We start from the raw sequence: 230686 nt of genomic DNA on the forward strand, positions 1-230686 counted from the left end.
TTGGCATTTCACCCCTACCCACACCTCATCCCCGCACTTTTCAACGTGCGTGGGTTCGGGCCTCCATTCAGTGTTACCTGAACTTCACCCTGGACATGGGTAGATCACACGGTTTCGGGTCTACGACCACGTACTCATTCGCCCTATTCAGACTCGCTTTCGCTGCGGCTCCGCCTCATCAGCTTAACCTTGCACGTAATCGTAACTCGCCGGTTCATTCTACAAAAGGCACGCTGTCACTCATAAACGAGCTCCAACTACTTGTAGGCACACGGTTTCAGGATCTCTTTCACTCCCCTCCCGGGGTGCTTTTCACCTTTCCCTCACGGTACTGGTTCACTATCGGTCACTAGGAAGTATTTAGCCTTGGGAGATGGTCCTCCCGGATTCCGACGGGGTTTCACGTGTCCCGCCGTACTCAGGATACACTCTGGAGGAAACGAAGTTTCGATTACAGGGCTGTTACCTTGTTTCGCGGACCTTTCCAGATCGCTTCGTCTACTTCNACTACTTGTAGGCACACGGTTTCAGGATCTCTTTCACTCCCCTCCCGGGGTGCTTTTCACCTTTCCCTCACGGTACTGGTTCACTATCGGTCACTAGGAAGTATTTAGCCTTGGGAGATGGTCCTCCCGGATTCCGACGGGGTTTCACGTGTCCCGCCGTACTCAGGATACACTCTGGAGGAAACGAAGTTTCGATTACAGGGCTGTTACCTTGTTTCGCGGACCTTTCCAGATCGCTTCGTCTACTTCGTTTCTTTGTAACTCCGTNTAGAGTGTCCTACAACCCCAAGGGGCAAGCCCCTTGGTTTGGGCTGTTACCGTTTCGCTCGCCGCTACTCAGGTAATCGAATATTTCTTTCTCTTCCTCTGGGTACTTAGATGTTTCAGTTCCCCAGGTCTGCCTTCTCATACCCTATGTATTCAGATATGGATACCATCCCATTACGGATGGTGGGTTCCCCCATTCGGAAATCCCCGGATCAAAGTTTACTTACAACTCCCCGAGGCATATCGCTGTTCTCAGGTAATCGAATATTTCTTTCTCTTCCTCTGGGTACTTAGATGTTTCAGTTCCCCAGGTCTNCCTTCTCATACCCTATGTATTCAGATATGGATACCATCCCATTACGGATGGTGGGTTCCCCCATTCGGAAATCCCCGGATCAAAGTTTACTTACAACTCCCCGAGGCATATCGCTGTTCGTCGCGTCCTTCGTCGGCTCCTAGTGCCAAGGCATTCACCGTGCGCCCTTTCTAACTTAACCTAAATTTTTGCGATAAACTTCGAATATCTTCGTTGCCTGCGCTTTTTNCGTTGCTCATGTATCCTTAAAATACACTCCGCTACTCAAAAGCTTGGCGCCTCGATCTTCTCGTTTCTCTCAAAAATTACATTTTTCCGTGATAAGCTTCGCATTTCTTCGTCAGCTTCCTTCGGTAATCATACTCATGTGCCTTTAAGCACACTCCGGTGATTTCCTCAGTTGCTTCCTCGAACTACTCGCTTCTCTCAAAAAAATACCTGTTTTTTCAAAAGGATTTTTCGTCGAATTGAATTCTTGACTACTCAAGATTTACTCAAAGTCATAATGACTTCCGGTAAAACTTAAATGTATTGTTGTTATCTAGTTTTCAAAGAACGATTCGGCAAATGATAAACTTCGTATTTCTTCGTCAACTGCGCTCCCCAATCGTCCTCATGTACCCTTAAATGTACACTCTGGCGATTGCCTCGCTTGTTTCCTCGAACTACTCGCTTCTAATTTGCCTCTGGTAATTGATAAGCGGCGAATTTCTTCGTCAGTTCCTTCGTTAATCATCCTCATGTGCCCATAAGCACACTCCGGTGATTTCCTCAGTCATTTCCTCGAACTTCTTGCTTCTAAATTACCTCTATTAATTATTTAATTGAAGGATTATTCCTTCAAAACTGAAACACAGCGTCAGCGTACTTTTCTCTAAAGAAAAGCATCGACTAGAGTTTTAACTCCATAGAAAGGAGGTGATCCAGCCGCACCTTCCGATACGGCTACCTTGTTACGACTTCACCCCAATCATCTGTCCCACCTTAGGCGGCTGGCTCCAAAAGGTTACCCCACCGACTTCGGGTGTTACAAACTCTCGTGGTGTGACGGGCGGTGTGTACAAGGCCCGGGAACGTATTCACCGCGGCATGCTGATCCGCGATTACTAGCAATTCCGGCTTCATGGGATCAAAGTTTACTTACAACTCCCCGAGGCATATCGCGGATCAAAGTTTACTTACAACTCCCCTAGTGCCAAGGCATTCACCGTGCGCCCTTTCTAACTTAACCTAATTTTTCCGTAATAAGCTGCGGATCTCTTCGTTGGCTTCGCTTTTCTGCGCTGCTCATGTATCCTTAAACATACACTCCGCTGCTCGAAAGCTCGCCGCCTCGACCTCCTTGCTTCTTCCGAAAAAATACCTGTTTTTTCAAAAGGATTTTTCGTCGAATTGAATTCTTGACTACTCAAGATTTACTCAAAGTCATAATGACTTCCGGTAAAACTTAAATGTATTAGTTGTTATCTAGTTTTCAAAGAACGATTCCGCACCAAAAAGGCGACTTGATAAATATAACACCATTTGATTAATGATGTCAATAACTTCTTTGGTGGAGCCTAGCGGGATCGAACCGCTGACCTCCTGCGTGCAAGGCAGGCGCTCTCCCAGCTGAGCTAAGGCCCCTAAACTTAATTGTATGGTGGGCCTAAGTGGACTCGAACCACCGACCTCACGCTTATCAGGCGTGCGCTCTAACCAGCTGAGCTATAGGCCCATACAGAGTTTTTTTGCTTTACCATGAGATTTTTCTCTCAAAAAAGCTACTGACTTTAAAAGCATCATGAGATACTTCTGTGAATTGATTACATGCAACTTTACGTCGATGAAGCTTATTGCAACTACACTTGTAGACGTAAACGCACGGTCTAAATTCAGATCAGTAAACAATATAATCTGGAAGGTTATTCTTCCAAAACTGAACACAAAAGCACAAGCGGTACTTTTCCCTAAGAAAAGCATCGACTAGAGTTATACTCCATAGAAAGGAGGTGATCCAGCCGCACCTTCCGATACGGCTACCTTGTTACGACTTCACCCCAATCATCTGTCCCACCTTAGGCGGCTGGCTCCAAAAGGTTACCCCACCGACTTCGGGTGTTACAAACTCTCGTGGTGTGACGGGCGGTGTGTACAAGGCCCGGGAACGTATTCACCGCGGCATGCTGATCCGCGATTACTAGCAATTCCGGCTTCATGTAAATGGGGGGACGCAGAAAGGTAGGGTAAGCGCACTGATGGATATGTGCGTCCAAGCAGTTAGGCTGAGAAGTAGGCAAATCCGCTTCTCGCGAAGGCTGAGCTGTGATGGCGAGCGAAATTTAAGTAGCGAAGTTCCTGATCCTACACTGCCAAGAAAAGCCTCTAGCGAGGTGAGAGGTGCCCGTACCGCAAACCGACACAGGTAGGCGAGAAGAGAATTCTAAGACGCTCGGGAGAACTCTCGTTAAGGAACTCGGCAAAATGACCCCGTAACTTCGGGAGAAGGGGTGCTCTGATAGGGTGTTAAAGCCCGAGAGAGCCGCAGTGAATAGATCCAAGCGACTGTTTAGCAAAAACACAGGTCTCTGCGAAGCCGCAAGGCGAAGTATAGGGGCTGACACCTGCCCGGTGCTGGAAGGTTAAGAGGAGGGGTTATCCGTAAGGAGAAGCTCTGAATTGAAGCCCCAGTAAACGGCGGCCGTAACTATAACGGTCCTAAGGTAGCGAAATTCCTTGTCGGGTAAGTTCCGACCCGCACGAATGGTGTAACGATTTGGATACTGTCTCAACGAGAGACCCGGTGAAATTATATTACCTGTGAAGATGCAGGTTACCCGCGACAGGACGGAAAGACCCCATGGAGCTTTACTGTAGCTTGATATTGGATTTTGGTACAGTTTGTACAGGATAGGTAGGAGCCTGAGAACCCGGAGCGCCAGCTTCGGTGGAGGCGTCGGTGGGATACTACCCTGACTGTATTGAAATTCTAACCTAGGACCGTGATCCGGTTCGGGGACAGTGTCAGGTGGGCAGTTTGACTGGGGCGGTCGCCTCCTAAACAGTAACGGAGGCGCCCAAAGGTTCCCTCAGAATGGTTGGAAATCATTCGTAGAGTGCAAAGGCAAAAGGGAGCTTGACTGCGAGACCTACAAGTCGAGCAGGGACGAAAGTCGGGCTTAGTGATCCGGTGGTTCCGCATGGAAGGGCCATCGCTCAACGGATAAAAGCTACCCTGGGGATAACAGGCTTATCTCCCCCAAGAGTCCACATCGACGGGGAGGTTTGGCACCTCGATGTCGGCTCATCGCATCCTGGGGCTGAAGTAGGTCCCAAGGGTTGGGCTGTTCGCCCATTAAAGCGGTACGCGAGCTGGGTTCAGAACGTCGTGAGACAGTTCGGTCCCTATCCGTCGCGGGCGTAGGAAATTTGAGAGGAGCTGTCCTTAGTACGAGAGGACCGGGATGGACATACCGCTGGTGTACCAGTTGTTCCGCCAGGAGCATAGCTGGGTAGCTACGTATGGAAGGGATAAGTGCTGAAAGCATCTAAGAATGGGGGGACGCAGAAAGGTAGGGTAAGCGCACTGATGGATATGTGCGTCCAAGCAGTTAGGCTGAGAAGTAGGCAAATCCGCTTCTCGCGAAGGCTGAGCTGTGATGGCGAGCGAAATTTAAGTAGCGAAGTTCCTGATCCTACACTGCCAAGAAAAGCCTCTAGCGAGGTGAGAGGTGCCCGTACCGCAAACCGACACAGGTAGGCGAGAAGAGAATTCTAAGACGCTCGGGAGAACTCTCGTTAAGGAACTCGGCAAAATGACCCCGTAACTTCGGGAGAAGGGGTGCTCTGATAGGGTGTTAAAGCCCGAGAGAGCCGCAGTGAATAGATCCAAGCGACTGTTTAGCAAAAACACAGGTCTCTGCGAAGCCGCAAGGCGAAGTATAGGGGCTGACACCTGCCCGGTGCTGGAAGGTTAAGAGGAGGGGTTATCCGTAAGGAGAAGCTCTGAATTGAAGCCCCAGTAAACGGCGGCCGTAACTATAACGGTCCTAAGGTAGCGAAATTCCTTGTCGGGTAAGTTCCGACCCGCACGAATGGTGTAACGATTTGGATACTGTCTCAACGAGAGACCCGGTGAAATTATATTACCTGTGAAGATGCAGGTTACCCGCGACAGGACGGAAAGACCCCATGGAGCTTTACTGTAGCTTGATATTGGATTTTGGTACAGTTTGTACAGGATAGGTAGGAGCCTGAGAACCCGGAGCGCCAGCTTCGGTGGAGGCGTCGGTGGGATACTACCCTGACTGTATTGAAATTCTAACCTAGGACCGTGATCCGGTTCGGGGACAGTGTCAGGTGGGCAGTTTGACTGGGGCGGTCGCCTCCTAAACAGTAACGGAGGCGCCCAAAGGTTCCCTCAGAATGGTTGGAAATCATTCGTAGAGTGCAAAGGCAAAAGGGAGCTTGACTGCGAGACCTACAAGTCGAGCAGGGACGAAAGTCGGGCTTAGTGATCCGGTGGTTCCGCATGGAAGGGCCATCGCTCAACGGATAAAAGCTACCCTGGGGATAACAGGCTTATCTCCCCCAAGAGTCCACATCGACGGGGAGGTTTGGCACCTCGATGTCGGCTCATCGCATCCTGGGGCTGAAGTAGGTCCCAAGGGTTGGGCTGTTCGCCCATTAAAGCGGTACGCGAGCTGGGTTCAGAACGTCGTGAGACAGTTCGGTCCCTATCCGTCGCGGGCGTAGGAAATTTGAGAGGAGCTGTCCTTAGTACGAGAGGACCGGGATGGACATACCGCTGGTGTACCAGTTGTTCCGCCAGGAGCATAGCTGGGTAGCTACGTATGGAAGGGATAAGTGCTGAAAGCATCTAAGCTCCTGATAAAAACGTTCTTTAAATTCTTTTGTGTAAGAAATATTTGTTTCACTTACTTTCTCGATCAAAGGATTGGACCGTAGTTGATTTTGTTGTTCTTCTGAAAATTTGTTTTTCCCCATTTTACAACCTCACCTGTTTGAATAATTAAACTATAACAAAAAAAAGACCCTGCAAAACAGAGTCAGTAAAAAAATTCAAGGACAAGCCTCTTTTTTTAAACTGTCTATTTTACAGGGTCCATTTTACCTTTAGCTAGCTCTGTTTACAGTTTAATGAATTTCATAATCCATCATTATTGCTACTGAAATACTATATCTAGTTTCGTTGTAGCGTTCGTAACTAGATATAGATTTGTGTAGCGCGTTTTTTGTAATTGTGAAATTCACTCAGTTAAGAAAAAATTTTCGGTTATTTACTTTCAGTTTAATAAGAAAGTGGTATGCGAGAAATTATCTAGTATTTTTCAGCGATAAATAAAAAACTGTGCATTAAAAGTTAAATGGAATATATTGAGCTAACCATCCAGAAATACGAGCAAATAACCCAGTATATAAAAGAATACCAAGAATAATCATAACAATACCACTAGTCTTTTGAATCATTGGTAAATACTTATTCATTCTTCTAATCTTATTTAGTGATCGTGAGTAAAGGAGAGCCACTAGCAGAAACGGAATACCAAGCCCGATAGAGTACACGAATAATAAAAACATCCCTGATGCCATTGTTCCGCTTTGAGCAGCTAAAATAAGAATAGAAGATAGGACCAGTCCGATGCAAGGGGACCAGCCAGCACCAAATACAAACCCAAACCCCACTGAACCTAAAAAACTCATTGACTTCTTCGGTTTTGTTTGAAGCTTTTTTTCACTCATTAACATTTTTATAGAAAATAAACCAAGCATTTGTAAACCTAAGACAACGATAACTATGCCACCAATTTTCTCTAGTAATTCCCTATTTCTCATGAACAGTTGTCCGAAAGCGGTACTTGAGGCACCTAATAGTAGAAAGATAATGGTAAATCCAATAATAAAGCCTAGACTTCTAGAAATAATTAACTTTCGGTCTGCATGAAGTTGATTATCAGAAATGGACGTTCCGGTTAGCTGAGCCAAGTATGCAGGAACTAATGGGAAAATACAAGGTGATAAAAAAGAGACAATTCCAGCTAATAATGCTAGCCAAATCGAAATAAATGTAAATTCTGTAATGATCAATCAAAACACCTCTTAATTTATTATGGAGTACTAAAAACAACTTAAGGTATGAGTTTATCAAGTAATTTTCATGGAATATAAAAAACAACTTGTAACTTTATGATACCTTTGTTCGTATAGAAAAGAAAGTCGTAAAAGTTCACTATATGTCGAATGTGCGTTAATATTAGATTATACATCTATGAGATCAATATGAGCTCTAGAAAGGAGGTCTTTTATGCGTAAAAGCCTTGTAATTGGTATTACTCTATTTTCGTTTATGTTTATTTTAAGTTTCTCTATCTATATTACTATTATCCTGTTAGGAAACTATGCTATCGATAATAAAAAACTTGTTATGGATGCTGCAACGACCTTAGTCAATGAAGATGGGGAAATAATAACAAAACTTTTTGTTGAAAATCGTGAAATTGTACCAATTTCAACTGTGCCAAATCATGTACAAGAGGCCTTTGTAGCTGTTGAAGATGCTAGATTTTACGATCATCGTGGTATTGATTTTCGTGCAATTGGTAGAGCTTTGTATCGAGACATGATTGCTCGAGCGAAAGTTGAAGGTGGAAGCACAATTACACAGCAATTAGTAAAGAATACGTTTTTATCGAATGAAAAAACATTGATGAGAAAAACAAAAGAAGTAGTAATAGCTATAAATTTAGAGCGACGTTATAGTAAACAGGAAATTCTAGAGATGTATTTAAATAGAATTTACTTCGGACACGGGGCTTATGGGATACAAGCTGCTGCAAACCTTTATTTTAATAAAGATGTAAGTGAGCTTACGGTCGATGAAGGAGCGTTGTTAGCAAGTTTGCCCAAGGCCCCAAATACGTATTCTCCTTTTAATAATTTGGAATTAAGTAAACAAAGGAGAAACCTTACATTAAGTGTTATGGAACGAAGAGGTTATATATCCGCCGAAGATGCCGTTACTTTACAAAGACGTTCTATAAATGTAGATTTCAATAAAATTTCTGAAAATCCTGCTTATTTAACATACGTTGATATGGTATTAGAAGAGGCAGAATCGCTTTACCAATTATCAAATGCTGAGATCTTACGTGGGGGTTATACGATCGTTGTACCGATGGATACTCATCTTCAAAACAAGACTTATGATCTGTTTTTAGATGAAACATATTTCCCAAAGGATGGTCCTAATCAAAAGGTTGAAGCTGCCTTTGTACTTTTAGACAATGAAACAGGAGGAGTCACTGTAGCCCTAGGTGGTAGGGATTATGTAAGAAAAGGGATAAATCGAGTAAATGTTAAAAGACAGCCTGGCTCAACGATTAAGCCTCTAATTGTTTACAGTCCGGCTTTAGAGTCAGGGCTTTATGAGCCGTATTCGCTTCTGAAAGATGAATTAATAGATTATGCTGGGTATCAACCACGAAATTATAGTAACTACTATGATGGTGAGATTACTATGTACGATGCTTTGGTTAGTTCAGCTAATGCGCCGGCTGTTTGGCTGTTAAATGAATTAACGATTGAAGAGGGAAAGGGTTATTTAAAGGAATTTGGTATCTCTATTGAAGAAAAAGGTTTGGCACTTGCTTTAGGAGGAATGTCTGAAGGGTTAACACCACTTGAATTAGCGACTGCTTATCGTCCTTTTGCAAGTGAAGGTAACATGATAGAGCCTTATTTTATTTTAGAACTATATGATCGTAATGGTGAAAAAATAGTAGACGTTAATAAGGATGAACGCCAAGTGTTGTCTACTCAAACGGCTTGGTATATGACTAGAATGTTGGAAGCAGTTGTAACAGATGGTACTGCACGTCTCGGTCATATCGATGTAGCTTTAGCTGGAAAAACAGGAACAACTTCTTTTGTTGGAATAGAAGGAGCGGCTAGAGATGCTTGGTTCGTAGGCTTTACTCCTAGTGTAGTTGGATCATTATGGATGGGGTTTGATCGAACGGATCTTGACCACCATCTAACTGTAGGAAGTTCATATCCAACAAAATTATTTAAAGAAATTGTTAATGAAGCAGAGGTTGATAAGAACTTATTAGCATTTACAAAACCTGATCATGTAATTGAGTTAGAGTCGCCGGTTCGTCTCGTAGAGATTGATGATTTACATGCTTCTCTTTCTTTTAAAGGGCTAGGTTTAACTGTACATTTACAATGGTCAACGTCAGATGATAAAAGACTTTATTACCATATTTATGAAGTTAATCGTAGCGGGGAATTAATAAAGGTCGGACAAGTTGAAGGCAGTGGTGAGTATTTTGTTCGTGGAATTAATTTATTTTCATTAAATGATTATGTTGTAAAGGCGTATAATCCTCAAACAAATATTGAAGGTTTGCCTTCAAACCAGGCGAAAGTAAGTTTTTCATTAGTAGGTTTCGAAGACAGCAATATTCAAGAGATAAATAAAACTCCGTAGGTTTGGTTACCTACGGAGTTTTGTTATGTAGATATCATATACATATTTTAGGAAGTAAGGTGAAAAATACTATTATGATAAAAGTAGTTTGAGGAGATAGAGATGAACGATTTAATAGATCGAATATTAGGCTTTTTACCTCATCGAGGGATTTTCTGGACAGCTGTTGCGCTTTGTATTGTCATGTTTATTACACGCTCAGTAACAAATTGGTTAGTTGAAAAGGTTAAATTACCTTGGATGGAAGAAAAGAATCAAAAGCAAAGAAAAGCGTTTCAAGAAGGAAATGGTGCAAAGTAGGTGAACTATGGATCCAAATAACTATCAAATTTCAAAAATAGAAATGTCGGTAACGCTCATTAGTATGATTATCGGAGTTGGTATCTTAACTTTACCGCGTGCTTTAGCAACGTCAGTAGGAACACCAGATGGATGGATATCTGTTATTATCGGTGCCTTATTGACAATGGTTTTAATTTATTTTATCGCTCGGCTTCATCGGCATTTTCCTGGTGAAACACTTTTTACCTTTGTTAGTCAGTGCCCGAATGGAAAATGGATTGGACAGTTACTTACACTTCTGTTTATTGTGCATTTTTTGGCTTTGTTGTCTTATGAAGCTAGAATATTAACCATTGTTATTCGAATGTTTTTACTACCTGAAACACCTGCGGATATTACTGCAGCTGTCGTTTTTTTAGCCACTACTTATGCAGTTACGAAAGGACTTCAAGGTATTGTTCATTTAAATTTAATGTTCTTACCTATTGTATTGTCCATGATATTCCTTATTCTTATGTTTAGTATGGGTGAGGGACAATTGGATCACTTACGACCTATTGTAGCAGAGGGTATCCAACCAGTTTTATTAGGAGTTTCGGATACTGTTCTTTCTTATGCAGGAATTGAAATTTTATTTTTTTTTATTGCATTTATGAAGTTAAAAGATATTAAAGCCATTCCTATAAATGGAGGAATTGCGGTTGTAACGATTTTTTATATGTTAGTTGTTACTATTTCATATAGTGTGCTAACAGTTGTTGGAACGGAAGTCGTTGTTTTTCCGCTAGTAACTTTATCACAGGAATTAGAAATTGTCCAAGGCATTATTGAACGTATGGAACCGCTACTAATAACCGTTTGGATTATGACAATTTTTAATACAATGGCGATATGTCATTTTCTAGCTACAAGGTTAATTAAGGACGTCTTGATCAAGAAACCAAGGATTTCAACCATTGCGATCAGCATTACATTTTTTTCCTTTATGATTTCCTTTATCCCTAATTCAATCCAAGAAACGTTTACATTTGGTGGTTGGATTTCTTATTTTGCACTGTCAATCACGATGATTTCACTGATCATTGGCTATGTGTTCGTTGTCATTAATAAGAAAAGTCAAAAACAAAAGGGAAGCGAGATGATGTGAATGCTCCGTAAGTTTTTTTTTCTCTTTGTTGTTTTATCACTGTTAACTTCTTGTTGGGATTTAACAGAAATAGAGGAAGTCGGCTTTGTAGTAGCAGTTGCTTTAGATCCTTTAGAAAAAAAAGATTTAGAACTTTTTAAGGAACAGTTTCAAAAAGAAACAGGTATGTCACCAGGTCACCTATATAAAACAACGTACCAAGTAGTTATTCCAGGTGCAACTAGTGAAGAAGGAGGAGCCACAGAAGACGCTTTTTTTAATATTACTTCTGTCGGAAGAACGAATTTCAAAATGAACCGAACGATCTCAACACGGAGAAGTCGTCGCCCAAAGTATGAGCATTTAAAAGTCATCCTCATAAATGAAGAACTTTTGAAAACAGGGGCGATGATTGGCCACCTAATAGACTTTTACATAAGAGATCATGAAATGCGTAGAAACGCGTTGGTCTATATTTCTAAAGGAGCTGCTAATGGAAGTTTGCAACATAAACTCCCTCTTGAGATTATGCCAGCTAAGTCTATAAGGATGGTTCAAGAGAATTATAAAGCCAATCATGCGATGCCACCACCAAAAAAAATAGGTGATTTAGCAATAGATATTATTAATGAGCAAAGTTTTATTCTCCCAAGAATAACTCCATTTGAGGGAATTGATTTTAAAATCGCAGGTGCTGGAGTTTTTTTAGGAAGGACGAATGAGCTTGTTGGTTGGTTAGGAGAAATGGATTATTTAGCGTATAGCTTAGTAACTGGTGAAGCGTTTAATGCGATTTTAGAAGTTGATAAAGACGGTAAATTGTTTGTTTTGGAAATTGATACGATGGGGGCGATCGTCAATTATCAACGAAAAAATGATCAAGATTATTTTAAGATTGAAATTATGACTGAAGGATTTTTAGGTGAAAGTTGGCTAGGCGACATTGAACTGAGTGAAGATATGAATGAAATGTTAGAAATAGCGGTAAAGGAGCAAATTGAACATTTAGCCAAAAATATTATTCATAAAACTCAATCCGAATTTCACGCTGACATTTTTGGTTTATTTAAGGAGGTAAAGCAAAACAATTATCGTTACTGGAAAGGGATTGAAGATAATTGGGATGGAGAAGGAGGTATGTTTTCGAAGGCTACAATTGACGTTTCGGCCAAGGTAAAAATCAGACATTACATGACTGAAGAAAAAGTTTCATAAGGTGAGTGCGATGATAAAAAAATTATTTTCAAAGTTACATTCGACGGAAGTAAGGAAGGAAGCAGAATATCAAATTGAATTTACTGGTGACATTAATAAAACAGTCGAATCTATTAATAACATCGTCGGGGAAAGTGATGATATTATTCAAAGGGATTTTCTTATTGGTAAAAGAATTAGAGCAACACTTTTTTTTGTGGATGGATTATGCGATTCTGACAGTATAGAAGAAGATATCATTCGGCCATTGATTTACTTTACTGACCCTGAGCGATACGATGAAAAAGAGTTTCTACCATACTTACAAAATGAAGTTATTACTCTTTCTGAGTTAAAGATTGAAACATCGCTTGAAAAAGCAATGCTTCCGTTCCTTTCTGGTGAAACCATGCTGATTATCGATGGTTTAAAGGAGTTAATTCTTTTTGAAACCCGAAGATTTAATGAAAGAAGTATTGCAGAACCAGAAAGTGAAGTCGTCGTTCGTGGACCTAGAGATGGATTTGTTGAATCGTTACATACGAACATTCTACAAATACGTAGAAGAATTCGAGACCCAAACTTAACAGTACAATTTGGAACATTAGGCAGAAGAGCAAAAAGTGATATCGCAATCGTGTATATTAAAGGAGTTGCAAACGAAAAATTTATTGATGAAATTCGTTACAGAGTTTCTTGTATCAACAACGATAATGTTATGGAAACAGGTACGTTAGAACAATTTATTGAAGACAATGTATTATCTGTTTTTCCACAAATGTCTAGAACAGAACGACCTGATAAGATAGTTGGAGCGTTAATGAATGGAAATGTGGTCACTTTTCACGATGGCAGTCCGTTTGCATTAATGGCGCCGGTTATGCTTCATATGCTATTTCGTTCACCAGAAGACTACTATGATCGTTGGCAAATCGGGTCATTAATTCGGGTGCTGCGATATTTTGCCGCCCTAATCGCTATATTTCTTCCGGCTATATATATCGCAATGGTTTCCTTTCATCAAGGAATGATTCCGACTACATTAGCCATTTCAATTGCTGCTTCTAGGGAAGGGGTACCATTTCCAGCGTTTATTGAAGCGATAATTATGGAAGTAACGATTGAGTTATTACGTGAAGCGGGAGTGCGATTGCCAAGAGCTGTTGGACAAACGATTGGAATCGTTGGTGGCCTTGTTATCGGTGATGCAGCTGTTCGAGCGGGGATAGTTAGTCCGGTCATGGTTATCGTTGTTGCCCTAACTGCAATTGCCTCGTTCGCAATTCCAGCCTACAACATAAGCATTGCTTTTCGCGTAGTTCGTTTTATCATGATGTTAAGTGCCGCGGTGTTTGGATTATATGGACTTGTCATGGTTTATATCTTTATTAATATTCACCTTGTTGGTTTACGGAGTTTAGGTGCTTATTATACGGCACCATTTGCTCCCTACCAGTTTGGAGATTGGTTAGATTTACTTATTAGAGCACCTATAAGTGTTCTAACTAAACGCTCTACAGAATTGAAGCCACGAGATCAACAAAAGAAAGGTTTATAGTGCATCGTATTCCAGGTTGTGGAATACGATGCACTTTATACCGAAAGGGAATATTTTCTAATGAAATTTTATCAGTTTTATGAACTTTATATTTTATAAAAACAAAATGTTAAAAATATCACATATAAAATGATTGGTTATCGTTAAGATACTAATTAGGTAAATCAAAAAGCCCTGTTAGGAGGGGCGAAAGTTATAAATGTGTAAAGTTAAATAAAGTAATCGTATTAAAAAAGTCGGAAAAAAGATCAGTTTTATGACAAGTGGTTCGAAAATGTATACAGACTTTGTTAAGAAAGTATATAGTAAAAAGGTATATAAGAACTTTACAAAAGAAAATATTTACTAAGTGTTGTGATTTACATAATAAAAGAAAAGACCTAAAAGAAGGGTGAGGACGAAATGACAAAAAATTTTAATGATAATTTTTTAAAAGCATGTAAAGGGGAGAGTGTTTCACATGTTCCTGTATGGTATATGAGACAAGCAGGGAGATCACAGCCTGAGTACCGTGCAATTAAAGAAAAATATTCATTATTTGAAATTACACATCAACCTGAGCTCTGTGCTTATGTGACAAAACTTCCTGTAGATCAATATAATAATGATGCTGCAATTCTTTATAAGGACATTATGACACCACTTCCTGCTATTGGGGTAGACGTAGAAATTAAACCAGGAATTGGTCCTGTTATTGCCAACCCTGTTCGAACAATGTCCGATGTAGAGAAATTGGGAACTATTAATCCAAAGGCAGATGTAGCTTATGTACTAGACACAATTAAATTACTAAGAGAACAATTAACAGTTCCGTTAATTTCATTTGGTGGAGCTCCATTTACACTTGCAAGCTATATGATTGAAGGTGGACCTTCAAAAAACTATAATAATACAAAGGCGTTTATGTATTCACAGCCTGAAAGCTGGTTTTTATTAATGGATAAACTAGCAGATATGACAATTACTTATTGTAAGTCACAAATTCATGCTGGTTCACAAGCCATTCAAATTTTTGATTCATGGGTAGGAGCGTTAAATGTACAAGATTATCGAACATTTATTAAACCTACTATGCAAAAAATCTTTACAGCATTAAAAGAAGAGAATGTTCCACTTATTATGTTCGGTGTCGGTGCTAGTCATCTGGCAAATGAATGGCACGACCTTCCGTTAGATGTAGTTGGGTTAGATTGGAGATTATCAATTAAAGAAGCCGGTGAGCGTGGAATCAAAAAAACTGTTCAAGGTAATTTAGATCCGGCAATTTTACTTGCACCTTGGGATGTAATCGAAACGAAAGCAAAAGAAATTCTAGATCAAGGAATGGCTCACGAAGGTGGCTTTATATTCAATCTTGGCCACGGTGTTTTTCCACAAGTGAACCCTGATACATTACGTAAATTAACTGCTTTTGTCCATGAATATACAACTAAATAATCATTTTGTATCTATGGGTGTAGAATGAAAAGAAAGGTGCAATAAAATGTCTAAGAAAAAGATAGGTTTACTAGTGATGGCTTATGGAACTCCTCGTAAGATTGAGGAAATTGAGCCTTATTATACACATATTAGACGTGGAAGAAAACCTTCGGAGGAAATGCTAGATGAGCTAATTGAACGATATGAAGCAATAGGAGGTATTTCTCCGTTAGCTAAAATAACGGCTTCACAGGCTAAAGGGTTAGAAAAAAGGTTAAATGAATTAAATCAAGATGTTGAGTTTAAGCTTTATTTAGGATTAAAACACATTGATCCATTTATTGAGGATGCTGTTGACCAGATGAAAAATGATGGAATTGAAGAGGCGGTAAGTATAGTTTTAGCTCCGCATTACTCAACATTTAGTGTTAAGTCATATAATGGTCGAGCAAAAGAGCGGTCAGAAGAGGTGGGCGGGCCAAGGATTTATAGTATTGATAGTTGGTATAGCCACCCAAAGTTTATTCAATATTGGGCAGCTCAAATAAAAGAGATATTTGTTAATATGAATAATGAAGAAAAAGAAAAGGCTGTTGTTATTTTTTCGGCTCATAGTCTTCCGGAAAAAATCTTACAGCATGGTGATCCGTACGTGAAGCAACTACAAGAAACAGCTGATTTAATTGCTCAAGCAGCTAGTATTAAACATTATACAATTGGATGGCAAAGTGAAGGGAATACACCTGATCCCTGGTTAGGGCCAGATGTTCAAGACTTAACGAGAGATTTATATCATCAAAATGGCTATACTTCAATGATTTATTGTCCAGTTGGCTTTGTTGCTGACCACTTAGAAGTTTTGTATGACAATGATATTGAATGTAAAGTAGTAACAAATGAGCTAGGAATTCAATACTATCGTCCACCAATGCCAAATGATAGCATTAATTTTATTGATTGTTTAGCGGATGTTGTTATGAATAAGTTTTCAAAGAAAGAAAGTGAGCGCTAATGAGTAAAAAGAGAGTAGCAATTATCGGCGGTGGAATAACTGGATTAACAGCTGCGTACTACTTACAAAAAGAAATTTTAGCAAATAATTTAGATTGTGAATACCGCCTTTATGAGAAATCTACAAAGTTAGGTGGGAAAATCGCTACAGATTATCGAAATGGCTTTGTTATTGAGATGGGCCCAGATTCCTTTCTTGCAAGAAAACAAAGTGCTTCTAGATTTGCAAAAGAAGTAGGATTAGAACAAGAACTTGTTCATAATGGGACAGGAGGCTCATTTATACTAGTGAATGGTAAGCTTTATCCTATGCCAGGCGGGGCAATTATGGGTATTCCAACACAAATGGCCCCTTTTGCGACAACAAAATTATTTTCACCACTAGGAAAATTACGGGCAGCTGGAGATTTAATTTTACCAAAAGCGAGTGACCCTGATGTGGATATGTCATTAGGAAGCTTTTTTCGAAAGCGCCTAGGCAATGAAGTTGTCGATAATCTTATTGAACCACTACTTTCGGGAATTTACGCAGGTGATATCGACAAATTAAGCTTAATGGCTACATTTCCGCAATTTCACCAAGTGGAACAAAAACATCGTAGTCTTATTTTGGGAATGAAGAAAGCGACACCGCCAAAGCCTAAAAACGTTTCAAGAGAAAAGCCAAAAGGAATGTTTTTGTCCTTCAAACGGGGCTTACAATCATTTGTAGATGGAATTGAAAAGCATCTAGACGAAGATTCGATCGTTAAAGGTGTTGGGATTGTAAAAGTTGTAAAGAAAGGTGAGCAGTATGAGCTAACCTTCTCTAGTGGAGCAGTTGAATTATTTGACTATGTCGTGATGGCAACTCCGCATTATGTAACAGAACAAGCTTTTAAAGACTATTCTTTCTTACAACCATTAGCTAGTATTCCATCTACCTCTGTTGCAACAGTCGCTATGGCTTTTCCTAAAAGTGCAATCAAACAAGATATTGAAGGAACGGGCTTTGTAGTTGCAAAGAAAAGTGAGTATAATATAACTGCTTGTACATGGACACATAAAAAATGGCATCACTCAACCCCTGAAGGCTATGCGTTACTACGCTGTTATGTAGGGCGAGCTGGTAACGATTCAATTGTTGATTGGTCAGATGATAAAATAATAGATGCGGTTTTAACTGATCTGAATAAAACGATGAAAATTGATGAGAAACCAGAGTTTCATATTATTCATCGTTGGAAACATTCAATGACACAATATGTTGTTGGACATAAACAATTAATTCAAGAAGTAAAAGAGCAATTGCAAAAGCAATTGCCTGGGGTCTATGTAGCGGGCGGCTCTTACGAAGGTATCGGTGTACCGGATTGTATTGACCAAGGTGAAGCTGTTGTTCAGAAATTAAAGAAACACCTCATCTGAAAAAATACCCTTTTTAGTAATTAGACTTTTACTAAAAAGGGCTTTTTTCATAAAAAGATAAATGTAATTGCGGTAAGTGACTTTTGTGGAATGAAAATGTTTAAGAAGTAAAAGAGTTATTCGTGAAATAGGTTGTTAGTAAAAAAGACGATTTCTAAGAAGTGTTCTACTGTTTATAGAAGAAAAACGATAGGATAAAAACATCCTATCGTTTTTTGTGAATTTTTGAATATAAAGTAGACTTAGTTATCTGCTAATATCTTATCAAGTCTTGATGTGTCTACGAAACCATCTAAGTTAGGCTCGTTATCAATAAAGTTTAATTCATATGAAGCCGTAGCCCAAGCTTGAAGAGCATCTGCATGTGTTTCAGTTGTAACAACCATTCTATCCCATGCATTCTCTAAAACTGACTCAGGAAGTCGTGTTTGCGATAGCTCATAAAGAGAATCGTTAATTGTAGCTAGTGTATCTTCAGTGTGTTCCTGTGTATATTCAACAGCACGTTTATGGGCACGTAAAAATTGGTCAACAGCTTCTGGGTTTTCGTTTAAAAACTGAGGTGTTGTAACAACAACAACACTTGGAAGAGTTTCTCCTAAGAATACATCATTCCATTCGGTAATAACCTTTGCGCCTAACTCTTCAACTAAATATGTTCCCCATGGCTCTGGAGCTGCTGCAGCATCAATTTCACCTTGCTCAAACATAATCATCATATTTGCTGGGTTTACACGTGGTTGGTGATCGACAGTTCCACCACGTCTAGTTGTTGTTAATCCCATATCTTGAAGCATAATTTCTAACTGTACATTATGTGTGCATCCGTTACCTGGTGTACAAAATGATTTTCCAGCGAAATCTTCTAACGTTTCTATTCCTGCATCTTCTCTAGCTACGATTAATGTTGCTCCATTAGCTGCTGCTCCTAAAACGACGATATCGCCTCCTGCTAAGAAATAGTTAATCGCTGGACCTGGACCAACATATCCTAGTTGGATAGATCCACTATCTAGTGCGTCAATAAAGTCATTTCCATTTGGAAAGTTTGTAAATGCCACATCTTTACCTTCTAATTCTTCTTCAAAAAAGCCTTTCTCTTTTCCGATAATCCCAGCTGCGTGATCTAGGTTTGGAAAATAACCAATACTTACAGAATTAGACTTATCTGATCCGCAAGCGGCTAAAATTGCAACAGCTAAAATAAACAGCGTTACTGATAATAGTTTCTTCATTATTATTCCCCCAAGATTAATGATATTTAATGTTTCTATGAAACTTCTTTCATAAATTTTAATATTACTTCGTTAAACCCCAACGTGTCATAACTTTTTTCTCCATTGGAGCGAAGATTAAATATTCTACAATTAAACCAATAACAGAAATAATTACCATAATTGCAATAACTAAATCCATATTAAACATGTCTCTAGCATCTAATAGTGTTCGCCCTAAGCCACCACGACCTAAAAGTTCACCTGCCATTAAGGCTCTCCAACCAAATGCCCAAGCAAGCCTTGCACCTGTCAAAGCGGCAGGGATAGAAGCAGGGATCATAACTTTCCATACTAATTCATAACCCTTATATCCCATGGTTCTAGCAGCTCTTACTAATAATGGTTGAACGTTTTTTATTCCCATTCGCATATTCATAGTCATAGCCCAAGTCCCGCCAAGAACGATAATAAAGATAATTGCAGTGTTGCCTTGTGAACCAAACAGAATAAGTGCAATTGGAAGCCAAACGATACTTGGAATTGATTGTAATGCAATTACTAATGAACCTATAGTTTCATCTGCTAATTTTGATTGACCTAGTAGAATCCCGAGTGCGGCACCAATGACTATGGCTAAAGTAAAACCAATCCCAATTCTCTGCAGGCTTGTGATTAGAGCACTACTTAAAATCCCAGATTCAAAAAATCCTTTATATAATTGTTCGATCGCCCCACTTGGTGAGGGGAAAAATCGAGTAGTACGAAATTCAAAATTTAAATTTAACCTATATATGCTCTCCCATATTGCGATTAGAACTGTAAAGAAGACTAGCCTTTTTAGAGTTGTAGTCATCGCCCATTTCCTCCTTCATAACTTTCTCGATTTCACCAGCTAATAAATTCATAATATCTTCTTCTAGCTTTATGAATTCTGGTGATGAAGGTTTTCGTGGTCTTGGAATATTTACTGGAAACTCACTAATAATCCCTCCAGGTCTCGTACCCATTAAAATGATACGATCCGACAAAAGTACAGACTCACGAATGTTGTGTGTAACAAAGATAATTGTTTTACCGGTTTGTTCCCAAATATATTGAACTTCTTTATGAAGCATTGAGCGAGTTTGCTCATCCAAAGCTCCAAATGGCTCATCCATTAATAAAATTTCTGGGTCCATTGCTAATGCCCTTGCAATGGAAACACGTTGTTTCATACCGCCCGATAATTCATGTGGGTAAGATTTGACGAATTTACTTAAATGTACAAGTTTTAAATATTCTAGTGCTTTCTTTTCTGCTTGTTCCTTGTTCATTTTTTTCTTTAAACCAAACATTACATTTTCTAACACTGTTAACCATGGCATTAGTGCTGCTTCTTGGAATACAACACCACGATCAGGACCAGGTCCATTAACTGGTTTTGACCCAACTTGAACCATCCCTTTTGTTGATTTGTCAAGTCCTGCAATAATATTTAATAATGTTGACTTACCGCATCCAGAAGGTCCAAGAAGAGAGAGGAACTCTCCTTTTTTAATTTTCAAGTTAATATTATTGAATACGGTAAACGAAGTGTTTTCTTCTTTATTAAAATACGTTTTTTCAACGTCCTTAACGATTACATGATCCATAGTAAAACCTCCAAACCTATTAACATCATAAAACATATATTTTTAGTCGGAATTAAAGTACTCTTAGTATATGATGTATATATGAAACTGTCAACGAAATGTATTAAAAAAAATATATAAGGAAAATATAGGAAAAATGGTTATAATAATACCGTAGTATTGTTATTTGAAAATATTTATATTATAGGTAAATATTAGGTTTTTGTATTACTTGAAAGTAAGTAGCGATAAATAAATTATATCTTGAAAGTATGTGACATAAGGAAAATATTACTGGTTTGTCTAGAATTAGATTGAGAAAGGGATTTTTTATGATAAACTATAATGTAGAATTGAAATTGTCAGGATCATATTAAACAAGTTTTTTCATGGTGCTTTGTTTATCAACAAAGCTTTTCTTGTTTTATTACATTCTTAAGTGGCAGTAAGTGATTGAAGTTCAGCTCATACATCAACACTTTATTTATTAACAAATAGTATGTTAAAGAATAAGGATTAAAAAATTGGGAAAAGGTGTTAAATAATGAAAGAAGATTGGAACATCTTACAAATACTTCGGCATTCTCGTCATGATTGGCTCAATTTTGTGCAATTAATTAAAGGTAATCTTGCGCTAAAAAAATACGATCGAATTGAAGAAATTATTCAGGAAATCGTAAATCAAACTCAACAAGAAAGCAAACTCTCAAATTTACATATTCCTCAATTAGCAAGTGAATTATTAGTGTTTAATTGGGAAAAAAATAATCTTTTTCAGCTAGAATTTGAGGTGTTAGGACCAACTAAGAACCTTGAAGCATTTGAGGAAACGTTACTTCATTGGTTTCTTGATTTAGCTAATTTGCTAAATACTAGTTGTCAGCAATTTGCTGAAAATCATTTACTTATAACAATAGAAGTTTTTGATGAGGATTCACTTAGGATTAATTTTGATTTTCATGGATTTTTATTGGAAGTAAACACAATAAAGAAATTTGTTGAAAATGAAAGTAGTCGGAATGAACAAATGGAATTAGTGGAATTTTATATAAATAATGAAGAGTTTTATCTAGTTCTTAAATTAATGTGAAATGTTAGAAGAAAATTTTGAGGTGAAAAGATGTTTGTAGATAAAGTTACAGTATTTGTTAAAGGTGGCGACGGAGGGAATGGTATGGTAGCCTTTCGTCGTGAAAAATATGTTCCTAATGGTGGTCCGGCTGGTGGTGACGGTGGAAATGGAGCAAATGTTGTATTTGAAGTTGAAGAAGGATTAAGAACATTGATGGACTTCCGTTATCAAAGGCACTTCAAGGCTGAACGTGGGGAGCATGGTAGACCTAAAAGTCAGCATGGTAAAAATGCTGAAGACATGGTAATCAAGGTTCCGCCGGGAACTACTGTTATAGATGAAGAAACGAAACAAACAATTGCTGATTTGGTTAAACATGGACAAACTGCAATTATAGCAAAAGGTGGGCGTGGTGGTAGAGGGAATAGTCGATTTGCAACACCTACTAATCCAGCCCCGGAAATTGCTGAAAATGGAGAACCTGGACAGGAGAGAAATGTAACATTAGAATTAAAACTTCTCGCTGATGTAGGACTTGTGGGATTCCCGAGTGTGGGTAAGTCAACGCTCCTTTCGGTTGTTTCGGCCGCAAAACCTAAAATTGCAGAGTACCACTTTACTACAATTAAGCCGAATCTTGGAGTTGTTGATGTTGAAGATGGTCGTAGCTTTGTAATGGCGGATTTACCTGGTTTAATTGAAGGTGCCCATTTAGGGGTAGGTCTAGGTCATCAATTTTTAAGACATATTGAGCGTACAAAAGTCATTGTTCACGTTATTGATATGTCAGGATTAGAGGGACGTGACCCTTACGAAGATTATGTCAAAATCAATGATGAGTTAAAAGAATATAATCTTCGTTTAACTGAACGTCCACAAATTATTGTTGCTAATAAAATGGACATGCCTGAAGCTGAAGACAACTTAGCGGCTTTTAAGGAAAACTTAAATGATAAAGATATCCCTATTTTTCCTATATCAGCTATAACGAAAAAAGGATTACGTGAATTACTATTAGCGATTGCTGATAAGGTAGATGTTACAGAAGAGTTTCCACTTATTGAGGAAGAAACAGAAAGTAGGGTTATCTACCGACATGAAAAGCAGGAAGAACCATTTAAAATTACAAGGGATGACGATGGGGCATATGTCCTCTCTGGAGATCAAATAGAAAAGCTATTTAAAATGACTGATTTCTCAAGGGATGAGTCAGTACGTCGCTTTGCGCGCCAAATGAGAGGTATGGGAGTGGATACATCACTTCGAGAACGTGGTGCAAAGGATGGAGACATTGTCCGTATTTTAAAATTTGAGTTTGAGTTTATTGAATAACATGAAAAAAGCTGCCTATATTAGGTAGCTTTTTCCTGTCAATTTCGAATATAACAGAAGGATACATCCTATATGGTTGCTTTTCGCTCGTGACCAAGGCGCTTGCGTTTTTCTTGAGATTTTAGTTGTCAAAATTATCTTGCAAATTTATAATGTAATAATAGGAATTTTAGGTGGTGGTTTTGTTTGGCAAACAAAAGTGATGAGTTTTATCTTGTGCGTGCTGATATATTGTCTGAAGCGATGCAAAAGACGTTAGAAGCAAAAGCTTTAATAGATAGTGGTAAAGCTAGAAATATAAATGAAGCTGTACAGGCGGTTGATTTAAGTAGGAGTGCTTACTATAAATATAAAGACGGAATTTTTCCTTTTCACAAAATGGTGAAAGAAAAAATAATAACTCTTTCTATACATCTTGAGGATAGATCAGGTACTTTATCGAAACTTTTATCTGTTGTAGCAAATGCAGGGTCAAATGTGTTAACAATTAACCAAACAATTCCTTTACAAGGACGTGCAACTATTACCTTAACAATTGAAACTGCACCAATGACTGTTGGAATAGATCATTTAGTGAAGCAAATTCAGCAACTTGATGCAGTTGAAAAAGTAGAATTAATTGGATCAGGAGCATAGATTGAAAGGAGTTAACAATGAATAAAATTGCTTATTTAGGTCCTAAAGGAACATTTACTGAGATGGCTACTATATCAGTATTTCCGAGTGACGAACGAATACCTTTCCGTACGATTCCGGATTGTATGGATGCAGTATCGAAGAATATAGTGGATTTTGCCGTAGTTCCTATTGAAAATACAATCGAAGGATCAGTTAACTTAACATTAGATTATTTAATTCATAATCAAAAATTATTAATTAACGGTGAAATTACAGTGCCAATTGAACAGCAACTTTTAATTCATAGCAATAATATTAAAAATTGGACGGCTATTAAGAAAGTATATTCACACCCACATGCAATCGCACAATGTCATAAATTTTTACGCTCTTTATTACCGGATGCGGAATTTGAATATACGAACTCTACTGGTTCTGCAGCAGATTATGTAGCACAAAATCCTGATCAGCCTATTGCTGCAATAGCGAATGAGCTAGCTGCCAAAGAATACAACTTAGTTGTTGCCGAAAAAAACATACACGATTATGAAAATAACCATACACGCTTTGTTATATTAAAAAATGAAAGTAGTAGTATGCCAGAATCTCCTTCACACTATATTGGTGATAAAACTACATTAATGGTTACTTTGCCTGCAGATTATCCAGGAGCCCTTCATCATGTACTGTCAGCGTTTGCCTGGAGAAAGTTAAACCTTTCGAAGATAGAATCCAGGCCTATGAAAACGGGGCTTGGCAATTATTTCTTTGTTATTGATGTCGCTATGAAAATGGATGAAGTATTAATTCCAGGGGTTATTGCTGAACTTGAAGCCCTTAAGTGTCAAGTAACTCTATTAGGAAGTTATCCTTGTTATTCATTATCAAAAAAAGTAGATGAAATCAGAGTAGAAACGTAAAAACACGAGAAAACGCTTTTCCTAGCGTTTTCTCGTGTTTTTTTGAAAATAAGATTTATAAAATTCGAGGTTAGAAAGCTGTAACTCCTTGCTTCATTGCTTCTGCGATTACTCGCCGCAAGATATCGTCGACGAAACACTGTTTTGTGGAAGGGCACATTAGAGCCATGCTACAAGTCGTGGAAGTGCAATTATTTCCATCTAGAGCTACCACGCTTGTGCTTTTCTTATTTGGCCGGAATCGTCCTAATTATCCTCTAACAAATAACCTGCTTGGGCTAAAGCAATACATATTTCATTAAGTTCTTCTTGTGTTCTTGCCTCAATTGTATGAAGGTGAACGCCTCCAGTGAGTTGTGATAAAAGTGAGGCATTAGTTGAATTTATCTTTGAAATGAACTCCTTTACGTCCTTACGATTTCGTATCATTAAGGAAGCGGTAATCTCACCGTAGACTTGATGTTCGACAACAACGTCTTTAACAATTCCTCCGTGATCTACGATAATATTTAATTCATGAATTGTATCTTCCGGTGAATGCTTACAAGCGATTACCTTTGAGTGTAAATCAACTTTTAGTTGTTCTTTAATAAAAATATAGCCTTGTGAAGTAGCTAAGATTGGGTAATTTCTTGCTTTTAATATCGAAATGTCTTGAACAATGACCTGCCGACTAACATTTGTTTTCGTTGCTAAATCATTTCCAGTAATAGGTGAATCTGTTTCCATAAGCCATTGTAATAACAAGTCTCTCCGTTCTTCCCCTAAGATTTTGTCTTGTTGTTGTTTCATCCAAGTAGCCCCCTTATGGTAACGTAGTTTCTACTATATCTTTAATTGCATTTGCAGTTTCTATAATGTGTGCTTCTGTCGTATGTTTACCCATTGATATTCTAATGAGTTCCCTGGAGGCGTCTTTTTTGTATCCTAATTGAAGCATTGTTTTAGATGCATTTTGCCCTTCAACTTTACAAGCTGTCCCAGTGGATACAGCAATATTTTTCCTGTTTAGTTCTAGCATTGTATATTGCCCTTCTATACCATGAACCCTTAAGGATAAATGGTGACTTAGTCGTTCATCTGGGTGCCCGATTAAACTATGGGTAACACAGTTATTTGATAATAATGATAATAATTGTTGACTTAATTGCTTTAAACGTAACTGTTCAACTTCCATATTTTCGCAAATCTCTATAGCTGCTTGTGCGAAGCTTGCGATAGCAGGCACATTTACTGTTCCTGCTCGAAATCCACTTTCATGGGATGTGTTTGGAATTACTGGTTTCCAAGATACCTTAGGAGAAATATAAACTGCCCCTACTCCTTTCGGTCCATAGATTTTATGACTTGATAATGAAATACTATCTACGTTTAAGCTCGTAATATCTATAGGTATCTTACCAAAAGCTTGGACACAATCACTGTGAAATAGAATATTTTCATCTTTTAAAAAAGCGCCAATTTGACTGATATTTTGGATTGTACCGATATCTGAATTAGCATAACAAATTGAAACAAGAACAGTATTATCTTTTATTGCTTGTTTTACTGTATCGAGACTAACAACCCCATATTTGTCTACATCTAGGAAGGTGATTTCGAAGCCTTCTTCTTCTAATTGAGTAAAAGTATTTAATACCGAAAAATGTTCAATACTTGTTGTAATAATATGACCTTTTTTCCCTTTAACTAAAGATTTTATGGCTAGGTTATTAGAATCTGATCCACCACCTGTGAAATAGATCCCTTTTGCCTCTGTGTTGACACAACTGGCAATTGCCTTTCTAGATTGTTCTAAAAGACTTTTAGCTTTTGTACCGACGTCGTGAAGGCTACTAGGATTTCCGTAGAATTCTTTTGATGCTTTTATAAAAACTTCTAAAGCACTATCTGACATAGGAGTTGTTGCACAATAATCCAAATAAATCATAATAAGTCACCTTCTTTACTGGGTATTTAAATTGGTTAATATTGTCAAATTTAACACAATAATTAGAAAACCTTACTTGAAGACTACTTGTAGTAAGGTTTTCTCTTTATTAAAAGATAATATAACTTTTCCTTACTAAAAAAAAGTCTTGTCACTAGTTTAAAATTATGTAAATATAGGTGTCAAGACAGTTGTAGACATTCATTGGAATATGTTTTACGAGATAAGTGTCATACTTCTATTTTGATAAGGCTTTACGTAACGATTATTATCTTCTAATTTTAGGAGGGTGAGTATGAATGTAATGAAAACTGATGTTGTTATTATTGGCAGTGGGTTGGCCGGACTAATGACAGCGTATTACCTTTGTGAAAAATACAATGTGGCACTTGTCACAAAAACTAAGTTGGCTCATAGTAACTCAATCCTCGCACAAGGCGGCATTGCTGCGGCAGTAGCAAAGGAAGATCATTGGAAAAACCATTTTCAAGATACTGTTGTTGCTGGTGGTTATCATAATGAAAAAAAAGCAACAGAACTCCTTGTAAAAAAAGGTACCACTCTCATAAAGAAGCTTGTAGAGATTGGTGTAAGTTTTGATAGAGATGAAAAAAATGAATTTTCACTAGGAATGGAAGGGGCTCATAGAGTAAGAAGAGTCCTTCATGCGGGTGGAGATGCAACTGGTAAGGTAATGGTAGAGTCAGTTATTGCAAATGTCCTCTCAAAAATAAATGTTATAGAAGATTCAACGGCATATGATTTACATGTAGAAAACGGGGGGTGCCGTGGAGTCTATATAAAAGATCTAAATGAAAATTTATGTTTCATAGAAGCTGATCACGTAATTTTAGCAACCGGTGGGATCGGACAATTATATAAAGTTACATCTAACTGTAAGGAAGCAACAGGAGATGGGATAACTATGGCTTATCGAGCAGGTGCTGCGATAGCCGATATGGAATTTATTCAATTTCATCCGACGTTAATGATGGTTGGTGGCAATTGTCTAGGTTTAATCTCAGAAGCTGTACGAGGTGAGGGAGCAAAGCTTGTAACCGAAGATGGCAACTATCTAATGCAAGGTAAGCACCAATTGGAAGATTTAGCCCCTCGTGATATTGTTGCTAGAGAAATTTTTAAAATAAGACAAAAAAGCGAAACAGTTTATTTAGATATAAAAAACATAAGGAATTTTAAAGAACGTTTTCCATCAATTACTAACATGTGCAAACATACAGGGGTACTAGAAAAGGGATTAATCTCAGTTGAACCTGGTGCACATTTTATCATGGGTGGTATAAAGGTAAATGAAAATGGTGAAACAACAGTGAAAAATTTATATGCTGTTGGTGAATGTGCAAATACTGGGGTTCATGGTGCAAATCGGCTAGCAAGTAATTCTTTGTTAGAGGCTGTTGTCTTTGCAGAACAACTCGCAAAGACAATTTTATTAGCAAGAAAACAACGGTCATACGATGTAAAGTTAAACGTAAAGGTACCTTCGTCAGTTCTTTTGAATCTCCCTACGATTGAACAGATTCAAAATGTTATGGATCGTTATGTCGGAATTATTCGAAATGAAAAAGACTTAAAGCGAGCAATTACATGGTTCAATCAATTTAAAAATATCTATGAAGAACAAAATCATTTGCATTTGTCTATTCATGAAAAAACAATTTGCAACATGCTAATTGTCGGAAATTTAATTGCAAATGCAAGTCTTAAAAGAAATGAAAGCCGTGGTGGCCATTATCGAATAGATTTTCCCAAAACGAATGACCAGCGCTGGGTTGGTTTTAAAAATGTTAGTGTTAATGGTGTTTTATTTCGTGAAAAGTTTCACGAATATGATGATCTTATTGAACAATCATTACCTAAGGTTAAAAAGGAGTTGTCCATTTCGTGAATAAATTAAAATTAAAGTCGTCTATACAGGGTTTTTTCGAGGAAGACTTAGGACTTGGTGATTTAACTAGTGAATCAATTTTTTCAGAAAAAGATTATGGATATGGTGAATTTATTTGTAAAGATGATGGTATTTTTTGTGGTACAGAAGTTGTTGAACAAGGTTTTAAACTACTAAATGACCGAATTTCAGTCGATTTTACAATCAAAGATAGCACAGAAGTTAAAAAAGGTGAAAAAATAGCCTTGGTCGAAGGTCCTGTTTTAGACTTATTAATGGGAGAACGTGTAATACTTAATTTATTGCAACGAATGAGTGGTATTGCAACAATAACGAAAAAAGCAGTTGGAAATCTACAAGGTAATCATACGAAAATATGTGACACTAGGAAAACAACACCAGGATTAAGAATGTTTGAAAAATATGCAGTTACATGTGGTGGTGGTTATAATCACCGTTTTGGTTTATATGATGCTGTCATGATTAAAGATAATCATATTTCTGCTAGTGGTGGAATTGAAAATGCAGTAAAGAAAGTCCGAGAGAGGCTTGGCCATACAGTAAAAGTTGAAGTGGAAACAGAATCTACTGAGGATGTTATTGCTGCTGTAAAAGCACAAGCAGATATTATTATGTTTGACAACCGAACTCCAGAGGAAATCTTTGAACTCTTGAAGCTTGTACCTAAAGGAATTGTGACGGAAGCTTCTGGTGGGATAACATTAGACAATATCGGGAGTTACTCATTAACGAATGTAGATTATATTTCTTTAGGCTTTTTAACTCATTCAGTAAAAGCCTTAGATATTAGTTTTAATATAGAAGTTTAGAATTGTTTTTGTATTTTGACATTATAAAAAGGGGATGGAGTCGTGAGTATTTTAGAAGTAATGAATGAAACAATTCAAATTCCAGATCATTATAAAAATATGAATATAGAAGAAATGGAAGCTAGAATTAGGGAAATTAAAGCGAAATTTGGCACGCGTTTGTATATTCCAGGACATCATTATCAGAAGGATGAAGTTATACAATTTGCCGATGACACTGGAGATTCATTAAAACTAGCACAACTTTCTGCAAACAATACCCAAGCTGAATTTATTGTTTTTTGCGGAGTTCATTTTATGGCAGAAACAGCAGATATTTTGACAAACGAAAATCAAAAAGTATTTTTACCTGATATGAGAGCAGGCTGTTCGATGGCAGATATGGCCAATATAGAACAGACAAACCTTGCGTGGACAAAACTTCAACATATATTTGGTGATACGTTATTACCGCTAACCTATGTAAATAGTACAGCAGAAATAAAAGCTTTTTGTGGGAGGAATGGGGGTGCTACTGTAACTTCTTCAAATGCAAAAAATATGGTAGAGTGGGCATTTACGAAAAAAGAAAGAGTTTTCTTTTTACCAGACCAACATTTGGGTAGAAATACAGCATGTGAATTAGGTATCTCATTAGAAAATATGGCTATTTGGGATCCAGAACTTGAAGAGTTACAGTTTGAAGGAGATGTAAATAACATTAAAGTTGTTTTATGGAAAGGTTATTGCTCTGTTCACGAGAAATTTACCGTAGAAAACATTGAAGAAATGCGAAATCAATATAAAGATATAAATATAATTGTTCACCCTGAATGTACTCATGATGTGGTTCAACTAGCAGACTTTGCTGGTTCAACGAACTATATTATTGATAAACTTCAAGAAGCCGATCCGGATACTGTTTGGGCTGTTGGTACAGAAATGAATTTAGTTAAGAGGCTAGCCCAAATTCATGCTGACAAGAAAGTTATGTCCCTAAATCCGAATATGTGCCCATGTCTTACGATGAATCGTATTGACTTGGCTCACTTATTATGGTCGTTAGAAAGTATTGAAAAAGGGAATCCGATCAACCAAATCATTGTTAATAAAGACGTTGCTAAAGATGCAGTAAAAGCAGTCGATAGAATGCTTCATAGATCTTAATAATTAAAAAATTAGAATTTAATAAAAATAAATGAGCATAGAGACAATCTCTATGCTCATTTATTTTTATAAGAGGAATTAAAAAAGCTCGGGTACAATGTAGAACTGTTAAAAAGAAATGATATTCAATTGGTTATATCTAACTTTTTTTCTGCATAAATTGTGCTGAAGAGTATTTTTGAACGTAGGCATGAAACTAAAGAAAATAAATACTTTTGCTGAGGAATTAGCTTAAGGAGGGAATGTAACGTGAAAATTCATATTGTTCAGCAAGGAGATACTTTATGGAATTTAGCTAAGAAATACAATGTAGATTTTGAACAACTCAAAGCAGTCAATAATCATCTTAGCAATCCAGATGTCATTATGCCAGGAATGAAAATAAAAATTCCTACTGCTGGTGTTCCTGTAAAAAAACAGGTTCCTAAGAAAGAAGAACCGATAGTTATTAAAGAACAACCAAAACCTAAGGAAGTACCAGTTCCAAAGAAAGAAGTAAAAGTACCACCGCCTGCACCAGAAGTAGTGAAAAAGCCAGAACCAGTAATTCAACAACCAATACACCCGCAACCAATTCAAATACCAATTACTCAGGAACAATATCTTCATAATATGAATATGAATTTTAATATTTATAAGCCAATGGTAGCTCCACCACCAAAAGTACCAGCGCCACCAAAAGTACCAGCGCCACCAAAAGTACCAGCACCACCAAAAATGCCAGCACCACCAAAAGTACCAGCGCCACCAAAAGTACCAGCACCACCAAAAGTACCAGTAAAGGAAATTCCAAAGGTTGAGAAGCCAAAACCAGTGGTACCACCAGTACCACCACATAAAAAAGAAATTTCAAAACCATTAAAACCAATAAAAGAACCTGTAATAAAGGCGGAGCCACCGAAATATCCAACGCCGCAACAATGTTATCCAGTGACAGGGATAATACCTGGATGTTCATATCAAGTACCACCAGTAGTTCAACAATACCAAGCATATCCACAATACCCAATGATGCCGCCTGTAGGGACATATGGTTATCCGCAAGGACCAATGGGAGCACCAATGCCAGGAATGCCAATGCCACCAATGCCTACGTATCCACAGCCACAAGCTAGCCCATATGGAGTTGGACCAATACAGCAACAACCATGGAGCTATATGCCAGAAGATGTGGATTTTGATGAACAAGATATTGAAGATGGTACTCCGACCGGAATGACGACATTACCTCCATATCCTGGAATGCAAATGCCGCCAATGCAAATGCCGAATTCTTGGGGACAACCAACAGCACATCCGCAATATGGAGATGTTACCATGTATCAACAACCTGTTTCACCAGTAAATGCACAAATGATGCCACAACCACAATGGGGTTATACACCATACCCAATGTATCAACCTCATTCACCACAATTTAGCCAGCACTTTCAACAACAAGTTCGTTCTGAAGACGAGGATGATGATAATAAAGATTAATATTCAAAAGCTAGTCCTTATAGGGCTAGCTTTGTTTCATAATCAGAATTTATAAATTTCTAACTTGGAAACTGTCTAGCTCAGGCGCCATCGGTTCGAGCACTTCAGTCAAGTTTCTGACGTCAATGACTTCTTTAAGTTTAACTTTCTTACATAGAAAAATCGAAAGAAATAAGTGACTATATCAAGTACTTTCCAGTGTGTCGTTTTATTTAGTGTATTACATTCAAAAATCCTCCCGAACTTCCTAGATATAACAGATTAAATTTATGATAAGAATGACAAATTAAATGTGAAAGGAGGAATTAAACCAATGAAAAAAATTGCGATTACATTATCAGCAGCAACAATATTGATGGGGGCATTAGTTGGTTGTGGAGTTGGTCAAGATGGTGCGCGTGGTTTAGGTGGTGGTGATCAACGTGGATTTGGTTACCATACAACTGAGGAACGTGCTGGTTTTACCGGTCAACGTGCAGGTGAAGGTCCAATTACTGATATGTTTACACGTGATGATCGACGAGGGGCAAGAGGTCTTGGGAGAGATGGTAGACATCCTGCAACGGGCTTAGCAGGCGAAAGAGGTATGACTGGGCCAGGTCGTGGAGTAGGAGCAGGCGCTGGTGGAGTAGGAATAGGAGCAGGCCAAGGTGCTGGTTTAGGTATGCGTGGAACAGGCGCTGGTGGAGTAGGAATAGGAGCAGGTCAAGGTGCTGGTTTAGGTATGCGTGGAACAGGCGCTGGCGATGTAGGAATAGGAGCAGGCCAAGGCGCTGGTTTAGGTGTACGTGGTCATGGTGGAGGCTTTGGTGGCTTTGGAACTGGCTATGGTACTGGAGTGGGTCAAGGCGCTGGTTTAGGTGTACGTGGTCATGGAACAGGCTTTGGTGGAGCTGGTACAGGTTATACACCTGGTATGGGGCATGGGCCGGGCTTCGGTGGTGCTGGTGTTGTAGGTGACCGAGAAGGTTACGTTGATGACCGTGGAATTTTACGCGGTCGTGGAACAACTGGTCGTCAAGGAGTTGGTGGCTTAGGTCAAACTGGTAGAACAGAAATGGGAGGTTTTGCGTATCCTCATGGGTATGACACAGCTACAGTACAAAGAATTAGTGGTAAAGTAGCTGATGTAGAAAATGTAAGGGATTCACGAGTAATTGTTCATGAAAATAAAATTATTGTTGGTGTTGACGCTAATGGTCAAGATACAAAACGTATTGAAAAAGATGTTCGACAAAGTGTTGGTGACCTCGCTGATGATAAAGAAGTTATTGTTGTAACTGATCGTGGACAATTTGACCAAGTACGTACAGCTGACGATAGACTACGAGCTGGCGAACCTTTAGAAGAAGTAGGAGCAACTATTAATGAAATGTTCAGAGATTTTGGACGAGCAATTCAACGTCCGTTTGAACGTACTCGATAAAAAGTAAATAGGCAAAGAGGCTAGATGGCTAGCCTCTTTGTCATGTCCTATGTGTATCTAGCCTTCAGTTCGAGCTGTTTTAATAAAAACACCTTCGGGAAGATCCATCTAAATAAGCAAATGAAAGCCTCACCATTAGAAGCTAGGCATCTATATGTAAAATTAAATGTATTGAAACTGAAATTCACTCATTAAAATACATAAAATAGAAAAAAAGGATAAAAGTCTTTATGATTGGTGATAATATAATCTAGCCAGTCATAAAGACTTTTTGTACTGCTTAGAATTTGGTTGGTTTTTTAAAAGTGAAATTAAAATTACCAAAACCGAGTGCTTAAATCTATATCTAGTTACAAGCGGTTTAACGTAACTGGATTTAGTATCTTGGTGGCGAGAATAATGAATGATGAGTACATTTAATTTTATTTATTATGGTGGTGTTATAATGGGAATCAAGCGAGTCCATTTAATGAAAAAATACCCAAAAATAATAGGTCTATTTATTGTTAGTTTTATTATTAGCAGTTTGATGATTGTTAATTTACAGTCAAATGTACGAATAGCTGAAACAGCAGTAGACATTCCTTTTATTCGAGAAGCAAGTGAAAGAGAAAAGAAAATAGGTCCTACAATTGTTTATGAAGCTTTGAATCCTAAATCAGTTCGTGTGGTGTTAGAGAGGATTTATTTGGATGGAGAAATTAGCGAAGAAATTGTAGATGAAACCATTTTATCGATGGAAGATTTTTGGGCAGAATATTCCGATTGGGAATTAGTAGATCAAGATGAAACTCAAGTAGTGTTTATGCAAAGAATTGACGATATTTCCCCTTTATTAAAAATAAATGGGTATTTTGGTATTACTGACGAAGGTACTTTGACTATTTATGAAGGAAAACCTTCGGATGAAAAAATAATTCAATCTTTTTTCCAGATAAATACAAAAGAACTTAAAAGTCATCAACAAAAAGAGCTTCAAAAAGGCATCCCAGTGTTATCGAGGGATCGATATGAAGAGGTTTTAAAAATGTACAAGAAATATGCAAAACAGGAAATGTAAGTGAAAAGGCTGATTGAAAGGACTTTCTACTCTATGTGGAATAAGAATGTCCCTTTAATCAGCCTGTTTTTTGTATATGATTGAATTTCATAATGACCCAATCCGAGCTTCAGAAAATGAGTTTGAAGTTCAACTTTATTAATGGTTCTTTTATTGGTAAAATGAAAAACAAATAGATGTTCGCTTTTTAAGAATGGAGAGGTATTAATGATTGAATTTGTAAAAGGGAAAGTTAACTATATAGATTTGCAATATGTTGTTATCGATGTAAACGGAGTAGGTTATCAAGTATTTTGTGCCAATCCCTATATTTATACAGGTGACATGAATACAGAAGTTATTGTTTATACATATCATTACGTTCGTGAAGATGCAAGTAAACTATTTGGATTTCGATCTAGGGATGAAAGAGCCCTATTCGAAAAATTATTGAATGTATCAGGGATTGGTCCGAAGGGAGCTTTAGCAATTTTAGCATCTGGAGAGCCACAACAAGTAGTATCGGCTATAGAGGATGAGAATGAACAGTTTTTAACGAAATTTCCAGGGGTAGGTAAGAAAACTGCAAGGCAGATGATCTTAGATTTAAAAGGAAAATTAACAGATTTTATGCCTAGTTTAATTGGACCAGTCTACAATCTGCCATTAGATCAAAGTACAAGTGAGATTTCATCACAATTAGAAGATGCAATTGAGGCTTTAAAAGCATTAGGATATGTTGAAAAAGAAATTAAAAAAATTACTCCGAAGTTAGCAAAAGAAGAGTTGTCAACTGATCAATACATAAAAAAGGCACTACAATACCTTTTAAAAATATAAATTTTACTTACCTAAGTGAATTTCATAAGTACCTAAATGGAGCTACATTTAATATCATAGTAGCGAAAGTAAGCCAAATATGAAATTCATTAAATATGAAATTTACCTCGAGGAGGTTAGAAAATGGATGAGAGAATGATTTCTGCGGACGTTCAAGAAGAAGAAGAAACGATAGAAAATCAACTACGACCCCAGCTACTATCACAATATATTGGTCAAAAAAAAGTTAAAAATAATTTGAAGGTATTTATAGAAGCGGCTAAATTAAGAAACGAAGCATTAGATCATGTTTTATTATATGGACCACCTGGACTAGGGAAAACAACATTAGCGACAATTATCGCTCATGAAATGAACGTTTCAATAAAAACTACATCAGGTCCTGCCATTGAGAGGCCAGGTGATTTAGCTGCTATTTTAACTTCTCTTGAACCAGGTGACGTTTTGTTTATTGATGAAATTCACCGACTAAATCGAGTGGTCGAAGAAGTTCTTTATCCAGCTATGGAGGATTTTTGTTTAGATATTGTTATAGGAAAAGGACCAACAGCTAGATCAGTGCGTCTTGATTTGCCACCCTTTACATTAATTGGTGCAACGACCAGGGCTGGTCTATTGTCATCTCCGTTAAGAGATCGGTTTGGCGTGTTGTCAAGACTAGACTATTATACAACTGAAGACCTAAAAAAAATTGTTTCAAGAACTGCAGAAATTTATCAGATGGATATTGGAGAAACTGCAAGTGAGGAGCTAGCTAGACGCTCAAGAGGAACGCCAAGGATTGCCAACCGTTTATTGAGAAGGGTACGTGATTTTGCTCAAGTGCAAGGGTTTAGTCAAATTGACTTCGATTTGGCAATAGATGCTTTAGAAAGACTACAAGTTGACCGTCTAGGGTTAGATCATATTGATCATAAACTTTTAAAAGGGATTATAGAAAAATTTCGTGGTGGGCCTGTGGGACTTGATACAATTGCAGCTACGATAGGAGAAGAGGCACACACAATTGAAGATGTGTACGAACCGTATTTATTACAAATTGGTTTTTTGCAACGTACTCCTAGAGGGAGAGTAGTAACTCATAAAGTATATGAGCACTTTCAAATGGAGGTTCCAGATTAAATGCCCAATATACCTAAATTACTTATTATTGTCGGTATTGTATTAATTTTTATTGGTTTTTTATGGTCAGTAGGTGGAAGGTTTTTACCTATAGGGAAATTACCTGGGGATATTCTCTTTAAAAAAGGGAATACAACATTTTATTTCCCAATTGTTACATCTATTGTTTTAAGTGTTGTTATTTCGTTAATCCTATATTTTATTGGTAGGTTTCGTTAAAAATTTAACTTGTCAACTATCTATTTTTTTATGTATGCTTAAAGCTGTTAATTTCAAATTAGAAAAGGTGAATATTGAATATGGAAGTTAAAGATTTTGATTTTTATTTACCAGAAGAGTTAATTGCTCAAACCCCACTATTGGAACGTACCTCTTCTCGGTTAATGGTCTTAGACCGCTCATCAGGTGACATTCACCATCGAATATTCTCAGATGTCATTGATTATTTAAGTGAAGGAGATTGTCTCGTTTTAAACGATACTCGAGTATTACCGGCACGCCTTTATGGGACGAAGGAGGATACGGGAGCGAACATAGAATTTTTGTTACTTAAACAAATGGAAAAAAATCAATGGGAAACACTAGTAAAGCCTGCTAAAAGAGTGCGCAAAGGGACTATTGTTACTTTTGGCGATGGACGACTGAGGGGTATTTGTAAAGAAGAGTTAGAACATGGGGGAAGAATCATCGAATTTCAATACGAAGGAATTTTTCATGAAATTTTAGATTCCTTAGGAGAAATGCCTCTACCACCTTATATAACTGAAAAGTTAGAAGATCGAGAAAGATATCAAACGGTTTATGCTAAGCATCGTGGTTCTGCCGCTGCTCCAACGGCAGGTCTTCATTTTACAGAAGAACTATTAGATAAGATCGCATCAAAAGGAGTAGAGATTGTATATATTACATTACATGTTGGTTTGGGTACGTTTCGCCCCGTAAGTGTAGATACAATTGAAGATCATGAAATGCACGCTGAATTTTATCAAATGAGTTGTGAAGCGGCTGAAACATTAAATAAGGCAAAAAAGAATGGTAATAAAATCGTTTCAGTCGGAACTACATCGACTAGAACATTAGAAACAATTGCCCAAGCTAATGGTGGTAAATTTACGGAAAGCTCAGGATGGACAAATATCTTTATTTACCCTGGATATAAATTTAAAGGGATTAATGCATTAATTACTAACTTTCATCTACCAAAGTCTACATTGATAATGCTTGTTAGTGCATTAGCTGGAACTGACCATACTCTACACGCATATAAGGAAGCAGTAAAAGAAAGATATCGTTTTTTTAGCTTTGGGGATGCTATGTTAATCATAGAAGGGAGCAAAAATTGATGGTTGCTATACGCTATGAACATATAAAAACTTGTCGCCAATCAGGAGCCCGTTTAGGTAAAGTTCATACACCACATGGCACGTTTGAAACACCTATTTTCATGCCAGTTGGAACATTAGCTACAGTGAAAACAATGAGTCCAGAAGAGTTGAAAGAGATCGGCTCACAAATTATACTAAGTAATACATATCATTTGTGGCTTAGACCTGGTCATGAAATTGTGAAAGAAGCTGGTGGTTTACATAAGTTTATGAATTGGGATCGACCTATCTTGACTGATTCTGGAGGCTTTCAAGTTTTTAGTTTAAGTGCTCTTCGAAAAATAGAGGAAGAGGGAGTAAATTTTAGAAATCACCTAAATGGGGAAAAATTATTTTTAAGTCCTGAAGGGGCAATGGAAATTCAAAATGCTTTAGGTTCCGATATTATGATGGCTTTTGATGAATGTCCACCATATCCTGCAACACATGAATATATGTTAAAGTCGGTGGAACGTACTAGTCGGTGGGCAGAACGATGTTTAGAAGGGCATAAGAGACCTGAAGCTCAAGGGCTATTTGGGATTGTTCAAGGTGGAGAGTATGAAGATCTACGAAAACTAAGTGCACAGGATTTAGTCTCATTAGATTTTCCTGGCTATGCGATTGGAGGTCTGTCAGTAGGCGAACCTAAGGACGTCATGAACCGAGTATTAGAATTCACAACACCACATTTACCATTTGACAAACCACGATATTTAATGGGGGTAGGGTCACCGGATGCTTTGATTGATGGTGCTATTCGTGGTATTGATATGTTTGATTGTGTACTGCCCACTAGAATTGGAAGAAATGGAACGTGTATGACCAGTACTGGTAGGCTTGTCGTTAGGAATGCAAAGTATGCAAGAGATTTTACTCCATTAGACGAAAATTGTGATTGTCATGTTTGTAAAAATTATACTAGAGCGTATATTCGCCACCTAGTTAAATGTGACGAAACTTTCGGATTTCGATTAACCTCTTATCATAATCTCTACTTTTTGTTAAATTTAATGGAGAAAGTTCGAGAAGCTATTCGTGAAGATCGTCTTTTAGATTTTAAAGAAGAATTTTTTGAAATGTATGGATTTAATAAACCGAATGCAAAAAACTTTTAAAACTTTTGAAAAAAAAGTAATAATAAGGTAGTATAAATACTGATGCTGAAATATTTAAAACTAATTATAAACATTTAGAAAGGAGGGGAATAAACATGGAATTTATGACAGCGATTTTACCTTTATTATTTATGTTCGCGATTTTTTACTTCCTTTTAATTCGTCCGCAGCAAAAGCGTCAAAAGAAAGTTCAACAAATGCATGCTGACCTTAAAAAGGGAGATAAAATCGTTACAATCGGCGGCTTACATGGGACAATTGATGCTATTGATGAAGACAGAGTTATTTTATTAGTAAACGATAACAAAAAATTAACATTTGATCGTAGTGCTGTACGTGACGTTGTTAATCCAGACTAAGTGTACATAGCAAACTTTAATAAGGGACTTCCATAGGAAGTCCCTTTAAGTTTGAAAAGATAAAAATGAAAATTAAACCATTCTCGAATTTCTTACAACATTAACTCCTAATACGCCACCGATAATAGCAGTTAAAATATAGCCTCCATGAAATAAATATTGCTCTGTCGAAAACGTATTGTTGTACCCTAAAAACTGTACTAAAAATACTAGTAAAGAATAAAGAAGACCTGTCCCTAAGCCGACCATCCATCCTTTTTGTTTAGATTTACCCCCAGAAACAAAACCACCTACCAATAAAGCTACAAATGTAAGGATCATAATGATCCAACTAAATGATGACTCTGTTAGGGATGTAAATCTAAGCAGTAAAGAAATAATGAAGCTTACAGAAAGAATTATGACTAATATAGTAATTAGTCCGTAAACCATTGAAGTGAAAATTCCTCGATTCTCCAAATTATCTTACTCCTTTCATTCAGTTTTTCTGCTTTCTAAAGCTTATTCAGTCTTGTACCAAAATAGAATTAAATTAGAAAATAGAACTTTTTGAAAGTGTAAGATATGTTGTGCTTACACAATAGAGCGAATTTCATAATTCATTCATTTAAGGGCAGCAAACTAAATCAAGTTGAAAACGCACCATTATAAATTGATTTAGTCTCCTAGACACTTAAAGTCTGTATTATGAAATTTATCCCACTCTTAAGGGGCAAGTAAGACCCCCACCTCAAAACGTAAGAAAATCGAGAAGTTTAGGTGGGGGATAAACTGCCCCTAAAGGTCCGATATAGAATAACTTTCATCAGTGATAGCTGATGATTAGTTATTCTTATGCCTTTGGTATAAGTTGAACTAACAATCAGTGGGGGATGAAGGAAAACCCCCACTGATTGAAGTTCAGCTTTATTAAGTATAAATTGAATTTTGAGGAATAGAATTCAAAATTCTAATTGAGACAAACCCTTCATACAATGTAGAAATGGGTTGTTATGAAAGGGGATTAGAATGGAGTTAACCACCGCCTTTATTATTTTTATCGTTAGTTACGTCTTAATTATTTCTGAGAAATTAAATCGGGCTTTAGTTGCGTGTATTGGTGGTGTCCTCATGTTGTTTTTTGGGGTTTTAGACTTAGATGCTGCCTTTATTAACCATATTGATTGGCATACAATAACGCTTTTACTATCGATGATGATCTTAGTTTCCATAACTAGTCAGAGTGGATTTTTTGAATATATTGCTATTACTGTTGCGAAAAAAGTAAAAGGAAAACCAATTCCTTTATTAGTAGTCATATCTTTGTTGACTGGTGTGGGCTCTGCTTTTTTGAACAATGTTACAACTGTTTTATTAATTGTTCCAATTGTTTTAACATTAACAAAGTTATTAAATATAACGGCAATTCCTTATTTGTTAATGACAATTTTAGCTTCAAACATAGGTGGTACCGCTACTTTAATAGGTGATCCACCAAATTTAATGATTGGTCAAGCCGTTGAGCATTTGAACTTTAATGATTTCTTGATAAACCTTGGGCCAGTAGTAATAATAATTTTTGCTGTAGTCATTTATGGAATGGTACGTTTCTATGGAGATAAGCTTCATGTTACAAAGGAAAATCAGGTTAAGTTAATGGGTGTGACAGCTAGTCAATACTTGAAAAATAAACCTTTGCTGTTTAAGTCTGTAACTGTTCTTGTAGTAACTACGTTGGGATTTATAATTCAACCATTATTAAAAGTTGAACTAACTAGTGTAGCGATGGCAGGGGCTTTGTTGCTTTTACTCCTTACTTATGAGGAACAAAAGGTGGAAGAAGTATTTAAATCAGTTGAGTGGGTAACAATATTTTTCTTTGTCGGACTGTTTATGTTAGTCGGTGGACTAAAAGAAGTTGGGATTATTGATGAAATTGCTAAGTCAATCATCTATTATACTGAGGGTGATTTACCTAAAACATCAATGCTTATTTTATGGTCATCAGGAATACTATCAGGGTTTGTTGACAATATTCCTTTTGTAGCAGCTATGATTCCTGTTATTTTGGAATTTCAAAATTATGGTATGACAAACTTAGATCCGCTATGGTGGGCACTGGCATTAGGAGCCTGCTTAGGTGGAAATGCTACATTAATCGGTGCAACTTCTAATGTTATTGTAGCTGGTCTAGCCGTTAGAGCTAATCAATCCTTTAGCTATATAGAGTTTCTTAAAGTTGGGGCCCCGGTTGCTCTTGTCTCTTTCATTATTTCTACTATCTATATTTATTTTAGATATTTAATTTACTTTTATTAATATTTTCCTCCAATATTCGATATTGATTTTTGGCTTGTAGCTATGTTCTTGTATGGTTACAAGCCAAGTTTCAAAACTGCCCTCGCTTTCCTACTCTTTGTTATATTGCGTTCAAATTTCCATATTCTCATTCCGATTTTTTTTGCTAAATCTGGTCAAACTAAGGTAAATTAGTTTGTGAATCATTAAAATTTGGTCGTTAAGCTAAGTAAGGGAGGCGATCAAAAGTTGGACTATTCGACCATAATCTTGAGAACGTTATTAATTTACTTTATCATCTTAGTTGTATTACGTTTTATGGGTAAAAGGGAAATTGGTCAACTTTCAGTTCTAGATTTCGTTGTTTCAATAATGATTGCAGAATTGGCAGTAATCTCTATAGAAAATATACGGACCCCAATGATGAACACTATTGTCCCTATTTTAGTACTATGTGTTATTCAAATTACTTTAGCTTGGGTATCTTTAAAAAGTGAAAACTTGAGAAAAATGATTGATGGAAAACCTTCAGTTTTGATTAATAAAGGAAAAATAGATGAAGATGAAATGAGAAAGCAACGTTATAATTTTGATGATTTGATGATACAACTTAGACAAAGTAACATACGAAATGTTTCTGATGTTGAATTTGCAATTTTAGAACCATCAGGAAAGCTTTCAGTATTAGAGAAGACAGAAAAAGAAAAACAATACCCTAGTTATGAAGAAAAAGTGAATTTACCACTTCCGCTTATTTTAGACGGAAAAGTTCAAAGTGAACACCTTGAGAGAATCAATAAAACACCACTTTGGTTAAGGCAAGAGTTAAGAAAGCTTGGGTATAGAGATATAAAGAAGATTTCATTTTGTTCATTAAATGACAATCAAACCTTTTTTGTAGATTTAAAAGATGAAAAATAGTCAAGAAAAGCGCAAGCGCCTTGGTCACGAGCGATAGGCTGCTTGCGCTAGACAGTTTCCAAGTTAGAAATTTATAAATTCTGATTATGTTAAAAAATTAAAAGCATCGGATTAAATAAGTAATCCGATGCTTTTAAAATTGAGTCCAGCTTTATTAATTTTTACTAATAATAAACTTAGACAACCAACTTCCGATAAAAGGGACACGTCGCATTTCTTCTTTTTTTATAAGTCCAAAGAGCATTAACAACAATATATAAATAATACTAACGATGCCGATTGAAAGTAATGTTTTCCATAGAAGGTCAACTTCCAAGAAGGAATGTTTATACAAAGTTATTGCTAGTAGTCCACTAATAGTAATACAGGTAATTGCTTTTAAAAATTCTCTTACATGTAATGTATAAGAAATAGTCTTCACTAATGTTGCAAAATGTAGTAAAGTGACAAGCATAAATCCTGCTACAATAGCTAAAGCTGCTCCCATAATTCCTAACTCTGGCCTTGAAGCTAAAACAAAAACAGCTACAATTTTCACAACATTACCAATTAAACTATTCATCATTGCTGCTTTAGCTAAATTTAATGCCTGGAGAGCAGCTTGTAGTGGTCCTTGGAAGTATAAAAAGATGCTAAAAGGAGCCATTATTTTTATATAACTTGCCACTGTAGGAGCGTTATACATTAAATCCATGATAGGGACCGCATAGACGTAAAGAATTACACATGAAATTCCACCAGAAACCATAGCTAAACGAAGTGCTTGAGACAATCTATGATGGATTAATTTATAATGTCTTTGTGCTGCTGCTTCACTAATTGCAGGTACTAGTGACACGGACAAAGAGTATGTAATGAATGTTGGTAAAAATAACAATGGAATAGCAAAACCTGCTAATTCCCCATACTGCTTTGTAGCAATGACTGTTGTTATACCAGCAATAGCTAAACTTTGAGATACAACAATTGGCTCAAAAAAATATGAGACAGAACCAATTAATCTACTACCTGTTGTCGGAAGTGCGATGGTCATAAGTTCATTAAATGTACTTTTTCCTTGTTTTAAGTAACCAAAAAAGTTACTACGAACCTTAACTTTTTTTGCGTTTTTAAACATAAAGATCATATAAAGTAACGAAGCAAGTTCTCCAATTACTACAGAGATCATCGCTCCTGCAGCTGCATATTCAACTCCATAGGGTAAAAATGCACTTGTCAGTACAGCAACAAGTGTAATCCTGACAACTTGTTCAATAACTTGTGAATACGCGGAAGGTTTCATGTTCTGTCTTCCTTGAAAATAACCTCGTAGTACTGAAGAAAGTGCAACGATAGGTACGATTGGTGAAATAGCTACTAATGGATAAAATGCCCTTGTATCTGTAAGAAAATATTTTGATATAATTGGAGCGAGGCCGATCATTCCAAACGTAAAAAATATACTTAAAACACCTGTAGTGGCAAGGGAGACAACTAAAATTTGTTTAATTTTAGAACGATCATTTCTAGCTTCAGCTTCAGCTACAAACTTTGATATCGCTACTGGTAACCCTATCTGTGTAAGAGTAATAACTAGTAATAAGGTTGGTACAGCCATTGAGTATAAACCTACACCTTCTGCCCCCATTATTCTAGCTACTACAATTTTATTAACAAATCCTAGGATTTTAGTTATAAGACCGCCTATAATTAATATAAATGCGCCTTGTAAGAAGCTTTGTCTAGTCACATAAGTTCCCCTACCTTTTAAAAAATGATGGATATTTTCCGTAATTATTTATATGCTTAGTAGGGGGCCAAGCATGACAAGTTCTGTTAAATTAAAATGTAGAATGTTAAATTGAGAGATTTTTGTAAATACCCTATAAATAATACTATTACATAAAGGAGAGTAATTACGTGAAAGAGAGTTTTCAAAATTTTTTAGTAGAGAATTTAAGTTTTTTACCTACAGAATTAATAGTTGTAATTATTTCAGCTATGCCTATTTTAGAATTAAGAGGGGGAATACCTTTTGCTTTTCTAGCGGGATTATCATTTGGCGAAGCATTATTTTATGGCATTCTTGGGAACCTTTTACCAGTTATACCAATCTTAATTTTATTTCGACCATTAAGTTCTTTCTTAATGCGTTTTCCATTGTACAAACGTTTTTTTGATTGGTTATATAATAGGACGATGAAAAAAAGTGAAAACGTTGAAAAATTTGGTGCGCTTGGTTTGATATTGTTTACTGCTATACCTTTGCCAACAACGGGTGCATGGAGTGCTTGTTTAGCTGCCATACTTTTCTTCATTCCTTTCCGTGCCGCCTTTATTGCAATTTCTTCTGGCGTTGTTATTGCAGGAATTGGTGTTAGCTTGTTTGTTTATTCAGTCTTTTAATGTAAATGTAAGTTTAAAACCATTGTATTTACCAGCTTAGAAAGAATGGTTGTGTCTCAAAAAAGAAGAGGAGGAGTTATAAATGGGAGATAGTCAGCAATTTGAGATTTGGAAAAAGGATATAATGCCAGTACTAACAAGTAAAGTTGAAGAATTTCATATGTTGGGTTACGACAGGGCAACACAAGAAGATGTATGGGAATGTGTGTTGGCAAAATTAAAAAAAGAAAAAGAATATGTCCGAATTCATCATTTAGTACGTATAATTCTAACTCTTAAAATAACAGACTATATGACTTTTCTTACTATAGGTGCCTATAAAGGTCCAAATTGGTTTGATGGAGAAACAGAATTTACATTTGGAGATAAATAATAATAGAGTATTGGTCATGAAATTGACATAGCAAACTTGACATCGCTATAATTGTACTATTGGAAGTAATTGGACAAGCAATTTTGTGAAACATTTTTTTGTGGTTTATCTCAATCTAAAGGTCGGAAAAGCTAAACTACAAATTAGTGGGTGTAGTAGAAAAAAATAATTGTAGTTTAGCTTTATAATACATAGAGAAGGATAATAAGGAGGCATTCTTAGAAATGGTAAAAAAAGGTCATATTGCAGCTTTTTTTCTCATAATAGCATTACTTTTTGGGCTTGTTGCGACTAGCGTAATGGGCATTGCTAGAGAAATTAAGTTAGGATTAGACCTTCAAGGTGGATTTGAAGTTTTATATGAAGTTCATCCTGCTCATGAAGGTGACGTAATTGATGATGATGTCTTAAAGAGTACCGTGACAGCTCTAAATCAACGGATTAACGTAATTGGTGTTTCAGAACCAAATGTTGCAATAGAGGGTGAGAATCGAATTCGAGTTCAGCTCGCTGGAGTAGAAGATCAGCAAACAGCGCGAGAGTTGTTGTCAACTGAAGCGCAACTATCTTTTCGTGATGTAAATGATAATTTGATGTTAGATGGTGCAGACCTAAAACAAGGCGGAGCTAGTGTAACTTTTAGTCAAGCTAATCAGCCATGGGTAGCGGTTACTCTAAAAGACGCAGCTAAATTTGGTGAAGTTACAAGTGACCCAGCTGTTTTAGGTAGCCAACTAGTTATTTGGCTTGATTATCAAGAAAGCGATTCATTTATGGAAGAGATGTTAAAGCCAGAACATGAAAGAAAGTTCATCTCTGCTCCAACCGTTAGAAGTGTGTTAAATACGACCAATGTAGTAATTGAGGGTACTTTTACTTTAGAAGAAGCTCAATTTTTAGCAGATGTCCTTAATGCTGGGTCATTACCTGTTCAATTAGAGGAGGTTTACTCTAACTCTGTAGGTGCGGCTCTTGGTGAAAAAGCAATGGAACGAACGATCTACGCGGGCTTTATCGGTGTTGCGTTAATTTTTCTATACATGATCTTTTACTATCGATTTATGGGAGTTATTGCAGTGTTAACCCTTTCATTTTATGTTTACTTAGTATTGCTTATCTTTAATTGGATGAATGCTGTTTTGACATTACCAGGGATTGCGGCATTAATATTAGGGGTTGGAATGGCGGTTGATGCAAATATTATTACCTATGAAAGAATAAAGGACGAGTTACGCTCAGGGAAAACAACACTTTCTGCGTTTAAATCCGGTAGCCGTCGCTCATTATCTACAATTTTAGATGCCAATATTACGACGATATTAGCCGCGTCGGTACTATTTTATTTTGGAACGATGGCTGTACAAGGTTTTGCAGTAATGTTAATAGTTAGTATTTTGACTAGTTTTATAACGGCTGTATATGGTTCTCGTCTACTTCTAGGTTTATGGGTAAACAGTAGAATCTTAAATAATAAACCACGACTTTTTGGTGTAAAGGAGAGTGAAATAAGTGAACTTTAATCAGAATGAAACAAAAATAGATTTTGTAAAGCATCGTAAAAAGTTCTTCATTTTTTCCTCTCTACTTGTACTGACAGGGTTAATTTTTCTTTCAACTATTGGGTTAAACCTTGGAATTGATTTTGAAAGTGGTACAAAGATAGAGTTACTAGCTGAAAAGTCTTTAACAGCTGATCTTGTAACTGATAAGTTTGCTGATATTGATTTAGTTCCTGATAATATTTTATTAGCCGGAGACCGAAATGAAATGGCTTATGCTACATTTATAGGTGTCTTATCTCAAGAAGAAATTGTAGCTGTACAAAGGCATTTTAATGAAACCCTTGGTGCAGATCCTAATATTAGTACAGTTACACCAACTATCGGTAGAGAATTAGCTAGAAACGCATTCTTTTCTGTTATTTTTGCTTCAATCGGGATCATCATTTATGTTTCGATTCGTTTTGAGTTGTTATATGGTGTAGCAGCGATTGTTGCATTATTACATGATGCTTATTTCATTATTACTGTTTTCTCAATTGTGCAAATGGAAGTAAATTTACCTTTCATTGCTGCGGTTTTAACCATTGTTGGGTATTCAATAAACGATACGATTGTTACATTCGATCGGATTAGGGAAAACTTAAGCTATGAGAAAAAAGTAAAAGGTTTTGATGATTTGGCACGTGTCGTAAATAAGAGTTTAGTACAAACATTAGCACGATCGATTAACACTGTTTTGACAGTTGTCTTTGCAGCAATAGCCTTACTCTTATTTGGTGGAGAAGCAATACGTACGTTTGCTTTTGCTTTATTAGTAGGTTTAGTTGCCGGAACATATTCTTCGCTATTTATTGCAGCGCAGCTTTGGCTTGTTTGGAAAAGTAAAAGTTTACAAAAAAAGCGCTTTAAAACAGCGGAGAATGAAGCATAATAGTATTAGCATTAACCGTGGTTAAACAACCACGGTTTCTTTTTCCTCATTAGCTTTTAATAAATAAGTTTATTAATGAGGTAGAAAGGTTATTAAATTAATAATTAAAAATTAGGTGATTTTATGGTTGAGGAAAGAGATGTACGTTTTAAACAAGTCCAGTTTGCAGCTTGGGTGGGTATCATTGGAAATATTGTTTTAGCTATTATTAAAGGAGTTGTAGGTTGGCTTGCGGGAAGTCGTGCACTTGTGGCTGATGCAGTCCATTCAGCCTCTGATGTAGTTGGTTCTGTAGCAGTGTTAATTGGTGTTAGGGCAGCGAAACTCCCACCAGATAAAGATCATCCGTACGGTCATGGCAAAGCAGAATCGATAGCAGCTATCATCGTTGCAGTATTACTCTTTATTGTTGGTGTCGAGATTGCTCTCTCAGCAATTCAATCTTTTAACGAACCCATTCAAGTTCCTGGAATTATTGCAATTTACGCTGTTATCTTTTCAATAATTGTTAAAGAATTGATGTTTCGTTATAAATATCGTTTAGGGAAAAAGTACCGTAGTGAAGCACTAGTGACAGATGCTTGGCATCATCGTTCTGATGTGTTTTCTTCTTTTGCTGCCTTATTAGGTATTGGGGCGTCCATTGTTGGTGGATATATCGGAATACCTTGGCTAGTATATGCTGACCCGTTAGCAGGATTGTTCGTTTCAATTCTTATTGTGAAAATGGCATGGAGTTTAGGGAAACAGTCTATTCATAATGCAATGGACCATGTACTTCATGAGGAGGATACTGTAGAAATGCGTAAGATTTCAAGTGATGTGGAAGGTGTTTTAAGTGTTGATGAGTTTTTAGCAAGAGAACACGGTCATTATGTTATCGTTGATATTAAAATTGCAGTTAACCCTAATATTACAGTTGAAGAAGGCCATACCATTGGCAAAAGAGTAAAGCAAGAATTAGTAAAGTTAGACCATGTCCAAGACGTCCGAGTTCATATAAATCCATATTCGAATGAAGTTGAAAAATGATAAATTCGGGAGCACAGAATAGTTTGAAACGATAATGGAAAAGAGGTGCTTATTATGAAAGGGCAATGGGGATTAATTGTTGGTTTTATTGTAGCATTACTAATTGCTATATTTTCAGTTATTAACATGACCCCTGTTACTGTTAACTATGTGCTAGGTACAGCTCAATGGCCGCTTGTTATTGTGATTATAAGTTCGGTATTAATGGGGGGGATTTTAGTTGGTGGTGTAGGCTTATATGGTGTCTATAAACTGAAAAATCAACTAAGAAAAATTCAGGTTGAAAATGAAGCTTTACGAAAAAAAGTCGAGGAAGTTAAGAAACAGAAACCAATAAATAAGAAAGAAATTCCTATTCATCCAGAAAAAAGTCAATAATCAATTTATATATTCTCAATTGCCACACTCACTAACCTCTTGTATAATTAATAGGTTAGGGGTGTGGTACAAATATGTTAAAATCAAAGAAAAGATGGAGATTAGAAGGAAAAGACCAGTCCTTGGCACAACAATTCGTGGCTGAGTTAAAGGTTTCACCACTTGTAGCAAATTTACTAATAAATAGAGGAATTACTACTGTAGAAGAGGCTAATAATTTTTTATATATAGAAAAAACACAGTTTCATGACCCTTTTTTATTGAAAGGAATGAGACAAGCAGTTGAACGAATTCAAACTGCTATTCATCAGGGGGAGAAAATTTTAATATTCGGAGATTACGATGCTGATGGAGTTAGTAGTACAGCTGTCATGATACATGCATTGAAACAATTAGGAGCTAACGTTGATTTTTATATTCCTAATCGATTTACAGAAGGATATGGACCAAACGAACCTGCGTTAAGAAAAGCAAAAGAGGCCGGATTTTCATTAGTTGTAACTGTAGATACAGGTATATCAGCTGTTCATGAAGCGAGTGTAGCGAAAGAAATAGGGTTAGATTTTGTTATTACAGATCACCATGAACCACCACCAGTTCTTCCGGATGCTTATTCAATTGTCAATCCAAAACAAGAGGATTGCTTATATCCATTTAAAGGGCTGGCTGGAGTAGGAGTTGCATTTAAATTAGCTCAAGCACTACTAGACGATGTCCCCGAGCATTTGTTAGATATTGCTGTTATTGGTACAATTGCAGATTTAGTACCGTTAGTAGATGAAAATCGTCTTATTGCCAAAAAAGGCATTAAAGCATTAGAAAAAACAAAACGCCCTGGGTTACGAGCACTAAAAAGGCTTACCGGTATCGAGGATATTGAATTATGCGCTGATCATGTGGGCTTTGGGATTGGCCCGAGAATTAATGCTGCTGGAAGACTAGATTCGGCTATTCCTGCGCTAGAACTACTAATCTGTGAGGAAATGTCTGATGCAGACCGTTTAGCAACTGAAATAGATGAGCTTAATAAAGAAAGACAGAGTATTGTTAATGAAATAACAGAAGAAGCTATTACTATCGTTGAAAATTTATATGCTTCAATTGAAGATAACAAAGTACTGGTTGTGGCCAAAGAAGGCTGGAATGCTGGTGTTATTGGTATTGTAGCATCTAGATTAGTTGAACGATATTATCGCCCTACAATTGTTTTGAGTATTGATAAAGAAAAAGGTTTAGCTAAAGGTTCTGCTAGAAGTATAGAAGGCTTTGACATGTTTAAAAACTTGTCCGAAAGTCGTGATATTTTACCTCATTTTGGTGGACACCCAATGGCAGCCGGCTTAACTATGAATTTAGAAGACTTAGATGAATTAAGAAGTAGGCTAAATTACCAAGCTATAGAAGTTCTAACAGATGAAGACTTTATTCCAATTACAAAGGTTGAATTGGAAGTTTCTGTAAACCGAATATCACTTCCGGTAATTGAAGAGATGGGTTTACTTGCCCCATTTGGTATAAGTAATCCAACTCCTAAAGTTTTAATTGATAATGTTCATTTATCACAAATGAGGCGTATCGGAAGCGAAGAAAATCATTTAAAAATGTTATTAGATCATGATGGACATACTTTAGATTGTATAGGTTTTCGCTTTGGCTATTTGCATGATGAAATATCAATGTCGTCTAAAGTGTCTGTAGTTGGTACGTTGCAAGTAAATGAGTGGAATGGAAATTCCAAACCTCAATTGATGTTAGAGGATGTAGCAGTTAATGAATGGCAACTATTTGATTTAAGGGGAAACAAAAACATTAGAAAAATTGCAGCACAATTACCAATGGAAAAAGTTATTTATATTTACTTTGATGAAATTTCGTTAGCAAGTGTAGATGTTGAACAAAGTAACAACCTCGTATACATTCCTTATGGAACTGATTGTACGGATGTTGATCTATCTGGGCGATATGTGTTCTTTTTAGACTTACCAATTGAAAAAAAGCAAATCGAAAATGTGATTGCAAATAGTAAGAAACCAGAAAGAATATATACAGTATTTCACCACAATGAAAACCATTTTTTCTCAACTTTACCTACAAGAGAGCATTTCAAATGGTTTTATGCTTTTTTAACAAAACAACAAACATTTGATTTACAAAAACATGGATTGCAGCTAGCTAAACATAAAGGATGGTCAAAAGATACGATAGATTTTATGGTACAGGTGTTTTTTGATCTAGAATTTGTTACAATAAACAATGGAATTATTTCACTTTCGACAAAAATCGAGAAAAAAGACTTAAATCAGTCAAGAACATACAAAAGAAAACAAGAGCAAGCAAGACTAGAAAATGAGCTTTATTATTCATCCTATAATGAATTAAAGCAATGGTTTGAACAGCTTATATCTATTCAACCGGTCAGGTAATCTTGCTTCTAATAACCGTAGGAGGAACGTGTAAGATGGATTTTAAAGAGTTTATAACAATTGTCCCCGATTATCCAAAGGAAGGTATTCGATTTAAGGATATTACTACATTAATGGATAACGGAGAAGCTTACAAGAAAGCAATTGATGAAATGGCACTGTTTGCTAAAGACAAAAATATTGATCTTGTTGTAGGACCAGAAGCAAGAGGATTTGTAGTAGGATGCCCAATTGCCTATTCATTAGGAGTTGGTTTTGCTCCAGTTCGTAAAGCAGGTAAACTTCCAAGAGAAGTTATTAAAGTTGAATACGGATTAGAATATGGGAAAGATACTTTAACCATGCATAAAGATGCAATTAAACCTGGCCAACGAGTTTTAATTGCAGATGATTTACTAGCAACAGGCGGTACGATTGAAGCTACTATTAAGATGGTAGAAGAACTTGGGGGCATCGTTGCTGGAATTGCATTTATGATTGAATTAAATTACTTAGATGGTCGTCAAAAACTAAGCAAGTATGAGATTTTCTCCTTAACACAGTATTCCTAAGTTTTATGACAAAGAGAGTGCTCCGAGATGGGCGCTCTTTGTTTTAGATGATGAAAATTAGCGATAATTCAGGTTTTTTAAAATAAATTGTATTATCTACATTAAAAACCTTTACATCAAGACAAAATATAAAGATAATAGAAAGAAATAAATTAATGGCTGTAAGGTGATGGTGATTCCATTGATCGAACAAGTAATAGAAAAAGCAAGTTCATATCTACCTACAAAAGATGTGCAATTTTTAGAAAAAGCTTATGAGTTTGCTCTAAAAGCGCATGGCGAACAGTATCGTAAATCAGGTGAACCGTATATTCTTCATCCTATTCAAGTTGCAGAAATATTAATTGATTTGGAAATGGATCCTGACACAATCGCTGCTGCTTTTTTGCATGATGTAGTTGAGGATACTGATGTGAGCTTAGAACAATTAAAAAGTGAATTTAATGATCAAGTAGCAATGTTGGTAGACGGGGTCACAAAGTTAGGAAAGATTAGATATAAATCACACGAAGAACAACAAGCTGAAAACCATCGGAAGATGTTTGTGGCAATGGCAAAGGACCTTCGCGTTATTTTAATTAAACTAGCTGATAGACTCCATAACATGAGGACTTTAAAACATTTACCGGCGGAAAAACAACGGAGAATAGCAAATGAAACATTAGAAATATTTGCTCCATTAGCTCATCGTTTGGGTATTTCAACAATTAAATGGGAGCTAGAAGATACTGCACTACGTTATCTGAATCCACAGCAATACTATCGTATTGTAAACTTAATGAAGAAAAAACGAGCTGAGCGAGAAGAATATATTGATGATGTAATCGGAAAAATCAGAGAGCGATTAAAAGAAGTCGGTGTAAACGCAGACATTCATGGTCGAGCTAAGCATATTTATAGTATTTATCGAAAGATGGCATTGCAAAATAAGCAATTTAATGAAATATACGATTTATTAGCCGTTAGAATAATTGTTGAAAATATTAAAGATTGTTATGCAGTTTTAGGAGTTATTCATACATGTTGGAAACCGATGCCTGGCCGTTTTAAAGATTATATTGCTATGCCTAAAGCAAATATGTATCAATCGTTACACACAACGGTTATTGGTCCTAAAGGCGACCCTATGGAGGTTCAAATTCGGTCAGAAGAAATGCACAAAATAGCTGAATTTGGGGTTGCTGCTCATTGGGCATATAAAGAAGGCAAGACAGTCAATAATGCTCAAACGTTAGAAAAGAAAATGTCTTGGTTTAGAGAAATATTAGAATGGCAAAATGACGCTCATGACGCCCAGGAATTTATGGAATCTTTAAAGATTGACTTATTTTCTGATACAGTATTTGTGTTTACACCAAAAGGTGATGTGATTGAACTTCCGGCTGGATCAGTCCCATTAGATTTTGCATATCGAATTCACACTGAGATTGGTAATCGATGTATAGGTGCCAAAGTTAATGGGAAGATGGTTACATTAGATCATCGTTTAAATACAGGTGATATTGTCGACGTTTTAACTTCAAAACATTCATACGGTCCAAGTCAAGATTGGATTAAGATTAGTCAAAGTTCTCATGCGAAAAATAAAATTAGACAATGGTTTAAGAAAGAACGAAGAGATGAGAATGTAGCAAAAGGTAGAGATCTTGTTGAAAAAGAAATCAAGAAGCATTCAATTGAACCTAAAGAAGTTCTTACTACAGATAATATTGAAGTCGTTGCAAATAAGTTTAACTTTCAAGGTGAAGAAGATATGTATGCAGCTGTCGGCTATGGCGGTATTACTGCATCACAAATTGCTACAAGGTTAACAGAAAAAATACGAAAAAAACGTGGACAAGAATTAGAAGAGCATGCACTAACCGAAAAGGTTTCTGATATTAAAAAATATACGCCTACGAAAAAAACGAGTATAGGTGTACGGGTAAAAGGAATTGATAACTTATTAATTAGGTTATCTAAGTGCTGTAACCCTGTACCTGGAGATGATATTATCGGTTTTATTACAAAGGGACGCGGAGTATCTATTCATCGTGCCGATTGTACTAACGTTCAGACAGATGATGCAAAAACACGACTTCTCCCTGTAGAGTGGGAAGGTAATAACCAAGAAACGAAAAATTATAATGTTGATATAGAAATCTCGGGATACGATCGTCGTGGATTACTAAATGAGGTTTTACAAGCAGTGACAGAAACACGGACCAATATGAATGCTGTATCAGGAAAATCAGATAAAAATAAAATGGCTACTATTTTAATGACGATTTCTATTCACAATGTTGATCATTTACAAAAAGTAGTTGATCGAATAAAGCGAATTAGAGATATTTATTCGGTTAGAAGAATTATGCACTAAAGGAGTCTAGGTTGTGAGAGTAGTTGTACAAAGAACGAAAGAAGCTAGTGTGACGGTAAATGAAGAAGTAGTTGGTAAGATTGATTATGGTTTCATGCTATTAGTCGGAATAACTCATGAAGATACAGAGGAAGATGTTGCTTTTCTAGCAGATAAAATTGTTCATTTAAGAGTGTTTGAAGACAAAAATGAAAAAATGAATTTATCATTATTAGATGTCAAAGGACAAATTTTATCAGTATCGCAATTTACTTTGTATGGTGATTGTCGCAAAGGTAGACGTCCAAATTTTATGACTGCAGCTAAACCAGATTACGCTAAGTATCTTTATGATCTTTTTAACGAAAAGCTTCGGGAAAAGGGAGTGACAGTTGAAACTGGTATATTCGGTGAAATGATGGATGTTCAACTATTGAATCACGGACCTGTCACGTTAATTGTAGAAAGTAAGTAGGATGTGAAAAGTTAAAACGTATGGGTTTTCAATACGAAAACCACATACGTTTTTTGTGTTGGGGAGTTCGCGCGCTATTCCGTTGTAATCGTGACCGTAACGACTGAAAGAATCGGTCACTAGTCCTAAAAGGGGAGCATATATAGATTATTTACTGGGTAGTAGTCGCCTTTTTTATCCCACTCTTAAGGGGCAGTAAGGCGCCCACCTCAAAACGTAAGAAAATCGAGAAGTTTAGGTGTGGGATTAACTGCCCCTAAAGGTCCGATATAGAATGACTTTAATCGGCGAAAGCTGATGATTAGTTATTCTTATGCCCGTGGTATAAGTTGAACTAACAATCAGTGGGGGATGAAGGAAAACCCCTACTGATTGAAGTTCAGCTTTATTGCTCAATTCTTTTTATCTATAAAAACAAAGAGGTTTTTAGCTGTCCTGAATAAAGTTAGGTTTTTTATTTGAAAAAGTGGACAAGATAAAGGGAAAAGAGTTTGAAAGGAAGTCGATTATGAGAGCAGGAAGTAAGCAAGAAAGTGTAGGAAATGGGCACCATCAACTTATTGGAGTTGACTTTCACGACTTTATTCAGAAAGAGCAACAATTTACTAATTATGAACTAGCAGAAGAGTATGGAATTTCACTGAGGAATGTAAAAGAACTTAAAAGGAAGTTGTCTAGGAATTAAAAAAATTGTCGTTTATAGTATTGACAACTGTTCGGTTCCTACGTATGATAGAGTACAATGATTGGTAAATAATCTACAACCATTGAGGGAGCAAAGTAATTAAGGTTTTCATGGTAAGAGAGGAAATGTCTTGGCTGTAAACATTTCTCCATGTGCTTAATGAATGAACACTCCTTAGGTTTTTCCTTGAAACTTAGTAGGGGAAAACGACAGCAGGCGTTAACTGTTTAAAGTGGGACCTTTATTAATATATAAAAGTCCAATTAGGGTGGCACCACGGGATTTAACTCTCGTCCCTGATATGTATATATCAGGGACGAGAGTTTTTTTGTATGTACATAATATTATCCAAAGTTTTTATAGACGTATTTAGATTTAAGGAGGAACATAAATGAATTTCAAAATACCACGAGGAACCCAAGACATATTGCCCGGGAAAGTAGAACTTTGGCAAATTGTCGAAAGTAAAGCTCGAGATATTTGTCGTCGTTATAATTATAAAGAAATTCGCACACCGATTTTTGAACAGACAGAATTATTTATGCGAGGTGTCGGTGACACGACAGATATTGTACAAAAGGAAATGTATACGTTTGAAGATCGTGGTGGAAGGAGCATTACACTTCGTCCGGAAGGTACAGCTTCAACTGTTCGATCTTTTGTAGAAAATAAGCTTTTTGGTGAACCTAGTCAGCCAACAAAGTTATATTATATTGGACCGATGTTTCGTTATGAGCGACCACAATCAGGAAGAATGCGACAATTTGTTCAATTTGGTGTTGAGGCACTAGGAAGTGCAGACCCAACTATTGATGCTGAAGTTATTGCATTAGCGATGGAATTTTATAGAGAGCTAGGTTTAAAAAATCTTAAATTAGTCATTAATAGCTTAGGTGACGCTGAAAGTAGAAATGCTCATCGGCTTGCATTAATTAATCATTTTCAACCAAGAATCCATGAGTTTTGTAGCGATTGTCAGGCAAGATTAGAAAAGAATCCACTTCGAATTTTGGATTGTAAAAAAGATCGTGATCATGAGTTAATGGGGAACGCACCTGCAATATTAGATTATTTAAACGAAGATTCAAAAGCATATTTTGCAATTGTGCAAAAAGTACTAAGTGATATGAAAATAGAATTTGTAGTAGATCCTAATTTAGTAAGGGGACTTGATTACTATAACAATACAGCATTTGAAATTATGGTAGATGGAGAAGGTTTCGGGTCAATTACTACGTTATGTGGTGGCGGACGGTATAATGGTCTAGTTCAAGAAATTGGTGGACCAGAGACTCCAGGTATTGGATTTGCTTTAAGTATTGAGCGTCTTCTCATGGCTTTAGAAGTTCAGAAAGTATCGTTACCAATTAACGAACACCTTGATTGCTATGTTATTGCAATGGGTGGTGAGGCCAAACTTGTTGCTTCTAACATTAGCTTTAAAATTCGACAAGCTGGATTTTCATGTGAGCAAGATTTTCTTAATAAGAAAATGAAGGCGCAAATGAAAGCAGCTGACCGCTATAAAGCAAAGTATGTTGCAATCATTGGTGAAAGTGAAATAGAGAAGAATACAATTGTTATTAAGGAAATGGAAACAGGGGATCAACAAGAAATTCCTGTAGATAAATTAATTAACTTTTTAGGCGAAAAGCTGAAATAATAAGGAGGCAATACTTGTGATTGGAAGAACGCATAATTGTGGAGAGGTATTAGAAAAAACGATTGGTGAGAAAGTTCGTTTAAAAGGATGGGTACAAACTCGTCGTGATTTAGGACAAGTAATCTTTATTGATTTAAGAGATCGTTCAGGTATTGTACAAATTGTATTTCAACCTGAAGTTTCTGCAGAAGCTTTAGCGATTGCAGATAAAGTACGTACAGAATATGTTTTGGATGTGGAAGGTACAGTTATCGCTCGTGAGGAAACTACAATTAACCCGAAAATGAGTACAGGTACAGTTGAAGTTCTTGTAAATAAAATTGAAGTTTTAAATAGAGCGAAGACGTTACCATTTCAAATTGAGGATGAGACAAATGTATCTGAAGACATTCGTCTTAAATACCGTTACTTAGATTTACGTCGTCCTGAAATGCAAGAAATATTTAAATTAAGACATAATACTACAAAATTAATTCGTGATTATTTAGATGAGAAGGCATTTTTAGAAATTGAAACACCAATGTTAACAAAAAGTACTCCAGAAGGCGCACGTGACTATTTAGTACCAAGTCGTGTACATCATGGAGAATTCTATGCATTACCACAGTCACCGCAAATTTTTAAGCAGTTGTTAATGGTTTCAGGTTTTGAGCGTTATTATCAAATTGTACGCTGTTTCCGTGATGAAGATTTACGTGCAGACCGTCAGCCAGAATTCACACAAGTAGATATTGAGACATCGTTTATGGATAAAGAAGACTTGATTTCCATGATGGAAGCAATGATGATTAAAGTGATGAAAGAAGTTAAAGGAATCGAAATTTCTTCTCCATTCCAACGTTTAACTTACGAAGACGCAATGAACCGTTATGGGTCAGACAAGCCAGATACACGTTTTGGTTTGGAACTTGTAGAATTATCGGATATTGTTAAGAATTGTGGTTTGAAAGTATTTACAAATGCTATCGAAAATGGTGGTATTGTAAAAGGGTTAAATGTAAAAGGTGGAGCAACGAAGTTATCTCGTAAGGAAATTGATGATTTAGCTAAATTCGTTGCTATCTACGGTGCAAAAGGTCTCGCATGGTTAAAAGTTGAAGAAGACGGCTTAAAAGGTCCTATTGCAAAATTTTTCACAGAAGAAGAAATTGAAGCAATGAGCAAGGTATTTAATGCTGAAATTGGAGATTTACTATTTTTCGGAGCGGATAAAAAGAAAGTTGTTTTTGATAGCTTAGGAGCTCTTCGTTTAAAATTCGGGAAAGACCTAGGACTAATTGACAAGAACAAATTTAATTTCTTATGGGTGACAGAATTCCCACTGCTATCTTATGATGAAGATGAGAAGCGTTATGTTGCTGAACACCATCCGTTTACTAGGCCTGTAAAAGAGGACGTACAGTTATTAACAACTGCTCCAGAAAAAGTACGTGCTGAAGCTTATGATTTAGTGTTAAATGGATATGAATTAGGTGGTGGCTCACAACGTATCTTTGAGAGAGAGCTTCAAGAAAATATGTTTAAAGCGCTAGGGTTTTCTGAAGAAGAAGCAAGAAATCAATTTGGGTTCCTAATGGATGCGTTTGAATACGGAACACCTCCACATGGTGGTATTGCTCTAGGGTTAGACCGTTTGGTTATGATTTTATCTGGCCGTACAAATCTACGAGATACAATTGCCTTCCCGAAAACAGCAAGTGCAAGTTGTTTATTAACAAATGCACCTGGTGAAGTTAGTGGTGCACAATTAAAAGAATTAAATTTATCTGTTTTACCTAGAAAAGAAGAGAAAGTAAAAGCTTAACGATAGCCCTATTCAATTTTAAAAATAATTTATAAATTTCTAATAGAGCTTGAGACAAAAAAATGTTAAATAGTATTTACATTTTTTTGCTCTCATGTTATAGTTTTTTTACTTAGGAATTCTAAATAGTTTTACTATTTTAATAAATGAATGACAATTACAATTAAATATACTTATCAAGAGAGGCGGAGGGACTGACCCGATGAAGCCCGGCAACCTGTTATCCTTTTGTTTTGCTATTTTAGGCTAAATAAAAACAAAAGGCTATCTAAACAAGGTGCTAAGTTCAGCAGAGAGAATGCTCTGGCAGATAAGTGAGGATATAAAAAACCTTTCCTTGTCTGGAAAGGTTTTTTTGTAGTATCAGAATTTATAAATTTCTAACTTAGAAACTGTCTAGCGCAAGCAGCCTATCGCTCGTGACCAAGGCGCTTGCGCTTTTCTTGTTACATCGTTTCTTATGTGGGTAGTAAGGAATTCGAGATTTAGGCTTAATATAATGAGATTTTTTTAAAGATTATGTGAATTAAGAAACACTTTTTGTTAATTATAGGGTAAGGGAGCTGTTTACATTGATTAAAATTGGTTTTTTAGGGTTTGGAACTGTAAATTCAGGTGTGTATGAGGGTGTTACAGAAACTTTGGATTATTTAGAGTCTGTAATTGGTGAAGAGTTATGTATTACTAAAATATTAATTAGAAATAAACGTAGATACGTAAATGAAGCAAACTTTGAACTTATGACAGATAGACCAGAAGATTTTTTTAGCAATGAGTTTGATATTGTTTTTGAGGCTATGGGTGGAGAACAACCAGCACTAGATTATATTACATTACTTTTAATGAAAAAAATACCTGTAATTACAGCGAATAAAGAGCTAGTCGCTAAACACGGACCTCTACTCGAAAATTTAGCAAGTAAATATAATTCATTTATCGGTTATGAGGCAACCGTTGCAGGAGGAATACCAATTGTGAACACACTCAATAGTCAGTTACAATGGAGCGCGGTAGAAAAGGTATCTGGAATTTTAAATGGAACTACAAATTATATCATTACAAAGCTTGCAGATGGGAAACGGTCGTTTGAAAATGTCTTAAAGGAGGCACAACAATTAGGATTTGCTGAGGCTGATCCTACTGCTGATATTGAGGGATTTGATGCGTTATATAAACTTCAAATACTCTGTAAACTCTGTTTTGGAGCTTGGGTTAGTGATGAACAGTTTCAAAGAAAAGGAATGTCTCATCTCAAAAGTTGGCATTTTAAAGCTGGAGAAGCTCTTGGTTTAAAATTAAAATATATAGCAGAAGCTTATTATGATGGTAGGGAAGTTCAAGGTACAATCTCCCCGTGTTTCATTGACAAAAACCATCCATTATCAGCAATTGAAAATGAAAATAATGGAGTTCATATTAAAACGGATTGGTTAGGAGATTTCGTCACTGCTGGTCCTGGAGCAGGTAAAAGACCAACGGCTACTAGTATGATTGAAGACTATCTCCATCAGTTATTAAAAAAGAACAATCAAACTAATAGAAAGAAACGTGTAAAGGCATATCTCCCAGATAGTCAACAATTTGTACTCTTTTATGAGAAAAGCAAAGAAAATGAAATCAATCAAAAGATAATAGACAGTACTTATGACGTAGAAGAAGTTTTACAGATTGATGATACTGAAAAAATAGCTATGATAATAAAAGCACGTGAAAAGTGTTTGCCTATATTTGATGAAATTGAATACGTTGATATTTTCCCTATACAACGAGGCTCAAATGATAACAATGATCATGGAGTTGAACTCACTAAAGGTGGTCAAAATACAATAAAAGTATATAATTGAGTGAATTTTTATACCTAGCGTCATAAATCTGAACTAGTGACGCACAATTTAACGTTACTAGTTAGAGTATCTATAGAGGCGAATATGTAATCCATTAAATTAAATCAATTTCATAATTGCTTAATCAAATTAATGAATTTCATAATTGTTTATTTTCGCTACTCTGATACTAAATGTTGTTGGATGAAGATCGTTTCCAACAACATTTAGACTTATGTAGCTCCATTTAGGTAATTAGGAAATTCACTGAAATGGTAAATTTAAGGATAATTAATTAAATAAATGTCTGTTTTACGTCAACGTTTCTCTCAACTTGAAATCTAAAAAAGATCGTGGTATTATAAAGTTAATCCATTAGAGTCCTGAGGTGTTCGTAGGATACAATACGTTTTGAGCCAACACTTTTAATATGGGAGCTTGAAGTTTTAGCTTGGCGTGCAGGCCTTCTTGAAAGGAAGTACAAGAAGTTAAACAGGGCACCCACCTGCGAGAGCAGGTTCAAAACTATGTTTTTACGGCACATTGGGACTCTAACCTTATACTAACTTTTTAAACCTAGGAGAGTTCCTAGGTTTTTTGTATAGTCTCGTTAATTTCGGTTGATAGTATAAGAAGGGATATTATCGCCCTTAAGAGGCAATAAACTTTCAAAACTTGGGAAAGTCCATAGCTTTGTGTGCATAGTTGACCGATTAATTGATCGAAAGCTAGGATAAGTTAAATGAGCAAAAAATGTAGATTGAAGTGTTTCTCTTGCTTATTGAAGTTTCAGCTTTTTAATAAAATTAATTATTCAATCCAAAGTGGGGAAAAATTCTATTAAATGAAGGTCTAAATTTACATCTAATGAAGTTTTATGATATATTCAAAATCGTGAAATAAGCTATATAGGAATTTTGGAAGGAGAATTAACTAATGTTACATCAATTTTCTAGAAATGAACTAGCAATTGGACATGAAGGATTAAATATTTTAAAAAACAGTACGGTTGCTGTTCTTGGTATAGGTGGAGTCGGTTCATTTTCAGCTGAGGCTCTTGCCAGGTCGGGGGTAGGTCGGCTAGTTTTGGTAGATAAGGATGATGTTGATATCACAAATGTAAATCGCCAAGTTCATGCGTTATTATCAACAGTTGGAAAACCTAAAGTGGATTTAATGAAGGCTAGGATTGCAGATATTAACCCTGAATGTGAAGTGATTGCATTAAAGATGTTTTATACTGAAGAAACATATGAAGCGTTTTTTGATTATGGGCTTGATTTTGTTGTAGACGCTTCTGATACTATTTCATATAAAATCCATTTAATGAAAGAATGTTTAAAACGCAAAATTCCTATTATCTCTAGTATGGGAGTTGCTAATAAAATGGATCCTACAAGATTAAGAATAGCGGACATTTCTAAGACTAGCTACGACCCAATAGCAAAGGTCATTCGAACAAAACTTAGAAAACAAGGTATACATAAAGGAATAAATGTTGTTTTTTCTGATGAACAACCGATTAAAATTAAAGAAGAAATAAGAAAAGAGATTGTATCCAAGGCACAAGAAGAATCTCCAATTCGAAAAGCTAAAATGCCACCTTCATCAAATGCATTTGTCCCTTCTGTATCAGGACTTATAATGGCAGGTCATGTCATTACCTCTTTACTCAAAGATATAAAAATAGAGCGCTAATAATTACTGTTACACCGCCCCTAAACGTCCGATATAGAATAACTTTCATCAGTGAAAGCTGATGATTAGTTACTCTTATGCCTGTGGTATAAGTTAAACTAACAATCAGTGGGGGATGAAGCAAAACTCCCTCTGATTGAAGTTCAGCTTTATATACAATTCAACATTCAAGACCCTCCTAATTAAACCTTTCCAAGAAAAATTAATATTTTAATGAATTTCATTCAACTAATTTTGAAATTTTAGTGTCAGTCTTGTAGTTTTTATTCTTAAATAAAAATGAATTTTGTGTGAATGTACAAAAAACACTCTTAATATTGTACTAGATTTCTTATATATAACTAAAAAATGAAAGTTTGTGAATTTTTTTTGAACGATCTTATTGATTACTTTCAAAATCTTAAATACAATGAAAGCGGTTACAACTAATATTTACTAATCAAAAATAGTAATTTGGGTGATTTTACAAAGATTGGAGGTAACTTAGCACTAATGGTTTGTTGGGGATAAGCAATGATTTTATGGGGGGGTTAAATTATGCAATTATTAGCAGCATTTAGTGCAATTATCGCGCCATTTATATTTTTAGTCCTTTTGAGAATGCCTGCAAAGCGGGGGATGCTTTACAGTGCAGTGATCGTAATTTTGTTTGCTTTTACAGTCTGGGGATTAAATATCGATATATTGTCTGCGTCTATTTTGCAAGGTTCACACAGGGCCATAACGATTTTATTTATTCTTTTCGGAGCCATTGTTTTATTAAATACTTTAAAGAACACTGGAGCTGTTGATAGAATTAATGAAGGTTTCCGGAATATCTCTCCGGATATGAGAGTTCAAGTTGTTATTGTGGCTTTTCTATTTGGAAGTTTAATAGAAGGTGCGGCGGGTTTCGGAACACCTGCCGCGGTTACCGGACCATTGCTAGTGGCTCTTGGATTCACTCCTTTAGCTGCAGCCGCTACAGCACTAATTGCCGATAGTACAGCGGTATCATTTGGGGCTGTTGGAACTCCGATTATTGTGGGACTAAGCAATATTGAAGGAGCAGGGATCGAGCTCTTTAAAGATGTTGGAATTTTAATTACATTAATGGATTTATTGGTAGGTACATTAATACCATTTATTCTAGTTCTTGTTTTAACAATTGCTTTTGGGAAGAAAAAAGGGCTGTCAAGTGCATTTTCACTATTACCTTGGACGTTACTTGTAGGTGCATCTTATACTCTTTCAGCTGCTTTATATGCTTGGTTGTTCGGACCAGAATTTGTTTCAATTTTGGCTTCGATTACGGCAATGGCTATTGCAACATTAACAGCAAAGAAGAATATTTTCATTCCAAAAGTTGTATGGCAAGATGCTCTGGCTAAAGATTTTAAAGCGGAAGAGAAAAAATCTGATATGAGTCTTGTATCTGCATGGAGTCCATATTTTATTGTTGTTGTCTTGCTTTTGTTAACAAGAATTGTTACGCCGATTAAGCAATTCGCGCAAAATACAATTGACCTGGGTTGGAATAATGTACTTGGAATAGAAGGAATTAATTCAGCGTGGCAAGTACTATATTCTCCAGGAGCAGTTCTTGTACTCGCAGCAGTGATCTCGGTATTTACACAAAGGAGCACTTTTTCAAGTTTTACGAAAGCTTCGAAGGAATCATTGAATTCGGTTAAGGGGGCAGCACTAGCGTTAATTCCTACTTTGGCACTTGTGCAAGTATTTTCGAATTCTGGAATGAACACGAGTGATCTCGTGTCGATGCCAGAATATATTGCATTATCTATGGCGTCTACGTTCGGTGGCGTATGGCCATTTGTTGCACCTTATCTCGGAATTCTTGGAGCTTTTATCACTGGAAGTGCAACAGTATCAACACTTACTTTTGCTCCGATTCAGTACAGTGTAGCGATAGAGACTGGATTAAACACAAACCTTATTTTGGCGCAGCAAGTGGCAGGAGCAGCAGCAGGGAATATGATTTGTGTACACAACGTTGTTGCAGCTTTAGCGGTAGTTGGGCTTGTTGGTAAAGAGGGGGAAGTCATTCGTAAAACATTGGCCCCTGCTCTAATATATGGGCTATTAGTAGGAATTGCTGCTACGGTTTTATTTTTGGCCTTGTAAACACAATCGCTTTACTATTGGTTATGGAAATAATTTCATGGTAACCCGAATCTATTATCTTATATAATAGATTTGGGTTACTAAATTATTTAGTAGTTCAAATGAGAACGCATCCATTTAAGTTTAGTCGCGTAAATTTCATATTTGTCATTATTTATGACCTAGGGGGAGAGAAAGTAAATGAAGGTTTCTTTATTTTTAACCTGTTTAGCAGATGTTGTTTATCCAGCATCAGTAGGGAAAAGTACAGTAGAAATTCTTGAACGGTTCGGCTGTGAAGTAGATTTTCCGAAAAAGCAAACGTGCTGTGGTCAGCCCGCTTTTAATAGTGGCTACCACCGTGAAACAAAGGAAGTAGCGAAGCACATGATTAATGTATTTAAAGATGCCAAGTATGTTGTTTCACCTTCGGGTTCATGTATTTCTATGTTACATGAATATATTCATTTATTTGAGGATGATCCTGAATGGAAACAAAAAGCCGAAGAACTAAAAAGTAAATCCTATGAATTAACTCAATTTCTTGTTAATGTTTTAAAAATTAACGATGTGGGTGCAAAACTTCAAGCAAAGGCCACCTACCATACGTCATGTCACATGACTCGTTTATTAGGAGTAAAGGATGCACCAATGAATTTACTGAAAAACGTTGAAGGTTTAGAGTTTACAGAGCTTCCGCATAAAGAGCAATGTTGTGGATTCGGAGGAACATTTTCAGTTAAAATGGTACCTATTTCAGAGCAAATGGTTAATGAAAAAGTACAACATATTGAAGAAACAGATGCAGAAGTCTTAATCGGAGCTGATTTAGGTTGTTTAATGAATATTGGTGGAAGAATTAATCGTCAAGGTAAAACAATAAAAGTCATGCATATTGCAGAAGTACTAAATAGTAAATAAGGTGGTGAAAAAATGGCAATGAAAATTGGGGAAGAAAAATTTTTTAATCGTGTAGATAAAGGAATTAACAATGATTTTATGCGTAAAGCCGTTGCTGGAGCACAAGAACGAATGCAAGGTCGTCGATTAGACTCGATAAATGCGTTAGGAAATTGGGAAGAGTGGAGAAATCTTGCTGAGGAAATTCGCCAACATACACTTGAGAATTTAGACTTTTACTTGGAGCAGTTAGCAGAAAATGTGGTGAAGAATGGTGGCAATGTCTTCTTTGCTGAAACTGCCCAAGAAGCAAATGACTACATTAAAGGTGTGGTTTCAAAAAAAAGTGCTAAAAAGATTATAAAGTCAAAGTCAATGGTTACCGAAGAAATAAGTATGAATCAAGCTCTAGAATCTATTGGTTGTGAGGTAATTGAAACAGATCTTGGAGAGTGGATCTTACAATTAGATGACCATGATCCACCTTCCCATATTGTTGTCCCAGCTCTTCATAAAAATAAAGAGCAAATTCGGGACACATTTATGGAAAAAAGAGGTTATGCGAAAACAAGTGATCCAAAAGAGTTAGCTCTATTTGCACGTGAAGTATTACGAAAAGATTTTTTAGAAGGTGAAGTAGGTATAACAGGTTGTAACTTTGCAGTTGCAGAGTCAGGGTCAATTTCACTCGTGACAAATGAAGGAAATGCAAGACTAGCAACAACAATACCGAAAACACAAATTACAGTAATGGGGATGGAGAGAATTGTACCTACTTGGGAAGAACTAGATATTTTAACTAGTATGCTTGCTAGAAGTGCGGTTGGGCAAAAACTAACGAGTTATGTTACGGGTTTAACTGGACCAAGAGAAGATGGAGAAGTCGATGGTCCGGAAGAATTTCACTTAGTAATAGTAGATAATGGTAGGTCAAAAATATTAGGTACTCAATTTCAAAGTGCCCTACAATGTATTCGTTGTGCTGCTTGTATCAATGTCTGTCCTGTATATCGTCATGTAGGTGGACATTCTTATGGTTCTATTTATCCAGGGCCAATTGGAGCAGTTTTAAATCCATTATTAAGCGATTATGATGAATATAAAGAATTGCCTTATGCATCAAGTTTATGTGCCGCTTGTACAGAAGTTTGTCCTGTTAAAATCCCACTTCATAATCTATTAATTGAGCATCGGCGTGTAATGGTAGAAGAAGAAGGGAAAGCACCTTTTGCTGAAAAGTTGGCTATGAAAGGATATGCGTTTGCTGCATCTTCACCGAGTGTTTATAGTGTAGGGACGAAAACGGCTCCAACTGTAATGGGTCCGTTTACAAAAAATGGGTTTATCTCTGAAGGCCCTGGTCCGGTTAAGCTTTGGACAGATATTCGCGACCTTCCTGAACTGAGTAAAGGTAAAGATAAGTTCAGAACGTGGTTTGAGAATCGTGACAAAGGAGGTAACTAATATGGCAGTTGGTACAGTTCATAATAAAGATAAATTTCTCAATAATATTGCTAAATCTCTAGGTAGAGAGCGTAAAGCAGCAGGTGTTATTCTTCCCAAGTGGAAAAACCGTCCGCAATATGAAGTTTTTAAGGGTTTGTCACAAGATCAATTAGTAGATCAATTAGAGGATCAGTGTCAACGAATTCACACTGTAGCTAAACGTGCAACACTACAAACATTACCAAATGTTTTAAAGGAGGCCATTTTAGAACTCGGTGGGAAATCTATCGTTAATTGGAAAGATCCTCGATTTGAAGAATATAACTTAATAGAAACTTTTGTAGATTTTGCTAATGATGAAGGAAATGAATATCATGTTTGGGATCCTGCTCTAGGAGAAGAAAATGTTGAAATTGCAGAACGTGCGAACATTGGGATTACATTCTCTGATATAACGTTAGCTGAATCTGGTTCTGTCGTATTATTTAGTGATAAAGGAAAAGGGCGTTCTGTTAGTTTACTTCCTGCAACCTATATTGCTATCATACCCAAAAGTACAATTGTACCACGAATGACACAAGCTACTAAAAAGATACATGAAATGGCTCAAGAAAGTCGTCTCCCTTCCTGTATTAATTTTATATCGGGTCCAAGTAATAGTGCTGACATTGAATTAAATTTAGTAGTTGGGGTTCATGGACCAATAAAAGCTACTTATATTATTGTAGAAGATAAATAACAAATAAAGCATCGGATTTTCCGATGCTTTATTTAATAAATGACATGCACTATCCTATTTACTTTGCAATCTTTTCTAAGTTTCCATTCTTGTCCATCCGAAATTTTGGTGCTTGAACGTGTTCATCTTCATCTTGTAACAGTGCCATACGTCTTGCCCTATTCATTATTTGAATTAGTGATTGATAGTCTTCCTCAACAACAAGATGATCTTTTTCAAGTTTTGTAAGCTTTGTTTCTAGTTCTTTTTTCTCGGTCATTAACTGTAAGTTTTCTTTCATTAATTTTTCATTTTCTTTTCTTAATTCTAATGAACTACCTTCCTTAGATGCCATAGATTGAATAAATTGAAGTACATCTTTTAGACTTATACTTTGTTTTTGATCAGTTGTAACTCTCATTTCAGGTAAAGGCATCATCGCAGTTTCCATTTGTGGTTGAAGGGTAGTAGGTTTATTTAACAATCTTCTTTTCATTTCTTTTCGTTGTTTTTTTGCTAGTTTTATTGCTTCATTATACTGATTTCTAACAACTGCATTCCAACGAAAACCACAGGCTGCTGAAGTTCTGTTTAGTTCATCGCCTACTTCGTCGAATGCTTTTAACTGAGTTCCACCCTCTCTAATGTGGCGTAATACGGTCTCTGCTAATAATAAATCATCTTCTGATGACCAGGCATCTTGTCTTATTTTCATAAAATCATTCATCTCCTTAAAATATTTGTTTTCTATTTTTCTACGCATTATTTAAAACTTTTAATGTCAATTATTAGTAATACTTTCTCCAGTATTAAAAAAAAATATACATACGTCAGTTTGATTTTTTCAAAGATGTAATATTTTAAAGTCAGAAATCACTCATCTTTAAGTGAAATGTAGTAATCTAGTTTTTTCATTTTACAAGAATATTTAACTATCTTGATATTCTTATCTTTCAAACTATTTAGAAGGTATTGGTAATATATGTATTACTACAATACTGAAACTAACTTTATAAATTTATCAGTTTGGGAATGATCTTATGCCACAACACAAGGACAACTAAACATATAGTTTAAGTTTTCTGAATTTGACCTTAAGTGTGATTATGGCTGTGGGAACTAGATTGTTTAAAGAATGGGGATCGTTTTGATTTATGATTTAACTTGTAGTAAACAATAAAATAAAAAAATGTAGAATGTAAGTAACTGCTCTAAAGCAATACTATTCATTCTACATTTACATTTAATTTCGTTGCTTAAAGTATTGAAGTCGCTTGTTTACGGTCATTTCATACCCGTTCTCCGAAGGGATATAAAATTGTTTGCCAACCATATGATCAGGTAAATATTGTTGTGGTACATAATTTTTTTCGTAGTTATGAGGATATTTATAGTCGACTCCGTGTCCTAATTCCTTTGCTCCTTTATAATGAGCATCTCTTAGGTGGACAGGAACTTCACCTGTTCTTTCATTTTTTACTGCCTCAAGAGCTTGATCTATTCCTACAATTACAGCATTACTTTTAGGGGCTGTTGCTAAATATATGGCAGCCTCTGCTAAAGGGATTCTTGCTTCAGGCATCCCGACAAAGTCAACAGCGTATGCTGCTGCTTGAACGATAAGTAGAGCATTAGGATCGGCAACACCGATATCTTCAGCTGCATGAACATATAGTCTTCTTGCAATAAATTTTGGATCTTCTCCAGCATATAGCATTTTAGCTAGCCAGTATAAAGTGGCATCAGGATCTGAGCCCCGTATACTTTTAATAAATGCAGAAATAGTATCATAGTGATTGTCTCCTTTTTTATCATAGCGGACAATCCTTTTTTGGATTGACTGTTCTGCAATTTGTAATGTAATAATAATTGTGCCATTTTCACTAGGGTCAGTTGTTAAAATAGCAAGTTCGAGTGCGTTTAATGCTGAACGTGCGTCGCCATTTGCGATATTCACGATATGATTAAGTGCATCTTCTTTTAATTCAATTGAGTAGTTACCGAATCCGCGCTCATTGTCGCAAATAGCTGCTTTCACTATCTTTTTTAAGTCATTACTAGAATGTGGTTTTAATTGAAACAGCCTCGAACGTGAAAGTAACGCTTGATTAATTTCAAACATTGGACTTTCTGTTGTAGCTCCAATGAGGATGACTGTACCATCTTCTACATATGGTAATAAAGCATCTTGTTGACTTTTGTTGAAGCGATGAATTTCATCGATAAACAGTATAGTTTTTTTCTCATACATCAGTAATCTTTCTTTTGCAATTTCGATAACACGACGAATATCAGCAATACCAGCTGTAACTGCATTCAGTTGCTCAAAAGCAGCAGAAGTAGAATTTGCAATAACCTTTGCAAGCGTGGTTTTCCCTGTTCCAGGTGGTCCAAAAAAAATCATAGGCGTCAAACGGTCTGCTTTAATGGCCCTTCGTAATAAAGTGCCTTTTCCTAAAATTTCTTCTTGCCCTATAACCTCATCTATCGTTCTTGGGCGCATTCGACTTGCTAATGGCCCTTTAAGATTTTCATTTTTTTCCGCTGAATAATTAAATAAATCCACTGTATTCGTACTCCTCATAGTTTCTTTGAGTCAAAAATACATGATGACCGATCTAATTGCAACGATTATCTTATATATCTTTATTTCGGTTCCCTACAATTTTACAATTCGTGCTATAATTGATGAGGAATTTTAGGTTAGCTTTTACAAAATGGGGAAATATCATTTGATATAGAATGCTCTAGCTCTGGTGCAATTGATGAATGAATTCATTTCTTTCGTTACGGCATATCACTGACTACTTTTATGTAGTCCTTTAAGTGTTTTTTGTCTGTGCTCTTGGTGCTTGTGTTTTTCTTGTATAACCAGAATTTATAAATTTCTAACTTGGAAACTGTCTAGCGCAAGCAGCCTACGAGCTCGGTCACTTCAGTCAAGCTACTGACTTCATAACTACATGAATAACGTCTCTGAATAGCTTCATGCAGCTTTGCTCCTGCGGTTACTCGTCGCACAAAACACTGCTTCGAGGAAGCTTACTACGAAGCAATACTAGAAGACGCTAAAAGTACGTAGGAAGCCAAAGAGCGGCTTCTGTCAAAGGCCGCCCCAGTGAAGCTACTACTTGGATTACTTCGATGCGGCTTTGCTCTTGAGCACACGGAGTAGCACAGGAGCAGCTGCTCGTGACCAAGGCGCTTGCGCTTTTCTTGTGAGAGGATGAAACTAGTTGAGAAGAGAAAATGGAAGTATGATAAAAAGGTGGCTAATTTTCTTAGTCGGGTTGATGGTGATGTCACTAGGGGTAGTTCTCATGATTGAGGCTAATCTAGGGGTTGCACCATGGGATGTATTGCATATTGGGTTAACTAAACAGATTGGATTGACAGTTGGTACTTGGTCAATTTTAGTAGGTATTTGTATTATTGCAATTGCAAGTTTAATAATGAAAGAATGGCCCAAGTCTGGAGCATTAATAAATATGTTATTAGTAGGTATGTTTATCGACACATTTAGATTATTTATTGATACACCTACGACAATTGTGGGACAATATGTTATGCTTTTTACAGGAATACTTGTAATAGGCTATGGAATTGGACTTTATATTGCACCAAAATGTGGAGCAGGACCTAGAGATAGTTTAATGATTGCCATTACAGAAAAGAGTGGCTGGAAAGTTCAGTATGTTCGAGCAGTAATGGAAATTGTTGTTTTATCAATTGGCTGGAGTTTAGGAGGACCTGTTTTTATAGGTACAATCCTATTTAGTTTAACAATTGGTAATATAGTAGGAATTACATTACCTCAATGTCAGCGCTTAGTAGATCGTATTATAGAAAGAGGGGTTAAAATTGAAGATTTCGACAAAAGGACGTTACGGGTTAACCATCATGATGGCGTTAGCAAAGAAGTACGGTGAAGGACCAATCTCCTTAAAATCAATTGCAAAAGACCATGATTTATCAGAACATTACTTAGAGCAATTAATTGCACCACTTCGAAATGCCTTACTAGTTAAGAGTGTTAGAGGTGCATACGGTGGCTATATGTTAGCAAAAGAAGCAAATCAAATTACAGCTGGTGATATTATTCGTGTCTTAGAAGGGCCAATTAGTCCTGTAGAAGTTCTAGAAGATGAAGAACCAGCAAAAAGAGATCTATGGATAAAGATTAGAGATGCGGTAAAAGATGTTCTTGATAATACAACCTTAGAAGATCTGGCAAACTTTGAAGATAAGGGTGATCAAGAATACTATATGTTCTATATTTAGTCCATAATAATTTAGAGTGTAATGTTTTGTAGAAAATCAAATTAATAATTAATTCTTTAAAATTAACTATTAATTTGATGTATCTTCATAGTTACATTCTATATTGATATTTAAGAAGGTGAAAATGAAAATAATGAAATCGATATATGTAGATCACGCAGCGACTTCACCTACACACTTGTCTGTTGTTGACGCGATGATACCGTTTTATTATGAGAATTTTGGAAATCCATCTAGTATGCATCAATTTGGTCGAAAAGCAAGACTTGTAGTAGATGAAGCTAGAGCTGTAATTGCAAAAACGATAAATGCATGTGAAAGAGAAATTATTTTTACTAGTGGTGGTACAGAAGCCGACAATTTAGCGGTAGTTGGCTATGCTATGGCTAATAGAGCGAAAGGAAAACATATTATTACAACTTCTATTGAACACCACGCTCTACTACATACATGTGGGCATTTAGAGAAAAATGGTTTTGACGTAACATATTTAAAGGTAGATGAGTACGGCGAAATCATACTAGAGGATTTACGAAATGCCATTCGTGAGGATACAATTCTCGTGTCCATTATGTATGGTAACAACGAGGTTGGAACACTCCAACCGATCAAGCAAATTGGTGATCTTCTAGCTGAGCAAAGTATTGCTTTTCACACTGATGCAGTTCAAGCGTATGGAATAGAAGAAATTGATGTAAAAGAAATGAAGATTGATTTTTTAAGTGCTTCTGCTCATAAGATCAATGGTCCAAAAGGTGTAGGGTTTTTATACGCTAACAGTAAACATAAAATACAACCGCATCTGTTTGGAGGAGAACAAGAAAGAAAAAGACGAGCTGGAACGGAAAATGTTGCTGGTATTGTAGGTCTGAGAGAAGCAGCACAAATAGCTATCACTGAAAGACAAGCAAAAAACAAGCAATATCGTGCTTTTCGTGATAAGATGATTTCCATATTTAATGAACAAGGAATAACTTATGAAATAAATGGAAAAACGACTTCTTGCTTACCACATATTTTAAATGTAAGTTTTCAAGGAGTTGGAATAGAGTCATTATTAGTCAATCTCGATTTAGCTGGAATTGCTGCATCTAGTGGTTCGGCGTGTACAGCTGGAAGTTTAGAACCATCCCATGTATTAAAGGCGATGTTTCCTAGTGATAAGGAAAGAACTATGTCGTCGATTCGGTTTAGTTTTGGCTTAGGAAATACTATAGAAGAAATTGAGCTAGTTGCCTATGAAACGGTTAAAATTGTTCAACGTATTAAAAAGTAATTGAGAGGTGGTGAGGTAATGCTCAATCATCAGCAAACTAAAGCTCCAAAAGATACTCGTGTTGTTGTAGGGATGTCAGGTGGAGTGGATTCTTCAGTAGCAGCATACCTCTTAAAAGAACAAGGTTATGATGTTATCGGAATATTTATGAAAAACTGGGATGATACGGATGAAAATGGTATATGTACTGCTACAGAAGATTACAACGATGTCATCCGAGTTTGTAATCAAATTGGAATTCCGTATTATGCTGTAAATTTTGAAAAGCAGTATTGGGACAAAGTATTTACGTATTTTTTAGATGAATATAAAGCAGGTAGAACACCTAATCCAGATGTAATGTGTAATAAAGAAATAAAGTTTAAGGCTTTTTTAGAGCACGCGATGTCTTTAGGTGCAGATTATTTAGCTACTGGTCATTATGCGAGAGTTGAATATCGTAATGGTGAATATAAAATGCTTCGTGGTATAGATGATAATAAAGATCAGACTTACTTTTTGAATGCCTTGGGTCAGGAGCAACTCTCTAAAACGATGTTTCCAATTGGGGAACTTCCAAAAAAAGAGGTAAGAGAAATTGCAAAGAAAGCTGAACTTGCAACAGCGAATAAAAAGGATAGTACTGGAATTTGCTTTATTGGAGAACGTAACTTCAAAGAATTTTTAAGTCAGTATTTGCCTGCCCAACCTGGAGATATGCAAACTCTAGATGGAGAAGTAAAGGGCAGACACGATGGGTTAATGTATTATACGTTAGGTCAAAGGCACGGTTTAGGAATTGGAGGATCTGGAGAGCCATGGTTCGTTGTTGGAAAAAATTTAGAACAAAATGTTCTTTATGTAGCCCAAGGGTTTCACCATGAAAGTCTTTACTCTGAAGGTCTAACGGCTATTAATGTTAATTGGGTTAGTGAAAAACCTATCAGTAGTAGCTTCAAATGTACTGCTAAATTTCGCTACCGTCAGCCGGATAACGGTGTAACTGTTAATGTTAAAGAGGAAGGCATCTTAGAAGTAATTTTTGATGAACCACAACGAGCGATTACACCAGGGCAAGCTGTTGTTTTTTATAATGGTGATGAATGCCTAGGTGGCGGAACTATTGATAAAGTTATAAAAAAAGTGGACTAACCCCTTTTATTGGTGGAAGTCCACTTTTTCCCATTAAAATAATGTAGTTTTACTTTGTTTTTGTTAGACTTAATCTTAAAGAAATAAAGTGAAGGAGTTAACTATATGGAAAATAAACATTTAGAAGCAGCCCGCCTAATTCAAGAAGGAAAAATTGAGGAAGCTGCTACGTTATTAAATGAATTGATTGAAGAAAATCCAAATGACGCCTTGGCATACGTTAATTTTGGTCATTTGTTATCGATTATCGGAGATAAAGAACGAGCTATTATTTTTTATAATAGAGCAATAGAATTCGATTCAAAATTAGCAACTGCCTATTACGGTGCTGGGAATACATTTTTTGATCAAGAGAAATATGAGGAAGCAATTGAGAAATTTAAAGCTGCTATTCATTATGGTTTAGATGAAGCAGACGTATATTTTATGCTCGGACTATGTTACTACAATTTAAGACTTCTCCCTTATGCTTTAGCTAATTTGCAAACAGCCACTGAAAAAAATCCAAATGATATTGAATCATTATTTCAATATGGTTTAACGCTAGCGCAACTTGAACAAGTTGATGAAGCTGTTCGCGTTTTCGAGCAAGTAGTGACCAAAAAAGAGGATCATGCTGATGCTTATTATAATTTAGGTGTAGCTTATGCATTTAAAGAAGATGCCCAAAAAGCAATTAATATGTTTGATAAAGCATTGAAAATTCAACCAGATCATTTACTTGCAGGAAATGGAAAGAAGCAGCTAGAAGCATTACTCTCAGAAAAATAATCCTTGAGAGAGGTAGTTATGATGAAGAATGAATACGAAAATGATGAACCTTATATTAAAGGTGAATTAATAAATTTAATTTTTAATAATGAGGAAAACTTTTATACGGTTGCTCGTGTTAAGATACATGCTACAAATGTTGAGATCTCTGAAAAAGTAGTTGCTATCGTTGGTACTCTTCCAAAGTTAGACGAAGAACACCTCTACACTTTTTTTGGTAAATTAACCGATCACCCTAAATTTGGTGTGCAGTTTCAAGTGAGCCATTTTGAAAAAGAAATGCCAAAAACAACGGAAGGAATTATTCGTTATTTAAGTAGTGATCGTTTCAAAGGTATTGGGCGTAAAACTGCTGAGGCTATCGTAAATAAATTAGGAGAACAAGCCATTTCCAAGATCATTGAAGATAAAGAAGTTTTAAAGAAAATTCCTTCATTAAACAATGAGAAAATTCAGCTTATACATGATCAAGTTATTGAAAATCAGGGAATTGAACAAGTATTAATTGAACTTTATAAGTTTGGGTTTGGAGCACAGCTTGCTATAAAGATTTTTCAAACGTATAAAGATGAGACGTTACAGGTAATTCGATCAAATCCCTATCAATTAATTCAAGATGTTGAAGGAATTGGTTTTGCAAAAGCTGATACGTTAGGGCAAGCAATTGGTTTTACGAAAGATCAACCAGAACGAATTCATGCGGGATGTCTACATATCGTTCACGAAGTATCTATGCAAGAGGGACATGTGTTTATTAATAAAGCTAATCTTATTGAAGAGGCTATATCATTACTTAGTGATCAAAGTTTTTCAATAGTTATGAAAGAGGTTGAGAAACAACTACTTTATCTAGAAGAAGAAGGGAAATTAATTGTTGAGGGGGATCACGTTTATTTACCTTCACTATTTTATGCAGAAAAAGGGTTAGTCACTAATATTTCGGAACTCATAAAAAATAAGGATCATATTGAAGAATTTCCTGAAGCCGAATTTTTAAAAGCGATTGGTGAAACAGAGGAAGATCTAAAAATAGAATACGCTTCGTCTCAAAAAGAAGCTATCAAGACAGCATTACAATCTTCAATCATGATATTAACTGGTGGTCCAGGTACTGGGAAAACAACTGTAATAAAAGGAATTGTTGAGTCATTCGCTAAATTACATGGTTTATCTCTTAATAAAAAAGATTATGGAAAAAATAATCCCTTTCCAATTGTGCAAGTAGCTCCTACAGGGAGGGCAGCAAAAAGAATGGCTGAAGCCACAGGGTTATCTGCAGAAACTATTCACCGTCTTTTAGGTTGGAAAGGTGGTCATACAGGTTTTGAAAAGGGTGAAGATAATCCTATAGAAGGAAAATTGTTAATCATTGATGAGGCTTCAATGGTGGATATTTGGCTTGCAAATCAGCTTTTTAAATCATTACCAAATACTATTCAAGTAATATTGGTTGGTGATGAGGACCAGTTACCCTCTGTAGGCCCAGGACAAGTGCTAAGTGAACTGATTCATTCAAATGTAATACCTACAGTTAATCTTGTTGATATATACCGTCAGTCAAAAGAATCCTCAATTATTCAGTTAGCACACAGCATGAAGGAAGGGCAACTTCCGATAGATATTTTGGAGGCGAAGCCAGATAGACGTTTTTTTTCTTGTCACCAAGACCAAGTCGTAACAGTTATTGAACAAATTTGCACAAATGCAATTAATAAAGGTTATACGGCTAAAGAAATACAAGTTTTGGCTCCTATGTACAGAGGTAATGCCGGTATAGAGGCGCTTAATCTAAAACTCCAAAACATTTTTAATCCTAAGAAAGAAAAGCAAAGGGAAATGCTCTTTGGTGAAGTTACTTATCGAGTAGGAGATGTTGTACTACAATTGGTAAATAACCCAGATGAAAATGTATTTAATGGAGATAGAGGAGAAATTGTTGCCATTATTTATGCTAAAGAAAATATTGAAAAACAGGATCAAATAGTTATTTCTTTTGATGGAATAGAAGTTATCTATACGAAACAAGATTTAAATCAAATAACATTAGCCTATTGTTGTAGCGTTCATAAATCTCAAGGAAGTGAATTTCCAATTGTAATCATGCCAATTGTCAGGGGTTATCATCGGATGCTTAGACGAAACCTTGTCTATACTGGTATTACAAGAGCAAAAGAATACTTAATCCTTTGTGGCGAAGTAAAAGCCTTCCAAACTGCAGTTGATCAACAAAATGAGATGAAACGAAATACATTATTAAAGGAAAAGCTAATTAATCAAACTGATTTGAACTTAAGGGTCATAGACCCCCACCTCTAAGCGTAGCGTAGGTGGGAACTTCCATTCAGGTGGAGTTGAGACTCCGTCTGAATTTCCGATGTTCTAGCGAAGCTAGAACGAGTTCTCCACGTTACTTTGTCGACCTAATGTTATGATTGGTAGTAGTTCACTTGCATGTTTTTTGAATATAAACAAACCATATTAATGTTCGGAAAGGTGGAGGATATTCTTTGCGAACATTTTCTGTTCTTAATGGTTTATCCGTCATTTCTTTAACAACTGGTGAAGAAATTGGCAAAATAATTGATTTATTGTTCTTTGAAACAAAGGTCAAAGGGGTAATGGTTGATAAAAAAGGGTGGTTAAATCGTCATTTATTTGTACCGATTGAAGAAATTTATGCAATAGGTAAAGATGCATTAACAATTAAAGATGTAGAAAGCCTACTCATTTATGATAAAAAGAAATTCCCTTTCTATACACTTCATAATGGAGTAAATCATATAGGTGGTAAGCCACTAATGACAGCAGAAGGGGAAACTGTAGGCTTGGTCGAAGATGTATATTTTAATGAAAAATTGGGAAACATCGTAGGGTATGAGGTGACGGACGGTTTAATCGCTGATATTAAAGAGGGAAAACAAGTATTAAAAACAAATTCTCCTTTAACAATTGGTGAAGAGGTTCTGATCATCGACTTAAATTGTTAAAAGGAGGCTCTTTCCTTGCGGTGTCCCAATTGTAAAGGCAAAGATATCGGTAAAATTGGTACAAATCAATATTATTGTTGGCATTGTTTCATTGAGTTATCGATCGTTAATGGCCGTTATTCACTCCACCAGGTTGAAGAGGACGGAAGTTTAAGTTCACTTGATGATCTATTTGAAGATGAAGATATGAGTGTAGAAAGTGGTTAAATATCCTTGGATTATCATATCTGATAAATAGCCATTATCTGTAAACTTGTATCTTCATAAAAAACGTTCATCTAGTGTTAGAGGTTAAAGAGTTTGACCAAAGTCAAAGAAATAACACTCTAAAATTGGTGGTGAATGAAGTGCGAAGAACTACATTATTGGCAATAGGTATAGGTGCTGCTGCTTTCTCGATGACAGACAGAAAACGCCGTAAAAGAATGGCACGTATTATTGAACCGATTACGAACATGGAAATGGCACAAATGATGCCATCAAAACGTACAATGAAAAAACTTCAAAAGCGCATGATGCGTACATTTTCGTAAGCTTAAAGTCGGTCCTTAGGCAAAAACTAGACCGTTCAGTTTTGGGAGTAAAAAAATGAATTCACAAGCTAAATAACAGAATTTCGCATTCAAATCCCATAAAATTTAACATTGTAATTAGCATACAAAACGCACAGATATAACATCTGTGCGTTTTTATCCTGTTTTCTTTTCTTACTCACTAACGCTCTGCTAACGAACATGGGAGTCCTTATTTTCCCGATTCGATCAAATTTTTCGAGTCATCATCCTGATCGAAAGTCCTTTGCTTTATTAATTAAAATTTTGCTGGAAAAAGTACATGGTATTCCTATTATATTTTAGCAGTTTTTGTTAAAGACTAGAGTAGTAAGTATAAATTATGGGGTGTTTAAGATGGACCTATTACCAATGAAATGGCTACTTCGTTCAGTTAGCCTTTTAGTTATTCTTTTATGTCTTTACGTATTTTTATTACTATCTCCGATTTGGGAGCCACTTGTAACCGTAATCATTCGAATTTTTATTCCCTTTATTATAGCTGGAGTAATTACATATTTATTGCACCCGATTGTAGAACAATTAAAAACTATGGGGATAGCCAGGCCCATATCAATCTTACTCATTTACATTGTCATTATTGTAATTTTTTCTTATTTATTATTGAAAGGAACCCCATATATTATTGAGGAGATAAAAGACTTATTAGAAAATATCCCTCATTTTGCAAATATATATCGACAGTTAGTTAGTGATTTTTATAGACAGACTTCAATGATGCCAGAAGGTTTTAGGGCTACTGCAGAAGGATGGTTGACTAACATTGAAACAATAGCTGCTCAAGGTCTTGTAGGGACAGTGGCAAATTTACGTGGTATATTAGATTACTTCTTTATGTTAATCATCATTCCATTTATTGTATTTTATTTACTAAAAGATTTTATTTTATTAGAAAAAACAGCTTGGTATTTAACACCTAGAAAATGGAGAAATTCAGGGCGAGAGCTTCTAAGAAATATTAATATTTCATTAGGAAATTATATTAGAGGACAATTGTTTGTTTGTTTAGCAGTAGGTTTTATCGCAACTATTGGTTTATGGTTAGTTGGTATGCCTTATGCAGTAATTTTAGGGATTTTTATAGGAATAACGAATATAATACCATATTTTGGTCCGATTATAGGTGCGTTACCAGTAGCTATTATCGCTTTTACAGATTCTTTTCAATTAGTTATGCTAGGGTTGTTAGTAAATTTCGGTATTCAACTAATTGAAGGTAATATTCTTTCCCCTTTGATTGTTGGGAAAAGTTTACATATGCATCCGGTATTAATTATCTTTGCCTTAGTAGTAGGTGCTGAAGTTGGTGGAGTTATTGGGTTAATTATAGCCGTGCCAATTTTAGCTATAATTAAAGTATTAATTATGCACATTCGTGAATCGTTGCAAAGAGTGAATGAAGAGTAAATGAAAAGATTTATCGCGTTGATATTTTCTTTCTATAATCAGAATTTATCCAACTCTTAAGGGGCAAGTAAGACCCCCACCTCAAAACGTAAGAAAATCGAGAAGTTTAGGTGGGGATAAACTGCCCCTAAAGGTCCGATAAGTTGAACTAACAATCAGTAGGGGATGAAGGAAAACCCCCACTGATTGAAGTTCAGCTTTATAAATTTCTAACTTAGAAACTGTCTAGCGCAAGCAGCCTACGAGCTCGACCACTTCAGTCAAGCAACTGACTTCAATTAACTCTTGAAATCCTTCGTTGGTTAGCATCATGAAGCTTTGCTCCTGCGATTACTCGTCGCACGGAAAACACTTGCTCCTGCGATTACTCGTCGCACGGAAAACACTTGCTCCTGCGATTACTCGTCGCACGGAAAACACTTGCTCCTGCGATTACTCGTCGCACGGAAAACACTTGCTCCTGCGATTACTCGTCGCACAAAACACTGCTTGGAGGAAACTTACTACGAAGCAGTACTTGAAGACGCAGAAGCACGTAAGAAGCCAAAGAGCGGCTTCTGTAAAAGGACGCCCTAGTGAAGCTACTACTTGGATTACTTCGAAGCTGCTTTGCTCTTGAGCAAACGGAGTGGCACAGGAGCAGCTGCTCGTGACCAAGGCGCTTGCGCTTTTCTTGTATTTCGATTGCCAGTAAATATCATGAAAATTACCCTAGAAAAAATAAAGTGCTAAGGGTTTGTTGACAAAGGGATTTTCCGTATCTATAATGTCATTTATAAGTGTAAATACTGTTAACTTGATGAAGGAAAAAATTTTGTTAAAGACCATCTAAACTAATGGAAACATTATGCAGAGAAGGATTTCCGCGGCTGAGAGAAATTCTAGATGAAGATTAACAAATAGCTAGTCCTGAAAGCAGGCAAAACCTGCCGGTGTAAAAACCGTTATTATTGTAAGGTGATGAACGTTTTTAACGTTTATAACTAGGGTGGTACCGCGTGAGCTCAGCTCTCGTCCCTTTTAGGGATGGGGGCTTTTTTATATTTTTTCTTATGTAAATTAATTTAAGCTTATAGTAAGAAGTACATAATGTAATATGTATATATTTAATTAAGGAGGAAATATTGATGAAACGATTAACTTCTGCTGAAGTTAGACAAATGTTTTTAGATTTTTTCAAAGAGAAGGGACATGCAGTTGAGCCAAGTGCTTCTTTAGTACCTCATGAGGATCCTTCTTTGCTTTGGATTAATAGTGGAGTTGCTACATTAAAAAAATACTTTGACGGTAGAGTAATACCTGAGAACCCACGAATAACAAATGCTCAAAAATCAATTCGTACAAATGATATCGAAAATGTAGGGAAAACAGCTCGTCATCATACGTTTTTTGAAATGTTAGGTAACTTCTCTATTGGGGATTATTTTAAAAGGGAAGCTATCGAGTGGGCGTGGGAATTTTTAACAAGTGAAAAGTGGATCGGTTTTGACCCAGAAAAACTCTCAGTTACAATTCATCCAGAAGATCATGAGGCTTTTGATATTTGGGTAAAGGAAATCGGCTTACCAGAGGAAAGAATTATTCGATTAGAAGGTAACTTTTGGGATATCGGTGAAGGACCTAGTGGGCCTAACACGGAGATTTTTTATGACCGTGGCGAAAAATATGGAGCTGATGAAAATGATCCAGAACTTTACCCTGGTGGAGAAAATGAACGCTATTTAGAAGTTTGGAACTTAGTTTTTTCACAATTTAACCATAATCCTGACGGTACTTATACTCCGCTTCCGAAAAAGAACATTGATACAGGAATGGGACTAGAAAGAATGGTATCAGTCATTCAAGATGTTCCTACAAACTTTGATACTGATTTATTTGTTCCAATTATAAAAGTAACAGAAGAAATCTCAGGAGTTTCTTACGGAAAGGATAAAGAAATTGATGTTTCATTTAAAGTAATTGCAGATCATGTACGTACAGTAAGTTTTGCAATTTCTGATGGAGCATTGCCTTCAAACGAAGGGCGAGGGTATGTACTTCGTCGTCTAATTCGTAGAGCGGTTCGATATGCGAAATTAATTAACATTGATCGACCATTTATGCATGAACTTGTTCCAGTTGTTGGAGAAGTTATGGTAGATTTCTATCCAGAAGTAAAAGACAAAACTGAATTTGTACAAAAAGTAATTAAAAATGAAGAAGAACGTTTCCATGAAACACTAAACGAAGGTTTAACTATTTTATCGAAAATCATTGAACAAGCGAAATCATCTAAAGAAGATACGATTTCCGGTGTCGACGTATTCCGTTTATATGATACGTACGGCTTCCCGGTAGACTTAACAGAGGAGTATGTAGTTGAAGCGGGACTTTCAATTGATCGTGATGGTTTTGAAGTAGAAATGGAAAAGCAAAGAGAAAGAGCTAGGTCAGCTCGTCAATCTGAATCATCTATGCAATCACAGGATCGTGTTTTAGGAGAACTTACAGTTACCAGTAAATTTGTAGGTTATGATAATCTCTCTTGCGATTCAATTATTAATGCAATTATCAAGGAAGCAGAACTTGTAGAAGAAGCTACAAATGGAGAGGTAGTAAAGGTAATTGTTGATCAAACTCCATTTTACGCTGAAAGTGGTGGACAAGCTTCAGATAAAGGAACAATGAAAGCCGAGGGTGTTCTTATCGAGATTGAAGATGTTCAAAAAGCTCCTAACGGACAAAATATCCACACAGTTCGAATTGTTGAAGGGGTAATAAAAAATGGTATGTCAGTAACGTCAACTGTTGAGGAGACAGAACGCAATGGAATTGTAAAAAACCATACAGCAACACATATTCTACATCGGGCACTTAAAGATACTCTCGGAGAGCATGTTAACCAAGCTGGTTCTTTAGTTTCTGAAAATCGATTGCGCTTTGATTTTTCACATTTTGGTCAAGTAACTACCGAAGAATTAACAAAAATTGAAGCTATTGTTAATGAAAAAATTTGGGATGCAATTAGCGTGAATATTTCTAATAAGAAGATTGATGAAGCAAAGGCAATGGGGGCAATGGCACTTTTCGGCGAAAAGTATGGAGACGTTGTACGAGTTGTACAAGTTGGAGACTATAGTCTTGAGCTATGTGGTGGTTGTCACGTGAAAAATACAGCTGAAATTGGTCTTTTCAAAATTGTATCAGAATCTGGAATTGGTGCCGGAATCCGACGTATTGAAGCTGTAACTGGTAAAGGCGCATATGAGCATATGAACAGTCAAGTAGATATAGCAAAAGATACAGCAAATCTTCTAAAGTCGAATATGAAAGACGTGCCTGAGAAGGTGAAACAATTACAAACCCAAATCCGAAAATTACAGCGCGAAAATGAATCGTTGGCTGCGAAATTAGGAAATATTGAAGCAGGCGGTTTAGTAGATGATGTACTGAAGGTAAATGAAATTTCCGTTATTGCTAAACAAGTAAATGTAGCAGATATGGATAGTATTCGTGGGTTAGTAGATAATTTGAAAAATAAATTAGGTTCAGGTATTGTTGTGTTAGGTGCTGTCAATAATGAAAAAGTAAACATTGTTGCGGGCGTAACCAACGATTTAGTTAAAAAGGGTTATCATGCTGGTAAAATTGTAAAAGAAGTAGCTACTCGTTGTGGTGGTGGCGGTGGTGGTCGTCCTGATATGGCACAAGCTGGAGGGAAAACTCCAGCTGAATTACAGTCAGCATTGGAATTTGTTCCAGATTTTCTTAAAACAATTTCCTAAATAATTCATGTTAGTGTACAATATAGATATACGGAAAAAATTGTCCGAATTTGTTGGGAGATAATGGGTATTAATAATCAATGTGCATTGTAGGAAAAGAGGTGTTTGTGATGAGTTCAATGGATAATACGATGAAATTTAACTTCCAAGATGACTCAGTAGATACGAATGTTCAAGAAGTACTATTTACTGTCTATGAAGCGTTGGATGAGAAAGGATATAATCCGATTAATCAAATTGTTGGATATTTATTATCAGGTGATCCAGCATATATTCCAAGGCATAAAGATGCAAGATCACTAATTCGTAAGCTTGAAAGAGATGAATTAATAGAAGAATTAGTAAAATCGTATTTATCACAGCACCAAGAGGAGTAATATGAGAACATTAGGTCTAGATGTTGGAACAAAAACAATAGGAGTTGCAGTAAGTGATGAACTAGGTTGGACGGCCCAAGGTGTTGAAACGATCAGAAGAGATCAGGATGATCCAGAAAAAGATTGGGAGAAGCTTAAAGCGTTAATTTCAGAACTGGATATAAACAAAATAGTCGTAGGCTTACCTAAAAATATGAATGGTACAATTGGTCCAAGCGGAGAAGCTTGCAAAGCTTTTTCAGAAGAAACTAAATTACGATTTAATTTACCTGTTATTTTATGGGATGAACGTTTAACAACAGTGGCAGCTGAAAGAATGCTTATTGCTGCTGACATGTCTCGTAAAAAAAGAAAAAAAGTTATAGATAAAATGGCAGCAGTCATGATTTTACAAGGTTATTTAGATTCAGTATTAAAATAAGTGTATGTTAGCAATAGTATTGCAGATATTATAGCTATGTCATTACACTGATTAGACAAAAATTAATGAGGTGTTATTTGTGGAAAAAGCAGAAAGAGAAAGAATTATTATTCCTGATGAAAATGGAGACGAGCATTTATTTGAAGTGTTATTTACATTCGACGTGGAAGAAACCGGTAAATCTTATATGGTATTAATTGCAGCCGGAGACGAAGAAAACGATGAAGAAGAGGTTGAGGTTCATGCTTTCCGTTACGAAGAAAAAGGTGACGGAGACGATGATCTATCACTTCATCCAATCGAAACTGATGAAGAATGGGATATGGTTGAGGAGATGCTTAACACATTCTCTGAAGGAGAAGAAGAGTAATAACTGAATTAAAGGATGGAACTCTCTTTACTGAGTCCTGTCCTTTTTTTGTTCAAAAAAGAAATTTTGAAGCTAGGAAGCTTCTCTCGCCTCGCCGATAAGTCGAGAGCGAAAGCATATCGTTTATTCGTCGCGTAAACATTGCTTTAAGGAGTGTTGTAGGAGAAGTTTCTTATAAGACTAAGCGATTAGATTTTTCTTAATATGATAGGCTAGTCGAATCTATATATAGGTTTGAGTGGTTTGAATTCCCTCAACAATATTCTACATTTTTAATGATATTTTGTAGAAATATAGTATAATAGGAGTATTGTTTGTATGAATATGTAATGAAAAAATAAAAGAAATACCCTCTATTAGTGGGTTTTGAGGGGGAAAAGTGGATGGATAAAGAAGAAAAAAAGAAACAAAAGCTCGAGATAAAAAGAAAAAAATTACAAGAACGTCAAGAAGAAGCGAGCATTGTTCGTAAAATTGTTTTAGCGTGTTTATTATTCATAATTATCACGTTGGGTATTGCAGGGACATCGGCATATTATTATGTGAAATCAAGTTTAGGACCAATGGATGAAACTGATGAAGAAATGTTTGATATTCATATTCCTATTGGCTCCACTAGTACTCGAATTGGAAATATTCTAGAAGAAAACGGCCTTATCAATAATGCTAGCTTTTTCCGATACTATATTCGTTATAAAAATGAAAGTGGATTTCAAGCTGGAGATTACCAATTATCTAAATCTATGACAATGGATGAAATTATCGTTGCTTTAAAAGAAGGAACATTACCTCAAGACTATGCCGTGAGTTTTACTATTCCTGAAGGAAGATGGTTGGAGAATATCTTAAAAATCATTTCTGAAAATACGAATCATGAATTGAAGGATTTAGAGGAAAAAGTAAAAGATGAACAATATCTTAAAGAGTTAATTAATCGCTATACAGTTTTAACTGAAGATATTTTAAACGAAGAGATACGTTGGCCACTAGAAGGTTATTTATTTCCAGCAAGATATGACTTTGTTGAAGAAAATCCTTCGATAGAAACTATAATTGAATCGATGTTAACAAGGACAGAGCAAGTAGTAGGGCGCTATCTTGACGATTTAGAGGATAGTGAATATACAACACACGAAATATTGACTCTGGCTTCAATTATAGAAGGTGAAGCTCAAAAGAGTGAGGACCGTTATAAAATTTCAGGTGTATTATATAATCGACTGAATCAGAATATGCGCTTAGAGGTTGATCCAACTGTTGCATATGCTCATGGTGAGCATTTATCAAGAACGTTATATGTTCATTTGGAAATTAACTCACCGTATAATACGTATCGTATCACAGGAATTCCAGTAGGACCTATTAATAATCCTGGTGAAGCTTCAATTAAAGCTGCCCTACAACCAGAAGAGCACAATGACCTTTTCTTTTATGCAACAAACGAAGGTAATGTGATTTACTCTGAAACATTCCAGCAACATCAAGAAGTACTAAGAAAGTATCGTGACTAGCGTTTGATAGAAAACTTTATAATACACCATGCATTATACGTAGATATTTTGGCTAAGCTTTAATAAAGATATTTGTACATTACCTTGAAAGATGTCTACTCCGGTTTCTATCTTTTTTACAAGGGAAATTTTGAAGCTGGAAAGCTGTCTAGCGCAAGCAGCCTACGAGCTCGGTCACTTCAGGCCTATCGCTCGTGACCAAGGCGCTTGCGCTTTTCTTGAGAGAGTGTGATATATTCGCATTCTCTTTCTCTTTATGCTAAAATAAATCGTTCTTTTTAATACCTACCTTTCACTATCTCTAATCTATCTACTAGAAGATTTTTATTTTATAGAAACATTTTTTAGTTTAAAGCACTATTTCAAAAGTATAACTATTTAATAAAGGAGGCTTTTTTATGGTCTCAGATCAAATAAATCATTATATCAGCTCATTAATTAAATCTAGAAACCCGCTATTAACAGAAATGGAAGAATACGCACGTATCCATGATGTACCGATTATGGATATTATTAGTATGGAAGCAATGTTACAAATACTTTCTTTGGCTGGTACAACAAAAGTTCTTGAAATTGGCACGGCAATTGGATATTCAGCTATGAGAATGGCTGAAAGACTCCCAGATTGTGAAATAGTTTCGGTTGAAAGAGACAAAACTAGATATGAGATAGCCAAGGAATATGTTAGTATGTCAGACTTAGAAAAGCGTATAACTCTAATTCATGGAGACGCATTAGAAACGATTGATCAAATAAAAGCATTACATTCATTTGATTGTTTGTTTATTGATGCTGCTAAAGGACAATATAAACGCTTTTTTGAATTGTATAGTCCTCTTGTTGAAAAAGGTGGACTAATTATTAGTGATAATGTTCTATTTAAAGGGATTGTTGCAAGCGAAGGTAAGGTAGCCAAAGGTCTAAGAACGATGGTAGTGAATTTACGTTCATACAATGAAATGTTAATGTCAAATGAGCAATATGATACAACATTCTATCCAATTGGGGATGGAATTGCCATTAGCAAGAAAAAATAGGTGGTGACTAATAATGAAAAAACCTGAAATACTCGTTACACCAACCAAAACTGATGATATAAACCGGTTATTAAAGGTTGGAGCAACTGCTTTTTTAATTGGTGAGGAAGAATTTGGCTTACGTCTTGTTGGAGAATTTAAACGTGATGATATAAAAAAGGCTGTAGAAATAGCGCATAAACATGAAGCGAAGGTGTACGTGGCTATGAATGCTCTTTTTCATAATGATAAATTACCTCTGCTACCTGATTATATTTCTTTTTTAGCAGAAGCAAAAGTTGATGCAATTGTATTTGGAGATCCAGCTGTTTTAATGGCGGCACGTGAAGTAGCGCCTACTATGAAGCTTCACTGGAATACAGAAACAACAGCAACAAATTATTTCTCAGCAAATTATTGGAACCGAAAAGGGGCTAAAAGAGCTGTTATGGCTCGTGAAATAAATATGGACTCAATCGTCGAAACAAAAGAACATGCTGAGGGTGAAATTGAAGTTCAAATTCACGGAATGACATGTATGTTTCAATCGAAACGTACGTTAATTGGGAACTATATGGAGTTCCAAGGTAAAGACTTGAAAGTTGAAGGGCGAAGTAAGGATCGATCGTTGTTTTTACATGATCCGGAAAGAGATGCAAAATATCCAATTTTTGAAGACAAAAATGGAACACATATAATGAGCCCTAAAGATATTTGTATTATAGATGAATTAGAAGATATGCTTGATGCTGGTATTGATAGCTTTAAAATTGATGGGATATTAAAGAGCATAGATTACATTGAAAAGGTAACTGAATTATATAGTAAAGCTATTGATTTATATCTTGAAGATTCTGATGCTTATCAAGATCAAAAATCTTATTTCTATCAAGAAATTGAGAAAATCCAACCAGTTAATCGAAGTTTAGACACAGGATTTTTCTTTAAAGAGACTGTTTATTAAAAGGAGGGGTGTAAGATGGAACAAATATCAACAATAACTTCAGAAGGAAAGCGTGTTATCGTTAAAAAGCCTGAGTTACTTATTCCAGCCGGAAGCTTAGAAAAGTTAAAAGTAGCTGTTCATTACGGTGCAGACGCAGTTTTTATTGGTGGTCAAGAATTTGGTTTGCGTTCAAATGCGGATAACTTTACAATTGAAGAGATGCAAGAAGGGGTAGAATTCGCTAATAAGTATGGAGCAAAAATTTACGTTACAACAAACATCTTCGCCCATAATGAAAATATGGATGGGTTAGAAGAGTATTTACAAGATCTTCAAAAAGTAGGCGTTACTGGTATAATTGTAGCTGACCCGTTAATTATAGAAACATGTAAAAAGGTAGCTCCTAAAGTAGAGGTCCATTTAAGTACACAACAGTCATTAACAAATTGGCAAGCGATAAAGTTTTGGAAGGAAGAAGGACTTCATCGTGTTGTACTAGCAAGAGAAGTTGGACTTGAAGAAATGCTAGAAATGAAAAAGCAAGTAGATATTGAAATAGAAGCATTTATCCATGGGGCTATGTGTATTTCTTACTCTGGTAGATGTGTCCTAAGTAATCATATGACAGCACGTGACTCTAATAGAGGAGGATGTTGCCAATCGTGTCGTTGGGATTATCACTTGTATGAACATATGGATCAAGAGAGTTTCAATGAAAATCCATTGTATACCGAAGAACATTTACCTTTTTCAATGAGTCCGAAAGACTTAAATTTACTTGAAGGAATTCCGAAACTAATAGAAGCAGGTATAGACAGTTTGAAGGTTGAAGGTCGAATGAAATCTATTCATTACGTAGCAACGGTAACATCTGTTTACCGAAAAGTTATTGATGTTTATTGTGCTGATCCTGATAATTTTAAACTAGATCCAAAATGGATAGCAGAATTAGATAAATGTGCAAATCGTGATACAGCCCAATCATTCTTTGAGAACGACACACCTACGTATAAAGAGCAATTGTTCGGAAGAATTGATGGAAAGAAAACGACATATGATTTTGCTGGGTTGGTTTTAAATTATGACGAAAAAACAAAAATCGTTACATTACAGCAGAGAAACTATTTTAAACCTGGTGATAAAGTAGAGTTTTTTGGACCTGAAATTGAAAACTTTGAAATTGAAGTTGGCGAAGTGTGGGATGCTGAAACTAATGAAGATTTAGATGCAGCTAGACATCCACTACAAATTGTTAAATTTAAAGTAGACAAGCCTTTATTTCCGAATAATATGATGCGAAAAGGAGTGCAATAATGACAAAGAAGCCCGTTGTCATTGGTGTAGCAGGTGGTACAGGTTCAGGGAAAACAACGGTAGCTAGAGAGTTATATCAGCAATTTATCGAAAAATCTATATTAATGATTGAACAAGATGCATATTATAAGGACCAAAGTCATAAAACAATGGATGAGAGGATAAAGACAAACTATGACCATCCACTTGCTTTTGATAATGACTTGTTAATAGAACATTTAGAGCAATTATTAATTTATCAAACCATTGAAAAACCTATCTATGACTATTCAAATCACACTAGAGCAAAAGAAAGTGTTTACGTAAAGCCAAAAGATGTTATTATTTTAGAAGGAATTTTAATTTTAGAAGATAAAAGACTTCGTGATTTAATGGATATTAAGCTTTTTGTAGATACTGATGCAGATATTCGGATCATTCGTAGGCTTGTACGTGACATTGAAGAACGAGGTAGAACATTGGAGTCAGTTATAGAGCAATACACTTCTATTGTTCGTCCAATGCATCTACAATTTATTGAGCCTACCAAGAGATATGCGGATATCATTATTCCAGAAGGTGGCCAAAATCGTGTCGCAATTGATCTAATGGTGACGAAAATCAGAACAATCCTTGAAGAAAAGGAAATTTTGTAATAGCATAGGATAGTGAGGTTTTTATACTTTATAAATTGCTAATCAATAACATATGGTGGTAATGAAAAGCTTGTGTATTAACCAGTATATGGTTAATGCTAAGCTTTTCTGTATACATATTAATTGAAGATCCTATTATAAAAAATTATTTTTACAATGGAACATATTTTTATTGAGGCTGTATAGCGAAATACTATTGAAAACCTTACCAAAAAAATAATATCTTAACAAAAGACAAAAAGTAATTGAAAATGTAGACATTTAACTAAGGAGTGACGATCAAGATGAGTGAAGACAAAAAGTTTTATATGACGTTGGATGGAAAGGCAAAATTAGAACAGGAATTAGAATATCTAAAAACTGAAAAAAGAAAAGAAGTTGTTGAGCGTATAAAAATCGCCCGTAGTTTTGGAGATTTATCGGAAAACTCTGAGTACGATTCAGCAAAAGAAGAGCAGGCCTTCGTTGAAGGAAGAATTGGAACTTTAGAAAAGATGATTCGTAATGCAGTCATCATTAAAGAGGACGAGACAAACTCGTCTGTTGTTTCATTAGGTAAATCCGTTAAATTTAAAGAGTTACCAGATGGTGATGAAGAAATTTATACGATCGTTGGAAGTGCTGAAAGTGATCCATTTGAGGGCAAAATTTCAAATGACTCACCAATGGCCCAAAGTTTATTGGGCAGAACTGTAGGAGATAAAGTAACTGTACAAACACCTGGTGGAGAAATGAAAGTAGAAATTTTAGAAATTAAATAAAGTAAATCATTGATGCCTGACTCTTCCTTTTTTGGGGGGGGGAGGCATCTTCTTTTGTAAGTAATGAATTCTAATAATTCATTACTTCCGCCTCTAAGATACTATATCTAGTTACTTTTAACACTGTTCGTACATTGATTTAGATTTATTTTTTATATTGCGAAATTCACTCAGATAAAAGATTGTAGATATAAAGAAACGAATTTTTTGCTTTGAATAAATATATCCGTAGAAGGTTAACAATGAATGTATAGAGGTGTTTATATGACTATACATAAACGGATAATTCAAATACTAGTGATATCAACGGTTATAATGTTTATTATTATTTTTAGACTTGCATATGTTCAACTCTTTGCAACAAATCACTTTTCAAAAAATAATATTGATTTAGTGGAAGAAAGTATTAAACAAAGGACACAAATATTTGTCTTACATTCAGGAAGAGGATACTTTACAGATCGAAATGGCGAGGCATTAAATTCAGATTATTATCCTTGTTTAATTTTATTTCCATTTCTACAAACAAGAGATTGGCCAGTAGAGAAAATATCGAACATCCTACAAATTGAAAAAGAACAGATTTTAGAAGCATTAACTGCCTCCAAAGAACCGTTTATCCTAAAAGTTGATGGAAACCCATTAAAGCTGTCAGGAAATGATATGGAAAAAATTAATAAGCTTAAAATTCCAGGCGTATTTGTACACAATGTCCAACAGCGGACAGAAAATATTGCTCCACACTTACTTGGTGTACTTGGTGAGAATGTTGAAGAAGTAAAAAGGAGATATGAAACTCAAGTCGCAAATGGAAATATTTCTGTTCATTCTGAAATCGGTGTTTCAGGAATGCAAAGAGCTTTTGATCCGTTTCTTATTTCTCAAGGAAATAGTAGTTTAGCTTATTTTGTTAATAATTTAAACCAACCATTATTTGGCTTTGATGTAAAATATAACGCACCTGCAAATCCCTATCATCCTACGGAAGTAATTACTACAATAGATAAAGACATACAAAAATATGTTATAAACGTATTACGAGAAGTTGGTTTGACGAAGGGAGGAGCAGTAATTTTAGATGTAGAAACGAATGATCTACTTTCTCTTGTTAGTTTACCTACTTATAATGTGAATTTCCCTTTTGATGAAGGGGCAGTAAATCATATAGTTACATCCTATACACCAGGTTCAATATTTAAAATTGTCGTAGCTGCAGCAGCTATTGACTTAAATCTAATTAATAAAAATGATTTATTTGACTGTAATAAGGATTTATATGGAGATGGAGATGAACCTCGTCAATTAGGAAAGTTAACCTTTCATGAGAGTTTTTCTCAGAGTTGCAATTTTACCTTTGCCTATCTTGCAAATGAGTTATTAAAGAAAGATGATAAAGTATTACAAAAGTATGCTAAGAAGTTAGGATTGCTGGATAAAGTGGGGTGGAATGGCGATATTTTTCGTTTAGAAAATATTGCTCATTTTCCTGAAGAAGAAAAAGGAATAATTTCAGAGGATGAGATTGACCTCAAAGATAAGTATGCTATTGCACAAACAGCAATTGGCCAAAAAAATGTACGTATCACTCCTTTAGCAGTTGCCAACATGTTAGCAACTATAGCAAGAGGTGGGGAAAAAATGCAAGTTCGAGGAGCCTCTAAAATAAAATATGAAAACGGTACTACGTTTGTAGATTTTCCAATCCAAACTATTAATGATCATGAGAATATATCGAGATATACCGCAATGAGACTACAAGAGTTGTTAAGATCAGTAGTAAAAATGGAATTAGGGACAGCTCATCATGTATTAAAAAAGAGTCCTTATCCTATAGCAGGAAAGACTGGAACAGCACAAAAAGGTATTGAGAAAAAGGATTTAACTCATTGGTTTGCAGGCTATTTTCCCGCAGATAATCCTAAATATGTAATGGTGATCATTGATTTGGATCATCGTAACGGGGATATGAAAACTTTGAAGGCTTTTAATAAAATAGTTGAGTATCTACATAAAGTAGATAGTTTATCCCAATTTAAGGAGCAGTAAGACCCCCACCTCAAAACGTAAGAAAATCCGAGAAGTTTAGGTGGGGGTTAACTGCCCCTAAAGGTCCTATATAGAATAACTAATCATCAGTGGGGGATGAAGGAAAACCCTTACTGATTGAAGTTCAGCTTTATAAATAAGATTGGATAAATTTTAATGAATAAAACTTCATTCTATCTATCGAAAAAGTTTTTCTCTTTGATTATAATGGTAACTAAGTGTTTCATAATAATATATATTAGCTTTATTAAAGGTAGTTCGTGATACTTATCTATATGATGAGATCATTAACCAATGAAGAACAAAGATGGAATTGAGAGGGGCTTGGTTTTACGATATCGATTTCATCAATGAGGAGGGGGAACATATATGAGTGAAGAAGAAAGCTATAGCAGTAGAAGTTATAAGAGGAAACGTAAAAAGGTACAAAAAATATTTAATATAGCGATTATAGTTGTAGTTTTTATGGTTTTACTAGTAGGTAGACAGGTATTATTTAGTGGTAAGTCTTCTGAAACGGTGGTTGAGAATAATAATGAAAGAAACGAAGTAGTAGATAATATTGAAGGTGAAGCTCAAGAGGTGATTTCAGAAGAAAATAATATAGAGGAAGCAGATGGTGTATTGCCATCTAGTGATGATCGTAATGATGAGGAAATAGATACTTCAAATATAGACACATCAGAAGCGACACCTTCCCAACCTGGAGAATGGAAGCCTATCGGTACTGTGCAAGAAGAACCATTTAGTGCAGTATACAGTAAAGAACATATTAATTGGAGAGAAATGACGAAGGCTTTTCAATATGCAACTGGTCTTGGTGAAGATATGACAATTTGGCATGTCGGTAACGGCGGTGATAATCAAAGTGCCGTAGGTATTGTTGCTGATGCAACCACTCGAGCAACACCGTATCAAGTACGAATAGAATGGGTAACAAATGAAGGTTGGATGCCAGTAAGTGTACAACGACTAGATGAAAATCCTTATATGTCAAGGTAATCCACTAACAATACAAGTAGTGATTAATAGCAGCCTTGAAATTTTGTAGCTACTTGCTTTTTACCGAAGTTTTACTATCATTAAAGTGATTACCATATATTTTATGTATGTATTAGAAAGGAAAATTCGATATGAGAATTGGGATTATAGGAGCAATGGATGAAGAAGTTGATCTTCTGAAAGAAAAGCTTGAAAATAAGAAAGAGGAAACAATTGCTGGATGTGTATATTTTACAGGGATGTTAAATGGAGTAGATGTTGTCCTTTTAAAATCAGGAATAGGAAAAGTAAACGCAGCAATAGGAACTACGCTCTTAATAGAAAAATTTTCTCCTAATTATGTAATAAATACAGGGTCAGCTGGTGGTTTTGAAGAAAGCTTAAAGGTTGGTGACATTGTCATTTCAACAGAGGTTCGCTACAATGATGTTGACGCAACTGTTTTTGGATATGAGTTTGGGCAAGTACCAAGAATGCCAGCATATTATGAACCTAATGAGATGTTAATTTCTATCGCTGAAAAAAGCGCTACGGAAGTCGGGGTTCATTCAGTTAAAGGCTTGATTTTGTCAGGAGATTCTTTCATGAGTGATGAAAAACGAGTGATCGAATTGAAAGAAATTTTTAAAGATTCTTATTGTTCAGAGATGGAAGCAGGTGCGATTGCACAGGTATGTTACCAATTTGGTTGTCCATTTGTTATTATTCGATCATTAAGTGATATAGCTGGAAGTGATGCGAAAATTTCTTATGATCAATTTTTAGAAACTGCAGCTGTTAATTCAGCTAAGCTTGTTTTATTAATGCTTGAACATATAAAAAAATAATTTTCCTAATAGTCGACGTCCTTGTACGTCGACTATCCACGTTTATCAGAGGATGAAGTAACTTCTTTATATGTATTAAAATAACGTAACGTTACTAATATTTACTTGTAACCTTAAACTCTAGCACATGCTATACTTAAATAGTAATTGAAATGTGTGATATTGTCGTAGAGTTGGGGGTTGTAATGATGGATAACGATAACAATCATATAAAGCTATTAAAAGATAAAGTAACTGATTACAAGAGATTTGCTTTTATTTTGTTAGCATTAACTACTTTTATGTTTGTTGGATTACTGGTTCCTAACGAAGGTGCAACTCAAATTCAACATATTCTGCTAATAGGATTAAGTATATGTGCAATTTTATGTGCTATGTTTTTTCATAGAAAAGCAATGAAGTTTCAAGAACAGTTATACAGTGATGAACAATAAACTCTACCCAATAATGGGAGAGTTTTTTTCTTACAAGGTAAGAAAGTATAAAATTTCTAACTTAGAAACTGTCTAGCTCCAGCGCCCTATCGACTAGAAAGCTTCCTTCGTCTCGTCTACGATAAGTCGAGAACGAAAGTCTAACGACTTTCGATCCTCCTAATATCTCACTCGACTCAGTCCAGCTTATTACGTCGATGAGCAAGGGCGCTTGCGCTTTTCTTAGATTACCCAACTAAATTATTGTGTTAGTTAGGTCAACTAAGAAAAAAATAACTATCTCATCATATTTATGGTAAAATATGATAATCACAACTTAAATCATTTGAGAAAAGGGAGGAAGTGCTTTATGAAATTAAAAGTATTAACACCAATTTTTGCTGAGTCAGCTAGTAAATTAGTGAATGTAGCTAGTAAGTATGAAAGTACAATCCTAATTAAAAAGAATCATTGGGTCGTTGATGCAAAGAGTTTATTAGGCTTACTAGCCCTTGCTCTGCAACCTGGTCAAGTCGTAGAGTTAAGTATGGAAGATGAAGAAGAACTTGTAACAGTACTTACTGATTTGAAACTTTTTGAAAAAGTGGAATAAACAAGAAAAGCGCAAGCGCCTTGGTCACGAGCGAAAGGCGCTGAAGCTAGACAGTTTCCAAGTTAGAAATTTATAAATTCTGATACTATAAAAAAGGTGTTAAAACTCTAATTAAAGAGTTTTAACACCTTTTTTTATGATAAATATTCTCTTGGTAGAAAATCGTCATTTTTATTAGTTGTGAACATTTATCAAAAATTTATAAAAATACTTGATATTATATGCATGGAAAGAATATAATGACATTGAAAATTATTATCAATGAGTGGAGGTAGGAATGACATGGTTTATCTTTTGATCAGTTTAACAATAGTCGTATATTTTCTCATTGTCATCCGTATTTTTCATGGGATTAATGATGAAAAAACCATTTCTATCGTTTCCAAGGTCAAGAATTTTTTTAAAGCAAATAGTATGAATACGTTTAAAACGAATATAAAATAGGTAAGCTGAATAATAGCTTACCTATTTTTTGTTATTGTAAAAGTTACAACATTAGGATGAACGAGGATGTAAAACAAATTCTTGATAGGTCATTTTTCTTGTGAATAACATAAAATGTTGGTACGATAACTTTAGGATCATTATTTTCTAATGGTTAAATTTTTTTAGAGGTGAAAAAATGAAAATTACAGATGAAGCTAAGTCATTCATTCAAGGAATTCTTGATGAAAACAATGCAAAAGGGATTAAAGTAATTTTTGCAGGAATGGGCTGAGGTGGCCCTAAATTAGGACTGTCTCTGGATGAGGCAGCAGATGAGGACATTATTGAAACAATTAATGGAATTCAAGTTGCATTTGAAAAAAGTGTATTGGAACAAACGAAAGTATTAACCTTAGATTTCCAACAAACACCAGAAGGGTCTGGATTAGTTATGGTTGGAGTTAATGATTGTTGTTAATAATTAGAGCTAACCTCTTGTGGGTTAGCTTTTTTACAGTACAGAATTTATAAGTTTCTAACTTGGAAACTATCTAGCGCAAGCAGCCACGAGCTCGGTCACTTTAGTCAAGTTTCTGACCTCAATGACTTCTTGGATTCCTTCTTAGATAAAACCTAAGTATTATCAGTTGGTTGATATCAAGATCGGCTACTTCAAATTATTGATGTAGAGTTAGCTTTTGATAAACGGAGAAATATATGGTAAATTAATACGAAAATTAATAAAGTTATTCATGAATCATTGAGATTATCCTTTATCTCATATCGATTCGTAGTTTTACTTCTACCCCAACTATCTTCTCTAATTTTCTTAAGTTTTGATGTGCGATAGTAGACGTAGCTTAGGTTAGGATAGAATATTATGAAACGAACGGTTAGAAATTAGCCAATTTATTAGGAGGTTTTATACATGAGTGTACATATTGGTGCAAATGAAAATGAAATAGCTGAATCAATTTTATTACCAGGAGATCCGTTACGAGCCAAATTTATTGCTGAGAAATTCCTTGAGAACCCAAAATGCTACAATGAAGTACGTGGTATGCTTGGCTACACAGGTACTTATAAAGGAAAACGTGTTTCTGTTCAAGGAACGGGTATGGGGATCCCTTCAATTTCAATTTATGCTCAAGAATTAATGCAAAGCTATGGAGTGAAAAATTTAATTCGGGTAGGAACATGTGGCGCAATTCAAGAAGATGTAAAGGTAAGAGATTTAATTATTGCTATGAGCGCTTCTACTGACTCAGCGGTAAATAAAATTCGTTTTAAAGGAATTGATTTTGCACCTACTGCAAATTTTGATTTGTTAAAAGCGGCTTATGATATTGCAGTGCAGAGAAACAAACAAGTTAACGTTGGTAGTGTATTTACAAGCGACACTTTTTACAACGAAGACAAAGAAGCTGTCCAAAATTGGGCTAAACATGGAATTTTAGCGCTTGAGATGGAAACAGCCGCTTTATATACACTCGCTGCAAAGTTTGGAGTAAAAGCACTTTCGATTTTGACAGTTAGTGACCATGTATTAACTGGGGAAGAAACGTCTGCAGAAGAACGTCAAAAAACATTTGGTGAAATGGTAGAAATAGCTTTAGATACTGCAATTCAGTTTTAAAAACATAAAAGCGAAGGGGTTGATTTAGGCACCCTCGCTTTTATAAAAATATCTTAAGACCTACTCCAACAAGACCAACGGCGTTACGTATAACCATAATTTTAACCTCGATATTTTTTTTTGAGTACTTCTTGAGTTATTAGGTTTTCTTTCTTGATAGTATCTTGAATAAGTACGATTATTTTTTCTTCTTTAGGTAGGTTGTCGATCGATTAATTATATTTTCTGTTTTTTCTAAAGTAGGAACCTCCTCTAATAAAGTAACTTTTGTTTTTAATTCATAAATTTCTTCATTTCTTTCTTTTTTTTTCAATTAATTCACCCACCTGTTAAAAATACACCCCCATACGTTCGTTGTTTGCAAAGTAATTCTGTATGAAACGGACATGTGTCATTAAGTTGGTTACAGATATCTATAGTTGTTATAGTAGTCTTAAAGTGACAACAGTTTATAAAAATTTTAAAATTTTAGTAGCCCTTTTTTATTTGTACAGACACACAAAAGCTTATCTCAACATAAATATAGAATAAATGCTTTTGGAGGTGAGCTAATGTCTAGTATTATTGCAGCGCTCGGCTATTTCTTCAAAGAATTTATCTTTTTTGTTTCTTTTGTAAAAAACAATGCATTCCCACAGCCATTAAAAGAGGAAGAAGAACAAAAGTATCTAAAGCTTATGGCAGAAGGTGATGAAATAGCAAGAAATCGACTGATTGAGCATAACCTTCGACTCGTAGCACATATAGTTAAAAAATTTGAGAATACACGTGAAGATAACGAGGATTTAATATCCATCGGTACGATTGGATTAATGAAAGCAATTGATAGCTATTCAACTGGAAAAGGAACAAAATTGGCCACATACGCAGCACGATGTATTGAGAATGAAATTCTAATGTCAGTAGAGAGCGTAAAAAATTGTAAATTGAATGCATTGGACAGCTCACCTATTTCATAAATGTATTATTATAGGGGGCTGATACTATGAAAATTCAAATTATTGAAGGTCCACTTTCGAAAGAAGCTCGTTCAAGTGCTTATAAATATTTGAAAGAACTTTATCGAAAGGAGAAGCGAAAAATCAATGATTGCAATTTACGCTCGAGTATCGACCGAGGAGCAGGCGAAAAACGGTTATAGTCTAAGTGAACAAATTAGAGCATGTAAACAAAAAGCTGAAGGAACATTAGGAGTTATGGAATATGTTGATGAAGGTTTGTCTGGAGAATTTCTGGATAGACCTGCACTAACAAGGTTAAGAAAAGATATAAAGGAAGGTATTATTGAAAGAGTTATTTGTTTAGATCCAGACCGTCTTTCTCGTAAACTCATGAACCAGCTTATTTTATCAGAGGAAATAGAAAAAAAGGCTCATCTGATCTTCGTAAATGGAGAGTATAAACGAACTCCGGAAGGGATGCTCTTCTACCAGATGCGAGGAGCAATCGCCGAATTTGAAAAGGCAAAAATTACAGAACGGATGAGTAGAGGGCGTAGAGAGAAAGCAAGAATAGGAAAAGTGTTACGTGATTTTCAAGTATATGGCTATAACTATAATAAAGAAAATGAACAATTTGAGGTTAATGAATATGAAGCTAAAGTCGTCAAGTTAATCTTTGAATTGTTTACAAAGCCAAATGATATGGTTGAAGGAGTAAACGGAATTGCTAAATATTTAACAAATCAAGGCATTCCAACAAAGCGAAATGCAAAGCAGTGGCATAGACAAGTTGTTAGGCAACTTTTGATGAATAGGGCATATGTAGGAGAATTTTATCAAAATCGATGGAATACGGAAGGCATGTTAGGCAACAGATACAAAAGTGAAGATGAGCGAATAAAAATGACTGAACGACCTAAGGAAGAATGGATTGCAGTATCTTGTCCAGTAATAATTGATAAAGAACAATTTGAACACGCCCAGGCATTACTTAATCAATCTCGTAGACGTTGGAGTGGGATGAGTAAAAATGAATATCTTTTAAGTGGTCTTGTTCGTTGTGCAGAATGTGGTAATACGATGACCGGAAGGAAGCAAAAAAACTGGGGAACATACGTATTTGAATACACTGATGTAAAAAATACAGCCGGAGCAAAACACAAAGGTTGTGGAAATCATATTAGGTGTGAAGAACTAGACATTGTTGTTTGGGAAAAGATAAAAGGATGGTTAAATAATCCAGAGGAGATTGCAGCAAGCAAAGAAGAAGAAAGTAATAATGTCCTTTTTGAAGAAGTTGAGCTTGAGAGGTTAACTAAAGAAATTGAACGCATTAATAAAGGCAAACAGCGACTACTAACTCTAATAATGGAAGATAATGATGATTTATTAATTGCTGATGTAAGGCAAAAGTTAAAAGACATAAATGAAAGTGAAAAGCAATTATTTCAACAGAAAGAGAAAATAGAAATGGAATTAATGTCACATCAACAATTAGATGTAAATGAAAATATAATAAAAAAAGCTTCCGAATACTACTTGGGGTTAGCTTCGGAAGAAATCTCAATTGACATAAAAAAGGAACTTATTAGAAGTGTAGTAAAAGAAATAAGGGTATCCCATGAAAAGAATGTTGATATATACACACTTTAACTATATTACAGAAGAGGAACCTTTTTCTGTTCCTCTTCTGTTATTCTTTATAAAAAAATTACGAGATAATTAACTTTATATTCTAGTAGAAATGAAAGGAATTAACTATGGAACAATCTATGCAAAAGTCGTATAAATTATTACAGCAAAATCAAACTATGCAACTTAAATTAATCGAAGAGCAAAGGTCACTGATAAGTGAATTAATCTCTGCTTCAAGTCAAAATAATTTTGAATCATTATTGGAGCAATTTTACGATCGTAAAGTACGCCAACAAAGAATTGAGGACACACATAGCAAGCGAACATTTTATATTGAGAATGAACTATTGCTAAAGTTGGACAAGCTTTGCCAAGATGAACAAGGAAAGCAAATTAATGGGATGAAAACCTTCATTTTAAATAAGTCGCTCAAGATTATACTTGAGGAATAATTGATGAGGCACTCTCTTTTATGAGGGTGCCTTTTCTATAGGCTCAAAAAAAATTCAAACTTTTTGAGAAAGATACGAATAGTTATTTTCATAATTTCATATATCAAAGAGTGCAAGTAAATTAATCAGGAAGGGGGTTAGAATATCACCTGGCTTGATGATGTGAAAGCAAATGTTCCAATTGTAGAAATTGCTGAAAGGTATTTAAAAGTTAAAAGAAGAGGGAAAAATTTTGTTGCGCTATGTCCTTTTCATAGCGAAAGAACTCCCTCATTTACTATGAACCCAAGAACTAACAAATATCGCTGTTTCGGTTGTGGCATTTACGGATCGCAAATTGACCTTTATGCGCATTTCAATGAACTTTCCTTTGTTGACGCAGCAAAACTTTTGGCTAAGGAGTATGCAATTGTACAGCAAAATGAAACTGTCCAGGAGAAAAACGAACGAGCATTTAAAAATGAACTAGCGAACGCAGTCCACCAAAAAAAGCACGAGTTATTTTTGGAATTAATATGGATATTGGACAACCTTAAGATGGTCAGAAGGAGCGTGAAAAATATGAGCCAGGTTGAAGCGCTAGAACAATATTATCATCTTGAAGTGATCTTGGAATATTTGCTTGATCTTTTAACTAACGGTGAATTAAATGAAGAAGAACTCTTAGATTTAGTCATTTACATTCATAATTTAATTGAAAAAGGTCGAAGGAGTTGTTACTGATGAAAATTGATCCAAAAAAAATACAAGATGCTTTTAATAATAAAACTCCAGAGGAAAAGGATATGCTCCTAGGGGAATTAGGATTAAAAAATAGAAGCACTTCCCAAGACGAAAAGTGCGCAAAAGAAACTCGTGTTTCTCAATATAATTATAGCAAAAAATCCGAGAATAATAAAGGCAGCTCGAATCCTCAAAGCAGTAGGTTTCCTTTAACTGATCTAGGAAACGCAAAACGGTTGGTTGCTAAACACGGTGCCGATATTCGGTATTGCCATAGTCAAAGTGATTGGTACATCTGGAATGGTAGGCACTGGGAGAAAGATGATACTGGGGAAATTGTTAGACGTGCAAAAGATACGGTTCAATCTATTCAGAAAGAAGCAAAGTGCCCCTCATTAAGCGAAAAGCAGAAAAAGGCATTACTAAATCATGCTAGATTATGTGAAAATAAAAGTAAAATTTACAGCATGATTACCCTTGCTCAATCTGAAGAAGGCATACCAATTCGTATTCAAGAGCTAGATAAAGATCCGATGCTTTTTAATGTTGAAAACGGTACGCTTAATCTGAATGATGGTAATATATATCCGCATAATAGAAAAGACAAACTTTCAAAAATATCCCCAGTAGTTTATGACAATAACGCTGAATGTCCCACATGGTTGAGCTTCCTTGAAAAAATAATGGATGGTGATCAGGAAATAATTGGTTATCTCCAACGTGTACTTGGTTATTCACTTACTGGTTTAGTAACTGAGCAAAAGTTTTGGTTTTTATTTGGATCAGGCGCTAATGGGAAAAGCACATTCCTTGAAACCTTAAGTTATATTTTAGGTGACTACTGTAAAACGACACCGATGGAGACTTTCATGCGAAAAAACAGTGAAGGAGTACCAAATGATATTGCAGATCTAAAAGGCGCACGTTTCGTTACGGCAAATGAAACCGAACTAGGTCGTCAATTTGCCGAAAGTAAAATGAAACACCTTACTGGTGGGGAAACTGTCAAGGCACGTTTTTTGTTCAAGGAATTTTTTGAGTTTGTCCCACAATTTAAAATTTTTATCGCCGGCAATCATAAGCCGATCATCAAAGAAACCAAGGATGCAATCTGGCGCCGACTTAGACTTATACCTTTTACCGTTAGAATCCAAGATCATGAAAAGGATGATAAATTAATAGACAAGCTTAAATCCGAAGCAAGTGGCATATCGAATTGGCTGGTCAAGGGCTGTTTACTTTGGCAAAGCGAAGGACTAAATTGTCCGGAAAGTGTTATGCAAGTTACCGAAGCGTATCGCCAGGAAATGGATGTTGTACAGAGCTTCGTTAACGATTGCTGCACGGTTCATCCTCAGCTAAAGGACAGCGCTGCTAACTTGTACGACTGTTACATTGGTTGGGCAAACGATAAAGGAGAATACACCCTCTCGCAAAAGGCTTTTGGTACAAATCTTAGAGAAAAAGGTTATACCCAAAAAACTATTAATGGACGCAGCCATTGGCAAGGTCTAAAGGTTAAAAGAGAAGTATTTCAAAATCTAATTAATATCAAAGAAGGACTTTCTAACAAATCTCGTTATTATAGGTAGACGTTGGTATATGATCATATAGATGAACATGTAGATGATTGATACGGCATTCTGTTGCTGAAAAACCTTATGCAGCAAGGGTTATACGTGTTGGTAGACCATTGTAGATGATTATTTTAAGTTAATAGATATATATAATTAAAACCTAATTTATTATTTAAATATATAGGTCTTAATAATGGTCTACCATCATCTACCATTCTCCAAAACCCTTGATATATCAACGTTTTGAGTGATGTGTTTAGCCGAGATCGTCTACCTGATCATCTACTAATCATCTACTGAACCTTCTACCAATAATCACGCTACAAAACTACAGTTGTCCCTATTAGCAGCTGCATTGGTAAAGTGTATGAGCGATTATTAAAAATATGACACGATTTTATTAATACATTTGAAAATTGAGCTAACTCAAAAGGGAGTTGAGAAAATGAAGGAAAAACTATTTGAACAAATACAATCATTAACTCAAGAATTTCTAAAATGCGTAGAGGAAGAAGAAAATGTCATGAAAAAATATAAGCGAACCGATTTTGAAACTATACAAATGAAAAGAGAAATTTTAATCATTCAAGAAAAAATGAAAGCAATAAAAGATAAAGAATTTTTAAGTTATTTTAATCTACTAGACGGCCCAGAGCTAATTGAAGAGTTCATAAGCGTTATATCAAATATACCGGATGAAGAAAAATACGAAATATTTTTAGATGTATATACAAGGAGCGAATACAGTTTCGAAGTAATTAATGATGATTTTATTGAAGATGTCTGTAATGCACGTCCGTTTGAATGTAGGGAAGAATTGTACAAAAAACTTGATGAGATAAGCGCTACAGACGAGATAGTGATTTACCGAGGGATGGGAAGCACGTCAGCTCCACCAGCAGAAGCATTGTCCTGGACATTATCAGTTGACGTTGCAAAGTGGTTTGCACGTCGATTTCTTCAAAAAGGTGGGGTATATAAAGCGAAAATTAAGAAAAGGGATGTAGTTGATTATTATAATGGAAGACAAGAAGAGGAGATCATTGTTAAGAGAAGAAAAGTATATGATTTGGAATTTTATTTATTAGAAGATATATAAATTTACATGGAATTAATATTAGGGATGATTATACTTAATGAAGGGGTGCCTATTGGCGCTACTCCTTAATGATAAATAATTTTTATATTTAAGAGATTTTTACAGTTAGAAAATCATGACAGCTTTGTTTTTTCTTCAAATCCAGTTGGAATATGAATTTGGACAATTTTGGATCAGTCTTGCCATAATCTTTACGAATATCAGAAGTTTACCATTTATTAGAAAGTATTCTATTATTTTTTCATATCTTACGTTATTATTAAATAAATGACTTTATAAGGGGGAAGGGAACCGTGGTCTTGATTGACAATACGTATAAAAGAGCTTTTTTTGAAATAGAAGAAACGGACGAGTTCGTTAATATCAGTGCTAACCAAGATATTGCTAAGGTCTTTTATACATTATATAATCGCTGTAAAAGATTGTTTATTACCATGCTATTTATAAAAGAAGCACCAGACAAAAATGTCACATGTGTTGAAGCATTACCATTGTTAAGAACATTTATCGAAGCCCATTTCCATTTAACTTATGTGATGTCTGAAAAGAACACTAAAGCGATTAAAGAGGGATATGAAGCTTTAGAAAAGCATTCACACGCTAAGCGAGCAGCTAAATTAACACATGCAGAAAATTTATCTGAAGAAGATATTGAGTTCATAAAAGAATATGAAGGTTATAAAATGCCAAACGAGTATAAATTTTTAGATGATATGAGAAGTTTATCTAATAAAATCAATCAACTCCAAATATACCGGACATATTATACTGATCTTAATTCATACATACACTTCAATCCAAATACTTTTTTGAACTATGGACAAGTGCAGGGGACTACATTCCGTTTTAATGATCACGAACCTCAAGATAGAGAGGATTATACTTATATTGAAAAAATCATATATGCAATTGGCTGTGTGTTTATAGCTGAAGTCACTAACTTTTTAAATAATAAAGAGCTAGAGAAAAAAATCGGTGGATTAATCGGTTGTATTCACGAAGAAGTTTTTGGTATAAAGTACGAAGAAGTGTCTAAATAGTATTATAGTACAATTCTGAAACTTCCCTATCAGGAAGAAACCGTTGTAGAAAATAATTGTTCTTCCTCGACATAGCATTAGTTAAGTAGTACATAAAAAGCTTATGGTATAAAACCTTAAGCTTTTTATAATTGAGTTTGATATAATGTATAGCGTATTATATAATTTAGGTGTAAAGTTTTTTTCTTGACACTTATCTAAAGGGTGATCACATGAACTGGCGAAGGTGGACCGAACGGCAAATTCGAAGGTACATGTCCAGTAATCTACTCCGTAATGATATTTTAGAAGAAATAAAGAACATAGACCATGACACCATTTACATTCAGACAACCTCTTTCACTCATACACCCACTAATCCCACTAATTGTAAATCTTCCATTATTGAAATAAATGTAATAGATCGTGAAGAAGCGAGAAACCGTTTTTATTATGAGCTACTAGAACTAGATCGTTTTGTTACGTGTTTTCGTGCTGCTTTCAGTGAACTAAGCCCTAGCGAACATCAGATCATTCATTTGTGCTACATGAGCGTATTATATGACGAAGACTACGAAATAGCTAGTTTTCTAGACCTGGATTTCCGACAGTTTCAAGCTGCTAAGAAAAAAGCATTATATAACCTCTACAGTGCGCTGATTTCGCCGATAGAGAAGAAAAATCACTATGAATATACTTTTACCCTTGGGGACCAAAAAATAGTGTTATAAAGCAATTTTAGGCATGGGTGTCCATTAATTGTATCAAGCATATTTTGGTTAGGTGGTGAGTAATTATGGAAAACTTAACTCCGAAACAGCAGCGCTTTATAGAGGAATATCTCGTTGATTTGAACGGATCGGCAGCAGCTGTAAGAGCTGGATATTCCATTAAAACTTCAAGGGTAATAGCAGCAGAGTTATTAACAAAACCTAACATACAAGCTGCCATAAAAGAACAAATGGATGCAGCAGCTATGCGAAATCAAGTAACCGTAGACGATATTGTTCAGCAACTTGCCAAAATCGCTTTTGCTGATATTAAGGACTTTGTTTCCTGGGATGAACAAGGCAACGTTCAAGTGAAGGCTGCTGCTGAAGTAGATGGAACAGTCATAAGTGAAATATCCTCTATTGATACGCAAAATGGTAAGAATTTTAAATTTAGACGGAATGATCAGTTAAAGGCATTGGAGCTACTCTCACGTCATTTAGGTATGCTTATCGACCGGAAAGAGATCACCGGAGCGAATGGTGGTTCAATCGAGATTAAATTTGTAGAGCCGTCCGATTAAAAAGAATTAATTACTATTTACATTACGAGCAAATGACCTAATTGAATGTTGAATAACCTCATAATTACTCGTATATTCTTTAAGTAACTGAGTTGTTTTATGTAACAACTCAACTGGACGTTTACTAATCTTAGCCACTTTACAAACAATTTAAACAATTATTAATACTTTATCATTTTATGCTAAAGTAAAAGATCCTGATCTAAAACTAAAAGTTAGCTGATAAATAAAATTTAGTAGTAAATAGGTAGATAAAAGAGGAGTAATAAATAAAATGATAAAAATAAAAAATCCATACAGTAAAAAACGTTCTACATTAAAAGAGAAAATAGAAAGGAAAGTTACCAAGTTTATTGTTCCATGGATAAAAAAAATTCCTCTTAATGAAGAATGGAAGGAAAAGCCTAAGTTTATCCCACAGTTTTTATATGAAATCAGAATACGCTTAGAATATTGGGATAGGGATTTTGATAGAAATGATATTCCTGAGGGCGTAGAAGTGAACTTACTGTCAATATATGTTGCAGAATATATTCCGATTGAAAATATTGATAAACTAAATAAAGGTCTGAAAAAGATTTTTAAAGAATTTGCACCCAAGAGAATGAATACTAATGATTTAACTCGAATAGATGATTTTTGTAATGAAGTCAGACAAAGTATTCACGGAAGACGTTGGAGTAAGTTTGGTTTTCTTGAGGTTGATGAAAATAATCAATTGAAAAAATTTGTAAAACAAATTAGTGTCAACGGAACGCAGATTTCATCATCATCGGTCATTATTGAGTTTGTTATTATACCATCTGATAACTTTGTGAAAGAGTATAAACAAATTATTGAAAGTAATGTAAAAGATGAAACAATTCTTACCCCTAAACTAAAACACATTTTTAGTTTTTGGGGTTCAAAAACAAAACCAGGTACAATAGTTAAAGAACAAAGGGTTGAAGATTTATTGTTAGAGTTAAAATGGAGAACTACAAGGGAAATCGGAAAATATTTTGAAATGTACTTTTCCAAAAATAAGTTAATTCCACCAAGTATTGAAGTTTATAAGATAAAACAAAAATCTTGTAAATTTAAATACTCTGACAATGAACCGAGAAATGATTTTTGGAATTCTGTTGGCATGAATGACTTTCCTTTTTATGAAATTTCAAGAGATGGTTATTGGCAGCTATTTGCTAATGAAAAAGATAATCGAATAGGCAGTTCCGTTAAGTTGACGTGTAACGATGAAGTACGAAAAGAAGATTTGTTCCACACACTTGATTTTCAATTGGTTTATTTTGTAAGAGAATTAGCTATGTACTTACTTCCTATTCTGGTTATGAGAAGTTATATAATTGAATTAAGTAGGCAAATTGCTGTACAACAAAAGAATACCTTCAAGTCATTAAAGAAAGAAAGACCGAATTATAATAAGCTAATTAATATTAGATATGAACTTGAACAAAACCTTCAAATTCTTAGACGTTTTAAGAATGAAATGGGAGAAAATGAGTTTGAAAATGTAAAGGGGAAAATAGCTTATTATTTAAATGAATTTGAGCCAGCAAGATCAAGGCGTTCTTATACCTCATGGGCTGAAAGTATTGTAGATAATGCAAGTTATCTCATTGAGAAGACTGACAATTTATCACAAAACTTTGCCGAAATTATAGATGATACTGTAAAATTACTCGAAATAAAAACCAATAATTCTTTGCGAAATAGAACGTTCGTGCTCGTTATCTTAACGGTATTAATATCGTTCTTAGCAACAGCGATTGCTGCAACGTCACTATTTCTTCAACTAAGTGAACCAAACCAAGAGAAACTAAAAGAATTTATTTTATCAGCCTTAAATTTTTTTTATTAGAGTTAGTATTTGAAAAACTAAAGCAGTGTTGTGATATTTATTAATGAAAAAATTCATAAATTTCCTTGGATTTTTTAATGTTTATGGAAATTGGTTTATTAGCTATTGATTTTATTAAGTAACCTTTTAACCAAAATATAGACTTTAAAAGCTTACAATAATCATTACCGAACATCCTAGTTTTAAAGAAGATTTATAAAAAAGTCGTTTCCATTTACCGGATAAACGACTTTTTTATTATTAAATTATGAACAGCATTCCAGATCAGATTCTTTAATAGCTTCTTCTATTGCTCATACTAACCTTTCTATTATAACTACATCTCCAAAAACATTACTGTCGATTGCTATAGTATTCATTTTGATAACTCCTCTTTAGCTTTTACGTAGATAGTTGATCGTGGAACACCGGTCATTCGAACAATATCATTTACGGATAGTCCGTTTGTGGAACGTTCACAATAAAGCTTCAGAGCCTTCTTAACGTCCTTCTCAGCCTTGCCAATGCGCCCCATATGTTTGCCTTGAGCTTTGGCTCTTTCACGCCCTTCTGCCGTTCTGTCAGCTATCAGGTCGCGTTCAAATTCAGCAATGGCACCAAGCATCGTAAACATTAGCTTTCCAGCCGGAGTAGAGAAATCAATCTGTTCTTTAATGAACACCAGGGCAATCCCTCTGTCGTGTAACTCTTTAGCTATTTTATGTAAGTCAAATGTGCTTCTGGCTAATCGATCTAACTTATAAACAACCAATTTGTCGCCTTCACGTAAATAGTCTAGCGCTTTAGCAAGTTCTTCTCGATCACTCTTAACCCCACTTTGCTTTTCCATGAAAATCTTTTCGCATCCGTATTCTTTGAGTTTTTCAATTTGCAATTCTAATTCTTGATCTTTTGTTGAAACTCTAGCGTAACCGATAATTGCCATATTGTTTATGTTCCTTTCTTGTTGTCTAAAAGTTATATAACTTCTGTACATTATATTCTAGACTAACTTTTGGACAAGGTAAAGGGGTAATATTTAATAAAATGTAATTATTTATCGAGTTGTCTAAAACTTATAACTTTAGGACAAAGCAAACAGTAAGTTTTTAGTTAGCATTTAAAGGCACGATAAAATAAATAAATGGTAAGGTGTAATAATATTTTATAAAAAATAAATAATAAAAAAATACCACTGATAAAGGAATGAATTATATGAAACTGAAGTTAGCCATTTGGTGTTTTTTTGTTATTCTACTTACGAGTTGTAATCAAAATTTTTCACCTTTAAAAATTGATCAAGACACAATCGAATTACAGAATAGAGGGAACCAGGGAATAAGAGGAAACCCACATGAAATTATTGAAGGTCTTGAACAAGAGATTAATGAGTTAAGAGATCGGAATGAAGAAATTGTAGCAGAAATTAATTCCTTGGGCACTCGAAATAAAGAATTAGAAGAGGAAATAACCGAAAAGATAATACGAAACCAGAATTTACAAGAAGAAACAGAAGAGCTAAGATCTCAAAATGAAGAGTTAATTCAAATTAAAAATAAATATGCAGTATTGAAAGATGTTGAAAAAATAAAAAGTGGAATTAGCCGTGAAACGGCAAGAGAGATAATGGAAAACAGTGAGCATTTTAGTAGAGGGACAAGATTAACAGCATATGATGTTTTTATTAATAAAGATCGTGAAAGTGATTTTTATCGTGTTGTTATCCATTATGATACAAGAGTTTACAGAACGGTTTCAAGGGTGGAAATTTACTATAGGTAAGAAAGTTAGAATTAAAGTAATAACGCATAAATTTCTTCAAGGAGTGGTAATTAATAAGCAACTACTCCTTCTTTGCTCCAATGAATGTGATTTATTAATCTTTAATTTCCTCTAATAAAACGTACTTACCATTGCCAATGGATTTAAAAATTTTTTCATATGTTTTACTATGACCTGGGTTAGAATGGTTTGCTAGAAAAACGTTGAGAAAATTCTTTCTTGGATACCAACCATTATTATTCATAAATTGTTCAACATCTCTTGTGTTAATCGGCTGTTTAAGCTTACCTTTCTTTATAGCATCAACAATTTCAACTTTCATTCCTCTCCCATACTTTGGCATTAGTTGTTCACTCCATAATAATTGTTTTTTCGTGCATCACAATCTTATTGATACCGGTACAACGCGTAAAAATTTTATTTAATATATTGCATTTTTAAATCATTTTAAAATGTTTGAAGGCATCCTTAATATGTTCTTCTTTATTTGACGGACACGGATTGATTCTATTATTTGATGAATGTCGGTTATGTGACGTCTTAGGTTTTAGCCCACAAACTTCTTTCATGTGTGCAATCCAACACGTTTTTGGAATGTAGCCATATTTATGCTTAACATACTGTTGGATCTGGACATATGTAGCCAACTTATTCCACCTCTGGTTGTAAGTTTAGTATTGATATCTCATACATACATCTATTTCTTTACATATAAATTATTTCTAGTACAGTTAAAGTAAATGTTATCTTTGGCAAATACTTTTTTATTGCTTGCTTCATCACGTATTAATCGATGAAGAAGTATATTAGAAGTCCCACTTTTTACAGCATAGACACTATCATGGCTTTTTTGTACCATCCATAAATCGTATTCAGCTACTTTTTCTAAATCTTCTTCATTAAATGTAACTGTAAACATTTCATTCGTCGATTTTCTTTCTACTGTCATTGAAACGATTCCATTTGTAATTGAATAACGGTTTTGCATTTCCTCACCATCCTCAAATTATTTGTTTATGTCTCCAAAATAATTAATATGGTGCTAACTTAAGGCATTAAAAATAGTATTACCTATCATTATTTCTCCATTCTTCTACCTTTACATTAATAATAATGGTTGTCCTATAGGTAATTTGGTATAGTATAATTGTAAACAATTAACAATGGGGAGAAGATGCAGCAGTTATGGAAAAGTTAACCTTGCAACAACTCGAAAGCCATTTATGGCAATCTGCAAACATACTACGTGGATCAATCGATAGTTCGGACTACAAAAATTACATATTCGGTTTATTATTTTTAAAACGCTTAAATGACGTATTCGTTGAAACAGCACAGAAGATTGAGCAAGAAGAAGGCGATGATTATGGCTGGTATGATCGTGACGAGCACCAATTCTTTGTTCCGGAACGTGCACGTTGGAAGAGTATACAAGCACTTACGCAAGATATTGGGGATGCCATTAACAAAGCGTTTGAAGCACTTGAGGAAGAAAATCCATCCCTACAAGGTGTACTAGCGAGTATCGATTTTAATGATAAGGAGAAGCTGCCAGACCGACTTCTTTTACAATTAATTCAGCATTTTAGTTCGATTGATTTAAGGAACGAAAACCTCTCTGAACCAGATATGCTAGGACGAGCTTACGAATATTTAATCAAACAATTTGCCGATGATGCTGGAAAAAAAGGTGGAGAGTTCTATACTCCTTCTAAAGTTGTAGAACTAATTGTTAAGCTAATAAAGCCAGAAGAAGGTATGCGTGTTTGTGATCCTACAGTAGGATCTGGTGGTATGCTTATTCAATCGGTTGATTACATAAAAGTAAGTGGTGGAAACCCTCGAAATTTAACGCTGCACGGTCAGGAACGCAATCTGAATACATGGGCGATTTGTAAAATGAACTTATTATTACATGGATTAAGTGACCATCGTATTGAAAAAGGTGATACGATCCGTGATCCAAAACTTTTAGAAGATGGTGAACTCATTCTTTATGATCGTGTAATCGCCAATCCACCGTTCTCACTGAGCAACTGGGGAAAAGATGAAGCCGAAAGTGATGAATATGGTCGCTTCCGTTTCGGTATTCCACCGAAGGATAAAGGAGATTTTGCTTTCGTTCAGCACATGGTATCTACCCTTAACCACGAAGGAAAAGCTGGAGTAGTTATGCCACATGGTATTTTGTTCCGTGGTGGAGCAGAGGGAAATATTCGTCAAGGGTTGTTAGAAGAAGATCTAGTCGAAGCAGTGATTGGATTGCCTTCAAATCTGTTTTACGGTACTGGTATTCCAGCTAGTATTTTACTTCTAAACCGTAACAAAGATGAAGATAAGAAGGGTAAAGTGTTTTTCTTAAATGGATCTGACGATTATCAAGAAGGTAAAAACCAAAACACTTTACGAGATCAGGATATCGAAAAGATCGTTTCAGCCTATGATAAGTGGCAAGAAGTAGAAAAGTATTGCCGACCAGTATCTTTAGACGAAATTAAACAAAATGACTACAATTTAAACATTGCTCGTTACATCGATACAATGGAAGAAGAAGAACAAATTGATGTAGCAACAGCCTTAGCCGAACTCCAAAATCTAGAAGAAGAACGTAAAGAAATTGAGGATAAGATGTACGGTTATTTGAAGGAGTTGGGGTATGGTGAGTAGCAATAGTTATAATAATACAGAAATCGGTCCAATACCCAAAGAGTGGGAAGTTAAAAAAATTGGTGATTTTGCAAAAGAAGTAAAAGTTAAAAATAAAGAAGCTGAGAACTATACAGTACTTTCGGTAACTAAATACGATGGAATTGTTTCATCATTAGAGTATTTTAAAAAGCAAGTTTATAGTAAAGATACTACTACTTATAAAGTTATTAAAAAAGATCAGTTTGCTTATGCAACAATCCACCTTGATGAAGGATCAATAGGGCTGTTAGAAGATTTCGATAGTGGTGTTATTAGCCCAATGTACACAGTGTTTGAAACTAATAATACAATAGATAAGAATTTTTTATTCTTACTTATGAAATCTGATTTATATGTAAGAAGATACAGTAGTCTTGGACAAGGTAGTATTAATAGAAGAATGTCAATTCCATTTAAAGCTTTGGCCACTCTCCCTATTCATTTCCCACCGTTAAATGAACAGAGCAAAATAGTAGAAATTATTAGTTCTGTCAAAGAAACTATAAAAAAAACAGAAGCAATCATAAAGCAAACCGAAAAAGTAAAAAAAGGATTAATGCAACAGCTTCTTACAAAAGGAATTGGACATACGGAGTTTAAGCAAACCGAGATTGGTGAAATTCCTGAGGAATGGGAAGTGAAGCACTTAGGAGAAATTGCTGCCCAAAATGAAAAATATTCGTTTGTTGGTGGTCCTTTTGGTTCAGATTTAAAATCAGAAGAATACACAGAAAATGGAGTAAGAATAATTCAACTTCAAAACATAAAAGATGGATCTTTTTCAAATGATTATAAAATTTATACAAGCGAAGAAAAAGCAGATGAACTCTTAAAATGTAATATCTATCCTGGTGATATTATTATAGCTAAAATGGCAGAACCAGTTGCTAGAGCTTGTATTATACCCAACATTGCTGAACGATTTGTAATGGCTTCCGATGGGATTAGACTATCAGTTGACAAACAACTTTTTAGCACTAAATTTATAATGTATGCGATAAACTCACCATACTTTAGACAACAAGCAATAGATCATAGTACTGGCACTACAAGATTAAGAATTGGACTAAAAACTTTACGGAATTTGAAGGTAGCAATACCACCATTACAAGAACAAAAAGAAATTGAAAGTGTTCTTTCAACTATTGAAGGTAAGCTAAAGAATGAAGAAATGAGAAATCAAAACTTAATAGAAATTAAAAAAGGTCTTATGCAAGTCCTACTCACTGGGAAAGTACGTGTCAAAGTTGACGATGAATAGGGGGTAAACAACATGACCTCAACATCAGATTGGAATGAAAAACAACTCGTAGAAAATAGGTTAATTGAACAACTTCAAGGAATGGGCTATGAATATCTTCATGGTCCTTCTTTGGATAGTGAACGTGAAACAGCGAATGACGTTATATTAAGGGGACGTTTATCCAATGCGATTAAACGATTAAACCCATGGATCAGTGAAGAAAACAGTCGTAAAGTAATGCGCTCGATCCTACATATTGAAGCGACAAGCCTAATGGAAGCAAACGAAAAGTTTCATGATATGCTGGTGAACTACATATCAGTTCAACAAGATCTCGGAAAAGGCAAGAAAAACCAAACGGTAAAGCTCATTGATTTTTCAAACCCAGTAAAAAACGAATACCTTGTCGTAGACCAATTCAGTATTACGGATGCAAGAGGAACGATTCGTCCAGATTTAATCACCTTTGTCAATGGATTACCTCTTGTCGTAATCGAATGTAAAAGCCCTATGCTCAACATTCATGAACAAATTGGGCAAGGTGTAAAGCAGTTAAGACGATACCAAGAAGAACAAGAACGATTATTTCACTATAATCAGTTTATGGTCGCTACAAGTAATGATCGAGCTAGAGTAGGAACGATAGGGGCGTTGGTACAGCATTACGGCTTATGGAAAGATCCATATCCATTTACGACACCTGAAATTGGTGATAGTCCTTCTGCTCAAGATATTTTAGTAACTGGCATGTTCACAAAGGGAAATTTACTCGACCTCATACAAAACTTTATTATATATCAGACGGAAAATGGTCAGAGGATTAAGAAGTTAGCTCGTTACCAACAATTCCGTGCTGTCGGAAAAGCAATAGACCGAATTTTACATGCAAAGAAATCGAAAGACCGTGGTGGTGTAGTATGGCATACTCAAGGTAGTGGGAAGTCGTTAACCATGCTTTATTTAGCTGTAAAGCTACGAAGACTTGAACAGTTAGAAAACCCTACGATTGTTATTGTAACGGATCGTAAAGATTTGGATGAGCAGATTACAAAGACGTTCCGAAGTTGTGATTTCCCTAATCCTCAACAAGCAGAAGGGGTAAAGCAATTAAAGGAACTTCTATCTCAAGGGCAAGGTTCAACGATCATGACACTTGTTCAAAAGTTCCAAGAGGACAAGGATAATGGTGCTTATCCTGAACTCTCTACCTCTGAAAATATTTTTGTCATGGTAGATGAAAGTCACCGTAGCCAGTACAAAGGGTTAGCAATGAATATGCGCACAGCGATGCCGAACGCTTGTTATTTAGGCTTTACTGGAACACCTATTGATAAAGAGGATAAGAGTACGACAGCTACCTTTGGATCTTATATCGACAAATATACAATTGAACAAGCTGTTGAGGATGGCGCAACGGTTCCAATCTTTTATGAAGCGAGAATGACAGAACTACATGTTCAAGGAGAAACGCTTGATGAACTATTTGATCGGAAGTTTAGGGAGTACGATGAAGAAACACGTGAACGGATCAAGAAGAAGTACGCTAATGAACAAGCGATTATAGGATCTCCTAAGCGTATTGAACAAATTGTACTAGATATCATTGGTCATTATGAAACTCACATTGAGCCAAATGGATTTAAAGCACAAATTGTAACAGTTACTAGAGAAGCAGCTGCGTTATATAAAACAAAATTAGATGAACTAAGTGATTATCAATCAGTCGTGATTATTTCTGGTGGGCATAACGAAAAGGAACATCTAAAGCAGTATCACATAACACCAGAACAAGAAAAAGAGTATATTAAACGATTTAAGAAGCCATTATCAGAAGATCCACTTGCATTTATTATTGTGTGTGACAAGCTTCTAACTGGATTTGATGCTCCAATCGAACAAGTGATGTACCTTGATAAGCCATTAAAAGAACATAATTTACTTCAAGCGATTGCTCGAACAAACCGTACTTATAATAAAAAGGATTATGGATTAATCGTAGATTATTACGGTGTATCTCGTTTCTTAGAACAAGCATTAGGGATTTTTACGAAGCAAGATGTTCAAGGAGCGTTACAACCCATTGATAGCGAAATACCACGGCTACAATCACGCCATCGTTCAGTCATGAGGTACTTTGATTATATTAATAAAAACAATGCAGATGCGTGTGTTCAGGTGCTAGAACCTGAAGATGTGCGTAATGAATTCGAAACAGCATTTAAACGTTTTGCGAAAAGTATGGATATGATCATGCCTAATCCAAAGGCACAACCTTATGTATCCGATCTAAAATTCCTAGGGAAGATACGTCAATTGGCGAAATCTCGTTACCGTGAAGAAGGAATGGACATTACTGAATGTGGTGAAAAAGTAAGGCAGCTTATAGCAGAGCACTTACATGCTTCATCTGTAGAAGTATTGCATGATCCTATTGATATATTATCCAACAAGTTCGAACAACGATTAGAAGAAGCGACTACTACAGAAGCAAAAGCAGCAGAAATGGAACATGCTGTTCGTCATGAAATTAAAGTAAAGATGGAAGAAAATCCAGTCTATTATACTTCCTTACGTGAGAAGCTCGAGGAATTATTGCAGTCAAGAAAAGCCAAGCAAATGGAGATCGTTGACCTTTTTGAAGCGTTACGTGAGATGGTAAATGATATGCGTAATACCACTCAAAAAAGTAAAGAGCATGGCTTAGAGCGTGAACAGTTTCCGTTTTATCAAATGCTAGAAAAAGAACTAGACTATGATGATGATAAGGAAGCATTAAGGGATCTAACACTAATTATTACGGAAACCATTCAGGATGAAGCCGTCATTGAATGGACTGCAAAAGATGATATTCAACGAGAAATGCGCAAAAAGATTAAAAAGCAGCTTCGAGCCATTAAGTGTCCAAAGGATAAAATTGATGAGGTGACACAGAAATTGATGGATTTGGCAGCAGTGCATTATAAAAAATAATTTTTAAAGCTATCTTTCTGATGGAGCGTTTTATAAAAAGAACGTTCCTCAGATTTATTAAATAGGATAAGAAAAATCAAAAGTATGGGAAGGATAGTAGTATTGATAATTATAAGTGAAATGAATAGGTTGTACCACTTTATGCTTGAAGAGTTTAGTAATAGGGAATTAGCAATTGGATTTTGGATAATTATTTTTGTCATTTTTGCTTTCTCAATAAAAGGTGTTAGAAAACAATTTCCTATGTTGCTAAAAGCAATGTTTAATAAGCATTTATTCGTTTGGTATATAAGCTTATTTGCATATTTTTTTGCTATGATTTATTTTCTAATAAGTATTGGTTTTTGGGAAATAAAATTGTTAAAAGGAACTTTGTTTTGGCTCATAGGCTTTGCATTCGTGTCATCAGTAAGAGCAATTGGAAAAGCTAATGACCATTCTTATTTTATAAATTTGATTAAAGATAACGTTAAGTTATTTATTGTCTTTCAATTTATAATTAATTTATATAGTTTTTCCTTTATTGTTGAGGTTATATTAATCTTTGTAATCACAGTTCTCTCAATTTTAGTTAACTACTTGGACAATAGTTCTAGATATCAAAGTAAAGAGTTTAGCAGGATAAAAAATTTCTTTAACTTTTTATTAGCACTCATTGGTTTAATAGCTTTGATTTATTCTACTAAAATGCTATTTGGAAATTTAGAAAATATTGTAATTTCGGATAAATATAAAGAAATGTTTTTACCTTCTATACTTTCACTGTTATTCATCTTTTATATTTATCTATTAGTGCTTTATGATGCATATTTACAAGTATTTTTTAGGTTAAAGTCGAAAAAGACGATAGAAAATAGATATAAATTTATATTAAGAGTAAAAATAATTATACTCTGTAAATTAAATCTAAATAAAGTTAACAACTTTATAGATAGAAGTAATATTATGTCAACTCAGATAAAAAGTAGTGAAGATGTAAAAAAGGTGATCCGAAATTTTAAGGATATTGAATTATACAATAAAATGAAAAAATCATCTTAAGCTAAAATGGTCCACCTCTTATAAACTAAGGGTTGGACCATTTATTCGTAACCACTCTTTACGCTGCTCATAATCTGGCATTATCGAATGAACAAGCTGCCAGTATTCCTTTGAGTGATTTGGGTATTTAATATGTGCAAGCTCATGAACCAGCAAGTAATCTACAATGACCAAAGGAGCCATCACGATGCGCCAATTTAAATATATTGCATTATCTCCGGTACATGTTCCCCAACGCATTTTTTGTTCCTTTAATTCAATTTTAGAGGGGGATAATCCCATTTTAGGACAATAAATGTTAAGGCGTTCCTTGATCTTTGCTTCGCCATGTAGCTTGTACCATTCTTTGAATAGTTCATATAGTTCATGATTTTTTTCTTGGTCAGCATAAGAACTAGGTACATTTGCTATGAATTTCCCTTGCTTAAATACTAATGTAGATTGAGTAATGTCATCACGCTTATGTACTTTTAATCGGTAGTTTCTCCCCAGGTAGGCAAACTTCTCTCCACTAACATATTCCTTCGGTAGTGGTGGATCAACGATCTCCTGAAAAGAGTTCCATTTATTTAATATCCAAGGCGCTTTTTTATAGAGAATGGAATGAAGTTGATCTTCTTCTACTCCTTCTGGAACTATAACTCTAACCCCATCAAGCCATTCAACTGATATCGAAATGTCCCTTTTATCTGGTTTTACTTCTAGTGAATATTCTAATGCTGTATTGCCATATTGAAAGCTTGGCATGTTACCACCTCGATTTTGTTGTACTACAAATATAATAAATAGATAGGGGATGGTCAATGCTTAAGAACATGGTCGAACATTACCACATACAGCTACAAGGTGTTTACTGCGCCTATATCCTCAAAAGCTACACAAAGTTTCTCGTCAAATTCATCAACTATCCTAAATTGTTTACCGTTCATATCTATAAAATGCACTCGACCGATCAACGTCTTATAGTACCCATCTTCCCAATATGTAAAAGCTAGTACGTTATTATCTGCGATGGCATCAGTAACTGTTATTTCGATTTCTTCCCATTGTTGTTCGTCTAGCATAGGGCGTGGAACCTTGTTGAGATCATCAGCCCATTTACGCAGCATTTCAACATGCTCAGGTAACATGAGGGAAGTCCATTTGATATTTCCGCGATCTTTTAATGTCATATTATCAGCTCCTTTATTAATTAACATTATATACGAATGTACGTTCGTTGTTCAAGGGAGGTTATTTTTATAAACACATCCCCATATATTGAATTAGGGGTGAGTGAAGTGACACAGTGTGTAGAATGTACGGAATATCTAGAAATGTGGGGTGGAGAAGAGTACTTGTATGAAGGGTATATATGCGAATACTGTACTGGCTGGGTTTGTCCAAGTTGTAGGGATATAGTCGATGATGATGAATTTGATGAATGTTGTCCTTCTTGTTACAAAAGTATGAAAAAGAATAATAGTTAATAACATGTTACTCCGGTGGTTCTCTCGGAAATTGGAAAACAATTTACGGTCTATCGGAATTAGCTCTTTATTATTTGAATTTGTTTTCAAAATATCAATCGTTTCTCACTGAAGTGGGGAACGATTTTTTTTGTTGAATATTGAGAGCTTGGCATGTTACCACCTAAATATACTATAACACAAATATAATGGTTAGGGATTAGTTCGTCAATGTAACCTATATTGATTATATGATTGTAGTTTTCTATTGGGAGATACTACATTTAGATTTTTGCTTTGTTTATATATATATTTCCAAAATTATAAACATATGGTATTTTTAGTGTGTGTTAAAATTTTTTGAAAGGGGTAATTATTATTAAAAAGATAATAATAGTTTTTATAATTATACAGATAATTATTGGTTGTTCAAATAATTCACTAGGTGAAGAAAATGAAATGGCTGTAATCAATAAAGAAAAATCTTTAGTTGATGAAAAGGAACAAGTTTTTTTAAGAGACATAGCAAGTAGAAATGATGCATGGAATTCCAATTTTTTAAGAGTATTTAAGTTAGGTTTCTATGAAGTAGAAATAGAAGAAAATCGTGAGGAAGCAATAGAAATTTATAATGATTATTTTATGAATTTATTAAATGCAGAACGTGCTGTATTTTTAAAAAATAATATTGATGAAATAGATTTTAGTTTGTTGATAGAGGATATCGAAAACGACATTTACAAAATAATTAAAGATTACGATCAATCTCAAAAACAAAGGAATGATGATAAAAAGAAAGAAGCACGGCTTGATGAAATTGAGGAAATTATAAAACTTATTGATAACAAAAATTATAAAAAAGCAAGTGAATATACCATAGATAACACTATTCAACATGATATAGAAGTAGTAACTACCTTAAAAAAATTTGCGAACGCAAAATATATTTATAATATATCAAACGATCCAAATAATTTTCTATTTGAAAAGAACCTAGTATGGATTAGTCCTAGTTATAACGGAATTAAAGCAGAGGAAATAATAAGTTACATCAATCAATTTTTTACTATTGAACAATGGAATGAACTTCATAAAGAGGAAAGGGATTACCAAAAAATGGTTAGTGTCCAAAGTAAGAGAGATGAAAGGGAACGCATTGTTGAAGCAAATAAACCACTTCCTAAGGTTGGAATGACAAGTAATGAAGTATTAGAAAGCCGTTGGGGTAAGCCAGAAAAAGTTAACCGAACAACGACAGCCAATAGAGTGCGTGAACAATGGGCTTATCCAAATTTTAAGTATATTTATTTAGAGGATGGAATTGTAACAGCTATAAAAGATTAAGATTCTGGTAATAAAACGGTACATTTTGAGAGCTTTGGAGTTTCGTCTGAAGCTCTTTTTATATTGAAAACAGTTTTTACTAACACTGCAAACACCTCCATTCTTAATAGTACAGTTCAGTAGGTGTTTGGATTTTTTCTTATCTCAATTTACAAGGTATAGTTTAATGAGAGAAATAAATTGTGGGTGATCAACATGAGGTAATTTCTTAAACACCGTTGCATTAAATATATTTACCCTTGTCCATGCAGTGTGCTATAATGCTTCCTATAAGCAATTGAACGACCTCGAAATTTCTTCAATTTATTACCACAATTTTCTGCACCCCTTTTGACTTTAGAATAGAAATACTAATGCATCTACGTGCTTTGAAGAAAGTAAAAAAAGACGTTTCTCTTCACGATCCAATCGGAACAGATAAGGAAGGCAATGAAATACCCTCATGAGGTTATCGGTATAATAAAAACCCTTTAAATAAAGGGTTTTATCAGAGGATATAACACTAGCTCAAAGTCATCGTTGCGCTGGTGTTTTTCTTTTTTATAAATAGCTTTATCTAGGACTGTTTTAAGAAGTACGTTTTTTCTTTCTGCATCATCGTCCTTATAGTAGACGTCTAGGACGTTTTCCATGATTGGAATGATGTTCTTTTGAGCTTCTTCACGTTTGTTTTCTAATTGTAAATCAACTTTTATTTCTTCAATTGAAAGCCGAATGTCATTTGTTTTTTTAGATAAAAGCTGAGAGCGATCGAGGAAGGTTTCTTCGTCGTAAACACCCCTTTCGAGAAAATCGTGAAGTCTATTTTTTTGTTGTTCCATTTCTTCAAGTTCCTTTTGAAGAAGTATAATAGATTTACGCTTTATATCCAGCATCTCAGTGCCTTTGTCCTCTTTAGGTGTATATGCTTCCCAATTGGCTTTAAATTGCTCTAGCCACATCCTCAAGGCTTCTATGACTCTTTTTTCTACATAATCAAATCTAGCGCTCCTCGAATGGCAATGTTTGTTTGAACACATTAAATGAGCAGCCTGTCTTGTATAAGGTCTATAAACCATTGCAGCTCCACAATGACCACAACGAATTAATCCAGCTAATGGATTTCTCACAGGGTTTAATAATTGATACGGAACATGATATTTCTTTTTTAAAATCTCCTGAGCCTTTTGATAGGTTTCCATTGATATCAAAGGCTCGTGTTTCCCTAGGACGTCAATCCACTCAGCTTTGTCTCTTGTCCTGGTATCTTTTACCTTACCGGGCGTAATAGACTTTTTAATTTCTTTACGTTTCCATTGTAGCCTTCCAGCATAAACAGCATTTTTTATTATGTTGAGTACCGAATTACCTGTCCAGGACTTACCAGTATAAGTTTTATAGCCTAAAGAATTTAACTCGTTCGCTATATGTCCCGTGGCTAAACGTCTTGAATGATCAGAGTTTGTATACCAATCAAAAATCATTTTTATTACTGGAGCTTGATCTGGATGAGGTTCCAAAGTTCGGCCATTGTCTAAATCTTTGATTACGTAACCGTAAGGGGGGAGAGTAGCAATATAATTACCTTCTTCGATAGAGCGTATTCTTCCACCTTGTAAACGTCTATTAATAATCTTTAGCTCTTTCCTAGCCATAAACGCTTCAAATTCACTATATTCTTCATCCCATTCGTCTGAAAGATCATAAGTCTTTCTAGGAGTAATAATCTTTGTTTTAGCCTTCTGGAACGTCTCAAGTATCAATCCTTGCTCTTGCATATTTCCGCGTCCAAGACGATCCATATCCATGACCAATACACCATCATATTGTTTATTTTCAATTTCTTTTAATAACTCTAACATTTCCGGTCGATGCATCAAACTTTCTCCAGAAACAATTTCTTCGCGAATTTTAATAATGTTTAAGTTTAGTTGTTTGGCTGTCTTTAAGAGAGCTTTTTTATGTTTGGCAAGTGTTTCACCTTCACCACGTGATTCCGCTTCTAGATCAGCACGAGATTTTCTAAGGTACATACAAACTCGATCCATTCCAATCACCCTTTTTTATTGACCTTATTATAAGTATAAATATTTATTTTTGTTTCATGACTAAGTTTTGTAAGGAAAAAACAAGAACAAGAGTTCTGTTTTAAGGATAATTTGATCTGAGTTATTTGTAAAGATGTATAAAAATATTTTAATTAGGTTATTGAAAAAAGCCATATCAAATTGTGACATGGCATTAACTAAATTTTCCTGTAAAATTGAAATGTGCTCTTTATAATAATAATTTTTGACTTTTAAATACATATAAATTAAATAAAACCGCAGCCATTCGAGAGGCATTACAAAGAGATTCTATCAATAAGGTAATAATCAATGTTAAAAATCCCACTACAGTTGAAAAATTGCCAACCATAGGCAACACCTCCAGAAAATAACAAGTCATAGTATTCCCCCAACAGTCCGTAGACACTATGAGCTTATCCTCTCGGTAGCTGGGCAGGGTATTATCATTATACCAAATTATATTTCTTTTTGTATGAATTTGATTAAATATGAAACCGTAGAGAAATTTTTATTCAATTTTTCTCCAGCTAATTTTAGACCAATTATTAATTCTTCATCTGTGAAATATTCTAATAATATGCTGATATTTAATGTGTTTATTCTATTCTTTTTTAGGTGTAATACTTTAGATCGTCTGATATAGTCATTTTTCCTTAAATCATCAATAAGGTCGTTTAAAGTTTGGTTAACGACAATATTTGGCATATCGTTTAGTATAGTAATATCATGATCTTCGATTCTAAAATTTTTAACTCCTTTTAATCCGACATTGAGGAATTTTACATTTTTGAAGATTGCATTTTCAAAATTTACTCTCTCAAAGCTTACTGAATTAAATGTTACATTTTCAAAATAAGCACTTTCAAAATTTGATCTTTTAATGTTAGTTCCTATAAACTCAGTCCAATAAAAATTAGCTTTGTAGAAAGAACATACCGTAAATTTGGCTGCCCTTAAGGATGCAAAGTTAAAATTAGAGCCAGAAAAATTAGTACCATGTGAAATACTTTTATAAAAATTTTTATACATATAGTTTCTATTTCTTCTATCCATATTTATATAATTAAATTTTCCTTTTGAAAGCTTATTTCTCCCCATTTTTTCACCTCTATACTTAGAAAACTGACTATTGATTATAAATGAAAAGACAGGATAATAAGATCCTGTCTTTTCTAGCGAATATGTGTTAGCGAATAGTTTAATAACGAAAATAAAAATTATTTTTGAAAACTTTATACTGATGAAAATAGAAGTAATATACAATTTTCAGATGAAAGTATTATTGTCTTACTTTTTTTATGTTGTTTAGTTCAAGTTCGGCATCAGCCACTCTATGATTTACAAAACGAACACTTTCTTTTACGTCATCTAATGATTTAAGAATAAAATTGTCGGAATTTAAATTTTCAATGTGTTGAGTCTCTATTGTATTTTTTAAATCGTCAAAACGTTTATTTATTTCGGTTTTTAACAAATTTTGACCAGTTTCTAAAGCTTCTAGCTTTTGTAAGATCAAATCTAATTTATCACTCACTAAAAACATTCCTCTCACTTGAATATTGGCTTTATTATAACATTTGTTTGTACTAAGTTTCGAGTTAATTTTGTTATTTTGTGGTATACAAAAACTGACAAAAAAGCTACGTTAAAGCTAATAAAATTTTTTAGGAGTTGATAAAATGATAGATTTTTCAGGAATTAGTTTGCCGTTTGGTGCAGGAGAATTGTTGAGTGGAGCTATTGATTTGTTGAATGTAGTTGGACCTTTTGTATTATTGGCCTTGGCAATTTATTTTGCACCTAGGTTATTTTCTTTAGTTTACGACGCTGTTTTAATAAAGGATATGATGAGTGATGATTATCGAAGTTTTAACAGCGAAGATGGGATGTCTAGAGGTAAAGTGTATAGATAATATGCTCGTGGAAAACTTTTTGGTTACAGAAGAGATTCTATGGAAGCTGAATATGTTTCAAGGCGTTTTAGAAGATAAAAGACAAGCACTCAGCTTGTCTTTTGTTTTGAAAAAAATCATGCTAATTTTCTTTTTCTTGCTTCTTGATCTCTCCATTTTAGAATATTGTTTTCAACCCAATTTTTATCATGAGTATCAATCTTAAATTTATCGGCTTGAAGTAATGCGGCATTTGTAAATGAAGATGTGGTTATAAAATCAGCAAGTGAACAATTATGGTTTCTTTTTGCACTATTTAATTCACGAATTGGTTCTACGCCTATTGGTTTCCCACCTTTATAATGCTTGATTTGCACAGCTACATTAGCATTATGTTCTTTACTAAAAATAATCAAGTCTACACCACCATCTGCACCTTCGGAAGTCTCCCGTGGTTTAAACCCTTTTGCTTTGTAATAAAGGTAACATAGGCGTTCAAACTCTCTCCATGATAATTCGTTAAATGGTAAGGTTAATATTTCATTTTCTGATCTTAGTAGGTTGTGAGCTTTAGTAGGTGTCTTAGTTTTCTTTGAATTACCAGAAGTTTTTTTGGCATTAGCAGTCCTGGATTTAGAACTTTTCTTTTTCTTTGGGATTATTAGTAGGTTTGGAAGGAGCGAAGCTGCAACTAAGATAACCACAAAATGAGGCCAATACATGCTACTATGCATAAAAAACCAATATAATCCACCGAATGTTATTATTAACCGAATAATTTCTCTTAAATCTTTTCTCATTTCCTTTTTTTATCACTCTCTTTCTGTGTAGATAGTTAATTCTTTATGTAAGTTTTCAATTCACATACTTCTCCTGGAACACCATAGATCCCAGCAACTTCTTTTATTGTCATATTTGTATCTCGGAAATTATCAATCTCGTAATCTGGTAACAATAACTCAACGGCAAAGGTGTTAGCTTCGACTTCAATTTTATCTATAGAGTAAAAGGTGTTCTTTTTTAGAAATGGTGTATTTGCTCTGGGGTGTAAGATTGCATGTCCTAATTCGTGGGCGCATACGAAGCGTTGCATTGTATCGTCTAATTTATTGTTGATATTAATGAACTTTATTCTTGAGGCATGTGTAAAAAATCCGTATGTATCTCCTAAATCAGCATATGAAACAATAATATTCTTTTCTGCAGCTATTACGAATGGATCGTTTGTTTTATGTTTTTTTAAAAGCTTTGTTATGGTTTCTTTAATTCTCATTTAGAAATCCCCCCTCATAACAAAGCCCTATTCTTTTTGATATTTCTTAGGTGTAAATTTTTTCTTTGCAAGTTGCTTTGCTAAACGTAGATTACTTTCAATTTGTGCTAAAACCAATTCACGAGTGTTATCATCCATAGGTTCACCATCGAATGCTAGGCTTGTATCACCTTCAAGGTCATTGATTATAGCTTCAAGCTTTTTAGCAATATCACGTTCATCTTTGGAATTTAATACTGGAAGCTTGGATTCTGGTTCTTTTTCTTTATTAGTACGACCTAATAAATAATCAGTTGTAACATCTAATATATCAGCAAGATCTTTTAATAATTCATTAGAGGGAGTACTATAACCATTTTCATAATTACTTACTGTACCCTTTGTAGTTTTAAGTTTCTTGGCTAAATCTTCTTGGGTAAGTTTTTTTCTCTTCCTAGCTTCTCTTAATCGCTGCGATAACACAATTTCCCCTCCTAATAAATAAAAGTACAAATTAATTGTACATCAAATGGAAATTTTTTAAATTAAAGTACAAGAAAATCATACATTTGTATTGACATACAAGTTTCTTGTACTTATAATCAACTTATAAAGTACAAGATTTTCATACAAAACGAGGTGATGACATGAAAAATAACAATCTTATTAATGCAAGAAAAGAATGTGGACTAACCCAAGAAAGTGTTGCGAAAATACTTAATTGTAAAAAAGGCACTATTAGTAATTGGGAAAATGGTTACTCTTCACCTAAATTATCCGATGCATTTAAACTAGCAAAGCTTTTTGGAAAAGACGTAAATCATCTTTTTTTTAATGAGAAAGTACAAGTTTCTTGTACAAAGGGGTTAAGGAAAGAAAAGATTAATGTAGGTTAAATCCAGAGTTAAGTTTCATAATCTAGATTTCGACAATAAATTAAAAAATCCTTCAAACTGCTACTCTATACGCTGTTTTGTGGTTCAGCTTACGAATAAATCACATTGTCCATCAAAGCGCTGCAAGGCAGCCAATGAACCTATTTGAAGAAGGGATGTAGAAGATATGGAAGTCGCTGATTTTATAAAGGTTAAAGGTTTTTCGAAATTAACTGAGCAGCAACAACAGCTATTTGTAAGAGTCTATAAAAGACATTTAGCTGCTTGGGGTACTGAAATGAGAAAGAAATACGAACTAAAGCAACTAAAAGAAATTAAATGGAGTAAGAAAGAAAATTGTTTACATGTGTTTTGGAAAGGTGATACAGATTGGTTCCATTACGATACTAGAGGGTGTTGGTACTAATGACTAAAAGAATAACTATTGATATTAACGAAAATGAGTACCTACGGTTGAAAGAAATTGCAGAAGAAAGGGAGAGTTCAGTTTCAAAATTACTTGGTGCTTTTGTACAAGACTTAACCAATTCAGAACGGCGTGGTGGTAGTGATGAATATTATCGGGCAAGAGATTGGTTAGATCGTATAATGCTTCAATATCGCTGATTAATGAGTTGATATAAATGAAAGAGGTTCAACGTCGAATTGCTTATTATACTCGGAAGGTTGCTGAGGTATCGTCTATTCATCCAGCCAAGAAGCCGCCAAGATCACATACTTACAGACATGGACGGTTAATGGTTTACAAAAAACTAATGTTTCAAGAATTTAAAAAACAGGGCTACATCAAATAAATATTAGCTAAAAAGGGGGAAGAACTTTGTTAACGAAAATGAGGGCAGTCCAACAAGCATTTGAGCATAGACATAAACTAAGAGGTGATCAGTCTATGTCAGATCAAAAATATGCAGCCACCTATCAGTTTGGAAAAACCAAGGTCCATATTGTAGCTCCAGAACCAGTGAGTAAAGAAGAGCATGAACAAAGAGTTCGAGAGTTCCATTTAGCTGGTTGGGCTATTTGGAATAGCCTACCAGTTGAAAAAAGATTAAGTATTAATGAAGCAGCAGCAGGGGAAGAGTAACCTGTTGCAAGGAGACAAGCTATAACTTTATGAAAAATAGGATGTGAATGAAATGGAAATGATGATTGCACTCTTAACATTACATTTCAGCATGGTATTAGTACTTTTAACAACTAACAAATATAGACGAAATGGAGATGTTTAGTAATGACAGAACATGCGGAAATAGCGGGATTTTTACAGGTCAAAATTTGCGACTCGGAAGCTGAGACAAATGATTGGTTACAAGAAAATGGAGATCTTGAAATAGTAGAAATTAAGTTTGCTGGAAGTAAAACATATAAAGCAATTATGATCATCTATCGATTAGATGCTTAAAAAATTTAAATAACTTCGCGAAAAATGTTGTCAAAAATAGATGGAATTTAGCTTTTAAGTTGTTAGATCGACATATTAACTAACGAGTTTCAAGAAAGGGATAAACATGCAGAACTTCAATAAAAAAACTGCAAGAGCGGGAACTCTTACAGTCGAGCGAAGTTTTGGCACACCACACCAATAGGAATGCTTTTTAACTTCTTAATTTATTGTACATAAGCATTCCTACCCTTTCAATTTTTATTTTTGATTTATTGAGATGGGGGATAGGATTGAATGATTTTGTAAAGATATCACAAGGTATAAATGAACTTTCGAAACGTGATCATATTACTTTTGTACTTCATTTTGGTCAAATGGACCGTTGGGTAGCAACTGATAAAGATGATGAAACAGTAATCATAAACTCAACAAATTCAACCAAAATAAATATCGGTGAAGTTGTGAAACTTTCAGAAACACTCTTCATGAAATGGTTAAAATTAAATACTTATGTAGATCGATCAGTAAGTAGAAAGGCAGATTTTCATATTAAGAACTCAATTGAAAATGTAGCAAAAATTCTTGGATACAGTGATAGAAAAGGATTATATAAAGTTTTAAAACCTTTGTATGAGGTTGGTCTAATTGAGTTAACCGAAGGTAAATTAGGTACAAGAAATTTAATTGATATTAAAGTTTATCCATATCCAGTTTATTCGGATACGACTATCTGTAATTTAGTTAAATGTAGATTGTGGAACGATAGAAAATCATTTGGATTTTTACTTTCAAAAGCTGGAATTGAAGCTAAAAAAAATAAAGCAAATACACGTGCTGAGTACAAAAGTACACAGGAAACCGAGAACAAAAGTACACAGGATGATGTGAACAAAAGTACACAGGGGCTTGTGAACTTAAGTACACAGAGTCCTGTGGACAAAAGTCCACATACTAATGAATCAATATATCTAATTGATAATAATATATCTAATGATTCAAATCATCTAATTAATAACCTAGATGACAAAGTAGCAGACTCATTAGAAATTTTCCTGAACCAGGAACAAGTAACCGATGATGAAAGATTGATGATGATTGATAGATTAATTGGTTTTGAATTTAAGTCTTTAAACTACGAATCGCATCAAAAGTATTTCTTGAAAATTTTAAAATCAATACGCTCAATAGAAAAATCCAAAGTTCAAAAACCTGTAGTTAAAAAGGATAAGCTGCCAAAATGTTTATCAGCTCCTAATCAAGAAGATCAGTTAGACGATGATACAGAGTTTGAAGAAGCAAAAAGACTTCTGGAGCAACGATTGCAGAAATTGAAAAGCAAAAAGTAATCCTAAACACTGCATGGTATCTAATGAACTATCAACAATCGAAGGGAAGAACCTTGAATAAAAAGAGTCAAAAGGTTCCGGGGCGCGCGTGAGCCGTCCCTAGAATAGGAGTGAATGAAAAGTGAAACAAGGAAAACTTAATGTATTTATCAGTGGTGAGCAGTTAAAAACGATTTTGTTTTCATTGCACCACATGTTAGCGCCAAATGAATATTTAGACGAAGAGGATCGTGAGTTATTAGAAATGCTTGAAGAAATGCACGATAAACTATTTTCAGTTGAAAATGAAAGTAGTTTTGATAATGAAATATACGCTATCGACGATTTGCCATATTAGGAGGCATTAAAAATGAATAGGGAAAAATTGGAGTCTCGTACACTAGCCTATGTTATTGGCTATGTTACAAGTATCTCGGAAAGCAAGGATAGGCATGAAAAAGAAATTGATCTAGCTAATGAGCTACTAGACGAGATTTTCACGGAATTAAATCTAATTGAAAAAGTTGGATGATCGAATGAAAAAAATATTATCAGATGTACCAACTGCAGAAGTTACGAAATAGAGTTAAGTCAAATGTTCTTAAACCAAATAACAAACGAAATAATTCAAATTGTGAAGTGTAAAAACTGTGGGTTAGAAATTGAAGTTATAAAAAAGGATGAACGTGTTTCGGTTTAGAGACAAACAGTGAAGGAGGTTAATTATGTTTAACATTGGAGATAAGGTTTATTTTATTAACCCTCATTATACGGATACTAGGTTAACAGAAGGTACTATTCTTTCAAAACAACGTTTTTTAAGAATATTTTATTATTATTACGAAGTTTTACATGTAGACAGCAAAGGGGTTCATAGAATATATATTTGCAACCATACGACTTTATATAAACTTAGCTTTATTAAAGAACATAGATTTATTGATGTATAGTCCGTAAATACTGAACAATAGAGGCATACTGTGCAACAGTTGAAAGGGGTTGTAACTCTTGAATAAGTCAACTCAAAGAATACCAACGAAAGACATTTTAGGTAACAAGATTAAAGTTGGAGAAAAAGCGATAATTTTTTCCGAGCACGGTACTCATTATGAGGGAATTATCGCTCAAATCGGTGGTAAACGTTGGTTTCAAGTAGATGAAGGGTTTCGTATTGGCGGTATAGGAAACTGCCTTATTATCAAAGGTTGAGTCATCTGCGCCATAAGAGAAAGGATGTTGAGGAAATGGAAAGTGTAGAAAAAAGTATTGAGGAAAAATGGTTTAAAGAACATAAGGCAACCCTTACCCAACATGGTGATTTACAAATTCTTGAATGGAAAAGACCAGGAACTAACACATATTATTGCCGTTATGTTTTTGATGGTTACAAAATGTATATAAGTGGTGACATTGGCGAAGCTGTTTTTTGGTTAACTTGGAAGTCTAATGTTCATTCTTTTGATGATATTGGCGTTCACTATTTTGAGGAAAAATTAGCAGCGTATTCAGAAGAAAGGCGAGATTATGATGGGGATAAAGCAGCTAAACGTCTTTCAGAATGGAAAAAAGAACTAATTGAAGAAGAAGTTATTTTTGACCACGAAGAATTTGATGAAATGATATTAGCGGCAATAAATTGTTCTAATAAAAACGAATGGGCTTATGAGTGCGTAAACGATTTATATAGTGAGCTTATCACTGAACTTGATCACGATTATTGGGAGTGGATATACAATATTGGAGATATGATGCCCCATAGAATTATCGGCTATTTGGTTGGGTTGAAAATGGCGTCTAAACAACTAAAAGAAAATGAAACTGTTACTGCGTAGTCCGAGTAAACAAGACAATAGAGGAATTATGTGCAACACCAGAAGGGAGATGATATCTTGCAGCAACTAGCACTTTTTGAACCAGAGGTATCACTTGAAATCGAGGTTCCCGACATGAAAAAAGTTGACCTTCTACCATTTCAGGATTATGACCACATTATCATATCAGAGAGTGGTGGTAAGGACAGTATGGCTTGCTTGTTTTATCTTCTTGATCTTGGAATAGAACCTCAAAAAATTGAGATGTGGCATCAATCAGTAGATGGTGGTCATGATGATCTAATCGAGTTTATGGATTGGCCAGTTACGGAAAGTTACATCGAGGCGGTAGGTCAGCACTTTGGGATTAATACATCATTCCAGTGGCGAGAGGGTGGCATTTATAACGAATTAATGCGGAAGGATAGTTTAACTGGTGATGTTTATTATTGTGATAACGGAAAATTAGTTAAGCTTCCAACAAGAAACGGCAAAAGAAGTACCAGACATAAATGGCCTGCTATGAGTCCGGATTTAAGGGTTAGATGGTGCAGCCCTTATGTCAAGATCGATGTGTTTAGAAGAGTATTAAATAATCATCCAAGATTTAAAGATAAAAAAGTTTTAGTAGTTACTGGAGAACGCAGAGAAGAGTCACCTAATAGAGCTAAGTATTTTGAAACTGAAATACACGCTTGTAACAGCAAGAAACGACTTGTTCATGCTTGGAGACCGGTAATTGATTGGTCAGAGCAACGTATATGGGACGAATACGAGAAAAGAAGATTTCTCCCACACCCAGCCTATTTACTTGGTTGGAACCGTACTAGTTGCTTTGGTTGTATTTTTTCAACAGCAGACCTTTGGGCAATGATGAGAGAAATAGCTCCAGAACGCTTCAATAAGCTAGTAGAAAAGGAAAAAGAGCTTAACCACACGATTGATACTAACCGTTTAACCTTAGAGCAAAAAGCAAATTTAGGAGCGATAGAAAGGCTTCCAAAAGATAGACGATTAAGTAAGTGGGTGAAATTAGCATTAAGTAGGAATTTTAGGAAAGATGATTTGATAATGGAGAATTGGGAGTTACCAGCCGGAGCATTGTTAGGAGCAAATGGTGGACCGGTATAAGGGCAAAAAGTTGGTTTAAATTACCCTCATGTCGAGGATGGAGAAGGCACAAATAAAGAAATCTAATTGAAAAACAGCAATTACTAAACCAATTAAGCTAGCAATATTTCCAAAAAAACTTAATGTATCCATACACATCTCCTCCTTAACAATTCCCGACAATACAATGCTGAATAGACAACAAAGTACCAACTCCCACGGGCCTGCCCAAGCCTATCGAGAATACGTATGTTACCATACGCCGGAGCGGAGCAATATTATTATAATTGAGATTATTTGGAAAAGCAATATTTAAGTAACTGATGCGCAGTTCGAACAAACAGTCCATTAAGGAGGTATTGAAATGAATTATAAAATTGAACGTAATACTATGTATTCGAAAACAGAAGGTGAAAAGATTGAATGGTTCATTGAAACTTTACAACAAATGGACAAGGAGATTGAAAAACTAGAAAGTGTTCGTTATGACAATCCTATTGACGAACAATTCAGAAGATCAGATTTAAGAGGATTAAAAAATAGAAAGCATGGTTATGAAATCGCACTTATTCAATGTGGTTATCAAACTGGTCTTGAATAGTACGTAAATCCACCGCACCCCTAACAATAACTGATGTTGAGTGAGATCTAAGATGTGTAGTTAGAGCTAGGGGATCGATTTTATAATTTACAGATATTGTAATTTTATTCTTAGTAATTTAAAAATAAATTTAAAAAGGAGTGGAATTAGATGTTAAATGATGTTGTAGTTTTTGATGTAGAAACCACAGGATTATCATGCAAGAGTTGTAGAGTAATTGAATTAGCCGCAGTGAAAGTACAAAACGGTGTAGTAGTAGATGGATTTAACAAGTTGGTAAAGATTGAGGGAGAACTACCAGAGGTCATAACAAAAATTACTGGAATAACGAAAAGGGATCTTGATGAAAAAGGACTAGATAAAAATGAAGTTTTTACTCAGTTTAAAAGCTTTATAGGTAATAGTTTACTAGTTGCTCATAATGCAGCATTTGATCTTGGGTTCTTACACTATGGCTTTAAACGAAACGGGTTAGAAACATTCAACAATGACTTTATCGATACGCTAACGATTAGCAGAGATCGACATTATTACCCTCACAAGTTAGAAGATATGTGTGAACGTTATAATATCGAATTAAAAAATGCTCATAGGGCTTTAGCTGATGTAATAGCAACTTTTGAGCTACTAACTAAATTACATGAAGAAAGTCCAGTTAATGCATATTTAAATACAATCGGTTATTTATCTAAATATGGTGAACCTGAATTTTATCCAACATATGCAAAAGTATTCCCTACGGAAAATCAATACGAGAAGAGTTATTCAAGATGGTAAAGGTTAGGTTGCAAGGTTTAGCAGAAGAAATAAAGTTGATGATTGATAATTTTAGAAATCATTATGATGTTTTACAAGTGTCTTTGCCATACCAAAACAGAGGAAGTCAATACGTTAGGGTTTATGTGGAAATGAGGTTGAAAAAGTGAAGGATGTAATTGTAGTGTTAATGCTTTTTCTAATTACTGTCATAGTTTTATTAGCTTCTAGTCATGATAGTTCACGTTATTAATTTTTAGGAGTATTTTCGTTAAAATAATCAATTATACGTTTGCGTACTCTTAAAGCTTATTCATGTACGAAAAAGTATAGGTGGTGTTTATTTTGCAAACAGTTAGTTATTTTGGTGGGATTGTTTCACCCATTCATGAGGTAGCAACAGCTAGTGAGGGAGATAAACTTTTTAATTTACCTACTGGTACTGTTAAGAGAGATTGTAATATAGGTAGGAAATTTAAGCATTATGAGGTTAGAAAGTCGGGGAAGATTTGGTTGATTTCCATTTCAGCTTTGGAACGAGAGTATAAACTTAAGAGGAGTGAAAAAGTTTGAATTTAAAAGAGATCAATGAATTTTTAATATCAGTATTAGATCAAGAAGACCAGGATTTACTTGGGGATGTGGTTGATGAGTTAGAACCTTATGAGCTTTTTCAAGAAATTGTTGAGCGAATTGATGAAACGGTAAAAGAGGGTGTAGGACTTGCTTTCGATTAATAAGGTTAGAACTTTACTTTACAAAACAGCTAGATTTCTTGGGGATATAAACGCAATAAGAAGAGGGAAGATCATACAACGGATGAAAAGACGTATCGCTGGGAAGATCACAGGAAGGATGTTGAGAAAAATTAAATAAAGGTGGTAATAGGGTTGGGCTTTTTAACGCAAGTAAAGGTAAAAGATAAAAGATACGTTTACCTCACTGAGTACATAGGAATGCACGAATACACAGCTAGACGTGAGAGAAATATTTATTCTTTTGGTTCCTTACAAAAAGCATTGTTTAAAATGAGAATGTGGGAGAAGATGCCAGACCTTTTTCCAAAGGATCTTAAAATTATGGGTTATTCAAAACAAGACTTAAGCGAATGGATCAAGACGTTGGAAACAGGTATCTCCAAAACAGGAAGAAGTAAAAAGTTTAAAGTGAAGTGATTTATAAAAAGAATTGGGCGTTGCAGTTCGCTTAATTCTTTTTATTTTGGCTCGTATTCGATTTTTAGAGAGTGTTTAATATAAATGTAACCCCCTAACCAAAAACATTTAAAATAGGGGTGTTTTTGAAAGAATTTTATTTTGGATAGAAACTACTTTTATTTTTATTGTTTATTTGTGGGGAAAATGAGTACTAACCGTACAGTATTTTAATGATATATTAATATCTTTTATACTTTACGGAACGAAACTAGGAAATTTCTGAACAAATCGAAATTTTTGAACCGAAGCAAGTAAATTTTCGTTTTTGAATTAACTGACTTAACTATGTTTTTATGAGATTTTAGACGCCCCCCACCTATATATACACCCCCTCCATATCCTTCTAGTACCACAAAATTTTTTTGTGGTAGCGAGCACCAAAAATATTCTGCAATAATTAGAATTAAGAAAAACGCACTGGGGTTGATTTCATGGAAGAAGAGCAAGTAGTTGAAACAACCGAAACTGAATCGACTGATGAAAACGAGCAAACCGAGTCTGAAGTAAATTATGAACTTACTCCAGATGATGAGAGTGGGCTAGTTTGGATCAGTGACATTTCAAGAACAAAAGAAACAATTTTTTATAATCCAAAAGGTGATATTCATGTTATTCATGAGGTTACACTTGGGGATATTGCAACCATAACGCTACTTTCGGCAATGTTAATTTTTATTGTGGTGGATCGAGTGATTAGGAGGTAAAGGAATGTATTCTATTGTTTCAAATACAGCAAGTGAAATACTTACCGTTTACGTCGTAATTATAGGGAGCTGCTTTTTACTTGCTCCGATAGTCAACTTGATTATTAGTGCAATCGCTAGAGGTGTTCACAAATGACTCTAGGAATTATGACTGAAGCGTTTAAAGTAATCTTTGGTAACTCAGAAGTGATGATTTTTTTATTAGGTTTTACAATTGTCGTCACCTTCTTTTTAGTTATATTGCAAGTTTATAACTCTACTAGATATTAAGAAAGGGGAGTGAACGAATGAAATGGAGTCATTAGGTGATGTATGGGACTTCTCGTTTTTCTGGGGAGTTTTCGGTTTCATTCTCAAACTTGTAGCACCCTTTTTAATGATCATCATTGCAATCACAGCAGTAGGGTTGTTGCTATTTTATGTTGTACAAGCCATTAGGAATAGAAATTAGGTGGTTATATGCCTGAATTTCAAACGTTTTTAAGCGGCAGCAACATGACTGAGTTTTGGAACAATGTTAAATGGTTTTTATTCTTTATTGCTCCAATCATCATGATATTTTTTGCAATTGATGTAATTGGTCATTTAATCGTTATGATCCGAAAGGCTTTAGGTGTTGGAGAAAAAAATGATGATGATGACGATTACGATGTGTACCGTTACTAACTAGCTCGTTCTAGTTATATAAAAAAATAATAAAATGGGGAGGTTTTAAATATGGCTATCGATTTTTCAGGAATTTCATTACCATTTAACGCGGGGGACCTTTTAACAAGTGCAGTTGAATTATTAGGAGTAGTTGGACCATTTGTATTACTAGGTCTTGCAGTAATGTTTGCACCTAAAATCATCGGTCTTATCCGAAATGCTGCTGGATCTCGTGGCAGAACACACTAATTTATTTCACCTAGAGGAGAGGGGGCGGTTAATCTGTCTCCTTTTCTTTAATTAAGGGGCGTGTAGTTAATTATATGTTAAGAAACGATACAGTTAAGGTTTCATTGAGTGGTAAAAAGGTCTTTTCGGTCTTATGTATCTTTTTGGTAATCGTTATGTTCTTCTCACAAGTAGCAAGAGCGGCTAGTTGGACTCATTATGATAGTGATCTAGATGCAGTCATTTTCGATTACACTGATACAGTTGATTTTTTGGTATCAAACAACTTTTATATGGAAGTTAGCTTTGTTAAAGACAACAATTACACTGAAAATGGTGTTGTAGTAAGAACCTATAACGATTTGAGCGGACATTATTATGCAACAGCAAATGGACTTTATACGATTAAATTTTTCAGGCCTGATGATACTCAGTATTTGAGTAATTACCAGACAGTAGTAACTCAGATCCAAGATGAAACGTGGGAAGGTGGCAGTGATGGTAGTGGTTCAATAGGTTATGACGGTAATGATGGTGACACAGGTAATGATCCTGATGATGATGGTGATCTACCTGGTAGTGGTGACGATGGTGGAGAAGGGATTGATTTTAATGATTTTTTTAATGCTCCTGGTTGGCAAGATTATATGGGGAAAATTGATGAAATTAAAAACGCTATTCCACCCCCACCTAATTGGGAACAGGTAGCAGATACTTTTTACGATCGAGTGGTACCCAAATTGGTCAATGATTTAGAGAGTATGCTAGGAACTGCACCACCGCCACCTAGTAGTCCAGCTATTATTGAACCTATTAATCCACCTACACCTAGTAAGCCAGCAATATTAGATTACGCTCATAATTTAGAGCAAAAAACACCACAAATGCAGCAGAATACAGAACTAGAAAATGCAACGTTTAGTTTAGATGATATAAAAACTCAAGCTCCAGTAATTGAAGTTAGAGAAGATGAGAGCGGTGGATTTGACCTATCAACTAGTGATCCAGTTAATTCCTTACCGGACCTACCTTTTGACGGGTTTCCAGTACCAGGAATGGAAAGTGCTGGAGAGTGGGACTACCAACCCGAAATGCCTACTAATAATTTCCCAATGCCAAATGAAAGTAGTGGGGTCGGTGGCACGATTGATCCAGGAGAACCACCATTGCCAAGTAATAGCGGAAGTGAAGCACCAATACCTGGTGATAGTAGTAATGATGCACCAACACCAGGGCAAGAGTACAATCCACCGATGCCTGGAGGCGGATTTGAGATTAATTATGGGGATTATAAAACACATCCGGATAACCCGGATGGACAGTGAACAAGCTTAGAAAGAAGGTGAGGAAATGAGGTTTAGAGTAACGAAAAAAATAGTAATGGTGTTAATGACTTTGTTTTTTATTTTGCCTGACGGGAGTGTTTTTGCAAATGAAACAGTGAATATTACACAGGGTTTACCGGCTTATTGTCTTTTGATAGGGATGAGGCTTTAAACAAAGGTGGAATAGAAACTTATTCTGTTACAGACGGTTCAACAAATACTGGAATTGCTACGGGTATTAGTGATGGAATTAATTTTCATGTTTATATACCTTTTGAAAACTATGTTAAACCGGAAAGTATCACAAGTTTATATTTCGATTGGGTTTATATGAATTCACAAACTACCTTTCGATTAGTTTATGAAAATGGTGATCTTAGTGATTCAATTACAGTAGATAGAAGAATAAATATTAATGTAACAGGTATGTATTCTTCCGATTATGCAATAAAAGGGGTTTTAGTAAGTCCTCGTATTAATAATAACGATAGAAATGAATTGCAAGTAGTTAATGTTTTTAACGATGGTTCTATATATGAACCTACAATTTACAGTGAAGTGGCAAATGTTTTCGGCGAGCCTTATTACAATCGGATTTATTTAGAATGGGAGAATCCTGATGAAGAAGATTTTAGAAAAGTGAGAGTTTATAAGGGGGACGAGCTGATAGAAGAGGTGGAATCTCCCTCAAATTTTCGGGTTATCAATTACTTAGAGCCGGATACGGAATACACTTTTGTATTAACTTCTTATTATGATCCACCGGGTGAAGAATCGTATGGGGTTTCTTTTGATATTAGTACCTTACCGGTTCCAGAAGTAGAAGTCACTGAAGTGGAAGTACTTAATTATCATAGTGCATCCATAAGTTTTGCAAGTCCTTCATTCAATGGATATGAAAGAACAGAGTTATATTTTAATGATATCCTTGTATCGACTAAGAAAAACGGTTCTTTTATTCTAGAAGGATTAGAACCAGGAAATGAACATAATTTTGTATTGAAAACAGCAACTACTGACGGTCATAGATCAGAAGGTATACAAGTTTCTATAGCTTTTCCAGAAGCCCCGGAGATTGAAGAAATCACAAATTTAAAAGCCAATTCAGATTATAACCGAGTGGATTTATCATGGAAGATACCTCAGTATAATCCTAATTTTGAGTTTGTACGGATCTACAGAAGGAATAATGTGAACGACATAGATAATTCACTTACATCTTTTCTATTCGGATCTAGGGTTTCGGCTAATGAAAATGAGGAATATGATCCTCTATTCGAAACAAATGGTAGCTATTTTAATGATTTATCGGTGGAGCCGGAATCGGAATACGAATATTTGTTAACAACAGTTAATACAGAAGGTGAAGAATCTGAAGGAGTAACAATACAAGCTACAACTGATCCAGAACCATTACCAACTATGAGTGGTGTAAATCTAACAACAAATGAAAATGGAGATTATGTTTATACTTGGTCAAATCCAACTACCGGCGAAGTGGTAGTTTATGTTAGTGGTTCTGAATATATAACAGTACCAGCAAGTAACGGTCAAGTAGTAATTCCTGAGGAAGACATGGTATACACGTTTTTAGGAAATCCAAATGTAACACTACAACCGATATCGCCATCAGGATTAGAAGGAGTTGTAACTAGTCCAGGTATTGGTGGAGTTAGTTTACCGTTTACAACTGGAGATCTATTAATTACATCTGTGGGGCTAATTGCAATTTTCGGTTCATTTATTCTCCTTGTCTTAACATTTCGCTTCACACCAAGATTAATAGCAATGGTGAAAAAATCAGTTGAAAATAAACAACGAATAAGGAGATCTAAGTCATGAATGGATATATAGCACAGGATGTATTAAACGTCATATTTACGAAATTACTTCCATATTTAGTCCCGGTTCTATTTCTCTTCATGACAGCTTTATTTTCTGAAAGGTTGATAGATATTATTGTTAATGCAGTGACAGCAAAAACACGTAAAAGAAGGTGATAAGTAATGATTGAGCTCATGATGTTACCAATAGTAGCTGGAATATTAGGAGACTCATTTGGGCGCCTTTTTACTACGATATGGGATGGAATTAGTTGGTTAGGGTCAACAATTGCAGATTTTTTTCAATGGCTAGGTGGCCTCATATGGGATGCTATCGTTTGGCTAGGTGAATTACTTGGAGATTTATTCAATGTATTGCTGGATCTATTATTATCTTTTTTTGAATTGATCTATGCGCTAATTGATGGATTACTTTATTTTCTCTATATGATTGGGGTCTTAGCAGTAAAGCTTTTTATGATTTTCTTTGAATTAGCAAAGATTATTTTTAGCTTTTTTGTTGGCTTAGGAAATACACTCACAAGTCTATCCTACACGCCACAATCAAGTGGTGGTCATGGATATAGTCAAATGATCGGGCAAATATTTAATGCAATGGAGCCTTTGCAGCTTAATGTAGTAGCATATATCTTACTATTTATCATTTGGCTATTCACTGCTTTCCAAGTAATTAAATTGTTATCAAATATCAGGGTAGGGGGCGATTAGGATGCTAGAAACAATCAGATCATGGATTGACAGTATTTTTACTCCCCCTATTACTTTTTTAGATTTAGCTATTGAAAGGCTACAAAGCGTTAGTTTAGTCATGGCTCAGGGGCTAAATATTGGACAATATTTATCTGTCTTTGGAGATATGCCTGGAGCGTGGCAACTTGTTATTAGTAGTTTGTTACTTTCTTTAGTTGTCATTGGTTCGGTTTTTATGTTTCGGTCAATTATGCGTCTTTATTACGCTAAAAAGGACGGTGTTAAGTGGTGGTAGATGTTTTTCTTTATATGTTTTTTGTTGGTTCGGGCCTTGCTACTGGAGTAGGGGCGATTGTTTTTATTGGTTTAAAAATTTATAAGCGTTCAAAAAATAAAGAATTAAAGCTACAGAAAAGAAAGGCGGTTGTTTAGATGTTTTTCAAGAGAAAAAAAGACAACGAGTTGTTTCCAGATACAAATGATGTACTAATCGTTTTTGATGATGAGAAAAAAACAAGTGATATACAACGGATCAATGAAATCCGGGATAATTCTTTATATGTACATGGACATTACAATATCCCTATTGAAGATACTGAAATCACAAATAGTGAAGAGGGGAGAAACTTTTTTTATAGAGCTCCAAGTCAATCGATTACTGAAACAAGAAGATTAGCTCAATTAGAGAAATCAATTGTATTAAGACATATTACAGAATATAAACAACCACAAGATGAAAACGGTACGGATATTACTAAGATGTTATTAATTGGTGCAATCATTGTTGCTTTTATTATGTTTGGATTACAAGGTTGCTCCGGATCGGGCGGTGTTTAAATGGACAACAAATTATATCCACTCATTTATGAATTAAAAGGTGTTGTTTATTCGGTAGAAACGATGATGAGTCAAGATCAAGATGTAGATTATCAGTTAATTGAACGGATACAAACAATCGTAAACCAAGCGGTGGAAATGATAGAAAAGTAGTGTTGCAGGCGAGGATTCTGATGCATTTAAATAAAAACAGAAAGGGGATAGGTTATGTCAATGCAAAATACGGATGCTGATAAATTGCAGTCAGTTATCAGTGACGATCTTTTTCCTCAGGTTCAGCATATATCGGACGTTAAACAAGTATTAGAAGAAATGAAAACAAATGCCCAGGAGCTTCAACCGTATCAAATACGAGCGATACTTTTTTTAAAAGAGCTAGGAAAAAATGAATACTTACATCTTGATGGGGATCCATATAAAGAAATTCAAAAGTTTGTGATGGAAGGAAAAGTATTAGTATCTGATCCGGCTTACTATTTAGATACGATTGAAGCATTAATACCGAAACCACCGAAGCCAATCGTAATGGCAGAGAAAATTCCAGGAGGTAAGAAGTAATGGCACAACACTTTTTTATTCAAGGACCACTCGGATCAGGTAAAACATTTATGATGTCATTGTTTGCTCATCACTGGAGAGAAAAAGTTCGGATGCGTGGCGGTGATATTAAACTATTTAGTAATTACGGTTTGAAAGACTCACAAGATATGAGTCATTATTCTGATTGGTATGATGTTGCAAGAGCCCAGGGCTCAATTTGCTGTTGGGATGAAGCACAAATGGCTTTTAGTAATCGTCGGTGGTCGAAGTTTGGACAAGGTATTGCAACGGAAATCATGATGTTCACTAGGAAAATGAAGGCAGTGCAGATGTATTGTTCGCCCAGCATTAACAATGTAGATAGTCGGATCAGACAAATCGTCGAGGTGTTAGTCAATGTTCGTAAAATAGGAGACAAAGGATTTTCGATCCATTTAACAGATTATCAAACGGGACAATTTATGCACAAACAATTTCTACCGATGTATAAAGCTAAAAAAATATTTAAGATGAACCTTTATGACACTTATGCAATGGTTCAAGGGTTTCCGTTACCGAATACGGAACGAGAATCAATGGAGTTTTGGGACACGTTAGAAAAAGAGCACAACAAAGCTAGAAGAATAAAAGAAAGGATCACGGTGGTATCATGATTATTCTATTACAGCTTATGCTAATGATTGTTTGGATAGCTTTTGTAATACTAGCAATCGATATAGTATCAGAAAAACTAATGAATTTTATAAAACGAAAAAAGGAACAACAAAGGTTAGAGGAGGTAAAACGTTATGCATCATTTTTCAGTGGTTCCAGAACGATACAAAGATAAGGACCCTAGAGCCTTGTTATATCACTTTCCCTCCTTACCAAAAGTAAAGTTTGCAAAATTAATGGCTCAATTTACTTATTATAAACAGCTAGAAGTTGCTGAAGATTTAGCAAATAGACAAGGGTATATATTGTTACCATTTGTATGTATGCATTGGCAACGAAGGGGACAGTTTACTCCTGATCGTAAAGTTAAGATAGGACGAAATAGCTTTTTCATGATGAAAATAAACGAGCTTACCAAAAGCGAAGAATTCAAGTTCAAGGATTTTCTATATGAGGTTCATAAAGACAAAAAATTTATTAGTTAGGAGTTTTCATCCTTAAATGGGGGTGCTTAATTGAAGAAGTCAGTAGATCCAAAAGAATTATATCCATTAGTTAGAACATATAGGCGGTGTAAATTTATATTATCTGAAGCAATTAGAAATGATAATGATATTTTAAAAAGCTACTATTCTAAGGAAACCAAAAGGCTCGAACGCAAAATATTTAATAAGTATGGAATAATAGTTGATTAGCTTATAAACATTAGGAGTGATTTGATGAAGCTTACAAGTGAAGAACTAGCACTGATGTTGGTACATCTTAAAATGATGAGAAAAGCAGTTAAAAAGGGATTAAAAAAAACATATGGATTATTTGGCCATAGAGAAAAAATGAAATTGTATGATGAGATTTTAGAATATATCTCAACCATGGATTTAGAAGAGGACCAGGAGCTCCAGTTGAGTGATGAACATCATGATATGCTTGTTAGCTTTATGACATGGTATGTTGAAGAGCTGGAAAAAGGAATTGATAATAGCGATGATGAACACCGAAATGCATTAGCAACTTTAAAAGCTATCACAGAAAAGATGAAGCTGCAAAAAGTTGTTTAGAAACCTCACTTCCTTTAATAGTATTTTGATAAAACAAAATAAATTAGATATCCCTTTCTAAATTTATTGTATTTGTGATAAAATAAAATAGAACGTTTGTTCTTATTTGTTTAGGAGGGATATTATGATTAGAGATCGTGGGAATATAAAATGGACAGCTATGATGTTACCTGAACATGTTCAAATGGTCAGAGAAGTTTATCAAAATCAAAACAAGATACCTAAACCAAAGTTAGATGAACAAGCCTGGGAAGAAATTGGGCTAACTGTTCAAGATGCAGTTGAAAATAACAAACAGCTTGCCTTTACGTATTGGCAAAATGGTTACTTTGAAACTCTGGTTGGTCATGTACATTTAGTCGATATAAATCGAAAACAATTTAGGATAGTTGACCAGTTTCAGGAAAGGTATCATTTGAAATTTGAGAATTTAGTGGATGTAAGAGAAGTTTGATTTATTCAAAAACCACCGTTTATGGGAACGTGAAAAATCAGGGCAGAAAATGCCCTTTTTTCATACGAATATCTTCCCAAAACTCATGTTCATAATCAAATTATTAAAAAGGTAGGTTTTAGACATGATTATAGGATATGCAAGGGTAAGTACGAAAGATCAATCACTAGATATGCAATTAGATGCACTTAATTTAGCTGGGTGTGAACGTATTTATCAAGAGAAAGTGACAGGAGCAAAAGATGATCGTGAAGAATTAAATAGAGCATTGGATACGTTACGTGAAGGTGATAAGTTTGTCGTTTATAAAATGGACAGACTTGCAAGATCCACTATTAAACTATTAAAGGTAGCAGAGCAATTAGAGCAACAAGGAGTAGAGTTAATAAGTATCCAGGACAATATTGATACAACTACACCAATGGGAAAAGCAATGTTTCGAATGCTATCGGTACTTGCTGAACTAGAAAGGGATATGATTAGGGAACGCACGAAATCAGGACTTGAAGCTGCAAGAGCAAGAGGAAGAAAAGGTGGACGTCCAAAGAAAAGTTCAAAGAAAGTTGAACAAGCATTGAGAATGTATAAGACAAAGCAGTTTACAATTACTGAGATTACAGGAGCTACTGGAGTTTCGAGTAGTACTTTATATAGGGAAATTGAAAGAGCCCATTAAAGGGCTTTTTTACATTCCTAAATATTTATCTACGTTTTTATCATATCCAAGCTTTTTTAATCCTTTCTTAATCTTTTCGCCAGTAGAATATTTGACGGTATAGGTATCATCATTGCACAATTTTGAAATCGTTGTATGGCCAACATTTGATGCTTTAGCAACCTCTTCTTGTGTTACCCCTTCTTCATCTAATAACCTACCAAAACTACTTCTTTTTTTACCTAGTCGAAACCAACTCATATTAAATCACCTCATCATACAACTTGACCAAATTTACGCTTTTTTAAACGTAGGCAAAAAAGTGTAATATTGGACAACCAGTAACTAATATGCTTTACCAAGGACGTCCCAAAGGCGTCAGATCATAAGGGGGAATGGATAATGACAAAAGATATGGCTATGTATCTACTTGAGAGTAAGGACGTCTTTTTAACAGAAGAAGGGAAAAAGAAGCTGCTAGAGATTGTTAATCAGGGGGAAAAGGTGGTGACAGCTGGATAATGGTTTATCGCCCTACGGTTCGATATGATGATCTTTATAAAAAGTATGTAGACCAAGTTTTTAAGGCAACAAGTTTAGATCGAAACCAAATTATTAGATTAGCTCTTTACGCAGCTCCATTTAGTCCATTGTTTCAGCACCAATTAAAAAAGCATATGACGTCCCCACTCTCTTCTGCCTTATGGGAAGCTACGGACCACGGTTTATGGCTGGAGCAATCATTTCATCAGAAGGAAGGGGGGAGTGACGTCAATGGCAATTGTAAAGAGGTATCCACCGTTAGAAAACCACAACCACCAATACCAGTTAGTAGATCAACCGAGGGACGAGAAGGGGCGGTTTATGAAAAGAGAGTATATAGACAATCCGGTGGAATTACAATTAAAATCGGATAAACCAATTAAGTTAGTTAAAGTCCCAGGATCATATGGCACTTATCAAGTGAAAGAGATATCATTAACGATAGGAGAAAAAGTCATTGCTACGGTTTTTGTGACAACAATTTTAGTTCTACTTTTGGCTTAATAGGCAGTATGATTAAGTAAATAAATTGTTATTAGAAAAACCGATAACCTCATGAGGGCAATGAAATTACTTTAATTGACGTCCTGCAGGCAGATACTGCAGATGTTGTTGATACAATTCAATTAAAGATGGAAAAAAAGCAGGTATACGATTACATCCATATTTTGGATAATAGGGAGAAGGAAGTCATTATCGGCCGATTTGGTCTTGACATGAAAAAGGAACGGACTCAAAGAGAAATTGCAAAAGATTTAGGCATTTCACGTAGTTATGTGTCACGGATTGAAAAAAGAGCGTTAATGAAGCTGTTTCATGAGTTTTATAAGCAAAGTCAAAAAGGTCGGAAACATTAAAAACTTATGAAAAGAAGGTACTTCAAATTATTCATTTGAAGCACCTTCTTTTTTATTGTGCAAACTTGAATCGATTCAGGTAATATTTTTTTACTAAAAAGAAACTTTCTAATGTAAAGTCAAGGTTCTTTGTTATACTTCCTACCATAAATTAATGTTTGAAAATTCGTAACAAAAACCCCGTAGTTTCTTCATAAACTGTGTTGAAATCTCTATAAAATAAATTAATAATCATTATCATTCTCAATTAGTGAGTATTTACTAACATTTTTATAGGGGGATTAGTGATGAGCTTATACAAATATAAAAAGAAAAATAGCTTTGTAATTAAAGAAATTCCGAACATACAATTATTAAAATCTCTAGGTGTGTGTGTAGGGTTAGTTACTATGGTCGTTTCAAGAATGCCGTTGGGTGGGCCTGTACTAATAACTGTCGGTAAACGTCAAGTGGCATTAGGAAAGGAAATTGCAGATAAAATTTTGGTAGAAGAGGTGTGTTAAATTGGAGTGTTGTCATGAGGATCATAAATTATCTTTTAATGAGGGGGAAAGAAAGTTCTTATTAATGGGTAATCCTAATGTGGGGAAAAGTGTAATTTTCGAAGTTGACAGGCAAACAGGTACTAACTGCCAATTATGCTGGTTCAACAGTTTCTTTTGCAAAAGGAGAAATGGTTGGGACTAAAGGAAGTTCAAGTTTAATAGATGTTCCTGGTACATATTCTCTTCAAGCAACCTCGCCGGCAGAACAGGTAGCTATCGATTTGTTAGAAGAAGATGTCCATGCGATTATTTGTGTATTAGATGCTACCAATTTAGAACGTAATTTATTTTTAGCCCTAGATTTATTAAAAAGGAGAATTCCTGTTGTATTTGCTTTAAATTTAGTTGACGTTGCGGAGCGTAAAGGCATAAATATCGATATTAAAAAGCTTGAGGAGTTGTTAGGGGCTCCTTTAATTCCTACAGTAGCAGTTCGGAATATTGGTTTATCTAAATTAGTAGCCAAAAGCTTTGAATTAGCTAATAATTGTTGTCCGCCTAAACAACAATTATTTAATAAAGGTAATCTGGAATATAATGAAGTAGCTAAAGAAATTGCTAGTACCGTTGAACGAATTGAAGAAAAAGAACCTACTTTGTTAGAGAAGTTAGGTAATTGGGCAATGGTACCATTTCCAGGTGTTCCTATTGCTTTCTTTGTGTTAGTTCTTTCACTTGGACTAGTTGTTGGTGGTGGTAAAGCTTTACGTACAGTATTTTTCTTACCTTTGTTAAATGAATTGTATATCCCATTTATGACGTCAATAGTTAGTCAATTTATAAGTGAAGGTATTATTTATGGTCTGCTTGTTGGTGAATTTGGAGTTTTAATTAAGATTTTTGAATGGCCAATTGCCCTTATTCTTCCTTATGTATTTTTGTTTTATATTGTTCTTTCTATTTTAGAAGATAGTGGATATTTACCTAGGTTAGGAGTATTAATGGACGGATTATTAAGAAAAATAGGTGTGCAAGGAAGTACGATTATTCCTTTTATAATGGGGTATGGATGTGCTGTTCCAGCAATTATTGGTACAAGAGCAGCTACAACAATGAAAGAGCGGTTAGTAGTGGCGGCTTTAGTCACTCTAGCAATTCCTTGTACTGCACAAACAGGAGCTTTTATTGCATTATTAGCAGATCATTCCCTCACTCTCCTCATTTTTATATTTTTAGTCTCTTTTCTAGTTATTTTCATAGGAGGACTTATTTTAAATAAATTAATTAAAGGAAAAATAGACCCTCTTCTTATTGAAGTGCCAAATTTATTACTTCCCAATGTTCGGACTTTAGTAAAAAAAATAAGTTTACGTACAAAACATTTTATGATTGAAGCTGTATTGCCGATGTTTATAGGAATATTAATTGCAGGTTTAGTAATTGAAACAGGGTTATTAAGTTCAACAGGCTCATATGTTAAGCCTATTGTCGTTGATTGGCTTGGCCTTCCAGAAGAAGCAAGTATCGCTTTAGTATTAGGGGTTATCCGTCGTGAATTAGGAGTACTTCCCTTACTTCAATTAGATTTAACTTTACTTCAAATGTTTGTTGGCTCAGTTGTTGCATTACTATATTTACCATGTATGTCGGTATTTGCAATACTAATGAAGGAGTTTAAATCAAAAGTAGCACTATTAATAACAATTTCAACGATTATTTTTGCTTTTCTAGTTGGTGGATTAATTAATCAAACAGTTACATTCATTGTAAGGTTTTTATAAGGTGGGATACATATGAGAATAATCCCATTATTTACGAAAATACTTGAAAAAGCACTTAGTAACAGTGTTCCTCTTGCTTTATTACTTCAGAAATATTACGAGCCTATCGTAAGAAAAGAAGTGAGGTTAGGGGAAATTAAAGAAAAAGATCGAGTCATTTGTATTGGTGGCGGAGCCCTTCCGTGGACAGCCATTGAAATAGCAAAACAATCAGGGGCTAATGTAGAAGTCATTGATTGTGATCAAAGAGCGGTTAAGTTAGCAAAGAAATTTCTCAAATTATTAAAATTAGATGATCAGGTAAAAGTAAGTTTAGGAGATGGTCAAACGATAGATGCAAGTAAATATTCAGTTGCCCATATTGCCTTACAAGCATCTCCGCAAGATAAAATACTCAAACATTTGTTGGAATGTAGCCAGACTAATACGAGAATTTTAATTAGATGTCCGAAAAAAGGGATTTCTTGTCTTTATGGAAATTGTATTCAAAACAGAAGCTATGAATCTACATCAACCGAGCAGACTAATTCGACGATGAAGTCTACGTTGTTAGTTGTTAAAGACCCAAGGAGTGATCAGTATAAAAAAAATAGGTCTCTTTCTAATCGGAATCATAATGATTACTCTCTTACTATGGAAAGGTGATATTAAATCAATTGTTATTAATTTAAAAGAATTAAAACGTTCTACATTATGTTATTTATGCCTGTTTCAAATATTCACTATATTTTTGTTAACTTTTCAGTGGGTTTCTATTGCAAAGCCCATCTTACCAAATTTAAAGTTTAAGACTATGTTCTCAATCCAAATGATTGGGACGTTTGTTGAAAGTATTACACCTGCAGCAAAAACGGGTGGAGAAGCTATAAAAGCTATATTAATAAAAAACCAATGTCAATCGACGTACGGTGATGCTGCAGCTTTAATAACTGTTCAAAAATTGTATAGTCTGCTTGTATTTATTCCTATTGCTTTTTTTTCAATTTTATATTTAGTACTAAGTAATATTGAAATCCCCCTTCAAATCGTAGTTGTAAGTTTTGTGTTGTTAGTAACAATGATATCTGTATTAGTTTTTAGTGTGTTTTACACTCAACAACTAAATACGATCTTGCAAAAATAGTAGGAGGAAGTGGAAGTGGTCAACAAAGGTGATTATGCATTTGGAAACCTTTGAAGATGCTTTAAAACAATTAGTAGGCAAAAAGGGGACTTCTTGGGTAGGACAACTACTATTAGCTTTAATAATTTGGATTTCATTTCCTTTTAAAGCTTTTTTAATAAGTATTAGTCTTCAAATGGATGTCAATTTTTTAACCATTTCTGCCATTACTTTTTTAGCATATATGGTGGCAATGATTCCAATCACACCGGGAGGCTTAGGAACATTTGAAGGAAGTACTGTTTTATTATTAAGCTCTCTTCAAATTGCAGTGACTGAAGCCGTTATATTTGCGATACTATTAAGATTTATTACATTTTGGTTTGTATTTCTTATAAGTTTTCTATACAGTGGCGGTTTGTACATGAATAAGAATCATCGAGTAACCTACTTTGGTTTCCTTATAAAAAAAGAAACTGTTGAAAAATCCGCGTAATTTTTTCAACAGTTTTTTCGCATTCTAATAATATGCATTTAATAAGGGATAAGTATAATTTGGCGGTGAGAAAATGAGTAGAAAAAATAAACCGATAATTGGAATTACAAGCTCTATAGAAAATCATAATAATATTCCGTGCGTTCAATTACATGAGAAGTATATTCGATCTGTTTTACACGGTGGTGGAATTCCAATTGTTATTCCAATTGGACCACAAGAGTTGGTAGAAGTGTATATTTCTATGTGTGACGGAATTATTTTAAGTAGTGGGGAAGATGTAGATCCCCAATTCTTTAACGAAAACCCTATACTACAATTACAAAAAACAAATAGTAAACGTGATAAATTTGAAATTGAACTTATTAAAAAAGCTCTGAATGAAAAAAAGCCTATCTTGGCAATCTGTCGAGGAATTACAATATTAAATGTTGCACTAGGGGGAAGCGTTATACAAGATATTGCAACAGTTAATCCGAAGGCAATAAAACATTTTCAATTAGCTGAAAGATCTGAGCCAACTCATGATCTACACCTCGATAATAATAGTTGGTTATATCAAATCTTTAAAACTTCAAAAATTCGTGTCAATAGCATGCATCATCAAGCTATTGATGTCCTTGCCTCCTCTTTGAAGAAGGTGGCCACATCACCAGATGGCTTCATCGAAGCAGTCGAGGGAGTTGATGAGTCTCATTTTGTATTGGGGGTCCAATGGCATCCAGAAGAGATGGCTACCGTTGATCCAAACATGGTGCAATTGTTTAAAGACTTTATCAGTAAGTGTCGTTCAATTGAATAGATTAGTACGTTATAAAGGTGTGACTGTATGAATACTAAGATGAAACAGGAAAAGTATGTTTGGTATGCAAGTTATGGTTCAAATTTAAGTCGAGATAGATTTTTATGTTACATAAAAGGGGGACAGCCTAAAGGTTCAGAAAAAATAGAAGTAGGATGTCTCGATAAATCCCTGCCAATAAAAGAAGAAACATATATAATTAATCATCCTTTGTATTTCGCAAAAGAATCAATTCGTTGGCAAAATCAAGGAGTTGCTTTTATTGGGTTAACTAAAGCTGAGAAGTACAAAACATTTAGTAGAAAGTATTTAATAACGCTTGAACAATTTTTAGATGTAGTTAAACAAGAAAATAATGGTGCTACCTTTTCGATTGAATTAGACGAAGTAATGCAAAGCGGTTCAAAAACCTTCCGGGAATCGTGGTATGGAACTATTTTATATTTAGGTGATAACGATGAGGGTATTCCAATATTCACCTTTACTTCTGATTGGGATTTAGATGTTTCCTTCAATAAACCATCAAATGAATATTTGAGCATGATTATCGAAGGATTAAAAAAGAATGTTTTATTAAGTGATATAGAAATTGTTAATTATTTATCTACAAAACAAGGTATAGAAGGCTTTTACAATAAAGTTGATATAGAAAAGTTAATGAACAAGCTTTCTAAATAAACAACCAAAAGTTTTGTAAGTATATTTAAAACACTACTACAAATATGTAAAGTTAATAGCAATTCGTTACTATATAAAGTATATTAGATTATAGATTTTATATAAACAAAATTTTATAGGCACAAAGCAATAGTAGACAAGTCTTTTTTTAAGTTAGGAGGGGAATTACTTGCTTAGTGTACGAATAATTTCTATTTTTCGTGAGTTATTAGCCGCTGAAGAACCAATAACAGGGGAGTATTTAGCCAATATTATTCAAGTTACATCACGAACAATTAGAAATGATATGAAAGAATTAGACATGTTATTATCTAAACATGGTTCCTCAATAAAATCGGAACGAGGGAAAGGCTATGTTTTAGAAGTGCATGATGATAGGCTTTTTCGAAAAATGCTTCAAGAAATGTTTCAAAATGAACAGGTAGAACCAGACTTTGTACCAATTTCTCCAGAAGAGCGTGTTCAGTTTCTTATAAAGCAACTGCTTCTAAAAGATGATTTTATGAAACTCGAAGATTTGGCTGATGAACTATTTATTAGTAAATCGACACTGCAGAATGATTTACAAGAAGTAAAGAAAATTCTTAAAAAATATGATTTAATTTTGGAATCGCGACCGAATTATGGATTTAGGTTAAAAGGGAATGAATTAAAAAGGCGATTTTGTATGTCTGAATATTTATTTGATAGAAGTGAATCGGAAATTGATGCAATTAATTCAAAAATTTCAATTATTCCAAATGAAGATATGTTGTCGATCAAATCAATCATCATTAATCATATTAATATGCACGAAATAGAGTTATCCGATATCGGGATAAATAATTTAATTATTCATATTGCAATAGCTTGTAGACGAATAAGAAATGGCAATCACGTGTCGCTTATTCCAGACGAATTAAAAGAAATAGTTAATAAAAAAGAATATGAAGTTGCCAAGGAAATAGTAGGTGAAATCGAAAAGAGTTTAAATGTTGAATTCCCTGAAACAGAGACTGCATATATAGCTATTCATTTACTAGGAACTAAAATGGTTGTAGAAGAGAAAATAAGTCAAAAAGAAATTAAGTCATTAATGGATGATGAAATATATATATTAGTCGAGAAAGTATTAGATGCAGTAGAAGAACAGCTAAGGCTAGGCATTAAAGAGGATAAAGAACTTATAGTAGGATTATGTATTCATTTAAAACCTGCAATAAACCGTTTTCGTTATGGAATGAACTTACGTAACCCAATGATAAATGCGATAAAATCTTATTATCCAGTAGCCTTTCAAGCAGGTGTGGTTGCAGGAATGGTGTTAAAAAAAGAATTAGGAATTTCCATTCATGAAAATGAGATTGGTTATATTGCTCTTCATTTAGGTGGAGCATTAGAAAGAAAAAAAATGACAATTCGTCCAAAGCGTTGTATCGTTGTTTGTGCTTCTGGAGTTGGAAGCGCTAAATTATTAAATTATAAGCTTCAATCTAAATTTGGTTCAAGATTAGAGGTATTAGGTACAACTGAATATTATAAGCTCAAACAAATGTCTCTACATTCGCTAGACTTTATTGTTAGTACAATTCCAATTAATGAGCCTATATCAATACCTGTTATTGAAGTGAATACGATTTTAGGTGGACAAGATCTTGAAAAAATTGAAATGATGCTATTAGAAGAAACTAATGATACATTTGAGTATACTAGAGAAGAATTAGTTTTTCTTCAACAAAAGTTTGAAACAAGAGATGAAGTGATTAACTTTTTAGGAGAAAAACTATACCAATTAAACCTTGTAGGTGAAGGTTATTTAGATGCGGTCTATGAAAGAGAAGCGGTATCACCCACATGCTTTGGAAATCTTGTAGCAATTCCTCATCCTATAACAGCCCAAACAAGTTCTACATTTTGGGCTGTATGCACATTGCAAAAACCAGTTATGTGGGCAGATAAACCTGTACAGTTTGTTTGTTTATTAAATGTTGAGAAGAACAACAAATCTGATTTACAAAAAATGTACAATATTTTAGGAAGTGTTGTTGATAGTAAACAATTAGTTCAGCAGTTATTAAAGTGTAAAACGTATCAAGAGTTTATAAACATATTTATTCAAAAAAATAATTGATCGAAAAAGCTTGTTAATGGTCTATACTATTAACAAGCTTTTTCTTCACTCAAGTTGGAAAGCCGTTTATCCCCCACCTCAAAACTTAAGAAAATCGAGAAGTTTAGGTGGGGGATAAACTGCCCCTAAAGGTCCGATAAGTTGAACTAACAATCAGTGGGGATGAAGGAAAACCCCTCACTGATTGAAGTTCAGCTTTATTAAAATGGGTTATCTATAATTTTATTATTACCAGCATAAACCACGATGAAAACGCTTCAAATGATTTCCGTTGATTAACGGAAAAAGGTTATGTTTAAATGAAAGCGCTTTTGAATTAAGATGTACTTAAGCAACAGGATACAAAAAACTATTTAAAAAAATCAACGGAATTCCACTTAATATTTTATCTTAACTTATTTGAGAGTTGCTTAAAATTTTTAACAAAAACAAACTACTTAATATTTTATCTAGGAGGAATTTTTAATGAATATTTTATTATGTTGTGCAGCGGGAATGTCTACGAGTTTACTAGTTACCAAAATGGAAAAGGCAGCAGCTGAACAAGGCTTAGAAACAAAAATTTGGGCAGTAAGTGCAGATACTGTACCAAACGAAATCGATAAAGCGAATGTATTATTGTTGGGTCCTCAAGTTCGTTACCTTTTAAACCAAATGAAAAAATATGAAACTGAGAAAAATATTCCAGTTGATGTTATTAACCCAGTTCACTATGGTACTTGTAACGGTGCGGAAGTTATAAAATCAGTACAACAACTTTTAGAAAATAAATAAAAAAATCTCCTTGGTATAGGTTGCAGCCTACCAAGGAGAAACAAAAAAATAGAAAAAAACGTTAAAGTAATTTTAAAAGAAATTACTAGATGTTGTCAAATGACAATTAAATAGGAGTTGAACTAAATGAGTAAAGTAAATACATTTTTAGAAAATAAAGTAATGCCAGTAGCAGGTAAGGTAGCAGGTCAACGTCACTTAAACGCTTTACGTGATGGAATTATATTAACAATGCCACTTATCATCGTCGGATCGCTGTTCCTAATTTTAGCGTTCTTACCAATCCCAGGTTATGCTGATTTTATGGCTGGAGTTTTCGGAGATCAGTGGATGTCAAAATTACTTTACCCTGTTGGAGTAACGTTTGACATTATGGCGTTAATTGCCTGCTTCGGTATCGCTTATCGACTTGCTGAAAGATATGGAATTGATGCTCTTTCCTCAGGGGCGATTGCCATTTCATCGTTCTTATTAGCAACCCCATTTCAAATTTCATTTACACCAGAAGGTGCAGCTGAAGCTGTTCAAGTAGGTGGAGGTATTCCGTTAGCACTAATGGGAAGCCAAGGTTTATTCGTAGCGATGCTTATAGCTATTTTTTCAACAGAAATTTATCGTTATATCGTATCAAAAGATATCGTTATTAAAATGCCAGATGGTGTACCACCAGCGGTAGCAAAGTCATTCGTCGCGTTAATTCCAGGATTTATTGTCATTACATCAATTTGGCTAGTAAGAATTTTTGTAGAAATGACATCTTTCGGAAGTATTCATGCACTTGTAACACAAATCGTAGGTGCACCACTTACTTTAGTAGGTGGAAGCTTAATTGGTAACTTATTCGTCGTATTTTTCGCCATGTTATTATGGAGTGTTGGATTACACGGTATGAACATTGTAAGTGGTGTAATGGCACCAATCTGGATGGGTGCGATGGATGAAAACCGTATTGCATTCCAAGCAGGTGAAGAATTACCAAACATCTTTACAACACAATTTATTGAAATGATGAACGTTGGTGGAAGTGGAGCTACTTTTGCATTAGTAATTATGATGCTTTTATGGGCACGAAGTCAGCAGATCAAGCAATTAGGAAGGTTAGCAGCGGGCCCAGGTGCATTTAATATTAACGAACCAATTATTTTCGGTATGCCGATTGTAATGAACCCGTTATTAATCCTTCCGTTTATTCTTACACCATTAGTAACAGTAATTGTAACCTATTTTGCAATGTCATTAGGTATTGTTGCGAAGCCAGCCGGTATCGCAGTTCCATGGACAACACCACCAATTTTACACGGATATTTAATCACAGGTGGAAATATATCAGGAGCAATCATGCAAGCGGTTAATATTTTAATTGCCTTTGTGATTTGGTTACCATTCTTCAAGATCTTTGATAAGCAAAAAGTAAGAGAAGAAGGCGGTTTTTCATCACCTGATGAAAAAAAAGTAGGTTGACATAAAAGTAAATTAATGGAAGTTAAAGATAGTAACATCCAGTGTGGGAGAGTTAGCCACACTGGATAATAAAAAATATCGATGTAAAAAAAGATATAGATTGGAGAGGAAATATTATGATAAATGAAGAGTTAATTTTTCAATTGATTTTACATGCCGGGAATGGGAAAAGTTCAGCAATGGAAGCATTACAAGCGGCAAAACAAGGTGAGTTTGTGGAAGCAAGAGAAAAACTAAAACAAGCAGGGCAAGAGTTAAATGAAGCCCACCATATACAAACATCTCTTATTCAAGGTGAGATAAGAGGCGAAAAAACAGAAATTTCATTACTGATGATCCATGCACAAGATCACTTAATGAATGCGATCACTGTAAAAGATTTAGCAGCAGAAATTATTGATTTAAATGAACTTGTGAAATCTAATGGAGGTGTAAGATCTTGAGTAATACAAAAGGATTAAAAATCGCAACAATTGGTGGGGGCTCTAGTTACACACCAGAATTAGTAGAAGGCTTTATTAAACGTTATGATGAACTACCAATTCGCGAACTTTGGTTAGTAGATATTGAAGCTGGGAAAGAAAAAATGGAGATCGTTGGAAACTTAGCAAAACGTATGATTGAAAAAGCTGGTTTACCAATTGATGTTCACTTAACACTAGATCGTCGCGCAGCTTTAAAAGATGCAGACTTCGTTACTACACAATTCCGTGTCGGTCTATTAGAAGCTCGTGCTAAAGACGAAAGAATTCCTCTTAAGTATGGTGTTCTTGGTCAAGAGACTAATGGCCCTGGTGGATTATTTAAAGGATTACGTACGATCCCAGTAATTCTAGATATTTGTAAAGATATAGAAGAGTTATGTCCGAACGCATGGTTAATTAACTTCACAAATCCAGCAGGTATGGTAACGGAAGCGGTCCTACGTTACTCAAACATTAAAAAAGTAGTCGGATTATGTAATGTTCCAATCGGAATCGAGATGGGAATTGCAAAACTATTAGATGTGGATCATTCTCGTATCCGTATTGACTTTGCTGGATTAAACCATATGGTTTATGGGTTAGATGTGTATGTTGATGGCGTAAGTGTTAAAGATGAAGTGATTGAGAAGTTAACAGATCCTGCGAACAGCAGTTTCGTTAAAAATATTGAAGGGATTGGTTGGGAGCCAGAGTTCATTAAAGCACTTGGTGTACTAACTTGCCCTTACCACATGTACTATTACAAAACGAGACAAATGCTTGAAAAAGACATGAAAAACGCTGATGGCGAAGGAACTCGTGCAGAAGTTGTGCAAAAATTAGAGAAAGAATTATTCGAACTTTACAAAGATCCGAATTTAGCTATTAAACCACCTCAACTTGAAAAGCGCGGTGGAGCTTACTATTCTGATGCAGCTGTACGTTTAATTACGTCAATTTACACGGACAAACGTGACATTCAACCGGTTAACACGATTAACAACGGCGCAATTGCTAGTATTCCTGCAGATTCGGCTGTTGAAGTTAGCTGTGTCATCACAAAAGATGGTCCAAAACCTATTTCTATGGGTGACCTTCCAGTTCCAGTTCGCGGACTTGTTCAACAGATTAAATCATTTGAGCGTATTGGAGCAGAGGCTGCTGTAACAGGTGACTACAACACGGCTGTTTTAGCGATGACCATTAATCCACTAAGTCCATCTGATACGATCGCAAAACAAATCGTAGATGAAATGCTGGAAGCTCACAAAGAGCATTTACCACAGTTTTTTAAAAAAGTTGAAGCGTAAAAAGTATGGTTCTAGTGATAATTTGCTAGAACCATATTTTTTAAGCTAAAAAGAGTAGTTCTCACATGGTATCTAGCCCAGTTAACTCGAATTGAAAAGATCAGATCTAGACAAAAAGGTCTAAGAGCTGAACGCAGTGTATATGTTTATTTTTACGGGTAAAATTGACTACACCTTTCTATTCAGTAAGAATACATAAGGTATAAATTTCAATTCGCTAGCATAGCGCCCCACCCAAGGCCATCGTCAATTCAACGCGAATTATTTTCACGCGACTCAAGTTATGACTTAACTTTCTACTTGAAATACATCTCTGAATGACTTCCGACTGCTTTACCCCTGCGATTCTCGTCCACAAAAAATGGTTCGAGGAGGTCAACGTCGAGCTATGCTAGAAGACTAATATAATCTTGTAAGCGCAATCAACCTTTTCCGTTACCTAAAGGAAAAAAGTTGAGTTTATATGAAAGCGCTTTTACTATAAGATGTAATTAAGCAACAGGAAACAAAAAAGAACAGAAAAAACATGTAGGGTTTAAAAAATATTCTACATAATTTTTATTCTCTAAGTTGAAAGTTGCTTACTAATTATTTTTTATGAAATTATTTATATAACTATTACTTAGGAGGAATTTAGAATGAATATTTTATTATGTTGTGCGGCAGGAATGTCTACGAGTTTACTAGTTACAAAAATGGAAAAAGCAGCGGCTGAACAAGGTTTAGAAACAAAAATTTGGGCAGTAAGCGCAGATACTGTACCAAACGAAATTGATAAAGCAGATATATTATTGTTGGGGCCTCAAGTTCGTTACCTTTTAAACCAAATGAAAAAATATGAAACTGAGAAAAACATTCCAGTTGATGTTATTAACCCAGTTCATTATGGAACTTGTAACGGTGCGGAAGTAATAAAATCAGTACAACAACTTTTAGCAAAATAAATAAAAAAGACTCCTTGGTGTAGGCGGCAACCTTAACCCAAGGAGTTCCAAATCTAAGAACAAGATTTGAGCGTAATTATATCATAATTTTTTATTAAATACCAATACAAAATGGTAGGAGTTGAACTAAATGAGTAAAGTAAATACATTTTTAGAAAATAAAGTAATGCCAGTAGCAGGTAAGGTAGCAGGTCAACGTCACTTAAACGCCTTACGTGATGGAATTATATTAACAATGCCACTTATCATCGTCGGATCGCTGTTCCTAATTTTAGCGTTCTTACCAATCCCAGGTTATGCTGACTTTATGGCTGGAGTTTTCGGAGATCAGTGGATGTCAAAATTACTTTACCCTGTTGGAGTAACGTTTGACATTATGGCGTTAATTGCCTGCTTCGGTATCGCTTATCGACTTGCTGAAAGATATGGAATTGATGCTCTTTCCTCAGGGGCGATTGCCATTTCATCGTTCTTATTAGCAACCCCATTTCAAATTTCATTTACACCAGAAGGTGCAGCTGAAGCTGTTCAAGTAGGTGGAGGTATTCCGTTAGCACTAATGGGAAGCCAAGGTTTATTCGTAGCAATGCTTATAGCTATTTTTTCAACAGAAATTTATCGTTATATCGTATCAAAAGATATCGTTATTAAAATGCCAGATGGTGTACCACCAGCGGTAGCAAAGTCATTCGTCGCGTTAATTCCAGGATTTATTGTCATTACATCAATTTGGCTAGTAAGAATTTTTGTAGAAATGACATCTTTCGGAAGTATTCATGCACTTGTAACACAAATCGTAGGTGCACCACTTACTTTAGTAGGTGGAAGCTTAATTGGTAACTTATTCGTCGTATTTTTCGCCATGTTATTATGGAGTGTTGGATTACACGGTATGAACATTGTAAGTGGTGTAATGGCACCAATCTGGATGGGTGCGATGGATGAAAACCGTATTGCATTCCAAGCAGGTGAAGAATTACCAAACATCTTTACAACACAATTTATTGAAATGATGAACGTTGGTGGAAGTGGAGCTACTTTTGCATTAGTAATTATGATGCTTTTATGGGCACGAAGTCAGCAGATCAAGCAATTAGGAAGGTTAGCAGCGGGCCCAGGTGCATTTAATATTAACGAACCAATTATTTTCGGTATGCCGATTGTAATGAACCCGTTATTAATCCTTCCGTTTATTCTTACACCATTAGTAACAGTAATTGTAACCTATTTTGCAATGTCATTAGGTATTGTTGCGAAGCCAGCCGGTATCGCAGTTCCATGGACAACACCACCAATTTTACACGGATATTTAATCACAGGTGGAAATATATCAGGAGCAATCATGCAAGCGGTTAATATTTTAATTGCCTTTGCGATTTGGTTACCATTCTTCAAGATCTTTGATAAGCAAAAAGTAAGAGAAGAAGGCGGTTTTTCATCACCTGATGAAAAGAAAGTAGGTTAAGCTTTCAATTATGGTTCTAGTAAAGTTTACTAGAACCATAATTTTTTTACATGTTAGGAATACATTAACTGAATAAATGAGCTGAAAAATGTTGTTTTTCGAGTTAATTAAGATTTCGGTTTTATTAAAATGAAAATCGTGAAACATCATGTTACATCACTGAAACATATAACTATTTACGTTATTAAATACATTGTTCGATTACTATATATACATTTTGTGTGAATCTAATTAAACTGAAACTAGAAGTGCTACATTAAAATAACGTAATGAAAGGTTTCTATTTGCACTAAAAATGTATTGAATTTGTTTATTTTTAAAAGCTATGTAACGAGTTGCTTTCATTAATTATGATATTTCTCAAAAATAATAATTAGGAGTGTCTATTATGATACATAAAAAGCTAAAACCATTTCCAGACAATTTTTTATGGGGCGCAGCATCTGCATCCTATCAAGTTGAAGGTGCTTGGAATGTTGATGGGAAAGGTCCTTCCAACTGGGACGAGTTTGTACGTATCCCTGGAAAAACGTTTAAAGGTACTAATGGAGACGTGGCTGTAGATCATTACCACCGTTACCAAGAAGATGTACAATTAATGGCAGAAATGGGGATGAAGACGTACCGTTTTTCGGTTGCTTGGGCTCGTATTTTCCCAAATGGAAAGGGTGAAGTGAATGAAAAGGGCTTACAGTTTTACGATAATCTTATAAATGAATTAATAAAATATGAAATTGAACCAATATTAACAATATACCATTGGGACTTACCTCAAGCGTTGCAAGATGATTATGGTGGTTGGGAATCACGAAATATCATAGAAGATTTTACAAACTATAGTGTAACGTTGTTCAAAAGGTTTGGAGATCGCGTGAAATATTGGGTTAGCTTAAATGAACAAAATATTTTTACAATGTTGGGGTACAAAACGGCATTACACCCACCTGGAGTAAAAGATGACAAATTATTTTATCAAGTAAATCATCATGCTAATTTGGCAAATGCAAGTGTAATTAAAGAATTTCGTAAGTATGTTCCTGACGGGAAGATTGGTCCTAGTTTTGCTTATGCACCAGCATATACATTTTCCTCAAAGCCTGAAGATATCCTTGCTATGGAAAATGCGGAAGAATTTAATTCACATTGGTGGATGGATGTTTATGCTTGGGGGCACTATCCAAAAGCTACATGGAATTATCTTGAAAAAAATGGCTTGGCTCCAAGCGTTGAAGAAGGAGACTTTCAATTATTAAAAGAAGGTAAGCCTGATTTCATGGGTGTTAATTATTATCGAACAATGACTTATGAAAAAAATCCTTTAGACGGAGTAACAGAAGGTCATTTTAATACATCCGGTAAAAAAGGGACTTCAGAGGATACAGGAATTCAAGGCGTATTTAAAACTATTAAAAATCCAAATCTTGAAGCTACAAACTGGGACTGGGAGATAGATCCAACAGGTCTAAGAATTGGTTTACGTAGAATTACAAATAGATACCAATTACCAATATTAATTAGCGAAAATGGATTAGGCGAATACGATACGCTAGAAGAAAACGATTTTGTTAATGATGATTATCGAATTGACTATATAAAAAGTCATCTAATAGCAGTCCAGGAAGCAATTACTGATGGCGTAGAAATGATTGGATATTGTGTTTGGTCATTTACTGATCTACTAAGCTGGTTGAACGGTTATCAAAAACGTTACGGTTTTGTATATGTTGATCGTGATGAAGAAGATGAAAAAGAGTTAAGACGTATAAAAAAGAAAAGTTATCATTGGTATAAAGTAGTTATTGAAACAAATGGAGAAAGTTTATAACATTTAGGAGGCAATAAAAAATGGCACAAAAATCATATACTATCACTGATGAAACAGGAATTCATGCAAGACCAGCTACAATGTTGGTAAATACGGCAACTAAGTTTAATTCAAATGTTTCACTTGAGTATAACGGGAAAAAAGTAAATTTAAAATCAATTATGGGTGTAATGTCTTTAGGAATCGGTAAAGGAGCAGAAATAACAATTATTACTGAAGGTGATGATGCAAATGAGGCCTTAGAAGCAATTAATAAGATTATTACAAGTGGACTTGGAGAGTAATCAAATAGGTAAAGAATTTTAATAAAACTATTTATACAAACATAATTTTCCCCTCACTATAGCGATCTCTTGTGAGGGGGTTTTATTACGAGAAAGGAGGGTATTTATGTATATTGTTTATTTAACGATGGCTTTATTAGGAGGGTTATTAATAAGTGTTCATGGTATAGTGAATAGTGTTGGAGCTAAAGTAATAGGTTTGCCAGCAGTGATTGTATTATATTCTGTTATTCAAGCAATTCCCGCTCTTATTTATATTCTTATCAAACAACCTTCCCTAGGATTAACCGCTACCCTTGTACAAGGGTTTAAATGGTATTTAATATCAGGGTTAATAGGGGTAACGATTGTATCAATTGTGACTTTATCCATTTCTAATATTGGTGCACTTACAGCTTTTGTATTAGTTGTTTTAGGGCAAGTAATAGGTGCAGCCATTGCTGATCACTTCGGTTTATTTGGTACTGAAGTTAAACCATTAAATGTTATGCGCCTTATCAGTATAGTAGTTATCGTTGCAGGGGTAGGCTTATTAATTAAGTCAGAATCAGTGGAAAAGAAAAACACAAGTAAAGATAATAATGTTATTATAGTTGAAGCAGATAACGTTTCATAGATTCCTATAATATGAAAAGCGAGGTATTATTAATGAATCAACAGATCATCTTTTTTGACATAGACGGTACACTACTTGATCACGAAAAGCAATTACCAGCTTCTACAAAGTATGCAGTGAAAGAACTAAAAGAAAAAGGTTATGAGGTAATTATCGCAACAGGTCGTGCACCCTATTTATTTAAAGAATTAAGAGAAGAACTAGATATTAATTCTTATGTTAGTTTAAATGGCCAATATGTTGTTGTAAATAATGAAGTAATATTTAAAAATCCATTAGAAAAAAATGCATTAAAATCGTTCTCGGAATTCGCTTTGAAAAATAATCATCCTGTTGTTTATCAATCTCATGAAGGTATGAAAACAACAACTGATCTTCATCCTGGATTAGAAGAATGTGTTCAATCGCTACAATGTTATTATCCAGAAATTGATCCTATGTATTTAGAAGGACGCGATATTTACCAATCATGGATTCTTTGTAATGAAGAAGAAGAAAGTTCTTACAAAGGAATGTTTGATAAATTTGAGTTTATCCGATGGCATGAAAAGGCAATGGATGTATTACCAATTGGTGGATCAAAGGCTAGAGGAATCCGAGCTGTAATCGACCATTTAGGTGTACATGAAGACGATATTTATGCATTTGGTGATGGGTTAAATGATATTGAAATGCTTAAGTTTGTTAAACATAGTGTAGCTATGGGAAATGCACCTGAGGCTGTTAAGAAGGTTGCAAAGCACGTGACGAAACATGTTGATGATGACGGTATTGTTCATGGACTTGAGCTAGTAGGCTTATTAAAATAACAAAAAAGGGTGCAGATTTCTATTTGCATCCTTTTTACATAATTTTCTATTAGCAATTGACAGATTTTTTACTATCCTTTATAATTATCTTGGTTCCAAGATAAAAACGTAAGGTATGATATTAATGAAAATAGATACAAATGACTTATCGCTAAAACTTTTTATTGTTTTATCGCGTGCAACTAGAGCGATTAATGATCTTATTGAAGATGATATTAAAACATATGGACTAAATCCAACTGAATTTGCAGTTTTAGAATTGCTTTATCATAAAGGTGACCAGCAAATTCAACAAATTGGAAAGAAAGTATTACTGTCAAGTGGTAGTATTACGTATGTAGTAGATAAATTAGAAAAAAAGAACCTCATTTTGAGAAAAGCTTGTCCTAAAGATCGCAGAGTAACTTATGCTGTTATTACAGAAGCTGGAACAAAACTGATGGATGAAATCTTCCCTCAACACAAGGGAGCGATAAAAAAAATATTTAGCGGACTAGATGAAGAAGAAAAGTTAGAAGTTATACAGTTACTAAAAAAACTTGGTTTCCATGCAAAAGGACTTTAAAAAATAATATTATCAAAAATACGAAAGAGAATGGCACTCCATTGCTTGTCAACTCTTTCGTATTTTTGTATTTATAAATTTTGAACTTGGATTGATGTCTAGCTTAGACTCATGTGCTTAAGGTATTTTAGTTTTCTTACGTTTGTATTTTCTAAATTATTGAAATTTACGTAAGTAGACTTCGTTATGATTCTAATAATTTTCTTTTATCAATAAAATGGCTTCTTCTTTAGATGAAACTTTTTTATCTAAATAATCACATTCAACTTGTTGTAAAATTTTTGAATAAATTGGACCTGGATTTATATTTAAAGATTTAAGATCGTTCCCATTGATAATTTTTGGAATCGCTTGTCTTTGTATCAAATACCTTGTTATATTTTCTACAATCTCGTTTGGGAATTGCATTAATATTGTAAAACATAATATTGACTCTATTCGGTAATTCTTTAACCTATGATGAAGGGAGCCACTAGTATTATTTTTTGAAAAATGATACTTTCCTTCTAGTAATGCTTTTATTTCTTCTATTGTTTTTATGTTTTCGTTGTTAAGTGTAAACATGTTAACTTGCTCGAAACCACTATCATGTTTTGAGAACAATAGAACTAAATAGCAAATCCAAGCTTGACTTACGTTTGTTTGAGGATTAGTCAATTGTTTAGAAACATTATCAAGAATTAGTTTGAAATTTTTTATTTGCTTTATCATACTACTATCATAGCTGTTAACGGTAATTAAAAAGTTAAGAACTCCTATTTCATCTAGACGGTTGAGTGATTCTATTGGGTGTTTTTCGCTTAGTAGTTTACTTAGTTCATAGGCAAGTCTTGGTTTTGAAGTTAATCTAATTTTATCAACTGAAGTTTGTGCTAAATCAAATGTTTGCTCATCCATTTCAAAACCGAAGCGTTGCTCAAAACGCACAGCTCTTAAGATCCTAGTAGGGTCTTCAACAAAACTAAGATTGTATAATGTTCTTATTTTTTTTTGAGATATGTCTTGATAACCATGAAAAAGGTCGATTAAATCCCCGAATTTGTCTTTGTTTAATTGGATAGCCATTGCATTGATTGTAAAGTCTCTACGATACAGATCTTCTCTCAAGCCAGATAAACGAACAGTCGGTAAAGCTGCAGGGAAATCATAATATTCAGTTCTAGCTGATGTAATATCTACTTTTAATCCGGAGGGAAGTCTCCACGTAGCCGTACCAAATTTCTCATGTACCCGAACACCTCCACCGATTTCTTGAGCTAACTTGCTAGCAAAGGCAGTTCCATCTCCTTCAACTACAACATCAACATCCTCATTTCTCCTGCCAAGGATTAAATCTCTAACAATGCCACCTACCAAAAAAACGGGATAATTCATCTTGTCAGCTAAATTTGCAATTTTTGTTAGTAATTCAATAATATCTCTAGGAAGTAGTGAATTCATTCTTTCTATTAGTGAAACCTCTATCTTAGGAGCATTGTTTTTGTAATCTCTGTTTTTATTTCCATAAAGAAATTCAATGACATTTGTTCTTGTAACAATTCCAATAAGTTCATTATTTTCTAGCACAGGAAGACGGCCTATATTTTTATTTATCATTATTTTTTGGATTTCTTCGACGACTGTTGAAGAATGTACTGTAATGGGCCTTGTACTCATATAACCTTTTACAGGAGCATGTCCTAAACCATGATGCTTTGCTTTATCAATATCTCTTCTAGAAATAACTCCAACTAACTTATTTTCATCAACCACAGGAAAACCCGTATGGCCGTACCTAAGTACCATTTTAGTAGCTTCATCAATAGTAGTAGCTGAAGAAATAAATTTAACAGGGCTCGACATAATATCTTTTGCCATAACAGCAGGTTGAACAGTTTCACGAATACTCTTTCTAATAATGTCTAATACATGAGCAATATTGTAGTTCTTAACCATTGCAGAAGCTGCTTTTTTGTGTCCGTTACCACTAAAATGTTTAATGATAGGTAATATAGTAACTCGATTACTAGAAGAGCGACCAACGATAAAAATACGTTTCCCCATTTCAACTACAAAGATTAATGCATCTGTTCCAGTCATTTCCATTGCTTTATTAGCTAAAAGTGAAAGGCCACCAGTATATTCATTTTGTTGATGGTAAGCAATGAGAATAGTTACTCCTTCATAGTAATGTTCTTCACTTTTTTGAATAAGTGAATGAAATAATTTCTGATTATGTTCATTTAGTGGTGTATTAGTGTACTTTGAAATTATATGAAGGTTTGCCCCATGCTCTAAAAGGTAGCTTCCTGCCTTTAAATCTCTAGATGTAGTAGTCAAATATGTAAACGAACCGGTGTCTGTATAAAGACCAAGAGCAAAAATAGTTGCTTCAAAAGCTGTAATAGTAATATTTTTCATTTTTATTTTCTCTAGCAGTAGAGTAATGGTGGCCCCAACTTCCTCTATCGTTGTTTCGTTAGAAATTACATTGTGTTCAGTCGGTTGATGATGGTCATAGACGATAAAATTAACTTTTTCACCATTTATAAAGTTATTTATTTCCCCAATTCTCTTTAAAGAGGCAGTATCAACCATGATAACTTCAGATACATTTTCCCAATTAATTTGATTAGGAGAGTAATATTTAATTGAATCACGATATAGGGCTAAAAATTGTTCAACGGACTTACCTTGCTTTGTTGGTAAAATCACCTTAGCTAGTGGGTATAATTTTTTTGCCGCTAGCATGGAAGCAAGGCCATCAAAGTCTAAATTTACATGTGATATTATAACTTGCAAGAGAAAAGCCTCCTAATTATTCTACTTTTATCCCACTCTTAAGGGGCAGTAAGACCTCCACCTCAAAACTTAAGAAAATCGAGAAGTTTAGGTGGGGGATTAACTGTCCCTAAAGGTCCGATAAGTTGAACTAACAATCAGTGGGGGATGAAGGAAAACCCCACTAATTGAAGTTCAGCTTTATAAATTAGTTTATCAAATAATAAATAGTATTGGTACTGCGTGAAAAGAAGAAGGGTATACACAAATGGAAAAGTGGCATTTTAAAGAAGCTAAAAGAGTTTGTGACTGTTATCACTGAAATAAGGTTATTTTCAGTGTACGTTATAAATACTAGTAGACAAGTTATTTAAAGTTTTAAATTAAACATAGAAAAGGGGAAATAAAATGAAAGTTGTAAACTACCCAAGTCTTTACGAGACAGCAATTTCAAAACGTATGTTACATGAATTTAATCACGGAATTGTTATGAACTTACAGCTAAAAAAAGGTGAGAAAATTCCAAGGCATTTAGCTCCATGTGAGGCAATTATCATCATTACTGATGGAGAAGTTTATTTCCGCAGTGGGAAATCAGAAGAAATATTGAAACCAGGTATATTAGCGACAATGGAAGTGGAAGATGATCATGAATTTGAAGCTATTGAAAACTCTAGTATTGTTGTTGTAAAAGTGAATGGAAAAAATAACCTTTAACCGTTAAAACTCCCTTTTTAGGGAGTTTTATACTTTTTTTACTTTAAATGTGCTAATCATCAGTATTGATAATGATAGGATAATAAACATAAAGATTGGACCAGAAATAGTGTCTACAAGCAAAAAGCTGATTGTAAGTAAGCATCCACCAGCAGTAATAGGTAATCCAATAAAATAACCTTTATGTTCTGAAATGTTAAACCTAGCTAAACGAATAGCGCCACAGGCGATAAATATTATAGTAAAAATAGCTCCAGGTGTACCAAAGTCAAATAAAATAGCTGAATATAAGAGTAGAGCAGGTGCCACACCAAATGAAATTAAATCACTTAATGAATCGAGTTGTTTTCCTAAATCAGAAGTGATGTTTAGTTTTCTGGCTACGATACCATCAAATCGGTCAAAAATAGCAGCTAAGCAGATAAAAAAAAGACTCATATATAAATCGCCTTGAAGTACAAATAATATAGAAAATGCTCCCAAACTTAAATTAATGATTGTAAGTAAGTTTGCAGTTTGATTTCTGATTCTTTTTATCGTTTGGTCTAGGTGTTGAAGAATTACCAAATTCATCACTCCTTATTAAAATCTAACAAATATAGATAAAAATGTTAGTTACTTAAAATATAATGATATCATAACTATGATGAAATGAGTTTGTTTTTTATATAATTTTTTATGACCTATAAATGTATCGATAAAAAAGTTAAAATGTAATTGTATCTTATTACTATTGCAATCTTAGTGGCGAGAATAATAAGCTTTGAAATCATTAACTAAAAATTTAATTTTTTGGAGGCAACAAAGTGAAAAAGGCTATTTATCAATCATTAATAGAATTATCAAGTAATCGTATCAATTCTTTTTTATTAAAATCTTTTACGAAGTCAAAAATGAGTAAAGTAATAAATAAATCATTTGTAAAAGTATTTAATATTGATGAAACCGAAATGGAGAAACCTTTGCATCAATATTCTAGTTTACAGGAATTATTTATTAGAAACTTAAAAGAACATGCAAGAACCATTGATCCACATCCGAATAGTATGGTTAGCCCTGTAGATGGAATTTTAGCTGATGTCGGTAAAATTACCGAACACTGTACATTTCATGTCAAAAGTCAAGACTATAGCTTAACGGAGATGCTTGGAAATCCTCATAGAGCTGAGAAATATAAAGAAGGTACTTATATCATTTTATACTTAAGTCCTAGTCATTATCACCGAATACATACACCATTTACAGGAACGATCGTAGGTAGATGGGCATTAGGTAATAAGTCATATCCGGTAAATGAATTAGGGTTAAGGCTAGGGAAAAAACCATTATCAAGAAACTATCGTTTAATCACAGAAGTTAAAATGAGCAATAACAAGCATTATTCATTAGTTAAAGTAGGAGCAATGAATGTTAATAGCATTCATCCAACACATACTAAGACTGAAATAATAAAAGGTGACGAAATGGCTTATTTTACTTTTGGTTCAACGGTTATTTTGCTATTTGAAAAAGACACCATTCAACTTGAGGAGAAAATTAAAGCGCCAATAGATGTAAAAGTTGGTATGAAAATTGGTTCTATAACAAAGTAATTTAATGAATTTCATCATTTATTATTCTTACTACTAAAAATCTATATCTAGTTACGGTGGCCGTTCGTATTTACTTATAGATTTTTTATCCGGTTTGTTTTGGTAATTATGAAATTCACTCAATAAATAACGTATAGAACATGTAAACTGCAGCTATTAAAGCGAAAGACCTATACAAGAAGGGTGTTGAAGCTGTTGAAGCTACTTTCCGGGTTAGCTCAGAGAATTGTTAATGAGGTTACAGATATTTTATCTGGAGAAGTCATTGTTGTTAATGATAATGGTCTTATTATTGCTGGTAGTGACCAAAAACGAGTAGGAAAATTTCATGAAGGTGCACTCGTTGCTGTAAAAAGAAAAGAGACAATAATGATATCAAAAGAAGACGTTTTTCAACTTAAAGGCGTAAAAGCAGGTATAAATTTACCAATTATTTTTCATAACAAAGCAATTGGTGTGATTGGTATTACTGGTGAGCCCAAAGATATTGTTCAATTTGGGGAATTAATACAGCGGATGACAGAATTAATTATTCAAGAGGCACATTCGCATGAAAAGTTAGAATTGAAATATCGTGGTCTAGAAACATATGTTTATGAATGGCTTCATCTCCAATATATGGATGATGATTTTAGAGAACGAGGGGAAATCTTAGGTATTTCTATGGATATGCCTCGCTGTTGTTCATTATTTGAAATTGATCGTAAACAATTTCAAGAAAACCAATTAATTGAGAGAGAAGCAATTGAATTATTTAGAGAGTTATTTCCAAGTGAGACGCAAGATGTACTTGCCCAGTGGGGAAGTGGAAGGTTTGTTCTCCTTAAAGTGATTTCTAACAATAATTTTAAGGAAAGTGTCATATCAATTGTTAAGTCTACTCAAACCATCATGAAAGAGAAATACGGAATAAACCTGAATGTTGGAATTGGGACAAGAGTAAATGAACCAGCCATGTTACAAAGTTCCTATCATCAAGCAAAAAAAGCACTTCGTGTAGCTAAAAAAAATGGTTCATTTGTTTGTTATGATGATTTAACACTAGATGTGGCATTGGCGGAAATTACTGATGAAACTAGAAAAGAGTTTGTTGAGAAAGTATTAGCTATCTTACTGAGAGAGAAAGAGCTTTTAGAGACTTTAGAGGCTTATTTGGAAACGAATCTTTCCATTAAGGAAACCTCTAAACGGCTTCATATACATATAAATACACTTCATTATCGTTTGAAACGTATTTGTGAGTTGACTGGTTTATCATTGAAAGAAACCCAAAATCTAGTAACGTTTTATATTGCACTTTCTTTTTGGAATGAACTTAGATGAAAATACAAAAAACTGTGAACAAATGCTCATATCTTTGTATGAGTACCCATAGAAAGAAAGCGCTTTAATCAACTATAATGAACCTACGATGATAAAATCTTGCACTAAAAAGTCTAAGTATAGTAAAAATCTGCTATAAATATGACTATAGGGGGATGCATAAATGATTAGTCAAGAAGCCAAAAGGAAGTTTTTAGGAATCGTAGGGGAGAAAAATTATCTTGATTCAAAGCAAAGTTTAGTTGCATATTCATACGATGCAACTCCAAATTATCAAGCACTTCCAGATGCAGTTGTAAAGCCAAGAAATACACAAGAAGTTTCTGAGATTGTCAAAGTATGTTACGAATATAAAATACCAATTGTACCTAGAGGAAATGCAACGAACCTGTGTGCGGGAACCTGTCCCCTTGAAGGTGGTATTGTCCTAATTTTTAACCATATGAATCAAATTTTAGAAATTGATGAGGAAAACTTAACCGTAACAGTTCAACCAGGATTAATTACATTAGATATGATCAATGCTGTAGAAGCAAAAGGCTTGTTCTATCCACCAGATCCAAGTTCAATGAAGATTTCTACAATTGGTGGGAATATCAATGAGTGTTCAGGTGGTTTACGTGGCTTAAAATATGGTGTAACACGTGATTATGTAATTGCCTTAGAAACTGTATTGCCAAATGGAAATATTATTCGTACTGGTGGTAAACTTGCAAAAGATGTTGCTGGCTACGATTTTACTAGATTAATGGTTGGTTCTGAAGGTACCCTAGGGGTTATTACAGAAGCTACGTTTAAACTTATACCGATGCCGGAAGCAAAAAAGACAATGCTAGCTCTTTACGATAGTCTTGAGTCAGCTGGACGTACAGTATCAAAAATCATTGCTAACAAAATTATCCCTACCACGCTAGAGTTTTTAGACCAACCAACGATACGGGTAGTGGAAGATTTCGCAAAGATAGGCTTACCAACAGATGTAGGTGCAGTACTACTAATTGAGCAAGATGGTCCAATAGAAGTGGTAGAAAAGGATATTAATAGAATCGCTGAAATTTGTGAAGAAGAAAAAGCTTTGTCTGTTCAAGTTGCACAGACTGTAGAAGAAGGAACAGCATTGACAACTGCTAGACGTTCAGCTCTTTCGGCATTAGCAAGATTGAAACCTACAACGATTTTAGAAGATGCAACAGTACCTCGTTCGAAAATTGCGGAAATGGTACGTGAGATTGAAGAAATTGCAAAGAGAAATAATGTTCAAATTTGTACGTTTGGACATGCAGGTGATGGAAATCTTCACCCAACATGTATGACAGATGCTCGTGATAAAGAAGAAATGCATCGTGTGGAAATAGCTTTCGAAGAAATCTTTGAAAAAGCAATTGAATTAGGTGGAACCATTACAGGAGAGCACGGAGTAGGTGTGATGAAATCTCCATATCTTGCTTGGAAGCTTGGAGAAGAAGGCGTAGAAGCAATGAAAACTCTTAAATTGGCATTTGACCCTAATAATATCATGAATCCTGGAAAAATGTTTGCAAAAGAATCGCGTAAACGGGTGGTGGTAACTCGATGAGCACAGCAAAAGAAAAAAGACAGCAAGAATTAGCCATCGATATGAAGCAAGGAATGGATTATGATGAGCTAATTAATTGTATGAGATGTGGCTTCTGTTTACCTGCTTGTCCAACCTATCGTGAATCTGGTGGAAATGAAGCGGCTTCACCTCGTGGAAGAATTGCGTTAATGAAAGCTGTAGTTGATGGAATTATGGAACCGGATGAGGATTTTGAGAAACAACTTAGTCAATGTTTAGGTTGCCGTGCCTGTGAACCAGCTTGTCCATCTGGAATGAAGTACGGGTTTCTATTGGAAAATGCCCGTGATATCATTCAAAAGAAGAAAAAGCATAGTATGCCCGTAAGGTTACTACGTAGTATTGTATTTAATGAATTATTTCCAAAACCAAATCGAATGAGAACGGTAAGTACGTTGCTTTGGTTTTATCAGAATAGTGGAATTCAAAAAATTGCTCAAACTACAAATTTAACAAAGATTGCACCAGGTAATTTATCAGTTATGGAGCGTGTACTCCCTAAAATCCCACACCCTAGTAAACTGAAAAGTCGTCCAACACAGGTAAAAGCAGAGGGACAAGTGAAGAAGAAGGTAGCTTTCTTTTCTGGATGTTTAATGGACACGATGTTTATGGATACAAATAACTCGACCTTATTTATCTTAAGTAAGTCTAATTGTGAAATAGTTATTCCAAAAAAGCAAAATTGTTGTGGGGCATTACATGCTCATAGTGGTGAAAAAGATGGTGCTAAACAATTAGCTAAAGAGAATATTCTAGCGTTTGAAAATGTACATGCAGATTATATTATTTCGAACGCTGGTGGCTGTGGTGCATTATTAGTTGATTATAGTCACTTACTTAAGGATGACCCAGAATGGGCTGATCGTGCCAAAGTATTTTCTGCAAAAGTAAAGGATATTTCTGAAGTATTATTTGAAGTTGGTATGCCAAAAATGATACTAGATAATCAGATTGTTACTTATCAAGACTCTTGCCATCTTCGTAATGTTATGGGTACGTTTAGTGCGCCAAGGAAATTAATTCAATCTATTGAAGGTGTCACATATTCGGAAATGAAAGACGCTGATCGGTGTTGTGGATCTGCTGGTGTGTACAATATTATTGAACAAGAAATGTCGATGCAAATTTTGGATGTGAAAATGCACGAAGTAAAAGCAACGAAGGCAAGAACACTTGTAACAGCCAATCCTGGTTGCTTACTACAAATGAAGTTAGGAATAGAGCGTGCAGGGTTACAAAAAGATGTCCGAGCAGTTCATATTGTTGATCTTTTAGCGGAAGCGATTAGAAAAGCGGAAGAAAATTTGAATAATTTAAATAAAGGAAAAAAAATCTAGATCATTAAGATCTAGATTTTTTTCCTTTATTTAATGCTTTTTTTAAGTCGTCCTGAACACTTTGATCCCATAACTTGACTCCAACGTTATAAGCTGATCGTGAAATCATGAAACCTGCAACTGGTGCAGTTAAGAAAACAAAGATAATGGTTAACAATATTTTTCCGCTGAAAATGCCTTCAATCAATTGGAAATAGAGATATACAGCTAACATGATACATATAACCCCTAGTGTCGCGCTTTTTGTTGCTGCATGAAGGCGTCCATATACGTCTGGGAACCTTAGTATCCCTATTGCTCCTAGAAGGCTTAAAAAGCCGCCTAGGATGATGAGGATGCTAACGATGATCTCGATCAAAGACCACACCCCCCTCGATAAATTTCGCAAAAGCGATTGAGCCAATAAATGCTAAGATAGCAATAACTAAAATAACATCTGCATAAGCAAGGGTATTTTGAATAATCATCACAATCCCAATTATTCCTATTAACGTAATCCCAATTGTATCTAGCGCGACAACGCGGTCAGACATTGTTGGCCCCTTAACAACACGGATAAAACAAACAAAAATAGAGAACGACATGATAATAAGCGCAATGGTTAAAGATGTTTCTAACACTATTGTGTCACCTCCATAATCGCTTTCTCAAAAGTATTATGGATTTGTTTAATCATCTCTTCTTTATCTGGTACATGAATAGAATGAACGAAAATGGTTTTACCGTCATCTGAAAAGTTCATTGATAGAGTACCAGGTGTTAATGAGATTAAGCTTGATAGCAAGGTTACTTCCCAATCTGTTTTTAATTTTGTTGGTACTGCAACGATCCCAGGTTGAATATCTAGTTTTGGACTCAATACGATTTTAACCATCTCAATATTTGCTAAAATTAGCTCCCATAAAAACATAGAAATAAGTTTAAAAATCGCAATAACTCGTCGGAAGTAAAAGTTAAATTGTAAGAAACGTCTTAGGACAAATAGAAGTCCCAATCCAACAACATATCCAATTAAAAATTCTACGGGGGAGAAGTCCTGCCTAAGTAACATCCAGATAATCGCTAAACCAATATTTAATAAAATTTGAAATGCCATGGCAACTACTCCTTAAGTACAGAATTAATATAAATTGATGGTTCTAGTATTTCTTCTGCAACTTGCAACAAGTAACTGAAAACAGGTTCTGCAGCTAACCCCATGATAATAGCTAGTGCAACAAGAGGAAGGATTGATACTACTTCCTTACCAATTTTACGTTCTTTTGCTTCTTCGTCAGTAAGCTTTTGTTCTCCCCAGAATGCGTAAATAAAGATTTTCATCATAGAGAATAATGTTAGTATACCTACGAATAAAGCTACAAAAACGATATAGTATTGTTGTTCCTGAATACCCGATAATACAAGAGCAAATTTACTGAAAAATCCACTTAGTGGTGGAATTCCAGCCATAGCCATAGCAGAAATAAAGAATGTCCAGCCTAGAAAAGGATGTGTCTTTAATAGTCCGCCCATTTTCTTTAAATCTGTTGTTCCTGTTACTTTTTGTGTTGCTCCAGCATATAAAAATAGCGCAGACTTAACAAAAATATTATGAGCGATATGATAGATTGCCCCAGCGAGTGCTAGTGGGGTGAAGATTGCTAACCCCATTACCATATAACCAACCTGACTAATAATGTGGAAGGATAAAATTCGTTTGAAGTCAAATTGTGATACAGCTCCTAGTACACCAAAGAACATGGTTGCACCAGCTATAACCATAATAATCGTATGTGTAAAGCTAGACTCATGATAAAAAATTAACGTAAATGTACGAATAATCGCGTAAATTCCAACCTTCGTCAATAAACCACCGAAAAGAGCGGCAATAGCTGCAGGTGGCCCGTAATAAGATTTCGGTAGCCAGAAATAAAGTGGAAATAGTGCTCCCTTCATTCCAAATACGAGTAAAAATAAAATCGCAATAACATTTAGGACACCTTGTTGCTCTAATTCTGCAACCTTTACAGAAATATCGGCCATATTTAAAGTACCTGTAACTGCATAAATATAAGCAATAGCTACAATGAACAGACCAGAAGCAAAGACATTAATAATGACATACTTAATTGATTCACGTAGTTGGTATTTTGTTCCACCATGAACAATTAGAATATAAGATGAAATCAACATAACTTCAAAAAATACGAATAAGTTAAAAATATCCCCTGTAAGAAATGCCCCGTTTACACCTGTTATTAAGAAAAAGTAAAACGGGAAGAAATATCCTTTTTGCCTTTGTTCACTTAATGTTTGGTACCCAAAGAATAAACAAACAATCCCAACGATACTTGTTAGAAGCACCATCAAGGCAGCAAAGTTATCGGCAACTAAAACAATGCCGAAAGGTGCTCTCCAGTTACCTAATTCTAGAGTATGGATACCACCATAATATACAATATGAGTTAAATACAACGATAAACCTAATAGAGTAAACATAGTTATTCCACTAATTACACGTTGTACCTTTAAATTATTAGCGAAAAATAGTAAGACTACGCCTACGATTAACGGTAAAAGTATTGGTAGAAAGACTATGTTATTCATCAGCACTTCCCCTTAATTGATCTAAATCATCTGTTTTGTGTACTTTGTATGTGCGGTAAGCAATAACAAGTAAAAACGCCGTCACACCAAAGCCAATAACGATAGCGGTTAACACTACTGCTTGCGGTAATGGATCCGCATAAGCAACCGCTTCCTCTCCCAATAATGGTGGTGCTCCTTTTTTCAATCCTGCTAAAGTTAAAAACAAGAGATGGGCACCGTGCCCCAACATAATAACTCCAATTACTACACGGAGTAAGCTCTTTGATAAAATTAAATACGTACTTACAGTAAAAATTACCCCAATTACAAAAATCATTAATATTTCCATTAGGCATCATCCTCCGCAATCGTTAAGATAGAGAGTAATGTTACACCGACTACAACTAGATAAACTCCTAAATCAAAAGGTAAAGCCGTAGTTAAATGCACCTTTCCTAATATTGGAAAAGTAACATATTTATCAAATTGTGTTAAAAAAGGAAATCCACGTAACATAGATGCTACTCCAGTGCCGATTGCAAAAAGCATCCCAACCGCTATCATTGTCGTATAGTTGAATGGTATAACTTTTTTAATCGACTTTATATCAAAACTAACATACAAAAGTAGGAGCGCAGCTGCAGTCATTAAGCCACCTATAAAGCCCCCACCTGGATTGTTATGACCAGCAAAAAATAAAAACACAGAGAAGGAAAGGATGATAAAAGCAACAATTCTAGTTATAGTATGAAGCATTAGTAAGTTCTTTTTCATACATCTTCCCCTCCAGTCATTCGCAATTTAACTAATACGACAATTCCTAATGCCGCAATAGCTAATACAAGAATTTCTAACATCGTATCTAGACCACGGAAGTCTACTAAAATAACGTTAACGATATTCTTCCCGGCAGCTAATTCATATGAATTTTCAATAAAATATTCTGATATTGATTGAATTGGATTTGCATAACTCATCGCATGAGCACTTAATGCGGTAAGTGTTACGACTGCTCCAACTCCTATTGATACTAGTAAGTTAGTCAACTTAAATCGCGGTGTAAACTTTTCCTTTCTAAGCTCAGGCAAATGATAAAAAGCTAAAAGGAATAATACAACCATTACTGTTTCTACTAATAACTGTGTTAATGCTAAGTCTGGTGCGCGGAATACAACAAATAATAACGCAACTAAAAAACCAATAACACCAGTCGCAATAATAGCTGTAATTCTATGCGAAATAAAAGGTAAGAGTACAGTTGTAGCAAGTAGAACAATTACTAAAATGAAAACATAAGGTGAAACTTCTGCAATATTGACTAAGTCAATTGCAAATATATTATATTTCACCATCGTATAGCCCATTAATCCAACGATAAATACGCCCATAAATACAAAGTAGTCTCTAAGTAAGCCAGTCATTTGCATATTAGTAACTTTGGTCGATCCAGAAACAATCCAAACAAGCGAGTTATCATACACCCAATTCAAAGGGTCTCTTTCCTTCAGGAAGAATGTTGTCTCTGACCATTTTTTTAAGTTTAAAAATACAAGAGCTCCAAATAACACAACACCAATGGTCATGAATAATTCAGTATTAAATCCATGCCAATGATAAATATTTACATAGAAGCGCTCTCCTTCTGCCAAGACATTTGGTAGTATTGAAGCCATCGTTGGTTCGATAATTGTATAGGCAAGGAGATTTGGAAATAATCCAAAAATAATTACTAGTGAAGCTAGAATAATTGGTGGTATTAACAAACCGATCGGTGCTTCATGAACTTCTTTTTCTAGTTTTTCTGGTTTAAACTTACCTAAGAATGTACGTACAAACATGAGCATACAATAGGCAAATGTAAATATACTAGCAACCCAAGCGATGATTGGGAAAAGTATTCCGAGTGTTTGCATGTTAAAAATATCCAAAGTTGTTGCATTAATAGCAGCTGTAAAAAACATTTCCTTACTTAAGAACCCATTAAAAGGCGGAATTCCTGCCATTGAAAGAGTACCGATTAAAGCGACTGTAAAAGTAATTGGCATGATAGTCATTAGTCCGCCAAGTTTTCGGATATCTCTTGTTCCTGTTTCGTGATCGACAATTCCAACGATCATAAACAGACTACCTTTAAACGTTGCATGGTTAATTAAGTGAAATACTGCTGCTAAAGTGGCTGTGTAATATAAAGTGCCTACAACAGCAACATCGTAATGGAAAGCAGCAGATCCGAGTCCAATTAATGACATAATTAGACCTAATTGGCTAATTGTTCCAAAGGCTAATATTGCTTTTAAATCTTTTTGTCGTATAGCGGATATAGACCCCCATATCAAAGTGAAGATACCAAATCCTGAAACAATCCAAAACCATTGTGGTGCAGCTCCGAAAACAGGAGTTAGGCGAGCAACTAAATAAATCCCAGCTTTAACCATTGTTGCAGAATGTAAATATGCACTAACTGGTGTTGGCGCTTCCATTGCATCTGGTAACCAAATGTGAAATGGAAACTGAGCAGACTTTGTAAAAGCACCCGCTAACACACATAGCATAGCCGGAATAAATAATGGGTTTGTAATAATAACGTCTGCTTGAGAAATGATTTCACGAATACTAAAAGTGTTGGTCATTACATAAAGTAATGAAAAACCAGCTAACATCGCAAAACCGCCTGAAACAGTAATAAGCATTGATTTTTGAGCGCCATAACGAGAGCGTTCTTTGTGGAACCAATATGCAATTAATAAGGAAGAAGCTAAGCTCGTAAGTTCCCAGAAAACATAAATAACGATTAAGTTGTCGGATAAAACGACACCTAGCATCGCCCCCATGAACATGAGTAAGTATACGTAGAAGTTACCTAAAGCTTCTTTTTTCTTGTTGTATAAATAATAGATAGAATACAATACAACAAGTGTTCCAATTCCTGTGATTAATAAAGCGAACAATAGACTTAAACCGTCTAAATATATATCAAAGTGCATTCCTAATGACGGTACCCAAGGTTGTTGTTCGTGTATTGTATCACCTCGTGAAATAATTGGTAGATACTGAATGAAGTAAATAAATAATGTTAATGGTAGGATCATGACGAACCAACCAGTATGTACTTGACGAATATACTTGAATAAAAAAGGAACTAGTATAGCCAAGACAAAAGGTGCTAATACAACGAGATGTAACAATGACAATTTATATACCCCCTATTCTTAAAAGTTAATCATAATCAAGTTTTACATTCCCATAGACCAATAAAATTATATACCAAAATTTATTCTCTTGCATCTGCCTTCCTATTAGCATAACCCCTTATTAAAAAAAGTTATTAAATAAGAAGAAACTAAGGTGAAAATTTCAAAAAAAAAATTTTTTTTGATTATAAAAAAAATGTTTCTGGAATTTTCTGAACTTTTTTATTTATGTATAAAATTCTCTTATAAACATCATCCTTATATTAATTAGAAAGTAAAAGGGTGAAATAAAATATGTTGAAAAAAGCATTAGTTGCACTAGGGATATTTACTATACTATTTATTAGTGCTTGGTGGGTAAATGAGATAAATGAAAAAAGATATTATATAGATGAACAAAACGAACAAATTCAACTACTAATGGTTGATGAGGAAGAGAGATTTGAACGATTTAAGCCAAGAGAATATATTAAAATAAGAAGGTGAGCCAAGGCTCACCTTCTTATTTTATTGACAGTTGATTAACATTAGCGCTTACGAGTCCGTTCATTTCAGTTAAGCAACATTATGAAGTTTTCTTTACGCGATCTAGTAAAGATCTTCTTTCTATTTCTTCTTTTATTAACATGATAAAATCATTGCTAAGTTTCAATTCGATGGCTTTGTAATAAGTTTCAATTAGAAGTTCGTTAGATAGGCTTTTCATTTTATTACTGCACTAATGCAGTTTCACCTCCCAAATAAATATTTACGCATTGTCATATATATTGTTTTCGTTTCATATAGTAATAAGTTAATATTTAGTAATTAAATAGTAACATGTCCTATAAAATAGAACAACCGTTCGAAATATCCACATTAACAGGTGGATAACATGTTAGTAACCTGTTTATAGTTATGATTGAACCTAGTGTGTATCGTGTGAATTTGTGCATAAAGTTATCCACACTGTAGGTCACTGGAAAAAAATGTCGAAAACTTTTTTGGTTTGCATTCGTTTTTTATAACTTAAGAATTCTGAATTGGTAAGTTGTTAACTTTATATAGTTTGTCGTTTTCTGATTAATAAATACGTAATTCACTAAAGTGATAAAATTAAAAAGATTGAAACATCTACTAGATTTGAATTATAATATATATTTTGTAATAGATATTTATAAAAATTGTGTTTAAGACGGTATTTACTATGACTATAGTGGAGAATTGTTGTTTTTTCATATATGGGTTCTATCTTGTAAATACTAAAAAATATAATTGATATACATAAATTAGGAGGAAAATCTGTTGATTGAACGTGAATTAATTTGTTCAGGCTGTGGGGTAAAGATTCAAACAGAAAACAAGGTTGAGTTAGGGTATACACCAAAGTCAGCATTAGAAAAAGAAGTACTTATTTGTCAAAGATGCTTTCGATTAAAACACTATAATGAAGTGCAAGATGTTGCATTAACGGATGATGATTTCTTAAAAATTTTAAATGAGTTAGGTAGACGTGATGCATTAATTGTAAAAATTGTTGATATCTTTGATTTCAATGGTAGTTGGTTACCAGGTCTCCATCGCTTTGTTGGTAATAATAAAGTACTTTTAGTCGGAAACAAAGTTGATTTATTACCAAAAGGTTTAAACCATAACAAATTAATTAATTGGATGAAATATTCATCAAAACAGTTAGGATTGAAGCCAGAGGATGTATTTTTAATTAGTGCACATAAGCGTCAAGGGATTTTGGAACTTGCAGATGCCATTGAGCATTATAGAGAAAAAAAAGATGTTTATGTTGTTGGGTGTACAAATGTTGGTAAATCAACCTTTATCAATAGCTTAATTAGAGAGTTTGGTGGCGATGAAGAACAGTTTATTACAACTTCCCATTTCCCAGGCACGACACTAGATATGATTGATATACCATTAGATGATGGAAGTTCATTATACGATACCCCTGGGATTATTAATCATCACCAAATGGCACATTTTGTTACAAAAAGTGAATTGAAATTAATTACTCCTAAAAAAGAGATTAAGCCAAAGGTGTTTCAGTTAAATGAAAAACAAACTCTTTTTTTCGGTGGCTTGGCTCGTCTTGATTACCTATCTGGTGGAAGAAACTCACTTATTTGTTATGTGTCTAATGATATAAGTATCCATCGAACAAAGCTTGAAAAAGCTGATGAACTCTATCAAAATCATCTAGGTGAAATGTTACAGCCCCCAGGTAAGGAAGTTGAGAATTTCCCTCCTTTAGTTAGACACGAATTTAAAATTAATGAAGAAAAAAGTGATATTGTTTTTTCGGGTCTTGGTTGGGTAACCGTTGAAAATACTGGACGAGTAGCTGCCTACGCACCAAGGGGAGTTTCAGTTTCAGTAAGAAAAGGACTAATTTAAATAGTATAGATCCAAGATCCATCTTAAAGAAATGTTTTATTTTTTTGAAAATACTAAAGAAAGGGTGATAGTATGAATAAACTTTATGGTATTATTGGATATCCTATTGGTCATTCAATGTCACCTCTTATGCATAATGATGCGTTTTTACAACTTGGGTTAAACGGATATTATCACGCTTTTAATGTACGAGAGGATCAATTAAAGGAAACGATTGCGGCTTTTCGTGTACTAAATGTTTCTGGTTTTAATGTAACAATCCCTCATAAAGTCAGTATAATGAAATACTTAGATGAAGTTGATGTGGAAGCAAAACAAATCGGGGCAGTAAATACGGTTGTTAATGTTGATGGGCGTCTCATTGGTTATAATACTGATGGTAAGGGATATTTAAAATCGCTTTTAGAAGTTATAGTTAAGCCTTTAGAAGAAAGTACCGTATTAGTAATAGGTGCTGGAGGAGCAGCTAGAGGAGTTGTTTCGGCATTGATGAATTATGGTGTAGCTCAACTTATGATTGCAAATCGAACGGATGAAAAAGCCACTCAAATAAAGAATGATTACGGACAAAAGAATATAGAGGTTATTTCTTTTGAAGAAGCAGAATCTAATATAGGGGTGTTCGATATTCTTATAAACACTACATCCGTTGGGATGAGCCCTAATATTGAGAATATTCCTTTGTCTGTTGAAAAGATTAAACAGAATGTAGTCTTAAGTGATTTGATTTACAATCCATTGAAAACAAGATGGTTACAGTTAGGAGAAGAAAAAGGTGCCATCATCCATAATGGTGTTGGTATGTTTGTAGAGCAGGGAGCTCTCGCATTTCAAAAATGGACAGGTTTAAATCCAGATACAAAAAAAATGAAAGAAATAGTACTGAAACAATTAGGAGGATCTTCATGTTAACAGGGAAACAAAAACGATATTTACGATCTCAAGCTCATCATTTAAATCCTATTTTCCAAGTGGGAAAGGGATGTGTAAATGAAAATATGGTACAACAAATAGAGGATGCACTTGAAGTAAGAGAATTAATAAAAGTTAGTGTTTTACAAAATTGTGAGATGGATAAGGATGAAGTAGCAAAGGAAATTTCTACTGGTGCAAAGGCTGAATTAGTACAGATTATTGGGAATACAATTGTACTTTATAAAGAATCGAAAGAAAATAAGTCGATACAACTACCTTAATAAAGGGGGGAGGATCTTTGAAAAGGATAGGAATTATTGGTGGTACTTTTGATCCTCCGCATTTTGGTCATTTATTAATTGCTGAACAAGCGTTGGAAGAATGTGAGTTAGATGAGGTTTGGTTCATGCCTACTAGAATCCCACCACATAAACAAGGTAGTAATTTGTGTACTGATGAAGAACGAATAGAAATGGTCGAAAGAGCAATAGAAAGTAACCCTTCCTTTCGACTTATGTTGGTTGAATTTGAGCGACAAGGACCTTCATATACGATTGATACAATAAAGGAACTAAGGAGCAGATATAAAGATCATAGTTTTTATTTTATTATTGGTGGAGACATGATTGAATATTTACCGAAGTGGAAAGATATTGATGAGCTACTTTTAATGGTTACTTTTGTGGGGGTAAAACGTCCTGGTCATCCTTGTAAGTCAATATATAGTAACGATGTTATCCTTTTAGAGGCGCCGCAGCTAGAAATCTCTTCAACAGAAATAAGGGAGCGGTTATTTAATGGCCGTTCAGTTCGTTATCTGCTTCCAGACTCGGTGATTTGTTATATTAAGGAGCAGGGGATATATGGAAAAGGATAAAGCATTAAGTATTGTTAAAGAAAAACTTCCTAATAAACGCTATGTTCATACATTAGGAGTATTAGAAACTGCGGTTAATTTAGCACAAAAATATGGTGTTGATCAAAAAAAGGTTGAATTAGCAGCTGTTTTTCATGATTATGCAAAATTTCGCCCGATTGATGAAATGAAACAGATCGTAGTTAATGAAAATATGGACGATGCGCTATTGCTCTATGGTGATGAGTTATTACATGGTCCAGTAGGAGCTTATTTAGTTAAACAGGAAATTGGGATTAATGATGAGGGTGTTTTAGATGCCATCCGATATCATACGACTGGTCGGCCAAATATGACATTACTTGAAAAAGTCATCTATATTGCTGATTATATCGAACCTAATCGATGTTTTAAAGGAGTAGAAGAAGTACGAGAATTAGCAAAGCAAGATATAGACGATGCACTTATTACGTCTATTTCAAATACGGTAAATTTTTTAATGAAAAAAAAGCAACCTGTATTTCCAGCTACTTTGGCTGCTTATAACTATTTGATATTAAAGGAGGAATAATTTAGTATGATAGAAAATAAAATATTGGAATTAGCAGTTAAAGCTGCTGATGATAAAAAAGCCGAAAATATCGTTATACTTAATATGAAGGGAATATCTTTAATTTCGGATTACTTTTTAATTTGTCACGGGAACTCAGAAAAACAAGTTCAAGCAATAGCTACAGAAATTAAAAAGTCTGCGCAAGAGAATGACATTGAACTAAAGAGGTTGGAAGGTTATGATCAGGCACGTTGGGTATTAATTGACCTTGATGACGTTGTTGTTCACGTTTTCCATAAAGAAGAGAGAGTTTATTATAACTTAGAAAAACTATGGGGAGATGCACCAACAATCGACTTAGAAGGGGTTCTAAAATAATGGAACTAAAGCCTGGGATTGTTGTTAAATTAAAAGTAGCACGGAAAGCTGATTTTGGTTATTTTTTAACAAATGATCAAGAAAATATGGAAGATATATTGCTACACAATAGACAAGTTACAGATGCTATAGAAGTGGGAGATATGATAGAAGTTTTTTTATTTCATGATCACCAAGGGCGTCTATCGGCAACTATGGAAAAACCGATCATATCCCTAGGGAAATTTGATTGGCTTGAAGTTGTTTCTGTGAAGGAAAGAGATGGCGTATTTCTTTATAATGGCATAGATCGTGATTTGTTTTTATCAATGGATGACCTTGGGAGCGATCGATCCTTATGGCCAAAAGTTGGCGATAAACTCCCCGTTTCTTTAACATATGATAAAAAGGGTCGTTTAATGGGGAGATTGCTAAGAGGAAAACCAGTAGAAGAAACTGCTGCCCCTGCACCAAAATCGATCTTGAATGGAGAGGTTACAGGAACGATTTATTATTTTGCTGAAAAAGGTGTTTTTGTGATGACTGAGGAAGGGTTTATAGCCTTTCTTCATTTTAATGAAACTGAAGAAGAGCTTCATCTTGGAAAAATTATTTCAGGACGTGTAACTTTTGTTAGAGATGATGGGAAAATCAATATATCAATGCAGCCTAAAGCCCACGAGCGAAGGTATGATGATGCAGATAAAATATACGAAATTCTCCAAAAACGTGATGGCGGTATGCCATATACAGATAAGTCTGATCCCCTTATAATTAAACAAAAATTTGATATGAGTAAAGGTTCATTTAAAAGGGCTCTTGGAAAACTCCTTAAGGAAGGAAAAATATATCAAGAAGATGGTTGGACGTATAAAAAGGAGTAAAATTGATGAGCTATGAAAAGTTTGCTTATTTATACGATGAATTAATGTCTGATGCCCCTTACGATAAGTGGGTGTCTTTCGTTATGAAAGTTATGGAAGAGTGTAATGTGAAACAAGGAAAGATTTTGGATGTTGGTTGTGGAACCGGTAATATATCAATTCCATTAAGTCAAAAAGGTTATGAGATAACAGCCGTTGACCTTTCAGAAGAGATGCTTATAGTTGCAAAAGAAAAGAGTGAAATGGCTAATACTAGTATAAAGTTTTTTCAACAAGATATGAGGGAATTAGAAGGATTAGGTTCCTTTGATACAATTATTTCATTGTGTGACTCAATTAATTATTTAAATAATGAGAAAGAAGTAGAGAAAACTTTCGAAGGTGTTTATAATCATCTTAATGATCAAGGAATTTTCATATTTGACGTTCATTCGATTTATAAAATAGAATCTATTTTTAAAGGTAATACTTTCGCGTATAATGGGGAGCAAATTTCTTACATATGGGAATGTTTTGAAAGTGAAGAAAGTTATAGTATTGAACACGATTTATCTTTCTTTGTAGAAAATAAACAAGGGTTATATGAACGTTTCGATGAAATACATAAACAACGGACTTATCCAGTTTCATTTTACCAAGAGGCGCTTGAAAAAATAGGATTTAAGGTTATGATGATATCCGGTGATTTTTCTTTCGAAACTTTAAATGATAATGATCATCGTTGGTTTTTTGTTGCTAAAAAGTAGTCGAAATAAAGCCAACTAAGTATAAAGATTCTATGAGAACAAAACGACACCTATATTGAAAAGAGGCTTCTCCTAAATGTTTTTGGAGGTAGCCTCTTTTCAAATGTAGGTATTTTTTTTATAATACTATGGAAACGTATATTTTATTAGAAATGGGAATTATTCAAAATCGTTTTTAACTTTCTCTAAATCCTCAAAATATTTTGCATGTGTTTGCTGAAATAACAGATCAAACATATCTCCAACTTCTTCTCTTAGAACTTTTATTCCTTCTCCCGTAACCCCACCCGGTACAGATACGCGCTCTTGTAAAGTCGGTAATGTAAAAATCCTCTTTTCTAGAAGCTTCCCCAATCCAATTACCATCTCACTGGCCAACTGTGTAGCTTCATCTTCAGTAATCTCGGTTTGTCTCACAGCAGCATCAATAAAGGATTGGACTAAGAAACTAAAAAAAGCGGGTCCACAACTAGCTATATCTGAAGCAACACGAGTAATATTTTCATCAATGGTTACTGGTGTAGAGATATGTTTCATTAAATTATTTATCTTTTCTTTATCGATAGTTGTACAAGTAGTTCCGTAACTTACGAGTGAAGTCCCTGTTAGAGCTCGATTAGTTATACTGGGAATAACACGAGCCACTTTACAAGGAACAATGGATTGTAATTGCTCTATAGAAATCGGACTAGTAATTGATATGACAATTTTATCATCTGTTAATATTGAACGTAAATCCTTTAACAGGGGATGAAATTGCAAAGGTTTTACACATAGAAAGATTAAATTAGCTTTAGCAGCCACTTCATAAGCGGTTTCGACCACTTTTATTTCAGGAAAGTTTTCTTTGAAAAATAAAGCTTTCTTAGGTGTTCGATTCGTTATGATAAGCTGAGATGGAGTAACGGCATTTGCTTCAATAAACGCTTCAATTAAGATGCTTCCCATACTTCCCGTTCCAATAATACCGATTTTCATATGTTCCTCCCCTCCTTCCAACTTCTTACCCTTAAGTGTATGAATGATGGGGGAGGTTTATGACACGGAAGTGATTTGAAAGATTTAAATAATCAAACTGATTTGTAATTAAGGATCATAGTCCCACCTCTAGGCGTAGCGTAGGTGGGCACTTCCATTCAGGTGGAGTTTAGACTCCATCTGAATTTCCGATGTTCTAGCGAAGCTAGACTTTTCTTGAGATAAACTCTTCTACCATTTCTTTTGTTACAAGTTTTCTTAATGGATATCCATGTGATTTACATAATTTATTTATCTCCTCTGTAACCTTATTTACTTCTACTAAAGAAAAATCTTTTTTATTCTTAGCTATTTTGATTATTTCTTCAATTTTTTCCTCGCGTATCTGATCGAGTTTCCGATAATTTTTTTCTGCATTAATAAAATTGTTCATTTGTTTTTTAATTTGAAGGTGTACACTCATGTCTTTCTCTCCTTTAAAAAATAGTCTTAGGGGGTTATTTATTAATGATTAAATTAAGGCGTAATAGTGCATTTCTGCTAATAGTTTTTTCTTTAGCCTTGTTTTTTAGTGTAAGCTTTATTAGAAATTTTGACAACAGTAGAGTTAGTGAGGGTAGTTTTGAGAATTTTATTGAGTATCAGGGGTTTGAAATGGAGGTTGAAAAACAAGAAGAAGAGATCAGAACAATTATAGTGGATGTCAAAGGAGCGGTTAATCAACCGAATGTCTATGAGATGTATCCAGGTGACAGGGTTATTAATGCTATTGAAAAAGCAGAAGGCTTCCATAGCGAAGCGAATGTGAATTTGATAAACCTTGCACAACTATTAGTAGATGAAATGGTCATTTATGTTCCGTTTATTGGTGAACAAGGAGAATTGAGTTTGGTTTCAACATTGGATACTACTAATAGTACGAATGGAAAGATAAATCTTAATTACGCAACGAGTGAAGAACTCCAAGCTATTCCTGGTATTGGCCCTTCTAAAGCGTCAGCAATTATTTCTTATCGAGAAGAATTTGGTAAGTTTAATACTGTTGATGAGTTAATAAATGTTTCAGGTATTGGTCAAAAGTCGTTGGAGAAAATGATCGATTTTATTGAGGTGAAATAAGTACATGATTTGACATATAAATATAATGCGTACTTTATGGAGAGTTGCTACCGTTTAATAAACTCAAACGATATATTTTTTTGGAATTGTTAAATTAATCTGAATTTTATTGACAGTTGTTTATTGATAACAGTATAATCACTTAAATGTTTTGTTGGTAAAAATTTGTACAACATAAAACATAGAGACGAAGTTTATTAAATTTTTAGGAGGAAATAAAAAATGAGTGAGAGAAATTGGAGTCTAGAGACAATAGCTGTTCATGGTGGACAAGAACCAGATAGTAATACGATGTCAAGAGCAGTACCTATTTATCAAACAACATCTTATGTATTTAGAGATACTGACCACGCTGCAAACCTTTTCTCCTTATCTGAACCAGGCAATATTTATACAAGAATTATGAATCCTACTCAAGATGTATTTGAAAAAAGAGTCGCTGAACTTGAAGGTGGGATTGCTGCTCTAGCTACATCCAGTGGACAATCTGCCATTACATTAGCAGTATTAAACATTTGCGAGAGTGGTGATGAAATTGTCGCATCAAGTTCATTATATGGAGGTACATATAATTTATTTGCCCATACTTTAAGGAAAATGGGGATTAAAGTCCATTTTGTAGATGGTACGAATCCGGAAAATTATCGAACGGCAATTAATGAAAAAACTAAACTTCTATATGGTGAAATTATTGGGAATCCTAAAGGGGATATATTAGATTTAAGATCAGTATCATCTATTGCTCATGAGAACGGCATTCCTCTAATGGTAGATGCAACGTTTTCTACACCGGCTTTATGTCGACCTATTGAGCACGGAGCAGATATCGTTGTTCATTCAGCCACGAAGTTCATTGGGGGGCATGGGACGTCAATTGGTGGAATTATTGTAGATGGTGGCAATTTTGACTGGGGTAACGGAAAGTTTCCAGGACTTTCGGAGCCGGATCCTAGCTACCATGGAATTGTATATACTGAGGCTGTTGGGAATTTAGCTTATATTATTAAAGCGCGTGTACAGTTGCTCCGTGACATTGGACCTGCTATTGCACCTTTAAATTCATTTTTGTTACTACAAGGGTTAGAAACATTACATTTACGTATGGAACGACATTGTGAGAACGCGTTAAAAGTTGCTAACTACTTGAAAGAAAACTCATTAGTAGAGTGGGTAAGTTATCCTGGACTCGAAAATCATCCAAGCTATAAGTTGGTGCAAGATTACTTACCTAATGGTGCAGGAGCGATTTTAACCTTTGGTATCAAAGGTGGAATTGAGGAAGGTAAAAAATTTATTAATGCTTTAAAACTATTTTCACATGTTGCTAACGTCGGTGATGCAAAATCGCTTGTTATTCACCCTGCGAGTACAACACACCAACAATTAACTGCAGAAGAGCAGATTTCTGCTGGAGTGACACCTGAACTCATTCGCTTATCAATTGGTATTGAAAATGCTAACGATATTATTAACGATATTCAACAAGCACTAGAAGCTAGTCAAAAATAAGGAATGAATGGGAAGATATTTAATCTTCCCTCTTTCTAAATGAAATACCATTGACGTGAGTGTCATAATTTGTCTAAACTTAAGGGAAATGTATAAAACATATTGGGAGGCAGTTTATGTCACGTATATCTTGGGATCAATATTTTATGGCGCAGAGTCATTTATTAGCTTTAAGAAGTACATGTACTCGTTTAATGGTAGGAGCTACAATCGTTCGTGATAAGCGAATTATAGCAGGTGGCTATAATGGATCTATTTCAGGTGGCGTACATTGTATTGATGATGGTTGCTATGTAGAGAATAACCATTGTATACGAACGATACATGCAGAAATAAATGCGTTATTACAGTGTGCGAAATTTGGTGTTCCAACAGCGGGTGCAGAAATATATGTTACTCATTTTCCATGTTTAAATTGTACAAAAGCAATTATTCAAAGTGGGATAAAAAAAGTATATTACGCAAAAGATTATAAGAATCATCCTTATGCCATAGAATTATTTGAAAACGCGGGTGTACATGTAGAAAATGTTGAGTTAGAAGAAATGATCTTAGATACAAAAACTTCTGAAAAAATTGCGTTTACTGCTCAGTTGCTCGCTAAATTAGAACAGGCTGGTGTGAGCCAAAAAGAAATCCAAAAATTAAAAGATGATGCAAATAATCTTTATACACCCACAAATTAATCAAACTGATTTGTTCCATAATCAGAATTTATAAATTTCTAACTTGGAAACTGTCTAGCTTTAGCGCCTACGAGCTCGGTCACTTCAGTCAAGCTACTGACTTCAATAACTACATGAATAACGTCTCTGAATAGCTTCATGCAGCTTTGCTTCGAGGAAGCCTACTTCAAAGCTATGCTAGAAGACGCAGAAGCACGTAGGAAGCCAAAGAGCGGCTTCTGTCAAAGGCCTTCCAGTGCCTATCGCTCGTGACCAAGGCGCTTGCGCTTTTCGATGTTCTAGCGAAGCTAGAACGATTTCTCAGTAGGAGGTGTATTGTTGTTTGGTAAGGTTTATATATTAGTTATCTCAGCTATTTTAAGTATACTTATTAGAATTCAGGGCTTTCATAGTGTTTCACTTTTTTTTATGTTAGCCCTCATTTATTTGCTTTATAAGAACAGGGATAACTATCGTTTTTTACTTATATGTATTTTAGTATTTACATTTTTTTATTTAAACCCCTTTTATTTTCAACCGTCCCCCTCAATCCCAACTACCAATTTTATAAATGGTAGTATTGCTTCTATACCAAAGTACGATGGTAACAAAGTCTCATTTGAATTTACAGCTTCTAATCATAAAGTTCAAATTAACTACTTCGCAAAAACTAATAAAGAGAAAAGAGAGCTTGAAGAATATTTATTAGTCGGTATGACTTGCTTCTTTGAAGGGGAATATTATCAACCTCAAGAGGCTAGAAATTATTATAGTTTTAATTATAAAGAATATTTAAAACAAAAAAATATTCATTTCATATACACTCCTTTCTCACTTTCTGCTGTAAATTGTGTAGAAGGTCGTCAGTCGCCTTATCGTTTGCTTCAAAGATATCGCCAGAATGGAATAAATTATATAATGCAACATTTTCCTGATGGGAGTAAAGGACTTATGGTTGCCCTTATCTTTGGTGAAAGGGGAGAAATAGAACATGAACTTTTACGTTCTTATCAATCTTTAGGAGTTATTCACCTGTTAGCTGTTTCAGGTCTGCATGTTGGGCTAATCAGTGCGAGTCTTTATTTTCTCTTGATTCGGGTTGGTTTTACAAAGGAACGAACAATCGATTTGCTTATGATACTATTGCCTATATATATGGTTATTTCTGGTGCTGCTCCTTCAGTAATTAGGGCAACTGCTATGTCTATGATCGTACTACTTTCCATTAAGGGAAAGATAAAAATATGTCCTTTAGATGGAATAAGCTTTATTTGTATAGGGTTATTAATAATAAATCCTTATCTTCTTCTTCATCTTGGTTTTCAACTTTCTTTCCTTACCTCATATTCTTTAATTATCTCTGCAAATACTATTTTCCCAATGTATTCTAATCGAATAATTCAACTTTTAGTTGTAACAAGTATCGCTCAATTAATTTCATTCCCTATTATTGTATATCATTTTTATGAAATATCACTTTGGAGTATCCCTTTAAACCTTATTTATATTCCTTTCATTACCTTTTTTGCATTACCGTTTTCTTTTATCAGTTTTTTTTCTCACCTATTGCTCGGTCCTATTAGTGAGTTCATCATTGCGTTTTATCATTATTTAGTAACAAATGCACACAAAGGCTTAATGTACTTGATGAATGTTCCTTATTCTACGATTACACTTGGCAAGCCTCCACTTTATGTAGTTGTTTTCTATTACGTGACTATTGGGTTTAACTTGTGTACTGTTGAGAAAATGAAATCTCTTAATCATCTAATAAAAAGTTGTAGTATTTTTATTATGATTTTGCTTTTTCATTGGCATCTACCCTATCTTTCAAATGAAGGAGAAATAACAATGATTGACGTTGGACAAGGAGATAGTATTTACATTGAACTTCCTAGAAGAAAGGCTGTTTATATCATTGATACTGGAGGGAATGTTGAACTCAGATTTAGACCAGAATGGCAACAACGTGAAAAAATATTTGATGTTGGGCAAGATGTACTTGTCCCGTTTTTAAAAGCGAAAGGGGTAAGAAAAATAGATAAATTAATATTGTCTCACGGACATTTTGATCATATTGGTGGAGCGGAAGCTTTAATGGGGGAAGTACCTGTCCGAAATCTGCTGTATAGTGCTCCGCCAGAAACTGAATTCGAAAAAAATTTACTACAAGGTTTCGATGAAATTGGAACAAACATTACGATTGTAAAAAAAGGTGATTATTGGAAAAGGGGGATTTATGAATTTTTTATCTTGTCTGCTAATCGTGTAACTACAAACATCAACGACAGATCAATTGTTTTATTCACACGAATTGGTGGAAAGAATTGGTTGTTCACAGGGGATTTAGAAGCGGAGGGTGAAAGTAGAATGGTAGCTGATTTCCCCGACATAAATGTAGATATATTGAAAGTTGGACACCATGGTAGTAATACCTCAACAACAGATGCGTTATTAAAGGTGACTAATCCTAAATACGCTCTTATTTCAGTTGGGCAGAATAATCGGTACGGGCATCCGAACCAGGAAGTAATTAATCGTTTAGAAGAGAGAAATGTAAAGATTTTAAGAACGGATCAACTTGGTGCAATCCGTTACCGTTTCAAGGGTGAGAAAGGTTTCTTTGATACAAAGGTCACCAAATAGTACTAAAAACACAAAAGATTTTTTCTGACATTGTTGTAAAGAGTTGTCACCAATATACTACACATGCATAGGATATTATAACTAATATACAGCTTAAAAAAATATTGATTATTGTCAATAAGAGGATATCCTAGGCTCCTCTAGTTGGCGTTTATCATAAATGGAGGGATTACCATTTCGGATAATCTCTCTTTTTCACTTGTGTTTACAATATTTCTATTGTTAAAATTAATCATAAAAGAACAAGTTTTCGTAAAGTGATTAGTAGGAATGGAAACAAAACTATAGTCACTTAAAAAAAGAGAGGTTATTAAATTAATGAGTTTTTTACAAGTGCAAAAAAAAATTAAATCAGGAAACTTTTCACCTATTTATTTATTATACGGAACAGAAGTATTTTTAATCGAAGAAATCATCCATAGTATTATTAATAAAGTGTTAACAGAGGATGAATATGACTTTAATTTATCTACATATGAACTAAAGGAAACGCCTATTTCATTAGCTATTGAAGAAGCATTAACTATTCCATTTATGGGTTCTTATCGTGTAGTCATTGTAAAAGATCCTCAATTTTTAACGGGAAAAGATCAAACTAAAGTAGAGCATGATTTAAAAGCTTTTGAATCTTATATATTAAATCCTGTTCCTGAAACGATTTTTGTGGTAGTAGCCCCTTATGAAAAATTAGATGAACGAAAAAAAATTGTTAAGCTTTTAAAAAAGGAAGCAGAGGTAGTTGCTGCCCTTCCATTTAATGAGCAAGAAATGGATAAATGGTTGGAGAATAGAGTGAAAAAATATGAAGTAGCTATAAGTGCATCTGCTAAAGAACTATTAACGCAATTATTAGGAAACCGCTTAGTTATGATTGCCGGGGAAATTGAAAAGTTATCTCTATTCGTAGGGAGGGGCGGAACAATTGATGAAACAACCGTACAACAAATGGTTTCCAAAACCGTTGAACAAGATGTGTTCTCTCTTGTAGATCATGTTGTTCACCGTAGGAAGCAAGAAGCACTGCAAGTATTTTATGAATTAATAAAACAAAAAGAAGAACCAATAAAAATATTATCTTTACTAGCAAGGCAATTTCGGATTCTTTATCAAGTTAAAGAGCTTTCTAAAAGAGGGTACTCTCAACAAAATATTGCTGGGACACTTAAGATACACCCTTATGTAGTAAAATTAGCTAACCAACAAGGTAAATTGTTTTCAGAAAAGCAATTATTAAAATTTATTGATGAATTAGCTGAAACGGATTATAAAATCAAAACAGGGAAAATTGAAAAGCAGCTTGCGTTAGAGTTATTCATTATTCAAGCTGTATCTGTAGTTTAAAGGGCTAAGTTCTTAACGTTGCTTAGTGAAATGCTATTACTAAGCTTATCGTGAAAACGTGGTTTATTTCGAAAAAAATTTAGCCTAAAATGAACAAAAGGGCTTACTGGTGCCAGACTCCTCTTTGGAAGGAGTTTGGCACCAGTAGCCCTTTTTTCTTTTTATACAATAGGAATGATTATTATGCTGTAATCTCGTTTAATTTCTTCGCTAGGCGAGATTTTTGACGAGATGCCGCATTTTTATGAATTAAACCTTTTGTTGCAGCTTTATCAAGCTTTTTGGTTGCAACCAAGAACGCTTCTTTAGCTCCTTCAACTTCTTTACCTTCAACTTTTGTTTCGAAAGTTTTGATAGCTGTACGAAGTGCAGATTTAACTGAAGCATTTTGCGCACGACGCTTTTCGCTTGTTTTTACGCGTTTGATAGCTGATTTAATATTTGGCATTCCTTTCACCTCCTTGATGCAACCGTGTAATTGCGAATATATAAGTACAACACATTGCATTGTAACAAAACTCAGGAGCAAATGCAATAGGTAATGAAAAGGAGAATAGCAAGATACACTACTGGGAATAATTTGAATACAAAAACGTATAAAGAAGGTGTTATGATGAGTGGCGAAATAAATTTAGATAAATATAATATTCGAACAGATTTAGCACTTGAAGCTCATGAATTAGTTCAGGAAATGGAAGGGAAAAAAGAGCAGAAACAAAGACAGACAATTAATGGTGTGATTATAAAAGAAAGAGATGAAGAAGGGGTACATATTTCAACTGTTGAAATAACAGAAGAAGGAGCGAAAAGGCTAGGGAAAAAGGCTGGTAGCTACTTAACGTTTGAGATGCAAGGGATAAGAAATAAAGATACAGAATTACAAGAAACCGTAGAACGAGTATTTGCTAAAGAATTTAATTTGTTTTTAAAACATTTAGGAATTAATGAAGAGGCAAGTTGTTTAGTTGTAGGGTTGGGAAATTGGAATGTTACTCCAGATGCATTAGGACCGATTGCTGTTGAAAATTTATTAATCACAAAACATATCTTTGAATTACAACCAGAGCAAATATCCGAAGGGTTTCGACCTGTAAGTGCCATTACTCCAGGGGTGATGGGGATTACAGGCATTGAAACAAGTGACATTATCCATGGTGTCATTGAAAAAACAAAACCAGACTTTGTTATTGCTATTGACGCTTTAGCTGCTCGTTCTATTGAACGAGTAAACGCGACTATCCAAGTTTCAGATTCCGGGATTCATCCTGGTTCTGGAGTTGGAAATAAGCGAAAAGAACTAAGTAAAGAAACGTTAGGAATACCCGTTATAGCTGTAGGAATTCCAACAGTTGTTGATGCGGTATCTATAACAAGTGATACGATTGATTTTGTTTTAAAACATTTCGGAAGGGAAATGCGCGAAGGGAATAAACCCTCTCGTTCTTTAACACCAGCAGGGATGACTTTTGGGGAAAAAAGAGTACTTACTGATGAGGATATGCCTGAGTTACAGACGAGAAAAAATATTCTTGGTATGATTGGTGGCCTTGAAGAAGAAGAAAAACGTCAGCTAATTAAAGAGGTCCTGTCGCCAATTGGGCATAATTTGATGGTTACTCCTAAGGAAGTAGATGTATTTATTGAAGATATGGCGAATGTTTTAGCTGCAGGATTAAATGCAGCACTTCATGGTGAAGTAGATCAAGACAACGTTGGAATGTATACTCATTAAGAGCAATGTTAAATTATGAGAGTTATATTTATTTTTGTAACATTTTGATATAACTAATGATCGATTAAAAGAATTAGAAAAGAAAACGTGAAGATCCATATTAATTTGTTCTACTCTTTCAATACTTGGCATATCATAATGTAGACAGGCTATGAAAGGGTGAGATAATGTCTTCTAGAAATTTTAGAGGATTTACGTTTAAGGTAAATAGGACAAGTCTAAAGCGAATAACTGTGTTGGTCATCGTTGGTATAATGGCATTATTTATTGTAACGGGGATGCTTACTGCGTTTGAACCAGGATATGGATTATCCTCTTCAACAGTTCATGCATGGAGCTCCTATGTTTCTAGTGAAGCATTAGTGCATATGATGGGAACCGAAAATCCATATTTTACTCAAGCATTACCTGAAGACAGTCAACCACCAAACTTTTCTAGCTTAGCTTTTGAATTAGCTACTAGCCTAAATCCTGATGACCCCAGGAGTTTATTAGGAAGAGAGTTACCAGGATTTGCCTTGTTCGATGGTAAAATTATTGTAGCAGGAGAACATACAGATTATACGAATATGCCAATTGAATCAGCACCACCAATGGAAGTAATGATGGCAGAACGAGAAGTTTCACAAGAAAATATTGAAAAAATGGACAAGATAGATGAAGAAGCACCATCAAATGTAACTACAGGTGGAAAAAAAGTTGTCCATATCATCCATTCACATAGTAGAGAGTCATTTTTGCCAGAATTAAAAGACACAAATGTACCAAATCAAGCATTTCACTCAACGGTTAATATTACGTTAGTCGGTGAAAGATTAGGGCGAGAATTAGAAAAAAGAGGAATCGGCGTTGAGGTTGATAAGAGTGATATAGGAGCAATACTTAGTAATCGTGGATGGGTATATGGTCAATCCTACGATGCATCGAGAGAGATTGTGAAAGAAGCAATTAGTAATAATAATGACTTAGAATTTTTCTTTGATTTGCATCGTGATGCACAACCAAGGGATATTACAACAGTTACTATTAACGGAGTGGAATATGCAAGAACTCTATTTATTGTAGGAGAAAATAATAAGAACTATGAAAAAAATCTAAAGTTAGCAACCGAACTACATGAATTATTAGATAAAAGGTATCCTGGTTTGAGTAGAGGGGTTATTTTAAAACCTGCTTCGGGAGCTAATGGTAGATATAATCAAGATTTATCACCAAATTCTATTTTAGTTGAAGTTGGTGGCGTAGATAATACACTTGAAGAGGGATATCGATCTGCAGAAGCTTTTGCAAAAGTATTTAGCGAATATTACTGGGATGCTGAAAAAGTAAATAACATAGAATAAACTTAACCAAATATTTAATATAAGGTGGTGTAAACAGTGACGAAATTTTTGCTAAAATGCTTTTTTATTACGACTGTCCTTTTTGGTGGAGTACTAGTAGGAATTCAAATTGCTAGTAACAATATGATACAAATGACAGGTGACAGTAAGTATTCAACTACGAATATCATAAAAAAGAGTGATAGTAACGAAACTCCTACTGTTTATACCGACCTAACAACTGAAAAGGTAACTAGCCATGATTTGGAAAGTAAACAAGAAAAATTAGAACAAATACAGACATTCAATCTTTTTTCTCAAATGGGTGTAAGGTTATCAGATATTCTTAATAAGCTTTTTTCAAGCATTTTGTCGCAGCTAACTGCTGCAATAGGGAATGTTTTAACTTAGTAGGACTGCTCAAGTAGCAGTCTTTTTCACATAATCAGAATTTATAAATTTCTAACTTGGAAAAACTGTCTAGCGCAAGCAGCCTACGAGCTCGGTCACTTCAGGCAAGCAACTGACTTTAATTACCTCTTGAAATCCTTCGGTGATTAGCTTCATGCAGCTTTGCTTCGAGGAAGCTTACTACAAAGCAGTACTTGAAGACGCAGAAGCACGTAAGAAGCCAAAGAGCGGCTTCTCTCAAAGGCCTTCCAGTGCCTATCACTCGTGACCAAGGCGCCTGCGCTTTTCTTGGCTTTCCATATTTTTGAAGTAGCTTAAATTGAAATAATATATATGTCAAATGTTTATCTAGAAGTATCTAAATCATCAAAATATTATACAATAATAAATTTGATTGAAACAAAATGCAGCTATTGATATAATTTATCCTAGTGAATATCAGTATGTAATGAAACTGGTTAAATAATTTATAAAACGGTTTTGAAATAAAAGCAAGATCTTCAGTGACTTAAGGCGAGAAACAGAAGCCTTGCGCTTTTCTATTTGGGAGTGATTAACGAATGAATAAAGAAGAACGATTAAAACGAAGAGAGAAAATCCGTAATTTTTCAATTATTGCTCATATAGATCATGGTAAATCAACGTTGGCCGACCGTATCCTTGAAAAAACGAGTGCATTAACACAACGTGAAATGAAAGACCAAATGCTAGATGCAATGGACTTAGAAAGAGAACGGGGTATTACAATTAAATTAAATGCAGTTCAGTTAAGTTACAAAGCGAAAAATGGGGAGGACTATATTTTCCATCTCATTGATACCCCAGGTCACGTTGACTTTACGTATGAAGTTTCGAGAAGTTTAGCAGCTTGTGAAGGTGCGTTACTAATTGTTGATGCGGCTCAAGGAATTGAAGCACAAACTCTTGCTAACGTATACTTAGCTCTTGATAATGACTTAGAAATTTTACCCGTCATTAATAAAATAGATTTACCAAGTGCAGAGCCAGAGAGAGTTAAACAAGAAGTTGAAGATATTATTGGTTTAGATACATCTGATGCAGTACTCGCTTCTGCTAAAAATGGGATTGGTATTGAAGAAATTTTAGAGCAAGTAGTAGAGAAGGTGCCTGCGCCAAGTGGTGATCCTGAAGCACCTTTGAAAGCTTTAATCTTTGATTCATTGTATGACCCATACCGAGGTGTCATCGTATATATTCGTATTGTTGAAGGAACGGTTAAGCCAGGACAAAAAATTCGAATGATGGCGACAGGTGCTGAGTTTGAAGTAATTGAAACAGGTGTATTTACTCCAAAACCTGTAAAACAAAAAGAACTTACAGTTGGAGATGTTGGATTTTTAACTGCTTCGATTAAAAATGTTAGTGATACCCGTGTAGGGGATACAATTACGAGCGTCACTAATCCTGCGAATCAACCGTTGGCAGGTTATCGGAAAATGAACCCGATGGTGTTTTGTGGTTTGTATCCGTTAGACACGAATGATTATAATGATTTAAGAGATGCTCTTGAGAAACTTGAGTTAAACGATGCATCGTTACAGTATGAACCCGAAACTTCTCAAGCTTTGGGCTTTGGTTTCCGTTGTGGTTTCTTAGGGTTATTGCACATGGAAATTATTCAAGAACGAATTGAAAGAGAGTTTAATATCGATATTATCACTACAGCACCAAGTGTTATTTATAAAGTAACACTTACTAATGAGGAAGAATTAAGGATTGATAATCCTTCAAAAATGCCAGACCCACAAATTATTGAGTTTGTTGAAGAGCCATATGTGAAGGCTTCTGTCATGGTCCCTAATGATTATGTAGGGGCAGTTATGGAAATTTGTCAAAAGAAGCGTGGTAATTATCTAGATATGAAATATTTAGATGCAAACCGTGTGACACTTACGTATGAAATTCCGCTGTCAGAAATTGTATATGATTTCTTTGACCAATTAAAATCAAGTACAAAAGGTTATGCTTCTTTTGACTACGAACTAATTGGTTATAAACAATCGAAATTAGTGAAAATGGATATTCTTTTAAATGCTGAAAGAGTAGATGCTTTATCGGTAATAGTTCACCGTGATTCAGCTTATGAGCGAGGAAAAGTAATTGTAGAAAAGCTGAAAGAATTAATTCCACGTCAGCAATTTGAAGTTCCTGTTCAGGCGAGTATTGGGCAAAAAATTATTGCGAGATCGACGATTAAAGCTATTCGTAAGAATGTATTGGCCAAATGTTATGGTGGTGACATATCACGTAAACGTAAGCTTCTAGAGAAACAAAAAGAAGGGAAAAAACGTATGAAGAGTGTTGGAAGTGTTGAAGTTCCACAAGAAGCGTTTATGGCTGTTCTTCGTATGGATGAAAATAAGTAATAAATTTTGATTAACCGTAGAAGTTACAGCTCTACGGTTTTTCTTCGCAATGAGATTCAACTTGTAAATTTCTCTTAAAATAAATGCTTGTATGATTCTACTATCCTAAATTCCATAAAAAAGAGGTTGATCCAATGTTTAGTCCGAAAGCGGTGTACGTTCATATTCCTTTTTGTGAACAGATCTGCCATTATTGTGATTTTAACAAAGTCTTTTTAAAGGGCCAGCCAGTTGATGACTATATCGCGGCTTGTGAAACCGAGATGAAAGAAACAGTAAAACAATTTCCTTATAAAGAAATACAATCAATTTATGTGGGGGGAGGGACCCCGACATCTTTATCAGTTATTCAATTAGAAAGGTTATTAAAAGCTATAAAAAATGTTTATAAACCATGTGAAGATGTAGAATATACGATTGAAGTTAACCCGAGTAATATGGTAGAAGAAAAGCTAGCGGTGATAAAGGAAGCTGGTATAAATCGATTAAGTATAGGTGTACAGGCTTTCCAAGAAGAATTACTTAGACGTATTGGCAGAAATCATGTAGAAAAAGATATTTATGACACAATTGATAAAGCTAGAACATTAGGCTTCGAAAATATTTCTGTAGATTTAATGTTTGGATTACCAGGTCAAACTGTTTCGATGTTCAAAGAGACCTTAATAAAGGCTATCCAATTAAATATTCCGCATTTTTCTGCGTATTCCTTAAAGGTTGAAGAGAAAACAGTTTTTCATCAATTGCAAAGAAAAGGGAAGCTTCATTTACCAGCAGAAGATGACGAGGTAAAGATGTATGAATTATTAATGAACGTGCTTTTAGAACACGGATATAACCAGTACGAAATCAGTAATTTTAGTAAAAGTAATTATGAGAGTAAGCATAATTTAACGTATTGGAATAACGAAGAATATTATGGTATTGGAGCAGGAGCCCATGGGTATGTAGGGGGAATTAGACATTCTAATGTTGGACCTATCAAAAAATATATATCGTTAATTGATACAACGGGACGTTCTGCCAACGAACAGCATATAGTAACTTTTGAAGAGAAGATTGAAGAGGAAATGTTTCTAGGGTTAAGAAAATTAGAAGGTGTCTCTATTGAACGTTTTATTAATAAATACGGAAAATCTCCTTTTGATTTTTTTGGAAAAGAGATTAAACACCTTGAAATTCAAGGTTTGGTTGAAATTGTTAATGGACAAATGAAATTGACTAGAAATGGACTTTTTGTAGCAAACGAGGTTTTTGAGAAATTTTTATTTTAGTGCGGAATTTCATAAAATTTATCGAGTGCAGCAAACTATATTGAGTTGAATTTGTTTCTTTTAACTCGATATAGTTTACTGTCGTGTCAAATAAATCTTATGAAATTCATAGTTGGGAAATAGAAAAATCACAAAAGACCTAAACTTTTCACTGTATATTCTTTATTTAAAAGCTAACTTACTCTGAACCGTTGACAAAGAATATAGATTTTTGGTAATTTATTATTAGTATTTAGCACTCGTCAACCAAGAGTGCTAACAGGGGTGATAATACAATGTTAACAGAACGTCAATTATTAATTCTAAAAGCAATTATTGATGATTATATCCGTTCTGCAGAACCAGTGGGTTCTAGAAGTGTATCTAAAAGAGAAGATATTTCATATAGTCCGGCAACAATACGTAATGAAATGGCTGATTTGGAGGAACTTGGTTTTTTAGAGAAGCCGCATAGTTCTGCTGGTAGAATTCCTTCACAAAAAGGTTATCGTTATTACGTAGATCACTTGTTATCACCTGAATTACTTTCAAAGTCAGAAATTAAAGACATTAAATCAATTTTTGCTCAAAAAATTCATGAAGTTGAGCAAGTTATTGAACAGTCGGCACAAATCTTGTCGAATTTGACAAGTTACACTTCTATCGTGTTAGGGCCTGAAGTCTTTGAAACAACTTTACAACATTTGCAAATAATCCCATTAACTCAAGCTACTGGTGTTGCAATTATTGTTACTAATACTGGCCACGTTGAGAAACAAGCAATTTCAATACCTGAAGGAATGAAACTTTCAGATATTGAAATGATGGTGAATATTTTAAATGAAAGACTAAAAGGTGTTTCAATGCTTGAACTTAGAGGAAAGATTTTCTCCGAAGTTGGAATTGTATTGAAAATGCATATTAGCAACTATAAAGATACGATGCAAATGTTAGAACAGTCATTTAAACAGGAGAAAAACGATCAAATTTTCTTTGGTGGTAAGACGAACATTTTTTCTCAACCTGAATTTCGTGATGTAGAAAAAGTACGTCAACTTCTTGAAATGTTTGAGGAAAAACAACTTATTCATAAAATATTCAGATCAGATAGTTCAGGGATTACTGTGAAAATAGGCCAAGAAAATAACCATGAAGCAATAGATCATTGTAGTATTATCACAGCAACCTATACTGTAGACGGGAAACATTTAGGTACAATAGGAATATTAGGTCCAACGAGAATGGAGTATCGACGTACTATAGGGGTTTTAGATTATATATCTAAAGGAATGACAAATACTTTAACTAGTCTGTATCAAAGAAATAAGTAATGGAAATATTGACAAATAGCAGAAAAATATATATTCTGCCTGTTGGTAGTCATTTTATTCCATGTGAATTAGTATAGTTTTACTTTGTTAGGGAGGTGAAAGAGTTGGATAGAGCAGAACAAGAATTGGAACAACAAACAAAAGAAGATGTAGTAGTAGAAGTTGAAAATGATAATGATGCACAACAAGGCGACGATCTTAAAGATGAAGAGGTAACTTTATCTGAAGAAGAATTGAGGATTCAAGACCTTGAAACACAGGTAAAAGAATTAAATGATCGTTTGCTTCGTGTTCAAGCGGATTATGATAACTTCCGTCGAAGAACAAGACAAGAGAAGGAAGCAGCTGCCAAATATAGATCGCAAAGTTTGCTAGAAGAATTGATTCCTGCTATCGATAACTTTGATCGTGCATTAGGAGTTAATGCTGAAAGTGATGAAGCTAAATCTATACAACAAGGAATGGAAATGGTATATCGTCAATTAACTGAGGCTTTAAAAAATGAAGGATTAGAGGTAATTGCGGCAGTTGGTCAAGACTTTGATCCACATTATCATCAAGCAGTAATGCAAGTTGAAAGCGAAGATTATCAACCTAATGTAGTCGTTGAAGAATTACAAAAGGGTTATAAACTCAAAGATCGTGTTATTCGACCTTCAATGGTAAAAGTAAGTCAATAATGACGAGATAAAAGATACATAAATTTATAGGAGGAAATAGTCAATGAGTAAAGTTATTGGTATTGATTTAGGTACAACTAACTCTTGTGTAGCAGTAATGGAGGGCGGAGAGGCAGTAGTTATCCCAAACCCTGAAGGAAATAGAACTACACCTTCAGTAGTTGCCTTTAAAAATGGAGAACGTTTAGTAGGTGAAGTAGCTAAGCGCCAAGCAATTACAAATCCAAACACTATTATTTCGATTAAACGTTATATGGGAACTGATCACAAAGAAGAAGTAGAAGGAAAAAAATATACTCCACAAGAAATTTCTGCAATCATTCTTCAAAAGTTAAAAGAGGATGCTGAAGCGTATTTAGGAGAAAAAGTAACAAAAGCTGTTATCACAGTTCCAGCTTACTTTAATGACTCTCAACGTCAAGCAACAAAGGACGCTGGTAAAATTGCAGGATTAGAAGTTGAGCGTATCGTAAATGAACCGACAGCGGCTGCTTTAGCTTATGGTCTTGAGAAACAAGAAGATCAAACGATTTTAGTTTATGACTTAGGTGGTGGAACGTTTGACGTATCTATCCTTGAGCTAGGTGATGGCTTTTTTGAAGTAAAAGCAACTTCTGGAGACAATAAGCTTGGTGGAGACGACTTTGACCAAGTAATTATTGACTATTTAGTAGCAGAGTTTAAGAAAGAAAATTCTATAGATCTTTCGCAAGATAAAATGGCTCTACAACGCTTAAAAGATGCTGCTGAGAAAGCGAAAAAAGATCTTTCAGGAGTGACTTCAACACAAATTTCTTTACCATTTATTACAGCTGATGCTACAGGACCTAAACACTTAGAAGTAACATTAACTCGTGCTAAGTTTGATGAAATTTCTAGCCAACTTGTGGAGCGTACAATGGGTCCAACTCGCCAAGCTCTTCAAGATGCAGGTATGACTCCAAATGATATTGATAAAGTTGTACTTGTTGGTGGTTCAACACGTATACCAGCTGTACAAGAGGCTATCAAAAAGGTAATTGGTAAGGACCCTCATAAAGGTGTAAACCCTGATGAAGTAGTTGCATTAGGTGCAGCGGTTCAAGCAGGTGTTTTAACTGGGGATGTTAAGGATGTTGTATTATTAGACGTTACACCTTTATCTTTAGGGATTGAAACAATGGGTGCAGTATTTACTAAATTAATTGATCGTAATACAACGATTCCAACAAGTAAGTCACAAGTGTTTTCAACTGCTAGTGATAATCAACCGTCAGTAGATATCCATGTTCTTCAAGGTGAGCGTCAAATGGCGGCAGATAATAAAACGCTTGGAAGATTCCAGTTAACTGATATTCCACCAGCTCCACGTGGTGTTCCTCAAATCGAAGTAACCTTTGATATTGATGCAAACGGGATTGTTAACGTAAAAGCTAAAGATTTAGGAACAAATAAAGAGCAATCAATTACGATTACCTCTTCTTCAGGATTAAGTGACGAGGAAATCGATAAAATGGTGAAGGATGCGGAAGCAAATGCTGAAGCTGATAAAAAGCGTCGTGAAGAAGTAGACCTTCGTAATGAGGCAGATCATTTAGTATTTACAACTGAAAAAACATTAAAAGATCTTGAAGGCAAAGTTGATGAAGGTGAAGTAACTAAAGCGAATGAAGCAAAAGATAAGCTGAAAACTGCTCTTGAAGGAACAGATGCTGAAGCTATTAAAACAGCAAAAGATGAACTGCAAGAACTAGTTCAAGCTTTATCAGTAAAATTATATGAGCAAGCTGCACAAGCAGCTCAAGGTGAGCAAGGTCAACAAGATGCTAAAGCAGACGATAATGTTGTCGATGCTGAGTATGAAGAAGTAAATGATGAAAAGAAATAAGGCACAAGCCTTGAGAAAGAAGTCAAAGTCAGGCTATTAGGCTTTGACTTTTTTCCACTTTAAGAAAGAATAATTAGAGTAGACTTTGTTTGTATTGGTGATAGTATTAAAAAGCTTAAGTTAGAATATAGTATTGTGCAGTAAAATATAAAAGATACCAATCCCCTAATGCTTCACATTTTTCAGGGATAGTGTTAAGATATTCGTTATGTAATAAATTCGGGAGTGGGTACAAAATGAGTAAACGTGATTTTTATGAAGTACTAGGTGTTGATAAAAGTGCTTCTGCAGATGAAGTAAAAAAGGCTTATCGTCAGCTAGCTCGCAAGTATCATCCAGATGTTAATAAAGCAGCGGATGCAGAGTCGAAATTTAAAGAAGTTAAAGAAGCGTATGATACGATAAGTGATCCACAAAAGAAGGCTCATTATGATCAATTTGGACATTCTGATCCTAATCAAGGTTTTGGTGGTGGTGGCGACTTCGGTGGCTTCAGCGATATTTTTGATATGTTTTTTGGTGGTGGAGGCGGCAGAAGGAATCCGAATGCACCAAGACAAGGAGCGGATTTACAATATACGATGACATTGGAGTTTAAGGAAGCTGTTTTTGGGAAAGAAACTGATATTGAGATACCTAAAGAAGAAACGTGTGATACGTGTTTTGGTAGTGGAGCCAAACCAGGTACAAAACCTGAAACATGTTCACACTGTAATGGTACTGGTCAATTAAGTGTAGAGCAAAACACACCATTTGGTCGAGTTGTCAATAGGCGTGTATGTCACCACTGTGAGGGTACTGGAAAGTATGTAAAAGATAAGTGTAATACTTGTGGTGGTAAAGGAAAGGTACGTAAGCGTAAAAAAATTCATGTCAAAATTCCAGCTGGAATCGATACTGGTCAGCAAATTCGTGTTTCAGGCCAAGGTGAAAGCGGCGTGAACGGTGGACCACCTGGTGACTTATTTGTTGTGATTAACGTAAAACCACATGAGTTTTTTGAGCGTGATGGAGATGATTTATATTGTGAAATGCCAATCACATATGTTCAAGCTACCCTTGGAGATGAAATTGAGGTTCCGACGTTACAAGGGAAAATTAAATTAAAAATTCCAGCGGGTACACAAACAGGAACAAACTTTAGATTAAGAGGAAAAGGTGTTCCAAATGTTAGAGGCTATGGACAAGGTGATCAGCACATTCAAGTTCGAGTTATTATTCCTAAAAATTTATCCGAAAAACAGAAAGAATTATTAAGGGAATTCGGTGAGTTAAGCGGGAATCAAGCTCCAGATGAGCAAAGTGAAAATTTCTTTTCAAAAGTAAAGCGAGCATTTAAAAGTTTTAATGATTAATTAATTAGGAAGAGATGGAGTTGGTAGAGTTGAAATGGTCTGAAATTAGTATTCAAACAACACAAGAGGCTGTTGAGCCTGTCTGTAATATTCTGCATGAGGCAGGTGCAAGTGGGGTAGTAATCGAAGACCCGCAAGATCTTATCACTGATTGGGAAGATCAGTTTGGTGAAATCTACCAACTCTCTCCTGATGATTATCCTAAAGAAGGAGTTATAGTTAAAGCATATCTCCCGGTGAACAGTTTTCTAGGTGAAACCGTTGAAGGGATTAAAGAAGCAATAAACGGATTGTTAGTTTATGATATTGATATTGGTCTAAATAAAGTCTCTATAAGCGAGGTCAATGAAGAAGAGTGGGCAACAGCTTGGAAAAAATATTATAAACCTGTAAAAATATCAAATCATATTACCATTACACCGACATGGGAAGAATATGAGCCTGAAAAAGATGATGAATGTATTATCGAACTTGATCCAGGTATGGCTTTCGGGACAGGAACACATCCTACAACAGTTCTTTGTGTAAGGGCAATCGAAAAGAAAATTACAGAGAAAGACCATGTTATCGATGTTGGTACGGGTACAGGAGTATTAAGTATCGCTGCGGCAAAGCTTGGAGCAGAGAAGGTTTTGGCCCTTGATCTAGATGAAGTTGCAGTTAAAAGTGCGATTATAAACGTTAAATTAAATAAAGTTCAAGACGTTGTTTCAGTAAAACAAAATAATTTACTTGAACAAGTTAATGAGAAGGCAGATTTAATTGTAGCAAACATCTTAGCTGAGGTTATTGTACGCTTTGTTCAAGATGCGGCAAAGGTACTTAAACAAGGTGGGACATTTATTACTTCGGGTATTATTAGTGGTAAAAAACAAGAAGTGAAGGATGCTCTTCTTAAACATGGTTTTATCATCGAGGAGACCTTAGAGATGGAAGATTGGGTCGCGTTTATTTCAAAAAATGGAAATTGAATTCCTTGCTTCTACCTTGTGATTGGCGTTGGTAGAAGCTTGCATTTTGTTAATGGTACTTCACTATAAAATAAAATTGGAAGGTGTATGAAAGTGCAAAGGTATTTTGTAGCGAATGATCAGCTAAATGAAACGAAGTTCTTTATAATCGGTGAGGATGTTAAGCATATAAGTAAGGTTATGCGTATGGTGATTGGTGATCAGATTATTTGTATTAATGAGAAAGGTCTGGTAGCTCGTTGTGAAATCACATCAATTTCTTCAGCTGAAATTTCGGGAAGTGTAATTGAATATTTAGCAGAAAATAAGGAAATGCCGGTAAAAGTTACCATTGCACAAGGCCTTCCAAAAGGTGATAAAATAGATATGATTGTACAAAAAGGTACAGAACTTGGAGCTTCTGAATTTATTCCTTTTCAGGCTTCTAGATCTATAGTTAAATGGGATGAAAAAAAATCAGAAAAGAAAATTGAAAGATTACAAAAAATTTCTAAGGAAGCGGCCGAGCAATCTTACCGTAATATTGTACCAAAAGTAAATAATAATCATTCCTTTCAACAGTTGTTAAAGAAAAGTGAAAGTTACGATATAAAAATTGTCGCATTTGAGGAAAACGCAAAAGCTGGGGAAAAGAGTAATTTAGTTACAACAATTAATAATACAGAGGTAGGTTCCTCTGTTATGATATTGGTTGGACCTGAGGGGGGCTTGTCCAATGAAGAAGTTAAGGAGCTAGAAAAAGTAGGATTTATTCCTTGTAGTTTTGGCCCTAGAATTTTACGTACAGAAACTGCTGCATTATATTTCTTATCAGTAGTTTCCTATCATTTTGAATTATTGAGGTGATGAGTATGCCTACAGTTGCCTTTCATACACTAGGTTGTAAAGTAAACCATTATGAAACAGAAGCGATTTGGCAGTTATTCCAACAAAACGGCTATGAGAAAAAAGAATTTGAAACAATAGCCGATGTTTATGTTATAAATACATGCACAGTTACGAACACAGGGGATAAAAAAAGTAGACAAGTAATCAGACGTGCGATACGACGTAATCCAGACGCGGTTATTTGTGTTACAGGTTGTTATGCTCAAACATCTCCTGCAGAGATTTTAGATATTCCAGGTGTTGATATTGTAGTAGGTACACAAGACCGTACGAAATTACTTGATTACATTGACCAATATAATAAAGAACGAAAACCGATTAATGCCGTTGGAAACATTATGAAAACACGTATATATGAAGAATTAGATGTACCCAATTTTACAGATCGTACAAGAGCGTCATTGAAAATTCAAGAAGGTTGCAACAATTTCTGTACTTTTTGCATTATTCCTTGGGCAAGGGGATTAATGCGTTCTAGAGATCCTAAAGATGTAATTAAACAAGCAAATCAACTTGTTCAGGCTGGTTACAAAGAAATTGTTTTAACCGGGATCCACACGGGTGGTTACGGAGAGGACATGAAGGGGTATAGCTTGGCTCAGCTATTAAAAGAGTTAGAAAATGTGAATGGGTTAAAAAGGATTAGAATTTCATCTATTGAAGCTAGCCAGATTACCGATGAAATTATTCGGGTTATCAATGATTCTAACAAGATTGTTCGTCACCTTCATATCCCTCTTCAATCAGGCTCAGATACTGTATTAAAACGAATGAGACGTAAGTATACAATGGAATTCTTTAGTGAACGTCTAGACCGATTAAAAGAAGCATTACCAGGGCTTGCAGTAACTAGTGATGTTATTGTTGGATTCCCTGGTGAAACTGATGAAGAATTCCAGGAAACATATGATTTTATTGCTAAGCATAAGTTTTCGGAATTACATGTATTTCCGTACTCTAAGCGAACAGGTACACCTGCAGCACGTATGGAGGATCAAGTAGATGAAGAAGTAAAGAATGAGCGTGTTCATAAGCTTATCGAGTTATCAAACCAGTTAGCAAAAGAATATGCCTCGGATTTTGAAGGGGAAGTTTTAGAAGTTATACCAGAAGATCGTGATGATCAAGAAGAAGGACATTATATTGGATATACAGATAATTATTTAAAAGTGAAATTTCCTGCAAATGAGGATATGATTGGGAAGTTAGTTAAAGTAAAAATAAATCAATCAGGTTACCCAGTAAATATAGGAAGTTTTGTACGTGTTGTTGAAGATGAAGTGCATGAAAAAGTCTTAAATAGTTAATTATAACACCTAACAAGTGACTCTTGTTAGGTGTTTTTAGCATAAAATTAATAAGTTTGTATGCAAGTTCAAGGTTCATTACAGAACCAAAATTTATCCCACTCTTAAGGGGCAGTAAGACCTCCACCTCAAAACTTAAGAAAATCGAGAAGTTTAGGTGGGGTTAACTGCCCCTTAAGGTCCGATATAGAATAACTTCATCGGCGAAACTGATGATTAGTTATTCTTATGCCTGTGGTATAAGAATAACTAACAATCAGTGGGGGATGAAGGAACCCCCCCACTGATTGAAGTTCAGCTTTTATGGCTTTATTAATGATTAAGATAGTAATTTCAGTCATTCAATGGTAATCTATTTAAGATGTCCGTACATCTAAGAAGACTAAGAGTGAAAGGGGTTTTTTTATGAGTAAGCAATTAGCAAAAATGATTGATCATACTTTGTTAAAGGCAAATGCTAGTAAAGAAGAGATAATTACACTAGCAAACGAAGCAAAAGATTATAAGTTTGCATCGGTTTGTGTTAACCCGACTTGGGTCCAAACGGCTGCCAAAATATTAGAAGGTACAGAGGTTAAGGTCTGTACAGTTATCGGCTTTCCGTTAGGTGCTAATACACCTGAAACTAAAGCTTTCGAAACGAAAAATGCAATTGAAAACGGGGCGACTGAAGTTGATATGGTAATTAACATAGGTGCGCTTAAAGATAAAAATGATGAATTAGTTGAAAATGATATTCAGGCAGTAGTTCAAGCAGCAAAAGGGCAAGCTCTGACGAAAGTAATTATCGAAACATCCTTACTTACTGAGGAAGAAAAAGAACGTGCATGTGAAATGGCTGTTCGTGCTGGAGCTGATTTTGTAAAAACATCAACTGGTTTTTCAACAGGTGGTGCAACAGTTGCTGATATCACATTAATGAGGAAAATTGTAGGTCCGGATATTGGTGTTAAGGCATCTGGGGGTGTTAGAGATCGTGAAACGGCTTTAGCGATGGTTGAAGCTGGTGCAACAAGAATTGGAGCAAGTGCTGGAATTTCAATTGTTAAAGGTGAAAAGTCCAATTCTACATATTAAAAAAGTGAGCCAAAGCTCACTTTTTTGATATAATCAGAATTTATATGCCTGTGGTAAGTTGAACTAACAATCAGTGGGGGATGAAGGAAAACACCCCTAATTGAAGTTCAGCTTTATAAGTGTCCTACTATTTTTGTTCATTTCCGTGTAAAGCAATAACAAATTTATAAAAAAGCGGTACGAAGGGTAGGACGGCTACCGATGATATAATATTAAAAATCGTTCCGGCATGTGCTAATTGCAAATTAGGTAGCGCTGTTAAGCTAATAGAAATAGAGCTTAACCAACCGATAAAAGGTAAAAATAGTAAAACACCAATAATGTTTAACCAAATATGCGCAAATGCTACGAGTTTTGCCGAGTTTTTTGATCCGACACTTGCTAAAATAGCTGTAAAGCAAGTCCCGATATTAGCCCCTAACACAATCCCGATGCCTGCTGGAAGGGCTAATATTTGGTCGCTCATAAAGCCCATTGCAATAGCGGTTGTGGCGGTGCTCGATTGAATTAGAGCTGATAGTACTGCTCCAACTCCTACAGCGATAAAGCTATTTTCATTTGTGAGCTGTAAGAAATTATGAGCTGTAGGGATTGAAGCTATTGGATATGCTAATGTCTCTAAACCTTGCATTGCAACAAAGATACAACCTAGACCGAAAGAAACGCAACCGATACAATAAGCTACATGTTTTTTCATATTCATTAATATAACCCCAATAATTAACATAGGAATAATTCCTGATGTTAAATTAAATGCAATAATTTCTGTTGTGAAACTTGTCCCGATATTTGTACCTAGGATTATACCGATAGATTGTTTAAAGGTTAAATAACTAGCTGCTACTAAACCAACAGTTATAACCATTACTGCAGAACTACTTTGTACGATCGCAGTTACTATAGTTCCTACTAATAGTCCCTTAAATGGTGTGCTAGTCATTTTTATTAAAGCTAATTTTAAACGATCCTGTGATAAATTTACTAATCCGGCTCTCATAACAGTCATACCAAAGAGAAATATTGTAATATAAACAGCAAATAGCGAAAATAACTGTTGCATGATATTGTCTCACCTCTTTACCATTTGTATGGACATGTGAGTACAAGCATGACAAAAATAATTTATAATATATAATGAATTTCATGATTTAATATTTTCTTCACTAAATTACTATATCTAATAACGTTAAACCTCTCGAAAATAGATTAAATTTATCCCACTCTTAAGGGGCAAGTAAGACCCCCACCTCAAAACGTAAGAAAATCGAGAAGTTTAGGTGGGGGATAAACTGCCCCTAAAGGTCCGATAAGTTGAACTAACAACCAGTGGGGGATGAAGGAAAACCCCCACTGATTGAAGTTCAGCTTTATTGTTTTTTTTTGGTAATTGTGAAATTCACCAATTAGTATTAATAAAAAAGTTGACCTGAAAAAATGGTTATATTATAATCTTAAAAGACATGTTTTTTATTCAACCATCGTTGAGACGGTTATCTATGAAAGTTTGTAGTTAAATGGTGGGCTTTAATTGTGATTTTTTGCTAGCCATTAGCAAAAAATGAGACCTACCAAGTGTAAACATGTTTCATTGGTTGTTTCGGAGGGAGGGAAATATAAGATGGCAGAGACTCGTGTTCGCAAAAATGAATCGATTGACGCTGCTCTTCGTCGCTTCAAAAAGTCAATATCTAGAGAAGGTACTTTGGCAGAAGTGAAAAAGCGTAAGCACTATGAAAAGCCTAGTGTAAAACGTAAGAAAAAGTCAGAGGCAGCAAGAAAGCGTAAGTTCTTTTAAGAGAGGGTGTTTTAGATATGAATCTTCTTGATCGTTTAACTGTTGATATGAAGGAAGCGATGAAGAATAAGGAAAAGCAAAAGCTCTCTGTTATTCGAATGGTTAAATCTGCTTTACAGAATGAAGCGATTAAACTAGGTAAAGAACTTACAGAAGACGAAGCTCTAACTGTTCTGAATCGTGAACTTAAACAACGTAAAGATTCCCTCCATGAGTTTGAAAAGGCTAGTCGTGAAGACTTAGCCGAAAAAGTACGTGAAGAAATCGTTTTTTTAACAGTATACATGCCTAAACAATTATCTGAAGAAGAGGTTGCAGAAATAGTGAAAGAAACTATCAAAGAAGTAGGAGCAGCATCAAAGTCAGATATGGGTAAGGTCATGGGTGCAATTATGCCTAAAGTAAAAGGTAAAACCGATGGCTCAGTCGTTAATCGACTCGTACAACAGTTTCTTTCATAAATAAAACAACGCCTTGTCTTGTGCAAGGCGTTTTTTACTCTTTAGGTAAAGGTTCTTGGCTCTATACTAAATGTTGTGGTGCTGCCTATGAAATTCAATGAAGACCATCACTGATTGTTAATTCAGCTATATTGGCTACTTATGAACTCCATAATACACATATTACGCGGCTTAGATACTAGTTCCGTTAAATGGTTCGTAACTAAATAAGAATTGGCTCGTTTTGGTTTTTATGAAATTCACTCAGGTAAATAAAAAATTATGTAAAATATTTTTTAAAAAGTATGTAACTTTTCCATACTATATACGTATAAGTAATTGAGTATTCTAAAAGAAAAAGAAAGGGGGATTATGATGAATAGATTTGCTCTCATGAGAAAACTGATATTTTTGTCCTTCATTGTTTTAGCTGGTATCATCTGGATGTTCAAGCTACCTGTACATAGTCAATCGAATAATCAAGTTGTTTATTTTGTACCCATAGAGCAAGCTGTAGAACGTGGTTTAGAAGCGTTTTTAAAAAGGGCTCTAGAAACAGCAGAATATGAAGGTGCTGACCATATCGTCTTAGAAATTGATACTCCAGGTGGACTTGTGGATGCGGCTACCAATATTGCAAACCTAATTAAAACCACAGAAACCCCAATTACGGCCTATGTTAAAGTGCAAGCTTTGTCTGCGGGGGCGTATATTGCTTTAAATGCAGACCAAATTGTAATGGCACCAGGTACTACAATTGGTTCGGCTGCTGTTATTGATAGTGCTGGTAATGCTGCAGAAGAGAAGGCAAATTCGATGTGGCTAGCAACAATCGAGGGTGCTGCAAGAGATCGTGATCCAATATATGCTAGGGCAATGGCGGATAAAAATGTAGATTTACCTGAGTATCGTGCTGGAGTTGGTTATCTCTTAACATTATATGCCGATGAAGCTCTTGAAGTTGGGTATGCTGAAGCAATAGCCAAAGATCGGACTGAGCTTCTTGAATTTATTGGGATGGCAAATGCTGAAGTTAGGGAAATTGAAGTAAGCTTTGCTGAGAAAGTTGCAAGGTTTGTTACACATCCAGTCATTATTCCAATTTTACTATCAATTGGTAGTCTAGGCTTAGTATTGGAGCTATATTCACCAGGGTTTGGGATACCAGGAATTATGGGCTTATCTGCATTACTTTTATTTTTCTTTGGGCATTTAGTTGCTGGCTTTGCTGGTTATGAGACATTAATTGTATTTGGTGCAGGAATACTCTTGATAATTATTGAAATATTTTTTCCGGGATTTGGACTTTTTGGTGTCTTAGGAATCGTAGCTATTATAGGAAGTATGGTACTTGCGTCTTATTCGACCGTTAATATTTTATTATCGATCTTAGTTGCAACTGTAGTATCTGTAGTAGCTTCAATCTTAATGTTCAAATTTTTTGGATATCGAGGCCCACTAAAAAGGTTAATTTTAACGGACTCTACTAAGTCTGAATTAGGTTATGTTTCAAGTGTTACTCGCAAGGAGCTTGTTGGGAAAATTGGTATAGTCACAACTAGGTTAAGACCATCAGGAACTGCTATATTTGAAGAGGAACGACTTGACGTTGTGTCTGAAGGTGGGTATATTGAACAAGGGAAGAAAGTAAAGGTAATATCTTCAACAGGTTCTAGAATAGTTGTCCGGGAAATAAAAGAATAAGGCAACAACCACGATTTATTAAAAATAAGGAGGAAATGAACATGGAAGAAATCTTTTTACTTATTATTGTAGGCTTAGTCATTATTGCATTTGCAATCTTATTTACGTTTGTCCCAGTTATGCTCTGGATTTCAGCACTAGCAGCGGGGGTACGTGTAGGTATTTTTCAACTAGTTGGAATGAGACTTCGTCGTGTTATTCCGGCACGTGTAGTTAATCCGTTAATTAAAGCCGTAAAAGCAGGACTGGAATTAAGTACAAACCAGCTAGAAGGTCATTATTTAGCAGGTGGTAACGTTGACCGTGTAGTAAATGCACTGATCGCTGCTCAAAGAGCAAATATTGATTTAAGTTTTGAAAGAGCGGCAGCGATTGATCTTGCCGGACGTGATGTATTAGAGGCAGTTCAAATGAGTGTTAATCCAAAAGTTATTGAAACTCCATTTATTGCTGGTGTTGCTATGGATGGGATTGAAGTAAAAGCAAAAGCCCGTATTACTGTTCGAGCTAATATTGACCGATTAGTCGGAGGCGCGGGTGAAGATACTGTCATCGCTCGTGTAGGTGAAGGGATTGTATCAACAATTGGGTCGGCTGAAAATCACAAAAAAGTCCTAGAGAATCCAGACTTGATTTCACAAACAGTATTATCAAAAGGCTTAGATGCAGGTACAGCTTTTGAAATCTTATCGATAGATATTGCAGATATTGATATCGGGAAAAATATTGGTGCTGAGCTTCAAACTGACCAAGCTGAGGCTGATAAAAAGATTGCACAGGCTAAAGCAGAAGAGCGTCGTGCTATGGCGGTAGCAAAAGAACAAGAGATGAAGGCTAAAGTAGAAGAAATGCGGGCGAAAGTTGTGGAAGCAGAAGCAGAGGTTCCTCTTGCCATGTCTGAAGCATTACGTTCAGGTAACATCGGTGTTATGGATTATATGAATATTCAAAATATTTTAGCTGATACAGATATGAGAGATTCCATTGGTAAGGCAACTGATGATGGTAAGAAAGATGGAAATAAACAATAATAACTATCTAATGGAATACCATTAGAAAGGAGGCCATAAAAAATGGAGGATCTCCTAAGATATATAACTGCAAACCCTTTTTTACTTTTTCTAATTATTGGTGCGATTTTAAGTTTCTTTCAAAAAGGTAAAGAGCAAGAAAATAAGAAGCAACCAAATAAAACTAATCGACCAGCTGGTACAGGCCGACAAGAAGTCGATTGGAGAGAAATATTTCATCAGGAAATTGAACCAAACACAGCACCTCAAAAACAAAGAAAAGAAACTTACACCATCAATGACATGCCTAAACTTTCTTTAGATGAAGTCAATCAAAGTAATAAAATATTAGAGAAATATGAACAAACAAAGCGGAAGAAAGAAGCTGCTAAAAGATATGAACGTAAATTAAAAGACTCTCCTATTTATCAAGGCGACATTACAGCTCAAAGTCAGGTTAAATTAGACTTCTCAAATATTTCTAGAGAAGATGCAATTAAAGGAGTTGTTTGGTCAGAAATTTTAGGAAAGCCAAGGGCAAAAGGTTCATATCGTCCTACCCTTAATACAAGAAGAAAGAAAGGCTAAGCTCATGCTTAGCCTTTTTGTGTGTAAAGAAATGTTCAATTCTTCTTAATAACCATCCATTTATTTTTGGTATATTTATTAAAAAAGAGTGATACCTTTCCTACTTTTTACATAAAAATGATATGAAAGGGGGGTCGTTACATTATGAAGAAGATAAATAAGATGGTCAGAAAATGGATGACAGATAAAATGGAACTTCCTGCAGATGTTACGATGGATCTACCGAGGATTACGATGATTGGACAACTGCATATTTATATCGAAAATCATCGTGGAGTTTTGAAATTCTCTAATCAAGAATTAAGGCTTTTATTAGAACAAGGACAACTACTAATAAAAGGAAATCATTTTGTGATTAAGACAATTTTACCTGAAGAGCTTTTACTCGAAGGAACAATCGATCAAGTTATTTACATAAATGAGGAGAAGAAAAAAAGATAGTAAGGAGGATAATATGAAAAACTCATGGACGAACAGATTTTCAGGTTTTATTCGTATAAAAGTAGTTGGAAAGTATACAGAACTCTTTTTAAATAGGTGTATACACCAAAAAATATCTATCTGGCATATTCGTAAGGTAGGAGATGAAACGATAATTTGTTATTTATCTTTAGATGATGTACATCGTATTCGTCCAATTGTAAGAGAAACAAATGTAAAAGTTTATTTTATTGAACGGAAAGGTATGCCATTTATTATTAGGAAAATGATCTCACGAGGAGGTTTTGTTGCAGGTCTAGTAAGCTTTGTTGTAATATTATTTATTTTATCAAACATGGTATGGGGGATAAAAATAGAAGGAGCATCACCGCAAGTAGAGCATCAACTAACTCAAGCCGTTACAGAATTAGGAATAAAAAAAGGAAAGTTTCAATTCCTATTACCGAGTGTCGAAGAAATTCAAATGCTAGTTACAGAGGAAATAGAGGAAGCGACGTGGATAGGTGTAACGTTAAGTGGGACGACCTTTCATTTTAATGTAGTAGAAAAATCACTACCGGAAAAGCAAGAACAAATTTCACCAAGACATTTAGTTTCAAAGAAAAAAGCCATTATTTATGATATTTTTGTTGAAAAAGGGCAAGGTAAAGTTTCACCTAACGATTTTGTCGAAAAAGGAGAAATGTTAATTACTGGTTTCATCGGAAAAGAAGGAAAAATGGAGATTGCACCAGCAAAAGGGAAAGTACTTGGTGAAATTTGGTACAAGTCTACTGTTTCCGTTCCACTAGAAAGTGAATTTTCAACTCTTACTGGTGAAAAAAAAATCAAACATTCACTATCGGTAGTAAATTTCCCAATTACTTTTTGGGGATTTGGTGATCCTCAATTTTTGCAATACGAAGTAAATGAATATGAAAATACATTACAGTTTTTGAAATGGCAGCTTCCACTTAAATACCATAAAAAAGTGGTGTTAGAAAAAGAAACGCTAATTCGTGAATACAGTGAAGAAGAAGCAATTGAAGTCGCTACCTTAATGGCAAGAGACGAGTTAATGAAAAAAATAGACGACGATGCCGTAATAAAAGGGGAAAAAGTTTTGCACCAATCCATAGAGAATGGTAAAGTTAAATTAATGATACACTACCAAGTAATAGAAGATATTACCAAAATACAACCAATCATTCAAGGGGATTGAGAATATTGTCAGAAATACTTATTGATCTACAATTAGAAAAAGCAAACGAAGCTCAAAATTTATTTGGTCCAAATGATTCACACCTAAAAATAATGGAGCAAAAATTAGGAGTATCCATTGTTACAAGGGGAGAAAAAATTTTAGTAGCTGGTGAGGATGCGAAAATCTCCATTGTTAATGATGTTATAGATGCTCTCATAACCCTAATTCGTAAAGGAACACATATTTCGGAACGGGACATCATTTATGCAGTACAACTAGCAGAAAAAGGAATGCTTGAAGAGTTACTTGAATTATATCAAGAAAAAATTGCTGTTAATGTAAAGGGAAAGCCGATATTGGTGAAAACTCTGGGACAACGGCATTATATTACGGCATTAAGAAAAAGAGATATTGTTTTTGGCATCGGGCCTGCTGGTACTGGAAAAACATATTTAGCCGTTGTGATGGCAGTAACAGCCTTAAAAGATGGTTTTGTAAAACGAATTGTTTTAACCAGACCCGCAGTTGAAGCGGGGGAAAGCTTAGGTTTTTTACCTGGAGATTTGAAGGAAAAAGTGGATCCATATTTGCGACCATTATACGATGCACTACACGATGTACTAGGAGTAGAGCAAACGGCCCGTTTGATGGAAAGAGGAACGATAGAAATTGCGCCTTTAGCTTATATGAGAGGTAGAACTCTTGATGATTCTTTTGTGATCTTAGATGAAGCACAAAATACAACATCGGAGCAAATAAAAATGTTTCTTACAAGATTAGGTTTTGGATCCAAGATGGTGATAACTGGTGATTTAACTCAGATTGATTTACCAAAGGGGAAAAAATCTGGTTTAAAGACTGCACTTGAAGTGTTAAATGATGTACAAGGTATTGACTTTATTCATTTACAAGCTACTGATGTAGTTCGACATACACTTGTTCAAAAAGTAATAAATGCATATGAAAAATCAGATAAAGAATAATGTTACAATGAGCATCTACTAAATTAATATTGTATAATAAAATTGAGAATTAACACTCTATTGTTAATTCTCGATTTTCAATTATAGGGATAATACTTCATAATACTGATTTTCTATACTATTTTGATTACTACGTTTTTAACTATATAGTTTTGTAGCGCTATGTTAAAGAAATTGGGCAATTAGCTTGATATGAAAAATAAAGAGGTGAGAAACTTGGGGAAAAGGGCACCAATTGATCAACTGAAATGGTGGAAAAAGCTTAAAGATCACCGTTATATACGAGTCATTTTATTTATTGTTTTAGGAATAGTTATGTATTTATCAATGTTGAGTAATATTATTCCTAATACATTAAATGTTAATCTAGGTTCTTATGCTCAGCAGGATATTCGGGCGCCAATTACAATAGAGAATAAGGCAGCAACTGAAGAAAAGAAAAAATTGGCTGCAGAAGCAATAGAGCCCCAGTACACAAATAATAAAGCTTTTGCTCAAAAACAAGTTAAGAAAATTAACGATATTTTCGATATTATAAGTCGAATTAATGAGGACGCAGAAGTTGAAAATATACAATTAGAAGAACAAACACACATTGATTTAGATAATCATGTGCAAATTGAAAAGACAGGAGGATCTTTAGAAGAAAAATTAGAAAATCTACGAGCTATTATCTCTAGTCAAACAAGTGATGACTTATCTGATGAAACATTACTTACATTTTTAGAAGCGGATGAGTCAGAACTAGAAATTGTTAGAGAAACAACGACTAACGCCATATACAATGTAATGAGTGAAGAGATTCGAATTAATGATGTACAAGAGGCTAAAGATTTAGTAGAAACAAAAATTGTTATCTCTACAGTAACCCCTAAGTTATATCAGGCAATGATAGAAATGGCAAGGTTTGCAATTACGGCTAACTATATTTACGATGACGAGGCAACGGAGTTAGCAAGGAAAAAAGCAATTGAAGCTGTAGAACCAGTAATGATCCGTGAAGGCCAACTTATTGTTCAAGAAGGTGAGGTAATTACCTCAACGATTTATTCTCAGTTAGCTATCTTAGGTCTGCTTGACGATCAGGTGAATATATACCCCTTTATCGGATTGGGTATACTCGTATTATTGCTAGTTTTAATGTTAGCTTACTATTTAAGCGATGCAAAAACATCAATACGCAACAATAATAGTCATTTGTTAATGTATGTACTTATTTTTACAGTGACAGTTTTAATCATGAAAATTTCCAGCTATACACATAATTTATATTTTCATGGGTTTACATTAATTGCACCGGTGGCAGTTGGTTCTATGCTTATGACGATGTTGATCCATCAACGGGTTGCTCTGTTCACGAGTATGGTTTTTTCTATCATAGCTAGTTTTATATTTAATGCTGAAACGACAGGTGTCGTAAACTATACATTTGGTATATACGTGTTCTTTAGTTCAGTCGCTGGAGTGTTTTTCTTAAGTAAATCAAACCGAGTTTCGAGAATATTACAGGCAGGTCTATTTGTTTCAATCGTTAATATTTTAACGATCATTACACTCCTAATGTTAAGAAATGCTCAATATAGTTGGATAGAGGTTGGTTCAAACATTGGATTTGGCTTTTTGTCAGGTTTTTTAGCTGCTGTCTTAACTTTAGGCTTATTACCATTTTTTGAAGCGGGATTTGGTATTTTATCAACGATGAAATTAATCGAGTTATCAAATCCAAATCACCCTCTCCTACGGAAGATACTTGTTGAGACACCAGGAACTTATCATCATAGTGTTATCGTTGCTAATTTATCTGAAGCTGCTTGTGAGGCTATCGGTGGAAATGGGTTGCTTGCCCGTGTAGGTTCTTATTATCATGATTTAGGGAAAACAAAGCGTCCGCATTTTTTTATTGAAAATCAAATGAAAATGGAAAATCCACATGATAAGCTGTCTCCACAATTAAGTAAAACGATTATTATTTCGCACCCGTACGATGGCGCAGAGCTCTTAAAAAATTATAAAATGCCAAAAGAAATTATTGATATTGCTGAGCAGCACCATGGTACTTCTTTGCTTAAGTTTTTTTATCATAAAGCGAATCAAGAATCATCCAAACCGATTCCAGAAAAGGATTTTCGATATCCGGGTCCTAAGGCTCAAACTATTGAAGCGGCAGTTGTAGGGATTTCAGACTGCGTTGAGGCAGCTGTTAGATCAATTGCTAAACCAACACCTGAGAAAATAGAAACATTAGTAAAAAAAATTATTACAGATCGACTTGAAGACGGACAGTTTGACGAATGTGACTTAACATTAAAGCAGTTAAATATTGTTGCTATGTCAATCTGTGAAACGTTAAAGGGAACTTTTCATTCTAGGATAGAGTATCCTGAGGATGTTAAAAAGAAGGGAGACATTCAAGATTGATAATAGAAGTTGAAATACAAGATGAAACGAATCAATTGACTGAAGAGCAGCTTTTGCTGGTTAATAACTTATTAAATTATGCTGCTAAGTTAGAAAGTGTACAAAAAGGTTCAGAGTTATCCGTAACCTTTGTTGATAACGAAGCGATTAGAGTCATAAATCGTGAATATCGGAATAAAGATACGGCAACTGATGTTATTTCTTTTGCATTAAATGATGATGAATCTGATATAAATTTGCAAGAAAACATTCCTAACCTTCTAGGCGATATTATAGTTTCTTATGAAAAAACAGTTTCCCAAGCAGAAGAATACGGTCACTCAATTAATAGGGAGTTAGGCTTCCTTGTTGTTCATGGGTTTCTTCACCTTTTAGGATATGACCATATGAATGAAACAGAGGAAAAAATTATGTTTACAAGGCAAGAGGAAATCTTAGAGGCCTATGGACTACAAAAATAGTTATGACCGTTATTGGAAAAGATTTATATGGAGTTTTATTTTTGCTTGGTCTGGTTTAAAAAATGCTTTTCGTCATGAACAAAATATAAGAATTCATTTTACTATTGGCCTAGTAATCATTGTATTATCTTTTCTATTAAATATTCCTTTATTTGAAAAAATAATATTACTTTTGGTCATAGGGGTTATTATTTCTTTAGAAGTGATGAATACTGCTATAGAGAGGGTTGTTGATCTAGTCACAAAGGAATATCACCCTTTGGCCAGGATTGCTAAAGATGTTTCTGCTGGTGCAGTACTTATTTTTAGTATGTTCGCAGTAATTATTGGTATATTAATTTTTTATAAACCAGTAGTTGAGTTAATAAGTAATTATATATGGTGACGGCTTGTTTTAGGGATTGTATTTTTTATTAGCAACATTTGCATTTGCTTATATACACTAAATAGGTCAATAATTCTTAATTATGAATGAGAGGGGTCTACTTCTCATGTGGAAAACATTTCAAAAAAATATTATTATTGGTTTTATTACGTTGTTGCCTGCAATAGTCACAGTTTATGTGTTACATTTTTTATTTACTATTATTGATCGTCTTTTAGGTCAATTCATTACGAGTTTTTTAAAAGTGTTAAGAGTAATTAAGGTTGAAGAAGGTACTATTTATTTTTTAGGAGTTTATACACCTTTTTCAGAACGAATACTAGGGATAGGTTTCTTTTTAACTATATTTATTATTTCTGTGATAGGTTCTTTAAGAAGAAGAGGCCTGAAGAAGCAGGTTTTTGAAAGTGTTGATCATTTCTTTCGGAAAATTCCTGTAGCAAACTATATTTATTCTTCCGTTGAGCAAATGATAAATGCTTTTACACAGGAACGTTCATCCTTTAAAAAAGTAGTCATGATCGAATATCCACGTAAGGGTGTTTATACACTAGGTTTTTTAACTGGAACATCTAAAGGTGAAGTTAAAAGAAGGACGAATAGTAGTTGTTTTAATGTTTTTTTACCAACAACTCCTAATCCTACATCAGGCTGGCTCGTATTAGTCCCAGAAAAAGATGTTACAGTATTAGACATGACGGTTGAACAAGGACTAAAGTTTATAATTTCAGGTGGCGTTGTTGTTCCACCTGATAAAGCTTCAATGCTTTTGGATAGTCAATTCGAAAAATATACAGAACAATTACATGAAAACAAGGAAATAATGATAAAGGTTAAATCAAGAAAAGGAGATTAGGTGATGGAAACAAACCGTTTAATAGATGAGGCGAAGCTAGCAAGAGAAAAAGCTTATGTTCCATATTCTAAATTTAAAGTAGGTGCAGCTTTACTTACTAAAGATGGAAAGATTTACCATGGTTGTAATATAGAAAATGCAGCTTACAGTATGTGTAATTGCGCTGAGCGCACAGCGCTTTTTAAAGCCTATTCTGAAGGAGATACCGAGTATAGTACATTATGTGTTATTGCTGATACCGCACGTCCAGTGCCGCCTTGTGGGGCATGTAGACAGGTGATAACGGAACTTTGTCCCAAAGATATGAAAATAATCTTAACAAATTTACATGGAGATATTGAGGAAACAACAGTAGAAAATTTATTACCAGGAGCTTTTTCACCGGAGGATTTAAATGGATAATACAAGTTATAAATCAGGTTTTGTTTCAATTATTGGACGACCTAATGTCGGCAAATCAACTTTACTAAATAATGTTATTGGGCAAAAAATTGCCATTATGAGCGATAAACCACAGACAACAAGAAATAAAGTACAAGGAGTTTATACAGACAACCATGCTCAAATTGTTTTTATTGATACTCCAGGGATACATAAACCAAAACATAAGTTAGGCGATTTTATGATGAAGGTCGCTTACCAGACACTACGAGAAGTAGATCTTATTTTATTTGTTGTCGATGCCAAAGAAGGTTTTGGCGGTGGTGATCAATTTATTATTGATCAATTACAAAATGTTCGTACACCAGTCTTTTTAGTTATAAATAAAATAGATTTAATACACCCAGATCAGCTATTACAATTTATTGATCAATATAGAAAGAAATATAACTTTACTGAAGTAATTCCAATTTCTGCACTTCAAGGAAATAATGTTAGTACCCTAAAAGAACAGATTATTGAACATTTAGACGAAGGACCACAGTATTATCCTGCTGATCAAGTAACTGATCATCCTGAACGTTTTATTGTATCTGAACTAATACGTGAAAAAGTTTTACATTTAACTAGGGAAGAAATTCCCCATTCTATAGCAGTTGGCATAGAGCAAATGAAACAACGAGAAAATGGAAACACTGTCTATATAGGAGCAACAATTGTTGTCGAACGAAGCTCTCAAAAAGGGATTATTATTGGTAAACAAGGGGCTATGTTAAGAGAAATAGGGAAAAGAGCTAGAACAGATATTGAAGCTTTACTTGGTTCAAAAATATTTCTTGAACTCTGGGTAAAAGTTCAAAAAGATTGGCGAAATAAACCAGGATTTTTAAGAGATTTTGGATTTAGAGAAGATGAATATTAATTCGTAAAAGAAATTAAAAAACAACGGGTAATTATGACCGTTGTTTTTTTATGTCAAATTAAGATAAAATGTACTTATTGGGAAAATAGTTGCTTAGAAAAAGATATTGTCAAAAGTTCATTAATATTATCTTTCTAAATTAATAATATCTGAGTGAATTTCAAAATTACCTAAATGGAGCTACATAAGTCTAAATGTTGTTGGAAACGATCTCCATCCAACAACATTTAGTATCAGAGTAGCGAAAATAAACAATTATGAAATTCATTAATCTAAAATTATGCAAAAAAATTTTAGTAATTTTTCCTTAACATGTTTTTAGCAAAAAAGGTCATTCTAATTGTATAGTGAGGTCTAGGATAGCTTATTTATACTCTATGTAAGTTAAGAAAAAAACGAAAGCTTTCGTAAAACGAAGCCAAGTTCTAATAAGGGTCAATGATTAAAAAATTCCTGTTATTAGTACAAAATCAAGTTTCTCGAAAAGAAAGGTGGAGTTCTCTTATGTTAGATTTTTCCTGGAAGGTATTTTCGATGACTGGAAGCGTCGATACTTACTTAATTATGAAGGAAATTGAAAGAGACACTAATGAACCAACGGAGGAGTTTACAGAGAAGCTAGATGAAATAGACACTCCTACAAATTGATCTAATTGCGATTCTTTAATGGCGCGGTGATCAAATAATGTTACAAAAAGTAGAGGGAATAGTAATACGTACAACCGATTATGGAGAGGCGAATAAGATACTGACATTATATACTCGTGAGTTGGGAAAAATTGGTGTGATGGCTCGAGGGGCAAAACGTCCTAAGAGTCGTCTTTCTTCTATTTCTCAATTATTTACTCATGGTACCTATGTTTTTCAAAAGACAACAGGGCTAGGTGTATTAAATCAGGGCGAAATTATAAATTCATTTCGCGATTTACGAGCAGATATATTTTTAACCGCCTATGGGGCCTACATTGTTGAGCTGTTGGATAAACTAACAGAACAAAATGAAATTAATCCTTATTTATATGAATTGCTTTTTCAAATAATCAAATATATAGATGAGGGATATGATTACGAAATTCTAACGAGGATTTTTGAAATGAAAATGCTTAAAGTAGCTGGGGTTGGAATACACATTGACGGTTGTGCTCATTGTGGTGCGCAGGAGGGAGAATTTTCCTTTTCAATAAAAGAAGGTGGTTTTATATGTCACCGTTGTCTACACATTGATGAGAAAGCTTTAAAAATTACTACGTCAAGTGCAAAGCTGTTACGTTTATTTTATTATTTTGATTTACATCGGTTAGGGGCAATTTCAGTGAAACCAGAAACAAAATCACAATTAAAGCAAATATTAGAAACTTATTATGATGAATATTCTGGCTTACATTTAAAAAGTAGACGTTTTTTGAGTCAATTAAGTAAAATGCAATTAGATTAGTAAAAATATTACCCTTTTTATTGGATTTATTTCGAAGTAGCGAATTAACCTCTAACAAGGGTTTTTTTAATAAAGTATATATAACTTCCTATTGGGAAAGCTGACTACCATCTCTGCGTGCGTGATCGTTCACATATAGACTAGCTTCATAATATTAATTAACTGCTTCATGATGTTTTACTTAGAGGCATTAGCTATAAAGTTTTGTTTGTTACATATACTTCTACATCTTGCGCTTGTGGCCATAATATTTGGGTCTTTTCTTATTCTCTATGAAAAACCTCCAATTTAGTATATAATTATCGAAAAAAGTAATTAGCAAATCAAATGGAAATTTAGATGTACCTTTATCTAAGCTATATCTTTTCTATAATAAGTTGTTATGGACAAGAAATTATGAACTAAAATGAAAATATAGGGAAAAATAAATATCCTTTTTCTTTTACTACAAGGTAAGAAGTATAAAATTTATAACTTAGAAACTGTCTATCTAGCGCAAGCAGCCTACGAGCTCGGTAACTTCAGTCAAGCAACTGACTTCAATTACCTCTTGAAATCCTTCGTTGATTAGCTTCATGCAGCTTTGCTCCTGCGGTTACTCGTCGCACAAAACACTGCTTCGAGGAAGCTTAGCTTACTACGAAGCAGTACTTGGAGACGCAGAAGCACGTAAAAAGCCATAAAGCGGCATCTGTCAAAGGCCTTCCAGTGCTTATCGCTCGTGACCAAGGCCCTTGTGCCTTTCTAATGTTTTGAGGTGGTGAGAACAATCGAATTAAATACAAGGCAAGAACGTATTTTACAAATTGTCAAAGATAGTGGTCCGATAACAGGAGAACAAATTGCCGAGAAGTTGTCTTTGACAAGAGCCACATTAAGGCCAGACTTAGCGATATTAACTATGGCGGGTTATTTAGATGCTAGACCTAGAGTAGGATATTTTTATTCTGGTAAAAGTGGAACACAACTTTTGGCTGAAAAAATTAATTTGTTAACGGTTCAAAAATATCAATCGATTCCTGTTGTTGTCACTGATTCTTCCTCGGTGTATGATGCAATTTGTATGATGTTTTTAGAGGATGTTGGAACTCTTTTTGTTGTTGACCACTCATCTAATCTTATTGGTGTATTGTCTAGAAAGGATTTATTACGGGCAAGTATTGGAAAACAAATGCTTGAATCGATCCCAGTTAGTATTATTATGACTAGAATGCCAAATATAGCGTTCTGTTTTAAAGAGGATTTAGTTATAGATGTAGCAAAGAAACTAATCGAAAAACAAATTGATGCACTCCCTGTTGTGAAAACAGTAGACGGGATAAAATATGAAGTTATCGGAAGAATTACAAAAACAAATATTACAAAAGCTTTGGTAGACTTGGCTAATGACGAATTGCTATAGATAAAACTCAATCTTATATATATATGTTTAGTCCCTAGTGTTGAAAAGTTATTAAAGTAAACATATAAATATAATTTAATAAATGGAGGTAAGGATGCAAATAATTAAGAAACGCCCAATAGTATATGTAATCTCAGATTCTGTCGGTGAAACCGCAGAATTAGTAGTAAAAGCAGCAGCTAGCCAATTCAATCATTCAAATATAGATATCAGACGTATTCCTTATGTTGAAGATGAAGAAACGATCGAAGAAGTAGTTACGTTAGCACAAGAAGTAAATGCCATCATAGCATTTACATTGGTTATCCCTGAGAAAAAACAATATTTACTAGAACTAGCAGAAAAAGCTAGAGTAACCACAGTTGATATTATGGGTCCAATGATAAATAAACTACAAGAATTAACTAAAAAAGAACCACGTTATGAACCGGGGTTAGTACATAAATTAGATGAAGATTATTTTAGAAAAGTTGAAGCTATTGAATTTGCCGTAAAATACGATGATGGAAGAGATCCAAGAGGCATTATGAGAGCCGATGTGGTTTTAGTTGGTGTATCTAGGACATCTAAAACACCATTATCACAATACTTGGCACATAAACGTTTAAAGGTAGCAAATGTTCCCTTAGTTCCGGAAGTAGAGCCACCTTCAGAATTATTTTCTATTTCACCGAAAAAGTGTATAGGTTTAACTATTAGTCCAGAAAAATTAAATGATATCCGCTCTGAGCGATTAAAAGCTTTAGGTTTAAAGGCAGAAGCTAATTATGCGAATATGGAACGAATTAGAACAGAATTAGCATATGCAGAAGGAATTATGAATAAAATCGGTTGTCCTGTTATAAATGTTTCTAACAAAGCGGTTGAAGAAACTGCAAATTTAATTTGGAATATGTTTAATGGTAAATAAAGTACAGAGAGTCTATCCCTCTGTACTTTTTACTTTGTAAGGTAAGAAAGAATAAAATTCCTTACTTGGAAACTGTCTAGCTCCAGGCGCCTACGAGCTCGGTCACTTCAGGCCTTTTCCGAAGCCAAAGAGCGGCTTCTGTCAAAGGCCTTCCAGTGCCTATCGCTCGTGACCAAGGCGCTTGCGCTTTTCTTGTAAAATGAGACCATAAGTATTTTATTTTTATAATACAGAGTGAATGCCATTAAGATACAAATAACTTGAGTAGGTGCGGTCTCAGCTCCATATAAATCATGTGGATTGTTTAAATAGGATTATCAAATCCATCTAGTTAAAAAAGCATATTAGACCATTAAAAGTAAAAAAATATGGCTAGAATAGGGAAATTAGCTTATAATGAAATTTTGTGATTAAAAAATGCGAATATTTTTGGGTAGGAACAAATAAATTAAAAAAGTCAAGATTTATTCTGATGTTTTTGGTAATGATAGTAAAAGGAAGTTAGTCTTTTCCCTCTTTCAGAAGTTTATCATCGTTTAGTATGTCAACAACTAAAGCTACAATGAAATTGTGAGTGTATTGGTAGGTTAATTTTGCTTACAAAGATTAAAAAGAAGGAATTCCATAGGAGTTGTAGAATAGTCAATTATGCGAAATGGTGAAAAAGTTGTTTATGTAGATGCTGATGCTTGCCCTGTGAAAGATGAGATTGAGGCTCTTTGTGAAAAGTACAAAAGGAAAGTTATTTTTGTAGCTTCCTACGCACATATGATAAATCGACAAAAAAACTCGATTACAATTATGGTCGATTCTCGGAGGGAAGAGGCCGATCTCTATATTGTAAACCATTGTAGAAAGGGTGATATTGTAGTAACCCAGGATCATGGATTAGCAGCTTTGCTTTTACCTAAAAAAGTCTTGGCTATTTCACCTCGAGGAAAACTCTTCAATGAAGATAACATAGATGAACTTCTATATGTCAGACATCTTGGGCAAAAGCAAAGGAGAGCAGGGATGAAAACAAAAGGTCCAAATAAATTTACAAATGATGATATTTTAAAATTTTGTCAGGAATTCGAAAAAATTTTGTCAACAGAAGAAGGAATTTAGCAAAATAACTCGAATTAATATACTCTAACCTTTATGCTAAATAGGAAAAGAGAATGGTGAGTAAAAATGGGAAGTAGAATTTCTGAAGAAAAGATCGAAAAAATAAGAAATTCTGTAGACATTGTTGATGTAATAAGTGAATATGTTCAATTAAAGAAACAAGGTAGAAATCTAATAGGGTTATGTCCATTTCATGGAGAGAATACACCGAGTTTTTCCGTTTCTCCTGAAAAACAATTGTACCACTGTTTTGGTTGCGGTGTTGGGGGGAATACCTTTTCTTTTGTTATGGCAATTGAGGGTTATGAATTTTTAGATGCAGTAAAGCATATTGCGAAAAGATCAAATATCCAATTACCAGAACTAGAAAAGAATGAAAAAACAACACTTTCTAATGAAAATAACACGATGATAGCTGGTAATGAATTAGCTGGAAAGTTATTTCACCACTTATTAGTTAATAGTGAACAAGGAATTAATGCTTTGCATTATTTGCAACAGAGAGGTTTTACTAATGAAATGATTAATACCTTTTCAATTGGCTATGCTCCAGACTCTTGGGAAACGCTAGTTAATTTTTTTGAAAAGAGAAATGTCCCATTAGATTTAATGGAGAAAGTTGGACTCCTCTCTAAACGAGATTTTGATGGTAAATTATTTGACCGTTTTAGAAATCGTGTAATATTTCCGATATGGAATAAAGAAGGAAAAGTAATTGGTTTTGGTGGAAGAGTTCTAGGGAATGAGCAACCTAAGTACTTAAACAGTGCAGACTCAATAATATTTAATAAGAGTACGATTGTTTATGGTTTACACATTGCTAGGCCTGAGATGAGAAAGAAAAATGAAGCTGTGCTCTTTGAAGGTTATGTCGATGTTATAAGTGCATGGCAAGCTGGAGTGAAAAATGGGGTTGCTACTTTAGGAACGGCTCTAACTAATGAACAAGCAAAACTCATTAGGAGAAATGCTGAGACTGTAATCATTTGTTATGATTCTGATAATGCTGGATTAAAAGCGACCTACAGAGCTATAAGTATTCTTGAGGCAAACAATTGTTATGTAAAAGTTGCGAGGCTTCCGGAAGGTTACGATCCCGATGATTACATACAAAAAAAAGGTTCCGAAAAGTTTCGGTCAGAAGTATTAATAGCGAATCAAACAACAATGGCGTTCAAGATGGGCTTTCTTAGAAAAGGCAGAAACCTTCAAAATGAAGGAGAAAGAATGAAGTACATAGAGGATGTCCTCTTGGAAATCACAAAACTTTCTAATGCTATTGAGCGAGACCATTATACTAGGCAATTAGCTGAGGAATTTTCTCTATCTCTCGATGCTTTGAAACAGGAATTATACCGTATTTACAAAATAGGTAAACAGAAAAATCCGAGTCGAGAAAATAC

General features: G+C 34.8%; 244 protein-coding genes, 2 tRNA genes, 1 rRNA gene, 1 other RNA gene, 3 pseudogenes, 1 riboswitch and 7 other annotated features (2 of these 259 only partly in view). Of the genes and pseudogenes, 208 read left to right on the top strand and 43 right to left on the bottom strand.

All coding sequences use genetic code 11. The features are described from left to right. The 5 genes from BKP45_RS04390 to BKP45_RS04415 all read right to left on the bottom strand — a co-directional run. A 23S ribosomal RNA gene (locus BKP45_RS04390) occupies positions 1–1256 on the bottom strand; it reaches 1276 nt to the left of the window's first position. Between the two features lie 446 nt (positions 1257–1702). Continuing rightward, the gene (locus BKP45_RS23215) at positions 1703–1831 is read right to left on the bottom strand and encodes a hypothetical protein (protein WP_281243121.1); all 129 of its coding nucleotides are present in this window, start codon (positions 1829–1831) and stop codon (positions 1703–1705) included. 182 nt (positions 1832–2013) lie between these two features. Then, positions 2014–2146: a sequence feature (16S ribosomal RNA rRNA prediction is too short), on the bottom strand. A gap of 493 nt (positions 2147–2639) precedes the next feature. Beyond that, positions 2640–2715: transfer RNA gene (locus BKP45_RS04395), tRNA-Ala, on the bottom strand. A gap of 14 nt (positions 2716–2729) precedes the next feature. Next, a tRNA-Ile gene (locus BKP45_RS04400) sits at positions 2730–2806 on the bottom strand. 280 nt (positions 2807–3086) lie between these two features. Then, positions 3087–3871, bottom strand: a sequence feature (most likely nonfunctional fraction of RNA operon). A 13-nt stretch (positions 3872–3884) separates the two neighbouring features. Further along, positions 3885–4487 (top strand) — a sequence feature (23S ribosomal RNA rRNA prediction is too short). Positions 4488–4495: 8 nt separating this feature from the next. Beyond that, positions 4496–4642 (top strand) — a sequence feature (23S ribosomal RNA rRNA prediction is too short). A 208-nt stretch (positions 4643–4850) separates the two neighbouring features. Continuing rightward, positions 4851–5202: a sequence feature (23S ribosomal RNA rRNA prediction is too short), on the top strand. A gap of 9 nt (positions 5203–5211) precedes the next feature. Beyond that, positions 5212–6017, top strand: a sequence feature (23S ribosomal RNA rRNA prediction is too short). Positions 6018–6444: 427 nt separating this feature from the next. Beyond that, positions 6445–7176 carry a cytochrome c biogenesis CcdA family protein gene (locus BKP45_RS04415; protein ID WP_084787597.1) on the bottom strand — a complete coding sequence of 244 codons (732 nt, stop codon included), beginning with the start codon at positions 7174–7176 and terminating at the stop codon, positions 6445–6447. A 217-nt stretch (positions 7177–7393) separates the two neighbouring features. On the opposite strand from BKP45_RS04415, the gene BKP45_RS04420 reads away from it, so the two are divergent. From BKP45_RS04420 to hemY, 8 genes are all read left to right on the top strand, one after another. Beyond that, positions 7394–9580 (top strand): transglycosylase domain-containing protein, encoded by a 2187-nt coding sequence (locus tag BKP45_RS04420; protein WP_071388508.1) that lies wholly within the window; start codon positions 7394–7396, stop codon positions 9578–9580. Positions 9581–9682: 102 nt separating this feature from the next. Next, positions 9683–9880 (top strand): hypothetical protein, encoded by a 198-nt coding sequence (locus tag BKP45_RS04425; RefSeq protein WP_071388509.1) that lies wholly within the window; start codon positions 9683–9685, stop codon positions 9878–9880. 7 nt (positions 9881–9887) lie between these two features. Further along, the gene (locus BKP45_RS04430; protein ID WP_071388510.1) at positions 9888–11009 is read left to right on the top strand and encodes a GerAB/ArcD/ProY family transporter; all 1122 of its coding nucleotides are present in this window, start codon (positions 9888–9890) and stop codon (positions 11007–11009) included. Further along, on the top strand, positions 11010–12203 hold the full coding sequence (locus BKP45_RS04435) for a Ger(x)C family spore germination protein (RefSeq protein WP_071388511.1): 1194 nt from the start codon (positions 11010–11012) through the stop codon (positions 12201–12203). Between the two features lie 10 nt (positions 12204–12213). Next, positions 12214–13740, top strand: coding sequence for a spore germination protein (locus BKP45_RS04440; protein WP_071388512.1), 1527 nt, complete (start codon positions 12214–12216; stop codon positions 13738–13740). Between the two features lie 402 nt (positions 13741–14142). Next, positions 14143–15177 carry a uroporphyrinogen decarboxylase gene (gene hemE, locus BKP45_RS04445; RefSeq protein WP_071388513.1) on the top strand — a complete coding sequence of 345 codons (1035 nt, stop codon included), beginning with the start codon at positions 14143–14145 and terminating at the stop codon, positions 15175–15177. A gap of 46 nt (positions 15178–15223) precedes the next feature. Continuing rightward, positions 15224–16171: a ferrochelatase gene (gene hemH, locus BKP45_RS04450; RefSeq protein ID WP_071388514.1), complete on the top strand. Its 948-nt coding sequence runs from the start codon at positions 15224–15226 to the stop codon at positions 16169–16171. Beyond that, complete coding sequence (gene hemY / locus BKP45_RS04455; RefSeq protein WP_071388515.1) at positions 16171–17577, top strand: protoporphyrinogen oxidase; 1407 nt, start codon at positions 16171–16173, stop codon at positions 17575–17577. The genes hemH and hemY overlap by 1 nt, the downstream gene beginning before the upstream one ends. Before the next feature lie 242 nt (positions 17578–17819). Here the strand turns inward: hemY and BKP45_RS04460 are convergent, their stop codons facing one another. The 3 genes from BKP45_RS04460 to BKP45_RS04470 all read right to left on the bottom strand — a co-directional run bounded on the left by BKP45_RS04460 (position 17820) and on the right by BKP45_RS04470 (position 20425). After that, complete coding sequence (locus BKP45_RS04460; RefSeq protein WP_071388516.1) at positions 17820–18812, bottom strand: aliphatic sulfonate ABC transporter substrate-binding protein; 993 nt, start codon at positions 18810–18812, stop codon at positions 17820–17822. 64 nt (positions 18813–18876) lie between these two features. Then, positions 18877–19647, bottom strand: a complete 771-nt coding sequence (locus BKP45_RS04465; RefSeq protein WP_071388517.1) for an ABC transporter permease — start codon at positions 19645–19647, stop codon at positions 18877–18879. Beyond that, entirely contained in the window at positions 19580–20425 is an 846-nt protein-coding gene (locus BKP45_RS04470) for an ABC transporter ATP-binding protein (protein ID WP_071388518.1), read from the bottom strand. The genes BKP45_RS04465 and BKP45_RS04470 overlap by 68 nt, the downstream gene beginning before the upstream one ends. Positions 20426–20948: 523 nt before the next feature. Between BKP45_RS04470 and BKP45_RS04475 the strand changes: the two genes are divergently transcribed. The 4 genes from BKP45_RS04475 to pheA all read left to right on the top strand — a co-directional run bounded on the left by BKP45_RS04475 (position 20949) and on the right by pheA (position 24346). Next, positions 20949–21494 carry a Spo0B C-terminal domain-containing protein gene (locus BKP45_RS04475; protein ID WP_071388519.1) on the top strand — a complete coding sequence of 182 codons (546 nt, stop codon included), beginning with the start codon at positions 20949–20951 and terminating at the stop codon, positions 21492–21494. Positions 21495–21524: 30 nt separating this feature from the next. Continuing rightward, positions 21525–22808 (top strand): GTPase ObgE, encoded by a 1284-nt coding sequence (obgE, locus tag BKP45_RS04480; protein WP_071388520.1) that lies wholly within the window; start codon positions 21525–21527, stop codon positions 22806–22808. Positions 22809–23051: 243 nt separating this feature from the next. Beyond that, on the top strand, positions 23052–23444 hold the full coding sequence (locus BKP45_RS04485; RefSeq protein ID WP_071389048.1) for an ACT domain-containing protein: 393 nt from the start codon (positions 23052–23054) through the stop codon (positions 23442–23444). Between the two features lie 17 nt (positions 23445–23461). Beyond that, complete coding sequence (gene pheA / locus BKP45_RS04490) at positions 23462–24346, top strand: prephenate dehydratase (RefSeq protein WP_071388521.1); 885 nt, start codon at positions 23462–23464, stop codon at positions 24344–24346. 246 nt (positions 24347–24592) lie between these two features. Here the strand turns inward: pheA and BKP45_RS04495 are convergent, their stop codons facing one another. Together BKP45_RS04495 and BKP45_RS04500 are read right to left on the bottom strand one after the other, a co-directional pair. Further along, entirely contained in the window at positions 24593–25138 is a 546-nt protein-coding gene (locus tag BKP45_RS04495; RefSeq protein WP_071388522.1) for a transcription repressor NadR, read from the bottom strand. A 13-nt stretch (positions 25139–25151) separates the two neighbouring features. Then, entirely contained in the window at positions 25152–26276 is a 1125-nt protein-coding gene (locus tag BKP45_RS04500) for an IscS subfamily cysteine desulfurase (RefSeq protein ID WP_071388523.1), read from the bottom strand. A gap of 295 nt (positions 26277–26571) precedes the next feature. On the opposite strand from BKP45_RS04500, the gene nadB reads away from it, so the two are divergent. From nadB to yajC, 12 genes are all read left to right on the top strand, one after another. Then, positions 26572–28185, top strand: a complete 1614-nt coding sequence (gene nadB, locus BKP45_RS04505; RefSeq protein ID WP_071388524.1) for an L-aspartate oxidase — start codon at positions 26572–26574, stop codon at positions 28183–28185. Continuing rightward, the gene (gene nadC, locus BKP45_RS04510) at positions 28182–29015 is read left to right on the top strand and encodes a carboxylating nicotinate-nucleotide diphosphorylase (RefSeq protein ID WP_071388525.1); all 834 of its coding nucleotides are present in this window, start codon (positions 28182–28184) and stop codon (positions 29013–29015) included. Before nadB ends, nadC begins: the two co-directional genes overlap by 4 nt. A gap of 42 nt (positions 29016–29057) precedes the next feature. Next, a complete protein-coding gene (gene nadA / locus BKP45_RS04515) occupies positions 29058–30161 on the top strand; it encodes a quinolinate synthase NadA (RefSeq protein WP_071388526.1) in 1104 nt (367 codons plus the stop codon). A 249-nt stretch (positions 30162–30410) separates the two neighbouring features. Beyond that, positions 30411–31640 carry a SafA/ExsA family spore coat assembly protein gene (gene safA, locus BKP45_RS22370; protein WP_071388527.1) on the top strand — a complete coding sequence of 410 codons (1230 nt, stop codon included), beginning with the start codon at positions 30411–30413 and terminating at the stop codon, positions 31638–31640. 313 nt (positions 31641–31953) lie between these two features. Next, positions 31954–33066, top strand: coding sequence for a YhcN/YlaJ family sporulation lipoprotein (locus BKP45_RS04525; RefSeq protein WP_071388528.1), 1113 nt, complete (start codon positions 31954–31956; stop codon positions 33064–33066). Between the two features lie 445 nt (positions 33067–33511). Continuing rightward, positions 33512–34126, top strand: a complete 615-nt coding sequence (locus tag BKP45_RS04530; protein ID WP_071389049.1) for an intercompartmental signaling factor BofC — start codon at positions 33512–33514, stop codon at positions 34124–34126. Between the two features lie 207 nt (positions 34127–34333). Then, entirely contained in the window at positions 34334–34945 is a 612-nt protein-coding gene (gene ruvA, locus BKP45_RS04535; protein ID WP_071388529.1) for a Holliday junction branch migration protein RuvA, read from the top strand. A gap of 123 nt (positions 34946–35068) precedes the next feature. Next, positions 35069–36067: a Holliday junction branch migration DNA helicase RuvB gene (ruvB, locus tag BKP45_RS04540; protein ID WP_071388530.1), complete on the top strand. Its 999-nt coding sequence runs from the start codon at positions 35069–35071 to the stop codon at positions 36065–36067. Continuing rightward, a complete protein-coding gene (locus BKP45_RS04545; protein ID WP_071388531.1) occupies positions 36068–36286 on the top strand; it encodes a DUF2905 domain-containing protein in 219 nt (72 codons plus the stop codon). Between the two features lie 80 nt (positions 36287–36366). Then, positions 36367–37410 carry a tRNA preQ1(34) S-adenosylmethionine ribosyltransferase-isomerase QueA gene (gene queA / locus BKP45_RS04550; protein WP_071388532.1) on the top strand — a complete coding sequence of 348 codons (1044 nt, stop codon included), beginning with the start codon at positions 36367–36369 and terminating at the stop codon, positions 37408–37410. Beyond that, positions 37410–38549 (top strand): tRNA guanosine(34) transglycosylase Tgt, encoded by a 1140-nt coding sequence (gene tgt, locus BKP45_RS04555; protein WP_071388533.1) that lies wholly within the window; start codon positions 37410–37412, stop codon positions 38547–38549. Before queA ends, tgt begins: the two co-directional genes overlap by 1 nt. 95 nt (positions 38550–38644) lie before the next feature. Continuing rightward, entirely contained in the window at positions 38645–38908 is a 264-nt protein-coding gene (gene yajC / locus BKP45_RS04560; protein ID WP_071388534.1) for a preprotein translocase subunit YajC, read from the top strand. A gap of 72 nt (positions 38909–38980) precedes the next feature. Here yajC and BKP45_RS04565 read toward each other — a convergent pair whose 3' ends face one another. Then, positions 38981–39367 (bottom strand): TIGR04086 family membrane protein, encoded by a 387-nt coding sequence (locus BKP45_RS04565; RefSeq protein WP_245747382.1) that lies wholly within the window; start codon positions 39365–39367, stop codon positions 38981–38983. 549 nt (positions 39368–39916) lie between these two features. Here BKP45_RS04565 and BKP45_RS04570 point away from each other — a divergent pair. Then, positions 39917–41206 (top strand): ArsB/NhaD family transporter, encoded by a 1290-nt coding sequence (locus BKP45_RS04570; RefSeq protein WP_071388535.1) that lies wholly within the window; start codon positions 39917–39919, stop codon positions 41204–41206. 228 nt (positions 41207–41434) lie between these two features. Continuing rightward, complete coding sequence (locus tag BKP45_RS04575) at positions 41435–42106, top strand: DUF421 domain-containing protein (RefSeq protein WP_071308570.1); 672 nt, start codon at positions 41435–41437, stop codon at positions 42104–42106. A gap of 154 nt (positions 42107–42260) precedes the next feature. On the opposite strand, the gene spoVB is transcribed toward BKP45_RS04575, so the two are convergent. Then, complete coding sequence (gene spoVB / locus BKP45_RS04580) at positions 42261–43835, bottom strand: stage V sporulation protein B (protein ID WP_071388536.1); 1575 nt, start codon at positions 43833–43835, stop codon at positions 42261–42263. Between the two features lie 170 nt (positions 43836–44005). Between spoVB and BKP45_RS04585 the strand changes: the two genes are divergently transcribed. The 20 genes from BKP45_RS04585 to BKP45_RS04675 all read left to right on the top strand — a co-directional run bounded on the left by BKP45_RS04585 (position 44006) and on the right by BKP45_RS04675 (position 67355). Continuing rightward, the gene (locus tag BKP45_RS04585; protein ID WP_071388537.1) at positions 44006–44491 is read left to right on the top strand and encodes a COG2426 family protein; all 486 of its coding nucleotides are present in this window, start codon (positions 44006–44008) and stop codon (positions 44489–44491) included. Positions 44492–44573: 82 nt separating this feature from the next. Then, on the top strand, positions 44574–44864 hold the full coding sequence (locus BKP45_RS04590; protein WP_071388538.1) for a post-transcriptional regulator: 291 nt from the start codon (positions 44574–44576) through the stop codon (positions 44862–44864). A 224-nt stretch (positions 44865–45088) separates the two neighbouring features. After that, positions 45089–46384: a protein translocase subunit SecD gene (gene secD / locus BKP45_RS22375; protein WP_169824053.1), complete on the top strand. Its 1296-nt coding sequence runs from the start codon at positions 45089–45091 to the stop codon at positions 46382–46384. After that, positions 46374–47297: a protein translocase subunit SecF gene (secF, locus tag BKP45_RS22380; protein WP_169824054.1), complete on the top strand. Its 924-nt coding sequence runs from the start codon at positions 46374–46376 to the stop codon at positions 47295–47297. Before secD ends, secF begins: the two co-directional genes overlap by 11 nt. Positions 47298–47420: 123 nt before the next feature. Beyond that, positions 47421–48329, top strand: a complete 909-nt coding sequence (locus tag BKP45_RS04600; RefSeq protein ID WP_071388539.1) for a cation diffusion facilitator family transporter — start codon at positions 47421–47423, stop codon at positions 48327–48329. Positions 48330–48383: 54 nt separating this feature from the next. Beyond that, the gene (locus tag BKP45_RS04605; protein ID WP_071388540.1) at positions 48384–48707 is read left to right on the top strand and encodes a LapA family protein; all 324 of its coding nucleotides are present in this window, start codon (positions 48384–48386) and stop codon (positions 48705–48707) included. A 74-nt stretch (positions 48708–48781) separates the two neighbouring features. Then, a complete protein-coding gene (gene recJ, locus BKP45_RS04610) occupies positions 48782–51130 on the top strand; it encodes a single-stranded-DNA-specific exonuclease RecJ (RefSeq protein WP_071388541.1) in 2349 nt (782 codons plus the stop codon). Positions 51131–51165: 35 nt separating this feature from the next. Beyond that, positions 51166–51681, top strand: a complete 516-nt coding sequence (locus tag BKP45_RS04615) for an adenine phosphoribosyltransferase (RefSeq protein WP_071388542.1) — start codon at positions 51166–51168, stop codon at positions 51679–51681. A 181-nt stretch (positions 51682–51862) separates the two neighbouring features. Beyond that, positions 51863–54040, top strand: a complete 2178-nt coding sequence (locus BKP45_RS04620; RefSeq protein ID WP_245747383.1) for a RelA/SpoT family protein — start codon at positions 51863–51865, stop codon at positions 54038–54040. 13 nt (positions 54041–54053) lie between these two features. Then, the gene (gene dtd / locus BKP45_RS04625) at positions 54054–54494 is read left to right on the top strand and encodes a D-aminoacyl-tRNA deacylase (RefSeq protein WP_071388544.1); all 441 of its coding nucleotides are present in this window, start codon (positions 54054–54056) and stop codon (positions 54492–54494) included. Between the two features lie 508 nt (positions 54495–55002). Further along, on the top strand, positions 55003–55179 hold the full coding sequence (locus tag BKP45_RS04630; protein WP_071308581.1) for an RNA polymerase subunit sigma-70: 177 nt from the start codon (positions 55003–55005) through the stop codon (positions 55177–55179). A gap of 73 nt (positions 55180–55252) precedes the next feature. Further along, positions 55253–55480 (top strand) — a binding site (T-box leader). Between the two features lie 90 nt (positions 55481–55570). Then, positions 55571–56842, top strand: a complete 1272-nt coding sequence (gene hisS / locus BKP45_RS04635) for a histidine--tRNA ligase (RefSeq protein ID WP_071388545.1) — start codon at positions 55571–55573, stop codon at positions 56840–56842. Positions 56843–56858: 16 nt separating this feature from the next. Beyond that, a complete protein-coding gene (aspS, locus tag BKP45_RS04640; protein WP_071388546.1) occupies positions 56859–58646 on the top strand; it encodes an aspartate--tRNA ligase in 1788 nt (595 codons plus the stop codon). Positions 58647–58816: 170 nt separating this feature from the next. Continuing rightward, positions 58817–58963: riboswitch (SAM riboswitch) on the top strand. A 255-nt stretch (positions 58964–59218) separates the two neighbouring features. Then, entirely contained in the window at positions 59219–60490 is a 1272-nt protein-coding gene (locus BKP45_RS04645) for a homoserine dehydrogenase (RefSeq protein ID WP_071388547.1), read from the top strand. 356 nt (positions 60491–60846) lie between these two features. Beyond that, positions 60847–61023: non-coding RNA, 6S RNA (ssrS, locus tag BKP45_RS04650), on the top strand. 382 nt (positions 61024–61405) lie between these two features. Next, the gene (locus BKP45_RS04655) at positions 61406–62167 is read left to right on the top strand and encodes a tRNA threonylcarbamoyladenosine dehydratase (RefSeq protein WP_071388548.1); all 762 of its coding nucleotides are present in this window, start codon (positions 61406–61408) and stop codon (positions 62165–62167) included. 537 nt (positions 62168–62704) lie between these two features. After that, a complete protein-coding gene (locus BKP45_RS04660; RefSeq protein ID WP_071388549.1) occupies positions 62705–64291 on the top strand; it encodes an L-lactate permease in 1587 nt (528 codons plus the stop codon). Positions 64292–64471: 180 nt separating this feature from the next. Then, positions 64472–65191 (top strand): (Fe-S)-binding protein, encoded by a 720-nt coding sequence (locus tag BKP45_RS04665; RefSeq protein WP_071388550.1) that lies wholly within the window; start codon positions 64472–64474, stop codon positions 65189–65191. Between the two features lie 12 nt (positions 65192–65203). After that, positions 65204–66634, top strand: a complete 1431-nt coding sequence (locus tag BKP45_RS04670) for a LutB/LldF family L-lactate oxidation iron-sulfur protein (protein ID WP_071388551.1) — start codon at positions 65204–65206, stop codon at positions 66632–66634. Position 66635: 1 nt separating this feature from the next. After that, positions 66636–67355: a LutC/YkgG family protein gene (locus tag BKP45_RS04675; protein WP_071388552.1), complete on the top strand. Its 720-nt coding sequence runs from the start codon at positions 66636–66638 to the stop codon at positions 67353–67355. A 58-nt stretch (positions 67356–67413) separates the two neighbouring features. On the opposite strand, the gene BKP45_RS04680 is transcribed toward BKP45_RS04675, so the two are convergent. Then, positions 67414–68049, bottom strand: coding sequence for an RsfA family transcriptional regulator (locus BKP45_RS04680; RefSeq protein ID WP_071388553.1), 636 nt, complete (start codon positions 68047–68049; stop codon positions 67414–67416). A 528-nt stretch (positions 68050–68577) separates the two neighbouring features. Continuing rightward, entirely contained in the window at positions 68578–69900 is a 1323-nt protein-coding gene (locus tag BKP45_RS04685; protein ID WP_071388554.1) for an AAA family ATPase, read from the bottom strand. 670 nt (positions 69901–70570) lie between these two features. Here BKP45_RS04685 and BKP45_RS04690 point away from each other — a divergent pair. The 28 genes from BKP45_RS04690 to deoD all read left to right on the top strand — a co-directional run bounded on the left by BKP45_RS04690 (position 70571) and on the right by deoD (position 97837). Next, the gene (locus BKP45_RS04690) at positions 70571–71263 is read left to right on the top strand and encodes a YczE/YyaS/YitT family protein (RefSeq protein WP_407639572.1); all 693 of its coding nucleotides are present in this window, start codon (positions 70571–70573) and stop codon (positions 71261–71263) included. Next, positions 71196–71615 carry a cysteine metabolism transcriptional regulator CymR gene (gene cymR / locus BKP45_RS04695; RefSeq protein ID WP_071308592.1) on the top strand — a complete coding sequence of 140 codons (420 nt, stop codon included), beginning with the start codon at positions 71196–71198 and terminating at the stop codon, positions 71613–71615. Before BKP45_RS04690 ends, cymR begins: the two co-directional genes overlap by 68 nt. A 133-nt stretch (positions 71616–71748) precedes the next feature. Next, positions 71749–72891: a cysteine desulfurase family protein gene (locus BKP45_RS04700; protein WP_071388555.1), complete on the top strand. Its 1143-nt coding sequence runs from the start codon at positions 71749–71751 to the stop codon at positions 72889–72891. Between the two features lie 18 nt (positions 72892–72909). Continuing rightward, positions 72910–74022, top strand: coding sequence for a tRNA 2-thiouridine(34) synthase MnmA (mnmA, locus tag BKP45_RS04705; protein ID WP_071388556.1), 1113 nt, complete (start codon positions 72910–72912; stop codon positions 74020–74022). Between the two features lie 105 nt (positions 74023–74127). After that, the gene (locus tag BKP45_RS04710; RefSeq protein WP_071388557.1) at positions 74128–74793 is read left to right on the top strand and encodes a tetratricopeptide repeat protein; all 666 of its coding nucleotides are present in this window, start codon (positions 74128–74130) and stop codon (positions 74791–74793) included. Between the two features lie 18 nt (positions 74794–74811). Then, on the top strand, positions 74812–77109 hold the full coding sequence (gene recD2 / locus BKP45_RS04715) for an SF1B family DNA helicase RecD2 (protein WP_139193738.1): 2298 nt from the start codon (positions 74812–74814) through the stop codon (positions 77107–77109). Positions 77110–77300: 191 nt separating this feature from the next. Then, a complete protein-coding gene (locus BKP45_RS04720; protein ID WP_071388559.1) occupies positions 77301–77780 on the top strand; it encodes a PRC-barrel domain-containing protein in 480 nt (159 codons plus the stop codon). A 15-nt stretch (positions 77781–77795) separates the two neighbouring features. Further along, entirely contained in the window at positions 77796–77987 is a 192-nt protein-coding gene (locus tag BKP45_RS04725; RefSeq protein WP_071308598.1) for a hypothetical protein, read from the top strand. Positions 77988–78127: 140 nt separating this feature from the next. After that, on the top strand, positions 78128–78313 hold the full coding sequence (locus BKP45_RS04730; protein WP_071388560.1) for a hypothetical protein: 186 nt from the start codon (positions 78128–78130) through the stop codon (positions 78311–78313). A gap of 375 nt (positions 78314–78688) precedes the next feature. Next, complete coding sequence (locus tag BKP45_RS04735; protein ID WP_071388561.1) at positions 78689–79759, top strand: AI-2E family transporter; 1071 nt, start codon at positions 78689–78691, stop codon at positions 79757–79759. Between the two features lie 1127 nt (positions 79760–80886). Next, positions 80887–83523: an alanine--tRNA ligase gene (gene alaS, locus BKP45_RS04740; protein ID WP_071388562.1), complete on the top strand. Its 2637-nt coding sequence runs from the start codon at positions 80887–80889 to the stop codon at positions 83521–83523. A 110-nt stretch (positions 83524–83633) separates the two neighbouring features. Further along, entirely contained in the window at positions 83634–83900 is a 267-nt protein-coding gene (locus BKP45_RS04745) for an IreB family regulatory phosphoprotein (protein WP_071388563.1), read from the top strand. Between the two features lies 1 nt (position 83901). Continuing rightward, a complete protein-coding gene (gene ruvX, locus BKP45_RS04750; RefSeq protein ID WP_071388564.1) occupies positions 83902–84321 on the top strand; it encodes a Holliday junction resolvase RuvX in 420 nt (139 codons plus the stop codon). A gap of 79 nt (positions 84322–84400) precedes the next feature. Then, positions 84401–84691 (top strand): DUF1292 domain-containing protein, encoded by a 291-nt coding sequence (locus tag BKP45_RS04755; RefSeq protein ID WP_071308604.1) that lies wholly within the window; start codon positions 84401–84403, stop codon positions 84689–84691. 383 nt (positions 84692–85074) lie between these two features. Then, positions 85075–86202, top strand: coding sequence for an endolytic transglycosylase MltG (mltG, locus tag BKP45_RS04760; protein WP_071388565.1), 1128 nt, complete (start codon positions 85075–85077; stop codon positions 86200–86202). Between the two features lie 398 nt (positions 86203–86600). Beyond that, on the top strand, positions 86601–87239 hold the full coding sequence (locus BKP45_RS04765) for an O-methyltransferase (RefSeq protein ID WP_071388566.1): 639 nt from the start codon (positions 86601–86603) through the stop codon (positions 87237–87239). A gap of 13 nt (positions 87240–87252) precedes the next feature. Then, positions 87253–88182: a peptidase U32 family protein gene (locus BKP45_RS04770; RefSeq protein WP_071388567.1), complete on the top strand. Its 930-nt coding sequence runs from the start codon at positions 87253–87255 to the stop codon at positions 88180–88182. Between the two features lie 15 nt (positions 88183–88197). Further along, complete coding sequence (locus BKP45_RS04775; protein WP_071388568.1) at positions 88198–89478, top strand: peptidase U32 family protein; 1281 nt, start codon at positions 88198–88200, stop codon at positions 89476–89478. Next, positions 89478–90113 (top strand): uridine kinase, encoded by a 636-nt coding sequence (udk, locus tag BKP45_RS04780; protein ID WP_071388569.1) that lies wholly within the window; start codon positions 89478–89480, stop codon positions 90111–90113. The genes BKP45_RS04775 and udk overlap by 1 nt, the downstream gene beginning before the upstream one ends. A gap of 284 nt (positions 90114–90397) precedes the next feature. After that, positions 90398–90874 (top strand): transcription elongation factor GreA, encoded by a 477-nt coding sequence (gene greA / locus BKP45_RS04785; protein ID WP_071308610.1) that lies wholly within the window; start codon positions 90398–90400, stop codon positions 90872–90874. A 264-nt stretch (positions 90875–91138) separates the two neighbouring features. Further along, on the top strand, positions 91139–92920 hold the full coding sequence (locus tag BKP45_RS04790; RefSeq protein ID WP_071388570.1) for a peptidoglycan D,D-transpeptidase FtsI family protein: 1782 nt from the start codon (positions 91139–91141) through the stop codon (positions 92918–92920). 369 nt (positions 92921–93289) lie between these two features. Beyond that, complete coding sequence (locus BKP45_RS04795) at positions 93290–93922, top strand: YrrS family protein (RefSeq protein ID WP_071388571.1); 633 nt, start codon at positions 93290–93292, stop codon at positions 93920–93922. A 131-nt stretch (positions 93923–94053) separates the two neighbouring features. Next, entirely contained in the window at positions 94054–94749 is a 696-nt protein-coding gene (mtnN, locus tag BKP45_RS04800) for a 5'-methylthioadenosine/S-adenosylhomocysteine nucleosidase (RefSeq protein ID WP_071388572.1), read from the top strand. 188 nt (positions 94750–94937) lie between these two features. Next, entirely contained in the window at positions 94938–95183 is a 246-nt protein-coding gene (locus tag BKP45_RS04805) for a YrhC family protein (RefSeq protein WP_071388573.1), read from the top strand. Between the two features lie 349 nt (positions 95184–95532). Further along, the gene (locus tag BKP45_RS04810; RefSeq protein ID WP_071388574.1) at positions 95533–95775 is read left to right on the top strand and encodes an HPr family phosphocarrier protein; all 243 of its coding nucleotides are present in this window, start codon (positions 95533–95535) and stop codon (positions 95773–95775) included. Positions 95776–96057: 282 nt separating this feature from the next. Further along, the gene (locus BKP45_RS22385) at positions 96058–96219 is read left to right on the top strand and encodes a hypothetical protein (protein WP_169823082.1); all 162 of its coding nucleotides are present in this window, start codon (positions 96058–96060) and stop codon (positions 96217–96219) included. Between the two features lie 178 nt (positions 96220–96397). After that, positions 96398–96679 carry a HesB-like (seleno)protein gene (locus tag BKP45_RS23520; protein ID WP_342707762.1) on the top strand — a complete coding sequence of 94 codons (282 nt, stop codon included), beginning with the start codon at positions 96398–96400 and terminating at the stop codon, positions 96677–96679. Positions 96680–97129: 450 nt separating this feature from the next. Further along, a complete protein-coding gene (deoD, locus tag BKP45_RS04815) occupies positions 97130–97837 on the top strand; it encodes a purine-nucleoside phosphorylase (protein WP_071388575.1) in 708 nt (235 codons plus the stop codon). Between the two features lie 178 nt (positions 97838–98015). Here the strand turns inward: deoD and BKP45_RS23220 are convergent, their stop codons facing one another. After that, the gene (locus BKP45_RS23220; protein WP_281243122.1) at positions 98016–98150 is read right to left on the bottom strand and encodes a hypothetical protein; all 135 of its coding nucleotides are present in this window, start codon (positions 98148–98150) and stop codon (positions 98016–98018) included. A gap of 238 nt (positions 98151–98388) precedes the next feature. Here BKP45_RS23220 and BKP45_RS04820 point away from each other — a divergent pair. The 11 genes and pseudogenes from BKP45_RS04820 to BKP45_RS04865 all read left to right on the top strand — a co-directional run. Then, positions 98389–98790: pseudogene (locus tag BKP45_RS04820) on the top strand (sigma-70 family RNA polymerase sigma factor); the annotation flags it as partial. A gap of 32 nt (positions 98791–98822) precedes the next feature. Then, positions 98823–98978 (top strand): hypothetical protein, encoded by a 156-nt coding sequence (locus tag BKP45_RS22390; protein ID WP_169824055.1) that lies wholly within the window; start codon positions 98823–98825, stop codon positions 98976–98978. After that, entirely contained in the window at positions 98923–100431 is a 1509-nt protein-coding gene (locus BKP45_RS04825; protein WP_071388576.1) for a recombinase family protein, read from the top strand. Before BKP45_RS22390 ends, BKP45_RS04825 begins: the two co-directional genes overlap by 56 nt. 107 nt (positions 100432–100538) lie before the next feature. Continuing rightward, a complete protein-coding gene (locus tag BKP45_RS04830; protein ID WP_071388577.1) occupies positions 100539–100865 on the top strand; it encodes a hypothetical protein in 327 nt (108 codons plus the stop codon). A 162-nt stretch (positions 100866–101027) separates the two neighbouring features. Next, the gene (locus tag BKP45_RS04835; RefSeq protein ID WP_071388578.1) at positions 101028–101588 is read left to right on the top strand and encodes a CHC2 zinc finger domain-containing protein; all 561 of its coding nucleotides are present in this window, start codon (positions 101028–101030) and stop codon (positions 101586–101588) included. After that, positions 101588–103180: a DNA primase family protein gene (locus BKP45_RS04840; RefSeq protein WP_071388579.1), complete on the top strand. Its 1593-nt coding sequence runs from the start codon at positions 101588–101590 to the stop codon at positions 103178–103180. Before BKP45_RS04835 ends, BKP45_RS04840 begins: the two co-directional genes overlap by 1 nt. Positions 103181–103610: 430 nt before the next feature. After that, on the top strand, positions 103611–104264 hold the full coding sequence (locus tag BKP45_RS04845; RefSeq protein ID WP_071388580.1) for a hypothetical protein: 654 nt from the start codon (positions 103611–103613) through the stop codon (positions 104262–104264). 293 nt (positions 104265–104557) lie between these two features. Beyond that, the gene (locus BKP45_RS04850) at positions 104558–105304 is read left to right on the top strand and encodes a DUF5677 domain-containing protein (protein ID WP_071388581.1); all 747 of its coding nucleotides are present in this window, start codon (positions 104558–104560) and stop codon (positions 105302–105304) included. Positions 105305–105516: 212 nt separating this feature from the next. Next, on the top strand, positions 105517–106014 hold the full coding sequence (locus tag BKP45_RS04855; RefSeq protein WP_139193739.1) for a hypothetical protein: 498 nt from the start codon (positions 105517–105519) through the stop codon (positions 106012–106014). 65 nt (positions 106015–106079) lie between these two features. Then, a complete protein-coding gene (locus tag BKP45_RS04860; protein ID WP_071388583.1) occupies positions 106080–106577 on the top strand; it encodes a terminase small subunit in 498 nt (165 codons plus the stop codon). A 274-nt stretch (positions 106578–106851) separates the two neighbouring features. Beyond that, a complete protein-coding gene (locus tag BKP45_RS04865) occupies positions 106852–108438 on the top strand; it encodes a hypothetical protein (protein WP_071388584.1) in 1587 nt (528 codons plus the stop codon). A 355-nt stretch (positions 108439–108793) separates the two neighbouring features. On the opposite strand, the gene BKP45_RS04870 is transcribed toward BKP45_RS04865, so the two are convergent. Further along, entirely contained in the window at positions 108794–109363 is a 570-nt protein-coding gene (locus BKP45_RS04870; RefSeq protein WP_071388585.1) for a recombinase family protein, read from the bottom strand. A gap of 269 nt (positions 109364–109632) precedes the next feature. On the opposite strand from BKP45_RS04870, the gene BKP45_RS04875 reads away from it, so the two are divergent. Then, positions 109633–110199 (top strand): hypothetical protein, encoded by a 567-nt coding sequence (locus BKP45_RS04875; protein ID WP_071388586.1) that lies wholly within the window; start codon positions 109633–109635, stop codon positions 110197–110199. A gap of 94 nt (positions 110200–110293) precedes the next feature. Here BKP45_RS04875 and BKP45_RS04880 read toward each other — a convergent pair whose 3' ends face one another. The 3 genes from BKP45_RS04880 to BKP45_RS04890 form a co-directional block, all read right to left on the bottom strand. Beyond that, entirely contained in the window at positions 110294–110542 is a 249-nt protein-coding gene (locus BKP45_RS04880) for a hypothetical protein (protein WP_071388587.1), read from the bottom strand. A gap of 94 nt (positions 110543–110636) precedes the next feature. After that, entirely contained in the window at positions 110637–110846 is a 210-nt protein-coding gene (locus tag BKP45_RS04885) for a hypothetical protein (protein ID WP_071388588.1), read from the bottom strand. A gap of 50 nt (positions 110847–110896) precedes the next feature. Further along, positions 110897–111187, bottom strand: a complete 291-nt coding sequence (locus BKP45_RS04890; RefSeq protein WP_071388589.1) for a hypothetical protein — start codon at positions 111185–111187, stop codon at positions 110897–110899. A gap of 197 nt (positions 111188–111384) precedes the next feature. On the opposite strand from BKP45_RS04890, the gene BKP45_RS04895 reads away from it, so the two are divergent. From BKP45_RS04895 to BKP45_RS04910, 4 genes are all read left to right on the top strand, one after another. Then, positions 111385–112866, top strand: a complete 1482-nt coding sequence (locus tag BKP45_RS04895) for a type I restriction-modification system subunit M (protein WP_071388590.1) — start codon at positions 111385–111387, stop codon at positions 112864–112866. Next, complete coding sequence (locus BKP45_RS04900; protein WP_169824056.1) at positions 112859–114148, top strand: restriction endonuclease subunit S; 1290 nt, start codon at positions 112859–112861, stop codon at positions 114146–114148. The genes BKP45_RS04895 and BKP45_RS04900 overlap by 8 nt, the downstream gene beginning before the upstream one ends. A gap of 12 nt (positions 114149–114160) precedes the next feature. Further along, complete coding sequence (locus tag BKP45_RS04905) at positions 114161–117100, top strand: type I restriction endonuclease subunit R (protein WP_071388592.1); 2940 nt, start codon at positions 114161–114163, stop codon at positions 117098–117100. Positions 117101–117241: 141 nt separating this feature from the next. After that, complete coding sequence (locus tag BKP45_RS04910) at positions 117242–118141, top strand: hypothetical protein (RefSeq protein ID WP_071388593.1); 900 nt, start codon at positions 117242–117244, stop codon at positions 118139–118141. Between the two features lie 18 nt (positions 118142–118159). Here BKP45_RS04910 and BKP45_RS04915 read toward each other — a convergent pair whose 3' ends face one another. Both BKP45_RS04915 and BKP45_RS04920 read right to left on the bottom strand, forming a co-directional pair. Next, entirely contained in the window at positions 118160–118888 is a 729-nt protein-coding gene (locus BKP45_RS04915) for a M48 family metallopeptidase (protein WP_071388594.1), read from the bottom strand. A 92-nt stretch (positions 118889–118980) separates the two neighbouring features. After that, on the bottom strand, positions 118981–119313 hold the full coding sequence (locus BKP45_RS04920) for a YolD-like family protein (RefSeq protein ID WP_071388595.1): 333 nt from the start codon (positions 119311–119313) through the stop codon (positions 118981–118983). A gap of 108 nt (positions 119314–119421) precedes the next feature. Here BKP45_RS04920 and BKP45_RS04925 point away from each other — a divergent pair, with 108 nt between their 5' ends. The 3 genes and pseudogenes from BKP45_RS04925 to BKP45_RS22910 form a co-directional block, all read left to right on the top strand. After that, positions 119422–119610 carry a hypothetical protein gene (locus BKP45_RS04925; RefSeq protein ID WP_071388596.1) on the top strand — a complete coding sequence of 63 codons (189 nt, stop codon included), beginning with the start codon at positions 119422–119424 and terminating at the stop codon, positions 119608–119610. Between the two features lie 438 nt (positions 119611–120048). Further along, complete coding sequence (locus tag BKP45_RS04930; RefSeq protein WP_071388597.1) at positions 120049–120933, top strand: hypothetical protein; 885 nt, start codon at positions 120049–120051, stop codon at positions 120931–120933. 344 nt (positions 120934–121277) lie between these two features. Further along, positions 121278–121370 (top strand): annotated as a pseudogene (locus tag BKP45_RS22910) (RNA polymerase subunit sigma); the annotation flags it as partial. 33 nt (positions 121371–121403) lie between these two features. Here the strand turns inward: BKP45_RS22910 and BKP45_RS04935 are convergent. The 4 genes from BKP45_RS04935 to BKP45_RS04945 form a co-directional block, all read right to left on the bottom strand. Then, positions 121404–122960, bottom strand: coding sequence for a recombinase family protein (locus BKP45_RS04935; protein WP_071388598.1), 1557 nt, complete (start codon positions 122958–122960; stop codon positions 121404–121406). Between the two features lie 229 nt (positions 122961–123189). Beyond that, the gene (locus tag BKP45_RS22395; protein ID WP_169824057.1) at positions 123190–123330 is read right to left on the bottom strand and encodes a hypothetical protein; all 141 of its coding nucleotides are present in this window, start codon (positions 123328–123330) and stop codon (positions 123190–123192) included. A gap of 107 nt (positions 123331–123437) precedes the next feature. Continuing rightward, complete coding sequence (locus BKP45_RS04940; RefSeq protein WP_071388599.1) at positions 123438–124079, bottom strand: pentapeptide repeat-containing protein; 642 nt, start codon at positions 124077–124079, stop codon at positions 123438–123440. Positions 124080–124260: 181 nt separating this feature from the next. Beyond that, on the bottom strand, positions 124261–124515 hold the full coding sequence (locus BKP45_RS04945) for a hypothetical protein (protein ID WP_071388600.1): 255 nt from the start codon (positions 124513–124515) through the stop codon (positions 124261–124263). Positions 124516–124660: 145 nt separating this feature from the next. Between BKP45_RS04945 and BKP45_RS04950 the strand changes: the two genes are divergently transcribed. Then, a complete protein-coding gene (locus BKP45_RS04950) occupies positions 124661–124894 on the top strand; it encodes a hypothetical protein (RefSeq protein ID WP_071388601.1) in 234 nt (77 codons plus the stop codon). Positions 124895–125010: 116 nt separating this feature from the next. On the opposite strand, the gene BKP45_RS04955 is transcribed toward BKP45_RS04950, so the two are convergent. The 3 genes from BKP45_RS04955 to BKP45_RS04965 are packed head-to-tail and all read right to left on the bottom strand — an operon-like array spanning position 125011 to position 126608. Beyond that, positions 125011–125673, bottom strand: coding sequence for a restriction endonuclease (locus tag BKP45_RS04955; RefSeq protein ID WP_071388602.1), 663 nt, complete (start codon positions 125671–125673; stop codon positions 125011–125013). A 35-nt stretch (positions 125674–125708) separates the two neighbouring features. Further along, complete coding sequence (locus BKP45_RS04960; protein WP_071388603.1) at positions 125709–126146, bottom strand: ImmA/IrrE family metallo-endopeptidase; 438 nt, start codon at positions 126144–126146, stop codon at positions 125709–125711. Positions 126147–126173: 27 nt separating this feature from the next. Then, a complete protein-coding gene (locus BKP45_RS04965; protein ID WP_071388604.1) occupies positions 126174–126608 on the bottom strand; it encodes a helix-turn-helix domain-containing protein in 435 nt (144 codons plus the stop codon). 164 nt (positions 126609–126772) lie between these two features. Between BKP45_RS04965 and BKP45_RS04970 the strand changes: the two genes are divergently transcribed. The 41 genes from BKP45_RS04970 to BKP45_RS05120 all read left to right on the top strand — a co-directional run bounded on the left by BKP45_RS04970 (position 126773) and on the right by BKP45_RS05120 (position 144883). Further along, positions 126773–127021 (top strand): helix-turn-helix transcriptional regulator, encoded by a 249-nt coding sequence (locus BKP45_RS04970; protein ID WP_071388605.1) that lies wholly within the window; start codon positions 126773–126775, stop codon positions 127019–127021. A 166-nt stretch (positions 127022–127187) separates the two neighbouring features. Then, positions 127188–127427 (top strand): hypothetical protein, encoded by a 240-nt coding sequence (locus BKP45_RS04975; RefSeq protein WP_071388606.1) that lies wholly within the window; start codon positions 127188–127190, stop codon positions 127425–127427. Continuing rightward, entirely contained in the window at positions 127427–127627 is a 201-nt protein-coding gene (locus BKP45_RS04980) for a hypothetical protein (protein WP_071388607.1), read from the top strand. Before BKP45_RS04975 ends, BKP45_RS04980 begins: the two co-directional genes overlap by 1 nt. Positions 127628–127644: 17 nt before the next feature. After that, positions 127645–127815 carry a hypothetical protein gene (locus tag BKP45_RS22400; RefSeq protein WP_169824058.1) on the top strand — a complete coding sequence of 57 codons (171 nt, stop codon included), beginning with the start codon at positions 127645–127647 and terminating at the stop codon, positions 127813–127815. 26 nt (positions 127816–127841) lie between these two features. Continuing rightward, a complete protein-coding gene (locus BKP45_RS04985; RefSeq protein WP_139193740.1) occupies positions 127842–128105 on the top strand; it encodes a hypothetical protein in 264 nt (87 codons plus the stop codon). 147 nt (positions 128106–128252) lie between these two features. Beyond that, positions 128253–128423 carry a hypothetical protein gene (locus BKP45_RS22405; RefSeq protein ID WP_169824059.1) on the top strand — a complete coding sequence of 57 codons (171 nt, stop codon included), beginning with the start codon at positions 128253–128255 and terminating at the stop codon, positions 128421–128423. Positions 128424–128695: 272 nt separating this feature from the next. Further along, entirely contained in the window at positions 128696–129751 is a 1056-nt protein-coding gene (locus BKP45_RS04990; protein WP_071388608.1) for a hypothetical protein, read from the top strand. A 121-nt stretch (positions 129752–129872) separates the two neighbouring features. Further along, positions 129873–130088, top strand: a complete 216-nt coding sequence (locus BKP45_RS04995) for a hypothetical protein (protein WP_071388609.1) — start codon at positions 129873–129875, stop codon at positions 130086–130088. A 12-nt stretch (positions 130089–130100) separates the two neighbouring features. Further along, entirely contained in the window at positions 130101–130262 is a 162-nt protein-coding gene (locus tag BKP45_RS22410; protein WP_169824060.1) for a hypothetical protein, read from the top strand. A gap of 193 nt (positions 130263–130455) precedes the next feature. Beyond that, positions 130456–130680 carry a hypothetical protein gene (locus BKP45_RS05000; RefSeq protein ID WP_071388610.1) on the top strand — a complete coding sequence of 75 codons (225 nt, stop codon included), beginning with the start codon at positions 130456–130458 and terminating at the stop codon, positions 130678–130680. A gap of 58 nt (positions 130681–130738) precedes the next feature. After that, positions 130739–130939 (top strand): hypothetical protein, encoded by a 201-nt coding sequence (locus BKP45_RS05005; protein ID WP_071388611.1) that lies wholly within the window; start codon positions 130739–130741, stop codon positions 130937–130939. Between the two features lie 35 nt (positions 130940–130974). Next, positions 130975–131562, top strand: coding sequence for a hypothetical protein (locus BKP45_RS05010; protein WP_071388612.1), 588 nt, complete (start codon positions 130975–130977; stop codon positions 131560–131562). Between the two features lie 57 nt (positions 131563–131619). Next, positions 131620–132672, top strand: a complete 1053-nt coding sequence (locus BKP45_RS05015; RefSeq protein WP_245747384.1) for a phosphoadenosine phosphosulfate reductase domain-containing protein — start codon at positions 131620–131622, stop codon at positions 132670–132672. Positions 132673–133015: 343 nt separating this feature from the next. Beyond that, complete coding sequence (locus tag BKP45_RS05020) at positions 133016–133252, top strand: hypothetical protein (RefSeq protein ID WP_071388613.1); 237 nt, start codon at positions 133016–133018, stop codon at positions 133250–133252. A 150-nt stretch (positions 133253–133402) separates the two neighbouring features. Then, entirely contained in the window at positions 133403–134029 is a 627-nt protein-coding gene (locus BKP45_RS05025) for a 3'-5' exonuclease (RefSeq protein ID WP_071388614.1), read from the top strand. Further along, positions 134023–134178 carry a DUF3970 family protein gene (locus tag BKP45_RS21440; protein ID WP_084787613.1) on the top strand — a complete coding sequence of 52 codons (156 nt, stop codon included), beginning with the start codon at positions 134023–134025 and terminating at the stop codon, positions 134176–134178. Before BKP45_RS05025 ends, BKP45_RS21440 begins: the two co-directional genes overlap by 7 nt. A 175-nt stretch (positions 134179–134353) precedes the next feature. Beyond that, positions 134354–134581, top strand: coding sequence for a helix-turn-helix domain-containing protein (locus BKP45_RS05030; protein ID WP_071388615.1), 228 nt, complete (start codon positions 134354–134356; stop codon positions 134579–134581). Next, complete coding sequence (locus BKP45_RS22415; RefSeq protein ID WP_169824061.1) at positions 134578–134745, top strand: hypothetical protein; 168 nt, start codon at positions 134578–134580, stop codon at positions 134743–134745. The genes BKP45_RS05030 and BKP45_RS22415 overlap by 4 nt, the downstream gene beginning before the upstream one ends. Before the next feature lie 153 nt (positions 134746–134898). Next, on the top strand, positions 134899–135183 hold the full coding sequence (locus BKP45_RS05035) for a hypothetical protein (protein ID WP_071388616.1): 285 nt from the start codon (positions 134899–134901) through the stop codon (positions 135181–135183). Between the two features lie 473 nt (positions 135184–135656). Next, a complete protein-coding gene (locus tag BKP45_RS05040) occupies positions 135657–135929 on the top strand; it encodes a hypothetical protein (protein ID WP_071388617.1) in 273 nt (90 codons plus the stop codon). A 4-nt stretch (positions 135930–135933) separates the two neighbouring features. Next, a complete protein-coding gene (locus tag BKP45_RS23225) occupies positions 135934–136065 on the top strand; it encodes a hypothetical protein (protein WP_281243123.1) in 132 nt (43 codons plus the stop codon). Beyond that, entirely contained in the window at positions 136062–136199 is a 138-nt protein-coding gene (locus BKP45_RS22420) for a hypothetical protein (protein WP_169824062.1), read from the top strand. The genes BKP45_RS23225 and BKP45_RS22420 overlap by 4 nt, the downstream gene beginning before the upstream one ends. Positions 136200–136221: 22 nt before the next feature. Next, positions 136222–136380, top strand: coding sequence for a PTS ascorbate transporter subunit IIC (locus tag BKP45_RS05045; protein WP_071388618.1), 159 nt, complete (start codon positions 136222–136224; stop codon positions 136378–136380). 8 nt (positions 136381–136388) lie between these two features. Then, on the top strand, positions 136389–136595 hold the full coding sequence (locus BKP45_RS05050; RefSeq protein WP_071388619.1) for a hypothetical protein: 207 nt from the start codon (positions 136389–136391) through the stop codon (positions 136593–136595). Positions 136596–136646: 51 nt separating this feature from the next. Then, on the top strand, positions 136647–136826 hold the full coding sequence (locus tag BKP45_RS05055) for a hypothetical protein (protein ID WP_071388620.1): 180 nt from the start codon (positions 136647–136649) through the stop codon (positions 136824–136826). 74 nt (positions 136827–136900) lie between these two features. Next, positions 136901–138130 (top strand): hypothetical protein, encoded by a 1230-nt coding sequence (locus tag BKP45_RS05060; RefSeq protein WP_071388621.1) that lies wholly within the window; start codon positions 136901–136903, stop codon positions 138128–138130. Positions 138131–138274: 144 nt separating this feature from the next. Next, entirely contained in the window at positions 138275–139972 is a 1698-nt protein-coding gene (locus tag BKP45_RS05065; protein WP_071388622.1) for a fibronectin type III domain-containing protein, read from the top strand. Next, the gene (locus BKP45_RS22425) at positions 139969–140130 is read left to right on the top strand and encodes a hypothetical protein (protein ID WP_169824063.1); all 162 of its coding nucleotides are present in this window, start codon (positions 139969–139971) and stop codon (positions 140128–140130) included. Before BKP45_RS05065 ends, BKP45_RS22425 begins: the two co-directional genes overlap by 4 nt. Before the next feature lie 6 nt (positions 140131–140136). After that, positions 140137–140682 (top strand): hypothetical protein, encoded by a 546-nt coding sequence (locus BKP45_RS05070; protein WP_071388623.1) that lies wholly within the window; start codon positions 140137–140139, stop codon positions 140680–140682. A 1-nt stretch (position 140683) separates the two neighbouring features. Continuing rightward, positions 140684–140959 (top strand): hypothetical protein, encoded by a 276-nt coding sequence (locus BKP45_RS05075; RefSeq protein ID WP_322788157.1) that lies wholly within the window; start codon positions 140684–140686, stop codon positions 140957–140959. Further along, entirely contained in the window at positions 140950–141096 is a 147-nt protein-coding gene (locus tag BKP45_RS22430) for a hypothetical protein (RefSeq protein WP_169824034.1), read from the top strand. Before BKP45_RS05075 ends, BKP45_RS22430 begins: the two co-directional genes overlap by 10 nt. Then, entirely contained in the window at positions 141097–141501 is a 405-nt protein-coding gene (locus BKP45_RS05080) for a hypothetical protein (protein WP_071388625.1), read from the top strand. Continuing rightward, positions 141502–141654 (top strand): hypothetical protein, encoded by a 153-nt coding sequence (locus tag BKP45_RS22435; protein WP_169824064.1) that lies wholly within the window; start codon positions 141502–141504, stop codon positions 141652–141654. Positions 141655–141714: 60 nt separating this feature from the next. Then, entirely contained in the window at positions 141715–142059 is a 345-nt protein-coding gene (locus BKP45_RS05085; protein ID WP_071389054.1) for a hypothetical protein, read from the top strand. Further along, positions 142059–142694, top strand: a complete 636-nt coding sequence (locus tag BKP45_RS05090; protein WP_071388626.1) for a zonular occludens toxin domain-containing protein — start codon at positions 142059–142061, stop codon at positions 142692–142694. The genes BKP45_RS05085 and BKP45_RS05090 overlap by 1 nt, the downstream gene beginning before the upstream one ends. Beyond that, positions 142691–142870 (top strand): hypothetical protein, encoded by a 180-nt coding sequence (locus BKP45_RS05095; protein ID WP_071388627.1) that lies wholly within the window; start codon positions 142691–142693, stop codon positions 142868–142870. Before BKP45_RS05090 ends, BKP45_RS05095 begins: the two co-directional genes overlap by 4 nt. After that, positions 142830–143180: a hypothetical protein gene (locus tag BKP45_RS05100; RefSeq protein ID WP_071388628.1), complete on the top strand. Its 351-nt coding sequence runs from the start codon at positions 142830–142832 to the stop codon at positions 143178–143180. Before BKP45_RS05095 ends, BKP45_RS05100 begins: the two co-directional genes overlap by 41 nt. Before the next feature lie 30 nt (positions 143181–143210). Further along, positions 143211–143390 (top strand): hypothetical protein, encoded by a 180-nt coding sequence (locus tag BKP45_RS22440; RefSeq protein ID WP_071388629.1) that lies wholly within the window; start codon positions 143211–143213, stop codon positions 143388–143390. Positions 143391–143414: 24 nt separating this feature from the next. Further along, a complete protein-coding gene (locus tag BKP45_RS05110; RefSeq protein ID WP_071388630.1) occupies positions 143415–143753 on the top strand; it encodes a hypothetical protein in 339 nt (112 codons plus the stop codon). A 124-nt stretch (positions 143754–143877) separates the two neighbouring features. Beyond that, positions 143878–144207, top strand: coding sequence for a YolD-like family protein (locus BKP45_RS05115; RefSeq protein WP_071388631.1), 330 nt, complete (start codon positions 143878–143880; stop codon positions 144205–144207). 124 nt (positions 144208–144331) lie between these two features. Continuing rightward, complete coding sequence (locus tag BKP45_RS05120) at positions 144332–144883, top strand: recombinase family protein (protein WP_071388632.1); 552 nt, start codon at positions 144332–144334, stop codon at positions 144881–144883. A gap of 9 nt (positions 144884–144892) precedes the next feature. Here the strand turns inward: BKP45_RS05120 and BKP45_RS05125 are convergent, their stop codons facing one another. After that, a complete protein-coding gene (locus BKP45_RS05125; protein WP_071388633.1) occupies positions 144893–145123 on the bottom strand; it encodes a helix-turn-helix domain-containing protein in 231 nt (76 codons plus the stop codon). Positions 145124–145636: 513 nt separating this feature from the next. On the opposite strand from BKP45_RS05125, the gene BKP45_RS22020 reads away from it, so the two are divergent. The 21 genes and pseudogenes from BKP45_RS22020 (at position 145637) to BKP45_RS05230 (ending at position 164233) form a co-directional block, all read left to right on the top strand. After that, positions 145637–145909, top strand: coding sequence for a hypothetical protein (locus BKP45_RS22020; protein WP_139193741.1), 273 nt, complete (start codon positions 145637–145639; stop codon positions 145907–145909). A 53-nt stretch (positions 145910–145962) separates the two neighbouring features. Beyond that, a pseudogene (locus BKP45_RS05135) lies at positions 145963–146262 on the top strand (sigma-70 family RNA polymerase sigma factor); the annotation flags it as partial. Between the two features lie 287 nt (positions 146263–146549). Further along, the gene (locus tag BKP45_RS05140; protein WP_071388635.1) at positions 146550–146765 is read left to right on the top strand and encodes a FeoA family protein; all 216 of its coding nucleotides are present in this window, start codon (positions 146550–146552) and stop codon (positions 146763–146765) included. A gap of 104 nt (positions 146766–146869) precedes the next feature. After that, a complete protein-coding gene (locus BKP45_RS05145) occupies positions 146870–148528 on the top strand; it encodes a ferrous iron transporter B (RefSeq protein WP_245747385.1) in 1659 nt (552 codons plus the stop codon). 12 nt (positions 148529–148540) lie between these two features. Next, entirely contained in the window at positions 148541–149173 is a 633-nt protein-coding gene (locus BKP45_RS05150; protein ID WP_071388636.1) for a spermine/spermidine synthase domain-containing protein, read from the top strand. Then, on the top strand, positions 149145–149651 hold the full coding sequence (locus BKP45_RS23230) for a lysylphosphatidylglycerol synthase domain-containing protein (RefSeq protein WP_071388637.1): 507 nt from the start codon (positions 149145–149147) through the stop codon (positions 149649–149651). Before BKP45_RS05150 ends, BKP45_RS23230 begins: the two co-directional genes overlap by 29 nt. Beyond that, a complete protein-coding gene (locus BKP45_RS23235) occupies positions 149632–150126 on the top strand; it encodes a lysylphosphatidylglycerol synthase transmembrane domain-containing protein (protein WP_281243131.1) in 495 nt (164 codons plus the stop codon). Before BKP45_RS23230 ends, BKP45_RS23235 begins: the two co-directional genes overlap by 20 nt. 73 nt (positions 150127–150199) lie before the next feature. After that, positions 150200–150928 carry a gamma-glutamyl-gamma-aminobutyrate hydrolase family protein gene (locus BKP45_RS05165; protein ID WP_071388639.1) on the top strand — a complete coding sequence of 243 codons (729 nt, stop codon included), beginning with the start codon at positions 150200–150202 and terminating at the stop codon, positions 150926–150928. A gap of 27 nt (positions 150929–150955) precedes the next feature. After that, on the top strand, positions 150956–151606 hold the full coding sequence (locus tag BKP45_RS05170) for a hypothetical protein (protein ID WP_084787617.1): 651 nt from the start codon (positions 150956–150958) through the stop codon (positions 151604–151606). Positions 151607–151775: 169 nt separating this feature from the next. Then, a complete protein-coding gene (locus BKP45_RS05175; protein ID WP_071388640.1) occupies positions 151776–153716 on the top strand; it encodes a BglG family transcription antiterminator in 1941 nt (646 codons plus the stop codon). A gap of 465 nt (positions 153717–154181) precedes the next feature. Then, positions 154182–154490 carry a PTS sugar transporter subunit IIB gene (locus BKP45_RS05180; protein ID WP_071388641.1) on the top strand — a complete coding sequence of 103 codons (309 nt, stop codon included), beginning with the start codon at positions 154182–154184 and terminating at the stop codon, positions 154488–154490. Positions 154491–154616: 126 nt separating this feature from the next. Next, complete coding sequence (gene celB, locus BKP45_RS05185; RefSeq protein ID WP_071388642.1) at positions 154617–155951, top strand: PTS cellobiose transporter subunit IIC; 1335 nt, start codon at positions 154617–154619, stop codon at positions 155949–155951. 116 nt (positions 155952–156067) lie between these two features. After that, positions 156068–156394: a PTS lactose/cellobiose transporter subunit IIA gene (locus BKP45_RS05190; protein WP_071388643.1), complete on the top strand. Its 327-nt coding sequence runs from the start codon at positions 156068–156070 to the stop codon at positions 156392–156394. Then, positions 156391–157725 carry a 6-phospho-beta-glucosidase gene (locus BKP45_RS05195; protein ID WP_071388644.1) on the top strand — a complete coding sequence of 445 codons (1335 nt, stop codon included), beginning with the start codon at positions 156391–156393 and terminating at the stop codon, positions 157723–157725. The genes BKP45_RS05190 and BKP45_RS05195 overlap by 4 nt, the downstream gene beginning before the upstream one ends. A 638-nt stretch (positions 157726–158363) precedes the next feature. Continuing rightward, entirely contained in the window at positions 158364–158669 is a 306-nt protein-coding gene (locus tag BKP45_RS05200) for a PTS sugar transporter subunit IIB (protein WP_071308624.1), read from the top strand. Between the two features lie 130 nt (positions 158670–158799). Then, the gene (gene celB / locus BKP45_RS05205) at positions 158800–160134 is read left to right on the top strand and encodes a PTS cellobiose transporter subunit IIC (protein ID WP_071388645.1); all 1335 of its coding nucleotides are present in this window, start codon (positions 158800–158802) and stop codon (positions 160132–160134) included. A gap of 388 nt (positions 160135–160522) precedes the next feature. Further along, a complete protein-coding gene (locus BKP45_RS05210) occupies positions 160523–161959 on the top strand; it encodes a glycoside hydrolase family 1 protein (protein ID WP_071388646.1) in 1437 nt (478 codons plus the stop codon). 20 nt (positions 161960–161979) lie between these two features. Beyond that, complete coding sequence (locus BKP45_RS05215; protein WP_071388647.1) at positions 161980–162243, top strand: phosphocarrier protein HPr; 264 nt, start codon at positions 161980–161982, stop codon at positions 162241–162243. A 106-nt stretch (positions 162244–162349) separates the two neighbouring features. After that, complete coding sequence (locus BKP45_RS05220) at positions 162350–162859, top strand: DMT family transporter (RefSeq protein WP_071388648.1); 510 nt, start codon at positions 162350–162352, stop codon at positions 162857–162859. 32 nt (positions 162860–162891) lie between these two features. Next, a complete protein-coding gene (locus tag BKP45_RS05225; RefSeq protein ID WP_071388649.1) occupies positions 162892–163668 on the top strand; it encodes a Cof-type HAD-IIB family hydrolase in 777 nt (258 codons plus the stop codon). 124 nt (positions 163669–163792) lie between these two features. Further along, positions 163793–164233 (top strand): MarR family winged helix-turn-helix transcriptional regulator, encoded by a 441-nt coding sequence (locus BKP45_RS05230; protein ID WP_071388650.1) that lies wholly within the window; start codon positions 163793–163795, stop codon positions 164231–164233. A 192-nt stretch (positions 164234–164425) separates the two neighbouring features. Here the strand turns inward: BKP45_RS05230 and BKP45_RS05235 are convergent, their stop codons facing one another. Continuing rightward, entirely contained in the window at positions 164426–167014 is a 2589-nt protein-coding gene (locus BKP45_RS05235; protein WP_071388651.1) for a CBS domain-containing protein, read from the bottom strand. 387 nt (positions 167015–167401) lie between these two features. On the opposite strand from BKP45_RS05235, the gene BKP45_RS05240 reads away from it, so the two are divergent. Beyond that, complete coding sequence (locus BKP45_RS05240) at positions 167402–167710, top strand: AraC family ligand binding domain-containing protein (RefSeq protein WP_071388652.1); 309 nt, start codon at positions 167402–167404, stop codon at positions 167708–167710. Between the two features lie 27 nt (positions 167711–167737). Here the strand turns inward: BKP45_RS05240 and pssA are convergent, their stop codons facing one another. Then, complete coding sequence (pssA, locus tag BKP45_RS05245) at positions 167738–168277, bottom strand: CDP-diacylglycerol--serine O-phosphatidyltransferase (protein ID WP_071388653.1); 540 nt, start codon at positions 168275–168277, stop codon at positions 167738–167740. A gap of 239 nt (positions 168278–168516) precedes the next feature. Between pssA and BKP45_RS05250 the strand changes: the two genes are divergently transcribed. The 4 genes from BKP45_RS05250 (at position 168517) to BKP45_RS05265 (ending at position 173562) form a co-directional block, all read left to right on the top strand. After that, the gene (locus BKP45_RS05250) at positions 168517–169302 is read left to right on the top strand and encodes a phosphatidylserine decarboxylase (protein ID WP_071388654.1); all 786 of its coding nucleotides are present in this window, start codon (positions 168517–168519) and stop codon (positions 169300–169302) included. A gap of 195 nt (positions 169303–169497) precedes the next feature. Beyond that, positions 169498–170625, top strand: a complete 1128-nt coding sequence (locus tag BKP45_RS05255; RefSeq protein ID WP_071388655.1) for a CdaR family transcriptional regulator — start codon at positions 169498–169500, stop codon at positions 170623–170625. A gap of 163 nt (positions 170626–170788) precedes the next feature. Further along, positions 170789–172201: a glycolate oxidase subunit GlcD gene (glcD, locus tag BKP45_RS05260; protein WP_071388656.1), complete on the top strand. Its 1413-nt coding sequence runs from the start codon at positions 170789–170791 to the stop codon at positions 172199–172201. Beyond that, positions 172198–173562, top strand: a complete 1365-nt coding sequence (locus tag BKP45_RS05265) for a (Fe-S)-binding protein (RefSeq protein ID WP_071388657.1) — start codon at positions 172198–172200, stop codon at positions 173560–173562. Before glcD ends, BKP45_RS05265 begins: the two co-directional genes overlap by 4 nt. A gap of 4 nt (positions 173563–173566) precedes the next feature. On the opposite strand, the gene mnhG is transcribed toward BKP45_RS05265, so the two are convergent. The 7 genes from mnhG to BKP45_RS05300 are packed head-to-tail and all read right to left on the bottom strand — an operon-like array spanning position 173567 to position 179321. Beyond that, complete coding sequence (mnhG, locus tag BKP45_RS05270; RefSeq protein ID WP_071388658.1) at positions 173567–173920, bottom strand: monovalent cation/H(+) antiporter subunit G; 354 nt, start codon at positions 173918–173920, stop codon at positions 173567–173569. Then, the gene (locus BKP45_RS05275) at positions 173901–174182 is read right to left on the bottom strand and encodes a Na(+)/H(+) antiporter subunit F1 (protein WP_071388659.1); all 282 of its coding nucleotides are present in this window, start codon (positions 174180–174182) and stop codon (positions 173901–173903) included. Before BKP45_RS05275 ends, mnhG begins: the two co-directional genes overlap by 20 nt. Then, positions 174182–174658: a Na+/H+ antiporter subunit E gene (locus tag BKP45_RS05280; protein ID WP_071388660.1), complete on the bottom strand. Its 477-nt coding sequence runs from the start codon at positions 174656–174658 to the stop codon at positions 174182–174184. Before BKP45_RS05280 ends, BKP45_RS05275 begins: the two co-directional genes overlap by 1 nt. A 5-nt stretch (positions 174659–174663) precedes the next feature. After that, positions 174664–176148, bottom strand: a complete 1485-nt coding sequence (locus BKP45_RS05285; RefSeq protein ID WP_071388661.1) for a Na+/H+ antiporter subunit D — start codon at positions 176146–176148, stop codon at positions 174664–174666. Then, the gene (locus BKP45_RS05290; protein WP_071388662.1) at positions 176141–176479 is read right to left on the bottom strand and encodes a Na(+)/H(+) antiporter subunit C; all 339 of its coding nucleotides are present in this window, start codon (positions 176477–176479) and stop codon (positions 176141–176143) included. Before BKP45_RS05290 ends, BKP45_RS05285 begins: the two co-directional genes overlap by 8 nt. After that, the gene (locus tag BKP45_RS05295; protein WP_071388663.1) at positions 176479–176904 is read right to left on the bottom strand and encodes a Na(+)/H(+) antiporter subunit B; all 426 of its coding nucleotides are present in this window, start codon (positions 176902–176904) and stop codon (positions 176479–176481) included. Before BKP45_RS05295 ends, BKP45_RS05290 begins: the two co-directional genes overlap by 1 nt. After that, on the bottom strand, positions 176901–179321 hold the full coding sequence (locus BKP45_RS05300; protein WP_071388664.1) for a Na+/H+ antiporter subunit A: 2421 nt from the start codon (positions 179319–179321) through the stop codon (positions 176901–176903). The genes BKP45_RS05295 and BKP45_RS05300 overlap by 4 nt, the downstream gene beginning before the upstream one ends. A 294-nt stretch (positions 179322–179615) precedes the next feature. On the opposite strand from BKP45_RS05300, the gene BKP45_RS05305 reads away from it, so the two are divergent. Next, positions 179616–179807: a hypothetical protein gene (locus tag BKP45_RS05305; RefSeq protein ID WP_071308644.1), complete on the top strand. Its 192-nt coding sequence runs from the start codon at positions 179616–179618 to the stop codon at positions 179805–179807. Positions 179808–179886: 79 nt separating this feature from the next. Here BKP45_RS05305 and sda read toward each other — a convergent pair whose 3' ends face one another. Then, on the bottom strand, positions 179887–180027 hold the full coding sequence (sda, locus tag BKP45_RS05310; protein ID WP_071308645.1) for a sporulation histidine kinase inhibitor Sda: 141 nt from the start codon (positions 180025–180027) through the stop codon (positions 179887–179889). A 581-nt stretch (positions 180028–180608) separates the two neighbouring features. Between sda and yqeH the strand changes: the two genes are divergently transcribed. The 8 genes from yqeH (at position 180609) to BKP45_RS05350 (ending at position 186020) form a co-directional block, all read left to right on the top strand. Next, a complete protein-coding gene (gene yqeH, locus BKP45_RS05315; protein WP_245747404.1) occupies positions 180609–181709 on the top strand; it encodes a ribosome biogenesis GTPase YqeH in 1101 nt (366 codons plus the stop codon). A 72-nt stretch (positions 181710–181781) separates the two neighbouring features. Next, positions 181782–182621 (top strand): shikimate dehydrogenase, encoded by an 840-nt coding sequence (gene aroE, locus BKP45_RS05320; RefSeq protein WP_071388666.1) that lies wholly within the window; start codon positions 181782–181784, stop codon positions 182619–182621. Next, positions 182615–182905 carry a ribosome assembly RNA-binding protein YhbY gene (yhbY, locus tag BKP45_RS05325; protein ID WP_071308648.1) on the top strand — a complete coding sequence of 97 codons (291 nt, stop codon included), beginning with the start codon at positions 182615–182617 and terminating at the stop codon, positions 182903–182905. Before aroE ends, yhbY begins: the two co-directional genes overlap by 7 nt. A gap of 17 nt (positions 182906–182922) precedes the next feature. Then, a complete protein-coding gene (locus BKP45_RS05330) occupies positions 182923–183501 on the top strand; it encodes a nicotinate-nucleotide adenylyltransferase (protein WP_071388667.1) in 579 nt (192 codons plus the stop codon). Beyond that, positions 183488–184051 carry a bis(5'-nucleosyl)-tetraphosphatase (symmetrical) YqeK gene (gene yqeK / locus BKP45_RS05335; RefSeq protein WP_071388668.1) on the top strand — a complete coding sequence of 188 codons (564 nt, stop codon included), beginning with the start codon at positions 183488–183490 and terminating at the stop codon, positions 184049–184051. The genes BKP45_RS05330 and yqeK overlap by 14 nt, the downstream gene beginning before the upstream one ends. 6 nt (positions 184052–184057) lie before the next feature. Then, a complete protein-coding gene (rsfS, locus tag BKP45_RS05340; RefSeq protein ID WP_071308651.1) occupies positions 184058–184411 on the top strand; it encodes a ribosome silencing factor in 354 nt (117 codons plus the stop codon). After that, complete coding sequence (locus BKP45_RS05345) at positions 184411–185274, top strand: CvfB family protein (protein WP_071388669.1); 864 nt, start codon at positions 184411–184413, stop codon at positions 185272–185274. Before rsfS ends, BKP45_RS05345 begins: the two co-directional genes overlap by 1 nt. A 5-nt stretch (positions 185275–185279) precedes the next feature. Then, positions 185280–186020 carry a class I SAM-dependent DNA methyltransferase gene (locus BKP45_RS05350; RefSeq protein ID WP_071388670.1) on the top strand — a complete coding sequence of 247 codons (741 nt, stop codon included), beginning with the start codon at positions 185280–185282 and terminating at the stop codon, positions 186018–186020. 159 nt (positions 186021–186179) lie between these two features. On the opposite strand, the gene comER is transcribed toward BKP45_RS05350, so the two are convergent. Next, a complete protein-coding gene (gene comER / locus BKP45_RS05355; RefSeq protein WP_071388671.1) occupies positions 186180–186998 on the bottom strand; it encodes a late competence protein ComER in 819 nt (272 codons plus the stop codon). Positions 186999–187203: 205 nt separating this feature from the next. Further along, entirely contained in the window at positions 187204–187461 is a 258-nt protein-coding gene (locus BKP45_RS05360) for a DUF2533 family protein (protein ID WP_071388672.1), read from the bottom strand. Positions 187462–187505: 44 nt separating this feature from the next. Here BKP45_RS05360 and BKP45_RS05365 point away from each other — a divergent pair, with 44 nt between their 5' ends. From BKP45_RS05365 to holA, 5 genes are all read left to right on the top strand, one after another. Next, on the top strand, positions 187506–188117 hold the full coding sequence (locus BKP45_RS05365) for a helix-hairpin-helix domain-containing protein (RefSeq protein ID WP_071388673.1): 612 nt from the start codon (positions 187506–187508) through the stop codon (positions 188115–188117). Between the two features lie 222 nt (positions 188118–188339). Further along, complete coding sequence (locus BKP45_RS05370) at positions 188340–189626, top strand: homocysteine synthase (protein WP_071388674.1); 1287 nt, start codon at positions 188340–188342, stop codon at positions 189624–189626. Positions 189627–189742: 116 nt separating this feature from the next. Then, on the top strand, positions 189743–190312 hold the full coding sequence (locus tag BKP45_RS05375; protein WP_071388675.1) for a ComE operon protein 2: 570 nt from the start codon (positions 189743–189745) through the stop codon (positions 190310–190312). A 318-nt stretch (positions 190313–190630) separates the two neighbouring features. Next, complete coding sequence (locus BKP45_RS05380; RefSeq protein WP_084787621.1) at positions 190631–192937, top strand: DNA internalization-related competence protein ComEC/Rec2; 2307 nt, start codon at positions 190631–190633, stop codon at positions 192935–192937. A gap of 318 nt (positions 192938–193255) precedes the next feature. After that, the gene (gene holA / locus BKP45_RS05385; protein WP_071388676.1) at positions 193256–194278 is read left to right on the top strand and encodes a DNA polymerase III subunit delta; all 1023 of its coding nucleotides are present in this window, start codon (positions 193256–193258) and stop codon (positions 194276–194278) included. A 181-nt stretch (positions 194279–194459) separates the two neighbouring features. On the opposite strand, the gene rpsT is transcribed toward holA, so the two are convergent. Further along, positions 194460–194726: a 30S ribosomal protein S20 gene (rpsT, locus tag BKP45_RS05390; protein WP_071388677.1), complete on the bottom strand. Its 267-nt coding sequence runs from the start codon at positions 194724–194726 to the stop codon at positions 194460–194462. A 165-nt stretch (positions 194727–194891) separates the two neighbouring features. On the opposite strand from rpsT, the gene gpr reads away from it, so the two are divergent. The 13 genes from gpr to deoC all read left to right on the top strand — a co-directional run bounded on the left by gpr (position 194892) and on the right by deoC (position 210859). Further along, the gene (gpr, locus tag BKP45_RS05395) at positions 194892–196010 is read left to right on the top strand and encodes a GPR endopeptidase (RefSeq protein WP_071389057.1); all 1119 of its coding nucleotides are present in this window, start codon (positions 194892–194894) and stop codon (positions 196008–196010) included. A gap of 167 nt (positions 196011–196177) precedes the next feature. Next, entirely contained in the window at positions 196178–197353 is a 1176-nt protein-coding gene (gene spoIIP / locus BKP45_RS05400) for a stage II sporulation protein P (protein WP_071388678.1), read from the top strand. A gap of 36 nt (positions 197354–197389) precedes the next feature. Further along, positions 197390–197743, top strand: a complete 354-nt coding sequence (locus tag BKP45_RS05405) for a DUF3679 domain-containing protein (RefSeq protein ID WP_071388679.1) — start codon at positions 197390–197392, stop codon at positions 197741–197743. Between the two features lie 560 nt (positions 197744–198303). Beyond that, positions 198304–200130, top strand: coding sequence for a translation elongation factor 4 (gene lepA / locus BKP45_RS05410; protein ID WP_071388680.1), 1827 nt, complete (start codon positions 198304–198306; stop codon positions 200128–200130). Positions 200131–200264: 134 nt separating this feature from the next. Continuing rightward, positions 200265–201404 (top strand): radical SAM family heme chaperone HemW, encoded by a 1140-nt coding sequence (gene hemW, locus BKP45_RS05415; RefSeq protein WP_071388681.1) that lies wholly within the window; start codon positions 200265–200267, stop codon positions 201402–201404. 275 nt (positions 201405–201679) lie between these two features. Beyond that, positions 201680–202714 carry a heat-inducible transcriptional repressor HrcA gene (hrcA, locus tag BKP45_RS05420; protein WP_071388682.1) on the top strand — a complete coding sequence of 345 codons (1035 nt, stop codon included), beginning with the start codon at positions 201680–201682 and terminating at the stop codon, positions 202712–202714. A 95-nt stretch (positions 202715–202809) separates the two neighbouring features. Continuing rightward, positions 202810–203394, top strand: coding sequence for a nucleotide exchange factor GrpE (gene grpE, locus BKP45_RS05425; RefSeq protein WP_071388683.1), 585 nt, complete (start codon positions 202810–202812; stop codon positions 203392–203394). A 43-nt stretch (positions 203395–203437) separates the two neighbouring features. Further along, complete coding sequence (gene dnaK / locus BKP45_RS05430; RefSeq protein WP_071388684.1) at positions 203438–205261, top strand: molecular chaperone DnaK; 1824 nt, start codon at positions 203438–203440, stop codon at positions 205259–205261. A gap of 236 nt (positions 205262–205497) precedes the next feature. Next, on the top strand, positions 205498–206616 hold the full coding sequence (gene dnaJ, locus BKP45_RS05435; RefSeq protein WP_071388685.1) for a molecular chaperone DnaJ: 1119 nt from the start codon (positions 205498–205500) through the stop codon (positions 206614–206616). Between the two features lie 29 nt (positions 206617–206645). Beyond that, positions 206646–207587 (top strand): 50S ribosomal protein L11 methyltransferase, encoded by a 942-nt coding sequence (gene prmA / locus BKP45_RS05440; protein ID WP_071389058.1) that lies wholly within the window; start codon positions 206646–206648, stop codon positions 207585–207587. Positions 207588–207680: 93 nt separating this feature from the next. After that, entirely contained in the window at positions 207681–208433 is a 753-nt protein-coding gene (locus BKP45_RS05445) for a 16S rRNA (uracil(1498)-N(3))-methyltransferase (RefSeq protein ID WP_071388686.1), read from the top strand. A gap of 5 nt (positions 208434–208438) precedes the next feature. Then, positions 208439–209782, top strand: a complete 1344-nt coding sequence (mtaB, locus tag BKP45_RS05450) for a tRNA (N(6)-L-threonylcarbamoyladenosine(37)-C(2))-methylthiotransferase MtaB (protein ID WP_071388687.1) — start codon at positions 208439–208441, stop codon at positions 209780–209782. Between the two features lie 405 nt (positions 209783–210187). Further along, positions 210188–210859 carry a deoxyribose-phosphate aldolase gene (deoC, locus tag BKP45_RS05455; protein WP_071388688.1) on the top strand — a complete coding sequence of 224 codons (672 nt, stop codon included), beginning with the start codon at positions 210188–210190 and terminating at the stop codon, positions 210857–210859. 127 nt (positions 210860–210986) lie between these two features. Here the strand turns inward: deoC and BKP45_RS05460 are convergent, their stop codons facing one another. Next, positions 210987–211919 carry a Na/Pi symporter gene (locus BKP45_RS05460; RefSeq protein WP_071388689.1) on the bottom strand — a complete coding sequence of 311 codons (933 nt, stop codon included), beginning with the start codon at positions 211917–211919 and terminating at the stop codon, positions 210987–210989. Between the two features lie 558 nt (positions 211920–212477). Between BKP45_RS05460 and rpsU the strand changes: the two genes are divergently transcribed. The 20 genes from rpsU to dnaG all read left to right on the top strand — a co-directional run. Next, a complete protein-coding gene (gene rpsU / locus BKP45_RS05465; protein WP_071308673.1) occupies positions 212478–212654 on the top strand; it encodes a 30S ribosomal protein S21 in 177 nt (58 codons plus the stop codon). 17 nt (positions 212655–212671) lie between these two features. After that, a complete protein-coding gene (locus BKP45_RS05470; RefSeq protein ID WP_071308674.1) occupies positions 212672–213115 on the top strand; it encodes a GatB/YqeY domain-containing protein in 444 nt (147 codons plus the stop codon). Positions 213116–213469: 354 nt separating this feature from the next. Next, positions 213470–214798 carry an NfeD family protein gene (locus BKP45_RS05475; RefSeq protein ID WP_071388690.1) on the top strand — a complete coding sequence of 443 codons (1329 nt, stop codon included), beginning with the start codon at positions 213470–213472 and terminating at the stop codon, positions 214796–214798. Between the two features lie 35 nt (positions 214799–214833). Then, complete coding sequence (gene floA / locus BKP45_RS05480) at positions 214834–215829, top strand: flotillin-like protein FloA (protein ID WP_071388691.1); 996 nt, start codon at positions 214834–214836, stop codon at positions 215827–215829. Between the two features lie 42 nt (positions 215830–215871). Then, positions 215872–216396: a hypothetical protein gene (locus BKP45_RS05485; protein ID WP_071388692.1), complete on the top strand. Its 525-nt coding sequence runs from the start codon at positions 215872–215874 to the stop codon at positions 216394–216396. Positions 216397–216540: 144 nt separating this feature from the next. After that, the gene (gene yqfC, locus BKP45_RS05490) at positions 216541–216837 is read left to right on the top strand and encodes a sporulation protein YqfC (protein WP_211272942.1); all 297 of its coding nucleotides are present in this window, start codon (positions 216541–216543) and stop codon (positions 216835–216837) included. A 13-nt stretch (positions 216838–216850) separates the two neighbouring features. After that, the gene (gene yqfD, locus BKP45_RS05495; RefSeq protein ID WP_071388694.1) at positions 216851–218038 is read left to right on the top strand and encodes a sporulation protein YqfD; all 1188 of its coding nucleotides are present in this window, start codon (positions 216851–216853) and stop codon (positions 218036–218038) included. A 5-nt stretch (positions 218039–218043) separates the two neighbouring features. Continuing rightward, positions 218044–219003 (top strand): PhoH family protein, encoded by a 960-nt coding sequence (locus BKP45_RS05500; RefSeq protein ID WP_071388695.1) that lies wholly within the window; start codon positions 218044–218046, stop codon positions 219001–219003. Positions 219004–219210: 207 nt separating this feature from the next. Continuing rightward, positions 219211–221421 carry an HD family phosphohydrolase gene (locus tag BKP45_RS05505; protein WP_322788158.1) on the top strand — a complete coding sequence of 737 codons (2211 nt, stop codon included), beginning with the start codon at positions 219211–219213 and terminating at the stop codon, positions 221419–221421. Further along, positions 221418–221882: an rRNA maturation RNase YbeY gene (gene ybeY / locus BKP45_RS05510; RefSeq protein ID WP_071388697.1), complete on the top strand. Its 465-nt coding sequence runs from the start codon at positions 221418–221420 to the stop codon at positions 221880–221882. The genes BKP45_RS05505 and ybeY overlap by 4 nt, the downstream gene beginning before the upstream one ends. Beyond that, positions 221866–222267 (top strand): diacylglycerol kinase family protein, encoded by a 402-nt coding sequence (locus tag BKP45_RS05515; protein ID WP_071388698.1) that lies wholly within the window; start codon positions 221866–221868, stop codon positions 222265–222267. Before ybeY ends, BKP45_RS05515 begins: the two co-directional genes overlap by 17 nt. Before the next feature lie 106 nt (positions 222268–222373). Continuing rightward, positions 222374–223123, top strand: coding sequence for a DUF502 domain-containing protein (locus BKP45_RS05520; RefSeq protein ID WP_071388699.1), 750 nt, complete (start codon positions 222374–222376; stop codon positions 223121–223123). Positions 223124–223126: 3 nt separating this feature from the next. Beyond that, positions 223127–223525 carry a cytidine deaminase gene (locus BKP45_RS05525; RefSeq protein ID WP_071388700.1) on the top strand — a complete coding sequence of 133 codons (399 nt, stop codon included), beginning with the start codon at positions 223127–223129 and terminating at the stop codon, positions 223523–223525. Next, entirely contained in the window at positions 223518–224426 is a 909-nt protein-coding gene (gene era, locus BKP45_RS05530; RefSeq protein WP_071388701.1) for a GTPase Era, read from the top strand. Before BKP45_RS05525 ends, era begins: the two co-directional genes overlap by 8 nt. Before the next feature lie 504 nt (positions 224427–224930). Beyond that, positions 224931–225074: a YqzL family protein gene (locus BKP45_RS05535; protein ID WP_071308687.1), complete on the top strand. Its 144-nt coding sequence runs from the start codon at positions 224931–224933 to the stop codon at positions 225072–225074. 37 nt (positions 225075–225111) lie between these two features. After that, positions 225112–225861 (top strand): DNA repair protein RecO, encoded by a 750-nt coding sequence (gene recO, locus BKP45_RS05540; protein ID WP_071388702.1) that lies wholly within the window; start codon positions 225112–225114, stop codon positions 225859–225861. 757 nt (positions 225862–226618) lie between these two features. Then, entirely contained in the window at positions 226619–227263 is a 645-nt protein-coding gene (locus tag BKP45_RS05545; RefSeq protein WP_071388703.1) for a helix-turn-helix transcriptional regulator, read from the top strand. Positions 227264–227357: 94 nt separating this feature from the next. Continuing rightward, positions 227358–228173 carry a pyruvate, water dikinase regulatory protein gene (locus BKP45_RS05550; protein WP_071388704.1) on the top strand — a complete coding sequence of 272 codons (816 nt, stop codon included), beginning with the start codon at positions 227358–227360 and terminating at the stop codon, positions 228171–228173. Positions 228174–228821: 648 nt separating this feature from the next. Continuing rightward, positions 228822–229283 (top strand): YaiI/YqxD family protein, encoded by a 462-nt coding sequence (locus BKP45_RS05555; protein WP_071388705.1) that lies wholly within the window; start codon positions 228822–228824, stop codon positions 229281–229283. Positions 229284–229349: 66 nt separating this feature from the next. Beyond that, positions 229350–230686 carry the 5' portion of a DNA primase gene (gene dnaG / locus BKP45_RS05560; RefSeq protein WP_071388706.1) on the top strand. Its footprint extends 472 nt past the window's final position, so 1337 of the gene's 1809 nt are visible here — the first part of the coding sequence; its start codon is at positions 229350–229352; the stop codon falls past the right edge of the window.

Source organism: Anaerobacillus alkalidiazotrophicus (assembly GCF_001866055.1).

What these genes read in the sequence shown, in the direction of transcription:
- BKP45_RS04880 (WP_071388587.1), bottom strand. Translation starts at nt 110,542, where the DNA reads ATGCCAAAGTATGGGAGAGGAATGAAAGTTGAAATTGTTGATGCTATA.
- BKP45_RS05090 (WP_071388626.1), top strand. Translation starts at nt 142,059, where the DNA reads ATGGCACAACACTTTTTTATTCAAGGACCACTCGGATCAGGTAAAACA.
- BKP45_RS05305 (WP_071308644.1), top strand. Translation starts at nt 179,616, where the DNA reads ATGTTGAAAAAAGCATTAGTTGCACTAGGGATATTTACTATACTATTT.
- BKP45_RS04975 (WP_071388606.1), top strand. Translation starts at nt 127,188, where the DNA reads ATGGAAGTCGCTGATTTTATAAAGGTTAAAGGTTTTTCGAAATTAACT.
- BKP45_RS04590 (WP_071388538.1), top strand. Translation starts at nt 44,574, where the DNA reads ATGGGAGATAGTCAGCAATTTGAGATTTGGAAAAAGGATATAATGCCA.
- BKP45_RS05280 (WP_071388660.1), bottom strand. Translation starts at nt 174,658, where the DNA reads ATGGCATTTCAAATTTTATTAAATATTGGTTTAGCGATTATCTGGATG.
- BKP45_RS05295 (WP_071388663.1), bottom strand. Translation starts at nt 176,904, where the DNA reads ATGAAAAAGAACTTACTAATGCTTCATACTATAACTAGAATTGTTGCT.
- BKP45_RS05350 (WP_071388670.1), top strand. Translation starts at nt 185,280, where the DNA reads ATGAGCTATGAAAAGTTTGCTTATTTATACGATGAATTAATGTCTGAT.
- mnmA (WP_071388556.1), top strand. Translation starts at nt 72,910, where the DNA reads ATGCTCAATCATCAGCAAACTAAAGCTCCAAAAGATACTCGTGTTGTT.
- BKP45_RS05100 (WP_071388628.1), top strand. Translation starts at nt 142,830, where the DNA reads ATGCATCATTTTTCAGTGGTTCCAGAACGATACAAAGATAAGGACCCT.
- yajC (WP_071388534.1), top strand. Translation starts at nt 38,645, where the DNA reads ATGGAATTTATGACAGCGATTTTACCTTTATTATTTATGTTCGCGATT.
- BKP45_RS05170 (WP_084787617.1), top strand. Translation starts at nt 150,956, where the DNA reads ATGAATACTAAGATGAAACAGGAAAAGTATGTTTGGTATGCAAGTTAT.
- BKP45_RS04655 (WP_071388548.1), top strand. Translation starts at nt 61,406, where the DNA reads ATGTTACATCAATTTTCTAGAAATGAACTAGCAATTGGACATGAAGGA.
- BKP45_RS22395 (WP_169824057.1), bottom strand. Translation starts at nt 123,330, where the DNA reads ATGGTTGGCAATTTTTCAACTGTAGTGGGATTTTTAACATTGATTATT.
- BKP45_RS04545 (WP_071388531.1), top strand. Translation starts at nt 36,068, where the DNA reads ATGCCCAATATACCTAAATTACTTATTATTGTCGGTATTGTATTAATT.
- dnaK (WP_071388684.1), top strand. Translation starts at nt 203,438, where the DNA reads ATGAGTAAAGTTATTGGTATTGATTTAGGTACAACTAACTCTTGTGTA.
- BKP45_RS04905 (WP_071388592.1), top strand. Translation starts at nt 114,161, where the DNA reads ATGACCTCAACATCAGATTGGAATGAAAAACAACTCGTAGAAAATAGG.
- BKP45_RS04670 (WP_071388551.1), top strand. Translation starts at nt 65,204, where the DNA reads ATGGCAATGAAAATTGGGGAAGAAAAATTTTTTAATCGTGTAGATAAA.
- gpr (WP_071389057.1), top strand. Translation starts at nt 194,892, where the DNA reads ATGAGTGGCGAAATAAATTTAGATAAATATAATATTCGAACAGATTTA.
- BKP45_RS04890 (WP_071388589.1), bottom strand. Translation starts at nt 111,187, where the DNA reads ATGCAAAACCGTTATTCAATTACAAATGGAATCGTTTCAATGACAGTA.
- BKP45_RS04770 (WP_071388567.1), top strand. Translation starts at nt 87,253, where the DNA reads ATGAAAAAACCTGAAATACTCGTTACACCAACCAAAACTGATGATATA.
- hemE (WP_071388513.1), top strand. Translation starts at nt 14,143, where the DNA reads ATGACAAAAAATTTTAATGATAATTTTTTAAAAGCATGTAAAGGGGAG.
- BKP45_RS05000 (WP_071388610.1), top strand. Translation starts at nt 130,456, where the DNA reads ATGTTTAACATTGGAGATAAGGTTTATTTTATTAACCCTCATTATACG.
- celB (WP_071388642.1), top strand. Translation starts at nt 154,617, where the DNA reads ATGAGTAAAGTAAATACATTTTTAGAAAATAAAGTAATGCCAGTAGCA.
- BKP45_RS04735 (WP_071388561.1), top strand. Translation starts at nt 78,689, where the DNA reads ATGGACCTATTACCAATGAAATGGCTACTTCGTTCAGTTAGCCTTTTA.
- BKP45_RS05555 (WP_071388705.1), top strand. Translation starts at nt 228,822, where the DNA reads ATGCGAAATGGTGAAAAAGTTGTTTATGTAGATGCTGATGCTTGCCCT.
- BKP45_RS04795 (WP_071388571.1), top strand. Translation starts at nt 93,290, where the DNA reads ATGAGTGAAGAAGAAAGCTATAGCAGTAGAAGTTATAAGAGGAAACGT.
- BKP45_RS22385 (WP_169823082.1), top strand. Translation starts at nt 96,058, where the DNA reads ATGGTTTATCTTTTGATCAGTTTAACAATAGTCGTATATTTTCTCATT.
- BKP45_RS04605 (WP_071388540.1), top strand. Translation starts at nt 48,384, where the DNA reads ATGAAAGGGCAATGGGGATTAATTGTTGGTTTTATTGTAGCATTACTA.
- BKP45_RS05240 (WP_071388652.1), top strand. Translation starts at nt 167,402, where the DNA reads ATGAAAGTTGTAAACTACCCAAGTCTTTACGAGACAGCAATTTCAAAA.
- BKP45_RS05515 (WP_071388698.1), top strand. Translation starts at nt 221,866, where the DNA reads ATGGACTACAAAAATAGTTATGACCGTTATTGGAAAAGATTTATATGG.
- yhbY (WP_071308648.1), top strand. Translation starts at nt 182,615, where the DNA reads ATGTTAACAGGGAAACAAAAACGATATTTACGATCTCAAGCTCATCAT.
- BKP45_RS05485 (WP_071388692.1), top strand. Translation starts at nt 215,872, where the DNA reads ATGGAGGATCTCCTAAGATATATAACTGCAAACCCTTTTTTACTTTTT.
- BKP45_RS22400 (WP_169824058.1), top strand. Translation starts at nt 127,645, where the DNA reads ATGAAAGAGGTTCAACGTCGAATTGCTTATTATACTCGGAAGGTTGCT.
- BKP45_RS04600 (WP_071388539.1), top strand. Translation starts at nt 47,421, where the DNA reads ATGGTTGAGGAAAGAGATGTACGTTTTAAACAAGTCCAGTTTGCAGCT.
- BKP45_RS05550 (WP_071388704.1), top strand. Translation starts at nt 227,358, where the DNA reads ATGCAAATAATTAAGAAACGCCCAATAGTATATGTAATCTCAGATTCT.
- BKP45_RS05085 (WP_071389054.1), top strand. Translation starts at nt 141,715, where the DNA reads ATGCAAAATACGGATGCTGATAAATTGCAGTCAGTTATCAGTGACGAT.
- recO (WP_071388702.1), top strand. Translation starts at nt 225,112, where the DNA reads ATGTTACAAAAAGTAGAGGGAATAGTAATACGTACAACCGATTATGGA.
- comER (WP_071388671.1), bottom strand. Translation starts at nt 186,998, where the DNA reads ATGAAAATCGGTATTATTGGAACGGGAAGTATGGGAAGCATCTTAATT.
- BKP45_RS05345 (WP_071388669.1), top strand. Translation starts at nt 184,411, where the DNA reads ATGGAACTAAAGCCTGGGATTGTTGTTAAATTAAAAGTAGCACGGAAA.
- BKP45_RS05475 (WP_071388690.1), top strand. Translation starts at nt 213,470, where the DNA reads ATGAATAGATTTGCTCTCATGAGAAAACTGATATTTTTGTCCTTCATT.
- BKP45_RS05095 (WP_071388627.1), top strand. Translation starts at nt 142,691, where the DNA reads ATGATTATTCTATTACAGCTTATGCTAATGATTGTTTGGATAGCTTTT.
- hemY (WP_071388515.1), top strand. Translation starts at nt 16,171, where the DNA reads ATGAGTAAAAAGAGAGTAGCAATTATCGGCGGTGGAATAACTGGATTA.
- BKP45_RS04970 (WP_071388605.1), top strand. Translation starts at nt 126,773, where the DNA reads ATGAAAAATAACAATCTTATTAATGCAAGAAAAGAATGTGGACTAACC.
- dnaJ (WP_071388685.1), top strand. Translation starts at nt 205,498, where the DNA reads ATGAGTAAACGTGATTTTTATGAAGTACTAGGTGTTGATAAAAGTGCT.
- BKP45_RS23230 (WP_071388637.1), top strand. Translation starts at nt 149,145, where the DNA reads ATGATTACTCTCTTACTATGGAAAGGTGATATTAAATCAATTGTTATT.
- recJ (WP_071388541.1), top strand. Translation starts at nt 48,782, where the DNA reads ATGTTAAAATCAAAGAAAAGATGGAGATTAGAAGGAAAAGACCAGTCC.
- rsfS (WP_071308651.1), top strand. Translation starts at nt 184,058, where the DNA reads ATGATAGAAAATAAAATATTGGAATTAGCAGTTAAAGCTGCTGATGAT.
- lepA (WP_071388680.1), top strand. Translation starts at nt 198,304, where the DNA reads ATGAATAAAGAAGAACGATTAAAACGAAGAGAGAAAATCCGTAATTTT.
- BKP45_RS04440 (WP_071388512.1), top strand. Translation starts at nt 12,214, where the DNA reads ATGATAAAAAAATTATTTTCAAAGTTACATTCGACGGAAGTAAGGAAG.
- BKP45_RS04790 (WP_071388570.1), top strand. Translation starts at nt 91,139, where the DNA reads ATGACTATACATAAACGGATAATTCAAATACTAGTGATATCAACGGTT.
- celB (WP_071388645.1), top strand. Translation starts at nt 158,800, where the DNA reads ATGAGTAAAGTAAATACATTTTTAGAAAATAAAGTAATGCCAGTAGCA.
- BKP45_RS04465 (WP_071388517.1), bottom strand. Translation starts at nt 19,647, where the DNA reads ATGACTACAACTCTAAAAAGGCTAGTCTTCTTTACAGTTCTAATCGCA.
- BKP45_RS22435 (WP_169824064.1), top strand. Translation starts at nt 141,502, where the DNA reads ATGGACAACAAATTATATCCACTCATTTATGAATTAAAAGGTGTTGTT.
- BKP45_RS04855 (WP_139193739.1), top strand. Translation starts at nt 105,517, where the DNA reads ATGAACTGGCGAAGGTGGACCGAACGGCAAATTCGAAGGTACATGTCC.
- BKP45_RS04675 (WP_071388552.1), top strand. Translation starts at nt 66,636, where the DNA reads ATGGCAGTTGGTACAGTTCATAATAAAGATAAATTTCTCAATAATATT.
- yqfC (WP_211272942.1), top strand. Translation starts at nt 216,541, where the DNA reads ATGAAGAAGATAAATAAGATGGTCAGAAAATGGATGACAGATAAAATG.
- recD2 (WP_139193738.1), top strand. Translation starts at nt 74,812, where the DNA reads ATGATGAAGAATGAATACGAAAATGATGAACCTTATATTAAAGGTGAA.
- yqeK (WP_071388668.1), top strand. Translation starts at nt 183,488, where the DNA reads ATGGAAAAGGATAAAGCATTAAGTATTGTTAAAGAAAAACTTCCTAAT.
- BKP45_RS05525 (WP_071388700.1), top strand. Translation starts at nt 223,127, where the DNA reads ATGGAAACAAACCGTTTAATAGATGAGGCGAAGCTAGCAAGAGAAAAA.
- BKP45_RS04460 (WP_071388516.1), bottom strand. Translation starts at nt 18,812, where the DNA reads ATGAAGAAACTATTATCAGTAACGCTGTTTATTTTAGCTGTTGCAATT.
- BKP45_RS04475 (WP_071388519.1), top strand. Translation starts at nt 20,949, where the DNA reads ATGAAAGAAGATTGGAACATCTTACAAATACTTCGGCATTCTCGTCAT.
- BKP45_RS22410 (WP_169824060.1), top strand. Translation starts at nt 130,101, where the DNA reads ATGAATAGGGAAAAATTGGAGTCTCGTACACTAGCCTATGTTATTGGC.
- BKP45_RS04420 (WP_071388508.1), top strand. Translation starts at nt 7,394, where the DNA reads ATGCGTAAAAGCCTTGTAATTGGTATTACTCTATTTTCGTTTATGTTT.
- BKP45_RS22390 (WP_169824055.1), top strand. Translation starts at nt 98,823, where the DNA reads ATGAAAATTCAAATTATTGAAGGTCCACTTTCGAAAGAAGCTCGTTCA.
- BKP45_RS05125 (WP_071388633.1), bottom strand. Translation starts at nt 145,123, where the DNA reads ATGAGTTGGTTTCGACTAGGTAAAAAAAGAAGTAGTTTTGGTAGGTTA.
- BKP45_RS04825 (WP_071388576.1), top strand. Translation starts at nt 98,923, where the DNA reads ATGATTGCAATTTACGCTCGAGTATCGACCGAGGAGCAGGCGAAAAAC.
- BKP45_RS05070 (WP_071388623.1), top strand. Translation starts at nt 140,137, where the DNA reads ATGATTGAGCTCATGATGTTACCAATAGTAGCTGGAATATTAGGAGAC.
- BKP45_RS04840 (WP_071388579.1), top strand. Translation starts at nt 101,588, where the DNA reads ATGAAAATTGATCCAAAAAAAATACAAGATGCTTTTAATAATAAAACT.
- pheA (WP_071388521.1), top strand. Translation starts at nt 23,462, where the DNA reads ATGAATAAAATTGCTTATTTAGGTCCTAAAGGAACATTTACTGAGATG.
- mltG (WP_071388565.1), top strand. Translation starts at nt 85,075, where the DNA reads ATGGATAAAGAAGAAAAAAAGAAACAAAAGCTCGAGATAAAAAGAAAA.
- yqfD (WP_071388694.1), top strand. Translation starts at nt 216,851, where the DNA reads ATGAAAAACTCATGGACGAACAGATTTTCAGGTTTTATTCGTATAAAA.
- BKP45_RS05180 (WP_071388641.1), top strand. Translation starts at nt 154,182, where the DNA reads ATGAATATTTTATTATGTTGTGCAGCGGGAATGTCTACGAGTTTACTA.
- BKP45_RS04530 (WP_071389049.1), top strand. Translation starts at nt 33,512, where the DNA reads ATGGGAATCAAGCGAGTCCATTTAATGAAAAAATACCCAAAAATAATA.
- BKP45_RS05370 (WP_071388674.1), top strand. Translation starts at nt 188,340, where the DNA reads ATGAGTGAGAGAAATTGGAGTCTAGAGACAATAGCTGTTCATGGTGGA.
- BKP45_RS04665 (WP_071388550.1), top strand. Translation starts at nt 64,472, where the DNA reads ATGAAGGTTTCTTTATTTTTAACCTGTTTAGCAGATGTTGTTTATCCA.
- BKP45_RS04845 (WP_071388580.1), top strand. Translation starts at nt 103,611, where the DNA reads ATGAAGGAAAAACTATTTGAACAAATACAATCATTAACTCAAGAATTT.
- BKP45_RS04745 (WP_071388563.1), top strand. Translation starts at nt 83,634, where the DNA reads ATGAGTTCAATGGATAATACGATGAAATTTAACTTCCAAGATGACTCA.
- holA (WP_071388676.1), top strand. Translation starts at nt 193,256, where the DNA reads ATGAGTTTTTTACAAGTGCAAAAAAAAATTAAATCAGGAAACTTTTCA.
- BKP45_RS05535 (WP_071308687.1), top strand. Translation starts at nt 224,931, where the DNA reads ATGTTAGATTTTTCCTGGAAGGTATTTTCGATGACTGGAAGCGTCGAT.
- BKP45_RS04765 (WP_071388566.1), top strand. Translation starts at nt 86,601, where the DNA reads ATGGTCTCAGATCAAATAAATCATTATATCAGCTCATTAATTAAATCT.
- glcD (WP_071388656.1), top strand. Translation starts at nt 170,789, where the DNA reads ATGATTAGTCAAGAAGCCAAAAGGAAGTTTTTAGGAATCGTAGGGGAG.
- BKP45_RS04830 (WP_071388577.1), top strand. Translation starts at nt 100,539, where the DNA reads ATGGAACAATCTATGCAAAAGTCGTATAAATTATTACAGCAAAATCAA.
- BKP45_RS04870 (WP_071388585.1), bottom strand. Translation starts at nt 109,363, where the DNA reads ATGGCAATTATCGGTTACGCTAGAGTTTCAACAAAAGATCAAGAATTA.
- sda (WP_071308645.1), bottom strand. Translation starts at nt 180,027, where the DNA reads ATGAAAAGCCTATCTAACGAACTTCTAATTGAAACTTATTACAAAGCC.
- BKP45_RS04500 (WP_071388523.1), bottom strand. Translation starts at nt 26,276, where the DNA reads ATGATTTATTTGGATTATTGTGCAACAACTCCTATGTCAGATAGTGCT.
- BKP45_RS04660 (WP_071388549.1), top strand. Translation starts at nt 62,705, where the DNA reads ATGCAATTATTAGCAGCATTTAGTGCAATTATCGCGCCATTTATATTT.
- deoD (WP_071388575.1), top strand. Translation starts at nt 97,130, where the DNA reads ATGAGTGTACATATTGGTGCAAATGAAAATGAAATAGCTGAATCAATT.
- udk (WP_071388569.1), top strand. Translation starts at nt 89,478, where the DNA reads ATGACAAAGAAGCCCGTTGTCATTGGTGTAGCAGGTGGTACAGGTTCA.
- BKP45_RS04525 (WP_071388528.1), top strand. Translation starts at nt 31,954, where the DNA reads ATGAAAAAAATTGCGATTACATTATCAGCAGCAACAATATTGATGGGG.
- BKP45_RS04470 (WP_071388518.1), bottom strand. Translation starts at nt 20,425, where the DNA reads ATGGATCATGTAATCGTTAAGGACGTTGAAAAAACGTATTTTAATAAA.
- BKP45_RS05290 (WP_071388662.1), bottom strand. Translation starts at nt 176,479, where the DNA reads ATGGAAATATTAATGATTTTTGTAATTGGGGTAATTTTTACTGTAAGT.
- BKP45_RS04915 (WP_071388594.1), bottom strand. Translation starts at nt 118,888, where the DNA reads ATGCCAAGCTTTCAATATGGCAATACAGCATTAGAATATTCACTAGAA.
- BKP45_RS05365 (WP_071388673.1), top strand. Translation starts at nt 187,506, where the DNA reads ATGATTAAATTAAGGCGTAATAGTGCATTTCTGCTAATAGTTTTTTCT.
- BKP45_RS05360 (WP_071388672.1), bottom strand. Translation starts at nt 187,461, where the DNA reads ATGAGTGTACACCTTCAAATTAAAAAACAAATGAACAATTTTATTAAT.
- BKP45_RS05115 (WP_071388631.1), top strand. Translation starts at nt 143,878, where the DNA reads ATGATTAGAGATCGTGGGAATATAAAATGGACAGCTATGATGTTACCT.
- BKP45_RS04805 (WP_071388573.1), top strand. Translation starts at nt 94,938, where the DNA reads ATGGATAACGATAACAATCATATAAAGCTATTAAAAGATAAAGTAACT.
- BKP45_RS05210 (WP_071388646.1), top strand. Translation starts at nt 160,523, where the DNA reads ATGATACATAAAAAGCTAAAACCATTTCCAGACAATTTTTTATGGGGC.
- BKP45_RS04430 (WP_071388510.1), top strand. Translation starts at nt 9,888, where the DNA reads ATGGATCCAAATAACTATCAAATTTCAAAAATAGAAATGTCGGTAACG.
- aroE (WP_071388666.1), top strand. Translation starts at nt 181,782, where the DNA reads ATGAATAAACTTTATGGTATTATTGGATATCCTATTGGTCATTCAATG.
- floA (WP_071388691.1), top strand. Translation starts at nt 214,834, where the DNA reads ATGAACATGGAAGAAATCTTTTTACTTATTATTGTAGGCTTAGTCATT.
- deoC (WP_071388688.1), top strand. Translation starts at nt 210,188, where the DNA reads ATGAGTAAGCAATTAGCAAAAATGATTGATCATACTTTGTTAAAGGCA.
- BKP45_RS04895 (WP_071388590.1), top strand. Translation starts at nt 111,385, where the DNA reads ATGGAAAAGTTAACCTTGCAACAACTCGAAAGCCATTTATGGCAATCT.
- BKP45_RS05200 (WP_071308624.1), top strand. Translation starts at nt 158,364, where the DNA reads ATGAATATTTTATTATGTTGTGCGGCAGGAATGTCTACGAGTTTACTA.
- BKP45_RS05010 (WP_071388612.1), top strand. Translation starts at nt 130,975, where the DNA reads ATGGAAAGTGTAGAAAAAAGTATTGAGGAAAAATGGTTTAAAGAACAT.
- BKP45_RS05040 (WP_071388617.1), top strand. Translation starts at nt 135,657, where the DNA reads ATGGAAGAAGAGCAAGTAGTTGAAACAACCGAAACTGAATCGACTGAT.
- BKP45_RS04950 (WP_071388601.1), top strand. Translation starts at nt 124,661, where the DNA reads ATGATAGATTTTTCAGGAATTAGTTTGCCGTTTGGTGCAGGAGAATTG.
- queA (WP_071388532.1), top strand. Translation starts at nt 36,367, where the DNA reads ATGGAAGTTAAAGATTTTGATTTTTATTTACCAGAAGAGTTAATTGCT.
- BKP45_RS05150 (WP_071388636.1), top strand. Translation starts at nt 148,541, where the DNA reads ATGAGAATAATCCCATTATTTACGAAAATACTTGAAAAAGCACTTAGT.
- BKP45_RS22425 (WP_169824063.1), top strand. Translation starts at nt 139,969, where the DNA reads ATGAATGGATATATAGCACAGGATGTATTAAACGTCATATTTACGAAA.
- BKP45_RS05220 (WP_071388648.1), top strand. Translation starts at nt 162,350, where the DNA reads ATGTATATTGTTTATTTAACGATGGCTTTATTAGGAGGGTTATTAATA.
- BKP45_RS04930 (WP_071388597.1), top strand. Translation starts at nt 120,049, where the DNA reads ATGGCTGTAATCAATAAAGAAAAATCTTTAGTTGATGAAAAGGAACAA.
- BKP45_RS04865 (WP_071388584.1), top strand. Translation starts at nt 106,852, where the DNA reads ATGATAAAAATAAAAAATCCATACAGTAAAAAACGTTCTACATTAAAA.
- BKP45_RS04940 (WP_071388599.1), bottom strand. Translation starts at nt 124,079, where the DNA reads ATGGGGAGAAATAAGCTTTCAAAAGGAAAATTTAATTATATAAATATG.
- ruvB (WP_071388530.1), top strand. Translation starts at nt 35,069, where the DNA reads ATGGATGAGAGAATGATTTCTGCGGACGTTCAAGAAGAAGAAGAAACG.
- BKP45_RS05460 (WP_071388689.1), bottom strand. Translation starts at nt 211,919, where the DNA reads ATGCAACAGTTATTTTCGCTATTTGCTGTTTATATTACAATATTTCTC.
- BKP45_RS05050 (WP_071388619.1), top strand. Translation starts at nt 136,389, where the DNA reads ATGCCTGAATTTCAAACGTTTTTAAGCGGCAGCAACATGACTGAGTTT.
- BKP45_RS05110 (WP_071388630.1), top strand. Translation starts at nt 143,415, where the DNA reads ATGAAGCTTACAAGTGAAGAACTAGCACTGATGTTGGTACATCTTAAA.
- BKP45_RS05025 (WP_071388614.1), top strand. Translation starts at nt 133,403, where the DNA reads ATGTTAAATGATGTTGTAGTTTTTGATGTAGAAACCACAGGATTATCA.
- BKP45_RS04960 (WP_071388603.1), bottom strand. Translation starts at nt 126,146, where the DNA reads ATGAGAATTAAAGAAACCATAACAAAGCTTTTAAAAAAACATAAAACA.
- BKP45_RS04860 (WP_071388583.1), top strand. Translation starts at nt 106,080, where the DNA reads ATGGAAAACTTAACTCCGAAACAGCAGCGCTTTATAGAGGAATATCTC.
- BKP45_RS04875 (WP_071388586.1), top strand. Translation starts at nt 109,633, where the DNA reads ATGAAACTGAAGTTAGCCATTTGGTGTTTTTTTGTTATTCTACTTACG.
- BKP45_RS22405 (WP_169824059.1), top strand. Translation starts at nt 128,253, where the DNA reads ATGACAGAACATGCGGAAATAGCGGGATTTTTACAGGTCAAAATTTGC.
- spoIIP (WP_071388678.1), top strand. Translation starts at nt 196,178, where the DNA reads ATGTCTTCTAGAAATTTTAGAGGATTTACGTTTAAGGTAAATAGGACA.
- BKP45_RS04910 (WP_071388593.1), top strand. Translation starts at nt 117,242, where the DNA reads ATGCTTGAAGAGTTTAGTAATAGGGAATTAGCAATTGGATTTTGGATA.
- tgt (WP_071388533.1), top strand. Translation starts at nt 37,410, where the DNA reads ATGGTTGCTATACGCTATGAACATATAAAAACTTGTCGCCAATCAGGA.
- BKP45_RS04980 (WP_071388607.1), top strand. Translation starts at nt 127,427, where the DNA reads ATGACTAAAAGAATAACTATTGATATTAACGAAAATGAGTACCTACGG.
- ruvA (WP_071388529.1), top strand. Translation starts at nt 34,334, where the DNA reads ATGATTGAATTTGTAAAAGGGAAAGTTAACTATATAGATTTGCAATAT.
- BKP45_RS04495 (WP_071388522.1), bottom strand. Translation starts at nt 25,138, where the DNA reads ATGAAACAACAACAAGACAAAATCTTAGGGGAAGAACGGAGAGACTTG.
- BKP45_RS05190 (WP_071388643.1), top strand. Translation starts at nt 156,068, where the DNA reads ATGATAAATGAAGAGTTAATTTTTCAATTGATTTTACATGCCGGGAAT.
- BKP45_RS05225 (WP_071388649.1), top strand. Translation starts at nt 162,892, where the DNA reads ATGAATCAACAGATCATCTTTTTTGACATAGACGGTACACTACTTGAT.
- BKP45_RS05080 (WP_071388625.1), top strand. Translation starts at nt 141,097, where the DNA reads ATGTTTTTCAAGAGAAAAAAAGACAACGAGTTGTTTCCAGATACAAAT.
- BKP45_RS05055 (WP_071388620.1), top strand. Translation starts at nt 136,647, where the DNA reads ATGGCTATCGATTTTTCAGGAATTTCATTACCATTTAACGCGGGGGAC.
- obgE (WP_071388520.1), top strand. Translation starts at nt 21,525, where the DNA reads ATGTTTGTAGATAAAGTTACAGTATTTGTTAAAGGTGGCGACGGAGGG.
- BKP45_RS22020 (WP_139193741.1), top strand. Translation starts at nt 145,637, where the DNA reads ATGGCAATTGTAAAGAGGTATCCACCGTTAGAAAACCACAACCACCAA.
- BKP45_RS04955 (WP_071388602.1), bottom strand. Translation starts at nt 125,673, where the DNA reads ATGAGAAAAGATTTAAGAGAAATTATTCGGTTAATAATAACATTCGGT.
- BKP45_RS05060 (WP_071388621.1), top strand. Translation starts at nt 136,901, where the DNA reads ATGTTAAGAAACGATACAGTTAAGGTTTCATTGAGTGGTAAAAAGGTC.
- BKP45_RS21440 (WP_084787613.1), top strand. Translation starts at nt 134,023, where the DNA reads ATGGTAAAGGTTAGGTTGCAAGGTTTAGCAGAAGAAATAAAGTTGATG.
- BKP45_RS05470 (WP_071308674.1), top strand. Translation starts at nt 212,672, where the DNA reads ATGAATCTTCTTGATCGTTTAACTGTTGATATGAAGGAAGCGATGAAG.
- BKP45_RS04570 (WP_071388535.1), top strand. Translation starts at nt 39,917, where the DNA reads ATGGAGTTAACCACCGCCTTTATTATTTTTATCGTTAGTTACGTCTTA.
- BKP45_RS04810 (WP_071388574.1), top strand. Translation starts at nt 95,533, where the DNA reads ATGAAATTAAAAGTATTAACACCAATTTTTGCTGAGTCAGCTAGTAAA.
- BKP45_RS05075 (WP_322788157.1), top strand. Translation starts at nt 140,684, where the DNA reads ATGCTAGAAACAATCAGATCATGGATTGACAGTATTTTTACTCCCCCT.
- BKP45_RS04920 (WP_071388595.1), bottom strand. Translation starts at nt 119,313, where the DNA reads ATGACATTAAAAGATCGCGGAAATATCAAATGGACTTCCCTCATGTTA.
- rpsU (WP_071308673.1), top strand. Translation starts at nt 212,478, where the DNA reads ATGGCAGAGACTCGTGTTCGCAAAAATGAATCGATTGACGCTGCTCTT.
- hemW (WP_071388681.1), top strand. Translation starts at nt 200,265, where the DNA reads ATGTTTAGTCCGAAAGCGGTGTACGTTCATATTCCTTTTTGTGAACAG.
- BKP45_RS05045 (WP_071388618.1), top strand. Translation starts at nt 136,222, where the DNA reads ATGGAGTCATTAGGTGATGTATGGGACTTCTCGTTTTTCTGGGGAGTT.
- mtnN (WP_071388572.1), top strand. Translation starts at nt 94,054, where the DNA reads ATGAGAATTGGGATTATAGGAGCAATGGATGAAGAAGTTGATCTTCTG.
- era (WP_071388701.1), top strand. Translation starts at nt 223,518, where the DNA reads ATGGATAATACAAGTTATAAATCAGGTTTTGTTTCAATTATTGGACGA.
- BKP45_RS04775 (WP_071388568.1), top strand. Translation starts at nt 88,198, where the DNA reads ATGGAACAAATATCAACAATAACTTCAGAAGGAAAGCGTGTTATCGTT.
- BKP45_RS05215 (WP_071388647.1), top strand. Translation starts at nt 161,980, where the DNA reads ATGGCACAAAAATCATATACTATCACTGATGAAACAGGAATTCATGCA.
- BKP45_RS04615 (WP_071388542.1), top strand. Translation starts at nt 51,166, where the DNA reads ATGGATTTTAAAGAGTTTATAACAATTGTCCCCGATTATCCAAAGGAA.
- BKP45_RS05285 (WP_071388661.1), bottom strand. Translation starts at nt 176,148, where the DNA reads ATGAATAACATAGTCTTTCTACCAATACTTTTACCGTTAATCGTAGGC.
- BKP45_RS05520 (WP_071388699.1), top strand. Translation starts at nt 222,374, where the DNA reads ATGTGGAAAACATTTCAAAAAAATATTATTATTGGTTTTATTACGTTG.
- BKP45_RS05120 (WP_071388632.1), top strand. Translation starts at nt 144,332, where the DNA reads ATGATTATAGGATATGCAAGGGTAAGTACGAAAGATCAATCACTAGAT.
- BKP45_RS04680 (WP_071388553.1), bottom strand. Translation starts at nt 68,049, where the DNA reads ATGAAAATAAGACAAGATGCCTGGTCATCAGAAGATGATTTATTATTA.
- BKP45_RS05230 (WP_071388650.1), top strand. Translation starts at nt 163,793, where the DNA reads ATGAAAATAGATACAAATGACTTATCGCTAAAACTTTTTATTGTTTTA.
- alaS (WP_071388562.1), top strand. Translation starts at nt 80,887, where the DNA reads ATGAAACGATTAACTTCTGCTGAAGTTAGACAAATGTTTTTAGATTTT.
- BKP45_RS04630 (WP_071308581.1), top strand. Translation starts at nt 55,003, where the DNA reads ATGAGAGCAGGAAGTAAGCAAGAAAGTGTAGGAAATGGGCACCATCAA.
- BKP45_RS04425 (WP_071388509.1), top strand. Translation starts at nt 9,683, where the DNA reads ATGAACGATTTAATAGATCGAATATTAGGCTTTTTACCTCATCGAGGG.
- mtaB (WP_071388687.1), top strand. Translation starts at nt 208,439, where the DNA reads ATGCCTACAGTTGCCTTTCATACACTAGGTTGTAAAGTAAACCATTAT.
- BKP45_RS22420 (WP_169824062.1), top strand. Translation starts at nt 136,062, where the DNA reads ATGACTCTAGGAATTATGACTGAAGCGTTTAAAGTAATCTTTGGTAAC.
- BKP45_RS05165 (WP_071388639.1), top strand. Translation starts at nt 150,200, where the DNA reads ATGAGTAGAAAAAATAAACCGATAATTGGAATTACAAGCTCTATAGAA.
- BKP45_RS04435 (WP_071388511.1), top strand. Translation starts at nt 11,010, where the DNA reads ATGCTCCGTAAGTTTTTTTTTCTCTTTGTTGTTTTATCACTGTTAACT.
- nadB (WP_071388524.1), top strand. Translation starts at nt 26,572, where the DNA reads ATGAATGTAATGAAAACTGATGTTGTTATTATTGGCAGTGGGTTGGCC.
- BKP45_RS05140 (WP_071388635.1), top strand. Translation starts at nt 146,550, where the DNA reads ATGAGCTTATACAAATATAAAAAGAAAAATAGCTTTGTAATTAAAGAA.
- BKP45_RS04710 (WP_071388557.1), top strand. Translation starts at nt 74,128, where the DNA reads ATGGAAAATAAACATTTAGAAGCAGCCCGCCTAATTCAAGAAGGAAAA.
- hemH (WP_071388514.1), top strand. Translation starts at nt 15,224, where the DNA reads ATGTCTAAGAAAAAGATAGGTTTACTAGTGATGGCTTATGGAACTCCT.
- hrcA (WP_071388682.1), top strand. Translation starts at nt 201,680, where the DNA reads ATGTTAACAGAACGTCAATTATTAATTCTAAAAGCAATTATTGATGAT.
- BKP45_RS04485 (WP_071389048.1), top strand. Translation starts at nt 23,052, where the DNA reads ATGCAAAAGACGTTAGAAGCAAAAGCTTTAATAGATAGTGGTAAAGCT.
- BKP45_RS05265 (WP_071388657.1), top strand. Translation starts at nt 172,198, where the DNA reads ATGAGCACAGCAAAAGAAAAAAGACAGCAAGAATTAGCCATCGATATG.
- BKP45_RS04700 (WP_071388555.1), top strand. Translation starts at nt 71,749, where the DNA reads ATGAAATCGATATATGTAGATCACGCAGCGACTTCACCTACACACTTG.
- BKP45_RS05375 (WP_071388675.1), top strand. Translation starts at nt 189,743, where the DNA reads ATGTCACGTATATCTTGGGATCAATATTTTATGGCGCAGAGTCATTTA.
- BKP45_RS05020 (WP_071388613.1), top strand. Translation starts at nt 133,016, where the DNA reads ATGAATTATAAAATTGAACGTAATACTATGTATTCGAAAACAGAAGGT.
- secD (WP_169824053.1), top strand. Translation starts at nt 45,089, where the DNA reads ATGGTAAAAAAAGGTCATATTGCAGCTTTTTTTCTCATAATAGCATTA.
- greA (WP_071308610.1), top strand. Translation starts at nt 90,398, where the DNA reads ATGAGTGAAGACAAAAAGTTTTATATGACGTTGGATGGAAAGGCAAAA.
- ruvX (WP_071388564.1), top strand. Translation starts at nt 83,902, where the DNA reads ATGAGAACATTAGGTCTAGATGTTGGAACAAAAACAATAGGAGTTGCA.
- hisS (WP_071388545.1), top strand. Translation starts at nt 55,571, where the DNA reads ATGAATTTCAAAATACCACGAGGAACCCAAGACATATTGCCCGGGAAA.
- BKP45_RS23225 (WP_281243123.1), top strand. Translation starts at nt 135,934, where the DNA reads ATGTATTCTATTGTTTCAAATACAGCAAGTGAAATACTTACCGTTTAC.
- rpsT (WP_071388677.1), bottom strand. Translation starts at nt 194,726, where the DNA reads ATGCCAAATATTAAATCAGCTATCAAACGCGTAAAAACAAGCGAAAAG.
- BKP45_RS04935 (WP_071388598.1), bottom strand. Translation starts at nt 122,960, where the DNA reads ATGGATCGAGTTTGTATGTACCTTAGAAAATCTCGTGCTGATCTAGAA.
- BKP45_RS23215 (WP_281243121.1), bottom strand. Translation starts at nt 1,831, where the DNA reads ATGAGGATGATTAACGAAGGAACTGACGAAGAAATTCGCCGCTTATCA.